Below are 184,847 nucleotides of genomic sequence, written 5' to 3'. Positions count from 1 at the left end.
GGACGTGGGGGTATGTGCGCACGGAGCACCGAGGAAACATTGGCGTCTTTGGACTTGAGGCGTGACGCAGGGATAGCGAGTACGTACATACCCCCACGGCCCCGCCCCACAGACGAACAGAAGGCGCAGACCCGCCCAAGGCGCCCCGCGGCCCGTCAGCCCCCCAACCGCCGACCACAGTGCGGCCAAGGACTCGCCCCCCGCTGCACGTACAGCTTCTTCGCGCGGAACGTCTGTTCCGCCGCCGACGCGTCCTGCGGCCGCCCCGCCCCGCCCAGCCCCTGCCAGGTCCGCGTATCGAACTGGTAGAGCCCTCCGTACGTACCGGAGGGATCCACCGCCCCGGGCCGCCCACCCGACTCACAGCGCGCGAGCGACCCCCAGTCCAGCCCGTCCGCCCCGTCCACCGACATCGGCATCCGCTTCGTACCGACCTTCACGATCCGCTTCTGCGGCTCCCGCACCACCTCGGACTCCACCCGCCGCGGCTTCTGCCGCACGCCGTTGACGGTCCGCACCGCGTACGTGACCCGCCTGACTCCCTGCCGCCCGGCCTGCGCCACGACCTCCGTCCCGCGGAACAGCGACGCGTCCTCCGTCCTCTCCACGCCGAACGGGATCGGCTCCTCGCGCACCTCCTTCTTCCCGGTGATCCGCATGACGGTCACCGTCTGCCCGTCGCGCGGAAAGCTGTCGGGCGGGACCGACGTCGTGTCCTGCCCCCGCAGCGTCACCCCGGACTCGGCGACGGCCTCCCGCACGGTCGCCGCGTTCGTGCGGATCGTCCGTTCCCGCCCGTCCGCCATGATCGTGACGGTGCGTTCCGTGCGGACGTCGAGCGCGAGCCCGTCCCGCCCGATGCGGCTGCTGCGCGAGGCCGAGAGGTGCGCCCCTTCCGCCCGCACTCCGAGCTGCCGCAGCGCCCCGTCCACGGTCCGCGCCGTGGTCCACACCCGGCGGCGCTGCCCGTCGAGGGTGAGGTGGACGGGTCGGCCGTAGCGGACGGCGACCTCGTCGCCGCTGGCGAGGGCGGTCGTGGACGCGGGCGCGACGATGTCGTGGGCGCCGACGTCCACGCCTTCGTCGGCGAGGAGTTCACCGACGTCGTCCGCGAAGGTGTGCAGCGTGCGCGGCTTGCCGTCGACGATGAGCTGGACGGCCTTGTCGTTGGCGACGAACGCGGACGTGCCGCCCGCGAGGAAGGCGACGACGAGCGCCTGCGGCAGCAGCTTCCGGATCGCCTCGGGCCGCTCCACCGCCGCGGACTCGCCCCCGACCCCGGCCCCGGCTCCGACCCCGGCCCCGCCCCCGGAAGCCCGAGCCCCCTTGTTCCCGCTCTTCCCGCCCTTCCCGCTCTTCCCGCGCGCGGCCCGCCGCGCCACCGCCCGCCCCCCGCCGGGTGCGGACTCGGGGGAGGACGCGGACACCTGCCGCGGCAGAGTCGCGGCTTCCCAGAGCGGCAGGTCCTGGTGGTCCTGACCATGCCACTCTTCACGCTGCGCCCCACCAGACGCCACATACGGGCCGTACGAGTCATACGTCTCATACAGCTCGTACGGCTCGTATGGCGCATGCGGCTCGTACATCTCGTACGTCTCGTACTGCGAGTTGCTCACGACGACGCTCCAGGGGTCCGTACCGGGCGGACAGAACCTAGCGGAGCTCTCGTCACTCTCCAAAGCAGCACGACTACGCTGTGTCGCGACGTTGACCCGGGCCGGCCTCAGTAGGCGAACGCGCGCGCAGTGTTCGCGGCGATCGCCGTGGCCATGGCGTCCTCGTCGATGCCGCGCACCTCGGCCATGGCCCGCAGCGTGACCGGAACGAGATACGGCGCGTTGGGCCGTCCGCGGTACGGCGCGGGCGTCAGGAACGGCGCGTCGGTCTCCACGAGGACCAGTTCGAGGGGAGCGACGGCCAGCGCGTCCCGCAGGCCCTGCGCGTTCTTGAAGGTGACGTTGCCCGCGAAGGACATGAAGTAGCCGCGTTCCGCGCAGATCCGGGCCATCTCGGCGTCGCCGGAGTAGCAGTGGAAGACGGTGCGCTCGGGCGCGCCCTCTTCCTTCAGGACGCGCAGCACATCGTCGTGGGCCTCGCGATCGTGGATGACGAGCGCCTTGCCGTGCCGCTTGGCCATCTCGATGTGGGCGCGGAACGACCGTTCCTGGGCGGCCATGCCCTCGGGCCCGGTGCGGAAGTGGTCGAGGCCGGTCTCACCGACGCCGAGCACGTGGGGCAGCGCGGCGAGCCGGTCGATCTCGGCGAGCGCCTCGTCGAGGGCCGCGTCGCCGCCGGGCTCGCGGGCGCCCTGGCGGGACCAGCCGTCGGGGTCGCCGAGGACGATGCGGGGCGCTTCGTTGGGGTGGAGGGCGACGGCCGCGTGGACGCTGTCGTGCGCGGCGGCGGTGTCGGCCGCCCACCGGGACCCTCGTACGTCGCATCCCACCTGCACGACCGTCGTGACGCCGACGGCGGCGGCCTTGGCGAGGCCTTCCTCGACCGTGCCCGACTGCATGTCGAGGTGGGTGTGGGAGTCGGCGACCGCCACCCGGAGCGGTTCGGGCAGGGGCGGCGGCGCGTCGGCGTTCTTCGAAGGCATACCTCGATCCTACGAAGGACTCACCGAGCCCTTCCGGCCCGCCTACTGCCCCTTGCGGTGCTGGAAGGGATGCAGCAGATCGGCGAGGTGCCAGTGATGCCGCGCGTGCCCGCCGCCGTCACCGCCTTCACCGGCACCGCCTCCACCGTCACCGCCTCCACCGGCACCCCCGCCGGCTCCGGGTGCGACCGGGTCGACGGGCCCGGCCGGCTTCCCCACGCGGCTGCCCGCGTCCTCCCGCTGCCGCCGCATCATGTCGAGCACGGAGGACACCTGCCCGGCCCGCATGATCCGCACGACGTGGCCACCGCAGTTGAGGCACGTGGGCCGGCTCAGGGGCGACGGCACGCGGGCGCCGTCCGCCACGTACATCACGAATTCCTGGCCGTTGGCGTCCACGTGGTGCTCGATCTCGTAGGACTGTTCCCAGCCGTGGCCGCACCGCATGCAGGCGAAGGCGTACGACTCGTGCACGACGTTCAGCGCTGCGGGTGCGACATTCATCGCCGTGGTGGGGTGGCCGGTGTCTGCGATCTCACTCATGCCAGCTGCTCCTCTTGCCCGGGGGACAAGCACTGCCGGTGCGTCCCTTCAACCAGTGGACGCCTTTGTCGGAGCGAGCGCATCAGACCTGTCGAGCATTGGAGCCGATTTGGCCTTTCCTTAGGAAAGAGGCCCTGAATCAGCCTGGTGCGCGGCCCGCGCTTTGCCTTTCACGATAGTCCTTTGCCTGCCGATGGGCTCCCCCGATCCGCATTCTTTGCCGCGACGACGGCATCGAAGACCTCGCGTTTGGGAAGGCCCGCGTCGGCGGCCACCGCGGCGATCGCCTCCTTGCGCCGCTCCCCCGCCTCCTCGCGCACCCGCACCCTGCGCACCAGCTCATCAGGGGTGAGTTCGGCGGCGCTTTTCTCGGGGGCGCCCTCGACGACGACGGTGATCTCGCCGCGCACGCCGTCGGCGGCCCACTCGGCGAGTTCCTTGAGCGAACCGCGCTTGACCTCTTCGTACGTCTTGGTCAGCTCGCGGCAGACCGCGGCTCTGCGCTCCTCGCCGAACGCCTCGGCCATCGCGGCCAGCGTGTCGTCGATGCGGTGCGGGGCCTCGAAGTAGACGAGCGTCCTACGGTCCTCCGCGACCTCCTTCAGGCGCGAGAGGCGCTCGCCCGCCTTGCGCGGCAGGAACCCCTCGAAGCAGAAGCGGTCCACGGGCAGCCCGGACAGGGCGAGGGCGGTCAGCACTGCGGAGGGTCCCGGCACGGCCGTCACCCGCACGTCCCGCTCCACGGCGGCGGCCACGAGGCGGTATCCGGGGTCGGAGACGGACGGCATGCCCGCGTCCGTCACGAGCAGCACGCGCGCGCCGCCCACCAGCGCCTCGACCAGCTCGGGGGTGCGCGCCGACTCGTTGCCCTCGAAGTACGAGACGACCCGGCCGCCGACCTGCACCCCGAGCGCCTGGGTGAGCCTGCGGAGGCGCCGGGTGTCCTCGGCGGCGACGACGTCGGCCGCCTCCAGTTCGGCGGCGAGCCGCGGCGGGGCGTCGGCGACGTCGCCGATGGGGGTGCCCGCGAGGACGAGGGTTCCGGGGGAATCTGCGCTTCCTGTCACGGATCCATCCTCGCAGGGCCCACGGACGGGACTCGCACAGTCTGGTTCCCTACGATGGCGCGGTGACCAGTACCGCGTCTTCCCCGGACACCCGCGAGGGCCAGACAGCCGAGGAGCAGCAGCCCTCGTGGCAGCGGCGGCTGCGCCGATTCGGCCATGCGGCGCGGCCCAGAGAGGACGTCAGGGCGCGTCTCGTGCCTCCGTACACGGAGCCGAGCCCCCGCCTGTGGATGACGCTCGGCCTGTCGAAGCCGGCCGCCGGCCAGGTGACGCGCTGGTCCGGCTGGGTCGGTCCGCTGCTGATCACGCTCGTCGCCGGGGTGACGCGGTTCTGGAACCTCGGCAATCCGAAGGCCGTGATATTCGACGAGACGTATTACGCGAAGGACGCCTGGGCGCTCATCCACCGCGGCTTCGAGGTCAACTGGCCGGAGAAGGTCAACGACGACGTCCTGCGGCAGGGCGGCGACATCGCGATCCCGCACGACGCGGCGTACGTGGTGCATCCGCCGGTCGGCAAGTACGTGATCGGTGCCGGCGAGTGGCTGTTCGGCTTCGACCCGTTCGGCTGGCGGTTCATGACGGCGGTGCTCGGCACGCTGTCGGTGCTGATGCTCTGCCGGATCGGGCGGCGGCTGTTCCGCTCGACGTTCCTGGGGTGCCTGGCGGGCGCGCTGCTCACGGTGGACGGCCTGCACTTCGTGATGAGCCGGACCGCGCTGCTCGACCAGGTCCTGATGTTCTTCGTGCTCGCCGCGTTCGGGTGCTTCCTGATCGACCGGGACAAGGCGCGGGCGAGACTGGCCGCGGCGCTGCCGGCGGACCCCGACAGCGCGGACGGGATCGTACGGCCGGACGCGTACGTCGCGGAGACGACCCGCCTGGGGTGGCGGCCGTGGCGGTGGGCGGCCGGGCTCTGTCTGGGGCTCGCCTTCGGCACGAAGTGGAACGGCCTGTACGTCATGGTCTTCCTCTGCCTGCTGACCGTGTTCTGGGACGTGGGCGCGCGCCGGGTGGCCGGCGCCGCGCGGCCCTACCGCGCGGTCCTGCGGCGGGACGTGTTCCCCGCGTTCGTGTCGACGGTGCCGGTGGCCCTCGCCGTGTACGTCCTGTCCTGGCTCGGCTGGATCCTGTCGCCGACGAACGGCAAGGGCGGCTACTACCGCAATTGGGCGGCGACGGACGGGAAGGGCGGCGACTGGACGTGGCTGCCCGACTGGGTGCGCAGCCTGTGGCACTACGAGCACGCGGTGTACGAGTTCCATGTGGGCCTGTCGTCGCCGCACACCTATCAGTCCAACCCGTGGAGCTGGATCGTCGACGGCCGGCCCGTCTCGTACTTCTACGAGTCGCCGCTGCCCGGCAAGGACGGCTGCCCGCCCGGCACCACGGAGAAGTGCGCCCGCGAGGTCCTCGCGCTCGGCACGCCGATGCTGTGGTGGGTGGGGGCCTTCGCGCTGCTGTACGTCCTGTGGCGGTGGGTGTTCCGCCGCGACTGGCGGGCGGGCGCGATCCTGTGCGGCGTCCTCGCGGGTTATCTGCCCTGGTTCTTCTACCAGGAGCGGACGATCTTCTACTTCTACGCGGTCGTCTTCGTGCCGTTCCTGTGTCTCGCGGTGGCGATGATGATCGGCGCGATTCTGGGGCCGCCGGGGTCGAGCGAGCGGCGCCGGATGGCGGGTGCGGCCGCTTCGGGTGTTCTCGTACTGCTCATCATCTGGAATTTCATCTACTTCTGGCCGATCTACACCGGCACCGCGATCCCCATCGATTCATGGCGTTCTCGAATGTGGCTGGATACGTGGGTGTGACGCACGGGTGCAACGCATCGGTGTAACGCATCGGTGTAACGCACACCATGGACACCTTCGGATAACAGCAGTGCCGTAATCCACTCCCTCCCCTTAAGGTTCATGGCGAACCTGGGGAGGGGAGCGCATCGTGCGCAAAGGGGTAAAAGTCGCGCTGGTCGGCGGGGTGTTCACCGTGATGGTGGGGGGCGCAGGGTACGGCGCGTACAACTTGGTGAACGGGGTCACCGGGGGCGGCGGTTCGCCGGATTCAGGGCCTGCCGCCGTGCAGACCGGGCCGCCCACGAGCGGCGAGGTCCGCGAGACCGCGCGGAAGTTCCTGGCGGCGTGGGCCGAGGGTGATGCCGCGCAGGCCTCCGGCTACACGAACAACGCCAGGGCGGCGGCCGAGGCCCTGACCGGCTACCGCGAGGACGCGCACCTGACGAAGGTGAAGCTGACGCCCAAGCAGGCGTCGGGCGCCCGCGTGCCGTTCTCCGTGTCGGCGACGGTGTCGTACAAGGGGAAGAGCAAGCCCTTCACGTACGACTCGCAGCTCACCGTCGTACGCGGTGAGACCACGGGGCGCCCGCTCGTCGACTGGTCCGTGTCCGTCGTCCACCCCTCTCTGGAGAAGGGCGACACCCTCGTGACGGGCGAGGCCACCGCCCCGCCCATCCAGGCCGTGGACCGCGCGGGCACCGTCCTGCGCCGGAAGGACTACCCCTCGCTCGGGCCGGTCCTGGACACCCTGCGCACGAAGTACGGCGAGAGGGCGGGCGGCAAGCCGGGCGTGGAGCTGTACATCCAGCCCGAGAACGCCGGGAGTACGGACGCGGCGGCCCGGACGCTGCTCACTCTCTCCAAGGGCAGGCCGGGCAAGCTGCCCACGACGCTGAGCGCGGGCATGCAGAAGGCGGCCGAGCAGGCGGTGCTGCGGAGCGACGAGTCGTCCGTGGTGGCGGTGAAGCCGAGCACCGGCGAGATACTCGCGGTCGCCAACAACCGCAAGGACGCGTTCAACGCGGCGTTCGAGGGCCAGGTGGCGCCCGGCTCCACGATGAAGATCCTCACGGCGGCGATGTTCCTCGACAAGGGTGTCACCAAGGCGGACGGCCCCGCGCCGTGCCCGGCCACCGCGACCTGGCAGAGCCAGACCATCAGCAACCTGAAGGGCATGGTCCCGAACGAGTCCGCGACGTTCTCGGAGAGCTTCGCGCGCTCCTGCAACACGGCGTTCGTGAAGCTCATCGACGAGGAGGGCATCACGGACGCGTCCCTCACCGAGGAGGCGCGGGACAACTTCGGCCTGGGCAGGGACGACTGGCAGGTCGGCGTCAGGACCTTCGACGGTTCCGTCCCCGAGTCCGCGGGACCCGACCGTGCGACGAACGCCATCGGCCAGGGTGAGGTCCAGATGAACCCCCTGAACATGGCGTCGGTCACGGCGACGGCGATGACGGGCGCCTTCCGGCAGCCGGTGATCGTGCCGAAGTCCCTCGACGACCGCGAACTGGCCACCGCCCGTGGCCTGCGCGCCTCCACCGTCCAGCAGCTGCGCCAGATGATGCACCGCACGGCGGTCAGCGGCACCGGCGCGCGCGCCATGGCAGGCCTCGGCAGCGATGTCGGCGCGAAGACCGGGTCGGCCGAGGTCGACGGCCAGAAGAAGTCGGACAGCTGGTTCACCGGCTACCGGGGCGACGTCGCGGTGGCCGCGATGGCGCAGCGCGGCGGGCACGGCGGTGACTCGGCGGGGCCGATCGTGGCGGCGGTGCTGGGCGCAGGGTAATCGGTCCGGCGGTGCGTCGCCCGGCCGGGCGAGGAAGTGGTCGAGGGCTTCTCCGTACGCCTCTAAGGTGGCCTTCCGGTGAGGAGCCGGGGGTTCTGGTGAAGAGCCGGGGGTTCTGGGGAACTGCGGAGGGTTTGTGGGCAATCGAAGGCGCGCCGCCGAGCGCAAGAGCGTCGGTGTCAGGAACGTGAAGGTGCACCCGGGTGTGCTCGGCGGGGCTGCGGTCGTGGTCGTGTGCGGTGTGGGGGCCACCGCGTTCGCGCTGTCCGGCGGTGCCGGTTCCGGCGGGGACGGTTCCGTCGACGGGAAGCCGGTGGCTTCCGGGCCGCCGACGGCCGCCGAAGTCCGCACCACGGCGCGGGCGTTCCTCGCCGCGTGGGCCGAGGGCGACGTGGCCCGTGCGGCCGCGCTCACGGACGACCGCGCGGCGGCGAAGAAGGCCCTGACGTCCTACCGCGAGGACGGCCGCTTCACGAAGACCGGCCTGACGCCCGGCAAGCGGTCGGGCGCCGAGGTGCCGTTCAAGGCGGCCACCACCGTCTCGTACAAGGGAAAGAGCAAACCCTTCTCGTACGAGTCCGAACTCACCGTCGTCCGCAGGAAGAGCGACGGCAGGCCGCTGGTCGGCTGGCGTCCTTCGGTGCTGCACCCCGAGCTGAAGAAGGGTGACCGGCTGGTCACCGGCGAGGCGGGCGACCCGCCGATCAAGGCGGTGGACCGGGACGGCGCCGAGCTGACGGCGGCGAAGTACCCGTCGCTGGGCACGGTGCTGGACGGGCTGCGCGAGAAGTACGGCAAGAAGGCGGGCGGCACGGCGGGCGTCGAGCTGCGGGTGGTGCGGGCGGAGCAGGCGGAGGGGGCGGAGCGGGCGGAGCGGGCGGGCAAGCCCGGGGCGAAGAAGGGCGACGACGCGAAGTCGACGCCGGACAAGACGCTGCTGACCCTCTCCCCCGGCACTCCGGGCACGCTGAAGACGACGTTCAGCGGCTCGCTCCAGTCGGCGGCCGAACGGGAGACGGCCAAGCGGAAACGGGCGTCCGTCGTCGTGCTGAAGCCGAGCACCGGCGAGATCCTGGCCGCCGCGAACTCCACGCCCGCCGGCTTCAACACGGCGTTCCAGGGGTCCATCGCGCCCGGCTCGACGATGAAGGTCGTCAGCGCGTCGATGCTCCTGGAGAAGAAGCTCGCCGGGGTCGACAAGAAGCACCCGTGCCCCAAGTACGAGACGTACGGCGGCTGGAAGTTCCAGAACGACGACAAGTTCCAGATCAAGAACGGCACGTTCAGGGCGAGCTTCGCGCGGTCCTGCAACACGGCTTTCATCAGCCAGGCCAAGAAGCTGGATGACGACTCCCTGACCAAGCAGGCCCAGGAGGTCTTCGGACTCGGCCGCGACGACTGGTCGATCGGCGTGCCGTCCTTCGACGGGGCGGTGCCGGTGCAGAGCGACGCCCAGATGGCGGCCTCGCTCATCGGCCAGGGCGGCGTGCGCATGAACCCCCTCAACATGGCGTCGGTCGCGGCGACGGTGAAGTCGGGCACGTTCAAGCAGCCCTACCTGGTCTCGCCCGACGTCGACGACCGCACCCTGGCGACGGCGCCGCGCAAGATGTCGGGCGCGACGGCGGCGGCCCTGCGGGAGCTGATGCACTACACGGCGGTCGCGGGCACGGCGGTCGAGCCGATGTCGGGCCTCGGCTCCGACATGGGCGCGAAGACGGGTTCGGCGGAGGTCGACGGCCAGAAGAAGCCCAACGGCTGGTTCACCGCGTACCGCGGCGACCTCGCGTCGGCGGCGGTCGTCCAGGAGGGCGGGCACGGCGGGGACTCGGCGGGGCCGGTGGTGCGGGCGATGCTGCGGGCCGGGGGCTGAGGGGGGGCCGAGGCGCGGCAGGACGGGGCTGAGGCACCCCGCACCGGAGGACGCTGTCCGCTATACGGATACGTGGTCGCGTGCCCCATGCACGGACCGCTAGCGTGCCGGGCATGAGCGCAACAGCACCCGAGTCATCCGGCGCGCCCGAGTCGTCCGGCCCCTCCGGCGCGCCCGGCGCGTCCGGCGCGTCCGACGCCCATCCCCGGTTCGCCGAGGCCCTGCGGGAACTGGGCCTCGGCGAACTGCTTCCGCAGGTCCGCCGCTTCCCGGACCAGACCCGTACGGCGGCCGAGGCGGCCGCGGCCATCGGCTGCGAGCTGAGCCAGATCTGCAAGTCCCTGATCTTCGCGGCGGACGGCGTCCCCGTCCTCGTCCTGATGGACGGCGCGTCCCGTGTCGACCTGGACCTCGTGCGCCGGGAGCTCGGCGCCGGGAAGGTCACCCGCGCCAAGGCGGACGTCGTCCGCGAGACCACCGGCTACGCGATCGGCGGCGTACCGCCCTTCGGCCACGCGACGCGGACCCGCGTCCTCGCCGACCGCTCCCTCCTCGGCCACGACGTGGTGTGGGCGGCGGCCGGCACGCCCTACGCGGTCTTCCCGCTGCCGCCCGAGACGCTGATCGCCCACGCGGGCGGCACGCTGGTGGACGTGCGAGAGATCGCGGAGTGACCGCGCGAGTCCGCGGAGTGACCGCGCGAGCCTGCGAGGCGGCCGCGCGAGCCCGCGAGGTGGCTGTACGAGCCCGCGAGGCGGCTTCACGAGACCGCGACGTGGCCGCACGAGACCGCGAGGTGGCTTCACAAGTCCGCGGGGTGGCCGCACGAGACCGCGAGGTGGCCGCACGAGACCGCGAGGTGGCCGCACGAGCCCAAAAGGTGGCTTCACGAGACCGCGAGGTGGCCGCACGAGACCGCGAAGCGGCTTCACAAGTCCGCGAGGTGGCCGCACGAGACCGCGAGGTGGCCGCACGAGACCGCGAGGTGGCCGCACGGGTCCGCGAAGCGGCTTCACAAGTCCGCGAGGTGGTCGTGTGACCCCGCTGGTCGCGACGGCCGTCCTGCTCGCCGCCGTCACACACGCGAGCTGGAACGCGATCGCCCACCACATCACGGACAAGCTGGTCGGCTTCACCCTCATATCCGGCGGCGGCACGCTGATCGGCCTGCTCCTGGCCCCCTTCGTGGCGATCCCGGACGCCGGGGCGTGGCCCTACCTGCTCCTCTCCGCCGCCATCCACGTCGGCTACTACGCCCTGCTCATGAAGTCCTTCAAGCTCGGCGACTTCGGCCAGGCGTACCCGATCGCGCGCGGCACGGCGCCGCTGGTCGTCACCGTCCTCGCGGCGCTCTTCGCGGGCGAGGTCCCCGACGGCTGGCAGGCGGCGGGCGTCGCGGTCTCGTGCGCGGGCCTGACGGGGCTCGCCCTGTGGGGCATACGGGGTACGGGGCGCCGCCCGGACTGGACGGCGATCGGCGCGGCGCTCGCGACGGGCGTCTCCATCGCGGCGTACACGGTGGTGGACGGCCTGGGCGTCCGCGCGTCCGGCTCCTCCATGGGCTACATCGCGTGGCTGATGATCCTGGAGGGCATCGCGGTCCCGCTGTACGCGGCGTACCGCTGGCGCGGCGAACTGGTCACTCGCCTCCGCCCGTTCGCCCCGGTCGGCCTCCTCGGCGCGGCCCTCTCGGTCTCTGCGTACGGCCTGGTCCTCTGGGCCCAGACGAAGGCGGACCTGGCCCCGATCTCCGCGCTCCGCGAATCCTCGATCATCGTCGGCGCGGCAATCGGCGCGATCTTCTTCAAGGAACGGTTCGGGGCGCCGCGGCTGGTGGCGGCGGGGTTGATGGTGGCGGGGATCGGGTTGATGCTGCACGCGGGGTAGTTCCGTCGGCGGTCCGCGGTTCGGTGACTCGCCGCCCGCCACCCGGCGGGGGTGGCGACGCGGGGCGAGCCATCGCCCGCGCCGCACCACCACCCCTTCCCCTATATCTCTATGTCCCGTTCACGGGCACAGGTGCCGAGACCTCCGCCCACACCGCCTTCCCGGGCCCGTCCCGCTCGGCGACATCCCACCGGTCGGCGAAGGCCGCGACGAGGAACAGCCCGCGCCCCGAGCACGTGTCGTCACTCGGCAACGGCATCGGCGGCGGCAGCTCACAGCCGGCATCGTGCACCTCGATCCGCACGCCACCGGACATCCGCAGATAGCGGGTCTCGATCTCCCGCCCGTCGGGCACGTTTCCGTGCAGGACGGCATTGCCGAACAACTCCGACAGGACGAGCAGCGCGGCATCCTCGGCACCGCTCAACTCCCAGTCGGCAAGGGTCTTCCGCAGCCCTTCTCGAGCCCGTCCTACGGATCGGGGGTGGCAGGGCCACCGGACTACGACCGTCTCGCCCGCTCCTCCATCCATCAGGCCAACTCCATGCCGTGGATGAACTTCGGTCCGACATCGACGCCGTGCACGGCCAGCCACAACGCCCGTCTCCGCCGCCGCTGCAACCGCAGCTCGTCGGCTACGAGGTAGGGCCGGACGATCGCGTTGTCCTCTCCGTTGAGCAGGTCCACCTCGACGTGCAGCGAGGGCTGCCCGAACCCGTTGTCCGGACAGGTCAGTCCACCTCTATGACGCCCTGTCGCAGGAAACAGGAACCGCAACAGCGGTTCGAGGAGACGGGCGATATGGTCTGTCATGTCAGCGCTCCTCCAAGCGTTGGCCATGCCCCCGGACGCCGCGTCGCGTCGCGGGGGTCTTGTCGATCAGTGCGGCACGCAGCCACATAGACACCTCACGGTGACGACTGCATCACAGTGAGCGACACCTACCAGCCTGCACCCGAAGCGATTCGAACTGCAACCGAACCGCTTGGAAACATTTCCAAGTTGCCAGTCGGCTCTAGTCTTGACCCGCAACGCACCGTGCAAGGGGGCTCACATGTCGCAGCCACGACCCACCGTCCGCCGTCGCCGCCTGGCGTCCCTCCTCGTCGAACTGCGCGAAACAGCAGGGAAGTCGATGGAGGAGGCCGCAGATCGCATCGGTTGCCACAAGACGAAGATCAGCCGCATCGAGAACGCTCGGCTCGGCATCTCGCTGGGCGAGTTGCGGGACCTGCTCACGTTCTATGGCGTCGAAGACGACTCGTACGTTGAGGAATTGGTGAAACTGGCCCGCCGAGGCGGAGAGCCCGGCTGGTCCCGGCATCTGGGAGCGACACTTCCGTCGTACGCGGACCACATCGACTACGAGCAGACATCTGACTACATCCGCTCGTATCAGCCCCTCCTGATCGCCGGCCTGGCACAGACGCCTGACTACGCGCGGGAGTTGTATCGCAGCAACCCCGAAATGCTGAGCAACTCCCGGGTGAACGACCTGGTCGACACCCGCATGCAGCGCCAGGAGATCCTGGACAAGGACGATGCGCCCAGGCTCACCGTCATCGAAGGGGAGGCAGCGCTACGGAGCCGGGTCGGCGGCCCGAACGTCATGAAGCAACAACTCGACCGGCTGGCCGAACTCGCAGACCGACCGAACATCGAGGTCCAGGTACTCCCCCTCGATTCCGGGGCCCATGTGGGCTTGTTGGGCGCGTTCGTGGTTTTCGGATTCCCCACCCCGGCCTTCTCCGATGTGGTCTGTGTCGAGCACGTAACCGGGAGCCTGCACATGGAGACCAAGGCGGAGACTGAGCGATATACGCTCGCCTTCGACTCGTTGAGATCGGCGGCGTTGAGCCCTGCAGCCAGCCTCGGCCTCCTCCGGCAAATCCAAGACGAGCTGTAACTATCGGGAATACGAGGTGCCTGACATGTTTGCCTCCGAACTCAGCGGCGCCATATGGCAGAAGAGCAGCTACAGCGGTGGCGGGTCCTCCGGCGGTGACTGCGTGGAGATCGCCGCCCTCCCCCGCCGCACCGCCGTCCGCGACAGCAAGACTCCAAGCGGCCCTGCGCTCGCCTTCACGCCCACCGCGTGGAGCGGCTTCATCACGGGAATCAAGTCGGCGCCACCCCGGTAGCCGGGGGTGAGCCACGCACCTGTGTGGCGCCGGCCGCCATGTCCCCCGAGGAGAGCTCTGCTCGAATTCAGCGCCTCCTCAACACCACATCGCATGAGACGGATGACAGCCCGTGAACCCCGAGATCGTCACCGAGTTCCGTAAGTCGTCCTACTCGGATCAGCAGGGCGACTGCCTGGAGATCGCGCACACCAGTACCGGCGGACGTGCCATACGCGACAGCAAGAACCCGGGGGGACCGATCCTCACCTTCCCCGGAGAAGCCTGGGGCGAGTTCGTCATGGGGCTCGGGTCAGCCCTCCCCAGGTAACCGAAGGCGACCACGCACGGGGGTCGCCGTCCCCCTGAGGAGCTTCATGCCCGACGAGCCGACGACAGCGGCTGAGTACTGGGACAAGTACAAGCCTCACAAGGGAGCCGGGCCGCAACCCGTGCCACGGGCGGACCGCTTCGAGTGGACCCAGTACCCCGGTCACGGGCCCGGCGCGGAAGTCCTCGGCGGTCCCCGCCGTGCCCTCGAACTGGGGCCCGCCGAAGGCAAGGAAGCCGCCCACCTGGCGCGCCGGGGCGTGGACGTGACGGCGGTCGACTTCTCCTCGGTCCAGGTCGAACGGGCCCGGTCGCTGTGGCAGAGCACTCCCGGGCTGTCCTTCGTCCATGGGGAAGCGTGCGCGTTTCTCGCCGCCGACGTCACGGCGTACGACGCCATCTACTCGGTGTGGGGCGCCGTGTGGTTCACAGAGCCGGAACAACTGTTGCCGGCCGTCGCCGAGCGTCTTGCCCCTGGTGGTGTTTTCGCGTTCTCCCACGCCGAACCCGTCACCGATTCCTACGGCCCCCAGCGGATGGGCGGCAAGTGGCTCGAAGGCCGCGAGCACCAGCTCACCGTGCTGCGCTGGCAGTTCAGCCCCGAGATGTGGGCGGGCATCCTCAAGCGGCACGGCTTCACCGGCATCGACGCCCACATCCTCGAGGCTCCCGAACCGGGAGGTCCGGGCACCCTCATGGTGCGTGCGCAGAGGCCCCGACAAGACCCGCGGCGCCCCTCTCGGAGCAGCTCAGTCCAGTGCGAGTCGCGCGACCGGCAGGACCGCGCAGCGGCGGCAGGCGCGGGCCGAGGTCGCCACGACGGCGTGGGAGGCGGCGGCCAGGGTTCCGGCGGCGGCGAGCAGAGGCCAGTTCGTCGTCAAGGCGGCTGCCGTGGCGAGGGCCAGGGTCGCGACGGCCATCGCGGCGCTCGCGGTGGTGCCGGCCCAGGCGACCACGAGGGGCAGCCGGTGCGGGGCCCGGTCCGGAGTGGGCAGTCGGCGCGCGAGGGGACCGGTCGCGGCCAGCGTCGCCGCGGCGAGCAGGGCGGCGAGGGTCGCGACGAAGGCGAGGTGGACGGCCAGGAGTTGTGCCGCGTGCGGCAGTTGCCAGGACCAGGCCGGTGCACCGCCCGCCGTACGCGCCAGGTGCCAGCAGGCGACCAGGAACGGTGCGGTGAGCGCGACCGTACGGGCGGTGTGCCGGGCCTGTGCGACGGTCAGCTCGCGCTGGCAGGCGGGGACGAGTTCGTCGACGGTACCGAACTCCCGTACCGCCAGGCGGGCCGCCTCCTCCTCGTCCGCTCCCGCCTCGGCGTGGACGGCCGCCGTGTCCACGAGGCCGTCGCGCATCTCCTCGACCAGCCGGGACTTGGCCTTGGCCGGACCGTGCAGGGCGGCGGTCAGCGCGGCGACGTGTTCGTCGATGGGGCTCACGTGGCGAGTCCAGGTCGCGTGCCCGGCTGCGCGCCGGGGTTCAGGACCGAGCCGATCGCTGCCGTGAACTCGCTCCACGCCGCCCGTTCACCGGCGAGCGTGGCGCGTCCCGCGTCGGTGAGTTCGTAGGCCCTGCGGCGTCGTTCGCCCGCCGCCGACTCCCAGCTGCTGCTGAGCAGGCCGAGGCGCTCCAGGCGGTTCAGCGCCGGGTAGATCGTTCCCGTACGCAGCTCTAGCGCGCCCCCGCTGCGGCGCTGCACCGCCGCGATGATCGCGTACCCGTGCAGCGGGCCCGGTTCCAGCACGGCCAGCAGCAGTCCGTCGAGGTGCCCTCGCACCGCATCCGCCTTCATGAGTAGGCAGCCTACACAAAGGTGGTGTTGGCAGTGTATGTATTGGCAGCCAACATATTTGGGCGCCGTGCGCCGCCCCTGGAGGTTCCGCCATGACCAAGTTCCTGTTGTCCGTGCACGTCCTCGCGGCGATCCTCGCCGTCGGGTCGATCACCGTCGCCGCGTCGATGTTCCCGCGCTACGCGCTGCGGGCCCTGGGCGGCGACGGGGAGCCGGTCGACGATCGCGCCCCCGGAATCGCCGCGCTCCTACACCGCGTCTGCCGCGCCTACGCCGTCGCCGGCCTCGCCGTCCCCGTGTTCGGCATCGCCACGGCCGCGCAGCTCGGCGTCCTCGCCGACGCCTGGCTGATCGCCTCACTGCTCCTGACGACGATCGCCGCGGCGCTGCTCGCGCTGGTGATCCTGCCGGGTCAGCGGGGCCTGCTGGACAGGGCGGACCCGTCGGCCCCGGCCGACGGCGCGCGGCGCGCGGCGGCCCGCCTCGCCATGCTCACCGGCATCTTCAACGTCCTCTGGGCGACGGTCACCGTCCTGATGATCGTCCGCCCCGGCTCCACGACGGGAGCGTGATCGCCTTGCGTACGCTCCGTATCGCGGCGGTCGTCGAGGCGGCGTCCCTGGCCCTCCTCCTCGCCAACCTGCTCACCGTCCACGCCCGCCCGCTCTCGGGACTGCTCGGCCCGCTGCACGGCACGGCGTATCTCGTCGTGATCGCAGCCACGTGGATGCTTCCGTCGGGGTCGCCTCCGGGTACCCGGTGGCGCGCGCTGATCCCGGGCATCGGGGGCCTGCTCGCCCTACGTCGGGTCGAGAACCGGCCCCCAGGAGGGCCCTCCACGGCAGCGTGACCGTCTCAACGCGCACGCGCCGGGGCGAAGGGAATCCCCGAATTCATGCCACGGCGGCCGACTATGAGGGACTCACCGAGGAAGCTCAGGCCGATGGAGAGCTGGAGGGGGCGCGCCTCCTCATGCATGCCCATCTTCACGGCCAGGACGCTGAAGCCGGCCGCGACCGCCAGGGTGCCGATCACGGCGAGGAAGGTGCGGCCGGTGTACCGCTGCCACAGGACACCCCCCTTGTCGACGAGCTGAACGGTGGCGCCGCGGAGTGCGCCGAGTGCGGCGCCCAGGACGGCGCCCGCGATGATCCAGGTGAGATCGGTGCCGGTCAGATCCGTCTTCTTGATGAGGGCCATGACGCCTATCCCGGTCAGGATCACCGGGGCCGCGAAGAGGTCTCTCGCGTTGACCGGTTCACCGATCATCCGTTTGATCACGACCGCGATCACGACCACCGCGATGATCGCGGCGAGCAGCCAGGGGTTCACGCAGATACCATCCATCTTCACTTCGTAGCACGGCTGAGCTAAAAAAGGATGTTAGCTCGGGCGTGCTATAACGGCAACGTGCCAAAGATCGTGGATCCCATGGCCCGCCGCAGAGCGGTGGCGCAGGCCGTCCTGTCCGTCGCCGCCCGCCAGGGGCTGGAGCACGCGTCGCTGCGCAACGTCGCCGACGAAGCCGGGCTCGCCGTCGGCTCGGTCCGCCACTACTTCGCCGACCACGACGAGCTGATGGTCTTCACGATGCGGGAGCTGAGCCGGCGCATCGGCGAGCGTGTCCGCGCCCACGCCGAGCGGCTCCTGACTCCGGACGACCGCACTGACTGCACTGACCGCACCGACCGCACTGACCGCACTGACCGCCGGGTCGGAACGGAAGATCTCCTGGCCGAGTTCCTCCCCTTGGACGAGGCCCGCCGCCAGGAATCCGCGCTCTGGCTCGCCTTCACCGCCGCGGCGCTCACCCGTCCTGAACTGCGGCCCTGCGCCGACGAAATGCAGGCGAACCTGCACGCCCTGCTGTCCCGCGTACTGCATGAAGCCCGGTCCACCGGTGGGCTGCCGGGCGGCCTGGACGTCGAACTGGAGAGCACGCGACTGGCCGCCCTCCTCGACGGACTCAACCTCCAGGCAACGCTGCTGCCGGACCGCTTTCCGGCGGAGCTCCTCCGACAGGTACTGCGACGGCACCTGGACGCACTGGGGGTTGGTGGCTGAGGGTCGGTGGCTGAGGGTCGGGGGCTGAGGGTCGGGGGGCTGTCCTCCGGCCGACGCGTTCAGCCCGCGCGCTTCGCGGGCGTCAAGGTTCACCGATGACCCGGCCGCACGGGCTGCGGCTGCGGCTGCGGCTGCGGCTGCGGCTGCGGCTGCGGCTGCGGCTGCGGCTGCGGGATCACAGCATGCTCGGAGCCTGCGTGCGACCACGTCGGCCCGGAGCCGGGGCCTTCGCAGGTGGAAGGGGGTGGGGAGTTGGCCTCGCCGGGTGGTGGTCGTGGTGGTGCGGTGGGCCGGGCGTCACGTGACGTGTGGTGCCGTGCCGCGCCGCGCCGTCGCCTTGGCAAGGGGCCTGACCGAAGACACGGCGGGTGGGCGGGGTGCTGGAACTGTCGGGACGGGGGAGGCGCGTTGGGAGGTGGACGGCGCGGGCCGGGGGTGTGGTGGGAACTGGCGGTGCCGGGTGGGGGGCGGTGCCGGGACGGGGGCGGCGCGATGGGAAGTGACGGTGCGGGACGGGGGCGTGGTGGGAACTGGCGGTGCCGGGTGGGTGGTGGCTCGGTCGGCCAGAGCGCCGGGTGGATGGTGGCGCGATGAGTCAGGGCACCGCTTGGGCCACGCCGCCGTCTGGTGCGGGGCTTGGTCCAAGGCGGGGCGGCGCCGGGTGGGCAGTGCGACGGAGGCCCGGGCGCCGAGTGGGCCACGCCGCCGTCCTGGCGCGGGGCTTGGCCCAAAGCGCGGCGGCACCGGGTGGGCAGCGCGACGGAGGCCCGGACGCCGAGTGAGCCACGCCGCCGTCCTGGCGCGGGGCTTGGCCCAAGACGCGGCGGGGGCGAGTGGGTGGGGAGCGCTACGGAGGACAGGACGCCGAGTGGGCCACGCCGCCGTCCTGGCGCGGGGCTTGGTCCAAGGCGCGGCGGGGGCGAGTGGTTGGGGAGCTGGCGGTGCCAGGACGGGGGCGGCGCGATGGGAAGTGACGGTGCGGGGCAGGGGTGCGGTGGGAACTGGCGGTGCCGGGTGGGTGGTGGCGCGGTGAGTCAGGGCGCCGAGTGAGCCACGTCGCCGTCTGGCGCGAAGTTGGCCCAAGACGCGGCGGCGCCGGGTGGGCGGTGCGACGGTGGCCAGGGCGCCGAGTGGGCCACGTCGTCGTCCTGGCGCGGGCTTGGTCCAAGGCGCGGCGGGGGCGAGTGGGTGGGGGGCTGGCGGTGCCGGGACGGGGGCGGCGTGATGGGAAGTGACGGTGCGGGGCAGGGGCGTGGTGGGAACTGACGGTGCCGGGTGGGTGGTGGCGCGGTCGGCCAAAGCACCGGGTGGATGGTGGCGCGATGAGCCAGGGCGCCGCTTGGGCCACGCCGCCGTCTGGCGCGAGGTTGCTCCAAAGCCCGGCGGCGCCGGGTGGGCAGTGCGACGGAGGCCAGGGCGCCAAGTGGGCCACGCCGTCGCCCTGGCGCGGGGCTTGCTCCAAGGCGCGGCGGCGCCGGGTGGGCGGCGCGACGGCGGCCCGGGCGCCGAGTGGGCCACGCCGCCGTCCTGGCGCGGGGCTTGGCCCAAAGCGCGGCGGCGCCGGGTGGGCGGCGCGACGGCGGCCCGGGCACCGAGTGAGCCACGCCGCCTTCCTGGCACGAGGCTTGCTCCAAGACTCGGCGGGGGCGAGTGGGTGGGGAGCTGGCGGTGCCAGGACGGGGGCAGCGCGATGGGAAGTGACGGTGCGGAGCAGGGGTGCGGTGGGAACTGGCGGTGCCGGGTGGGTGGCGGCGCGGTGAGTCAAGGCACCAGGTGTCGGTGGTGGCGCGGTGGGCCACGGCGCAGCCCTGGCTCGGAGCCTGACCAAAGACTCGGCGGGGGCGGGCGGGTGGGGAGCTGGCGGTGCCAGGACGGAGGCAGCGCATGAGGAACTGGCCGGGCCAGGACGGAGGCAGCCCGTGGGGAGGTGGCCGGGTCAGGACGGGGGCGGCGCGCGAGGAGCTGGCCGGGTCAGGACGGAGGCAGTGCGCGAGGAACTGGCCGGGTCAGGACGGGGGCAGTGCGTGGGGAGGTGGGGCGGCGCCCAGCCGGGGGGCGGCGGGTAAGGAGTTGGGCGCCCCGCCAAGGTCCCGGCCCCGCCCCACCCCACCCCACCCCCCGCGCTACGTCGCGTCCCGCAGCGCCCCGACCAGCGCCTGCGCCCGCGGGTCCGCCGTAACCCCCTTGTTCATGCCGTTGGTGACATAGCCGAAGGCGAGGCCCGATTCCGGGTCGGCGAAGCCGAGGGCGCCGCCCCGGCCCGGGTGGCCGAAGGAGCCGGGACCGAGGAGCGGGGACGCGGCGCCGTGGAGCATGTAGCCGAGGCCGAAGCGGGTGCTGACGACCAGGACGCGGTCGGGTCCCGCGGACGCCTCGCCCCGCGCCAGCTCGACCGTGGCGGGAGTGAACAGGCGCTGCCCGCCCGGCACTTCGCCGATCAGCGCGGCGTAGAAGCGGGCCAGCGCGTCCGCCGTCGCGACACCGTTCGACGCGGGCAGCGCCGCCGCCCGGTAGGCGGAGTCGTTCTCGTCCGGCGAGGGATCGATCGCCCCGAACGCCCGACGGGTCAGCGACGCCGCGTCCTCGTACGCCTCCGCCACGTTCCGCTTGGGCCGCATCCGGAGCCCGCCCGGCCCCGCCGGAGCCTCGATGCGGCCGAGGCGACCGGCCCGGCCCGCCTCCGCGTCAGGAAGTCCGACCCACAGGTCGAGCCCGAGCGGCCGCGCGATCTCGTCCGCGATCCACTCCCCGACGGGCCGGCCCGTCACGCGCCGCACCAGTTCGCCGGTGAGCCAGCTGTACGTGTGCGCGTGGTAGCCGTGGTCCTCGCCGGGCTCCCAGAAGGGGGCCTGCGCCGCGACCACCGCGGCGGCGAGGTCCGGGTCGAGCGCCTCGGCGGGCGTCAGCGGCCGGTCCAGGGCGGGCACCCCCGCGCGGTGCGCGAGCACGTGCCGGACCAGGACGCGCTCCTTGCCGCGCGCCTTGAACTCCGGCCAGTAGGAGCCGACCGGAGCGTCCAGGTCGAGCTCCCCGCGCTGGTGCAGGAGGAGCAGCGCGGCGGCCGCCACGCCCTTCGTCGCCGAGCGGACGATCTGCGCGGTGCCGCGCCCCCAGGGGGCGTCCCCCGAATCGAGGTCGCCATCGAGGTCACCGTCGACGTCGCCGTCGAGATCACCGTCGACGTCGCCGTCGAGATCACCGTCGACGTCCTTCGTGCCGCCCCACAGGTCCACGACCCGGCGCCCGTCCCGGTACACGGCCACCGCCGCGCCCCGCTCCCCGCGCTCGGCGAAGTTGCGTACGAAAGCGTCCCGTACCGGCTCGAAACCGGCCGCCACCGTGCCCTGCACCCGAGCGGCCCCACCTATGACGTCGTCCATGACAAGGCCAACAGCGACCCTACGGCAACGATTCCCTAGCCCTTTGCCCGTACAGTCTTCGGATCGAAGCCAAAGGGCAGTTCCAGGCGGTGTGCGCCCATCAGGTCCTCGTCGCCGAGCAGCTCGCCCGTCGGCCCGTCCGCCGCGATGACGCCCTCGCTGAGGATCAGGGCGCGCGGGCACAGCTCCAGGGCGTACGGCAGGTCGTGCGTGACCATCAGGACCGTCACGTCCAACGACCGCAGGATGTCGGCGAGTTCGCGGCGCGACGCGGGATCGAGGTTCGACGACGGCTCGTCCAGGACCAGGATCTCCGGCTCCATCGCGAGGACCGTGGCCACCGCGACCCTCCTGCGCTGCCCGAAGGAGAGATGGTGCGGCGGGCGGTCCGCGAACTCCGCCATGCCCACCTGCCCCAGCGCCTTGCGCACGCACGCCTCCAGCTCCGGCCCCCGCAGCCCCGCCGCCGCGGGCCCGAAGGCCACGTCCTCCCGCACCGTCGGCATGAACAGCTGGTCGTCAGGGTCCTGGAAGACGATGCCGACCCGGCGCCTGATCTCCGCCATGTGCTCCTTGCCGACGGGCAGCCCGGCCACGGTGACCGTGCCCGCGCCGCCGGTCAGGATGCCGTTCAGGTGCAGGACGAGGGTCGTCTTGCCGGCGCCGTTCGGCCCGAGCAGGGCGACGCGCTCGCCGCGCGCGACGGTGAGGTCGACGCCGAAGAGGGCCTGGTGCCCGTCGGGGTAGGCGTAGGCGAGGCCGGAAACCTCCAGAGAGGCGGCAGCAGTCACAGGGTCCATCCCAACAGGCATACGACGAGTGCGGTCAACGGCAAGGTCAGCGCGTACGTCCACTGCGCCCGTGAGGCGGTCACGTCGTCGATGACCGGCATCGACCCGGCGTAGCCACGGCTGACCATCGCCAGGTGCACCCGCTCCCCCCTCTCGTACGAGCGGATGAAGAGCGCGCCCGCGGACTTGGCGAGGACGCCCCACTGCCGCACACCCCGCGCCGTGAAGCCGCGCGACTCCCGGGCGATCTTCATGCGGCGCATCTCGTCCGTGATGACGTCGCCGTACCGGATCATGAAGGAGGCGATCTGGACGAGCAGCGGAGGCAGCTTCAGTCGCTGGAGGCCGAGGAGCAGGGAGCGCAGCTCGGTCGTGGCGGCGAGGAGTACGGAAGCGGCGACGCCCAGCGTTCCCTTCGCGAGGACGTTCCAGGCGCCCCAGAGCCCGTTGACGCTGAGGGACAGGCCGAGGACGTCGACGCGCTCGCCCTGCGCGACGAACGGCAGCAGCACGGCGAACGCCACGAACGGGACCTCGATCAGCAGCCGCTTCAGCAGGAACCCGGCCGGGACGCGGGCGGCGTACGCGACCACGCCGAGCAGCACCGCGTACAGCCCGAAGGCCCACATCGCCTCGCGCGGCGTGGAGACGACGACGATCACGAAGCAGAGGACCGCCGCGAGTTTGGTGTGCGGGGGCAGCGCGTGCACCGGCGAGTGACCGTGCCGGTAGAGCCGGTGGGCGTGGCCCGCACCCACGTCAGGCCTTCTCGGAAGCGGGAGCCTCGGGTACGGCGGCCGGAGACGTGTCGTCCGTACCTGGCGACGTGTCGTCCGTACCCGGAGACGTGCGAGACGTGTCGTCCGTACCCGGAGACGTGTCCTCCGTACCCGGAGACGTGTCGTTCGTACGACGCCTCCGCAGCGTCCAGAACACCGCCGTCCCCGCGACCACCGTGACGCCGACGCCGATCACGCCCGCGAGGCCGCCGGAGAGGCGCGTGTCGGTGATGTCCTCGACGCCGTAGTCGGCGAGGGGCGAGTCCGCGGTCGCGTGCTCCTCGGCCTTCTTGTCGATGCCCTTGTCGTGGGCGACCTTCTCCAGGCCGTCGGGGTCCGCCGAGGCGTAGAAGCTGACGAAGCCCGCGAGGACGAGGGAGGCGATGATGCCCGCGATCCAGACCGGGCGGGTGGAACGGGAGGCGGCGCGGGAGGCGGCGACCGGCGCTGGGGCCGGCGCGGAAGCCGGGGCGGACGCCGGGGCGGGCGCGTCCACCAGTTCACCGCCGACCCGCAGCTTCAGCCGCTGGGTCAGGCCCCGCGCCCCGTACACGAGGTCCGGTCGTACGGCGATGACGGCGCCGACCGTGAGCGCGGTGATCGCGGCCTCGCCGATGCCGATGAGGACGTGGACGCCGACCATCGCGGTGGCGACCTTGCCGATGGAGACGTCGGTCGTGCCCCCGATAGCGTAGATGAGGGTGAACGCGATCGCGGCGGCCGGCACGGACAGCAGCGCGGCGACGAAGGAGGCCACGGTGACGGAGCGGCGCCCGCGGGGCAGCACCTTCACCAGGCCGCGGAAGACGAGGTAGGCGACGACGGTCGTGACGATCGCCATGTCGGAGATGTTCACGCCGAGCGCGGTCAGGCCGCCGTCCGCGAAGAGCACGCCCTGCATGAGCAGGACGACGGAGACGCAGAGGACCCCGGTGAAGGGCCCGACGAGGATCGCGGCGAGCGCGCCGCCGAGGAGATGTCCGCTGGTCCCGGCCGCGACGGGGAAGTTCAGCATCTGCACGGCGAAGATGAAGGCCGCGACCAGACCGGCGAGCGGGGCGGTCCGCTCGTCCAGTTCGCGCCGGGCGCCCTTGAGGCTGACGGCGACGGCGCCCGCCGCGACGACCCCTGCGGCCGCGGAGACCGGGACATTGATGAACCCGTCGGGGACATGCATGCGCGCACTCCTGGGCAGGCGCCCTGAGAGGGCGGAAGGCTCGTGAACCGTTCAATGCTCGTGAACCGTTCAATGATAGGGCCTTCTTGCAAACGGTTTGCAAGAGCGCGGCTGTCCCGATTCGCCTACGCCGACCGCCAGGTCCACCAGGTCCACCCAAGGCCAAATTCCGCATATATGGGACATTGGTGAGGAAGTACCCGTAAGGATGAGGAGTTCAGCGATGTCCGCAGTCGAGCAGTACGCACGCGCCCACCTCGTCACGGACTCCTCCGAGGGCCACCGCGCCGTCCCCGTCGTCCTCCACTACGACGCGGAGGCCGACCCGCACGCGGTGCGGATCGGCCTCCCCGGCTCCCCTCATCGGGTCTTCTCCCGGCAGCTCCTGGAGCGAGGGCTCCGGGCGCCCGTGACCTCCGGCGACGTCCACGTATGGCCGTGCGGGCGGGTCCAGACGGTCGTGGAGTTCCACGAGGCGGACGGGGTGACGGTCGTGCAGTTCGACGCGTCGGCGCTGATCCGCTTCCTGCGCCGCACCCACGCGGCCGCCACCCCGGTCGCCCCTTGAGGTGTACGTGCATCTGACGCACGTCGTACGTACGTCAGATGCACGCCGTACGCACGTCAGACGCGGGCCGGGCCGTACGCACGTCAGATGCGCGCCGTACGCACGTCAGACGCGGGCCGGCTCCCGGTCCGGGGTCGCGTTCTTCTCCGCCGCCGTACGCAGCCCCTCGCCCTCGACGTCGACGTTCGGCAGCGCGCGGTCCAGCCACCTGGGCAGCCACCACGCCTTCTTGCCGAGCAGCGCGAGCACCGCGGGCACGAGCGCCATGCGGACGACGAACGCGTCGAAGAAGACCGCGATCGCGAGGCCGAAGCCGATCATCTTCACCATCTGCTCGCTGGAGCCGATGAAGCCCGCGAACACCGCGATCATGATGACGGCCGCGGCCGAGACCACCCGTGCCCCGTGCCGGAAGCCGGTCACGACCGCCTGGGCGGGGCGCTCCCCGTGGACGTACGCCTCCCGCATCCGCGTCACGAGGAACACCTCGTAGTCCATCGCGAGGCCGAAGACGACGCCCACCATGAAGATCGGCATCATCGACATGATCGGGCCGGTCTGCTCGACGCCGAAGAGCGAGCCGAGCCAGCCCCACTGGAAGACCGCGACGACCGCACCGAGTGCCGCGAGGACCGAGAGCAGGAAGCCGAGGGCCGCCTTGAGCGGGACGAGGATCGAGCGGAAGACGACGATCAGGAGCAGGAAGGCGAGCCCGACGACCAGGGCCAGATAGGGCAGCAGGGCGTCGTTGAGCTTCTGCGAGACGTCGATGTTCATGGCCGTGGTGCCGGTGACCATGATGTCGGCGCCGGAGTCGGACTTGATCTGCGCGCCGGTGTCGCGGATCGAGTGGACCAGGTCCTCGGTCTCGATGCCGCTGGGCTTGGAGGACGGGACGACGCTGATGATCGCGGTGTCTCCGGCCTTGTTGAGCATCGGCTGGGCGACGTTCTGGACGTCGTCGAGCTTGGAGATCGTCTTGGTGATCTCACCGGCCGCGGCCTTGGGGTTCTCGGCGCCCTTGAGGTCGCCGACGACCATCAGCGGACCGTTGAACCCGGGCCCGAAGCCGTCCGAGACCAGGTCGTACGCCTTGCGCTGGGTCGTGGACGTCGGCTGCGCGCCGTCGTCCGGCAGGCCGAGCTCCAGCTGCGAGACCGGGATGGCGGCGGCGCCGAGGCCGACGATGCCGACGAGCAGCACGGCGACCGGGCGGCGGACCACGAACCGGGCCCAGCGGGTGCCCATGTTCTCCTTCGCCTCGCCGGATGCTCCCGCGGCCTTCTTCTTGCCGCCGCCGAACAGCCTGCTCTTCTCCCCCATGGGGAGGACCCGCTTGCCCGCGTAACCGAGCAGCGCAGGGATGAGTGTGAGCGCGATGAGGACGGCGATGACGACCGTACCGGCCGCGGCGAAGCCCATCTTGGTGAGCATCGGGATGTTGACCACGGCGAGGCCGACGAGCGCGATGACCACGGTGAGTCCGGCGAAGACGACCGCGGAGCCCGCGGTGCCGACGGCCCTTCCCGCCGCCTCCTCGCGGTCGCGGCCGTCGGCGAGTTCGCCGCGGAAGCGCGAGACGATGAAGAGCGCGTAGTCGATGCCGACCGCGAGGCCGATCATCATGGCGAGCGTCGACGTGGTGGTGCCGAGGTCGAGGGCGTTGGCGAGCGCGGTGATGGACGAGACGCCGATGCCGACGCCGATCAGCGCGGTGATCAGGGGCAGTCCGGCCGCGATCAGCGAGCCGAAGGTGATGACGAGGACGACCGCCGCGATCGCGATGCCGATGATCTCGGTGGAGCCGGTCTCGGGCATGGCCTGCAGCGCGTCGCCGCCCACCTCCACCGTGAGCCCGGACTCGCGCGCGTCGTCGGTGGTCTTCTCCAGCGCGTCGCGGTCCTCGTCGGACAGCTCCATCGAGGAGACCTTGTACGAGACGGCGGAGTACGCCGTCGAGCCGTCCTTGCTGACCGTCCTGGTCGCGAAGGGGCTGTCCGCGCGGGCCACCTGGTCCGAGCCCGACTTGATGGCCTTGATGGTCTTCTCGATCTCGGCCTTGTTGGCCTTGTCGGTGACCTTCTCGCCGTCCGGCGCCTTGAAGACGACGCGGGCGCTCGCCCCGTCCGCGCTGGCCTCGGGGGCCCGCTTCTCCAGCAGGTCGAAGGCCTTCTGGGCCTCCGTGCCGGGTATGGAGAAGCTGCTGGAGGCGGCGGTGGGCGCCGACGCCGCGCCGACTCCGGCGAGCGTCAGGAGCGCCACCCATATGAGGGCGACGAAGTGGCGTCGCCTGAAGGCGAGTTTGCCGAGTTTGTAGAGGAAAGTGGCCACGAGGGCGTACTCCCGGTCAGGTCGTGGTGTCCGGATTGGGCAGGGGGAATCAGCCCGACGACTTGAGCGGTGGCGTCAGGTGCGGGGGTGGGGAGAGGGGCGGGGAGAGGGGTGGGTCAGATGCCGAGAGCGGGGAGGATCACGGCATCGATGTAGGAGGCGAGGAAGTCGCGGTCGACCGGGCGGTCCTCGATGAGGTCCCGGGCCACGAAGGCGCCGACCATCATGTGGACGGCGAACTTCAGCGCCGGATTGTCCGCGGCGATCTCGCCGCGGTCCACCGCTCTGCGCAACAGGTCGTTGAGGCCGGTGAGCTCCGGCTCGATGAGCAGGTTCCGCAGTGCCTGGTGGAGTTCGGGGTTGTCGTGGACGGCATGGAACAGGCCCCGCATCAGCGCGGCGTCCTTCTCCATCTGGCAGTCGTCCGAGCGGGCCACCATCTCGTACAGGTCGCCGCGCAGCGAGCCGGTGTCGATGTCCGCGAGGGACACCGGCTTGTCGTGCCGCAGCGCCTTGGCGATCAGCTCCGGCTTGCTCCCCCACTGGCGGTAGAGGGTGGCCTTGCTGGAGCGGGTGCGGGCGGCGACGGCGTCCATGGTGAGGGCGTCGTAGCCGACCTCGCGGAGCAGGTCGAGCACGGCCTCGTACAGCTCGGCCTCGCGCTCCGGTGTGATCCGGCTGCGTCGTGTCGGTGCCGCTTCCGTCATGATCTCCACCTCCTCCGGGTGCCCCGGTCGCCGCGTACGAAACGGTTTCGTACGCCATGACTGTACGCCGCCCGCCTAACGAAACGAAACCGTTTCGTACGTGTGCTGCATCACGTGCCCGCCCGCGTCACGTGCCCGCCCGCGTCACGTGCCCGGCCCGCGTCACGTGCCCGGCCCGCGCTGCATCACGTGCCCGGCCCGCGCTGCATCACGTGCCCGGCAGAAGTTGCCGCAGCCCCCGGAGCGGAAAAGCATGGACAGGTGACCGACGCGCGCGACGATGCCCAGGACGACCACGCCGACCACGCCTACCTGCGTTTCCCGCACCTCAGCGGCGACCGCCTCTGTTTCGCGGCCGAGGACGATCTGTGGGTGGCGCCCCTCACCCCGGAAGGCACCCCCGCCGGCCGGGCCTGGCGGCTCACCGTCGACCGGACGAAGGTGAGCCATCCCCGCTTCTCACCGGACGGCCGCCACATCGCGTACACGACCTGGCGCAGCCTCGACCCGGAGATCCATCTGGCGCCGGTGGGCGGCGGGCCCTCGCGCCGCCTTACCTACTGGGGCAGCACCGACACCCGGGTCTGCGGCTGGTCCCCCGACGGCGACATCCTCGCCGTCTCCTCGCACGGCGAGCCCTTCTCGCACCTCTGCTGGGCCTACAGCGTGCCCCTCGACGGCTCCCCCGGCGGCAAACTGCCCTGGGGTCCGGTCTGGGACATCGCCGTCACCGACTCGCTCGCCGACAGCGACTGCGATCGCAAGACGCTGCTTCTCACCGGCAAGCCTCCGCACGAACCCGCCGCCTGGAAGCGGTACCGGGGCGGCGCGACGGGCCGCCTGTGGGTGCACGGCGAGCAGATCCTCGCCGACCTCGACGGACACCTGGACTCCCCCATGTTCGTGTCCGGGCGCATCGCCTTCCTCTCCGACCACGAAGGCGTCGGCAACCTCTACTCCTGCCTGCCCGACGGCTCCGACCTGCGCCGCCACACCGACCACGACACCTTCTACGCCCGGCACGCGGCCGCCGACGGCACCCGCGTCGTCTACCAGTGCGCGGGCGACATCTGGCTCGTCGACGACCTCGCGGCGGACTCCGTGCCGCGCCGGCTCGACGTGCGGCTCGGCGGGCCGCGCGCCGGACGGCGGGTCTACCAGGTGCCGGCCGCACAGCACCTCGACGCGCTCTCCGTGGACGCGACGGGCCGGGCCAGCGCCGTCGTCGTACGCGGCTCCCTCTACTGGCTCACCCACCGGGACGGCCCGGCCCGCACCATCACCGACACCCCGGGCGTGCGGGTCCGCCTCCCCGAGATGCTCGGCACCGGCGGGCAGGTCGCCTATGTCACCGACGCCGAGGGCGAGGACGCCGTCGAGATCGCCTATCTGCCGCGGGCCAGCGGCGCCCGCGAACCCCGCAGGCTGGCGAGCGGGCGGCTCGGCCGCGTCCAGGAGCTGGTGGCCGACCGCGACGGCGAACGCCTCGCCATCGCCTCGAACGACGGCCGGCTGCTCCTCGTCGACACCGCGGAGGACTCCGACGGCGAGGTCACCGAGCTGATCCGGTCCGTCAACGGACCCGTCCGCGACCTCGCCTTCTCCCCCGACGGCTGCTGGCTGACCTGGTCGCACCCCGGCATCGGCCGCTCCCTGCGCCAGATCAAGCTGGCGCGCATCGCGGGCCCCGGCATGCGCGCGATCGTCGACGTCACCAACGGGCGCTTCGAGGACGAGAACCCCGTCTTCACCCGCGACGGCCGCTATCTCGCCTTCCTCTCCTGGCGCGGCTTCGACCCCGTCTACGACGTGCACACCGGTGACCTGTCCTTCCCGCTCGGCTGCCGCCCCTACCTCGTACCGCTGTCCTCGGCGACGCCGTCCCCCTTCGCGCTGCTGCCCGACGGGCGCCCGGTGGCGGGCGGCCTCGACCCCGCCGACGGCGCCGGGGGCGACGGCACCACGACGGTGGAGGTCGAGGGGCTCGCGTCCCGGGTCACGCCGTTCCCGGTCGCCGCGTCGAAGTACTCGGCGCTGCAGCCCGTCAGCGGCGGCGGCCTGGTCTGGCTGCGCTGGCCGATCTCGGGCGCGCTCGGCGAGACCTTCGTCAACCCCGCCGACACCTCGGGCCGCCCCACCCTCGAATACTTCAACATCGCCAAGGCCAAGAAGTCCCAGCTCGTCGACCACCTCGACTGGTTCGCGCTCAGCGGCGACGGCTCGCGGCTCGTGGTCGTCGACGAGGGCGACCTGAGCGCCGTGCCCTCCACCGAGCAGGGCGACCTCGACACGACGGTCTGGATCGACCTGCGCCGCATCCTCCACGAGGCCGACCCGGCCGCCGAGTGGCGCCAGGCGTACGAGGAGGCGGGCCGCGTCATCCGCGCCTACTTCTGGGACCCCGGGATGTCCGGCATCGACTGGGACGGGGTGCTCGCGCAGTACCGGCCGCTGGTCGAACGCGTCGCCTCCCCCGACGAGTTCGCGGACCTGCTCCGCGAGGTACTCGGCGAACTGGGCACCTCGCACGCGTACGTCTCCGCCGCCCGCCGCAACGAGGGCCCACCGCACTACCAGCGCGCCATGGGCCTGCTCGGCGCCAACCTCGTGCACCGGGACGGCGGCTGGATGATCAAGCGCATCCTGCCCGGCGAGTCCTCCGACTCCAAGGCTCGCTCACCGCTGGCGGGCGCGGGCATCAGGGAAGGCGCGATCCTCACGCACATCGACGGCCGGCCGGTCGACCCGGTCACCGGCCCCTTCCCCCTGCTCGCGGCGGCGGGCGGCACGACCGTCGAGCTCACCTTCGAGCCCGCGGAGGGTGCCGGGGTCGGCGCCACGGAGGGCACCAAGGAGGGCGAGGGCAGGCCCCGCCGGGTCGCGATCGTCCCCCTCGTCAACGAACGCCCCCTGCGCTACCAGGACTGGGTGGCCAAACGCCGGGAAGTGGTCCGGGAGTTGAGCGGCGGCAAGTGCGGCTACCTGCACATCCCCGACATGGGCGGCTCGGGCTGGGCCCAGTTCAACCGGGACCTGCGCCTGGAGGTGGACCGGCCCGCCCTGATCGTGGACGTGCGCGGCAACGCGGGCGGCCACATCAGCGAACTGGTCATCGAGAAGCTGACGCGCAAGATCCTCGGCTGGGACCTGACGCGGAACGCCCAGCCGGTGTCGTACACCTCGAACGCGCCCCGCGGCCCGGTGGTGGCCCTCGCCGACGAGGCGACGTCCTCCGACGGCGACATGATCACAGCGGCGTTCAAGCTGCTCGGGCTCGGTCCCGTCGTGGGGCAGCGCACCTGGGGCGGTGTGGTCGGCATGACCGGGCGGCACGCGCTCGGTGACGGCACGGTGATCACGGTGCCGATGAACGCGGGCTGGTTCGACGCGTACGGCTGGGGCGTGGAGAACCACGGCGTCAGCCCCGACCTCGACGTCCTGCGGACACCGCTGGACTGGGCGGAGGGGCGGCACGCCCAACTCGACGACGCGGTACGGCTCGCGCTGGACCTCCTGGAGCAGAACCCGGCGGTCCCGCCGCCCGACTACTCGGACGCCCCGGACCGCAGCAGGCCCCCTCTGCCGCCCCGGCCGTGACCACACCCCTGACCTGGCCGCATGATCGAAATGCGAAGAACGCCCGCCCGTGTAAATCTGATCGAGGCCCCATCCCCCACCCAACAACGGGAGTGAACCGCATGGGCATCAAGGACCAGTTCCAGGACAAGGCTCAGGACCTCGCCAACAAGGCCAAGGACGGCATGGGCGACAAGAGCGACGAGGCGCGCGACCGCGCCTCGCAGGCCCAGGACGAGGCGAGTGAGCGGTCCTCGCAGGCCCAGGAGCAGCGGGACAAGTTCGACCGGGACTACGACGCCTGACATCGAGCTCGCACGCATGAGGCCCCCGGGACGCCGGGGGCCTCATGCGGTGGCAGGGACGTCAACTCCCCGCGCGGGCCGCCTCGTCCGCCGAGCCGCCCGCCCCGACCAGCCCGGTCGACACGGTGCCGAGCCGCGGCTCGAAGCGCTTCATCTCCCGCTGGCCGACCGCCCCGATGACCGAGGGCAGATAGCCGCGAATGCCCTGCATGCCGCGCAGCCACCACTGCGCGTACACATGGCTTGAGCGCCGCTCGATGCCCGCCACGATCCGGTCCACGGCGGGACCCAGCGGGTACGTCTTGTTGGACGGCCACGGCAGCCGCTGCCGCAACTCCCGCATCACGTCGTCCTGGTCGGCGCCCCGCACCATGTCCGTGTCGGTCCATGACAGATAGCCGACACCGACCTTGACGCCCTTGTAGCCGACCTCGGCCCGCAGCGCGTGCGCGTACGCCTCGACGCCCGACTTCGACGCGCAGTACGCCGTCATCATCGGCGCCGGGGTGATCGCGGCGAGCGAGGCGATCTGCAGCAGATAGCCGCGGCTCTCCATGAGGACGGGCAGGAAGGCCCGGCCCGTCACCGCGCTGCCTATGAGGTTGACCTCGATGACGCGGCGCCACGCGTCCGGGTCGGACTCCAGGAAGGGCCCGCCGCTCGCCACGCCCGCGTTGGCGACGACGATGTCGACCTTGCCGAAGTGCTCCTTCACCTCCTGGGCGACGCGCGCCATCGCCTCGTGGTCGGTGACGTCCGCGTGCCAGTGCGCGGACTCGGTGTGCAGCCGCGCCGACACCTGCTTCAGCTCGTCCGGCTCCAGGCCGACGAGCGCGACCTTCGCGCCGCGCGCCGAGAGCTTTCGCGCGAGCAGCTCACCGACTCCGCGCGCCGCACCCGTGACGACCGCGACCTGACCCTCCAGGCTGACCCTGCTCATGCGCTCTCCTCGACCTGTACGTACGTTCCGACGAGTTGCCTGATCCGTCCTGTGACGGCCTCCGGCGCCTCGATGGGTGTCATGTGTCCGACGCCGGTCAGCTCGGTGAGCCCCAGGCACTCCGGCAGCGCGGCCGCGATCCGGCGGGCGTGCACGACGGGCGTGAGCCGGTCGGCCGTTCCGGCGATGACGGCGGTGGGAACCTTCAACTCGCTCACTTCTACGTCGAGTTGCAGGGCGTCCAGCACGTGCGACCAGCCGTGCCGCACGACTCGCGGGCACGCGTGCACGATCCGCGCGCAGGCGTCGACCTTGTCCGGCGACGCGCCGGGGCCCATCGTCGCGTACTTGAGGACGCGCTTGGCCAGCGGCGTGACGGGGCCGAGCGGCGCGCGCGAGCCGAGCACCGACCGCGTGACGCGGGTGCGTGCGCGCCCGGCCCGCAGCAGCGGCACCACCATCGCCTCGGCGACGAGGGACGAACTCCCCGTGCTGCACAGCAGGACGGCGGCCGCGTGCTCCCTGACCTTGTCCCGGCCGCCCGCCGCCATGAGCGTCATGCCGCCCATGGAGTGCCCGACGAGCACGGCCTTCTCGCCCGGCGCGAGCGTCGCGGCGAGGACCGCTTCGAGGTCGTCGGCGAGCGCCCGCGTGCTGTACCCGTCGGCGGCCGCGGGCGCGCCGCTTCGCCCGTGGCCCCGCTGGTCGTAGGCGATGACGCGGTGGTCGGCGGCGAGGTCGCGTATCTGCGCGGCCCAGAACGCCGTCGAGCAGGTCCAGCCGTGCGCGAGCACGACGGCGGGCGCCCCTTCGGGGCCGTGCACCTCGACGTGGACGAGGGCGCCGTCGGCGGAGACCGCGGTCAGTTCCCGCGTGGCGGGGCTCATGCGCCCGCCTCGACCTTCTCCGTACGGGAGTCCGGCGCGGCCTCCGGCGGCTTCGGGGCGCGCAGCACCTCGTACTCGGAGAGGTCGACCCGGCGCGTCGCCGCCCGGAACTCGGTGGTCGTGCCGGGCCAGACCGTCGTGTTGACGCCGTTCTCGTCGAGGTACCAGCTGTTGCAGCCGCCGGTGTTCCACACCGTGCGCTTCATCCGCTCCTGCACCCGGTGGTTCCAGGCGCTCACGGCGTCGGGCCGGGCGGCGAGGGCGGCGCGGCCTCCCCCAGTGCCTCGAGGGCCCGGGGGGAGCCTCAGGACGTCCAGCTGCCGCAGGTAGTCGGCCATGTAGTTCAGCTGCGACTCGATCATCAGGATCATGGAGGAATTCCCGAGCCCGGTGTTCGGGCCGATGATCGTCATCCAGTTGGGGAAGCCGGCCGCGGTCGCGCCGCGCAGCGCGTTCATGCCGCCCTTCCAGCTCTCCATGAGCGTCTGGCCCTCGTCGCCCACCACGCGCTCGGCGATCGGCATGTCCGTGACGTGGAAGCCGGTGCCGAAGATGATCGCGTCGACCTCGGTCTCCGTGCCGTCGGCGGCGACCACGGTGTTGCCGCGCACCTCGGTCAGACCGCTGGCGACGACGTCCACATTGGGCTTGGCGAGCGCCGGATAGTAGGTGTTGGAGAGCAGGATGCGCTTGCAGCCGATGCGGTACGTGGGCGTCAGCTTGGCCCGCAGCGCCGGATCCTTGATGGCCCGGTACATGTTGCGCTTGGCGATCTGCTCGACCATGCCGAGCTCGTTGGGCCGCTTGGTGAACGCCTGGACCTGGAGCTCCCGGATGCCCCACAGGATGCCGCGCCGGGCCTGGGTGGTGAACGGCAGCTGCTTGTGGAGCCAGCGCTCGGCGCCGGTGATGGCGCGGTCGGCGCGCGGCATCACCCAGGGGGGCGTGCGCTGGAAGAGCGTGAGCTTGCCGACCCGCTTCTGGATCTCGGGCACGATCTGGATGGCGGAGGCGCCGGTGCCGATCATCGCGACGCGCTTGCCGCGCAGGTCGTAGTCGTGGTCCCAGCGGGCCGAGTGGAAGACCTTGCCGGGGAAGGTGTCGATGCCCGGGATGTCGGGGGTCTTGGGGTCGGAGAGCGGCCCGGTGGCGGAGACGACGACGTCGGCGCTGTAGCTGCCGTTGCTGGTCTCGATCTCCCAGCGCAGCTGGTCGGCGTCCCAGCTCATCAGCTTGACCTCGGTGTTGAGGCGCAGATGCGAGCGCAGCCGGAACGTGTCGGCGACGTGCTCCAGGTACTCCTGGATGTGCTCCTGACCGGAGAAGGTGCGCGGCCAGTCGGGGTTGGGCGCGAAGGAGAACGAGTACAGGTGCGAGGGCACGTCGCAGGCGCAGCCCGGGTAGCTGTTGTCCCGCCAGGTGCCGCCCACCGCGCCCGCGCGCTCCAGGACGACGAAGTCGGTGATGCCCTCGCGGCGCAGCCGCACGGCGGCACCGAGGCCGCCGAAGCCGGATCCGATCACCGCCACCCGAACGTGCTCGTGCTCTGTCATTCCGCCGCCTCCCGGAAGTACCTGAACCCTGCCAGTGTCTACTGGCGCAATTGGGAGCGTAAGGCAGTCGCGTACTCATGGGTAGGGGTCCGGCGGGGGAAAGTTACCGGCGGTACCACCAGCTGCCGTCCGGGCGACCACCGACCACCGCCCGGATAGGCTTCCCCACGTGGCAGACGAACGAGAAGGCGGCGGACACGGGAGCACACCGGACGGCGGCGTACGCGAGTTCCGCATGGACGCGCTGGCCAGGGAGGCCGGCATCACCGTGCGCACCGTCCGCTTCTACCGCGAGCGCGGCCTCATCCCGCCACCGCGCCGCGAGGGCCGCATCGCCTGGTACGACGAACACCACCTGGCCAGACTGCGCACCATCGCCGCCCTCCTGGAGCGCGGCCACACCCTCAACGGCATCGCCGAACTCGCCGACGCCTTCGAGAAGGGCCGCGACGTCGGCGAGCTCCTCGGCTTCGGCGAGCCGACCGAGGAACAGCCGGTCCGCCTCACCCCCGAGGAGCTCGCCGACCACTTCGCGGGCGAGGTCACCCCGGAGAACCTGGTCGCCGCACTGGACCTCGGCTACCTCGGCACCGACGGCGACGAACTCGTCCACATCAGCCGCCGCCTGCTCGACGCGTCATCCACCCTCGTGCGCAAGGGAGTTCCGCTCGCCGCGGTCCTGGAGGCGGGACAGCTCGTACGCGAACACGCGGACGCCCTCGCGGAGTTGTTCATCACGGTCATGCGCACCCACACGCCCGACACCGCGGAAGTGGACATCGAGCAGCTGCGCCCGCTCGCCAAGAGCGTGGTCGAGGCCGAGCTCTCCATGGCCCTGGACCGACGCCTCAAGAAGCCCTGAGCGAGACTTCAGCGCGGCAGCCACCAACGCGCCTTGTAGATCCCGCCGTTCACCAGCTTGTAGTCGCTCTCGGGCCGGTGCACGCTCACCGTCGTGGTCCACCACGTCTCTTCGAGCCCGCTCTCCGGCACGGTGGTCAGGACCTGCCCGGTGCGCGGGTCGTCGCCGACGGCCTTCACCGACTTCCGCGAGATCGCCTCGTGCCCGGCGAAGTCCCGCACGAACACCCCGCTCCGCGTCTCGTACTGGAAGACCGCGGCGCTGGTCGTCACCCACAGCCGCCCGCGCCGCCCGGCGACCGGGAACAGATCGTGCCCGCCCGGCGCCTTGCCCGGCGTGCCCACCGGCAGCCCGACCGCGGACCGCCGCGCCAGCGTGGGCCGCGCGGCCGTACCGCCCACCGTGTACGACACCAACTCGTCGTCACCGACGGCCCACAGCGCCCTGGCCTCGTCGTCCCAGTGCAGCCCGTGCGCGCCCTTGAGCTCCGCCTCCGCGTACCGCGTGGCCCGCGGCCCCCGCGACGCCGCGTACAGCCGCACCCGCGCACCGGTGCTGCACGCGACGGCCACGTTGCCGTCGGGCAGGATCTCGGCGCTGTGCGGATTGAACAGGTCGTCACCGGGACCTATCGCCGTGCCCCAGTACCGCCTGCCCGACGGATGCTCGACGACGGCCACGAAGCCGAACGACGCCGTCGTCAGGACGTACGTGCGCCGCCGGTGCACCCGCACCTTCGCCTCGCACGGATACAGCCAGCTCTCCTCGGGCCGCAGATCCGCGTACCGCTTGTCGCCGAGCGGCGAGAACTGCCAGCGCACCACGGACGGCTCGGCGGCCGGGTCCCAGACGCGGCGCCGCGGGTCCAGCACGAGGAGACGCCTGCTCGCCTGCTCGGTCAGCAGAACGGGCGGCGTCCCGACGGGAACCCCGCCGGCGCCACCCGTCCCGTACGCCTTGTGCGCTCCGTACGTCCGCTGCGCTCCGTACGCCTGAGCGGTGGGCAGTGCCGCCGTGATCCCGGCACCCGCCGCACCCAGCACGACAGCACGTCTTGAAGGCCTGGCCGACACGGAGTACCCCCGAATCCACGGCGGATGGTCATGTACGCGACCGCAATCTGCCATGGCCCGCGGGCCCGGGACAGTCTTCTACCGGACTTTGTGCCGTGTCCCGCCGTCGACCACCCGCCTGGAGGAGGACCCTTCAGCCGGAGGAGGTCCTGGAGCCGGAGGAGGCCTACAGGTCGTAGACCACCGTCACGGGCGCGTGGTCGCTCCACCGCTCGCCGTGGCTCGCGGCCCGCTCCACGTACGCCTTCACCGCGCGCTCGGCGAGGCCCGCCGTCGCGACGTGGTAGTCGATGCGCCACCCCGTGTCGTTGTCGAAGGCGCGCCCGCGGTAGGACCACCACGAGTAGGGGCCCTCGACGCCCGGGTGCTGCGCCCGCACGACGTCCTCGTACTCCGCGAAGACCTCGTCCATCCAGGCGCGCTCCTCGGGCAGGAACCCGGAGTTCTTCTTGTTGCCCTTCCAGTTCTTGAGGTCGGCCTCGCGGTGGGCGATGTTCCAGTCGCCGCAGACGACGACGTGCCGCCCCTCGGCGGCGGCCCGCACCTTGAGCTCCTTCAGGTACGCGAGGAACTCCCCCATGAACCGCACCTTCTCGTCCTGCCGCTCGGTGCCGACCTCACCGGAGGGCAGATACAGGCTGGCCACCGTGACGCCCGGCAGATCGGCCTCCACATAGCGGCCGCTGCCGTCGAACTCCGCCGACCCGAAGCCGACCCGCACCCGGTCCGGCTCACGGCGCGTGTACAGCGAGACGCCGGCGCGCCCCTTGGCGGCGGCGGGCGCGTGCACGACGTGCCAGCCCTCGGGCGCCCGCACCTCCTCGGGCAACTGGTGCTCCTCGGCACGCACCTCCTGGAGGCACACCACGTCGGCCGTGGTCTCGCCGAGCCACTCCACGAAGCCCTTCTTGGCGGCGGCCCGCAGGCCGTTCACATTCACGCTGGTCACAGTGAGCATCCCGGCACGATACCGGCACACTGGACGATGCCACCCCACCCGTTACGCATAGAAGTACGATGGAGCGCATGGATATCCAGTCTCGGGACGCCGCCACCGACGCCGCCACCCAGGCCGCCACCGCCCCCGCCCAGGGCAGCGCCCCCGCCCAGGGCACCATCCCCGCCCAGACCCGTCGGGCCCCCATCCCCGTCCACGTGCGGACCGTCACCTTCGCGCACCCCGACGCGGTCCGCCTCAACGACCGCGTCCAGCTCGAATACGCGGAGCGCTACGGCGACGAGGGCGACGTCACCCCTCTCGACCCCACGATGTTCGAGCCACCGCGCGGCCTCTACCTCATCGCGTACGACGAACACGGCACCCCGCTCGCGACGGGCGGCTGGCGCAGCATGGACGAGAACGGGGAGGGCTACGAGAACGGCGACGCCGAGCTGAAGCGCATGTACGTCACTCCGGAGGCCCGCGGCCTGGGCCTCGCCCGCCGCATACTCGCGGCCCTGGAGGACGACGCGAAGGCGGCGAACCGTACCCGCATGGTCCTGGAGACGGGCACGAAGCAGCCGGAGGCGATAGCCCTCTACCTCTCCAGCGGCTACACCCCCGCCCCAGCGAAGTTCGGCCACTACCGCTTCGACGACCTGAGCCTCTGCTACGCGAAGCCCCTGTAGCCCTGGCCGCGCGCCCCTACCCCCGTACGGCCGACCGCAGATCGAACTCGGCCAGCGCGCCGCCCCCGGCCGGATTGCTGAACCGCAGCCCGGCGTGCAGCACCTGCGCCTGCCCCTGCGCGATCGTCAGACCGAGGCCGAGCCCCACGCCCTTCTCCCCGCACCCGCTCCGGAACCGCTGCGGCCCTCCGGACAGCAGGGACTCCGGAAATCCGCTCCCGGAGTCCCGCACCCGCACCACCCCGCCGTCGACCTCCACCACCACCGGCGCCGCCCCGTGCCGCAGCGCGTTGCTGACGAGGTTGGCGACCACCCGCTCCACCCGCCGTGGGTCCGTCACCACTTCCGCGTCCCGCACGACGTCCACCGTCACGCCCGCCGCCCCCGCGGCCCCGGTCGCCGCCGACCTGCGCACCAGCGCCCCCAGATCGCACGCCTCGGCCGCGACCTGCTCCCCCGCCCCGTCGAGCCGCGCCACCTCGATGACGTCGTCGACGAGCTCGCGCAGCCGCCCGGCGGACTCCCGCACCAGCTCGGAGGGGCGCCCCGGCGGCAGCAGTCCGGCCGCCGTCACCATGCCTGCGACCGGCGTGCGCAGTTCGTGCGCGATGTTCGCCGTCACCTCACGCTCCGCCTGCAACCGCGCGGCGAGCGCGTCGGCCATGGTGTTCACGGCGGCCGCGAGCTGGGTGATCTCGTCCTTCCCGTGCAGCGGGAGCCGCGCCGTCAGATCTCCCTCCGCGATGCGCTGCGCCGCCCGCGCCTTCGCCGTGAGGCGCCGCCCGAGCCGCGTGGCGACGAGCAGCCCCGCCAGACAGGCGAGCGCCGTCCCGAAGCCCCCGGAGATCCACAGCACCCGGTCCAGATCCCGTACGGTCTCCGCCTCCCTGTCGTAGGGGCGCTTCAGCGCGACGACCTCCTTGCCGTACTTGCTCGCGGCCCACATCTGCGGCACCCGCCCGCTGCGGTCCAGGTAGACACCCCACCGTCCGTTGGCCACGGCCCCCGCGAGCGGGCCCGGCAGGTCGACGGGGTCGATGAGGGTGCGGTCCCCGTCGATCCCGGCGGCGTGGTCCTGCACGGCGGTCTGCAGCCGGTCCCCGATCTGGCTGCGCGCGGCCGCGTACTGCGCCTCGACGGTGCGATGGTGCACGAGGAGGCCCATCACGACGGACACCACGGCCGCGGTGCCCGCGATGGCGATACCGATCTTCGTGCGCAGTCCCATGCCGCTCCCGCTCCCCGCGCCCTCAGAGATCCGGGACCGAAAGCCGGATTCCCTGGAACTGCACGTTCACCGCCGCCGCGGGCAGCTCCTCCGGCTTTTCCGGCTCGACGGTGGCCCGCCGGTAGTACGCCCCGCGCTCCTGCCGCTCCAGACCGCTGAGCTTCAGCGTCGCGTCGTACGGCCGCTCGCCGCACCCTGGCCGGCACCACGGGCCGCTGAGCTTCCCGCCGGCCCGCGCGGTCGGGCCGCCCCAGTCCCGCCAGCTCAGCTCCGCGAGCACGACGTACTCGGTGAGTTCCACCGACGTCGGCTGCTGCAGCGGCCGACCGGTCACGTCGGCGAGATAGACGGGCCCGGCCACCCGCGAGGGCCGCAGCGCGGGTCCCTCGACCCGCAGCCCGCGCGGCTCGGCGGAGCACCCGCTCACCAGTACGGCGGTCAGCGCGGCGCCGCAGAGAACGGCGCCCCTCAGAGGGGACGACATGGATCAAATGTATCCAGAGAGACCTGAAACACACGCCCCTGCACACGCCCGCGTCGTACGGCGAGGGCAACGCAAAGATCCCGCCCAGTTCGATGAACTGGACGGGATCTCATGTGCAGTGGACCTGAGGGGATTCGAACCCCTGGCCCCCTCGATGCGAACGAGGTGCGCTACCGGACTGCGCCACAGGCCCTTGCAACGAGTGAAACTCTAGCATCCCCATCCGGGTGCTCGGAAATCCGATCCCGGCCCACTCCTGGCTGGTCAGCCGGGGGGGACCTCACGGTGTGTCACTCGTTGGCCGCGCGCGGCCGGTCGCCGTCCTCGTACTGGTCGAAGAGCGGCGTGCGGCCGCGCTCGCGAGCACGCCGCGCGGACGCCGCCCGGCGCTTGTCGCTGCGCCCGCCGCCCGCGTCGGCGCCCTCGGCACCGTCTATGTCGCCGGGACCCGCGGCCTGCTGCTCGTGCTCGGCGGCCGGTTCCGCCGTGCTCGACCGCACGGAGCTCCAGACGTCGGGCGCGCCCAGGTCGACGCTGCCGGTGGCGCGCGGGGCGACCGGCGCGGTCACGTACGTCGGCAGCGGGACCGGGACCGGGTCCCAGCTGTCGCCGCGGCCAGGTCCGTGCTGCCGCTCGCGCTGCTGGTCGACCCACTCGGCGTGGTCGGTCTGCTCGACGAGGGCGCGGCGGTCCGCGGCGAGTGCGGAGAGCCCGGTCTCCGTCCCGGGGGCGGCTCCCTCCTCCGCCGTCCCGTCGGCGACGTGCTCCGCGCCCGCGGGCCTGCGCCGCGGCTGGCGTTCGCGCAGCCGCTGCGCGGCGGCCTCGGCGCGGCGCCGGTCCATCGTGTAGGTGTACCGGCGCCGCTCCTGGCCGCGCAGATAGACGATGTAGGCGCTGAGGAGCACGGCGGGCCCGGCGGGCGCCCACAGGAAGGCGAGCCCGCCGACCGCGGCGACGACCGTGCCGGCCGTGAAGGCGAGGAAGAGGAGCACCGTCGTACGGCGGCGCCGGGCGAGCACCTTGACGCGCCGGGCGCGCGCGGCGGCCTCCGCCGACGCGGCGCGCTGTGCGGGCGTCGCCCTGGCCGGGTCCTTGGCGGGGGGCTGGGCGCGGGGGGCCGGTGCGGGTTCGCGGGCGGGTTCCCGCTGGGGCTCGCGGGCGGGTTCTCGCTCGGGCTCGCGCTCCCGCTCGCGTTCGGGTTCGCGCTCCGCCCGGGGGATCGCCGGGTCGGTCAGGGGCGCGACGAAGGACCGGACGTCCACCGAGCCGGTGATGCCGTCCGGGTCGTCGAGCGACTCCCCTTCCTCGGGCGAGCGCGCTTGCAGGTCCTTGGCGTATCGGCGCTCCATCCCCGCCCGTCCGGACAGCAGCCGGATGGCGGTGCTGAAGCGTTCCGTCGGACGGGCTTCGTTCAGCTCGTCCTGCCTACGGAGCCACATCGGCACCAAGTAGGCGGCCCAGGCCCCGACGATGACTGCGTAGATGAGGCCGCTGCTGCTCACGCTCACACGGTAGAGGGGTTTGCATGAGGCCATCTGCCAATTGCGCCGGTGTGTCGCACGATCTGGCTGATATCTCGAACTTTTTTTGTGACTGGTGCGATCAACGGGGCGCCGACAGCGTGAAATTAATGCCTGAGACAAGTCTCATACTCGCCGAGGACGGTCTTTCAGCGATCAATTCGAACATTTATTTCATTAACGCGCGGTGGGTACGGCCTAAGCCGTGTGCCGAGGTCGTGCCTGGTGCCAGCGGCGCAACAACCCTTCCGGCACCTCCTCGGCGGTGAGCGCGAAGACGAGATGATCGCGCCACGCACCGTCGATGTGCAGATACCGCGGCCGGAGACCCTCCTCGCGGAATCCGAGTTTCTCCACGACCCGTCGACTCGGCGTGTTCTCGGGGCGAATACAGACCTCGATACGGTGCAGCCCGACCGAGCGGAAGCAGTGGTCGACGGCGAGCGCCACGGCGGTCGGCATGACCCCGCGGCCCGCGACGGACTCGTCGACCCAGTACCCGACGTGCCCCGAACACATCGATCCCCAGGTGATCCCGGCGACCGTCAACTGCCCCACGAGACGGCCCTGGTACTCGATGACGAACGGCAGCATCCGGCCCGCGCCCGCCTCCGCCCGCAGATGCCGGACCATCTGGCGGTACGTGGGGCGGTGCACGACCGGGCCGCTGGGGGTGGGCGGCGGGATCGTCGCCTCCCAGGGGCGCAGCCAGTCGCGGTTGCGCCGGTTGACCTCGCGCCAGGCCCGTTGGTCACGCATCTTTATGGGACGGAGGGCGACATCGCCGTCCGTCAGCTCGACGGGCCAGGAGGAGCCGTTCAGCTCACACCCCCTGCGGGCTGGGATGGTCGCCGCCCCGCAGCTGGTCGACGGCGTGCCTCAGCAGCGGCTCCAGGACGGCGAGTCCGTCGCGTACGCCTCCGGTGGAGCCGGGCAGGTTCACGATGAGCGTCCGGCCCACGACACCGGCGAGGCCACGCGAGAGCACGGCGGTGGGGACCTTGTCCCTGCCGTACGCGCGAATCGCCTCCGCGATGCCCGGCACCTCGTGGTCGATGACGCGGCGGGTGGCCTCGGGGGTGCGGTCGGTGGGCGAGATGCCGGTGCCGCCGGTGGTGAGGATGACGTCGTAGCCGGCCTCGGCGCCCGCGCGCAGGGCCTGTTCGACAGGGTCGCCGTCGGGGACGACCTGGGGGCCTTCGACGGCGAAGCCGAGCGCGGTCAGGCCCTCGGCGAGGATCGGGCCGCCCTTGTCGGCGTAGACGCCCGCGGCGGCGCGGTTCGAGGCGGTGACGACGAGCGCGCGGTACCCCTCGCTCATGCCCGCGCTCCTTCCCGGCTCCACGTCCCCGACTTGCCGCCGGTCTTCTCCTCGACGCGTACGTCCGTGATGACGGCGCCCTTGTCGACGGCCTTGACCATGTCGACCACCGTGAGGGCGGCGACGCTCACCGCGGTGAGGGCCTCCATCTCGACGCCCGTACGGTCCGTCGTCTTCACCGTGGCGAGGATCTCGACGGCGTCGTCCGCCACGGAGAGGTCGAGCTTCACTCCGGAGACGGCCAGCGGGTGGCAGAGGGGGATGAGGTCCGGGGTGCGTTTCGCGCCCATGATCCCCGCGATCCGCGCGGTGGCCAGCGCGTCCCCCTTGGGCACGCCCTCGCCCCGCAGCAGTTCGATCACGCGCGGCGAGACCAGGACGCGGCCGCTGGCGCGGGCCGTGCGCGCGGTCACGTCCTTGGCGGACACATCGACCATGCGGGCCGCGCCCGCCTCATCGATGTGGGTCAGTCGCTGCTGGTCAGGGGCTCCGGGGGTGTCCCCCCGGGAATTCGCGGTCATGTGCTTGGCGCTCCCGGTCCGGGCCCCGCGCGGTGCGGCGCGCGGGCCTGTTGTGCGCGACACGGTACCGCGCGGGCGGCCTTCTCAGCCGAGCAGGACCACCTCGACGTCCGCGCCCGGCTCCACCGACGTGGTGTCCTCGGGGACGACGATCAGCGCGTCGGCGTGTGCCAGCGCGGCGATCAGATGCGAGCCGGACCCGCCGACGGGCGTGACCTCGTCCGCCGCCGCGTCGTACCGCCCCCGCAGGAACTGGCGGCGTCCCTCGGGCGACTTCAGCGCCTCGTCCGACGCCAGCTTCGCGCGCGTGGCGGGCCGGTGGACCTCGGGGAGACCCATGAGCGTGCGGATCGCGGGGCGCACGAACAGCTCGAAGGAGACGTACGAGGAGACCGGGTTGCCCGGCAGCGCGAGGAGCGGGGTGTGGTCGGGGCCGATGGAGCCGAAGCCCTGCGGCTTGCCGGGCTGCATGGCGACCTTGCGGAACTCGACGCCGCTGCCCGCCCCGATGCCGTCCTCGGCGTCCGGGTCGCCGACGGAGGTCAGGGCCTCCTTCACGACGTCGTACGCGCCCACGCTCACGCCGCCGGTGGTGACGATGAGGTCGGCGCGGATCAGCTGGTCCTCGATGGTGGAGCGCAGCGTCTCGGCGTCGTCGCCGACCGCGCCGACGCGGTAGGCGATGGCTCCGGCGTCCCGGGCTGCGGCGGTGAGGGCGAAGCTGTTGGAGTCGTAGATCTGACCGCTCGCCAATTCCTCGCCGGGCTGGATCAGTTCGCTGCCGGTCGACATGACGACCACGCGCGGGCGGGGGCGCACCTTCACCGTGCCGCGGCCGATCGCGGCGAGCAGGGCGATCTGCGGGGGGCCGAGGACGGCACCGGCGGTCAGGGCCCGGTCGCCCGCCCGGACGTCGCTGCCCCGGGCGCGCACATGCGCGCGTGCCTCGGCGGGGCGGTGCACGCTCACTTCTCCGGAGGCGCCCTCGGGGGCGGCGCTGTGGGCGCGCATCCCGGAGACGGGGCCTTCGCCCAAGCCACCGTCGGTCCACTCCACGGGGACGACGGCCTCGGCGCCGGGCGGCAGCGGGGCGCCGGTCATGATGCGGGCGGCCTGGCCCGCGCCGACGGTGGGCTGCTCGCCCGCGCCCGCGGCCACGTCGCCGATGACGGTCAGGACGGCGGGGAACTCCTCGCTCGCGCCCGCGACATCGGCGACGCGCACCGCGTAACCGTCCATGGAGCTGTTGTCGAAGGGCGGCAGCGAGACGGGCACCGTGACGTCCTCGACCAGGACACAGCCCTGGGCGTCGAGGAGCTGGAGCTCGATCGGTTCGAGCGGGCGGACGGTCGCGAGGATGTCGTCCAGATGCTCTTCCACCGACCAGAACTGGGTCCGGCCGGTGGTCGGTGTCGTCGTGCTGCTGCTCAAAGTGCTACATCTCCTCGGTGACGTAACTGCGAAGCCAGGTCTGGAAGTCCGGGCCCAGATCTTCACGTTCGCACGCGAGTCTGACAATGGCACGCAGATAGTCGCCTCGGTCACCGGTGTCATAGCGGCGGCCCTTGAAGACCACGCCGTGCACCGGGCCGCCGATCTTCTCATCGGCCGCGAGCTGCTGGAGGGCGTCGGTGAGCTGGATCTCGCCGCCGCGGCCGGGCTCGGTCTTGCGCAGTATGTCGAAGACGTGGGGGTCGAGGACATAGCGGCCGATGATCGCGTAGTTCGACGGGGCGTCCGCGACGTCGGGCTTCTCGACCAGGTCGGTGACCTTGACGACGTCGCCGTCCTCGGTGGCGTCGACGGCCGCGCAGCCGTAGAGGTGGATCTGCTCGGGGGCCACCTCCATGAGGGCGATGACGCTGCCGCCGTGCTGCTCCTGGACCTCGACCATGCGGGCGAGGAGCGGGTCGCGCGGGTCGATGAGGTCGTCGCCGAGGAGCACGGCGAACGGCTCGCGGCCGACGTGCGGAGCGGCGCACAGGACGGCGTGACCGAGTCCCTTGGGGTCGCCCTGGCGGACGTAGTGCATCGTCGCGAGGTCGCTGGACTCCTGGACCTTGGCGAGGCGGGCCTCATCGCCCTTCTTCAGGAGGGCGGACTCCAGTTCGTAGTTGCGGTCGAAGTGGTCCTCCAGGGGGCGCTTGTTGCGGCCCGTGATCATGAGGACGTCGTCGAGACCCGCGGACACGGCCTCCTCGACCACGTACTGGATCGCCGGCTTGTCGACGACCGGCAGCATCTCCTTGGGAGTCGCCTTGGTGGCCGGCAGGAAGCGCGTGCCGAGGCCCGCGGCGGGGATGACCGCCTTGGTGATCCTCGCGTGTGGGGGGTGAGACTCTGTCATGCCGCCACCATATCCGGTGCGTATGTGCGGAATCTGTGGGTCCAGATAATTCAGAGGCATATGCGCCCACCAGGAAGGATTTGTGAATTCCCTATGAGCACAGCCAGCGGAACCGGCACGGGTGGCAACCCAACCAAGCGCATGTTGCGGCGGGACTTCCTCACGGTGAGAAGCGGGTTGCCTGAGGATGACGCGCAGAAGGCGGCCACGGTTCTCGCCGACCGCGCCCTGGAGCTGCCGGAGCTCGCCGACGCGCGGACCGTGGCGGCGTACGTCTCCGTGGGGAGCGAGCCCGGCACACGCGCACTGCTCGACGCCCTCCACGCGCGCGGGACCCGCGTCCTGCTGCCGGTGCTGCTCGCGGACAACGACCTGGACTGGGGCGCGTACGACGGGCGGGGCTCCCTCGTCCGCGTGCAACACCGGGGGAAGATCGAGCTGTTGGAGCCTTCGGGGCCGCGGCTCGGGGCCGACGCCGTCCTGGAGGCGGACGCCGTGCTGCTGCCCGGGCTCGCCGTGGACACGCGCGGGATGCGGCTCGGGCGTGGCGGCGGATCGTACGACCGGGTCCTCACCCGCCTGGAGCGCTCGGCCGCCGACCCCGCTCTCGTGGTGCTCCTGTACGACTCCGAAGTGGTCGCGCACCTCCCCGAAGAGGCGCACGACAGGCCGGTGCATGCCGTGGTGACGCCGTCGGGGGCACGCCGCTTCCGCTGATTCCGTCGAAGAGCCCGTCACGGCCGGAAGGGCCCTCCACGCGCGCGTGGAGGGCCCTTCCGGTGGTGCTTGTTTCAGCTTGTGCCGTGCGCGGCCGTCAGGGGCGCAGCACCAGCTTGTCGCTCGTGCTCTTCTCGACCGCCTTGTCCGAGAAGGACCACGGCAGGAGTTCGCCCTTGGTCCACTTCTCCGTCTGGTCGGTGTAGTGGTCGTTGTACGCGTGCCCCGACGCGCCGGTGAGGTTGATCCACTTGGACTTGTCGAGGTCCTTGAGGTTCACCACCATCCGCATCGAAGGCACCCAGAGCACGCCGTAGCCGCCCGCCGCGTTCCAGCCGGTCGCGTTGACCGCGGCCTCGCCGCCGCCGAGGTTCCACGGGCCGCGGTTGAGCACGAACTGCAGCCAGCCGGGGCCGTCGGTGCCGAGCGTCTGGTTCTTCAGCGTGAGGCGGTGCAGGCGGCCCCAGCTCCAGGTGTCGATGTCCTTGCCCAGCTTGGCCGTCAGGTCCCAGCGCGCGTCCTCCATGGCCCGCTCGAAGAGCTGGTCGCGGGTCTTGGTCTCCTCGTCGGTGCGGGTCGCCGGCGCCTTCCACCAGTCGTTGGACTCGTCGTCGATGATCCGGCGGATCACTTCGTAGTAGCGGTCGCCGCCGTCCGGCTGGGCCGTGTCGGCATCGCGCTCGCCGCACTCGCGCACCTTCTTGCCCTCGTCGGCGGGGCCGGTGTTGCCGGCCGGCTCGACGCTCAGGCACTGCCCCTTGACGCGCAGCTCCTTGGGGAGCTTGTTCCCGAAGGCCAGCTTGAGGATGTTGCGCCAGACCGAGTTGAAGTACGCGGCGGCCGCCGAGTCGGCGTCCTGGGTGTAGTCCCAGCCCTCGAGGAGCTTCTGTGCCTCACGGACGTACTTGTCCTTGATGTCGATCTTCAGCAGCTTGGGCACGAGCAGCTTGGCGATCTCGCTGCTGTTGTCCATCTGCATGAGGCGCATGTCCTCGGTGGAGATCTTGCCGCCGTTCTTGATCTTCGACTGGATGAGGTCGTCGATCCGCTGGCTGCGCGCTCCGTAGCCCCAGTCCGAGGTGAGCTTGTACGGGTACTTGTCCGAGACCACGGCCTGGTTGGCGGTCACGATGTAGCCGCGCTTGGGGTTGTACTCGTAGGGCAGCGCGTCCTGCGGGATGTAGCCGTTCCAGCGGTAGTCGCGGTCCCAGCCGGGCGCCGGGAGCGAGCCGTCGCCCTTGCCGCGCGTGGGGATCTTGCCGGGCGCCTGGTAGCCGATGTTGCCCTCGGTGTCGGCGTAGATCAGGTTCTGGGACGGCACTTCAAAAGAAGCGGCCGCCTTGCGGAACTCCGTGAAGTTCTTCGCCTTGTTGAGCTCGAAGACGGCGTCCATGGACTTGCCGGGGGCCAGCGCGGTCCAGCGCAGCGCCACTCCGTAGCCGTCGCCCCGGTCGGGGGCCGCGGTGTCGACGTGGGCCTTCTTGCCGACCTTGACCAGCTCGTCGTCGCGGTCGGAGATCAGCGGGCCGTTGTTGGTCTCGCGGACCGTGATCTTCTTCGGCTTGCCGCCCGCGACCCTGATGGTCTCCTCGCGCGAGGTGAACGGGAGCACCTTGCCGTCGAACTGGTAACCGTCCCCGGTGAACTTCTCCAGGTACAGGTCCGTGACGTCGGCGCCGAGGTTCGTCATGCCCCAGGCGATGTCCTTGTTGTGGCCGATGACCACGCCCGGCATGCCGGAGAACGTGTAGCCCGAGACGTCGTACCGGCACTTCTCGGAGACCGACCGGCAGTGCAGGCCCATCTGGTACCAGACGGAGGGCAGCTGCGGCGCCAGGTGCGGGTCGTTCGCGAGGAGCGGCTTGCCGGTGATGGTGTGCTTGCCGGAGACGACCCAGGAGTTCGAGCCGATGCCGTTGCCGTTCGGGCCGAGGATGGCCGGGACCTCGTCCAGGGCGCCGGAGAGGCCGTTGAGCTGCGACTGCAGCCCGTCGGGCGCCTCCGCGCCGCCCGCGAGGCCCGTACCGGCCGCGCCACCGGTCCCGGCGGTCCCGCCGGTGCCCGAGGCGCCTCCGGTGCCTGCCGTGCCGTTGGTGCCACCCGTACCGGCCGTACCGCCCGTGCCGACGGTTCCGCCTGTGCCGGTCCCGGTCTGGGTGTCGGTGGGCGTGGCGTCGGGGTCGTACTCCTCGGTGACGCCGTTGTAGGCGCCCTCGCGGACGATGGGCTTGTTCCGCTTGTACGGGTACTTCGGGTACAGGTCCTTGATCTGCGACGGGCCGAGGCGGCTCGTCATCAGGGAACGGTCGATCTCTTCCTGCATGTTGCCGCGCAGGTCCCAGGCCATGGCCTTCAGCCACGCCACGGAGTCGACGGGGGTCCACTCCTGCGGCTTGTAGTCGTTCTTGAAGCCGAGTGCCGCGTACTCGACGGAGATGTCCTTGCCGTCCTTGCCCGCGAGGTAGGCGTTGACTCCCTTGGCGTACGCCTGGAGGTACTTCTTCGTCTCCGGCGAGAGCTTGGAGTCGTACTCCTTCTTCGCCACCCGGTGCCAGCCGAGCGTGCGCAGGAACTCATCGGTCTTGACCTGGCTCTTCCCGAACATCTCGGAGAGCCGCCCGGAGGTCATATGACGACGGACGTCCATCTCGTAGAAGCGGTCCTGGGCCTGGACGAAGCCCTGGGCCATGAAGAGGTCGGCGTCGGAATCGGCGTAGATCTGCGGGATTCCGTTCCCGTCACGCTTCACCTCGACGTTGCCCGAGAGGCCGTCGAGCTTGATCGTTCCCTTGGTCTGCGGGAAGGAGGCGCGCACGGTGCTGATGCTCCAGTACGCGCCGAAGCCGATGCCTCCGACAATGGCCAGGACCAGGACGATCACGACGAGTCGGGCTCGGCGCCCCTTCTTCTTGCCGGACTTATGACCGGAAGAGGCGTTGGTGTTGGAGGGCATCGCTGTCCTTGCTGTCCTTACGCGAGCGGCAGGGCGGGCTGTGCTGTCGACTTGGGCGGCTCTGGGAGCGCAGGAGCAACCATAGGCGCAGGGCGTTGCGGGTCCGGACGCGGAGTCAGGAACCGGCCCTCCCTGAGATCGAATAGTCATTCGAAGGCGTCAAGGAAGCGTTAACAATTAGGTAAGGTAACGAAGTACTCCTACGTAGTACTCGACTTCTCGGCGGTGCACCCGGCTTCTCGACGGTGTACTCGGCTTCGCGGCGGAAGGAACGGCCCCTGACTGTCCACCACCTCAACCAGCTCCTGCTCGTCTGCTCGCTCGTTCTGCTCGTCGCCGTGGCGGCGGTCCGCATCTCGTCGCGCAGCGGGCTCCCCAGCCTGCTGCTGTACCTGGGCATCGGCGTCGCCATGGGCCAGGACGGCGTCGGCGACGTCCACTTCAACAATGCCGAACTGACGCAGGTCATCGGCTATGCCGCCCTGGTCGTGATCCTCGCCGAGGGCGGCCTCGGCACGAAGTGGAAAGAGGTCAAACCGGCCCTGCCCACGGCCGCCGTGCTCTCGACCGTCGGCGTCGCGGTGAGCGTCGGCGTCACGGCCGCGGGAGCCCACTACCTCGTCGGGCTCGAATGGCGACAGGCGCTGATCATCGGCGCGGTGGTCTCGTCCACGGACGCGGCCGCGGTCTTCTCGGTGCTGCGGAAGGTGCCGCTCCCCTCCCGGCTGACCGGCATCCTGGAAGCGGAGTCGGGGTTCAACGACGCCCCTGTGGTGATCCTCGTCGTGGCGTTCTCCACGGCCGGTCCGGTGGACGACTGGTACGTGCTGATCGGCAAGATCGCCCTGGAGCTGGTCATCGGCGCCGCGATCGGTATCGCGGTCGGCTGGCTCGGCGCCTACGGCCTGCGGCACGTGGCCCTGCCCGCCTCCGGCCTCTACCCCATCGCCGTCATGGCCATCGCCGTCACCGCGTACGCCGCGGGCGCCATGGCCCACGGCAGCGGCTTCCTCGCCGTCTACCTCGCCTCGATGGTCCTCGGCAACGCCAGGCTGCCGCACTGGCCCGCCACCCGCGGCTTCGCCGAAGGGCTCGGCTGGCTCGCGCAGATCGGCATGTTCGTCCTGCTCGGACTGCTTGTCACACCGCACGACCTGCTCGACGACACCTGGCACGCGATCCTCATCGGCCTGGTCCTGACCGTGGTGGCACGCCCCCTGGAGGTCGTGCTCAGCCTGCTGCCGTTCCGCATGTCCTGGCAGGAGAAGGCACTGCTGTCCTGGGCCGGCCTCCGCGGCGCCGTGCCCATCATCCTGGCCACCATCCCCATGGTGAGCGGCGTCAAGGACAGCCAGCGGATCTTCAACATCGTCTTCGTCCTCGTCGTGGTCTACACCCTGATCCAGGGCCCCACGCTGCCCTGGCTGGCCAGGAAACTGCGGCTCGGCGACTCCTCGGAGGCCGCCGACCTCGGCATCGAGTCCGCGCCCCTGGAGCGGCTCCAGGGGCACCTGCTGTCGGTGGACATCCCCAAGGGCTCGCGCATGCACGGCGTCGAGGTGGGCGAGCTGCGGCTGCCCCCTGGCTCCGCGGTCACGCTGGTCGTCCGCGACGGCGAATCGTTCGTGCCGCTGCCGACGACGGTGCTGCGGCGCGGCGACGAGCTCCTGGTGGTGGCGACGGATCCGGTGCGGGACGCGGCCGAGCGGCGGCTGCGCGCGGTCGGGCACGGCGGAAAGCTGGCCGGCTGGCTGGGAACCGACGGAGAAAAGCACCAATCGTAGGTGGCGGAGGTCTCATCGGCTGCAATCACAGGGGCTGATGGGACCTTCCCCTGTACGATAAAGGCACCAGATCGAACCAACTCTGCCTGAAGCAGAGCTGGCGCGACCGTATGGCGGCCGTGGCGCCCTCGCAGTGGAGCCCGGCATCTACCGCAGTTCCGCGCAAGAGGACAGCTCTCGGCGTCGTCGCCCCACCAGGGCGACCGCTACCAGGCGGCAGAAAGGCACGGGCCGTGGCATCCACGGTCACCGAATCCCGCCCGGGCTACGGACAGCTCCTGCGCACCCCTCGCGCATGGACGTTCCTGCTCCCCGGCTTCGCGGCGCGACAGCCGTTCGCGATGCTGACCATCTCCATCGTCCTGCTGGTACAGCACACCACCGGCTCGTACGGTGCCGCGGGCGCCGTCTCGGCCGTCACCGGCGTCTCCATGGCGCTGTTCGCCCCCTTCAGCGGCAAGCTCGCCGACCGGTTCGGGCAGCGCGCCGTCCTGGTGCCCGGCGTCCTCGTCCACACCGCGTCCGTCATCACGCTGACGGTGCTCGCGCTCTCCGACGCCCCCCTGTGGGCGCTCTTCGTGGCCGCCGTGCCCGCGGGCGCCTCGACGCCGCAGATCGGCCCCATGGTGCGGGCCCGCTGGGGCGTCAAACTGCAGGACTCCCCTCTCGCCACCACCGCGGCCGCCTTCGAGTCGGTCACCGACGAGCTGACCTTCGTCCTCGGCCCGCTCGTCGCCACCGCGCTGTGCACCGGTATCTCCCCCTCCGCGGGACTCCTCACGGAGGCCGGGCTCACCCTGGTGGGCGGTCTGCTGTTCGCCGCGCAGAAGAGCACCCAGCCGAAGCCGTCCGCGCACGACGACGCCCACGCGCGCGTGGAGCACGTCTCGGCGCTGCGCATCCCCGGAGTGCGGGTCCTGATCGTCACGTTCCTCGGGATCGGCGCCGTCTTCGGCGGCATGCAGGTCTCGCTGGCCGCCTTCACCGAGTCCATCGGCGAGCCCGGCCTGAACGGCGTCCTGTACGGCACGTTCGCGGCGGGCAACATGCTCTCCGGAGTCGCCTGCGGCGCCATCGCCTGGAAGATCTCGCCGCAGCGCCGGCTCCTCGTCGGGTACGCGGCGCTGACCCTGATGGCCTCCGGACTGTGGGCCGCCCACTCGGTGCTGCTGCTCGCCGGTCTCGGCCTGCTGGTCGGCGTCTGCATCGCGCCCGCGCTGATCACCGGCTACACGCTGGTCGACAAGCTGGTCGCGCCGAGCGGCCGCACGGAGGCCTTCACCTGGCTGACCGGGGCGGTCGCGCTCGGGCAGGCGGCGGCCGTCACGGTCGCCGGACAGCTGGAGGACCGCTTCTGGGACGGGGCCGGATTCCTGGTCCCGCTGGGCGGCACGGCACTGGCCCTGGTGGTCCTCGTGACGCTGCGTTCGCGGCTCGTCCCCAAGCCCTCCGGCCGCACCGTGGCACGTGGCGTCGGTCACCGCGTGCCGGTGACGGTGGACTGATCTCGCGGAATACGTCACTATGGACCGTCGTTAGCACTCATCGAGTGAGAGTGCCAGGAGGAAGCAAGTGCCGACGTACCAGTACCAGTGCACCGAATGCGGCGAGGGCCTCGAGGCGGTGCAGAAGTTCACCGATGACGCCCTGACCGTTTGCCCGAACTGCGACGGACGCCTCAAGAAGGTGTTCTCGGCGGTCGGCATCGTCTTCAAGGGCTCCGGTTTCTACCGCAACGACAGCCGCGGCTCGTCGTCGAGCAGCACTCCGGCGAACGCGTCGTCGAAGTCGTCCTCCGGGTCCACCTCGGACTCGAAGGCTCCGTCTTCTTCGTCTTCTTCGTCGTCCTCCTCCTCGGACTCCAAGTCGTCCGGCTCCTCCTCGACGTCCACGTCGTCGAGCTCCGCCGCGTAGGACTTCCGCACGCTCTTCCGGGTGACCCCGCCGTCCTGCGACGGCGGGGTCGTCGGCGTGTTCCGCCCCCGCTACTGTGCGGGCCATGGTGAACACGGCGAAGGCGAGCGTCGCGCGGGCCGAGATCGGTGTGATCGGCGGCTCCGGTTTCTACTCCTTCCTCGACAACGTGACCGAGACACAGGTCGACACCCCCTACGGAGCCCCGAGCGACTCCCTCTTCCTCGGCGAGGTCGCCGGGCGGAGGGTCGCCTTCCTGCCCCGGCACGGCCGCGGCCACCACCTGCCGCCGCACCGCATCAACTACCGCGCGAACCTGTGGGCGCTGCGCTCCGTCGGCGTACAGCAGGTGCTCGGGCCGTGCGCGGTCGGCGGCCTGCGGCCCGAGTACGGACCGGGCACGCTGCTGGTGCCCGACCAGCTCGTCGACCGCACCCGGACGCGTGCGCAGACGTACTTCGACGGGGCCCCGCTGCCCGACGGGAGCGTGCCGAACGTCGTGCACGTCTCGCTCGCCGACCCCTACTGCCCCGTGGGCCGCGGCGCGGCGCTGAAGGCGGCCCGCGGCCGCGGCTGGGAGCCGGTGGACGGCGGGACGCTCGTCGTGGTCGAGGGGCCGCGCTTCTCGACCCGGGCGGAGTCGCGCTGGTACGCGGAGCAGGGCTGGTCGGTGGTGGGCATGACCGGGCATCCCGAGGCGGCGCTCGCCCGCGAAATGGAGCTCTGCTACACGTCGTTGACGCTGGTCACTGACCTGGACGCGGGCGCGGAGACCGGCGAGGGAGTCTCGCACGACGAGGTCCTGCGGGTGTTCGCCGCCAACGTGGACCGGTTGCGGGGCGTGCTGTTCGACGCGGTGGCGGGGCTGCCGCGGGGGGATGGGGCGCGGGAGTGCCGGTGCGCGGGGGCGCTGGGCGGAATGGACCCCGGAATCCGACTGCCGTGAGGGGGCAATGGGGTTTGTGAGCGGCTGGAAGCTCCCCTTCGGGTGAGGGAGTTGTCCACAACCGGTGAGTAGTCCACCGGGCTCAGCGGGAATCGGCGCGAGCCTGCATCGTGAGAGCGGAAGCCCAGCTCCTCGCACCGCAGGCGGTGGTTGTCGTGACGCACGTACCCCCTCAGACCCAACGGGCAGACGGCTGCCCGGTCCCCCACTTCCCGCCCGTGCAAGTGCGCGGCGGCCATCCGCGGCTGCGCCGGCTGCTGCGGCACAGACGCCGGGCGATGGCCGTGGGGCTCGCGATGACCGCCGCCGCCCTCGCGGCCACGGCACCGGGCGACGCGGGCCGACCGCAGGAGATCGCGTCCGCGGCGGAGCCGGTAGAAGCGGCGGGCGGGGTGGAAGCGGCAGGGACAACCGTGGCGGCGCCCGTGCGGATCGCGGACGCGGACGCGGTGCGGCTGTTGCGTCCCGGCGACCGGGTGGATGTGATCGCCGCCGAGGGGTCGCCCGGTGGCGGCGGGAATCCGCGTGTGGTGGCCGCGGGAGCGCGGGTGACCGAGGTGCCGGGTCCGCGGGATCAGGTGGAAGGGGCCGCCGAAAGCGGTGCGTTGGTGGTGTTCTCCGTCCCGAGGGGGACGGCGGCACGGCTGGCCGGGGCCGGGGCGAGTGCGCGTCTTGCGGTGACCCTGCGATGAAGCGGAACGTTCACGATCGCACTGACAGCCTGTCAAGTAGCTCGTTCGTGCGGGACGATTGGACAGGTCCGCCATGGCCTCACGTAGGTTGCGAAGTTGTTTGTCCAGCAACCCGCACATGCAACGAAAGGCCTCGTGGTGAGCGAGAAGAAGGAACCGGGCGTCTGGGAGGGCTTCAAGGCCTTCCTGATGCGCGGCAATGTCGTCGACCTGGCGGTCGCGGTGGTCATCGGCGCCGCGTTCACGAACATCGTGAACTCGGTGGTCAAGGGTGTCATCAACCCGCTCGTCGGCGCCTTCGGGACGAAGGACCTCGATCACTACAGCTCGTGTCTGAAGGCTCCCTGCAAGGTGAATGCCACGGGCGAGGTCTCCTCGGGCATCCCGATCATGTGGGGCACCGTGCTCAGCGCGGTCCTCAGCTTCGTGATCACCGCGGCCGTCGTGTACTTCCTGATGGTGCTGCCGATGGCCAAGTACCTCGCGAGGGTCGCGGCCAGGCGGGCCGAGAAGGAGGGCACGAAGGAGGTCATGGAGCTCACCGAGCTGGAGGTGCTCAAGGAGATCCGCGACGCCCTGGTGGCGCAGCGTGGCTCCGGGCCCGGCGAGGAGCAGCGCGGGCAGTCGCGCGAGGGTTAGCGCGGGCAGTCGCGCGAGGGTTGGCGCAGGCAGTCGCGGGAGGGTTGGCGCGGGCTCAGAGGTGGTGGGGCGGCTTCTCGTCGAGGAAGCGCGCCAGGTCGGCGGCGCTGTCGCCGCCGGTCTCGGCCCGCTCGCCCCACCCTCGGTCCGTGTCGTCCGAAGACTGCTGCGACAGCGGGTCGTCGAAGACCAGCTTGTTCTTCGCCTTGGGCTTCGGCTCGTCCGGATCGCGCGGTCCGGGGGCGGGGGCGGTGCTCATGCCTCCAGGGTACGTCGGCCGGGGCAGGCCGCTTGGTTCAGACAGCCTTGAGCCCCTGAGCTGCGAAGATCTCCTTGGCGACGGCCACCTGTCCGGGGCTCGGGGAGGGGGTGTCGCGGAGTGTGAAGTCCTTGCCGAGCGCGTCCCACTTCGCCTCGCCCAGCTTGTGGAAGGGCAGCACGTCGACGCGCGAGACGTTGCCGAGCGAGGCGGCGAAGCGGGCGACGCCCTCGATGTTCGCCGGGTCGTCGGTCAGTCCGGGGACGAGCACGAAACGCACCCAGGTCTCCTGGTCGCGGGCGGCCAGGCGCCGGGCGAAGTCGAGGGTGGGCCGCAGGGGGCGCCCTGTGACCTTCCGGTAGGTCTCGGCGTCCCAGGACTTGATGTCGAGCAGGACCAGGTCGACGTCGCGGAGCAGGGCGTCGGTGGCCCGGGTGCCGAGGAAGCCGGACGTGTCGAGGGCGGTGTGCAGGCCCAGCTCGTGCTTGAGGCGGTGCAGGAGTTCACCGGTGAAGACGGGCTGCAGGAGGGGTTCGCCGCCACTGACGGTGGCCCCTCCCCCGGCGGCGGAGATGAACCGCGTGTACTTGGCGGCTTCCGCGATCACGTCGTCGGCCGTGGTCCGCTTGCCGTCGCGCATCCGCCAGGTGTCGGGGTTGTGGCAGTACAGGCAGGTCAGCGGGCACCCGGCGAGGAACGTGACGAAGCGCGACCCGGGCCCGTCGACGCCGGTGGACAGGTCCCAGGAGTGGACCGAGCCGGTGACGGGGCGGTGGGTGGCGGCCGCCGCGGGGGTGAGGACAGTCATGGCAGGATTCCCGGACTTCTCGCGGTGGGCTCAGAGGGAGCCGTGGAAGGTGCGGTTGATCACGTCGAGCTGCTGGTCGCGGGTGAGGCGGATGAAGTTGACCGCGTATCCGGAGACCCGGATGGTCAGCTGCGGGTAGTTCTCCGGGTGCGCCATGGCGTCCTCCAGGGTCGCCTTGGCGAGCACGTTGACGTTCATGTGGAAGCCGCCGCTCGCCATGAAGCCGTCCAGGACTCCGGCGAGGTTCGCGACCTGCTCCTCAGGGGTGCGGCCGAGCGCGTCCGGCGTGATGGTGTTGGTCAGCGAGATGCCGTCCTCGGCGTCGTCGTAGGGCAGCTTGGCGACCGACATGGCCGAGGCGATGTAGCCGTGTTCGTCACGGCCGTTCATCGGGTTGGCGCCGGGGGCGAACGGTGTGCCGGCGCGGCGGCCGTCGGGGGTGTTGCCGGTCTTCTTGCCGTAGACGACGTTCGAGGTGATGGTCAGCACCGACTGGGTGTGCACGGCGTCGCGGTAGGTGGGGTGCTTGCGGACCTTCGCCATGAAGTCGTGCACGATGCGCCGGGCGATGTCGTCGGCCCGGTCGTCGTTGTTGCCGTAGGCGGGGTAGTGGCCCTCGATCTCGTAGTCGACGGCGAGACCCGTCTCGTCACGGATGACCTTGACCCTGGCGTGCTTGATCGCCGAGAGCGAGTCGGCGGCGACCGAGAGGCCCGCGATGCCGCACGCCATGGTGCGCAGGATCTCCTGGTCGTGGAGCGCCATCTCGATGCGCTCGTAGGCGTACTTGTCGTGCATGTAGTGGATGACGTTGAGCGCGTGGACGTACGTCTTGGCGAGCCAGTCGAGCATCGCGTCGTACTGCCGCACGACGGTCGTGTAGTCCAGGTAGTCGCCCTCGATGGGGGCGAAGCCCTGGACGACGGTCTTGCCGGACTTCTCGTCGCGGCCGCCGTTGATCGCGTAGAGGAGTGCCTTGGCGACGTTCACGCGGGCGCCGAAGAACTGCATCTGCTTGCCGACGGCCATCGCGGAGACGCAGCAGGCGATCGCGGTGTCGTCGCCGTACTTGGGGCGCATCAGCTCGTCGGACTCGAACTGGATGGCGGAGGTGTCGATGGCGACCCTGGCGGCGAACTCCTTGAAGCCCTGGGGCAGTCGCTGCGACCAGAAGACCGTGAGGTTCGGCTCGGGGGCCGGGCCGAGGTTGTAGAGGGTCTGCAGGGCGCGGAAGGTGGTGCGCGAGACGAGCGGGCGGCCGTCCTCGCCGATGCCGGCCATCGACCAGGTGACCCAGGTCGGGTCACCGGAGTAGAGCTCGTTGTACTCGGGGGTGCGCAGGAAGCGGACGATGCGGAGCTTGATGACGAAGTCGTCGATGAACTCCTGGGCCTCGGTCTCGGTGATGCGGCCGGCCTCGATGTCGCGCTGCAGGTAGATGTCGAGGAAGTTGTCGATGCGGCCGATCGACATGGCCGCGCCGTTCTGCTCCTTCACGGCGGCGAGGTAGGCGAAGTACAGCCACTGGACGGCCTCGCGCCCGGTGGTGGCGGGCTGCGAGATGTCGTAGCCGTACGACATCGCCATGGCCTTCAGTTCCTTGAGGGCCTTGATCTGCTCGGAGATCTCCTCGCGGCCGCGGATGACGTCCTCGGTGGCCCACTGTTCGCCGAGGGCGGCCTTGTCGTCCTCCTTCGCGGCGATGAGGCGGTCGACGCCGTAGAGGGCGACGCGGCGGTAGTCGCCGATGATGCGGCCGCGGCCGTAGGCGTCGGGCAGGCCGGTGATGATGCCGGAGGAGCGGCAGGCGCGGATCTCGGGGGTGTAGGCGTCGAAGACGGCTTCGTTGTGGGTCTTGCGCAGGTGCGTGTAGATGTCCCGGACCTCGGGGTCGGCCCCGTGGCCGTAGGCGTTGAGTGCGCCCTCGACCATGCGCCAGCCCCCGTTGGGCATGATGGCGCGCTTGAGCGGGGCGTCGGTCTGCAGGCCGACGATGAGGTCCTTGTGGTCGGCGGCGGTGCCGTCGATGTAGCCGGGCCTGAAGGCGTCGATGCGGCTGGGGGTCTTCACGTCCACGTCGTAAATGCCGCGTTCGATCTCGGTAGGGAACATCGAGAGGAGCTTCTGCCAGACCTGGGTGGTGCGTTCGGTCGGGCCGCTCAGGAAGGAGCAGTCCCCTTCGTAAGGCGTGTAGTTCTGCTGCACGAAGTCGCGGACGTCGACGGCGTCCCGCCACAGGCCGCCCTTGAAGCCGTCCCAGGCCTCGCCGTTCACTGTCGTCTCCGCAGGAGTGGCAGTCATGACCCGCACCTTCCGTCTCGCTTCTTCGCTACGACTCCATTCCACTCCTGTTGCATGGCTCAGGGACTCAGCAATGGTCCTCGCTCGCGGACCGATGGTCCCCTTTTGCGGCGACCGGCAGCCCACAAATCCCCTCTGACCTGGTGTTTCAGGTGGGACTTTGGACCCAAGTTCGCTTGTGAACGCATTCACAAGAAATTCCCGCCCGTCCCGTGGTACGGGTCGACCGGGAAATGCGGACGGGCGTCCTGGGCGTGGGCGTCAGCTCGGCGACTCCGCGCCCTTGCGGGCGTAGAACCACCAGGCGACCGCGATACAGCTGACGTAGAAGGCCACGAAGCCCCACATCGCGCCGGTGACCGAGAAGTTGGCGAACATCGCGGGGATGAAGAAGAAGCCGTATGCCGCGATGGCGGAGGTGAACCCGGTGACGGCTCCCGCTTCCATCTCCGACTGCTTCAGAGCCTTCGCGTACTCGGGCGTGCCTTCGGTCAGGCCCTTCAGGTGCTGGTTGCGGAAGATCACCGGGATCTGGCGGAACGTGGAGCCGTTGCCGATGCCCGAGAAGAAGAACGCGAGCAGGAAGCAGCCGAAGAAGCCCCAGAAGTTGCCGTTGTCGCCGCCGGAGGGAAGGAAGTTGATGACCCCGATGATCGAGAGCGCCATGCCGACGAACGAGATGATGGTGACCCTCGCGCCACCGATCTTGTCGGCGATCCAGCCGCCGGCCCAGCGGGCGAGCGCGCCCACGGCCGGTCCCATCCAGGCGTACGTGGCCGCGGAGTAGGCCGCGTCGATCGGGGTGAACGTGGTCTTGATGAGCATCGGCAGGGCTGCGGCGAAGCCGATGAAGGAGCCGAACGTGCCGACGTAGAGCCAGGTCATCAGCCAGGTGTGCTTCCGCCTGAAGATGATCTTCTGCTGGCTGAAGGGGGTGGAGGCGACCTTGAGGTCGTTCTGGCCGAACCACGCGACGGCGGCCAGGATCACCAGGACCGGCACCCACAGGAACGCGGCGTTCTGCAACCAGACCGCTGTGCCGTCGGCCTTGTGCTGGGCGGAGCCGACCGCGACGACCGAGCTGGTGATGACGATGGGGGTGAGCAGCTGGACGACGGAGACGCCGAGGTTGCCGAGGCCGCCGTTGATGCCGGTCGCGTTGCCCTTGTCCTTCTTGGGGAAGAAGAAGCCGATGTTGGCGAGCGACGAGGCGAAGTTGGCGCCGCCGACGCCGCAGAGGGCCGCGATGGCGATCATCACGCCGTACGACGTGTCGGGGTTCTGGACCGCGATGCCGAGCCAGATCAGCGGGATGACCAGGACGACGGTGGAGAGGGCGGTGAAGCGGCGCTGGCCGGTCATCGGGCCGAGGAAGGTGTAGAAGATCCGGGCCGTGCCGCCCGTCAGGCCGGGGACCGCCGTCAGCCAGAACAGCTGGGAGGTGGAGAAGCCGAAGCCGACGTCCTCGAGGTTGGTGGCGGTGACCGACCACACCTGCCAGACGACGAAGGCGACCAGAAGGGCGGGGACCGCGATCCACAGGTTGCGGACGGCGACCTTCTTGCCCGTGGACTGCCAGAAGAGTTCGTTCTCCGGCTCCCAGTCGGTGATGGTCTTGCCGGGTCGGTACTGCGCGGGGTCGTACGACGTGCCCGTGGGCGCGGTCTGCGCTGCTTGGGCGGTGGTCGATGCTGCTCGGGCGGCAGGCGATCTCATGTTGGTTCCCAGTTCCCTCAGGGTCCCGGCTTTGCTACGGGGCCTGACGTCTCCACGATCCGCCGCGCGGGCCGACGTCGGCAGAGGCGTAGGGCACCTGCCGACCAGGCCAAAGAGCGGGGAGGTGCCAGGACTTCGGGCCTCGTGCGCTGCGGCGCCCGGGTGGCCCCGCCGCGCCGCTCGGGTGGCCCCGCCGTGGCGCTCGGCGCCGGAACCGGGTTGGGCGTACCCGTTCTGCTGTTGTGGAAGCATGACGTCCACTTCTGCCTCTCCCCCGCCCCGCCCCGGGCCCTCCGGACCTGCCGGACCCACCGGACCTGCCGGACCCACCGCCCATCCGAAGCCGCTGCGTCCGCTCCTCGCCCGCGGGCGGGACGAGGAGCACCGCGCCGCGACACCGCTCGAGCTCTTCTTCGACCTGTGCTTCGTCGTGGCGGTCGCGCAGGCCGGTGCCGAGCTGGTGCACGCGGTGGCCGAGGGGCACACGGGCGAGGGTGTCCTCAACTACGCGATGGTCTTCTTCGCGATGTTCTGGGCGTGGGTCAACTTCTCGTGGTTCGCGTCGGCGTACGACAACGACGACGTGCTGTACCGCGTGGTCACGCTGGTCCAGATCGCGGGTGTGCTCGTCTTCGCCGCCGGGGTCTCCAAGGCCTTCGAGGAGCACGACTTCCTCCTGGTCTGGCTCGGCTACCTGATCATGCGGATCGCGCTCGCCTCACAGTGGCTGCGCGTCGCCAGGGCGGCGACGGGCGCCGAGCGCGGAACGGCCCTGCGGTACGCGATCGGTGTGCTGCTGTGCCAGGTCGGCTGGTCGGGGCTGCTGTTCCTGCCGAAGGACGCCCGGCCCTGGCTGTTCCTCGCCATGGCGGTCGCGGAGATGTGCGTACCGGTGATCGCGGAGCGCGCGTACACGACGGCCTGGCACCCGCACCACATCTCCGAGCGGTACGGCCTGTTCACCATCATCGTGCTCGGCGAGACCATCGCGGCGGCGACCGTGGCCGTGAAGTCGGGCATCGAGGAGAACGACGCGCTCGACGAGCTGCTGCCCATCGCCGCGGGCGGTCTCCTCATCGTCTTCGCCGCGTGGTGGATCTACTTCGTGGTGCCCATCCACGGGCGCCTGGCCGGCAACCGGCAGGCGTTCCTGTGGGGTTACGGCCACTACGTCATCCTCGGCTCGGCCGCGGCGATCGGCGCCGGGATCGAGGTGGCGGTCGAACAGGCCGTCGGCAAGGCACACATCTCGACGTGGGCGGCGTCCGCGGCGGTGACCGTGCCGACGGCGCTCTACCTGTTCACCGTATGGGCGCTGCACTCCCGTTACTACAAGGTGGGGGCGGCGCAGCAACTGGTGCTTCCGGTAAGCGCGTTGGCGGTCCTCGCGAGTACGTTCGCGGGGCGCTGGGCGGTTCTCGTGGCGGGGATCGTGACGGCGGTGACGGTCGCGACGGGAGTGACGCTCACGGCCCGTACGGCGCGGCGGGGGTGACGCTCACCACGCGGATGGGGCGGTGCTCATGGGAGGTGGGGCGTGGTACGCATCGGGCATGACTACTGACTCCCTGACGGATGTCGCGGGCCTCCGCGTCGGCCATGCCACACGGGCCGGCGACGGGTGGCTCACCGGGACCACCGTGGTTCTCGCACCGGAGGGCGGGGCCGTCGCCGCCGTGGACGTGCGCGGCGGCGGGCCCGGCACCCGGGAGACGGACGCCCTCGACCCGCGCAACCTGGTGCAGCGCGTCGAGGCCGTCGTCCTCACCGGCGGCAGTGCGTACGGGCTGGACGCCGCGTCCGGGGTGATGGCCTGGCTGGAGGAGCAGGGCAGGGGCGTGCGGGTCGGGCCGGACCCCTCCCACGTCGTCCCCGTCGTGCCCGCCGCCTGCGTCTTCGACCTGGGCCGGGGCGGCGACTTCACGGCCCGGCCCGACGCGGCGACCGGCCGGGCCGCCGTCGAGGACGCCGCGCGCGCCGAGCCGTTCGCCCCGGTCGCGCAGGGCAACGTCGGCGCGGGCACCGGCGCGGTGGTCGGCAGGTTCAAGGGCGGTGTCGGGAGCGCGAGCGTGCGTCTGGAGTCGGGGGTCACGGTCGCCGCGCTGGTCGTCGCGAACGCCGCGGGGTCGGGGGTCGATCCGGCGACGGGGGCGCTGTACGGGCGGTACTTCGAGGGGCAGCAGGTGCGTTACCCGGCGCCAGAGGTCCACGAGGAGGCGAAGCGTCGCCTTGCCGACGCCGCCGCCGAGAACGGCCCGCCGCCGCTGAACACCACTCTCGCCGTGGTCGCGACCGACGCCGAACTCACCAAGGCGCAGGCGCAGAAGCTGGCCGGTACGTCGCACGACGGCATGGCGCGTGCGGTGCGGCCCGTCCACCTCCTCAACGACGGCGACACGGTCTTCGCCCTGGCCACCGGGGAACACGCCCTCGCCGCGGAGAACCCCCTCGCCCTCAACGAGATCCTCGCCGCGGGCGCCGACCTGGTGACCGAGGCGATCACGCGGGCGATGCTGGCGGCCGACTCGGTCCGGACGCCGGGCGGCACCTTCCCCGCCTACCTCGACCTCTACAACAAATAGTCCATACAGCTCAGAAGAGGCCAAAACGCCTGCGGCGCACGGCCGTTGGGCTCACCGAGTGTGCCCACACTCACACTGTCCGGACGGAACCTCTCCGCGCACAGGTCGCTCTTAACTCGTACTGGATCAGAACACGTAACTGGATCAGAACACGTACTTGGAGCAGCCCGTGACAAGGTCGGTCATAGTCAACCCCCGGCGCCGTGCCCTGCTGGCCGCCACCGCGCTCGCCGCCGTGGGCGCGCTGACCCTCACTGCCTGCGGCGGGGACGCCGACGCCAAGGACGACAAGAAGGGCGGCACCTCGGCGGCCAAGGGCGCCGACATCACCATCTCGTCCAAGGACGGCGCAACCGACGCCTCGATCAACGCCACCGGCGTCAAGGTCAAGGGCGGCAAGCTGACCAGCGTGAAGATGACGTCGGTGACGTCCGGCGCCGCGGTCGAGGGCACCATCAGCGGCGACGGTTCCAGCTGGAAGCCCAAGGCACAGCTGGAGCGCGGCACGAAGTACAAGGTGACCGCCAACGCCAAGGACGCCAAGGGCAACGCGGCGACGGAGAACGCGACGTTCACCACCGTCTCCACGGCCAACAGCTTCATCGGCAGCTACACGCCCGACGGCGGCAGCACGGTCGGCGTCGGCATGCCGGTCTCCTTCAACTTCGACAAGGCGATCACGGAGAAGAAGGACGTCCAGTCCAACATCACGGTCACGTCGAGCAGCGGCCAGAAGGTCGTCGGCCACTGGTTCGGCAACCAGCGCCTGGACTTCCGGCCCGAGGAGTACTGGAAGGCCGGCTCCAAGGTCACCATGAAGATCAACCTGGACGGCGTGAAGGGCGGGAACGGCATCACCGGCGTGCAGCACAAGACGGTCACCTTCACCGTCGGCCGCGCGCAGGTCTCCACCGTCGACGTGCAGGCCAAGAAGATGACGGTCGAGCGGGACGGCAAGGTCATCAAGACCGTCCCGATCTCCGCGGGCAGCCCGTCGAACCCGACGTACAACGGCAAGATGGTGATCTCGGAGAAGTTCACCCAGACCCGGATGAACGGTGACACGGTCGGCTTCGGCGGCGAGTACGACATCAAGGACGTACCGCACGCCATGCGGCTGTCCACGTCGGGCACCTTCATCCACGGCAACTACTGGGGCTCGCCGTCGATCTTCGGCAGCGCCAACACCAGCCACGGCTGTGTCGGCCTCCAGGACGCGCGCGGCGCGGGCGACCCGAACACCCAGGGCGCCTGGTTCTACAACAACTCCCTGATCGGCGACGTCGTGTCGGTCACCGGTTCTCCCGACAAGACCATCTCCCCGGACAACGGCCTCAACGGCTGGAACATGTCGTGGAGCGAGTGGACGGCGGGCAGCGCGACCTGACACGCGCCCAGGCGCCCACGCACCCGGACGCCCTCACCCCCTCAACTGAGCGAGCCACGTGGGAACTTCCCGCGTGGCTCGCGCGTTTTCCTGTTCCCGGGCATGATGTCGGACCCAGGGGCTACGGTATGCACTCACCAGGTGACATGTAGCAACGCCGGGAGTAAGCCTTGAGCGTTCCGTACGACACTGCGTACGAGCCACCCGAGTCGCCCGAGCCACACTCTCCGGAGGAGCACCTCGAGCGACTCCTCGGCCGCGCCCTGAACTCCTTCGACCTGCCGGACGAGGTGCTGGCCCGTCTCGGCTCGGCGCTGGCCCACGACAGTTCCCTGCACTCCGCGCACCACAGTTCGGGGCTGCACCGCGAGACGTACAGACATACCTGGCTGCTCGCCGACGCGTCTGTGCTCACCCTCTGGGAGCTCGTCCACAACACCGCACCGGGCAGCGCCCCGACCCATGAGGTCTACGCAGACGAGGAGGAGGCGGGCGTCGCCACCTCACGTCTGCCGCTGCCGCCCGACCCGCCCGCGTGCGGTCGGCCCGTGGTGCTCCAGCTCCCGGCCGACTCCGAGCCCCGGCACGCGTACGTTCCCGACGACTCCGCGGACCACGCGCGCCGGCTCCTGCGCCGCGCGGAGAACCCCGACGGCGACCGGCCGGACAAGAGCGTCGAGCGGCTGCTGCGCGCGGCGTTCGCGCACCAGATCACCCAGGCCTTCGGCCGCCCCTGCCTGTCCGGGGAGATACGCATGTGCTTCGCGCTCTACGAGCACGCGTTCCTGCTCTTCGACGGCGGCGAGGTCAGCCTGTGGGAGGTCGAGCACACGCTCACGCCCGACGGACGGCACATGTGCGAGGTGTACGACACGGAGGAGGCGGCCCGCGCCGCGATGGAGCGCAGGGCCCGTGACTGGACGGCACGCGGCCACGACAGCCGGACCAACCGGACCAACCGGGCGAGTGGAACCAACCGAACCAACCGCAACAGCCCGACGCAGGGCTGAAGGAGCCGGAGCCGGGACGCCGCGTGGCTCAGGAGCGGCCCTCGCCGAACTGTCGTACGAGACCGGCGAAGGCGGCCCGCTCGTCCGCCGTGAGTTCCACGGTCTCCGCACGCGGCGGGCCCGGCTGGGCCGAGATGACGCCTCCCCCGCTCGCCCGAAGCCGAGAGCCGGGGGAAGCACCGAGCGGCCGGCTCTGCCGCCACGCCTCCGCGTCGAAGCGGTCCTTGCGCATCACCCGCACCAGGCCGACGGCCCAGACGACGGTCGCCACGGCGAGCACGGACACGCCTATCTGCTGAACGATCGAGACATCCCGGAGCATGCGGCCCAGTAGACAACAGGGCCGGGCTCTTCCGACAGGGGGTAATGGGACTTAGGTCCCGAAGTGACGCAAGTCGCACACTCCGCCTCAGACCGCCGTTGCGGACTCCTTGATGTCAGCCGCCGCACCCGCCCCGGCCTTCTCCTCCGCCCCGGCCTTTTCCTCCGCCGCTGCCTTCTCCTCCGCCGCCCGCGCCTCGCCGGGTGGCGCCTTCCTGGCCCCCTTGAGCAGGACGACCACGACCGTCGTCACGCAGACGCCGGCGGCGATCGCGACCAGGTACAGCAGCGGCTGGCCGATCAGCGGGACCACGAACACACCGCCGTGCGGCGCGCGCAGGGTGCAGTCGAAGGCCATCGAGAGGGCGCCGGTGACCGCGCCGCCCGCCATGGAGGCGGGGATGACGCGCAGCGGGTCGGCCGCCGCGAACGGGATCGCACCCTCGGTGATGAAGGAGGCGCCGAGGAACCAGGCCGCCTTGCCGTTCTCCCGCTCGGTCTTGGTGAAGAGGCGTCCGCGGACCGTCGTGGCGAGCGCCATGGCGAGCGGCGGGACCATGCCCGCGGCCATCACGGCGGCCATGACCTTGAGGCTTCCGTCGGTCGGGTGGGCGAGGCCGCCGACCGCGAAGGCGTAGGCCACCTTGTTCAGCGGGCCGCCGAGGTCGAAGCACATCATCAGGCCGAGGATGACGCCGAGGATGATCGCGTTGGCCCCGGAGAGGCCCTCCAGCCAGTCGGTCAGCGCGCTCTGCAGCGAGGCGATGGGCTTGCCGACGACGAGGAACATCAGGAAGCCGACCACCGCCGAGGAGATCAGCGGGATCACCACGACCGGCATGATGCCGCGCAGCACGGCCGGGATGCGCACCCGCTGGATGCCCATGACGACGGCGCCCGCGAGCAGGCCGGCGGCCAGGCCGCCGAGGAAGCCCGCGTTGATGGTGACGGCGACCGAGCCGCCGACGAAGCCGGGGACGAGACCGGGGCGGTCGGCCATTCCGTAGGCGATGTAGCCCGCGAGGACCGGGACCAGGAAGGCGAAGGCCAGCCCGCCGATCTGGAAGAGCAGCGCGGCCCAGCTGGTGTGGTCCGTCCAGACGAAGTGCTCGGCGACGGACGGGGCCTTGTCGATCTTCCAGCCGCCGATGGCGAACCCGAGGGCGATCAGGAGGCCGCCCGCGGCGACGAAGGGGACCATGTAACTGACGCCGGACATCAGCCACTTGCGGAGCTTGGTGGCGTAGCCGTCGCCGCTGTCGCCCGTGGTGTCGACGGGGCTGGTTCCGGAGGTGGGGCCGCCGGTGGGGGCGGACGTCTCGCCGCGTGCGGCCTTCTCCCGTACTTCCGCGATGAGTTCGGCGGGGCGGTTGATGCCCGCCTTCACTCCCACGTCGACGGTGGGCTTCCCGGCGAAGCGGTCCTTGTCCCGCACGGGGACGTCGTGCGCGAAGACGACGCCGTCCGCGGCGGCGACCACCGCGGGGTCGAGGCGGGCGAAACCGGCCGACCCCTGCGTCTCGACCGTGATCTCCACACCGGCGTCGCGGGCCGCGTTCTCCAGGGACTCCGCGGCCATGTACGTGTGGGCGATACCGGTGGGGCAGGAGGTGACGGCGACGATGCGGAAGGGTTCCTCGGCGCCGGTATCGGCGCCGGAGCCATCGCCGGTCTCGGGGGCGGTCTCGGGGGCGGTCCCGGTGCCGGTCCCGGTGCCGGTGCTGGTGCCGATGCCGGTCCCGATGCCGGTCCCGATGCCGGTGCCGGTCCCGATGCCGGTGCCGGTCTCGGGGGCGGCCGCCGGGCCGGTCTCCTCGGCGGCGGCAGCGTCACCGCTGATCAGTGCCGCCGCCTCCGCGGCCGAACGCGCCGACCGCAGCGCGGTCGTGAACTCCGCGTCCATCAGCTGCCGTGCCAGCGACGACAGGATCGTCAGATGGGCGTCGTCCGCGCCCGCCGGGGCCGCGATCAGGAAGATCAGGTCGGCGGGGCCGTCCGGCGCGCCGAAGTCGATGCCGCGTGCCGAGCGGCCGAAGGCGAGGGTCGGCTCGGTGACGTGCGCGCTGCGGCAGTGCGGGATGCCGATGCCGCCGTCCAGGCCGGTCGGCATCTGCGCCTCGCGGGCCGCGACATCGGCCAGGAACCCGTCCAGGTCGCTCACGCGCCCGAGCGCCACCATGCGTTCGGCGAGGGAGCGGGCCGCGGCTTCCTTGGTTTCGGCGGACTGGTCGAGTTCGAGGTCGACCAGGTCCGCGGTGATCATCTCGGTCATCGCGGGCTCCTTCGCACGCGTATCGCCCGTACCGCTCGGTGGGCGGGAGCTGCTGGGGGGACGGGGGCAGCTGATGGGGTGGGGACAGCCAGGGGGGCGGGGGAAGCTGGGGGGACGGGGGCAGCTGATGGGGTGGGGACAGCCGGGGGGACGGGGGCTGTTGAGAGGGGTGTGGCAGGGGGGAACGTGGGGCTCATGCGGCGGGCTCCGTCAGTACGCGGTCCATCGGGACGTCGCCCGTCACGGTGACCGCGTCAGGTACGAGGTCGGACGGGCTCGGCATCGCGCTGCCCGGCAGCTGAACCGCGGCCGCGCCGTGCGCCACGGCGGACGCGAGAGCGGCGGGACCCGTGCCGCCGGCGATCAGGAAGCCGGCGAGGGAGGAGTCACCGGCGCCGACGTTGCTGCGGACGGTGTCGACGGGGGCGCTCGCGAAGTACGCGCCCGTCGCGTCGACCAGAAGCTGGCCGTCGGCGCCGAGGCTGGCGAGGACGGCGCGGGCGCCCGACTCCCGCAGTTCCTCCGCCGCCTTGACCGCGTCGCCGACCGTGGTGAGGGGGCGGCCCACGGCCTCGGCGAGCTCCTCGACGTTGGGCTTGACGACATCGGGGCGCTCGGCGAGCGCGGCGAGCAGGGCGGGCCCTGAGGTGTCCAGGGCGATCCGGGCACCGGCCGCGTGGGCGCGGGCCACCAGCTCCGCGTACCAGGAGGGCTTCAGCCCGCGCGGCAGGCTGCCGCAGCAGGCGATCCAGTCGGCACCCTCCGACCGCTCGCCGACGGTGGCGAGCAGCGACTCCCGCTCCCGCTCGGACAGTTCGGGGCCGGGCGCGTTGATCTTCGTGAGCGTGCCGTCCGGTTCCGCGACCGCGATGTTGGAACGGGTCTGTCCGGCCACCGGCACCGGGGCGGCCTCGATGCCCTGCTCGTCGAGGAGCTGGGCGACCAGCGCGCCGGGCGCCCCGCCGAGCGGCAGCACGGCGACCGTCCGCACGCCCGCGGCCGCGACGGCCCGCGAGACGTTGACGCCCTTGCCGCCCGGGTCCATGCGCTCGCCGGTGGCGCGGACGACCTCGCCGCGGTCGAGCGACGGCACCTCGTAGGTGCGGTCGAGGGAGGGATTGGGGGTGACGGTGAGGATCATGCGCGTACTACTTCCGTGCCGCCGCGTTCGATGGCGGCCGTGTCGTCGTCGGTGAGGCCGGTGTCGGTGATCAGCAGGTCCACGTCGGCGAGGTCGCCGAAGCGGGCGAAGTGCTCCTGGCCGTGCTTGGCGGAGTCGGCGAGCAGCACGACGCGGCGGGCCGCTGCGACGGCCGCACGCTTCACGGCCGCCTCGGCGAGATCGGGGGTGGTGAGGCCGCCCTCGGCGGAGAAGCCGTTCGCGGCGAGGAAGAGGACGTCGGCGCGGATCTCGCCGTACGCCCGCAGCGCCCAGGCGTCGACGGCCGCGCGCGTCCGCTGCCTGACTCTGCCGCCGATGAGGTGGAGCTGGATGCCGGGGTGGTCGGCGAGGCGGGCGGCGGTGGGCAGCCCGTGCGTGACGACGGTGAGCGTCGACTCCAGCGGGAGCCCCGCCGCGAGCCGCGCGACGGTCGAACCGGCGTCGAGGATGACGCTGCCCTCCGCGGGCAGCTCGGCGAGGGCGGCGCGGGCGATGCGGTCCTTCTCGTCGGCGGCGGTGCCCTCGCGCTCGGTGAGGTCCGGCTCGAAGTCGAGCCGCCCGGCCGGTATGGCGCCGCCGTGCACGCGGCGGACGAGACCGGCGCGGTCGAGCGCCTTCAGGTCGCGCCGGATGGTCTCGGCGGTGACCTGGAACTCCTCGGCCAGCGACAGTACGTCGACCCGCCCGCCGTCCCGCGCGAGCCGCAGGATCTCCTGCTGCCGCTCCGGTGCGTACATGTCCGTTCGCCTCCGCCGAATGCCCGAGCTTGTGGTTTCACTGGGAGAGTACGGCCGGGTTTCGGGAAAGTAAACAGTTCCGGGCGCGACTCGGACACAAACGGACTTCGGTCCTGCCGACAGCACGGCGCCTCGGCCCTGAGCCGTAGGCAGCTTCGGCCGTAGGCATTCGGTCGTAGGCGCTTCCGGCCCTACGGCCAGGGAAAGGCGTCCAGCGCCGCGAGGCACCGCGCCGCGAGGGCGGCCGGGCCTGCGGAGCCGGAGGCGTCCGCGGGGTCGTCGCCCGCGGACCAGGTCTCGACGGCCACCCGCACCGCCGCGCTCGCGACGGCCGCCGCGAGACGCAGGTCCAGGTCCCGGGCCGGGCCGTCGGGCTCAGGCTCACCCGCGCGCCCCGCGCGCTCCCCGAGCATCGCGCGCTCCCCGAGCCCCGCACGCTCCCCGAGCACCGCCAGCAGCGTCTGCTCCGACGCGTGGCACGCGTCCGCCCACACCGCGCGCAGCGCCGGGCTCTCCGCCGACATGCGGAGCAGCGAGCGCACCCAGTCCAGGGACTCCACCGCCGCGGCGTCGTCGGCGGCGAGCGCGTCCGTGACCGCGTACCGCAGCGCGTCAGGGACCGACAGCTCCGCCGGCGCGCGGCGCACCGCCTCCGCCCACTGCTGGGCGCCCGCGGCGAAGAGCGGCGCCACCGACTCCTCCTTGGTCGCGAAGTAGCGGTAGAAGGTGCGCGGGGCGACTCCGGCTGTCCGGGCGATGTCCTCGGCGCGGGTGGCCCGCAGACCATCCGCGACGAAGAGCGTCGCGGCGGTGCGCGCGATGTCGAGACGGGTCTCGGTCTTACGACGCTCCGTCAGCGACGGCGGCGACGACGTGAACGGCGGCGACGGCTGCGACGACTGCGAACCACTGGGCATGACAGGCAGGTTATGCCAGCCCACGCCACGGCACCCCGAGACTCAGACTGCCTATATGGCAGAATCTGCCACCGTCAGAAGCGCGGGGGCGAGCAAAAGGTGGGCAATCAGCGGTGCGTCGTCGGAAGTTCCTTCTCCACACGGCCGGTCTCACCGGCGCCACCGCGCTCGGCACCGCCGGCCTCAGCGCCTGTTCCGCGGAGACCGACACCCCGCTCAAGCTCCTCGTGGCCAGCTACGACAAGAGCGTGGGTTCCTCGATCGGCGACCAGTGGGGCAGCCTCATCGGCGCCTTCAGGAAGGCCCACCCGGACATCCGGGTCGACCTCGAACGCGTCCCCTTCGCCAAGCTCGACCAGACCCTGGCCCGGCGCGTGAAGGATGGCGACGCCCCCGACATCGCGCAGTCCAACTTCTTCGCGCCCTACGCCGAGGACGACAAGCTGTACGGGGCGTCCGACCTGTTCGACGTCCGTACCGAGGGCGACTTCATCCGCTCCTACGCGGAGGCGGGCATGGTCGACCGCGTCCAGTACGGCCTGCCCTTCCTGGCCAGCACCCCGCGGCTCTTCTACAACAAGGCCCTCTTCAAGCAGGCCCGCGTCCGAGCGCCCCGCTCCTGGGCCGAACTGCGGGACGCGGCCGAGGCGTTGAAGGCGATCGGCGTACCCACCCCCTACGGCTTGCAGCTCGGCCCCGAGGCCGCCGAGGACGAGGCGCTCGCCTGGCTCCTCGCGGACGGCGGCGGCTACGCGGGCCTCACCGGGTACGACTTCGCCACCCCCAGCAACATCGACACCCTCACCTGGCTGCGCGACAACCTCGTGACGCGCGGCCTCGCGGGCGCCGACCCCAAGTCGCTGACGAGGACGGACGCGTACGCCCAGTTCCTGCGCGGCAAGATCGGCATGATGATCGCCCATCCGGTCCTGATGGGCGCCGCCGACCAGGCCAAGTTCCCTTACGGGCACGCCCCGTTCCCCAAGAAGCACGGCGGTGCGGCACCGCCCGTGGGTCTCAACGACTGGCTGATGGCGTTCAAGCAGAACGGGCGGCGCGAGCAGTGCGGGACGTTCCTGAGCTACTTGTACGGCCGTAAGTCCGCGTTGGCGTACGGCGGCAGCCAGTCCGCGCTGCCGGTGACGAGCTCCGCGTCGGACGCCCTGCGCAAGGACCCGAAACAGCGGCCGCTCTGGGACTTCATCGACCAGATGCCGCAGGCGCAGTTCCAGCCGACGAATCTCGGCTCGTGGCCGGAGGTCCGAAGCGCGGTGCGCCGCCGTGTCGGCGAGGCGGTGGCCAAGGGCGGCAGCCCGAAGAAGGTTCTGGAGGCCCTGGACACGGCGGCGACCCAGGCGGAGCTCTAGCGCTCCGCCTGGCAGGCGGTTCGTTCGTCAGGCGGTTCGTTCGGCAGGCGGTTCGTTCAGCAGGCGGTTCGTTGCCTGCGGGCCCGTTGTGGCTGGTCACGCAGTTCCCCGCGCCCTGAAGGGGCGCGGCAAACCCCGTACCGCCGTCCGTCCGGCCGTCCGGCCATCCGGTCACGGCACCAACGAAGGCTCCCTCTCCGGGCTTTCGGCGTCGGCCACGGTCTCGCTCGCACCCTCCACATGCACCCGCGGCTTCGCCGGCAGGGCGAACATCACCAGGAAGATGACGGCGAGCACACCCGTCACCCACCACAGCGCGTTCTGGAACCCGTCCACGAACTCCGCGGGGACGCGGTCCGGCGTGACCCGCTCGTCGATCACTCCGAAGAAGACCACCGACACCAGGCCGAGGCCGAGCGCGGTGCCCATCTGCTGCACGGTGTTGATGAGCCCGGAGGCCGAACCCGCGTGCTCCTTCGGGACGTCCGAGAGGACCGCGTCCGTGAGCGGGGCGACGATCAGGCCCATGCCGATGCCCATGACGACCAGCGGGAGCGCCATCTGCCAGGGCGCGATGTCCGCGCCGTACCGCCCGGCCTCCCAGATGTAGATGAGCACGCCCGCCGCCATCGCCAGCGCGCCGGCCTGCAGCACCTTGCGGCCGAAGCGGGGCACGAGCTTCTGCACGGAGATGCCGGCCGCCACCGAGACGGCGATCGAGAACGGCACCCCGGTCAGTCCGGCGCGCAGTGCGGTCCAGCCGAGGCCGACCTGCATGTAGAGCGTCCAGACCAGGAAGAAGATGCCCAGCGTGACGCCGAAGACGGTCTGCACCGCGATGCCCGCGGCGAAGCTCTTCACCTTGAACAGCGACAGCTCGACGAGCGGCGAACCGTCCTTCGCGGCCTTCCTCTTCTCGTACGCGATGAGGGCGCCGAAGACGACGAGGGAGCCCGCCATCATGACGTGGCCCCACACCGGCCAGCCCAGCTCGCGCCCGCGGGTGAGCGGGTAGAGCAGCATCAGCAGGCCGACGGTGACCAGGACGACGCCGACGAGGTCCAGCTTGAGGGCCCGCGGCGCCTTGGACTCGGTGATGAACTTCCGTCCGAGGACGAGCGCCGCGATGCCGACCGGCAGGTTGATGAGAAAGATCGGGCGCCATTGGAGGCCGAGGATGTTCCACTCGGTGAGCAGCGCGCCGAGCAGCGGACCGGAGACCGCGCCGAGGCCGACGATCATGCCGAAGAGCCCGAAGACCTTGCCGCGCTCGTGGGCCGGGAAGGTGGCGTGCACGATCGACAGCACCTGCGGCACCATCAGCGCGGCCATGCCGCCCTGGAGGATGCGCGACGCGACCAGCATCTCCGGGTTCACCGCGAAGCCGCAGAGCGCGGAGGCGACGGTGAATCCGGCGACGCCTATCAGGAAGAGCCGCTTGCGGCCGTGGATGTCGCCGAGCCGGCCGCCGGTGACGAGACCGGCGGCGAACGCGAGGGCGTAGCCCGCGGTGATCCACTGGATCTGGCTGAACGTGGCGCCCTCGTCCCGCTCGATGGCCGGGATGGCGATGTTGACGATGGTGACGTCGACGAGGTCCATGAACGCGGCGGTCATCACGATGGCCAGGGCGAACCAGCGCCGACGGTCACCGGCGGGCGCCGGAGTCCCGGGGGCGGAGGTAGTGCTGGGTGAAGTCATGCGGCAAGGCTAGGGGCCATATAGGCCAGGACATGACCTAGTTGTCCGGCATGCTGTTCGGCATGACGACGGACGACATGACAACGGACGGCACGACGTCAGGCCCCACACCGACGAGCACCACGACACCAGGGCGGGCGGCATGACGGCGGACGGTACGGTCGCCGGCACCGACACCCCTGCCCGCCTCTTCCAGCTCCTCTCCCTCCTCCAGACGCCCCGCGAGTGGCCCGGCGCCGAGCTCTCCGAGCGGCTCGGGGTCAGCAGGCGGACGGTGCGGCGCGACATCGACCGGCTGCGGGACCTCGGCTATCCCGTGCGGGCCAGCCAGGGCGCGGCCGGCGGCTACCGGCTGGTCGCGGGCAAGGCCATGCCACCGCTCGTCCTGGACGACGAGGAGGCCGTGGCCATCGCGGTCGGGCTGCGGGCCGGGGCAGGGCACGCGGTGGAGGGCGTGGAGGAGGCGTCGGTGCGGGCGCTCGCGAAACTGGAGCAGGTGCTGCCGGGGCGGCTGCGCCACCGGGTCTCCGCGTTGCAGATCGCGACGACGGCGCTGACCAGCGGGGACGGGGCGAGTATCGCGCCGGAGACGCTGACGGTGATGGCGTCGGCGGCGGCAGGCCATGAGCGGCTGCGGTTCGCCTACCGCGCGGGCGACGGCACGCAGTCGCGTCGCCTCACCGAGCCGTACCGGCTGGTGTCGACGGGGCGGCGCTGGTACCTCGTGGCGTTCGACATCGACCGCGAGGACTGGCGGACCTTCCGGGTGGACCGGGTGGCCGAGCCGTTCGCGACGGGTGCGCGGTTCGTGCCGCGGGAGCTGCCGGAGGGGGACGCCGCGGAGTACATCCGGCAGTCGATGTGGCGCGGCAGCCGGACATACGACCTGGACGTGACGTTCGCCGCGCCCGCGGAGTTCATCGCCGCGCGGCTGCCCGCGCACATGGGGCCGGTGGAGCCCCTGGACGACCACAACTGCCGCCTGCGCTGCGCGGCCTCGGACTCCGTCGAGTGGGTGGCGGTCCGTCTGGCGCTCCTGGGCCGCGACTTCAAGGTCCACGGCCCCCAGGAGCTGGTGGACTGCGTCAGGGACATGAGCGCACGCCTGACCCGCTCGCTCGCGACAGAAGGGCGGGCGGGTGGGGAAAACGCGCGGAGCGCGACGCCCCGGCAAGGCGGCGCAGGACCAGAAGGCAACCGCCCAGGCCCGGCCGCCTAGGCCGCCGCGTCGAAGCCCGTGTCCCGGGCCAGCTTCTTCAGTTCCAGCAGCGCGTGCTTCTCGATCTGGCGGATCCGCTCACGGGTCAGCCCGTGCTCCTTGCCGACCTCCGTCAGCGTCCGCTCGCGGCCGTCGTCTATGCCGTACCGCATCTTGATGATGGACGCCGTGCGCTGGTCGAGGCGGCCGAGGAGGCCGTCGAGCTCCTCGCTGCGGAGCAGCGAGAGGACGGACTGCTCGGGCGAGACCGCCGACGTGTCCTCCAGGAGGTCGCCGAACTGGGTGTCGCCCGTGTCGTCCACGCCCATGTTCAGCGAGACGGGGTCGCGCGCCCAGTCCAGGACGTCGATGACGCGCTCGGGCGTCGAGGACAGCTCCGCGGCGATCTCCGCGGGCTCCGGATCGCGGCCGTTCTCACGGTTGAACTCGCGCTGCACGCGGCGGATGCGGCCCAGCTCCTCCACCAGGTGGACGGGGAGGCGGATGGTGCGGGACTGGTCGGCTATGGAGCGGGTGATGGCCTGGCGAATCCACCACGTGGCGTACGTGGAGAACTTGAAGCCCTTGGCATAGTCGAACTTCTCGACGGCGCGGACCAGGCCCGCGTTCCCCTCCTGGATCAGGTCGAGGAGCGGGAGGCCGCTGCGCGGATAGCGGCGGGCGACCGCGACGACCAGGCGGAGGTTCGAGCGGATGAAGACGTCCTTGGCGCGCTCGCCGTCGGCGACGAGGGCTTCGAGCTCCTCGCGGTCGGCGGTGACCTTGCTGTCCCCGACCTCGCCGTCGAGGATCTTCTGTGCGTACACCCCCGCTTCGATGATCTGGGAGAGCTCCACTTCCTTGGCGGCGTCGAGCAGCGGCGTACGCGCGATCTCGTCGAGGTACATGCCGACCAGGTCGCGGTCGGCGATCTCCCCGCCTACGGCGCGAACACTGCGTGCCGCGTCGCTGTCGCCGGAGGCGGACTTACGACGGGCGACGGCACGGGTTGCCATGCGTGCTCCCTTGCGATGGTGGTCCTGGTCGGCCCTTTCTGGGGCCTCTGTGGTGGATGGCACACCCTCGGGTGCCCTGCATCCGATGGAAACAACGACTGGAATCCGGACAGAATTCCCAAGCCGCGCATCTTTTTTCCAAGCGGTGCAGTACCCTGTGGCGCCACACAGGGAGGCCGGATGCCGACGCAACGTAATGAGGTGCAGGTCAGGCCCGGCGTCGAGGCTGATCTCGAAGCCCTGACGGACCTCTACAACCACTACGTACGTGAGACGGCCGTCACCTTCGACACCGTCGCCTTCCTGCCGGAAGAGCGCCGCCCTTGGCTGCTCTCCCACCCTGAAGACGGCCCCTACCGCCTCTTGGTTGCCCAGGAACGCGATTCCGACACCCCCAGAGGCCCCGGCATCCACACCGGTCGGGTGCTCGGATATGTGACGAGTAGTCCTTTCCGCCCGAAGCCCGCCTACTCCACCTCCGTGGAAGTCAGCGTGTACTGCGCTCCGGACGCCGCGGGCCGCGGCATCGGCACGCTCCTCTACAAGGCGCTCCTGGAGGCCCTGGAGGGCGAGGACCTGCACCGCGCCTACGCCGGGATCGCCCTGCCGAACGAGGCGTCGATCCGCCTGCACGAGCGCTTCGGGTTCCGGCACGTGGGGACGTACGCGGAAGTGGGCAGGAAGTTCGGGCGGTACTGGGACGTCGCCTGGTACGAGCTGCCTCTCGGCCCCCGGACCTAGGCCCAGAGCCCGTTACGCACCGGCAGGTCGGCGGCCTACCGTCCCACCCCATGGATGACACCACAGCCGACGCCACAGCCGACACAACAGGCATCCTCGACGAAGCCCTGCAGCGGTTGCACACCTCCGGCCCCGAGCGCCTCGGGCGGCTCACCAACCACGCCCCGATGGCCGTCGAGGCGCTCGCCGCACACGGACAGGCCGGCGCCGTACACCGGTGGCTGGATCTCTACGCCCCCAGGCTCGAGGAGTTTCCCGCCCCTGTCGAGCGGGTCACCGACGCGAACTGGCACGTCGCGCTGGGTGATCCGCGCCGCGCCGCGGACTGGATCGCGTACTTCCGCCGCGAGATCGCGGACCGCCCCTGGCGCGATGTGCTCGCCCTGTGGTGGCCGCGGCTGCTGCCCGGTCTGTACGGGGGTGCGGCGCACCCGGTGATCCGGGTGGGCCACGCCGTGCGCACGCTGGAGGAGGGCGGCACGACCGGGCCCCGCCTCGACGAGCTCGCCCACGGCCTCGGCTACTGGGCCGCCCGCCACCACCCCGTCACCGGTCTCGCCGTCCTGCCGGGCGCCCGCAGCGCGGCCGGGGCGCTGGACGCGGTGCCGCCCATCGCGAACCGGAAGGACGGCGGCTTCCCCACCCGGCTCGCCCGGGTCGAGGGGCTGCCCGTGTGGGCCGACTCGGTGGACGAGCCGGAGGAGGCGCGGCGCAGGCTGGCCGAGCTGGTGCGGGCGGCCACCCACCGGTACGCCACGCACGGCCACGGCGACGAGACAATGTTGGTGCACGCGGCGACCGCGCCCAACGCCGTGCTGCGCGCCCTGCCCGCGCTCCCCCGCGCCCTGTGGGTGCCGAGCCTGCGCGCCGCGTGGACCGCGTCGGCGGCGATCACGGCGATGTACGCGCCGGACGAGCCCGTGGCGTACACCCCGCCGGGCACGTTCACCGCCGAGGAAGTCTTCGAGCGGGCCCTTGCGCACGGCGACGAGCACGTCATCAAGCTGACGGACACGGCGCTCGACGTCGGTGACGAGCGGGCCCTGGCGGCGGCCCTGCGCGCGGTCGAGCTCAGCGAGCCGCTCGGCTAGGGCCGACCCGCGCCGGTCACCCGAACTGCACCGACCTCTTCGCGAGCCCCATCCAGAACCCGTCGATCACGCTGCGCTGCCCGCCGAGGTCCCCCGCCGCCTCGGCCGCGCCGAGCGTCACGAAGAGCGGTGCGAAGTGCTCGGTGCGGGGGTGGGCGAGCTGCCCGGCGGGGGACTTGTGCCCGAAGTCGAGCAGCGCGTCCACGTCACCCGCCTCCAGGGCCTCGTGTCCCCAGGTGTCGAACTCCGCCGACCAGGCGGGCACTCCGCTCTGGCGCAGCGCCGCCAGGTTGTGCGTGAAGAAGCCGCTGCCGACGATGAGTACGCCCTCGTCGCGCAGCGGCGCCAGCTTGCGGCCGATGTCCATGAGGCGGCGCGGGTCGAGGGTCGGCAGGGAGATCTGGAGGACGGGGATGTCCGCGTCCGGGTACATCTCGACGAGCGGGACGTACGCGCCGTGGTCGAGGCCGCGGTCGGGTACGTCCTGCACGGGCGTGCCGGGTGCGCGCAGCAACGCGCGTACGGAAGCGGCGAGTTCGGGCGCGCCGGGCGCGGCGTACGTCACCTGGTAGTAGTGCTTGGGGAAGCCCCAGAAGTCGTACACGAGGGGCAGGGTCTCGGTGGCGGACAGCGCCAGCGGGGCCTCCTCCCAGTGGGCGGAGACCATCAGGATCGCCCTGGGGCGCGGCAGCTCCGCGGACCAGGCGGCCAGCTCGCCGGGCCAGACGGGGTCGTCGGCGAGCGGCGGGGCGCCGTGGCTGAGGTACAGGGCGGGCATGCGGGTCATCGCGCACCTCCGGGCGGGCGGACATCTGGGCGGCGGGACGGCGGGACGGCGGGACGTACCGAAAGTACTTGAAAGCTCAAGCTCTACGCCCGACGGTACGCCCGGTTTGTTCAAACTTCAAGAAAGGGCCTCGTACAGTGGGGTACATGGATACGGCAGCGACCCCTCCCCCGGCCGGTGAGCCGAACTGGCTGGACGGCGACGAGCAGCGCGTCTGGCGCGTCTACCTCCAGGCGACGACTCTCCTCGACGACTTCCTCGACCGTCAGTTGCAGCGCGATGCGGGCATGCCGCACATGTACTACGGCATCCTGGTCCAGCTGTCCGACGCCCCGCGGCGACGACTGCGGATGACCGAGCTGGCCAAGACCATGAAGATCACCCGCTCCCGCCTCTCCCACGCGGTCGCCCGCCTGGAGAAGAGCGGCTGGGTGCGCCGCGAGGACTGCCCGTCCGACAAGCGCGGCCAGCTGGCGATCCTCACCGACGAGGGCTTCGAGGTGCTGCGCAGGACCGCCCCCGGCCATGTCGCCGCCGTCCGCCAAGCCCTCTTCGACCGGCTCACCCCGGAACAGCAGAAGTCCCTCGGCGAGATCATGACGATCGTCGCCGAGGGACTTCAGCCGAAGGAGGCCGGGGCGGACCTCCCCTGGCTCCGCTAGGTCCTCACAGAGACCCTCACCGAGGTCCTCACCGAGGTCCTCCCCAAGGGGGTGGGGTCAGTGGGCCATCACCGGGATCTTCACCTCGTCCTCGGCGCCGTCCGCCGAGTCGCCCGAGGCCGGAGCGCCGCCCTGGTGGCCGGTGTTGATGAACGTCGACGCGATCAGCGCGGAGACGACCAGGATGCCGACCGCCCACCAGATGGCGCTGGTGTAGCCCTCGACCATGGCCTGCGCCTGGACGAGCTTCGGGTTGGCGGCGCCGGCCGCGTGGTCCGCGATGTACGCGGAGGTCGCGGAGGCGGCGATGGTGTTCAGGAGGGCCGTGCCGATGGCGCCGCCGACCTGCTGCGAGGTGTTGACCATCGCGGAGGCGACACCGGCGTCACGCGGCTCGACGCCGTGCGTGGCGAGCGACATGGCGGGCATGAACGCCGTACCCATGCCGAGGCCGAGCATCAGCTGCGCCGGCATGATCAGCCCGGTGTACGAGGTGCCGACCTCCAGCTGCGTCAGGAGCAGCATGCCGACGGCGGCGAGCAGGAAGCCCGGACCCATCAGCAGCCGCGGCGGGACGCGCGTCATCAGGCGGGCGCCGATCTGCGTGGAGCCCACGATCATGCCCACGATCATCGGCAGGAAGGCGAAGCCGGTCTTGACCGGCGAGTAGCCCTCGACGATCTGCAGGTAGTACGTGAGGAACAGGAACAGGCCGAACATCGCGATGATGGCGAGGCCGAGCGAGAGGTAGACGCCACCGCGGTTGCGCTCGGTCAGGACGCGCAGCGGGAGCAGCGGCGACTTGACCTTGGCCTCGGTGAGGACGAACGCGGCGAGCAGCACGACCGACGCCACGAACATGGCGATCGTCACCGAGTCCGACCAGCCGTCGGACTCGGCACGCGTGAAGCCGTAGACCAGCGCGACCAGACCCAGGGTGGACAGGACCACGCCGGGGATGTCGAGCGGCGAGCGGTTGCGGCCGCCGGCCGGCTCACGGATGACGAAGTACGCGCCCAGGGCCGCGACGACCGCGAACGGAATGTTGACGAAGAAGGTCCAGCGCCAGTTCAGGTACTCGGTGAGGAAACCGCCGAGGATCAGACCGACGGCGCCGCCGCCACCGGCGATCGCGCCGTAGATGCCGAAGGCCTTGGCGCGCTCCTTGGCGTCGGTGAACATCACCGCGAGCAGCGAGAGGGCGGCGGGCGCGAGCAGCGCGCCGAACACACCCTGGAGGGCGCGGGCGCCCAGCATCATGGCCTCACCGTTCGCGGCACCGCCGAGCGCGGAGGCCGCGGCGAAGCCGACCAGGCCGGTCACGAAGGTGCGCTTGCGGCCCCACAGGTCGGAGATGCGGCCGCCGAAGAGCAGCAGGCCGCCGAAGGCGAGTGCGTAGGCCGTGATGACCCACTGGCGATTGCCGTCGGATATGCCCAGGTCCTCCTGGGCGGAGGGCAGCGCGATGTTCACGATCGTCGCGTCGAGAACGACCATCAGCTGCGCGAGAGCGATGAAGACCAGCGCTTTCCAGCGGTTGGCGTCGGGCCCGGAATCGGGCTTGAGAGCTGTTTCGGACATAGGGAGCCACCTAGCGGTACGAAGTCGTGAAAGAGGTCGTGAGTGACGTCGTGAAAGAAGTCGTGAGTGACGTCGTGAAAGAAGTCGACAGAGAAACGGCCTGAAGGGTGAAGCGGGAAAGCGGGGTACGGCGGGGATCAGTTCTGACGGAGGTCCTCCAAAGTCGCCGCCGCGCCCGGGAGTTCGGATCGGGCGGGCGTCATCAGGCCGTCCAGGAACAGCTGAAGATGACGGTGGATGAAACTGTCCATGCCCATGCAGGCGGTGCCCGGCAGCGGCCGGGTGAGCTGGGAGAGGGCGACCATCAGGTCTCCGACGGCGATGTCGGTGCGCAGCTGCCCGGCCGCGCGGGCCCGCTCCATGAGCCCCTCGATGGACTGTTCCAGCCGCTCGCGGGCATCGAGCAGGTCGGGGTGGTAGAGGTCGAAGTCCGGCGCGAGTATCGGACACATGGCGCCGATCCGCTCGTCGGCCGCGGCGTGCACGAAGGTGCGCAGCGCCCCGAAGGCGGCGCCCTCGTCGGCGTCCGCCGTGGTGATGCCCTGCTCGGCGAGGTCCGCGACGCGGCCCGTCACCGTGAGGACGACCTGGCGCACCAGCTCCGCGCGGTCGGCGAAGTGGCGGTAGACCGTGGCGTTGCCGACGCCCGCCCGGCGCGCGACCTCGTCGAAGGGCACGTCCGCCCCGTGCTCGACGAACATCTCGCGTGCGGCGTCGACGATCCGCTCCCGGTTGCGCAGGGCGTCGGCCCGCGGGCGGGCGACTCGGCGCTGCGGTGCGGGGGCGGTGTCCACGGCTGCTCCTCGTGTGTCGGGTTCTGTGGTCCATCGGGTTCTGTGGTCCATGGGGTCCCGCGATGCGGGGAGTAAGTCCCCGCTTCGTACGGACACACGGTTAAACGGGGAGGGAGTCCCCGGATATTTCCCGTTCGCCGACCGATCTCCTGTGAGCCGGGTCACACCCCATTTCCCGGAAAGCCCTCGATCGGTCGCACCCAGCGAGCGCCCGCGCAGCCCTCGGCAGAGGGTGAGCGGACAGGGTGCAGTCAGGACGGGCGGCTGCCGCGGAGTGGAGGGCGCACGTATGCAGCAGCCGACCTGGCGCCGGATATGCCCCGTCCGCCGCGGTGTCGCCCTCGTCTCCGTCGCCGCGCTGGCCCTCGCGGTCACCACGTCGGCGAGCACCGGGCGCCTGATGGCGGACGCGCCGAGCGCGGCGGGCCCGGTGTCCGTCGCCCGCGGCACCGCCCTCGGCCCGTGCATGATCAGCGGCGCGATGGGCGTGCAGATGTCGGAGGGCGTGCCCACCCCGCCCGGCTATTCGCGCTCCACCGGCACCGTCCGGGCCCTGAACCTCATGGTCGACTTCTCCGACGCGCCCGGTCAGGGCAGCGCGATGGACCGCCTCGCGGAGTTCTTCCCGCAGACCTCGCAGTGGTTCCGCACGAGTTCGTACGGGCGCCTCGACTACCGCCCCGAGTCGCCCGTACCGGACTGGCTGCGGATGCCGAAGACGTTCAAGGAGTACGGGATAGAGCGCGGCGCCCCCTTCGACCCCGGCTACCGGCGGCTCGTCGAGGACATCGTGGCGGCCGCCGACCCGGACGTGGACTTCCGGACGTACGACCTCGTGAACATCCTGATCACCCCGAACGCGGGCCCTTCCGCGCTCGACACCGTCCTGTCGGTGACGTTCGCCGGCAACCACGAGGCGCCGGTCGCGGACGGCGTCCCGGTCTCCAACGCGTCGTTCGTCTACAGCCGCCAGGACGACGGCTCGGGCAGCTACGGGGAGACGGGCTACCGCGTCCTGCCGCACGAGAACGGCCACGTCTTCGGTCTGCCCGACCTGTACACGCAGGAGGGCGGCGGCGCGGTCGGCCACTGGGACATCATGAGTGAGGACTGGGGCGCCAACAACGACCTGCTGGCCTGGCACAAGTGGAAGCTGGGGTGGCTCGACGACGACCAGATCGGCTGCGCCGCGGACCCGGGCGCCTCCGAGCACGTACTCTCGCCGCTGTCCCGCTCCGGCGGCACGAAGCTGGCCTTCGCCCCGGTGAACGAGAAGACGGGGTACGCGATCGAGGCCCGCGCCCCCGGCGGCAACGACGAGGCGGTGTGCAAGCCGGGCGTCCTCGTCTACCGCGTGGACGCGGAGGTCGACACCGGCAACGGCCCGGTCACGGTCTCCGACGCGGCGCCCGACAGCGGCGGCTGCACCCGCCGTCCCAACGTCCACGCGGAGCTCTCCGACGCGACCTACGCCGTCGGCGAGACGTTCACCGACCGCGATTCGGGGGTGCGGGTGAAGGTGGCGGGAGTGACCGACGACGGCGACTACCGCGTCCACGTCACACGCCCCTGACCCCGGCTACGCCCCACCTACGCCCCGCCTACGCCCCGGGCACGGTCTGCCGCACCTGACGCAGGAACGCGGCGTTGTTCGGAGTCTTCCTGATCCGGTCGAGCAGCACTTCCAGAGCCCCCTGCTGATCCTGCCCGTGCAGGGCACGCCGCATCCCCCGCAGGGCGCTCAACTCCCCTTCCCCCACCAGCAGTTCCTCACGCCGGGTGCCGGACGGGATGACGTCGACGGCCGGGAAGACGCGGCGGCCGGCGATACCCCGGTCGAGCCACAGCTCCATGTTGCCGGTGCCCTTCAACTCTTCGAAGTAGTAGTCGTCGGCGCGTGATCCGGTCTCCACGAGCGCGGTCGCGAGCATGGTCAGGGACCCGCCCTCCTCGGCGAGGCGCGCGGCCCCGAAGAGCCGCTTCGGCCCCTGCACGGCGGCGGCGTCGACACCACCGCTGAGGGTGCGTCCACCACTGGCGGCCGCGTTGTTGTACGCCCGGCACAGCCGCGTCAGCGAGTCGAAGAGCATGACGACGTCACGCCCCTCCTCGACCATGCGCTTGGCACGCTCGACGGCGAGTTCGGCGAGTGCGATGTGCTCCTTGGCGGGCCGGTCGAAGGTCGAGGAGAGCACCTCGCCCCGGACGGACCGCTGCATGTCGGTGACCTCTTCGGGCCGTTCGTCGAGGAGTACGACCATGAGGTGGCACTCGGGATGGTTCCGGGCGACGGCGGCGGCGATCTGCTGGAGCAGCACGGTCTTGCCGGTCCTCGGCGGCGCGACGATCAGCCCGCGCTGCCCCTTGCCGACGGGCGCGACGAGATCGACGAGCCGCCCGGCGACGGACCCGCCGTCGGTCTCCATGCGGAGCTGCTCCCGAGGATGCAGCGGGGTGAGATCCCCGAACCGGGGCCGCCCCCGCAGAGCCGAGACAGCGAACCCGTTGACCCGCTCGACCCCGGCGAGCACACCGGGCCGCCCACACACCCCTTCGACGAAATCCCCGGCACGAAGCCCGAGTTGACGAACAACAGAGGCAGGCACCTGCACATCCCCACGCTCTAAAAGATAGGAGACCCCGCGCAGAAACCCTTTCCCGTCACGCCCCACATCAAGAACGCCCATACAGGCGCCATCAGTTGATGTATCAGGCGGAACGGCACAGACATCGGCCGACGATCCAACAGCAGTAACAGTCACGGTGAGTTTCCTTTCGCGGACACGCGAGGAGAGAGAGCCCGACGAGGCGGCATGACCACACCTTGTACAGCGGGCGACAAAGAGGACCTGCGGCAGAAGCCGACAGCGCAAAGAAGACGACGGGAAGAAGACCCCGAAGGAGCCCCTGAGATTCAGAGGGGACGGTGCAGCACGGGCGCCCGAGCCAGAGGGCGGGGCGCACACACGTACCACTCGCAAGGTAACACAGAAGAACACCCCACGAGGCCAGACGTCGACACCATCCCGCCCCACCCCACCTCACCCCATACGTTAGGTTAGGCTTACCTAACGAGTTGGGGGAGGTCACTCACCATGCCTGAGCACATACCGAACGAGTCGTACGCAGAGGGCGAGTTCGCCGGGCGTACGGCTCTGGTGACCGGCGCGGGCCAGGGCATCGGCGCCGCGGTGGCCACCACGCTCGCCGCCCGGGGCGCCCACGTCATCGCCACGGACCGCGACGCGCACGGCATCGACGAACTGGCCGCCGCTTCAAGAGGCGCGGCCGGCACCATCAAGCCCCGCGTCATGGACGTCACCGACGTCACAGCGGTCACAGCCATCACCGCCTCCATCATCCGGGACCACGGCGCCCTCGACCTCCTCGTGAACGTCGCGGGCATCCTCCGCAGCTCCGCCGTCGCCGAACTGACCGACGCCGACTGGGCCGAGACCTTCGCCGTGAACACGACCGGCGTCTTCCACACGTCCCGCGCGGCCGCCGCCCACATGACGGCACGCGGCTCCGGCTGCATCGTCACCGTCGGCTCCAACGCCGCGGGCATCCCCCGGACCGGCATGGCCGCGTACGCCGCGTCCAAGGCGGCCGCCGCGATGTTCACCAAGTGCCTCGGCCTGGAGATCGCCCGCAGCGGCGTGCGCTGCAACGTCGTGGCACCCGGCACCACGGACACAGCGATGCAGCGCTCCCTCTGGCCCGACGGCACGGCGACACAGGCCCCGGCGGGCGTACTAGACGGCAACCTCGAGACGTACCGCACGGGCATCCCCCTCGGCCGCATCGCCACGCCCCAGGACATCGCCGACGCGGTGCTGTTCCTCGCCTCGGACCGCGCCCGCCACATCACACTCCAGGAGCTCTACGTCGACGGCGGCGCAACGCTCCGCTGACACACACGCCCCCACCGGCGGCCGGCCGCGAACCCGCCCCAAGGGCCGCGGAGACCGGGCGCAGAAGCGCCCACCGGGCCGCAGCCGCAAGCGCTCCCGAGGGGACGCGAGGGCCCGGGCGCGGGCAACCCCCACCGGGCCGCAGTCGCGCAACCGGCCGGAGGGGACGTGGGGGTATGTGCGCACGGAGCACCGAGCACACTCTGGCGCCTTTGGACTTGAGGCGCGACGCAGGGATAGCGAGTACGTACATACCCCCACGGCCCCGCCCCACAGAACAGCAGGCGCCCCCGGCCACCACACCGCCCGCACGGCCCCACACCCCACAACACACCCCGAACCGCCCCCCGCCCCCCGCCCCCCGCCCCCCGCCCCCCGAGAATTGGAGCCACTGTGTCGACGGCACCCGAGGTCGCCACGCAAGCCACACCCGCCACGACCACAGCCACCACAACCACAACCACAGCCACAGCCACAGCCACAGCCACAGCCACAGCCACCACGACCGCCGAACGGTCCAACCCCACCGTAGGAGCGGCCACTTCACTACTCGCCGCCTACACCCCCGGCACCCACTTCCTGGCCACCCCGACCCGCACCCTCCTCACCACCGGCACCCACGCGGAAGTCCCGCACGACGACAGACCGCTCCCGCAACGCGTCACCGCCACCCTGGCCGCCGCCCGCCGCGCCGGCATAGCGGACCCGTACGTCGTGGGCGCGGTCCCGTTCGACCACACCGCGCCCGCCGCACTGGCGGTCCCCGAGTCCCTCCGTACGGCGCCACCGCTCGCCGCGGACCCCCTGATCGCCCTGCCCACCGAGACCGCGGACGCCACCGGCTGGCAGATCCGCCCGGTGCCCTCCCCCGAGGAGTACGGCGCGGGCGTGTCCGCGGCCGTGGACCGCATGTGGCGCGGTGACTTCAGCAAGGTCGTCCTGGCCCGCACTCTCGAACTGACCTCGCCCGCCCCCCTCGACCTCCCCGCGATGCTCCAGCGCCTGGCCCGCCGCGACCCCACCGGCTACACGTTCGCGCTGCCGACGGCCCCCGGCCGCACCCTCATCGGCGCGAGCCCCGAGCTGCTCGTGTCGCGGCACGGCAACCAGGTCGTCGCGAACCCTCTCGCCGGTTCGACGCCGCGCAGCGACGACCTCGCGGAGGACGTGCGGCGCGCGGCGGCGCTCCTGGAGTCGGCGAAGGATCTGCACGAGCACGCGGTCGTGGTGGACGGCGTGCACCAGGCGCTCGCGGCCTTCTGCACGGATCTGACGGTCCCGGCCCGCCCGACGCTCGTCCGCACGGCGACCATGTGGCACCTGTCCACGACGGTGACAGGCACGCTCGCCACCCGGTACGAGAACACTGACGCGAGCGCGAACGTATCCGCGCTGGAACTGGCCTGCGCCCTGCACCCCACCCCCGCGGTGTGCGGCACGCCGACGGCGACCGCCCGGGAGGTGATCCGCGAGACGGAGCCGTTCGACCGCGGCTTCTTCACCGGCGTGGTCGGCTGGGGCGACGCGAACGGCGACGGCGAGTGGGTCGTGACCATCCGCTGCGCGGAGGCCGAGGAGCGCAGTCTGCGGCTGTACGCGGGCGCGGGCGTGGTCGCCGCGTCGGACCCCGCGGCGGAGACCGCGGAGACGGGCGCGAAGTTCCGTACGTTCCTCAACGCGGTGGGAGCAGAACTGTGACCGACACCCCGACCGCAGCGCCGCACACAGCACCGCATACAACACCGCACACAACACCGCACACAACACCGAACCCACCACTGAGCACGCCGAACGCTCCCGACGCCCCCACCTGGCCGGAGGAGTTCGCGTCCCGCTACCGCGAGGGGGGCTACTGGCGGGGCGAGACCTTCGGTCAGATGCTGCGCGACCGCGCCACCGCGCACCCGGACCGCGTGGCGATCGTGGACCCCGGCCCGGGCCGGCAGCCGGCACGCCGCTGGACGTACGGCGAACTGGACCGCCGCGCCGACCGCCTGGCCGCGGGCCTGCTCGCCCGGGGCATCGCCAAGGGCGACAAGGTGGTCGTCCAGCTCCCCAACATCGCCGAGTTCTTCGAGACGGTCTTCGCGCTGTTCCGCATCGGCGCGCTCCCGGTCTTCGCGCTGCCCGCGCACCGGGAGACGGAGATCCGCTACTTCTGCGAGTTCACCGAGGCGGCCGCGTACGTCATCCCGCAGGAGCTCGGCGGCTTCGACTACCGCGGCCTGGCGGCGAAGCTCGTCGACGAAGTACCCACGCTGCGCCACGTGTTCGTGGCGGACGGCGACCCGGGCCCCTTCGAGGCGCTGTCGGACGTGCCCGCCGACCCGACCGGCCCGCCTCCCTCCCCACCCGCCCCGTCCGACCTGGCGTTCCTCCAACTCTCGGGCGGCAGTACGGGCGTCCCGAAGCTGATCCCGCGCACGCACGACGACTACATCTACTCGCTGCGCGGCTCGAACGAGATCTGCGCGGTCGACGAGGACAGCGTCTACCTGGTCGCCCTCCCCGCGGCCCACAACTTCCCGCTCTCCTCCCCGGGTTCGCTCGGCGCGCTGTACGCGGGTGCCCGCGTCGTGCTCAGCCCGCAGCCCGGCCCGGAGGCGGCCTTCCCTCTCATCGAGTCCGAGGGGGTCACCATCACGGGCCTGGTCCCGCCGCTCGCCCTGCTCTGGACGGAGGCGGTGCCGGTCACCGCGTACGACCTGAGCAGCCTGGACGTACTCCTGGTGGGCGGCGCGAAGTTCAGCGAGGAGGTGGCGCGCCGGGTGAAGCCGGCCCTGAACTGCACGCTGCAGCAGGTCTTCGGCATGGCGGAGGGCCTGGTCAACTACACGCGCCTGGACGACGATCCGGAGACGATCGTCACCACGCAGGGCCGGCCGATCTCGCCGGACGACGAGATCCGTGTGGTCGACGACGAGGACAACGACCTGCCGCAGGGCGAGACGGGCCATCTCCTCACCCGCGGCCCGTACACGATCCGCGGCTACTGGAAGGCCCCCGAGCACAACGCCCGCTCCTTCACGGCGGACGGCTTCTATCGCACGGGCGACGTCGTACGCCTCACCGAGACCGGCCACATCGTCGTCGAGGGCCGGGCGAAGGATCAGATCAACCGGGGCGGCGAGAAGATCGCGGCCGAGGAGGTCGAGAACCACATCCTGGCCCACCCGTCCGTGCACGACGCGAACGTGGTCGCGGAGCCGGACGCGTATCTGGGCGAGCGGACGTGCGCGTACGTCATCCTGCGCGCGGGCGCCGAGCCCGTGAAGCCGGCGGCCATCAGGAAGTTCGTACGCGGGAGGGGCCTGGCGGCGTACAAGGTGCCGGACCGCGTGGAGTTCGTGGAGGTCTTCCCGCAGACGGGCGTAGGCAAGATCTCCAAGAAGGCCCTACGAGCATCCTCGTCGGCCTAACCCCCCCTCCACTCCCCAGCCCTGACCTGACCTGCCCCTGAGCGACCGGCCCCACCCTGACCAGCCGCACCCCACCCCACCCCGCCCTGACCCGAACGGACAACCGCCCACCATGGCCCTCCCTGCCATCACTCCCTATCCGATGCCGTCGGCCGACGAGCTGCCGGCGAACCGCGTCGACTGGAAGGTCGACCCGTCCCGCGCCGTGCTCCTCGTGCACGACCTGCAGAACTACTTCCTCTCGGCATACGACCGCACGGCCTCCCCCGTGCCGGAACTCCTGGCCAACGTGGCCGAGTTGAAGAAGGCAGCGGACCGCCTCGGCGTCCCGGTCGTGCACACCGCGCAGCCCGGCGGCCAGTCCCCCGCCGAACGCGGCCTCCAGCAGGACTTCTGGGGCCCGGGCCTGCCCGACGACGCCCACGCGGCGGCGATCGCCCCCGAGATCGGCCCGGCCCCCGCCGACACGGTCCTCACCAAGTGGAAGTACAGCGGTTTCGTCCGCACGGACCTCCTGGAACGCCTCCGCGAACAGGGCCGTGACCAGCTGGTCATCACGGGCGTCTACGCCCACATCGGCGTCCTGATGACGGCGTGCGACGCGTGGATGCAGGACATCCAGGCGTTCGTGGTGGCCGACGCGGTGGCGGACTTCTCGGCGGACGACCACGCGATGGCGCTGCGCTGGGCGGCGGGAAAGTGCGCGATGGTGACCACGACGAAGGCAACGCTCGACACACGTACACCGCCCCCCACACCCACACCCACACCCACACCTACGGCGGCGGCGCCACGCCAGATCTGACGCGCCCGACGAACCGGCGGCGGGCAGCGACGGGCACCGTCAGGCGGCGTCAGGCGACGGGGGCGGCGAAGGGCACGTCCCCGTCGAGGGCGGCGGTGAGCCGATTGAGCCGGTTCCGGAGGTCCCGTACCTCGTCCAGCGACAGCCCGGTGGACTCGGCGATGGCGCGGGGCACGGCGAGGGCCCGCTCCCGCAGAGCCCGCCCTTCCCCGGTGAGCCGCACGGCGACGGACCGCTCGTCCTCGACGCTGCGCCGCCGCTCCACGTGCCCGGCGGCTTCCAGCCGCTTGAGCAGCGGCGAAAGGGTGCCGGAGTCGAGCCGCAGCCGCTCGCCGATCTTCTTGACGGGAAGCTCGTCGTGCTCCCAGAGAACGAGCATCACGAGGTACTGCGGGTAGGTCAGCCCCAGATCCTTCAGGGCGTTCCGGTAGACGCTGTTGAAGGCGCGTGCGGCGGCGTGCAGCGAGAAACAGATCTGGTTGTCGAGCCGAAGAAAATCCTCGTCCCGCATGTGATCCATACCGGTGTCCGTGCCGATCGCAGCTGCGCGTTCCATAAGACCCAAGCCTACAGCAGACACAATTAAGTTGTGCACAACTAAATGACGTGCAATGCTGACCTCGGTACTTACCCGGCCGACGACAAGGACGAGACACTCATGGACGCGCTCTACACAGCAGTAGCCACCGCGAACGGCCGCGAGGGCCGCGCCGTCAGCTCCGACGGCCAGATCGACCTGCCGCTCGGCTTCCCCAAGGCCCTGGGCGGCAACGACAAGGGCACGAACCCCGAGCAGCTCTTCGCCGCCGGCTACGCGGCCTGCTTCGCGAGCGCGATGGGCAGCATCGCGCGCCAGGAGAAGATCGACGTCTCGGACGTCTCGGTGACCGCCGAGGTCAGCATCGGCAAGGACACGGACGGCGGCTTCGGCCTCGCCGTGGTCATGCGCGCCGAACTCCCCGACCACCTCCAGGGCCCCGCGGGCGAGGACCTCCTGAAGAAGACCCACGCGTACTGCCCCTACTCCAAGGCGACCCGCGGCAACATCCCGGTGGAACTCGTCATCGAGTAACCCGCACGCGGACGGCCCTGCCCAACCCTCCACCCCCTAAATGACCACCCGCTACACTGGCGGCGGTGACGCAGTACACGTGACTGCCACCACCCCGCCTTCGTAGCTCAGGGGATAGAGCACCGCTCTCCTAAAGCGGGTGTCGCAGGTTCGAATCCTGCCGGGGGCACGCTTGAGCATCAGGTCAGAGGCCCTGTCGCCATTGAGGCGGCAGGGCCTCCGGCGTAGGGCCCGGGGGACGTGTACGCCGCGTACGAATGCCTCGTCCGCGGCGGCTTCACCAGTCGCCTCATCGACTCGTGACCGGTCGGAGCCGTGCGGCGCCCCCTCACCACTGGCGGCGCGTCGTCGCCTTCTCTCCCGTCACCAGCGTCGCCGGGGGCACGTCCTCCGTCACGATCGCGCCCGCCGCGACCACCGCGTCGCGGCCGATGGTGACGCCGGGGAGGATCGTCGCGCCGGCGCCGATCCATACGTTCTCCGCCACGTCGATGGGGCCGCCAGTCAGTCGGCTGCGGCGGTCCTCGGGGTCGACCGGGTGGCCGACGGTGATGAAGGTGGCCTTGGGGCCGATCATCACGCGTTCGGCGAGGCGGATGCCGGCGTAGTCCAGGAACGTGCAGTTCTGGTTGATGAACACGCGTTCCGCCAGGTGCAGGTTGAGACCGTGATCCGTGTAGAAGGGCGGGTAGATCGTGGTTCTCGGCGGCAGTGGTCTGCCGAGGATCTGTGCGAAGAGTTCCGCCTTGCCCGCCTCGTCCTCGAAGGGCAGGACGTTCAGGCGGGAGGTGAGCTCCGTGGCCCGCAGGACCCTCTCCGCCATGGCCTGGAACTCGGGGCCGTGGATGCGCATGAGGTGGTCACCGGGCATGCCGCGATCGTTCCTTCCGGTGGGGTGGCGCCCAGGACGGGCGCCAGGTCGGCTCGGGGAGCCCGGGCAGGGATGCCAGGTGCGTGAGGATTCCGCGGAGTCCCGGATGGGGGTTCGTCGCGGGGAGGATGAGGGAGAGCGGGTACGCGAGGGTCGGGTTCGTGACCGGGATGCGGCGCAGGTCGTGGCTGGGCGGCCACGTGTAGCGGTCGCGTGCGCCGATCAGAGTGGCCACGTCCGTGGAGTCCGCGAGGGTGTCCAGGAGTACGTCGTCCCCGAAGTGCGGGCCCACCGCGTCGACGCGCAGGTCGAAATCGGTGGCGAGCTGGTCGTAGAAGTCCGCCCATTCGCTTCGGGGCGCGATGCCCGGCACCCATATCCGGTGCTTGCGCAGCTGCGACGGCGTCAGGCCGCGCACGGCGGCGAGCGGGTGCCGGGGGCCGACGAGTAGTTCCAGCGGCGAGTCGAAGGCGTGCGTCATCCGCACGTCGGGCGGCAGCGTGTCCGGGTCGGTGACGGAACGGAACGAGGCGTCGACATCGCCTGCCGCGACGGCGGCGGCCGCCACGCGCGGGTCGTCGACGCGGAGAGTCACCACGTCGAGATCGGTCTCGGGGTGCGAACGCCAGTAGTCGTGCAGTACGACGGCCTGCGCGCTTCGCAGGCCGAGCACGTCGATCCGTAGGGCCCGGGAGCCCGGTCCGACCGCGGCGACGGCGCGCTCCACGCCCGCGGTGATGCTCCGCGCGTGCGGGAGGAACGCCTGGCCGTCGAGCGTCAGCTCGACCCCCCGGGCCGTACGCGTGAACAGCCGGACGTCCAGCTCGCGCTCCAGCGCGGCGATCCGTTTGGAGACGGCCTGCTGCGTCACGCCCAGCTCGGCGGCCGCGTGCTGCAACCGCCCGAGCTCGGCCGCCCGGACGAAGGATCGCAATGCCTCGGTGTCCACGTGCTGCACCCTAAGCGGGCACAACCGATCGTTGTGGCTCACCCGGTGCCGGTTGTGTCTGTTGTGTCGGGTGCGGCGGTTGTGTCGCGCGCGTCGGGTTCGTCGGGTGCGTCGTCTCACGCGGCTGGGGCAGCCGCCGGTGGAGCCGGGTCATGGCCGTCGCGGGCGTTCCGAGTGGCTGTCCGTCGAGGGTTTGGGGGGCGTGCCGGACTTCAGTTGAGCGCGGAGTTCGTCTATCTCGCGTTGCATCGACTTCAGTTGCCCGTAGGTCTCGAAGAGGTAGCGGGCCTTGGTGCGCAGGGTCAGGGGGTCGATCGGTTTGAGGGCGACGTCGGCCACGCCGAGGCGGAACGCCTCCACGGCTATCTCCCTGCTGACGTCGAAGCCGGTCAGCAGGACGATGGGGATGGCGCGGGTCTGCTCCAGGCGGCGTACGTAGCGCACCACGTCGAGGCCGCTCACGCCCGGCATGCGGACGTCCAGGAGGATGAGCCCGACGTTCCCCCGCAGGATGACCCGGAGCGCGTCGTCGCCGTTGGAGGCGCTCACCAGCGGGTGGCCGAGCGGGGCCAACGCACTCTCCAACGCGAACAGGGTGTCCTTGTGGTCGTCGACGACGAGGATCACGGAGTTGGTCAGCATGGGCTGAGGCCCTCTCTGTCAGTAACCACGCTATGCCGACGCCGAGTTGTGTAACCCGTGGGTCTCCACACGGGCAATACCTAAGTTCATAGCGGCAGTATCAGCAGCGGCGGAGGAAAATGCGCGCCCCTTCCGTAGTCCGGTGGCGGCCGTGGTGGACGTGGCGACCGTGGCCGCCGTTCGGATGATTTAAGGCTCGGAGCGATTGCCTCCCTTGAGGGCGCGGGAAAGCCCGTAATGTTCCCCTTCGTACCTCTCAGAGAGGCCACACATGCGTATCCGCACTGCTGTCGCTGCCACCGCTCTCGCCGCCCTCACCGTCCTGGGCGGTGCCGGAGCCGCTGCCGCCGACGACGACAACGGCCACTACGGCATCGGCAACGGCGAGGACGTCGTCACCAGCGTCGTCGAGAACTCCGAGGTCGAGTTCGGCGACCTGGTGATGGACTAGGGTCTGCCCCTCGTCCACGTCGGTTCCGTTCAGCGCAATGGCTGAGGTGAACTGAGCCGAGGCCCCCTCCGGCGCGAAGGCCGGAGGGGGCCTCGGCGTGTCAGGGGCGGATGCGCGGGATTTCGTGTGCGGGATGTCAGGGGCGGGATGTCATGTGCGGACGCGGACCCCGTGGCGCGTGCGCATGCGGTGCAGTTCCCACAGGGCCACCGCCGTCACGGAGACCGGGCCACCGAGGATCGCGCCCCACTGGGCGGCCAGCAGACCGTTCAGGAGCGTGCCGTGGTTCTGCTGCAGCAACAGGGTGCCGCCCGCCAGGACGAGGCCGACGCCGGCCAGGATTCCGACCTACCAGGCCACCGCGCCCTGCGGGTGCCCGTTCGTCAGGCTCCAGCCCTGGTGTCCCCCGTGTGTCACCGTTCTCCCTCGTCCGCCTGTGTCTTCCCGTGGCTCCGTGCGGCTCCGTGCGGCTTCGTCGCTGCTTCGTCGCGGCTTCATGTGGCCGTCCACGGCGTCTCTGAGCGCGCGCAGTTTACTGGCCGAAAACGTGCGGGCGTCGTGCGTGGCCCGTTCGTTGGCCTGAGGACATCAGCGTTGAGGAGGTACTGCCATGCGCATTCCTGGGCCTGAATTGTGTGACGACGGTGGGGCCGGAGCGATCGCGGCGGCGGGCGGGCTGCATCTCTACCAGCTGTGGCTGCACGACACGTATGGGCCCGTGGTCCGGTTCCAGCTGCCGGGGGTCGGGGTCGCCGTGTCCGTCTCCGATCCGGAGCTGCTGGAGGCCACCGCCCGGATCGACGAGCGGCCCGCGCCGTTGTTCGAGTTCCTGGCGCCCCTCTGCGAGGCCGGGAACCTACAGGTCATCGGGGCCGAGGAGCACGGGCCCTGGCGGCGCGTGCTCCTGGAGGTGTTCGCGGGGCGGCCGTCCCACGAGCGGCACTTCGGGGAGTTCGTCTCGCTGGTGGAGCGCCTCGCGGACCGTTGGGAGGAGGCGGAGATCCCTGGCGCCGGGGCTCCGGACGGCGGGGCTCAGGGCGATGGGGCTCCGGACGGCGGTGCCTCGGGAAGTGGCGCGCTCGTCGCGTTGCAGAAGGATCTGACCGCGCTGTCGCTGCGGATGATCTGCGCGTACGCCCTCGGCGGCGCCGGCGAAGGGCTCGTCGACCCGGAGAAGGTCGTGGGCGCGTTCGAGGACGTCCTCACCGAGCACCTGGAGCGGATCTACCGGGTCGCCGGGGACGGCGCCGAGCGGGAGGAGAGCGCCCGGCGGGCCGACCGCGCGCTGGGCTGTCTGCGGGACACCGTCGACCGCGTCGTCGCCTCCCACCAGGACGGCGGGCACCAGAACGCGAGTTACCGCGGCGACCCCCGTGACCCGTGCCACCCCGCCCACGCCGCCCACCCCGATCGCCCCGGCCACCCCGACCGCAGCGACCTCATCCGCGCCCTCCTCGCCGCCGGCACATCCCCCGCCCGCATCCGCGACACCGTCATGGTGACCATGCTCGCCGCCCACCACACCACCGGCGTCGCCGTCTCCTGGACGCTGTACCTGCTGGGGCGTCACCCGGATGTCGCCGAGCGCGTCGCCGAGGAGCTGGACCGTGTCCTCGGTGACCGGACGGCGCCCGGCTACGCCGATCTGCGGCGGCTCACGTATCTGGACATGGTTCTGAAGGAGTCGATGCGGCTCTATCCGCCCGGGCCGTACGGGGCCCGGGAGACGACCGAGGCCCTGCGTCTCGGGGCGTACGACATACCGGCGGGGACCACCGTCTTCTACCCCTTCTGGGCCGTGCACATGAACCCCGGCCACTGGCCCGAGCCCGAGAGGTTCGTGCCCGAGCGGTTCACCCCGGAGGCGGTGGCGAAGCGGGCGCGGCTCGCGTACATCCCGTTCGGGATCGGGCCCCGGAGCTGTGAAGGCGCCGGGCTCGCCATGGTCGAGGCCGAGCTGATCCTCGCCGTTCTGCTCAAGCGGTTCCGGTTCCGGCTCGCGCCGGGGCACGAGGTGACGCCCGTCGAACGGTTCGTGCTGTGGGCCGCCGACGACATCCACATGGCCGTGACCCCGCGCGCGGGCGGGCGCCGCACGCGCGAAGGCCACTGAGGCCCGAAGACCGCTGAGGGCCGAAGACCGCTGAGGACCGAAGGTCACTGAGGACCGAAAACCCCTGACGCTTCTGAGCCGAGCCCTCAGCCGAGCCGCTCGCCGTACACATGGTCGACCGTCATCGTCATCAGCACCCGGCGGTCGGCCACCATCACCGCGCGGTACTCGTCCCAGTCCGGGTGCTCGCCGGCCGCCACCCGGTAGTAGCGCACCAGCGCCTCCACTTCGGGGCCCTCGGGGTCGGTGCCCGGGCCCGTGAGGGTCGCCGTGCCCTCGGCGGTGGCCCACGAGCGGCCGTCGGGGCCGGTGACCTCCAGGGTGGCCCGCGGGTCCCGGCGCAGGTTCGCCGTCTTCGCGCGGCCCTCGGTCATCGATACGTGGAGGACCCCGGCCTCCCTGTCGTAGAAGGGCATGACGGGTGAGAGCTGCGGGCGGCCGTCCGCCTTGATCGTGGCGAGTACGCCGAGCCGGGCCTCGGCGAGCAGGGCGCGCGGGTCGAAGGCGGGAGCGGGGGCGGGGGTCTCGGACATGGTGGGCCTCTCCAGGGAGCGCGGTGACGTGACAGGGCGCACGCACGGCACCGGAGTGCCGCATCATCAGCAATTCATCCCCGCCGCGGGTAATTCCCGTACGTCCGCAGCGCGCTGATCAATCGTCACCGGCTCCCACCGGAACCCGGTGACGTCGGTGACTCCCCCGCCACCTATGCTGCCCGCCGAGCCGACCGCCTCACCCATCACCGCCGCACCGCCGCACCCATCACCGCCGCACCGCCGCACCGCCTCACCGCCTCACCGCCTCACCGATCACCGCCTCACCACGCCGGGGGAACCATGACCACCACCGGGGAGACACCCCAGGCCCCGGCCACCCCCACCCGCACCCCCACCCCCGCCCCTCCCCCTTCCCCCCTCCGCCTCCCCGCCTTCCGCCGCTTCGTGCTCGCGCAGCTCGTCTCCGCGGCCGGTTCCGCGATGGCCCCGCTCGCCCTCGCGTACGCGGTGATCGGAGCGGGCGGCGGGGCCGGGGCGCTCGGGCTCGTCCTGGCGACCAACACCGTGCCGACGGTCGTCTTCCTGCTGGTCGGCGGCGTCCTCGCCGACCGGCTCTCCCGCAGCCGGCTGCTCTTCCTCGGCAATCTCCTCGCCGCGGCCGCGCAAGGCGTCCTCGCCCTCGTGGTGGCCACCGGGCACGCGGGCACCGGGGCGATCGCCGCCTGCGGCTTCGTCTCGGGGGTCGCGGTGGCGTTCACGACGCCCGCCGCGCAGGGCGTGGTCACCCAGCTCGTCGCGCCGGGGCAGTTGCAGCAGGCGAACGCCCTGCTCCGGCTGCCGACGAACGCCGTCAAGGTGGTCGGGCCCGTGACCGGCGGTCTGGTCGTGGCGGTGGGCGGGCCGGCCTGGGCGCTCGGTTTCGACGCGTGCACGTTCGCGGTGGCGGCGCTGCTGCTGCTCGGGCTGCGGCTCGGCGCCCCGGCCACGAGGACGAGCGCGCTCGCCGATCTGCGGGAGGGCTGGTCGGGCTTCTGGTCGCGGACCTGGCTGTGGACGTACACGGCGGCGGGGACGGTGCTCGTCGCCGCCTGGCTCGCGGGTTACCAGCTCCTCGGCCCCGTCGTCACCGAGCAGGAGTACGAGGGCGCCCGCACCTGGGGGTTCATCCAGGGCGCGTTCTCGCTGGGACTCCTCGCGGGCGCCGTGGTGTGTCTGCGGTGGAAGCCGGAGCGGCTGCTCACCGTGGCCGTCGCCGCCAGTTCGGGTCTCGCGCTGCCGCTGGCGGGTCTCGCGTTCGGCCTGCCACTGCCCTGGCTGCTGCTCTCCGCCGTACTGGCGGGCATCACCCTGGACGTGGCGGGTGTCGCATGGGTGACCGCGTTCCAACAACACGTGCCGGATGGTGAGTTGGGGCGTATGAGTTCCTTCAACCAGGTCGGTGAGCGGCTGGCGATTCCGCTCGGCTATCTCGTCGTCGCGCTCGTCTCGTCCGCGTTCGCCGACCGTTCCGTACTCCTCGTCTGTACGGGGATCATCGTCGCCGCCACGCTCCTCAACCTGTGCGTGCGCGACATCCACCGCATCAGGCGCGTGGAGTAGACAAGAACCGGTCGGAGTCGGCCAGTTGATGCCTTGGCGTTATCACCGAATGGCATCGGTCCGAACAGGCCCCGCGCTCCCGATACTCGTCCCGACCGGAGGCCGCACCCCGAGGCCTCCATCCCGGAAGGGACACACCCCCATGAACAGATCCAGAACCGGTCTCCTCGCCACCCTGGGCGCGGCCGCCCTCGTGGCCTCGCTGGCCGCCGCCCCGTCCGCCCTCGCGGCCCCGGCGCCCGACACGGTGAAGCCGGCCTCCACGTACGCCACCGCCACGTACACGGGCTCGTCCTACGCGGGCTCCGCCGAGGAGCAGGCCGCCAACCGCCAGTTCTTCGAGGCCGTCATGAAGTCGGCGCTGAAGAAGCAGGCGGCGGAGCCCGGCATCCAGGCCGTCACCGTCCGGTACAGCACGAGCCGGGCGCCGAGCTTCCGCAGCCAGATAGCGCAGAGCACCCGCATCTGGAACTCCTCGGTCAGCAACGTGCAGCTGGCGGAGACCAGTTCGGGCGCCGACTTCGAGTACCGCGAGGGCAATGACTCGCGCGGCTCGTACGCCTACACCGACGGGCGCGGGCACGGCTACATCTTCCTGGACTACCGGCAGAACCAGCAGTACAACTCCACGCGTGTCACGTCTCACGAGACGGGCCACGTGCTCGGCCTGCCCGACAACTACCGTGGACCGTGCAGCGAGCTGATGTCCGGCGGCGGACCCGGCCCGTCCTGCACCAACGCGACCCCGAACGCCACGGAGCGCCAGCGGGTCAACAGCCTGTGGGCCCGCGGGATCGCCGCCCTCCAGGACAAGGGCAGCCTGACCAAGGTCCGCTGACCCGGTCCCACCCGGCCCGCCGGCCCGGTCCGCTGACCCGAACCTCCTCCCCCAGCGGACTGTTACGTACCGCAAACAGGCTCCGGGCCAACCCGGCCGCGTGCGGCGCACTCTCCCCCGGCATGGGGACACATGCTCAGGGGAAGAAGTCGCGCCGCCGCGGCCGGCGCCGCCTCGTGGACTACCCGCGCGCCGGCCGGAGCGGCCCTCGGCGCTGGCTGCCCTCGTGGCGCCAGCTCCTCGGCTCGGCGGCGCTGTTCGTCACCGCGGTCGCCGTGCTCTTCATCTGCGTGTACGTCAGCGTGGACATTCCCGACGAGAACGCGGCGGCCCGCCGCGAGGCCAACGTCTACTACTGGTCCGACGGTACGCAGATGGTGAGCACGGGCGAGGTCAACCGGCAGAACGTGGAGCTGGACCAGATCGCCCCGTCCGCCGTCGACGCGGTCATCGCCGCCGAGAACGAGACCTTCTACGAGGACTCGGGCGTCTCCCCCAAGGGCCTGGCCCGCGCCATGGTCAACATGGTGCGGGGCAAGGAGACGCAGGGCGGTTCCACCATCACCCAGCAGTACGTGAAGAACACCTACCTCTCGCAGGACCAGACGGTCACACGGAAGGTCAAGGAGTTCGTGATCGCGCTGAAGGTGGACCGCGTGAAGAGCAAGGAGGAGATCCTCAAGGGGTATCTCAACACCAGCTGGTTCGGGCGTGGCGCCAACGGGATCGAGGCCGCGGCCCACGCCTACTACGGCATCCCCGCGAAGAAGCTGTCGCCGAGCCAGGGAGCGATGCTCGCCGCCATGCTGAAGGGCGCCGAGCTGTACGACCCGGCGGTCAGCGCCGCCAACCATGAGCGGGCGCGGCAGCGCTGGGCGTGGATCCTCGACCGGCAGGTCGACGTCGGTCTGATGTCCGCGAAGGAACGGGCGAAGTACCGCACCTTCCCCGAGCCACGCCGGCAGTCGCGCTCCACCAGCCTCGGCGGCCAGACCGGCTACCTCGTGGACATCGCGAACCGGTACGCCAAGCAGCACACCGGCCTCACCGACGAGGAGCTGGCCCGCGGCGGCTACGAGATCCACACCACCTTCGACAAGGACAAGGTGCGCCGCCTGGAGCGTGCCGTGCGGCGCGTCCTCGACCGCGACCTCGACCCGAAGGGGCGCGCGGCCGACCGGCACGTGCAGGTCGGCGCCGCGTCCGTGCGGCCCTCCGACGGGGCGCTCGTCGCGCTGTACGGCGGGACCGACGCGACCGAGCACTTCACCAACAACGCCGACACGTCCGGTGTGCCGGTGGGCTCGGCGTTCAAGCCGTTCGTGCTGGCGGCGGCGTTGCAGCACGGGGTGTCGGGGCACGATGCGCCCGTCGCCGAGGCCCGCTTCGACGGCCGGGTGCCCGACGTGCGGCAGAGCGTCCTCGCCGACAGCCACTACGCGGCCGACGGCACACTGCGTCCGGCCGACGGCCTGTCCGACCCCGACCGTCCGACGCTCCGCGAGGCGCTGGTGTCGGGCGGCAACGCCACGTACGTACGCCTCGGCAAGGACGTCGGCCGGGACACGGTCCGGCGGACGGCGGTCGCCGCCGGGTTGCTGCGGCAGAGCATGGCCCGCCTGGAGCCGACGTTCTCCATCGGCACGTCGACGCCGAGCGCGATCCGCATGGCCACCGCGTACGGGACGTTCGCGAACGACGGGGTGCAGCGCGACCCCTACTCGGTGACGAAGGTCGTGAAGGACGGCGAGGCCCTGCCCGGCCTGACCCGGCCGTCGTCGCGGCGCGCGCTGGACCCGCAGGTCGCGCAGGAGGTCACCGACGCGCTGCGGGCGGGCGGCAAGAAGCTGGGAGTGGACGCCGCGGTGGGCCGGACCGGCGACCAGGACCGCCTCAGGTCGGCCTGGTTCACCGGCTTCACGAAGGACCTGTCGACGGCGGTGACGATGTTCCGGGTGCGTCCCGGCCAGCCGCAGCTGATGCCGATGTCGGGCGTCGGCGGGAAGACGTCGCAGCGCGGCAACGTCCTGCCGCCACGGATCTGGCAGGAGTACCAGGGGTAGAGGGGTAGAGGGGTAGGCGGCCAGGTACCAGGGACAGGTGGCGGCCGGGTCCGCCCCGTGCGCGTTCCGTTCGCGCTCCGTGTGCGCCCCTTCCGTGCGCGGTTCCCCCACTGCCTCCCCATGCAGCCCAGGAGTCATCGGCCTGTCCCGCGCCTATTCTGAGGAAGCATGGAGGGGGATGCGGTATCCGCGGAAGGTGGCGGCAACTCTTCGCCGGCCCATTCGAGTTGGCGGGTCCGGCTGCGCCGGTGGGCCGCCTCGGGGAGCGGTGACGTCCTGGGCGCGGGCGTACTGTTCGGCACCGACCGGGTCCTCACCTGCGCGCACGTGATCCGCGACCCGGCGACGGGGCTGCGGCCCGACCGTGTGCAGGTCGAGTTCCCGCTGCTCCAGGGCCTGCCCCGCACCCCGCACCGGACGGCGACCGTGGAGGCCGGGCACTGGGTGCCCTCCTTCGGCAAGGCGCAGGGCGACCTCGCGGTGCTCGTCCTGGACGGGCCGGCGCCCGTGCCCTCGCCGGTCACGCTGCACCGCACGCTGGACTACCGGGGCGCCACGGTCCTCATCGACGGGTTCCCCGAGTACCAGTCGGGCGGGCAGTGGCTCACCGGGGCGTGCAGGGGGCCCGGCGGGGAGGGCGACGAGCGGGTGCAGATCGATCTCACAGGGGCCGGGGCGGGGGGCGAGTCCGGGCGTCGGCTGCGGGGCGGGTTCAGCGGGGCGGGCGTCCGGGAGGAGGGCACCGACCGGCTGCTCGGCATCCTGGCGCAGGCCGACGAGCGGGGCGAGCACGGGTACATGATCCCGGCGGCCACCGTCGCCAAGTACTTCCGTCGGTTCGCCGAGCGGTACGTGACCGGGCCGCACGCCATCCCCGGCCACCGCGTCGTCTCGGCGGACGCCGCCCGCACGGCCCGCCCGCACGGCCTCCAGCGCACCGTCACCCGCTGGCTGAACGGCGACACGGACGCCTGGGACACCGAGGTCCTCTTCATAGCCGAGGACGACGACCGGGCCCGCCAAGCGCTCTACGTCGTCCTCAACATGGCCGACCGCGAGCAGTCGCCCCAGCTGGCGGTGCGTCCCGTGGAGGCCGGCGCGGGCGGTGACTCGCTCCTGTCGCGCGCCGGTATCGCGCCCCGGGTCGGCAGCATCGGGCTCGTCCTCGACCTGGAGGGCGCCACCCTGGAGGACCCCGGCCAGCCGGAGCTGCGTGAGGCGCTCGCCGTCCTGCGGCACGAACTGCGGCACGCGGCCGGACGTCACAGCGCGCCGCGCCGCCCCGCCGTCGCCGTGCTCTACGCCGACCGGTCCGCCACCGAACCGGCCGTCGCGGTCCGCACCCTCGGCGAACTGGCCGACGCGGGAGCCCGGTTGCTGCTCGTGGTGCGCTCCAGCACGCACGGCTTCACCTACGCCCTGGCGGAGAAGCTGCTGCCCGCCGAGCGGGCCGCGCAGTGGCTGCAGCGCATCGGCACCCGCGTCGACGCCCTGGCCGACACCGAACGCAACGCCCGCCGCCTCTTCCACCGCGTCGAACCGCACGTCGTCGACCCGCCGGTCGCCACCGGGTACGCGGCGCGGGCCGCACTGTGGACGGTGCAGCTCAGCAACGAACTGCGGCCGCTGACCTGCCGGGGCGGCCCGCACCTCCTGGAGAAGCTCTCGTACGCCGAACAGGCCGTGGACACCTACCTGTTGCGGGCCGAGCGGGCCGAGAGCGCGCTGCGCGAGGTGTTCGACGAGCATCTGCGGCTGCGCGGTCTGCTCCGGGACCATCTGGCGCGCCTGGCCCGGCGCGGCCTCGCCGAGCACCCCGACGCCGTGGGTCCCTACCGTGCGGCGCAGCAGCTCCTGATGGCGGGCCCCTGTCCGCTGGCCGACGCCGAGCGGGCGGTGACGGCGTTCGCACGGGTGGTCCGGCGTCTGGCCGATGCGGGCGGTGACGCGTGACGCCGGTCAGGGCCTGCCCGCACCCCGGCTGTTCGGGCACCGTCACGCCGACCGGCTACTGCCTGGCCAGCGGCGAACGCGTCGACCCGGACACCGGCCTTCACTCGGCCGCGGAACGGGAGTGGCCGGGCAGCCGCACGCCCCGCCCGCCGTCCGGCACCGCCACCAGCACTGGCACTGGCACAGGCACAGGCACAGGCGCCCCGGTCCGCTCCGGGCCACCGCCCCGCTCCGTAGCCCAGGAGTCCTCCCAGCAGTGGATCGTCGGCCCGGGGGTCGCCGCTCCCCCGCCGCGCCCCGCCCGCGTCGCCCTCCCGGGGGAGAACCCCGACCCCACGGTCCTGCCCGAGATCACCCTCCTGGACCGCGCGGACAGCAAGGACACGGATGCCACCGACAGCTCCGGCCCCGCCGCCCTCAGCGGGCTGCCGCTGCCGCCCGGCACCCTCCTCGCCGGGCAGTACCGCCTCGTGCGGCCGCTCGGGTACGGCGGGATGGGCGAGGTCTGCCTCGCCCACGACACGAAGGTCGACGACCGTGCCGTCGCCGTGAAGATGCTGCACGCCGAGCTCGCCACGGACTCGTACAGCCTCCTGCGGGGCGAGCGGAAGGAGCTGGTGGAGCTCAACCACGACGGTTTCATCCGGGTGTTCAACTACGGGCACCACGCCGGGGTCGGGGACTTCCTCGTCCTCCAGTACGTCGACGGGCTCAACCTCGAAGAGGTGCGGGCCCGCGCGCACGAACACCCCGAGGAGTTCGGCCGCGAACGCTTCCTGGAGTTCGTGCTCGCGTACGGCGTGCGCATCCTGGCCGCGCTCGCCCATCTGCACGCCCCCGAACGCGGCAAGGTGTACGGCGACCTGAAGCCGCCGAACGTCATGCACGACGGCTCCACCACCAAGCTCGTCGACGTCGGCAGCGTGCGCCGCGCGGGCGCGCCCGGCCTCACCACCGCCCTCTACCGCGCCCCCAGCGTCGGCCCGCACGGCGAGTCGCAGCCGCAGGACGACCTGTTCAGCCTCGGCGAGACGCTGCGCACCCTGTGCGGCATCGGCGCGACCCGCCACGACCTGGCGGACCTTGCGGCGCTCGACCCGCTGAACGACGCCCCCGCCGGCGGCGCCACCGGCGGCCACCGCGGCCTCGGCCTGGTCTCCCTCGCCCGTGCCCTGCGCCGCGCCACCCGCACCGGACGCGCGGGACGCTTCGCGACGGCCAGAGAGATGGACGAACAACTGCGGGGTGTCTTCCGGGAGTTGAGGTCCCTGCGGACGGGCGCCGAGACCTTCGAGCCGTCACCGCTCTTCCTCCAGTCCGCGCACGCCCTCGACGGCGGGCTCGGCGCCGCCCCCGACGTATCGCGCTGGGCCGACCCGCCGCCCGCACCCAGGCACCCCGCACCCGCCCCGCCCGAGGTGGCCCGGGGGCTGCCCGTGCCGCGCCCCGATCCGGACGACGACCACCACGGCGAGCTCAGCAGGCTCGGCGACGACGACCCCGAGGCGCTGCTCCAGCACACCGGCGACTGGCGGGACTCCCCCGAGGTGCACCTGCTGCGGTGCAGGCTGCGGCTTCGGGTGGCGCTGCGTACGGACGGCGGGTCCCTCACCGGCGCCGAGAGCGCCCTCGCCCTGGCCGAGGACGCCATAGGGCCCGCGTACGGACCGCACGACTGGCGGCTCGACTGGCACCGGGGGCTGCTCGCGCTCGCCCGATCCCAAGTGCCCGAGGCGCGCGGCCACTTCGACCGCGTCTACGGCGCGATCCCCGGCGAGTACGCGCCGAAGCTGGCCCTCGGCTACTGCGCGGAACGCCTCGGGCGCCTGCACGAGGCCCTGACGTTCTACGAGGCCGTGCGGCTGCGCAACCCCTCACTGGGCAGCGCGGCGTTCGGCGCGGTCCGGGCGCGGCTCGCCCTCGGCGGACCCGACGCCCTCATGGACGCCATCGCCGCGCTGGACGCGGTGCCCCAGCACTCACGGCACCGCACCGCCGCCCGCACGGCCGCCGTCCGCATCCGCGTCGACCACGCGCGGGACGCCGACGGCCTGGCCTCGGCGGTGCGCGCGCTGGCCCAGCTCTTCTCCGCGCACGGCCTGACCGACGAACAGTCCCGTCTGCGGATGAAGGCGGAGGTGTGGGGCGCGGCGCGCCGCATGACCGCAGCCGAGCTGCGTGCCGTCGCCGCGCAGGCCGACCCCTTGCTGGAGTTCCCCGCGGACGAACACGGCCTGCGCACGGACCTGTCCCGCTTCTACCGGGGCCTCGCCCACCAGGCGGCCCGCGACGCCCCGGCCACGGAGGACGGCACCGGCATACCGCTCGCCGAGATCCTCCTGGACCGCGCCTACGCGGTACGCCCCTACGGCTTCCTGCACTCCCGATTCGGCAAGGACTTCCCATGGCTGGGCAAGAAGATCAGGAACCGGCCGTCCCGGTCGGCCTGGAAGTGAGCCAGGTCGTCGAGCTGCCCCGGCCCCGCACACCGGGCGGGGAGGAGGCGGCCCGGATGTACGCCGTCCTCACGGTGACGGTCCGCAGACCGGGCGCCGCGCACCCGCGGGCCGCCGCCACCGTCCGGGACCCGGCGGCCGGGCCCCGGCTCGCGGAGGTCCTGCTCATCGACCACTCCTCCTCGATGGTGATGCCGCCGAGCCGCCTCGCCGCCGCCCGCGCCGCCGCCGTCAGCGCCCTGGCCCGCCTCCCCGACGGCTCCCTGTTCGCCCTGGTCGCGGGCGGCGACAGGGCCGCCATGATCTACCCGAGACGGCCCGGCCTCGCCGTCGCGCACGCCGAGTCGCGGGCCGCCGCGGAGGCCGCCCTGTACGACTGCACGCCGGGCGGCGGCACCGCGATGGGCACCTGGCTGGAGCGGGCCCGCCAGCTCTTCCGTGAGCTGCCCGCCCCGGACGCCGGCGGCTGCGTACGCCACGCGCTGCTGCTCACCGACGGCAAGAACGAGCCCGGCTACGAGACCCGCGCGGAGCTGCACGAGCGCGTCGAGCGGTGTGCGAGGGTCTTCGCGTGCGACGTGGTGGGCATCGGGGACGCCTGGGAGACCGACGAACTCCTGCTGATCGCGCGGACGCTGGGCGGCCGCACCCGTGCCGTGGCGGATCTGACGCGGCTGCCGGACGAGCTGGCCTCGCTCACCGGACGGGCCGCCGACCGCGACGTCACCGGCCTGCGGCTGCGCCTCTACCACCGTGCCGGTGTGCGCCCGCACTCCTTCGAGCAGGTCCATCCGACGCGGGTCGCGCTCGTCCCCGACCACGTCGACCTGTCCGGTGTCGGGACGGGCGCGGGCGGGCCCGTACACGAGTACGACCTCGGTCCGTGCGGCGAGGAGACCCGCGCCTATCTGCTCTGCGTCGGCGTGCCCTACGACCCCGCGCAGCTCGGCAAGGAACTCCTGCTCACCGAGGTCGAACTCGACACGGACAGCGCGGCCGGCGGGCCCCGGCCACCGCAGCCGCAGCCCGTGCTGATGCGCTGGACCGACGACGCCGACCTCTACAGCAGGCTGGACCCCCAGGTCGCCCACTACCGGCACGAGGAGGAACTCCACCGCACCTTCGAGGAGGCCTGCGCCGAGCTGAAGCACGGCAGGCGCGCGGCGGCCGAGACGCTGCTCGGCACGGCCTGGCGGCTCGCCGTCGAGACGGGCGACACGGCCATGCAGGAGCATCTCCGCCGCCTTGTCCACGTCCGGGACAGCGCCCGGGGCGCTGTCGAACTCCGCGACCGGATCACGAAGTTCGACGTGGAGGCGGCCCGCATCCAGTCGAGCACGACCGTCCTGCCCGGCACCGCCCGGTGAGGGCCCTCTGGCGCTCCCTGCGCCGCCACGCGTGGCCGGAGCCCCTCGGCGGACGCCCGCGCAACCGCGTCTACCTGCGGGAGCGGCTGATCGCCCTGCCGCTGCTCACCGTCGTCGTGGCCGCCACGTTCGGGTGGGCGTACGCGGACGTCCGCGCGGACTCGGCGGCCCTGCGCGACAGTTTCGCGCCCGCGCTCGTCGGCCTGGCCGAGGCCGAGACGTCCCTGCGCATCGCCGACCGCGAGGCCGGGGAGAGCCTGCGCGCCGGGGCGGCTGTACAGCTCAGCGGACTGAGCAAGCGGTACAGCCTGCGCACCACACGCGCCGTGCAGCGCCTCAACCTGGTGGCCCGCAGCGGCGCCCTGACCACCGCCGAACGCCAGGAGCTCGACGTCGTCTCCGGGCTCGTCGTCGACTACGGCAACTGGATCGCCTTCGCGCAGTACAACGTCGGCGTCCCCGCGCTCCGCGACGCCGGACTCTCGTACGCCCGCAGCATGCTCTGCTCGACCCCGGCCCCCGCCGAGAAGACCGGCAAGGACGGCTACCCGCCCTGCCGTCCCGACAGCGGCTCGGACTCGGACGCGACCGCCGTCGTGGACCGCATCTCCACCCTGGAGGACCGGCTGCGCGGCAGGCTCGCGGACCGGGCGGCGCTCGGCGGCGGCGTCATCACCGCGGGCGTCGTCGCGGGGTTCGCCCTCGTGCTCCTCACTCTCGGCCTGTGGCGCACCCAGCTGTTCCTGCGCCACCGACTGCACCTGCACGTCAGCGTCCCGCTGCTGGCCGCGGCCCTGCCGCTGCTCGCGCTGCCGTTCCTGACCGCCGACGCCGTGCTCGCCCACCGGGCGCAGCAGCGGGTGGTGTCCACGGCGGACGAGCTGTCCGCCCGTACGTCACCCGCGATCGAGTCGACCATCGACGAGAACCCCTTCGGCGACCACCACCCCCTGCTGATCGGAACTCTCAAGGAGCGCGTCCGCCACGACCTGTCCGAGGGCCGCCTCTCCTCGCTGGACGGGGTCGCCCCGTGGGTGACGCCCACCGGTCTGCTCTGCGCGTCCCTCATGGGCGTCACGCTGCACGCCTACCGCCGCGAGTACGTCCTCATCTCCCGGTCAGGAGCCACCGTATGAGCCGGCCGCACACCGTCTTCCGTGCCTTCCTCGCGGCCTGCCTGCTGGCCGTCACCGCCGGGGCCTGCGGCGGCGGGCGGCCCGAGACGCTCGTCGTCCTCGGCCCCTGGACGGGCCCCGAGGGCGACGCGTTCGAGGCGATGCTGCACCGGCTCGACGACGGCACGGGCCAGTCGTACACGTATCAGGGGACCCGCTCCCTGCGGGAGACGCTCGTCGCGCAGCTGGAGGCGGGCGACCCTCCTGACGTCGCGATCCTCAACAGCATCGGCGAACTCACCGAGTACGCCCGCGGCAACCTCCTCACCCCCCTCGACCGGGCCGCCACCGCCCGCGCCTACCCGCCCTGGGCGCCCCGCCTCGACGTGAACGGCATGCGCCGCACCTACTGGGTGCCGCTGAAGGTCGACCTCAAGAGTCTGGTGTGGAGCAAGGAGGGCCGGCCGGCCACGGACCCCGAATGGTGCGTGGGGCTGGCCTCGCAGGCCACCTCCGGCTGGCCGGGCACCGACTGGATCGAGGACATCCTGCTCCACCAGGCGGGCCCGGACGTCTACACGGAATGGGCCGTCGGCAAGCTGAAGTGGCGCGACCCTCGGGTCCGCAGAGCGTGGAAGACGTGGGCCCAGCTCCTCGGCGACCGCGACGAGAAGTCGGTCGACCAGTCACTCACCACGTCGTACATGGGGACGGCCGGCCCGGCGAAGGACGACGGCGGCCCCCGCGGCCTCCTCGACTCCTCCCTCACACCCCGCTGCACCCACGAGCACCAGAGCGCCTTCATCCGCTACGTGTACGCGGACGAACGGGTCCGCGTCGACCCGGCGGCGGGCTTCCTGGGCGGCCGGTCCGCGTACGACGGGGCCTATGAGGTGGCGGGCGACATGGCCGCCGTGTTCTCCGAGGACCCGGCGGCCCGCGCCCTGGTCGACCGCCTGTCGAGCAAGCGGGCCCGCACGCTCTGGCGGGCCGGGGCCGCGGACGGACTGCGGCCGTTCTTCCCCGACCCGACCGACCCCCAGCCGACCGACCCGACCGGGCGGCGCATCGCGGAGATCCTCACCGGAAAGGCGCGGACACTCTGCTTCGACGCCTCGGACGTGATGCCGCCGGGCGTGCGCGACGCGTTCCACCGGGCCGTCCTGCAGTACTTCAGACAACCGTCCGGCGACCGGCTCGACGAGCTCCTCGGCCACCTGGACACCGTGCGCACGGAGGCCGCGGCGGACGCGGGCCCGGGACGGCTGCCCGAATCCGGGATCTGCGCGCCGCCGGGCGGCTGAGTACCGGTGTCCGACGCGTCAGCGGGCCAGCTCCTCCGGGCAGGGCGTGCCGCGGGGCAGCTGGTAGGGCGAGCCGAGGCGGTAGGTGCCGGCCTTCGGGGCGAGCAGCTCGACCCACTTGTCGCCGGCCTGGTCCTCCTTGGCCTCCATCAGACAGCCGTTGACGTTGTCGTACTTCTTCGGCCGCTTCTCGTTCAGCGCCCGCTGCCGCTTCGACGCCTCGGTCTCCTGGGGCCGCTGCACGCCCTTGCCCTTGGCGTCGACGACGCTCAGCCACGGCGAGTACGGGATGCGGATCAGGACGCGGCCCGGCTTGTCGACGCGGAGCGTCATCTCGCCCTGCTCGGCGCGCTCGACGACGGCGTTCGGCTCGGCGAGCGGCGTCGGGTCGGTGACCTCGTACAGCTGCCAGTTCGAGTCGACCCACACCTTCTTCAGATACGGCAGTCCGTCCGTGATGAGCTGCGCCTCGCGCTTGCCGCCGTCGCCGTCGGGCTCGCCCTTGGGGAGCGCCACGTAATGCACGGACCAGCGCTGCAGCCACTCGTGGTAGTTCGCCGAGTTGAGGGTGTCGTCGTAGAAGAGCGGGTTGCGCTCCATGTCGGCCTGCCGGTTCCAGCCCCGCGCGAGCTGTACGTACGCGGGGAGCGCGGACGCCTCGCGGTGGCTGCGGGCCGGCACCACCTCGACGCGGCCCTTCGCGGCACCCCGCTCCTTCAGCTCGTTCACCAGGGGCGAGACCTCACGCGTCCAGGAGGCGTCGGACCGCGTGTGCACGATGTCGTCGACGGCCTTGAACCCGATCCAGCCGGTGAAGCCGACGAACGCCAGGATGATCACGTACCACTTGCGGGACTTCGGCACGGTGTACGGCAGCGCGGCGAGCAGCGCGACGCCCGTGAAGCACATCGCGAGGCGCGAGATGTTGGAGCCGATCTGCGAGCTGATCAGCCAGACGCCGAGCACGAACGCCGCGTACACGGCGGTGGTGATCCGCACGGTCTTCCACTGCTTCGGCACGGCGAAGTAGACGAGGGCGGCGCTGATCAGCGGCAGCGACGCCGAGCCGAACGACATCGGCTGCGTGCCGGAGAACGGGAAGAGCCACGCGGAGAGACCCACCACGATGGACGGCGCGATGCCCAGCGCGTACGCGCCCGGGTAGCGCTTGCTGAGGAACAGCGCGACGGCGACCATCCCGACGAAGAGCCCCGCCACCGGGCTGCCCATCGTGGCGAGCGCCGCGAACGGGGCGGCGACCAGCGCCTTCGCCCACCGCTTGTACCGCCAGCGGTGCGGCCAGCAGAAGACGGCGGCGACCGCCATCAGCGCGAACATCTGGCCGAGGCCGTAGGTCACCCGGCCCGACACGGCGTTGCACAGCAGCGCGAAGAGGCCCGCGACGACGGGCCACCACAGCTGTTTCACCGCGCGGCTGCGCATCAGGATCATCGTGAGCAGCGCCGCGGAGGCGGTGCCGGCGATCATCATCGTCGTCCGCACACCGAGCACCGACATCAGGTACGGCGATACGACGCTGTACGACACCGGGTGCATGCCGCCGTACCAGGCGAGGTTGTACGCCGAGTCGGGGTGCCGGCCGACGAACTCGGCCCAGGCGTCCTGCGCCGCGAGGTCGCCGCCGCTGTTGGCGAAGGCGAAGAACCAGACGACGTGCAGCACGGCGGCGACCGCCGTCGTGATCGTCACCGGGTGGCGCAGGAAGCGCTTCTGCCAGGAAGCGGGGGGCCCGCTCTCGGTCGTGCGGCGCTGGGCCGGCAGCTTTATTCGCGCACCGGTGCGGCGAGCGCCGCCCTGCTCAGGCGCGGCGGCGGCGTCGTCGGCGCGCGTCGGCTCCGCTGTGGCCACTGGAGGCTCTCCCCGTGTCGTCCCTGTATCCGGAGTACCCGGGGTGTCGTGCCGACGAGAGTTCGTCCCGGAACTCTCGTCCTCCGCCCCGGCGTACTGCCCCCGAGATTGTGACGCTAGCACGCACGCGCGAGGGGAGGCCCGGGGGCGGGCCTCCCCTCCTGGTGCTCGGCCCCGGCCTCAGCCGACGCGGGTCAGCTTGGCGCCGAAGCCCGGTTCGCTGAGGTCCTTCTGCAGTGCCACCGGCACCTCGACGGCCTCACCCTTCCCGTCGCCGACGCTCAGCACACCGACCTCGGTGCCCGCCTTCGCCGTGTGCGGGAGGCTCTTGCCCTTCTTCTCGTCGAGCCGCAGCTTCACGGTCAGCCCGGACCAGCCCACCGCGGACACGTCCTTGGCCGCGACGAGAGGCGTCGTACCGCCCAGACCGTCGTCCAACTGCCCGACGACGTCGCCCTTCTTCACGATGGTCTTGGCGGTCAGGGCGTCCTGACCGGCCTCGATGAGCTTCTTCGTGACGTCGGTGACCTGGTCGATGTTGGCGACGCCGTTGCTGCCGTACTGGCCGAGGGCGGCACCGATGATCGTCTGCGTCTCCCCGCCGACCTTCTTCTCCGCGGCGAAGAGGATGTTGCCGCCGGCCGCGGTGGTGGTGCCCGTCTTGATGCCGATGGCGACGGTCGGGACGAGGCCGAAGAAGTTCTTCTGCTTGTCGCCGTTGAGGTCCGTGTAGGCGGGCTGGCGGGAGATCTCGTTGAAGACGGGGTTCTCCATGGCCGCCCGGCCCAGCTTCACCAGGTCCTCGGCGGTCGAGACGGTCGTCTTGTCGAGGCCGCTGGGGTCCGTGTAGTGGGTGTTCTTCATCCCCAGCTCCTTGGCGGTTTTGTTCATCTTGGCGACGAACGCGTCCTCGGAGCCGCTCTTGGTGTCCCAGCGGGCGAGCAGCTTGGCGATGTTGTTCGCGGACGGCAGCATGACCGCCTGCAACGCCTCGTACTCGGTGATCTTCTGGCCCTCGGTGACCTTGACGACGGACTCGTTGGCCGGCTTGCCCGTCTCGTAGTGCTTCTGCGCGGCGGCGTCGACCGGGATCTTCGGGCCGTCATCGCCCTTCTTCAGCGGGTGGTCGCGCAGGACGAGGTAGACCGTCATGACCTTGGCGATGCTCGCGATCGGCACGGGCTTCTGGTCGCCCGAGGTGCCGAACGTGCCGATGCCGTTGACGTCCATCGCGGCCTGCCCGTCGGCCGGCCACGGCAGGCTCGGCTTGCCGCCCTCGAAGGACACGGACTCCTGCGCGGTGAGCTGCAGGGTGGGCGTCGGCAGCGGACGTACGGCCTGTACAACTGCAAAGACGACCACCAGGAGCAGCACCAGCGGCGTCCAGATCTTGACCCGGCGCACCGCGGTGCGGACCGGAGTCTCGGGCGGCGGCGGGGTGTTGGTCAGCTCCGCGAGCAGGTCGATCGGGGGCTTGGGCGGCAGCGGCTGCTGAGTGGTGCGCTCCACCGGCGGGGGCGACGCGGGGCCGGCCGGGGCGGACGCGGAAGCGGCGGCCCACTTGGGGGCGTCCTTCGCTCCACCCTTGGGCTCGGCCTTGGGGGCCGCCTTGGGGTCGGCCTTGCCCTCTGCCTTGGGGGCCGCCTTGGGGTCAGCCTGGGGGTCGGCCTTCGCGGCGGGCTCGGGCTTGGTCCCCGACTTGGGGGCCGTCTTGGGTGACTTGGGGGCCGTCTTGGGCGCGGTGCGGGAGGACGGCTCGTCGAGCGGCTTCAGCGCGACGAACTTGCTGGTCCGCTCGGCGTCACCCTCAGGCTTTGCAGTGCCCTTTGCGCCCTTTGCGTCCTTGGCGTCCTTGCTCTCGGGTTCCTTGCTCTCGGGGTCCTTGCGGTCCCCCAGCTTGAGCATGGTGGTGGGCTGGTCGACGGGCTTGCCGGGGGCCTTGGCGGCAGGCTTGTCGTCTGCCTTGTCCCGTGCTGCCTTGTCGGCTGCCTCGGCCGCGGCTTGCGCGGGCAGGGCCTTGAAGACGGCTGTCGCCTGGTCTATACCGGTGGTCTTGGGAGCGTCGCTCTCCGGCTCGGGGGTTTCGCCCTCGGCCTCGGCGTCACCCTCGGCGTCGTCGGCGCTGGTCTCGGCGTCCGCACCCGCATCCGCGTCGGCGTCCGTGGCGTCACCCGAGGCTTCGGCCTCGTCGGAACCTTCCGCTTCCGGCTCCGGCCCCGTCTCGTCCGAGGTCGCGACCCACGCCGCCACCGCGTCCCGCAGCCGCGCGTCGCCGTTCCCCTTGCCCTCGCTCTTGCCTTCGCTCTTGCCGTCGTCCTTGCCCTTGCCTTCGCCCTCGGGTGCCTCCGCGGGCTCGTCAGAGCTGTCGGAAGTGTCAGAGCTGTCAGAGCCGTCGGAACCGGCCGCCGCCTTCGCGACGTCCTTCGTCGAGAAGACGGCGGTCGCCTGGTCCTCCCGTACCTGCGGCGTCTCGCGGGTCATCGCGAGACGCGGGTCGCGTTCCTCCGGCACCGGCTCGGAAGACTCCGCCCCGGTCGGGTTCCCCGACGACTTCCGCTGCTTCGATCTGTCGGGGGTCTCGCCCGCCACCGATGCCTCCTCGTACGCCATGCCGTTTGCCGATGCTGATGCTTGCCGTGTGCTGGCCGTGCGCCAAATCCGGCCGGACCCCACTGTCCGAACCGTGTACCAGTGTCCTGTGTGAGGGCTTAACCCCCGTGGTAGACGAGAACGACATACCTACTGGTTCCCGTACATCCCGCCCACGCGCTCTCGACAGACCAATGTGAGAGGGGTCACCCTGTCATTCATCCACGCGGGGAGGCATGGATGGGCAGGAGCCGCAGAACAATTCCGGAGGAGCTTCTGCTGCTCGCTTTGGACCCGGCCACGGGCACCACAGCGCAGCCGCAGTCGCTCGACCTCGGTCTGGCCGGAGCACAGCTAGTGGAGCTGGCGCTGGCCGGACGGATAGCCCCAGACGGGGATCGTATCGCCGTGGTGATGCCACGGCCGACCGGAGATCCGACTCTGGACTCCGCACTGGAACTGCTGCGCAGGCGCGGCAGCCCGGTTCGGGCGGTCCACTGGATCGGCGGGCCCCGACTGGGGCTCCGCCAGACGTACCTCTCGCACCTGGAACGGTGCGGCATGGTTCATGCCGTGGCGGGACAGATGTGCGGGGTACTGCCGACGACTCGCTACCAAGCGACGGAGACGGCCATCAGCCGGGAAATCAGGTCCCGGCTCGATTCGGCGATCCGCACCGGTGTACCGCCGGACCCGCGGACCGCAGCGCTCGCCGCCCTGGCCCACGCGGTCGGTCTCGGCAAGCATCTGTACCCCGGGAACGAGGGGCGTTCATCGCGCTCCCGGCTCCGGGACCTGATCAGGCACGACCCCATGGGCGGCCTCGTGGCACACGCCGTGATGGACGTCCAGAACGGCGTGGCGGCTCAGCCGCGCCGCAGCGCCGCACCGGCGGGTCCCGCGGGACCGGGCGGTGTCCGGCAACCGGCCAGGGCGACAGCGGACCCCGGAGGGGTGCCACTGCAGCCGCGCCGCGGATCCATGGCACGCGCCGTCGCTCACTGAGCACGGCTCACGGCACCGACGCGTGACCACGCACCACCATCGCGTCGGCACGCATCACGCATCACGCATCACGCACCACCCTCGCGCAACCGCTCAGCACCACCCGCATCAGCGCCGCACCGCAGTCCCCAGACCCGGTTCGGGAGCCGCTGGGCCGCGCGGGGAGTGGCACCGGACCGTCCGGACGACGACATCCCGGTGCCACCACCCCGCGCGGCCGCACGTCTTACGGCACCACAGGGCCGCACCCCTCGCACATCCGCCCGCACGTTCGCATCATCCGCTGTTTCCCAGCGGTGCCGGCCTGGTTGGTGGCACTCTGCTGAGCAGTAGATACGCAAAGTAGAGGCATGCAAGCCGGAGGTGCACGTCCCGTGGCGTCCAGTGTCAATCCCACCGTCAGGCGACGCCGTCTTGGCCAGGAGCTCCGTCGGCTCCGCGAGCTCAAGGGCATGACAGCCGAGGAGGTCGCCGAGCGCCTGCTCGTCTCGCAGTCGAAGATCAGCCGTCTGGAGAACGGCCGCCGCTCGATCAGCCAGCGCGACGTCCGTGATCTGTGCGGTGTCTACGAGGTCGAGGACCACCGGGTCGTCGACTCCCTCATGCAGATGGCCAAGGACTCGCGCCAGCAGGGCTGGTGGCACTCCTTCGGCGACATCCCCTACAGCGTGTACATCGGCCTGGAAACGGACGCCGCGTCCCTGCGCGTGTACGACCCGCAGGTCGTCCCCGGCCTGCTGCAGACCCGGGCGTACGCGGAGGCGCTGATCACCGGCGCGCTCCCGGAGACCACGCCGACCGACATCGAGAAGCGCGTCCAGGTGCGCATGCGCCGTCAGGAGCGCATCGCGGCGCCGGACAATCCGCTGCGCCTGTGGACCGTCCTCGACGAGTCGGCGCTGCGCCGCGTCGTCGGCTCCCGCCATCTGATGCGCGACCAGCTGGAGCATCTCGTCGAGCAGTCCCAGCTGCCGCACGTGACGGTCCAGGTGATCCCCTTCGAGATGGGCGCGCACCCGGGGCTCAACGGTCAGTACGCGATCCTCGAATTCCCCGACGCGGCCGACTCCAGCGTCGTCTACATCGAGGGCGTCACCAGCGACCTGTATCTGGAGAAGGCGAACGACGTCCAGCAGTACAGCGTCATGTACGAGCACCTGCGCGCCCAGGCGCTCAACGTCGAGCAGTCCAGACAGCTCATCGCGGACATCTCGAAGGACTACGCCCGCTGATCACGGCCCTTTCGAGCGAAAGCGCCGCACAGTACACCCTTGTCACGCCGGCGCGGAAGTCCCCCCTGGTATATGCCATCCGGTTGAGTGAACGATCCCTTCACGCCACGATGTTGGCGAGTAGCGTCATTCTCGCCATCGAGCAGGAACGTTGGCGCCACCGCAGGAATGCGGCGACAGCAACTCATCAACTGGAAGAACCGGAGCGGACATGGCAATTCAGCAGGGTACTTCGCACACGTGGGTCAAGTCCTCCTATTCCACCGGAAACGGCGCGTGCGTCGAGGTGAAGTCTCCGGTGCGACACGGGATTTCCGTCCGCGACTCCAAGGTCGCCGAGGGCCCGGTCCTGGCCTTCCCCGCCGAGTCGTGGAACGCGTTCGTCACCGACGTGAGCCGGGGGGCTGCCGACCTCGCGTGAGACGACAGCGCGCAGCAGCGAAGAACTCGATGACAGAACCACACAGGCACCACCGTTTTGAGCCCTCTCGACTGGCCCGCCGTCCCGGCCGAGGGGGCTCGGCCCTGCCCGGACGAGACCTCGGACGAGACCCCTGACGCGGCCCCGGACGCGGCCCCGGACGCGGCCCCGGACGCGGCCCCGGACCGCTTCAGCGCAGCGCGTCGACGTAGGCATCCGTCCCCGGCACCGTGGGAATGAACGGGGCCACCAGCTCCACGCGCCCGAGCCCCGACTCCGCCACGGCCTCGTCCCGCCCGGTGAAGTGCGCCTCCCAGCACTCCCGCGGGTCCTCCTGGAGGAACCACAGCAGCGTCAGCCGGGTGTCGACGCCCTCGACCTGTTTCACGTACGTCATCCGGTCCCCCGGCAGCGGCGTCGGCCGGAAGAGCGTGACCATCGCGGCCGGTGAGCCGGCGAGCACGCGCGGCAGGTGCCGGGCCCTCAGCCACTCCAGCAACTCGTCGCGTGCCCCCGGCCCTTCGGCGTCGACGACCTCCAGGACGAGCCCTTCGTAGGGATGGTCGAGCGCGTGGAAGTCGCGCGGGCCTGCCGCGCCGTCGCGGTAGACGGTCGCCTCGTGGTCCTGGAAGGCGGTGAAGACGTGCGTGCGGTCCCGGTAGACCCGGCCGTCTCGGTTGAGGCGCTTGTTGATGCCGACGGTCCACTTCATGTGGTCGTCGTAGCGGCCGTCCGTCACCCAGTACGTGGAGAGGTAGCACCCCGAGGTGACCGGCTCCGCCACGGCGGACTTGGCGGGGTAGCGCAGGAGCTGGAGCTCGCGCGTGGCCACCCAGCGGCGCCCCGCGTACATCCAGGGCATGGCCATCGCGCCCGCGTAGTAGTGGTCGTCCTCGTACCAGCGGTTGTACGCGTACTCGTGCCCCGGATGCGGTTCGACCATGGTGATCAGGGCGTGCCCCGGGTGCACGCCGTAGGGTCCGGCGGCGGCCAGCTCGGCGTAGACGTCGCTCCGGGTGTCCGCGCGACCGCCCGCACTGGGTTCAGCACTCACGTCTCTCCCCTGCCTCTCTCTTCCTTCCTCCGGTGGTCGCCCATACTCTGACGCCCCGTCAGTAAAACTGCCAGAGCCGGGAGGCGCCCCATGCCGTCGTCGCTCCTCGAGGGAAAGACCGTCGTCGTCTCGGGCGTCGGCGCCGGGCTCGGCCATCAGGTCGCGGCGGCCGTCGTGCGCGACGGCGGAAACGCCGTGCTCGGGGCGCGCACGGCGGCGAACCTCGCCAAGTCGGCCGCGGAGATCGACCCCGGCGGGACCCGCACCGCCCACCTGCCCACCGACATCACGGACGAGGAGCAGTGCCGTGCGCTGGCCGGGCTCGCCCGCGACCGCTTCGGCGGGATCGACGCGGTCGTCCACGTCGCCGCGTGGGACAGCTGCTTCGGCGGCCTGGAGGACGCGGACTTCGCCACGTGGCAGCAGGTCCTCGACGTCAATCTGCTCGGCACCCTGCGCATGACGCGCGCGTGCCTGCCCGCGCTCAGGGAGCGGCACGGCGGCTCGGTGGTCATCATCGGCACGCAGTCGGCGATCGCGGCGCCCTCACAGGTGCGGCAGGCCGCGTACGCGGCGTCGAAGGGGGCGCTGACGTCGGCGATGTACTCCCTCGCCCACGAGGTGGGGCCGGACCGCATCCGGGTCAACACCGTGCTGCCGGGGTGGATGTGGGGGCCGCCCGTCGAGGCGTACGTGCGGTTCACCTCGCAGAGCGAGGGGGTCTCCGAGGCGGAGGTCCGGGGGCGGCTCGCCTCCCGGATGGCTCTGCCCGAGCTGGCCACGGACGGCGACGTCGCGGACGCCGTGGTCTTTCTCGCATCCGATCGGGCGCGCGCCATCACGGGGCAGTCCCTCCTGGTCAACGCGGGGGAGTTGATGCGGTAGCCGTCTGCCCGGCGGATCGGTCACGCCTGAAGGCGCCCCTGGAAAGGGGCGCCTTTTCCATGCCCTTACCCTACCGCTCTGATCAGATACATGAACACAGATCAGCAAACAGAACGATTTTACTTGCTTTTGACCATACCCCCAGTTGTCGCCGCCCGGCGCCCGAACCCACGATGAGCGGGCACTTCCGTGGCACTGGCGAAGTGCGAGCCAGTTATGCGCAGTTCACCAGGCGGACCCCTGGAGGGCCATATGAACAGTCTCGACTGGGCCGTGCTCATCGGCTACTTCGGCGTGATGGTCGCGATCGGCGTGTGGTCCCACAAGCGGGTCGACAACGTCAGCGACTTCTTCACGGCCGGCGGGAAGATGCCCTGGTGGCTGTCGGGCATCTCCCACCACATGTCCGGCTACAGCGCGGTGATGTTCACCGGGTACGCGGGCATCGCGTACACCTACGGCGTGACGTCCTTCGTCACCTGGTCCTTCCCCATCGCGCTCGGCATCGCCATCGGCGCGCGGCTCTTCGCCCCCCGCATCAACCGGCTGCGCTCACGGCTGCACGTCGCCTCCCCGCTGGAGTACCTGAAGAACCGCTACGACCTCAAGACCCAGCAGGCGCTGGCCTGGTCCGGCATGCTCCTGAAGATCGTGGACGTGGGCGCCAAGTGGGCCGCGATCGCGACGCTGCTCTCCGTCTTCACCGGCGTCTCCCTCAACCAGGGCATCCTCATCACCGGTGTCATCACCGCGATCTACTGCACCATCGGCGGGCTGTGGGCCGACGCGCTCACCGAGCTGGGACAGTTCGTGATCCAGCTCCTGGCCGGTGTCGCGATGTTCGTCGCCGTGGTGATGGAGCTCAACGACATGGGCATCGGCTTCTTCGGCGCCTGGGACGAGCCGGCCCTGCAAGGTCACGAGAAGCCGCTCGTCGGCCCGTACGGCACGGTGTTCCTGCTCGCGTTCCTCTTCATCAAGCTCTTCGAGTACAACGGCGGCATGCTCAACCAGGCGCAGCGCTACATGGCGACCGCCAACGCCAAGGAGGCCGCGCGCTCCGCCAAGCTCTCCGCGATCCTGTGGCTGGTCTGGCCCGTGGTGCTGTTCTTCCCCATGTGGATGTCGCCGCTCCTGGTGGACTCGAAGAAGCCGGACGGCTCGGACTCGTACGGCCTGATGACCGAACAGCTTCTGCCGCACGGTCTGTTGGGCCTCGTCATCGTCGGCTTCTTCTCGCACACCATGGCCATGTGCTCCTCCGACGCCAACGCCATCGCGGCCGTCTTCACGCGGGACTGCGCGCCGGTCCTGTCGGCCAAGGCGCGCGCCTGGAACGAGCGTTCGGGTCTGATCGCGGCACGCGTCACGACGGTCGTCTTCCTCGGCCTGTCCATGGCGGCGGCCACGCAGGTCAATTCACCCGCGTTCGGGGACATCATCACCGTCGTGATCAAGTGGGTGGCCGGGCTGATGGGCCCGATGGCCATCCCGATGATGCTGGGCCTGCTGCGGCCGTTCCGCCGCTCCGGGCCGACGGCCGCGCTCACCAGTTGGGCCATGGGGCTGCTCGCCTTCTGGCTGGTCAACTACCCGATCAGCTGGAACGTCGAGGGCGGCGTCCCGCTCCAGTACCAGGTGTCCATCCCGCTGGCGGTGTCGCTGGTCCTGTACATCCTCATCGGCTACCTCAAGCCGGAGGACACCCCCGAGCGGGACGCGCTCATCGAGCGCATCAACACGGACGACGACGGCTCCGCGGGAGCGGCTGCTGTGCCCGCTCCTGCGGAGCCGCGGGACGGCGCGGTGGCGGCGCCGTCCAAGGACTGACGTACGCCCCGTCAGGGGCGCGGGGAACTGCGCGGCCAGCCACACGAAAAGCCGCAGCCGCCACTGCGGGAGATCCCGGCAGACGCGACTGCGGCTCTTCTGTGGTTGCTCGCGCAGTTCCCCGCGCCCCTGAGGAGACTCCGGCGCGGCCCGCGCAGAGGGCGACCCCTAGGGGCGCGGGGAACTGCGCGGCCAGCCACACGAAAAGCCGCAGCCGCCGCTGCGGGAGAACCCGGCAGACGCGACTGCGGCTCTTCTGTGGTTGCTCGCGCCGTTCTCCGCGCCCCTTAAGGGGCGCTCAGACCCCGGCGCGTTCCGGTGCCGCCGCCGGGGCCGTCGGAGGGGTGGACTCTGCGAGCTTTCGCAGCGGCGGCGTACGCGGGGCGTGCTGGGCGGTGAGGCCGGCCAGGGACACCGCCACGACCAGGACGAAAGCCGCACCCGCGATGGCGAAGCTCAGCGTGAACTGGCTCTCCTGCGGCAGGGCGGGCATCCCCTCCGGCAGCGCGATGGTCTTCGAGGCGAGCAGCGAGGTGATCATCGCGCTCGCGACGGCGCTGCCGACCGAGCGGGAGATCGAGTTGATGCCGTTGGCGATGCCCGTCTGGTGGGCCGGGACGCTGGCCACGATGAGCGCGGGCATCGAGGCGTAGCCGAAGCTGATGGCCAGGCCGATGACCATGCCCGCGCCGATGACGGAGGCGCTGGTGCCGTGCGCCAGGGTCAGCCAGGCGAAGCCGATCACGCCGAAGGCGGCGCCGGTGGCGAGGGTGAGGCGGGCGCCGATCCGGCGGACCAGGATGCCGCCGAACTGGGCGCCGAGGAGCGAGACGATCGTGGTCGGCAGGAGGTAGACGACGGAGGCGCCGAGCACCGAGGCGCCGAAGCCGTACCCGGCCACGTCCTCGGGCATCTGCACGAGGTACGAGACGCCGATGAACTGGGCGAACATCGCGAAGCCGAGCAGCAGTCCGGCCAGGTTGGTGAAGAGGACCGGCCGGTGGGCGAACATCTTCATGTCGACCATCGGCTCCTTCACCTTCAGCTCGGTCAGGACCCACACGGCCGCCATGACGACCGCGCCCGCGAAGGCGCCGAGGGTGCGGCCGGAGGTCCAGCCCCACTCGTGGCCCTGCGAGATCGGCAGGAGCAGCAGGACGAGGAGCAGCGCCAGCGTGCCCGCGCCCAGCCAGTCGGTCCGGCCACCGGTCTTCGAGCGCGAGGCGGGGACGGCGAACACGACGCCGACGAGCGCCACCACGGCGAGGACGACCGCGAGCCAGAAGACCCGGTGGTAGTCGGGGTCGGCGCCCTGGGTCAGCAGGCCCGCGCCGACCAGGGCGAGGCCGCTGCCGAACGCCAGGGTGCCGCTGACCAGCGCCATCGCTCCGGGCAGCTTGGCCGGCCTGATCTCCTCGCGGAGCACGGAGAGGGCCAGCGGGAAGATCGCGGTGGCGGCGCCCTGCATGATCCGGCCGACGATGAGCCAGGTCAGGGAGGACGTGGTGGCGGCGAGCACGGAGCCCGCGATCATCACGAGCAGCACCCCGATGAGGGTGGGCTTCTTGCCGTGCATGTCGCCGAAGCGGCCGAGCAGCGGTGTGAAGACGGCGGCCGAGAGGAGGGTGGCGGTGGTCACCCAGCTGACGCCGGCGGTGGTGGCGTTGAGGTCGTTCTGGATGATCGACAGGATCGGGACGACCAGGGTCTGCATCATCGAGACGACCATGGCGGCGAGCCCGAGCACCAGGACGACGGCGGTCTGTCCGGTGGGTCTCGGCGGGGCCGCGTGCTGTGCGTGGAACACGGTGACTTCTTCTTCCGACTGCTCGAACCGGCTGCCCGACGGGCCGCCCGACTACTTAAGAATCTCGATACTTGAGTACGTCAAGTAACGTACAAGAAGGTAAGCCTCAATATTTGAGATCGTCAAGTTTCATGGCGTAAGGTGGCTCACATGTCTGGAACTCCCCGCGTCGACACGGCTCAGCTCATGGAGCTGCTGGCGGTCTCCCTCGGTGCCTATTACGGAGACTTCACGGAGGCCGCGGCGCGTGAGAACCTCACCGCGAGCCAGGGCAAGACGCTGAGCGTGCTGCGCCGGCGGCCCGCCGCGATGCGGGAGCTCGCCCGGACGCTGTCGTGCGACGCCTCGAACGTGACGGGCATCATCGACCGTCTGGAGAAGCGCGGCCTCGTGCACCGGGAGCCGAGCCCCACGGACCGCCGGGTGAAGAACGTGGTCCTGACCCCCGAGGGCGAGCGGGCCGTCGACGCGATCCGCGCCAACATGCACACCACGCAGGCCGGCCTCGCCGCGCTGGACGAAACCGAGCGCGCCACCCTGCACGACCTGCTGAGCCGCACCTTCGAGCCCGGCCGGTAGGGCTGGTCAGGCGCGCGGGTAGCGGGCCAGCCAGCCGGGCGACGAGAGCGCGGGACCGTGCAGCGCCGGCCCCTGCGTCATCTCCATCGCGAAGTCGTCCGCCAGCTCCAGAACGGTGGGCCTGCCCTCCAGCTCCGTGAGCCACCCCGGCGGCAGCGCGGTCTCCCCGTGCAGCGCGCCGAGCAGCGCCCCGCAGAGCGCGCCGCAGTCCGCCGAAGGGCCGCCGTGGTTGACGGCGAGCCGCAGCCCGTGCCGGATGTCCTCGCCGACCAGGGCGCAGTACACGGCGGCGGCCAGCGCGCCCTCGGCCGTCCCTTCCGTGAGGAGTTCCTCCACGCGCGCGGGCGTCGGCATGCCCTGCCGTACGGCGCCCAGCGCGTGCCGGAGCGCGTCCGTCACGGGCGGATGTCCGGGCCGGGTGGCGAGGAGGGCCAGGCACCGCTGGATCGCGCCGTCGAGGGACTCCCCGCGGGCGAGACCGTGCACGATGACGGCGTGGGCGCCCGCCGTGAGGTGGGCGGTGGGGTGGCCGTGCGTCTGGACGGCGGACTCGACGGCGAGCTGCAGGACGAGTTGCGGCTCCCAGCCGACGAGGAGGCCGATGGGCGCGGCCCTGACGGCGGCCTCGGGGCCGCGGTCGTCGGGGTTCTTCGGGGCGTCGAGGGTGCCCATCGTCTGGTCGCCGAGTCCGACGAGGCAGGCGCGGGACGGGTCGCGCCGCGTGTACAGCCACTCCTCGCGGGCCAGCCAGCCGTCCTCCTTGCGCCGCTCGTCCGGGCCCCAGTCGCTCTGGGTGGCGGCCCAGCGGCGGTAGGCGCGGTGCAGGTCGGTCGGCGGGTGCCAGGCGCCGGTGTCGCGCCGCACCTGGGCGCGTATGAGCCCGTCGACGGTGAAGAGGGTGAGCTGGGTGGCGGCGGTCACGGCACCCCGGCGGCCGTACGCCGGGGCCGGCTCGGTGAGCCCGTCGGCGCCGTGCGCCTCGCGGATCGCGTCGAGGGACAGACGGGCCACGGGCGCGCCCAGGGCGTCGCCGACGGCGGCGCCGAGAAGAGTGCCGCGCACCCGGCTGCGGAAGTCCTGCTGCTCGGCGCGGCCCCAGACACCGGTGGCCGCTGCGGTACCCACGCGGGCCTCCCTCCGTGCAGTGACTGATGTGCGGTGACGTACGACAACGTGCCTTGACGTACGACGAGGTGCCTTGACGTACGACAACGTGCCTTGACGTGCGACGACGTGCCTCGTCGCACCTCGGCGGTCGTGCCTCGACCGATTGCGACTGCGCAGCACTGTAATCGAACGGGAACGATCGCTTCAGGCGCCAAGTGGTATGCGAAGAGTTGCCCCTGAGGTCGCTTTTGGACGACGTTCACGGGAGCTTCGCAGTCGCTACGAAACCCCGATGTCCCTGCCGTTCCCGCTTCCTAGAATCCCTCCGATGGACACCTTCCGCGCCGCGCGCGCCCGAGACCGCCGCTCCACCGCCCTGCGCATACTCGACGCCTTGCGGCTCACCGAACGCTGGCAGCCGTTCGGCGACCCCGTCCTGGTCGGCTCCGTCGCCCTGGACCTGGTCGTCGAGCCCGACATCGACCTGGAGATCTACTGCGACGCGCCGTCCGTGGCGCAGGGCTTCGCCGCGCTCGCGCCGTGCGCGGAGCTGCCCGGCGTACGCGGGATGCGGTTCGCCAACGCCCTCGACCTGGACGACCAGGGCCTGTACTGGCGGCTCGACTACGAGGCGCCGTCCGGCGGGACCTGGCAGATCGACATGTGGCTGCTCGCCCACGACCACCCGGGCCCCCGCGCCGCCGACCTGGTCGCCCCGGTGCGCGCGGCACTCACCGACGGGACCCGCGACGCCGTCCTCGCCGTCAAGGAGGGCGCGGCCGAACGGGGCGAGCCGCTGCCCGGGGTGTGGGTGTACCAGGCGGTCATGGACCACGGAGTGCGTACGTACGAGGAGTTCGTCAAGTGGCGCGCGGGGACGCCGACGGACGGTCTGACGTTCTGGCGCCCGGGGCGGTGAGGCGCTCCTTCTGCTCCCGCGCCCACGCGTAGTCCGGATCGGCCCGCAGCGCCTCGTCGAGGGAGGCCAGTGCCTCCTGTACGAGGTTCAGGGCCTCCAGGGACAGGGCTCTGCTGCCCCATGCCCACGCGTAGCCGGGGTCGAGGGCGAGTGCCGTGTCGTATGCGGCGACGGCTTCCTCGTGGCGGTCCGCGAAGCGCAGGATGTCGCCCCGGTCGCCGTGGGCACCCGGCGCGTCCGGGGCGAGTTCGTGGACGCGGTCGAGGTCGGCGAGGGCGCCGGGCAGGTCGCCGAGGGCCTGTCGGACGCGGGCTCTGCGGGCCAGCGCCCAGGCGTATTCGGGCCACAGGTCGATCGCGCGGTCCAGGTCGTCCAGGGCTTCGCGGGGGCGGCCGAGGACGAACTTGGCCTGGCCGCGGCTGCCCAGGGTCAGCGGCTCCCGCGGGTCGATGGCGTGCGCCCGGTCCAGCCAGGGCAGGGCCTCGTCCGGGCGGCCCATGCGGCGGTACGTCTCCCCGCGGTCCCGTGCCACCCACTCCGCGCCCGGCACCACCTCGTCGGCCGCGGCCAGGTGCCGGAGCGCCGTCTCGTGTTCGCCCAGGGCCCGGCAGGTGATGGCCAGGCCGTGGTGGCCCCACGGGTCGCCGGGGTCGAGGGCGACGGCACGCTCGTGGTCGGCGATGGCCTCGCGCAGCCTGCCGAGGTGGAAGAGGCGCAGGCCGTGCGCGTTGTACGCGGCGACGCGGCCCGCGTCGTCGAGCCCCGCACGGGAGAGGAACAGCTCCAATACCTGGAGTGCGCCCAGGCGTTCGTCGGTGAAGGCGGCCCGGCAGTCGTCGGACCAGGACCGCAGGTGGTCCGCGCCCGTGTCCTCGGCGGCGTCGGTCACCGCCCGCGCCCACTCGCGGGCCACCGCCGTGCCCCCGCGGCAGGCGTCGATGCCCTCGCGCAGCGCGCCGGGCAGTGCGGCGCGCGGCCCCGCGCACAGCGAGTGGTACAGCTCCTCGACGCGCAGCGCACGCCACTCCGGCCGCGTCCAGGGGCGGCCCGGCGTGCCACGGAACTCATCCTCCAGCGCGCCGCGCCGTCGCCCGTACAGCTCTGCGAGCCGCGTGTGGCCCGAACTCCACAGCTGTGGCGCGGTGTTGCGGCGCAGGCGCAGCATCGGGGCGCGTACGACGTCGTGGTAGCGGGCGGCGCCCCTGCGGTCGGCCCGCACGAACGGCATGGTGCGCAGCCACGCGTACAGCTCCGCCGGTCCGTCGCCGCCCCCGCCGGCGGCGGCCCGCACGATCTCCTCGTCGAGGCGCCTCGGCAGCGCGCAGTCCAGGGCGGCCGTGCGCCGCACCGGGTCCGGTTCCCACTTCAGGAAGCGCTCCACGGCCGTGGCGCTGGGGTCGCCGACGTCGTCGGGCGCCGCGGGGCCCGTCTCGGCGAGGGTGGAGACGAGGACGGGCAGCCGCCCCGAAAGACGGAGGACCTCGGCGACGACGGGTTCCTCGGTGACACCCTTCGCGGCGAGGAGGCCGCGCGCCTCGCTCTCCGTGAAGGGCCGCAGCGGCAGTTCGGCGGCGAAGTCCGCGGCGCCGTCCCAGCGGTCCGGGTCGAGGGGCCGCTGCCCCGCGGTCACCACGACGACGCAGGCGGGGAGTTCGCCGTACCGGTCCGTCGTCATCACGTCGTACAGCCAGCGGTCGAGGAACGGCGCCGTCCGCTCGTACGTGTCGAAGAGCAGCACGAGCCACGGCACGGTGTCCGCCGCGCCGGCCAGCTCGTCGAGGAGCACGGGCGTCAGCACGCGCTCCGGTTCCAGGACGAGGCGGGCGTCCTCCTGGCTGCGGAAGCGGGCCCGCAGCCGGTCCGCGCCGAGCGCGAGCCGGTCCGCGTCGACGGCGCCCGCGAGGGCACCGACGACCGGCACCATGCCGAGCCCGACGACGCCCGCCCGCGCCATGGCCGCGCTGCCCGTCGAGGGCATGTCGGGCTCGGCGGGTTCGCGGGCGGCGGCCACGACGGCCTCGTGGGCGCGCTGCCGGTGCTGGGCGAGGGCGCGCTCCAGGGACTTCAAGGTCCGCCCCTGCTGGGCGCATTGCGCGGCGATCTCGGCGAGGGCGGAAGGAATGTCCTGCGCCCCGTCGTCCACGTAGGCGGTCAGGGCACCGAGATCCGTGGCGAGTTGGGCCATCTCGCGCACGAGCGAGGTCTTGCCGACGCCCGCCGGGCCGTGCACGTGGAAGAGGAAGCGGTGCCGTTCGTCCTCGGGCGGCACCTCGAAGTTCTCCCTGAAGAGCCGGAGCTCCTCGCGCCGCCCCACGAAGCCTGCCCGCCGCCTGCGCCGGATGAGCTCCTGCATCGACACCCTCGTCCGCGCCATCCCGCCCCTCCCGTACTCCACGGCCCGCCCCTCCCGTGCTCCACGGCCCGCCCTCAGTCTCACGTATCCGCGCGTGGCGGGAGGTGAACAGTGGCGGTCATCCGCCGAACGTCCGGATCACGTAACGGAGTTCATGCGGTGTACAACCTTCGCTCTCGAGATGTCGTCTCCCGTTACGTCACAGCAGTTCCCGACAGGAGGACCCGTGCCCCGCCGCACACTCATCAGTGCCATCGCCGTGGCCGCGCTGGCAGCCCCGCTCGCGGTCTCCGCCACCTCCGGTACGGCGGTGGCCGCCCCGCAGCCGCCCCGCACCCCGGTGACCGACTTCAACCACGACGGGTACGCCGATCTCGCGGTCGCCGCGCCGGACGGCACCGTCGACGGCGTGGAGAAGGCGGGCTACGTCTCCGTCGTGTACGGCACCGCCTCCGGGCCCGGCACCAAGGGCCACCAGCTCATCAGCCGGGCCACGCCGGGTGTCCCGGGCGAGCTCGCCGGCACGTACGCCTTCGGCTACCAGACGCTCCCCGCCGACCTGGACGGCGACACGTACACCGACCTGCTCGTGACCGGCGGCGACGACAGCGGCAACAAGGCGACCGTCCTGTGGGGTTCCAAGGACGGCCTGACCGGCAAGAACACCCTCCTGCCTTACCGCAACTCCGAGTTCGCCACGGGTGACTTCAACGGCGACGGCAAGCGCGACCTGGTCGTCAACGACGACCCGAGCGACGACCCCGACGTCTCCGGGATGACCATCCAGTACGGCCCGTTCACCCGCGACGGCAAGCCCGCGTCCAAGGACAGCATCACCACGGACGACGGCCCCTCCGGTCTGGCCTCCTTCATCACCGGCGACATGACGGGCGACGGCGTCGACGACATCGTCACCACGCACGGCTTCGAGGAGATGACGCACGACGCCCGCTTCTGGAAGGGCGGCAGGAGCGGTGTCGGCCACACCGCCAAGACGCTTGGCACGGCGTACAGCGGCACGGTCGGCGACGTCGACGGCGACGGGTACGGCGACCTGATCACCCGCGACATCGGCTCCGTCACCGAGGTCATCGACTCCGTCCCGGGCAGCATCACGATCCAGTACGGCAGCTCGAACGGGCCGACCGACGCCCGCAAGAAGGTCATCACCCAGGCCACGGCGGGCGTCCCGGGGGCCAGTGAGGAGAACGACGCGTTCGGCGCCTCCCTCAGCGCGGGCGACGTGAACGGCGACGGCAGGGCCGAGGTCGCCGTCGGCGTCCCCGGCGAGAGCCTCGACGCGAGCACCGGCACCGGCGCGGTCGTCCTCCTCAAGGGCGCCTCCAAGGCCGAAGGCGGCATGACCGGCAAGGGCGCGGTCGCCTACAACCAGTCCACCGCCGGAGTGCCCGGCGTCTCCGAGACCGGCGACGACTTCGGCCGCAAGGTGGCGCTCACCGACCTGAACAAGGACGGCAGGGCCGACCTGACCGCCACGGCTCCCGGCGAGGACGGCACCCACACGGACTCGGGCGCCCTGTGGAACCTCTACGGCTCCACGGGCGGCCTGACCACCACCGGCGCGAGCACGCTCAGCCCGGTGAAGCTCGGCGCCCCCGAGAAGGACGCCAAGTTCGGTCTGCTGCTCGGCAGCTGACCACCACCGCACCACCCGACCACCGACATTCGGTCACCGGACCGACAGACCAAACAGACCGAACAGACCAAGCAGACCGAACAGACCGAACAGACCACTTGAACACGATCTCTCTGGAGTTATCAGTGCGCCGCTCTCTCATAGCCGCCGTGGCCGTCGCCTCGCTCGCGGCCCCGATCGCCCTCGCCACCGCCGGTGCCGCCGCGGCGGCACCCCTGCCGCCGAAGGCCCCCGTCACCGACTTCAACCACGACGGTTACGCCGACCTCGCCATCTCCGCTGCGGGCGGGCCCGACGCCACCGCGCCCGGCCAGGTCTCGATCGTCTACGGCACGCCGTCGGGCCCCGACACCGCGCACGCGAAGACCATCACCCGCGCCACTCCCGGCGTCCCCGGCACCCCGGAGAACGGCGACCGGTTCGGCAACCAGACGGCCGCCGCCGACCTCGACGGCGACGGCTACACCGACCTCGTCGTCAACGGCGGCGGCAAGTCCGTCGTCCTGTGGGGCTCCGCCCAGGGCCTCACCGGCGAGGGCACCGCCGAACTGGCCTCGAACGGCGCGGGCGTCACCGCCGGTGACTTCAACGGCGACGGCAAGCGGGACCTGGTCACGGCCGAGTACCCGGAGCCCGAGGACCCGATGGACAACGACGACCAGGGCATGACCATCGCGTACGGCCCGTTCAAGCGGGACGGCAAGGCCGCGAGCACCCAGCAGATCGTCACGAGCCAGACGTTCGGCCCCGGCGACTTCGTCACGGGCGACGTGACCGGCGACGGCGCCGACGACATCGTCACCAGCCACGGCTTCGAGGAGATGGCGCACAAGAGCCAGCTCTGGAAGGGCGGCAAGGACGGGGTGGCCACCACCTCGCAGAAGCTCGCGCCCTCCGTCGGCGGCGCGGTCGCGGACGTCGACGGTGACGGCTACGGCGACTTCGTCACCCGTGACATCGGCGACAGCTTCGAGGACATGCCGTACCAGAAGGGCACGGTCCTCGTCCGCTACGGCTCGGCGTCCGGCCTCTCGGACCGCAGCACGAAGATCACCCAGGACACCGCGGGCGTCCCCGGCGTCGGTGAGGACGGCGACGAGTTCGGCTCCTCCATCAGCGCGGGCGACGTGAACGGCGACGGCTACGCGGACGTCGCCGTCGGCGTCCCCGGCGAGGACATCGAGTCGGTCGCGGACGCCGGCAGCGTCGTCCTCCTCAAGGGCTCCCGCACCGGCCTGACCGGCACTGGCTCGCAGGCCTTCGACCAGTCCAAGGCCGGTGTCCCGGGCGCCTCCGAGAAGAACGACAAGTTCGGCGGCCAGGTCCTGCTCTCCGACACCAACAAGGACGGCAAGGCCGACCTGACCGTGACCGCTCCCCTGGAGGACGGCGCGTACGCGGACTCGGGCGCCGCCTGGCACCTGCGCGGCTCCGCGAGCGGCCTGACCGTCACGGGCATCACGTCCTTCGGCCCGGCCGCGCTCGGCGCCGTCGACAAGGGCGTCCGCTTCGGGGACTTCCTGGCTCGCTGAGGAACTCGGTGACGATGCGTGGCCCGCGCCGCCACCGGTGGACCGGGTGGCCCAGGTGGCCCTCGTGGCCCTGGTGGGCAGCCGTCGCGTTCGTGGCGCTGATCGCGGCCGGCGTCGTGTTCGGCCGGGACACCGGGGTCGACGAGGGCCACGCCCCGGCGCGCGGCAAGCGGATCGTCACCGACTTCGACGGGGACGGCCACGCGGACCTGGCCGTCCCCGCTCCGCTCAGCACCGTCGGCGGTGTGCGGCGGGCGGGCTCCGTGTCGGTCGTGTACGGCGGGCGGGCGGGGCCCGACATCCGGCGCGCGCAGGTCGTCGACCGTACGGCGAAGGGCCGGCTCGGCGAACTCGCCGCGCGAGAAGAACAGTTCGGCGCCGACGCCGTCGCCCGCGACCTCGACGGCGACGGCTTCACCGACCTCGCGACGGGCCGCACCGTCCTGTGGGGCTCGGCCGACGGCCTCACCACCGGGAGCCGGCTGCCCGCGGGCGGGGTGCGGGGCGGTGACTTCGACGGGGACGGCCACGCGGACCTGCTGGCGGCGGATCTGACCGTGCGGTACGGCCCGTTCGGCCGGGACGGCAAGCCGGACAGGACGGTCCCCAAGCCGCGGTCGTCCTTCGGCGACCAGCAGGTGCCCCGCACCGTCACCGTCGGCGACCTCACCGGCGACGGCCGCGACGACGTGGTCACCGGCCAGGGCTTCGAGGAGATGCAGAACCGCGGTTACTTCTTCCAGGGCCGTTCGAAGGGGCTCGCCCGCGAACCGGTGGAACTGCGCACCTACAACGGCGACGGCGTCGTGGGCGACGTCGACGGCGACGGGTACGGCGATCTCGTCGTGCGCGAGATCGGCCGGGTCGCGGAGGGCCTGGACCAGTTCAAGGGCGAGATCCGCGTGCTGCGCGGCTCACCGGCGGGTCCGAAGGGCGAAGGGACCCTCGTCGACCTGGACACCGCGGGCGTCCCCGGTGTCGCCGCCCCCGGCGACGAATTCGGTGCCGCGCTCGCCGCGGGCGACGTCGACGGCGACCGGCGGGCGGACCTCGCGGTCGGTGTCCCCGGCAGGGGTGGCGGCAAGGGGGGCGTGGTGCTCCTGCGCGGCTCGCGCTCCGGCCTCACGGGCACGGGCGCGGGCTTCTTCGGCCAGGAGACGCCCGGCGTCCCGGGCACGGGCGAGCACGGTGACCGCTTCGGCGGGGCGCTGCGGCTCGCCGACCTGACGGGTGACGGGCGGCCCGAGCTGGTGGTGGGCGCGGCCGGGGAGGACGGCGCGCACCGGGACTCGGGGGCGGTGTGGGTGCTGCGGGGTGCGCCGTCGGGGCCCGTCGCGCGGGGTGCGGCCTCCTTCGGGCCGGCGACGCTCGGTGCGCCCGAGCGGGGCACGGACGGCAGGCTGAGCGAGTGGCCCGGGACGTACTTCGGTGGGGGCTTTCCCGGCTGAGACTTCGGCTGGGGGTTCGTTGAGAGTTCGGCTGTGGGTTCGCTGAGACTTCGAGACTGCGGGTTCCGCTGAGAGTCCGACTGCGGGTTCCGCCGGGAGCTCGACTGCGGGTTCGCTCGGGCTGATCGTGCAGTTCCCCGCGCCCCTCAGGGAGCCCCGGGCCCAGGCCGGCCCCCGGGGCTCCCGTCTCGGCTCTCAGCTCTCGACCACCGGCAGCAGCTCCGGCAGATGCCCGTCCGAAGCCAGTGCCGCCCGTTGCCGCTCCTCCGGCACCTCCCCGTACAGGGTCGTGCGCGGTTTCGCGGGGCGGCCCGCCGCGTCCGCGATGGCGACGAGGTCCTCGACGGACCGGTACGACCCGTAACTGGAGCCCGCCATACGGGAGATGGTCTCTTCCATCAGTGTGCCGCCGAGGTCGTTCGCGCCGGAGCGGAGCATCTCGGCGGCGCCCTCCTGGCCGAGCTTCACCCAGCTGGTCTGGATGTTGGGGATGTGAGGGTGGAGAAGCACGCGCGCCATCGCCGTCACCGCGCGGTTGTCGCGGGTGGTCGGGCCGGGACGGGCGATGCCCGCCAGGTAGACGGGCGCGTTCGTGTGGATGAAGGGCAGCGTCACGAACTCCGTGAAGCCACCGGTCTCCTGCTGGATGCCCGCCAGCGTACGGAAGTGGCCGAGCCAGTGCCGGGGCTGGTCCACGTGGCCGTACATCATCGTGGAGGAGGAGCGGATGCCGAGCTCGTGCGCGGTCTTGACGACCTCGATCCACGTGGCGGTCGGCAGCTTGCCCTTGGTGAGGACCCACCGCACCTCGTCGTCGAGGATCTCGGCGGCCGTCCCCGGGATGGAGTCGAGCCCGGCCTCCTTGGCGGCGGTGAGCCACTCGCGGATCGAGAGGCCGGTGCGGGTCGCACCGTTGACGGCCTCCATGGGCGAGAAGGCGTGCACGTGCATGCCCGGCACGCGCTCCTTCACGGCCCGCGCGATGTCGAAGTAGGCGGTGCCCGGCAGGTCGGGGTGGATGCCGCCCTGCATGCACACCTCGACGGCGCCGACGTCCCAGGCCTGCGCGGCCCGGTCGGCGACCTGGTCGAGGGAGAGCGTGTACGCGTCGGCGTCCGTCCTGCGCTGCGCGAAGGCGCAGAAGCGGCAGCCGGTGTAGCAGACGTTGGTGAAGTTGATGTTGCGCGTGACGATGTACGTGACGTCGTCGCCGTTGACCGTTTTACGGATGTCGTCCGCGATGCCGCACAGCGCGTCGAGCGCGGGCCCGTCGGCGTGCAGCAGCGCGAGCGCCTCGTCGTCGGTGAGCTTCGTCGGATCGTCGGCGGCCTGCTTCAGGGCCGCGCGTACGTCTCCGTCGATGCGGGACGGCACCATGCCGGGCGCGGCCTGCTCGCGCAGGGCCTCCCAGTCGCCGTACACCTCGTCGAAGTCGTCGCGCCGGTCGGAGGTGCGGCCGTCCGTGTCGATGGTGCGGTGCAGGTCGGTGCGGCCGGAGGAGGCGACGTACCCCTCGTCGGGCTCCTGCCAGGGGTGGCCCTCGACCACCGCGTCGGGCCGTGCGAGGCCGGTCTCGGGGTCGGCGAGGGCCCGCAGGTGCGGCAGGAGGCGCGGGTCGAGCCAGGGCTCGCCGCGCTGGACGAACTCCGGGTAGACGCAGAGCCGTTCGGCGAGGCGGAAGCCCGCGGCCGCCGACCGCTCGGCGAGCTCCTCCACCTGGGGCCACGGCTTCTCGGGGTTGACGTGGTCGATCGTGACCGGCGAGACGCCGCCCCAGTCGTCGATGCCGGCGCCGATCAGCCGCTCGTACTCACCGGCGATGAGGTTCGGCGGCGCCTGCAGATTCCCCGCCGGGCCCATGATGTGGCGGGCGACGGCGATCGTGGCGACCAGGTCGTCGATCTCCGCGTCGGGCATGCCGCGCATCGCCGTGTCCGGCTTGGCGCGGAAGTTCTGGATGATCAGTTCCTGGACGCCGTGGTACGAGCGCGCCACGCGGCGCAGCGCGAACAGCGAGTCGGCCCGCTCCTCGTACGTCTCGCCGATCCCGATGAGCAGCCCGCTGGTGAAGGGGACGGACGAACGCCCCGCGTCCTCCAGGACCCGCAGCCGCACAGCGGGTTCCTTGTCCGGGGAGCCGTGGTGCGGCTGCCCCGGCTCGCTCCACAGCCGCTCCGACGTCGTCTCCAGCATCATGCCCATGCTGGGCGCGACGGGCTTCAGCCGCTGGAAGTCCGTCCAGGTCATGACGCCCGGGTTGAGGTGCGGGAGCAGGCCCGTCTCCTCCAGGATGCGGATCGAGATGGCACGGACGTACGCGATGGTGTCGTCGTACCCCTCGGCCTCCAGCCACTCGCGGGCCTCGGGCCAGCGGTCCTCCGGCTTGTCGCCGAGGGTGATGAGGGCTTCCTTGCAGCCGAGTTCGGCGCCGCGCCGCGCGATGTCCAGAACCTCATCCGGGGACATGAACATGCCGTGGCCGTCCCGGCGCAGCTTGCCCGGGACGGTCGCGAAGGTGCAGTAGTGGCACTTGTCGCGGCAGAGCCGGGTGAGCGGGATGAACACGCTCTTCGAGTACGTGATGACGCCCGGCCGGCCCGCCGCGTCGAGCCCCGCGTCCCGCACCCGGGCCGCCGACGCGGTGAGGTCGTCGAGGTCCGCGCCGCGCGCCTGCAGCAGGACCGCGGCTTCCGTCACGTCGAGCGCGACGCCGTCCCTGGCCCTCCTGAGCGCGCGCCGCATGGCGTTCGCGGTGGGTCGTCCGGCCTCCGTGGGCTGCGCGCTGTTGGTCATGTCTCCGAGCATACGAGCGAAAACACCTGCCTCTTCCAGATACTTCCGCTGCTTCCGGTACTTCCGCTGCTTTCGCTGGTTCCGGTACTTCCGCTGCTTCCGCTGCTTCCGCTGCTTCCGGTACTTCCGCTGCTTCCGCTGCTTCCGTCCGCATGGCAGACAGCTGTCACGGGGCCACGTACCGTCCGAGCCCGTCGAGCGCCGCGCACACCTCCGCCTCCCCGCCCGGTGGCAGCTGCACGATCACCTCGTCCACGCCCAGCTCTTCGTAGTACGCGAGCTTGCCCGGGTCCGGTTCGACCGCCGTCACCGCCACATACAAGTCGTCGGCGCCGCGCCCCGCGTCCGTCCACGCGGACCTGAGCGCGGGCAGCGCCTCGCGCAGGCCGCTGCCGCCGATGGGCATCCAGCCGTCCGCGTACTCCGTGATGTGCGCGAACAGGCCAGGACCCGCGGCGCCGCCGATGAGCGTGCGCGGCCCGAACAGCGGGCCCTTCGCGGGCCGTTTCCTCGGCACCCGCCGCGGCTTCGGATGGACCTCGCTGGCCCGTACGGCGCCGAACTCGCTCTCGTACGCCTTCGGGCGGTCCGCCCACAGCGCCCGCATGACCGCCATCCGGTCCCGCACGACCTCCCGGCGCCGCGGCCACGGAACGCCGTGGTCCTCGGCCTCCTCACGGTTCCAGCCGTAGCCGATGCCGAGGGTGACGCGGCCGCCGGAGAGGTGGTCGAGGGTCGCGATCTGCTTCGCGAGGTCGATGGGGTCGTGCTGGGCGACGAGGGCGATGTTCGTGCCGAGGGCGATGCGTCCGGTGACGGCGGCGGCCTGCGCGAGGGCGACGAAGGGGCTGAGCATGCGGGCGCATTCGGGCGGCAGCTCACCGCCCGGGTAGGGCGTCTCGCGCGGGACCGGGATGTGGGTGTGCTCGGGCAGATAGAGCCCGGCGAAGCCGCGCCGCTCCAGTTCCTGGGCCAGGCGTATCGGGGTGATCGTCCTGTCGGTCATGTGGAGCGTCGCGGAGATGCGCACGGAGCCCTCCGGGAGGGTCGGGTCGGCGGACTGTCGGGGCGGCGAACTGTCGAGGTGGCGGACTGTCGGGTCGGCGGACTGTCGGGCCGGGCCCTCTTCCTACCCCCGGAAAGTCGGTTGGTCCATGCCCGTGCGCTCATTAACCTGACGCGCGTGAAGAGACGACGGCAGAAGAAGCTGACCAGGGAGCTCGTGTACGCCGCGTCGCTCGGCGTCACGGGCACGGTCCGCTCCCTGCTGCGCGCCGGAGCCGACCCCGAACTCCCCGACGGCGACGGCACGACGCCCCTGTACGCCGCGTCGGTGCACGGCGCCGCCGACACCGTGGCGGTCCTGCTGCGGGCGGGCGCCCGGCCCGACACCGAGAGCTGCGGGCCCACCGACGGCACGCCGCTGTGCGGGGCCGCCGCCTGGGGCCACGTCGACACGGTCCGCGAACTCCTCGCCCACGGCGCCGACCCGAACCTCCGCGAGGACCACGGCACGGGCGGCACGCCGCTGCGCTGGGCCCGCCAGGGCGCCTCGGGCCCGCACCCGGAGACGGAGGCGGCGCTGCTGGCGGCGGGCGCGACGGAGACGACAGAGACGGCGGAGACGGCGGAGACGGCGGAGACGGCGGAGGCCACTGGTTAGGCTGCCCGCATGGTCACCGAGGAGAGCACAGGTACACCCGACTCGCCCGTCACATTCATCAACGTCTTCGAGATCGAGGCCGACGACGTCGACGCGTTCGTGGCGAAGTGGGAGGAGCGGGCCCGCCTCATGCGGGACAAGCCCGGCTTCATCGACTCCCGCATGCACCGCGCCCGCTCCACGGACTCCCGCTTCCAGCTCGTCAACGTCTCCCACTGGGAGACCCGCGAGGCATGGGAAGCGGCCACGGCCGACCCGGCTTTCACCTCCCGCACGCAGGCGGCCCGCGAGCAGACCGCCCACCCGGTCACGCCGAACGCGGCGGTGTACGACGTGGTGGTGGAGCTGACGGCGCCTTAGGCCGTCAGCCCGACGTGGTGCGGGAGGCGGACACGGTGGTGTACGCGGCTTCGGCCCGGCGTCCCTCGGGGACCTCTGCCGGGGCTCGGCCCAGGAAGTCCCCGGTGGCGCCGGAGAAGTTGACGCGCCCGTCGGTGAGCACGGTGACGTAGTGGGCTTCCTCCGCCAGGTCCCCGACGTCGTGCGTGGACATCAGCACCCGTACTTCCGCGGTGGCGAGGGTCAGGATCAGGTCGCGGAAGACGCGACGCTGCGTGGGGTCCATTCCGGCGGTCGGCTCGTCCAGGAGGAGCACGGTGGCGTCGTGGACGAGTGCGGAGGCGACACCGACACGGCGGAGCTGGCCGCCGGAGAGGTGTCTGGCCTTCAGGTCGGCCCGGTCCGCCAGTTCGACCCGGGCGAGGGCCTTGTGCGCGGCGGTCCAGGCGTCGGAGCGGTTCATGCCCTTGAGCCAGCCGGTGTAGGCGACCTGTTCGCGTGCGGTGAGGCCGGTCATGGCCGTGATGGACTGCGGCATCCACGCCACGCGCTTCCTGTACTCCCGGCGGTGTGAGCCGAGGCCGTCCAGGCGCACGCGTCCTTTCGCGGGCAGGGTGACTCCGGCGGCGAGCTTGAGCAGGGTCGACTTCCCTGCGCCGTTGGGGCCGAGCAGGACGGTAAAGCCGTCGGGGACGGTGTAGGACAGCCGGTCGAGGACCGGGGGCTTTCTGCGCCCGTAGGCGAAGGTGCACTCTTCGAGCTGGATCGGCATGACAGAGGGACTTCCTTACGAGCGGACTAGGGGCGAGGCCGGTGGCGGGCGTGTACGGCCAGCCCCGCGGCGAAGGTGATCAGTGCGGCGGTCAGGGCCGGAAGGTCCGCGGGAGGCCGGGGCAGTACCGTCCACACGTAGGGACGGTGGAACTGGTCGAAGCCGACGAGAACGACCGTGAAGATCCACCCGACGGGGACGGCCACCGCTCCCTGGGGCACGACGGTGTGGGCCAGGAGCATCAAGCCGGTCAGGAAGAGCGTGTTGCGGCCCGTCGACCAGGCGTCGTCACTGCCGGACAGCTGCCCGATCAGGGCGCCCAGCATGACGGCGAAGGTGCCCGTCGCGAGGATCAGGGCGGTGTCGTAGCGGGAGACCGGCCGCCACGCGGCGGCTTCGCCTTCCACCAAGCGGGCGGTGAGGCTCAACAGCAGCCCCGACGTGACCGGTACAGGGGCGAGGAGCATGACCAGGAAGTCGTTGGAGCCGCCGACCAGCAGTGACGGGAACTCCACCGCGACGCCGTGGAACCCGGCGACGAGTACGGCGAAGACAGCCAGGCACGGCACCAGCACGACCGCGACGCGTCGGGCTTTGAACCACCAGATCACGGCTGTACGTCCTTGCCCGCGTTGTCGCACGCCTTGCGCAGTTCCCGCTGGTACCAGACGGTCTGCTCGGCCGGGGTCAGAGCGCGTGCTCTGGAGACCCGGCGCTTCATGACGGCCAGCACGTCACCCGGGTTCTGGAACTGCTGCAACTCCTGCTGCTGCCAGGCCAGATAGCGCCGGCCGGCACCTGCCACCGTGGCGGCCCAAAGGACTGCCGACCGGGAATTGACCTCATCAGTACGCGCACAGGGAAAGCGGACCGACTTGAGCACGACGCTCAAGCGGACCGTCTCCGGGTGGGCCGCCTCGGACAGCGGCAGCCACCACTCCTGGCGGCTGGAGCGCGTGCTGGCCCGCCCAGCGGCGAGGGTGTCGTGGACCGCATCCGGCATGCGCGCTCCGACCCCGGCCTCTCGCAGCGCGAAGACCGTGCTCGTGACGTCCTGCCGCAGCCCCTTCAAGTCGGCGTCGGCGGCCTCGGGCACGCACACTCTTGGCCGGCTGCCCGTGCAGTCCAGCGGCGCGTTGTTCGCCGACAGAGGGCCGACAGCTCCCCAGGAGTGCACATGGGCCACGCAACCGGCCATCACCGCGAGGGCCATGCCGCACGCCGTGCCCCGCAAGGCGATACGGGTCGTCCGGCTGGTTGCCGCCGCGGCCCATGAAAGGACGCAGAAGCCGGCGAGGGACCCGGCGAACAACAGGTGCGGCCACAAGCTGGTGAAAGGGACGAGCTCCCCGAACAGGAGCCCCTCGGTGTACTGACCGGAGAGGTGTCGTGGCCACATCCGCCGGCCGTCGGACGCCGACCAGCCGACGAGGTAGAGCACCGCGGCGGCGAGCAGTGGCGCCGAGACCGCCCGGTGCACCCGCAGGCCCACGGCGAAGCCGATCACCGTGTGCGCACAGACGAGGAACAGGCCCATGCCCAGCAAGGGCAACGCGCCGAGTGTGGGCCACACCCCCGCCTCCACCAGCGCCATGGCCACGGGCAGCAACAGCACCGTCCAGCCGACCAGGACGCCGGGCCACAATGCCTCAGCGGCGACGCGGTACCGGGACCGGGCCGGGGCCAGCGACCACACCTGGTCCTTCTTCAGCCGCCCCGCCTCCCAGGCCCCCAGAGCGGCAGCCACGGCATAGGCGAACCAGTAGTAGGCATCCAGCGCCTGGGCCACCAGCGAGGGCGCCCACGTGGGACCGTCCAGCAGGTCCGTATAGCCGGGGTCCTCATGCATGTTCTTGAAGTACAGCAGGACCAGGGCCAGGCACACGGGCGCAAGCCACAGGGCGCCGCTGGTGCGCCATCGAGCAAGAGGTCTCACGAAACCGGCTCCGATCTCTTCGACCTGGGAGAAGCGATTTCCGCTGGCCGGGTTGTGCCACCGGCCGTTGCTCGTCTTGTTCTCGTCCGCGTGGCCGGGAGAGGTGTCGTCGCTCGGTTCCCTCACGCACAAGGATTGACACTGCGGCGTGCCCGTCCCCGTAACCCGCTTCACTGGGCGGAGCGCCAAAGTCCGGACCGTTGCTCTCAGGTGAGACCCTCGGCCACCGGGTGGAAATCCGTCACTCGTCTTCCCTTGCCGCACAGTTCACGGCTCAATACCAGGGTTGCACGCACCACCCACGTCACCACCGACACCCTGGGGAGCCGCAGCATGTGCGAGGACGTACACCAGCCGGAGACACGCGGGCCGAACCGGCGCGGACTGTTCGTGACGGGGGCCGCCGCCGCGCTTACGTTGGGCAGCGTGAGCTTCGCCAGCGGCGCCGAGGGGCGCGCTCCCGCGCGGGACAGGGCGCCGGGGAGCAAGGAGACGAGAACGGTGCGCGGCACGCTGCCCACCGGCTCGCCCGACTTCGTGTACCTGCCGGTCGAAGTGCCGGACGGGGTACGCGAGTTCCGCGCCTCGTACACCTACCAGAAGCCGACCGTGCCGCCCGGCACCCAGGGCAACGCCCTCGACATCGGCGTCTTCGACGAGCGCGGCACGGAGCTCGGCGGCAAGGGCTTCCGCGGCTGGTCCGGCGGCGCCCGCACCGAGTTCTTCATCCGCGCCGACGACGCGACGCCCGGCTACATCCCGGGCCGGGTCCGCGCGGGCACCTGGCACATCGCACTCGGCCCGTACACGGTCGCCCCCGACGGCCTCCCCTACGAGGTGACGATCACCCTCACCTACGGGGCACCTGGCCGCACCCCCAAGCCCGTCTACCCGCCGGAGCGCGCCAAGGGCCGCGGGCGCGCCTGGTACCGCGGCGACTGCCACCTCCACTCCGTGCACTCCGACGGCAGGCGCACCCTCGCCGAGATCGCCGCCCTGGCCCGTGCGGCGGGCCTCGACTTCATCAACAGCTCCGAGCACAACACGCACTCCGCGCACGCCCACTGGGCGGCGGAGGCGGGCGACGACCTGCTGATCCTCCTCGGCGAGGAGGTGACGACGCGCAACGGCCACCTGGTCGCCCTCGGCACGGACCCCGGCACGTTCGTCGACTGGCGCTACCGCGCCCGCGACAACCGCTTCGGCAAGTACGCCCGCAGGATCCGCGACGCGGGCGGCCTCGTCGTCCCCGCCCACCCGCACGCCACCTGCGTAGGCTGCAACTGGAAGTTCGGCTTCGGCGAGGCGGACGCGGTCGAGGTGTGGAACGGCGCGTACACGCCCGACGACGAGGTCTCCCTCGCCGACTGGGACAGCATGCTCGTCGCGTCCGTACGCGGCGGGGGCAGACCATGGATTCCCGCCATGGGCAACAGCGACGCGCACCGCGACCCCGACCGCATCGGCGGCCCGCAGACCGTCGTCCTCGCCGACGACCTGACCCGCGAGGCCATCCAGGACGGCATCCGGCGCGGCCGTTCCTACGTCGCCGAGTCGAAGTCCGTCGAGCTCGCGTTCTCGGCGGCGGGCGGCAGGGGCAGGCACGCGGGCATCGGCGGCCGCCTGGACGTCGACCGCGACGCCCCGGTCACGGTCCGCCTGGAGGTGAAGGGCGCCCCCGGCTGCACGCCCCGCTTCGTCACCGACCAGGGAGTCCTGCACACGGGCCCCGCCCTCCCCGCCTCCGGCACAGGCACCCTGGAGTGGCGCACGACGGCGTCGTACGCGGCGTACGTACGGGCGGAGGTCCGCCACGCCCCGACGACACCGGGCCTCCCGGGCCCCCTGTGCGCGTTCACGAACCCGATCTTCTTGGGCGACTGACACGCGGGCCCCGCGGGCCCCCTACCCGGGAAGCCTGAGCGTCCGCGCGAAGTCGTCCAGTGGCTCCATCGCCGCGGCGATCAACTCCGGATCGTCGTGGTGCCCACGGAGCAGGACATCGGGGAGACCGGCCGGAGTGTGCCAGTGGTACGACACCGAGGTCATCATGACGGAACTGTCGGCAGGGTAGGAGCGGACGACCCGGACCCCGTCCGCACCGAGGTACGGAGAGGCGAACGGAACGCTGCCGCTCCGCTGCTGCCACTCGGGGATCTCCGCATGCGGCACCGTGAGCGCGGCGGCTCCCTCACAGGAGGCCGCGTCACGGGCGTCGCAGTGAATACGGGTGGCGTGCACCACCAGCGGCATATAGGTCAGCGGGACGGGGTGATAGACGAACGCCTCGTCGGCCTGGAGCTTGTCCCTGAGGGTGACGATCGTCTGCTCGTAGAAGCTTCTGTGGAAACGGCGGAGTTTGCGGGTGAGTTCGACGCCTTGGATGGTGGCCAGGCCGGTCAAGTGCAGGTCGAGCCATTCCTTGAAGGTCTTCTTGCCGATCTGGAGGTGGAGGTAGCCCCAGAGGTCGGGGTTGGCATCCGTGTCGATGTGGAGCGGGGCACCGAGGTCGGCGCTCCACAGGGTGCCGTCGGACATGAGCGGTCTCTTTCGTCAGGGCATGGACAGGCGGAGGGAGGCGCTCAGGTGTAACTCCAGCGGAAAGTGCTCATGACGGCGTCGAACAGCTCCACGAGGGTGTCGTAGAAGGCGGGATCCGAGCCGGGCGCGATCAGCGCGCTGAAGGAGAAAGTGAGGTACTGGTCAGGAGTGCTGTCCGGGACCGGCACAAAGTACTCGACCCGACGGTGAGCGACGTCGACGCCCTGGGCCGCGTCGGCGGGTACATCTCGCTCCGAGCGCAGGGCCGCGGTGTCGTCAAGCTCTCGCATCTCGGCACCGGGGGTCTCTGAGGCGAGCGCCGCCAGGACCGCTTCAGGGCCGCTCCCGGGCCTGACCCTCGGAATCTCGATCGGTTCGGAGGCCACGATCGAGACGGGCAGCGCGACGCCGTGGAGGCGCTCGGTGGGGAGGTAGAGGGTCATGCCACCCTTGGCGCCGGCTCGCCGTACGACCTTCTTCATCTCCTGAAGGAGCTTCAGCCGGGCTTTCGGGATGTCGTCCTTGGGAAACCCGGCGGGAAGTTGCCTGACCGCCTTGCGGACGATGCGGTCCATCGCCTCCTGGGTACCCGTGCGCAGCGGAATCACGTCCCAGCCGGGCGGCGGCACCAGGTTGAAGCCGTTCGGGGTCCGGCGTTGCTCAGCGGTGGTCATTGCGCCCCCGCGTCACTTCCACGGCATAGGCAACGCCTACGAAGAGCGCCCACGCCGGGGCGGCGATCATGCCCGGCCAGAAGCCGAAGAACAGCGAGGGCAGGAAGAATCCGCCGCCCATGGCCAGATCCCGGGTGAGGTAGGGCGGGCGGCCCGCATGGCGGGGGTACTTCGCGAACACCCAGACGTAGTGCAGGAGGCAGCCGACGATCCCGGCCTCATAGACGTGGAGCACATCGTTCATCAGGGACTTCGGCACCAGGATCATGATCCCCAGGACCGGCAGGAACAGCGGCATGCCGATGATCAGCGTCAGCCGGAGCCGCCGGTTGGGGCCGGTGCCGATTCCGGTGCGGCCGGCTTCGGCCTCGGCAATGCGTTGCGCCGAGTACAGGTCCATGGTCGTCCTCACCAGTGGGTGTCGGGGGCGGGCTTCAGGGTGTTGTCCTTCCAGTCGGAATACCCCTGGTTGTACGGCTTCTCGCCGCTTCCGAACTTCTCCTCGGTCAAGCTTGTCAGGTCGCTCTTCCCCAGCGCCTTGTCCGTGATGTCCATCCCCATGCCGGCCCACGCGACGCCGAGGCCCGCCTGGTAGGACTTGTACGCCTTGTCCGCGGCGGCCCCGGCGGCCTCCGGGAAGGTGGCCTTGTTCGCCTTCAGCATCTTCGCCATGCCGGCCATCTCCTTGTCGCCGAGGTGCGCCAGCGTCGACAACGGGCTGACTCTCAGCGGGCCCTTGGCCACCAGGCCGACATTCTGGGAGATGGACTTGCGCATCGCGTTGCGGGCCGCTCCCAGGGCCTGCCGCCCCGGTCCTTGCGGCATTTTGGTCATCATCCGCCCCGTGTCGTCCAGGACACTCTTGACGCCGCTGAGCCCTCGGCTCAGGCCGGCGGTCCGGGCGCCCTGAGCGGCACCCACGGTGGCCTTGGCGCCGCGTGCGAGCTTCGCGGCGGCCCCGAGGCCACCCACCACCAGCAGCCCGCCCACGACGTCGAAGGCGACATCCGTCCAACTGGCATCACCGGATGCCACCAGCAGGAGTCTCAGTACGATCGTGAGCCCTGCGATACCGAGGACGACCATGTTCAAGCCGAGAGCGTCCATGAAGGCCTTGATCAGGTCCGCATTCCTGCGCGAGGAGTCCTCGACGCTGGAGAAGCACATGCGGGAGGTGGCCGGGCGGTATGAGCGTGTGCACGGCCACCTGACCAAGTGGTCGAACGAGCTGGAGGACTTCCAGAGCAACGCCGACAAGATCCTGCACCAGACCAAGGAGTCCGGCTCGGAGGGCAAGGACGACCCGGATGCGTCTCCCAGTGGCACCGGTCCCGCCGACGATCGCCTTCAGTCGTACCGGACCCGTCTGCACATCGTCACCGGTGACCGGGACAACTTCACGTACTTGCCCTTGAGCGTTTCGTCGTCGCCGATCGCCTTGAGGTTCTTCGCCTGGTCCCGGAGCTTCTCGCACAGCGGCTGCCAGTCCACCGGCCGGCGCTTGGATGTCGGTGTCATGGCGTCACTTCTTCTGCTGCTTCTTGCCCGTCTTGGCCAGCTTCTCGTCGAGGTCCTCGAATGCCTTCTTGCTGCCGGTCACGAGCTTGCCGACCGATTCGATGGACTCGATGAGCTTGGTGCGGTAGTCGTCCCAGTTGTCGACGAAGTCCTCCATGGCCCCGGCGACGGCACCGGAGCCCCAGTGCTCTTTCATGTCGTCCCGGCGGTTCTCGATGTCCTCGAAGGTCTTCTTGAGCCCCCTGTGCGATAAAGTGGGGCATAGTGCGCGGCTACCACTGCCGCGCCCTTCACCCCGGCCAGACGAGCGACTGCAGTTCGCTGTACGCGTGCAGGGCGTACGAACCCACGTCCCGGCCCACCCCGCTCTTCTTGAAGCCGCCGAACGGGGCCTCCATGTTGCGGCCGATCGTGTTGACGCCGACGCCGCCCGCGCGCAGGCGGCGGGCCACGCGGAAGGCGCGGGCGACGTCGCCGGACCAGACGTAGTCGATGAGGCCGTAGTCGCTGTCGTCGGCGAGGGTGATCGCTGTCTCCTCCGCCTCCTCGGGGCTGTCGGCGTCGAAGGGGACGACGACCACGACCGGGCCGAAGATCTCCTCGCGGACCACCCGCATGCCGGGCGTGCAGTCGGCCAGGAGGGTCGGTGCGACGTAGAAGCCCTTCGAGAAGGCCGGTCGCTCGCCGCCCACGACGACCCGCGCGCCCTCCTTGCGGCCGTCCTCGACGTACGCCTCGATGCGGTCGCGGTGCGCGGCGGAGATGACCGGGCCGACGACGGTGCCCTGTTCGGCCGGATCACCGACCTTCAGGTAGCCGGCGTAGACGGCCAGTTTCTCCAACAGCCGTTCGTACACGCCCCGTTGGGCGATGACGCGGGTCGGTGCCGTACAGATCTGCCCGCTGTAGAAGGAGAACGTCGTGCCGATGCCCGCCACCGCCGCGTCCAGGTCCGCGTCGTCGAGGACGATCGCCGCGCCCTTGCCGCCCAGCTCCATCAGCTGCCGCTTCATGTGGCGGCCGCACACCTCGCCGATGCGTTCGCCGACGGCCGTCGATCCTGTGAAGCTCACCATGTCGACGTCCGGGGATGCGACGGCCGCCTCGCCGACGGACACGTCGGTGCCGGAGACCACGTTGACGACGCCCGGCGGGACGCCCGCCTCCTCCAGTGCCGCCGCCATCGCGTACACCGACAGCGGGTCCTGCGGCGCGGGCTTCACGACGACGGTGTTGCCCATCGCGAGGGCGGGCGCCACCTTGCCCGCGGGGTTGGCCCACGGGTTGTTGTAGGAGGTGATGCAGGTGACGACGCCGACCGGCCTGCGGACCGCAAGGGCCCCCATGACACCCGCCCGCCCCATGGGCCCCGCCTCGTTGATCTGCGGCGGGAGCCCCGACTCGACCGGCTCCAGGGCCCCCTTCGCGTACCGCTCGAATCGCGCGACGGCCACCGCCACCTGCATGCCGCGTGCCGTCGCGGTCGTGGCGCCGGTCTCGGCCCGTGCCAGTTCCGTGTGCTCGGCGGCGTCGCGCCGCATGATCGAGGCGGCACGTGAGAGCACCCGCGCGCGCTCCTCGGGCGCCGTGCGCGACCAGGTCGCGAAGGCGTCGCGGGCCGCCGACGCCGCAGCGCGGACCTGCTCGGCGCTCGCTTCGGGTGCGAGCCCGACGACCTGCTCGGTGGCCGGGTTCACGACCTCGTGGTGACCGCGGTCGGGCTCGGTCCACTCGCCGCCGATGAACAGCCGCCGGGCCCGCCGGGGCTGCCGGGCCTGCTGGGGCTGTCGGGGCTGCTGGGCCTGCCGGGGCTGCCGGGGACCGCTCACTTCGTGCTCACCGTCCTGGTGTCGCGCCCGGAGCGCAGCACCTTGCCCGGCACGGCGCCGGTCACCACGTCGTCGCGGATCGCCTCGACGCCGTTGACCCACACCGCGTTGACGCCGATCGCCTTGGAGTCCAGGCGCGGGCTGTCGCCGGGCAGGTCGTGGACGAGGGTGGCCTTGCCCGCGTCGATGCGTTCGGGGTCGAAGAGGACGAGGTCCGCGTGGTAGCCCTCGACGATGCGGCCGCGCTCGCGGAGTCCGAAGAGCCGCGCCGGGTCGTCGGTGAGCATCTTCACGGCCTCTTCCAGGCTCGCCAGCCCGCGTCCGCGCAGGCAGTCGCCGATGAAGCGCGTCGTGTACGGGGCTCCGCACATGCGGTCCAGATGCGCGCCCGCGTCCGAGCCGCCCAGCATGACGTCCTCGTGCTGCCAGGCCTCGGCGCGCAGGGCCCACGAGTCGGGGTCGTTGTCGGTGGGCATCGGCCACAGGACGGTGCGCAGGTCGTCGGCCGCGCAGATCCCGACCAGGCACTCGAACGGTTCCTGGCCGCGCTCGGCCGCGATGTCGCCCACCACGCGCCCGGTGAGGCCCTGGTTCGCCTCGGAGTACGTGTCTCCGATGACGTACCGGTCGAAGCGGGCGAGCCGCCGGAAGACGCCCGCCTCCTTGCTGCCCGCGTGCCGCAGCATCTCCGCCCGCACCTCGGGGTCGCGCAGCTTCGCGATCCGCTCGGGCACGGGGAGGCCGAGGATGTCGCCCCAGCCCGGGATGAGGTTGAGGGCGCAGAACGTGCCGAGCGACATGTTCATGGGCGTGAGGATCGGCATGGTGAGCGCGACGATGCGGCCGCCGGCCTTGCGGGCGCGCTCGCTCGGCACGAGCTGGCGCGGCACGCGCTCGGGGACGGCGGCGTCGATGGTGAGCACGTTCCAGTTGAGCGGCCTGCCCGCCGCCGCGCTCATCTCCACGAGCAGGTCGATCTCGTCGTCGCTGAACTGATCGAGGCAGCCCGCGACGATCGCCTCCAGCTGCGTCCCCTCGTGCTCGCCGACGGCACGGGAGAGCGCGAGGAGCTCCGCGGGCTTCGCGTGCCGCGAGGCGACCGGCTGCCCGTCGCCGTCCGAGTGGGTGGACGACTGGGTGGTGGACAGTCCCCAGGCGCCGGCGTCCATCGCCTCGTGGAAGAGGCGCAGCATCTCCTCCATCTGGCCGGGCGTGGGCTGCCCGCCGACTGCGTCCGCGCCCATGACGTACCGGCGCAGCGCGCAATGCCCCACCATGAACCCTGCGTTGACGGCGATGCGCCCTTCGAGAGCGTCGAGATACTCCCCGAACGAACTCCACGTCCAGGGCGCGCCCTCCTCGAGGGCCACCAGCGACATGCCCTCGACCTTCGACATCATCCGCCGCGTGTAGTCGGCGTCGCCGGGCCGCGCCGGGTGCAACGGGGCGAGCGTGAACCCGCAGTTGCCGCCCGCGACGGTCGTCACACCGTGGTTGAGCGACGGCGTCGCGTACGGGTCCCAGAACAGCTGCGCGTCGTAATGCGTATGCGGATCGACGAACCCCGGCGCGAGCACGCGCCCCCCGGCATCCTCACTGGTCCGCGCCTCCTCGGCGACGCTCCCCGGCTCGGCGACGACGGCGATGCGCCCGTCCCGTATCCCGACATCGGCGACAAAGGCGGGGCCACCGGTACCGTCGACGACGGTCGCGCCCCTGATGAGGTGGTCGAGCATGTCGTGGGTTCCCCTTTCGAAGGACGGACGGGTATTCAGCCCGGCGGGGCGGCGCACCTCCAACCCGGCGGGGCGGGATTTTCAGCCCGTCCGGCGTTTGAGGACGAGCCCGGAGGGCGACAGGCGGGGTCCGGGGCGCAGCCCCGTGTCGGCGCCCACCCCCCGCCCCCCGCCCGGCAAGGGCCCCGGCCTCCGTCCGGGAGGGGAAGCCGGGGCGGTCACAGCTACGCCCCGGCCCCCTGCCGGAATCGCGTAGTGCGGTGGACGGGATCCGTGTCGATCTTCGGAATCACGTGCTCACCGATCAGCTTGATCGTGTTCTTCGTGTCCTCGGGCGAGATCCCGATCGGCAGCCCGAAGCTGAGCTGGTCCGCCCCGGCCTGCTCCCACCGTTTGCACTGCGTGAGCACCTCGTCCGGGTCGCCGCAGATCATCAGTTCCTCGGCGATGAGGAGTTCGATGAGCTCCTCGGTGTAGTCGGGGAGCAGTTCGGGCCACTCGGGGATGCCCTCGGGCCGGGGGAAGGTGTCGTGGTAGCGGAACAGCAGCGACTGCAGGTAGTTGAGGCCGCCGCCGACGGCGATCTCGACGGCCTTGGCGTGCGTCTCCGCGCAGATCGCCGTGGACGTCACCATGACGTTGTCGTTGACGAAGCCACCGATGGCCTCGGCCTCCTCGACGGCCGTCTTGTACGACTCGACGACCCACTCCATGTCGGAGACCTTCTGCACGCTGAAGCCGAGGACCCCGAGCCCCTTCTTGGCCGCCATCGCGTACGAGGAGGGGGACCCGGCGGCGTACCACATGGCCGGGTGCGACTTCCCGTACGGCTTCGGCAGGATCTTGCGGGGCGGCAGCGACCAGTGCTTGCCCTGGAATCCTACGTACTCGTCCTGGAGCCACATCTTGGGGAATTCGACGATGGTCTCTTCCCAGATCTCCTTGGTGTGGTTCATGTCCGTGATGCCCGGCATGAAGCCGAGGATCTCGTGCGAACCGGCACCGCGCCCCGTGCCGAACTCGAAGCGCCCTTCGGAGAGATGGTCGAGCATGGCGACCTTCTCCGCGACCTTCACCGGGTGGTTGACGGGCGCGAGCGGGTTGAAGATGCCGGAGCCCAGGTGGATGCGGTCGGTGGCGTGCGCGAGGTATCCGAGGAAGACGTCGTTGGCGGAGAGGTGCGAGTACTCCTCCAGGAAGTGGTGTTCGGACGCCCAGGCGTATTTGAAGCCGGACTTGTCCGCCTGGATGACGTACTCGGTCTCCTCGATGAGCGCCTTGTGCTCCGCTTCGGGGTCGACCTTGGCCCGCTGGGCGGGCACGTATCCCTGTACAAAGAGACCGAATTCCAAGGAGGTTCACCGTCCTCGTGAGGTCTGACGGTTTCTGACGCCCCGTCAGATTGCGATGCGTCGACTGTTCCACCGGCGGGGTGGAGCGTCAAGGGCTGTACGCCGCTTACTGACTGGCCGTCAGCTCTCCGTCGACCTTCCGCCAGCTCTTCGTCGGCCTTCCGTCAGAGAACACTGACGCCGGCCAGCCACCCCCCGTCGATGACGAACGGCTGCCCGGTGATGTACGCCGAGTCGCCCCCGGTCAGGAAGAGCGCGAGGGCGGCCACCTCCTGCGGCTGCCCGACCCGGCCGAGCGGCACGAGCTTCTTGTAGAGCCCGGCGACGGCCTCCCCCGCCTCGGCGGCGTCGACGGTCGGGTCCAGTTGCGCGGGGTTGGTCATGGGGGTGTCGACGGCCCCCGGGCAGACGGCGTTGACGCGGATGTTCTTGGCGGCCAGCTCCAGGGCCGCGACCCGGGTGAGCCCGAGGACGGCGTGCTTGGTCGCGGCGTACGCGCCCACGTACGCCATGCCCGTGAGGGCCGTGTAGGAGGCGGTGTTCACGATCGTGCCGCCGCCCGCGGCCGTGATCTCGGGGGCGACCGTGCGGATGCCCAGGAAGCAGCCGATCTGGTTGACCTGGATGATCTGCTGGAACTCTTCGAGGGGGGTGCTGACGAGCTCGTTGAACCGCAGGATGCCGGCGTTGTTCACGAGCCCGTCGATCTTCCCGAAGGTGTCCTTCGCGGTGGTCACGGCGGCCTGCCAGTCGGCCTCCACGCCCACGTCCAGGTGGACGTACTTCGCGGCCTTCGCGCCCAGCTCCCCGGCGAGCGCCTCGCCCTGCTCGTCGAGCACGTCGGCGATGAGTACGCGGGCTCCCTCCTCCACGAAGAGGCGCGCCTCCTGTTCGCCCTGTCCGCGCGCGGCGCCGGTCACGATGACGACGCGGCCGTCCAGCTTCCCCATGTCCTGCTCCCTGCTGTCGTCGTCACTGTCGTCATCGCTGTCGTCGTCGCTGTCGTCGTCACTGTCGTCATCGCTGTCGTCATCGCTGTCGTCATCGCTGTCGTCGTCGCTGTCGTCGTCGCTGTCGTCGTCAGTCGTCGAGGTGCGGGGCCACGTCGGTGGCGAACGCCGCCATCTGGTCGGTGAGTTCGGTACGGCTCCGGCTGCGGAACCGGACCTGGATCTGGTCGACCCCCATCGCGGCGTACTCACGCAGGGACTCGGCGAGGGCCTCGGGCTTCCCGGAGAGCGTGCGGCGGCCCACGGGACGGTCCGGCTCACCCACGTACAGGGCCTCGGTGATGGCCCCCACGGTGACCGGCTCCGCGACCCCCGCCTCCTCCCGCAGCCGCCGCAGCCGCGCGATCTGCGCGGGCAGCTTGTCGCGCGGGTCACCCTGCGGCAGCCAGCCGTCGCCGCGGGTCGCGGCCCTGCGCACGGCGGCGGGCGAGGACCCGCCCACCCAGAGGGGGATGCGGGCCTGGGCGGGCCGGGGCTGCTGCCCCAGACCGCCGAAGTCGAAGAAGTCACCGTGGTGTTCGGGATACTCGTCCGGCCCGAGGGCCGCCCTCAGCGCGTCCACGGTCTCGTCGAGGATCGGCCCGCGCCGCGCGAAGTCGACGCCGAGGGCCTCGAACTCCTCCTGTACGTGCCCGGCGCCGACCCCGAGGATCAGGCGGCCGCCGCTGAGCCGGTCGAGGGTCGCGTACTGCTTGGCGGAGAGGAGCGGGTGGCGCAGGCCGACGACGGCGACGTGACTCATGAGGCGGACGTTCTCGGTCACGGCGGCGAGGTGGGCGAGGGTCGCGACGGGGTCGTACCAGATGGTGCCCATCGCGTCGGCGAGGCGGCGCGGGATGGCGACGTGGTCGCAGGTGGCGATGTAGTCGAAGCCGGCGCGGTCGGCGGTGCGGGCGATCTCGACGAGGTCGTCGGGCCCCGCCGCCGCCTCCCAGGGCTCCGCGTAGAGGGAACTCTGCGACTGAACGGGCAACTGCATTCCGTAGACGAGCCGCCCGGAAGAACGCGTCCGCGCCTCGTTCCCGATGCCCATGACTGCGCACCCACCTCTCCGCGGCTCCTGACGGAGCGTCACACGTGCCGCCGCGAGCCATCGTGGTATCTGACGGCGCGTCAGGCAAGGGGTGCGGACCGATGAACGGGCCGGCTCCATTTCGGAGTCCAGATGCCCTCGCCGGGCCGGCCGGGATACGCGGCGACGAGGTGGCGGCGCAGCGCGGCCAGCGAGGGGTGCGGGTTGTCGGTGCGCCGGATCAGCGAGTGGGGGTAGACCGGGGTGGGGTCCTTGACGGGGATGCGGCGCAGGTCGTGGCCGACGGGCCAGACGAGCGGCGTCTGCTCGCTGACGAAGGTGGCGAGCGTCGTGGAGCCGGCGATGGTGTCGAGCAGCGGCTCGATCCCGAAGTCCGGGCCGACCGAGTCGATGACGATCCCGAAGGCTGCCGCGAGCTCGTCGTAGTAGGCGGCCCACTCGGTCCCGGGCAGGTTGCCGGGCATCCAGATCCGGCGGCCCGCGAGCTGGGCGGGGGTGATCGCGGGGGCGTTCGCGAACTCGTGTCCAGGGCCGGTGAACAGGTGCAGCGGTTCGTCGAGAACGGCGGTGGCCGCCACGCCCCGGGGCAGCTGCCGCCCCGGCATGGTCACGGCACGGAACGTCGCGTCGATGGTCCCGTCCCTGACGGCGGCGACGGCGGTGTCGGAGTCGAACAGCGTCACGACGTCCAGCTCGGTCCCGGGGTGGGCCAGGTGGAAGCCGCGCAGCAGCCCCGCCAGGGAGAGCTGCCGGCCGATCACGTCGACGCGCAGGGCCCGGCTGCCCGGCCGCACCGAGGCGACGGCCCGCTCGGCGGCCCGGAGCAGTGCGCGGGCGTGCGGCAGGAACGCCTGCCCGTCGATGGTGGGCCGCGCCCCGCGCGCGTCCCGGGTGAAGAGCCGGACGCCGAGCTCCTTCTCCAGCACGGCGATGCGCTTGGACACCGCCTGCGGAGTGATGGAGAGGTCGATGGCGGCGTCCTGGAACTGCCCCGCGTCGACGACGGCGACGAAGGTGCGTACGGCGGTGACGTCCATGCGGCTCACCTTAGGAGGACAACTGTTGGTTGCCCTTTGCGGCCGTGTCCGTTGTTTGATCCCGCCCCGGCCTGCGGGATTCCATGTGGCCGCACGCAGCCGGCCAACGGCTGGTTTCCCGACATCAGCGCACCCATGACGCCGCCCGAGGAGCCCCATGCCCGACCTGAACCGCCTCTACGTCCGCACTCCCGAGTTCGCCGAGGTGGCCGAGCGCATCGAGTACGTGACCACGCTGACGTCACGGCTCAACGTCCTGCCCTTCGACGACAAGGCCGGGCGCAAGGCCCTGCTGTCCGAGATCCTCGGCAGGCCGGTCCCCGACTCCGTCACCGTCTATCCGCCCTTCTACTCCGACCACGGCCTCGGCATCGAATTCGGTGAGCACGTCTTCGTCAACCAGGGCTGCACCTTCCTGGACCAGGGCGGCATCCACATCGGTGACGGCGTCCTGATCGGCCCGAAGACCAGCCTCATCTCCTCGGACCACCCGCTCCCGCTCACCGACCGGCAGGATTTCTACACGCGGGCGCCCATCACGATCGGCGCCGGCGCGTGGCTCGGTTCGACGGTCACGGTTCTCCCCGGCGTCACGATCGGGCCCGGCGCGGTGGTCGGCGCGGGATGCGTCGTCACGAAGGACGTACCGCCCAACACCCTGGTGACCGGCCCGGCCGCGTTCGAGCGCAAACGCTGGACCGACTGACCGAAGGGGACGCTCGGGACGCTCCTCGTGGCCGGAGCCGCGGGCCAGGGCGGTGCTCGGCAGGTTGTGTGACGACCTGAAGTCTCACTCGTTTAGCCTCATCGCCGGGCAGTCTTCCCTCGGGCCTCGGCTTCGCGCACGAAGCGGAGTTGTCCATCATTCGCGCACACAAGCTGGTTCTGCTGGTGATCGTCTGCGTCGCCGCCCTGGCGTTCACCGTGCCCGCCCCGCCCCAGCGGCCCGGTGGTACGAAGTGCCGTGACACGACGCTGGTCGGGGTGGCGCATCAGGACGACGACCTGCTGTTCATCAATCCGGCGATCGCCGAGGACTTCGACAGGGGGAACTGTCTCCGCGTCGTGTACGTGACCGCGGGAGACGCCCACCTGGAATGGGCGGGAGGGTATGTCCACCGCCGCGAAATGGGCGTACAGCAGGCGTACAGCGCTCTCGCCGGCCGACCGATGCGTCCGGGCGAGCCCAGCCCCTGGAGAGCCGCGCCCGTGCGGGCCGGCGGGCGGACCCTGCACAGTGTCCACCTGGACAACGGGCCGCTGCGGCCGGACATCCAACTGGTCTTTCTGCGGCTGCCCGACGGCGGCTGGAGCAGAGAGGCGTCCCGGCGCCGGAGCCTGCTCGCTCTCTTCCAGTCGAGAATCCGCTCGCTCGGTGCCGCTGACGGGTCCGCCCGCTACACGGAAGCGGCGCTGATCAACACCTTGGCCGCCCTCATCGAGGGTTTCCGGCCCCGCGTCGTACGCACGCTGGACTTCGCCAACACGGCGCTGAAGTCGTCCGGCGAGAAGTGGGCCGACCACAGCGATCACGCGGTGACCGGCCGGTATCTCCGGCTGGCGGCGCTCCGGGCGCGCCCGGAAGGGAGACCCCGTCGCCTGGTGGCATACGAGGGTTACGGGAGCGCGGTGCGCCCGCCCAACCTCGGCGCGGTCCCGACCGCCCGGAAGACCGACGTCTTCGAGCACTACTACGTACACGACGAGAGGCGGGTGAGCAGCTGCCCCGGGCATTACTGCACCCCCACGAGAAGGGCGGCGGGGCAGTACGCGCGATGGCTCGAGCGGCGTTACGCGCGCCGGGTGCCCGAGCCGCGGCCCGGCACCGTCGTCTCCTGGATCGGCTCCACGGCCGCCGGCTTCACCACGTCCGGTCTCTGTCTGACCGCGGACCGCGGCGAAGTCCGCACCGCCCCTTGCGCCGGCACGGTCGCCGGCACGGTCACGGTCCGCCAGTCCTGGCGTCTCGCGGACGGCCACCTGTCGGCCGGGGCGGGGGCCGGGGGCGGGTCCGGGAGTGGGGCCGGGGCCGGCCGTCGCTGCGTCCGCGCAAGGGGCGGGGCGGCCGCACTCGCCCCTTGCAGCAGCGGACCGGCCCGGTGGGCGCTCACACGGCGGGGACAGCTGCGCACCGGCGGGCGTTGCCTGACGCAGGACGACCTGCTGCGGCCGCACCCCGCACTGCGCCTTGCCGCCTGCACCGCGGAAGACCCCGGGCAACGCTGGTTCACCGACCTCCTCTGACCGGTCACCGGCCGGGCCAGAGCCCCGCTTCCGTGAGCCCGAGAAGGCCGATCGCGTTGCGGCGGACGATGCGGTCGACGACGTCGGGGGCGAGGTGCCCCATCTGGGCCTCTCCGACCTCCCGCGACTTGGGCCAGGTCGAGTCGGAGTGGGGGTAGTCCGTCTCGTAGAGGACGTTCCCGACCCCGATGGAGTCGAGGTTGCGCAGCCCGAACGCGTCGTCGAAGAAGCACCCGTACACGTGCTCGGCGAAGAGTTCGGACGGTGGCCGCGTGACCTTGTCGGCGACGCCGCCCCAGCCGCGGTTCTCCTCCCAGACGACGTCCGCGCGTTCGAGGATGTAGGGAATCCAGCCGATCTGGCCCTCCGCGTACATGACCTTCAGGTTCGGGAAGCGCTCGAACTTGCCGCTCATCAGCCAGTCGACCATCGAGAAGCAGCAGTTGGCGAAGGTGATCGTGGAGCCGACGGCGGGCGGCGCGTCCGCCGACGTGGACGGCATCCTGCTGGACGAGCCGATGTGCATGGCGATGACCGTGCCGGTCTCGTCGCAGGCGCGGAGGAAGGGGTCCCAGTCGTCGGTGTGGATGGACGGGAGCCCGAGGTGGGGCGGAATCTCGGAGAAGGCGACCGCCCGTACCCCGCGGGCGGCGTTGCGCCGCACCTCCGCGGCGGCGAGCCCGGCGTCCCAGAGCGGGATGAGGGTGAGGGGTATGAGCCGGCCGTGGGCCTCGGGCCCGCACCACTCCTCCACCATCCAGTCGTTGTACGCCCGGACGCAGAGGAGCCCGAGCTCCCGGTCCTTGGCCTCGGTGAACGTCTGGCCGCAGAAGCGGGGGAAGGTGGGGAAGCAGAGGGCGGACTGGACGTGGTTGACGTCCATGTCGGCGAGCCGGTCCGGCACGCTGTGGGAGCCGGACCGCATCTGCTCGTACGTGATGACCTCCAGTTTGATCTCGTCCCTGTCGTAGCCGACGGCGGTGTCGAGGCGGGTGAGGGGGCGGTTCAGGTCCTCGTAGATCCACCAGTCCCCGATGGGGCCTTCCTCCCCCTTCTCCCCCATGACGGGTGCGAACTTCCCGCCCAGGAAGGACATTTCCCTCAGGGGGGCGCGGACGATCCGGGGGCCGCGGTCCTGGTACTTCGACGGGAGCCGGTCCCGCCAGACGTCGGGGGGTTCGACCGTGTGGTCGTCCACCGAGATGATCTTCGGGAAGGTCTCCGGACTTTCCATGGTCTCCATGGTCTCCATGGACCCCACGGTAGCGTCGATCTGACGACCCGTCAGCTAGTCGTACGCGGACGGCCGGACCGGCGGGCCCACCACCCGTGGCGGGAAAGCGATACGGAATGTCGTGCGAGGACCCTGTGAGAGCCGTCTCCCACGGCTGACGCATCCGCCATGAACAAGGCAAACTGGCGGGGAGCAGGAACCGGGCAGCACCGGGCGGCACCGGCCGGGCAGGACCGAGGGCTGCAGGCTTACGCACCACCGCGGGCGGGCAGACCCGCGACCGGCAGGATTGGGAACGGCAGGGCGGCAGGGGGAGCGATGGTCGATGTACCGCGAGTACCGGAGCAGCGGCGTCCGGCCTCGGGGAACACCCCCGAGGAGCGGACCGAGGGGCACCCCCCCGAGGTCCGGACGTCGCGCTTCAGCGTGCTCGGACCGGTGCGCGCGTGGCACGGCTCGGAACAGCTCAACACCGGATCCCCCCAGCAGAGGGCGCTGCTCGCGGCCCTCCTGCTGAGGGACGGCCGCACGGCCACGGCGTCGGAACTGATCGACGCGCTCTGGGGCGAGGAGCCGCCGTCGCAGGCACTGGCAGCGGTACGTACGTACGCGTCCCGGCTCCGCAAGGTGCTGCCTCCCGGCGTCCTCGTCAGCGAGGCCGGAGGCTATGCCGTCCAGGTCGCGGACGGCGCCCTGGACCTGGCCATGGCGGAGGACCTCTGGGCGGCGGCCGAGAAGTCCCGCAGCGTCGGCGACCTCTGCCAGGCGCGCACACTGGTGAACAAGGCGCTCGGCCTCTGGGACGGCGAGCCCCTGGCCAACGTCCCCGGCCCCTACGCCGACACCCAGCGCACCCGCCTCGACGAGTGGCGCCTGCAGCTCGTCGAGACCCGCCTGGACATGGATCTGGAACAGGGCTGCCACGCGGAGGCGGTGTCGGAGCTGACGGCCCTGACGGCGGCGCACCCGCTCCGGGAGCGGCTGCGCGAACTGCTGATGCTGGCGCTCTACCGCAGCGGACGCCAGGCGGAGGCCCTCGCGGTCTACGCGGACACGCGCCGCCTGCTCGCCGACGAACTCGGCGTGGACCCGAGGCCCGGCCTCAAGGAACTCCAGCAGCGCATCCTCCAGGCCGACCCCGGCCTCGCGGAGCCCGCCGCCCCCGACCAGGAACCCACGACGACGGCGGTACGCCCGGCCCAGCTCCCGGCGACGGTCCCCGACTTCACGGGCCGCGCGTCCTTCGTGGACGAGCTGAGCGACATCCTCTCCACCGCCGAGGGCCGCGTGATGGCGGTCTCGGCGCTCGCGGGCATCGGCGGCGTGGGCAAGACGACGCTGGCCGTCCACGTCGCGCACGTCGCGCGCACCCACTTCCCCGACGGCCAGCTGTACGTGGACCTCCAGGGGGCGGGCGCGCGGGCGGCCGAACCGGAGACGGTCCTCGGCGCCTTCCTGCGCGCCCTCGGCACGGCCGACTCGGCGATCCCGGACTCCCTGGAGGAGCGCGCCGCCCTCTACCGCTCGGTCCTGGACGGCCGCCGGGTCCTCGTCCTCCTCGACAACGCGCGCGACGCGGCGCAGGTCCGCCCGCTGCTCCCCGGCATGGAGGGCTGCGCGGCCCTGGTCACGAGCCGTGTCCGCATGGTCGACCTGGCGGGCGCGCACCTGATCGACCTGGACGTGATGTCCCCCGAGGAGGCGCTCCTCCTCTTCACCCGCATCGTCGGCGAGGAGCGGGTGACGTCGGAGCGCGAGGCGGCTCTGGACGTGGTGGCGGCGTGCGGTTTCCTGCCGCTCGCCATCCGGATCGCGGCGTCCCGTCTGGCGGCCCGCCGCACCTGGACGGTCTCCACGCTCGCGGCGAAGCTCGCGGACGAGCGGCGCCGCCTCGACGAGCTCCAGGCGGGCGACCTCGCGGTCAAGGCGACGTTCGAACTGGGCTACGGCCAGCTGGAGCCGGCCCAGGCCCGCGCCTTCCGCCTCCTCGGCCTCGCGGACGGCCCCGACCTGTCCCTCGCGGCGGCCGCGGCGGTCCTCGACCTCCCCCTGGAGGAAACGGAAGACCTCCTGGAGTCCCTGGTCGACACCTCCCTGGTGGAGTCCGCGGCCCCCGGCCGCTACCGCTATCACGACCTCGTACGCCTCTACGCGCGTTCATGCGCCGAACGCGACGAACAGCCCCCCAGCGAACGGGACGCGTCGATGTCCCGCCTCCTGGACTTCTACCTGGCCTCGGCGGCCCGCGTGTACGCGATCGAACGCCCCGGCGACCGCACGGTGGACCACCTGGAACCCACGGAACACGCGGGCCAGGACTTCACGGACGACACGAAGGCCCTGGACTGGCTCCACTCGGAGGCGGCCTGCATCCTGGCGTGCGTACAGCAGTCGCTGGGAGCGGGGACGCTGCGGCGCGCGGTGGACCTGCTGCTGGCGTCCAAGGACTTGGCGGAGTCGGGGGCGAGTTCGTTGCGGTATGAGTCGGCTACGTGTGCGGCTCGGGATGCGGCGGCGGCACTCGGTGACGCCCACGCGGAGGGACGCGCGCGGGTCACCCTCAGCCAAGTCCGGGGGAACACCGGCCGGTTCGACGAGGCCGCGCCCGAGGCCGACCGCGCGGCCGAGCTGGGCCGCAAGTCGAACGACCCCTGGACCAGGAGCAATGCCCCTAATGAGCAGGGCATCGTGACCTACTGCAGGAGTCATCACGCGGCGAGCGAGGTGTACTTTCGCGAGGCCGTCGAGGCCTTCCGCGCGGATGGAAACCGAGCGGGGGAAGCCAGCGCCCTCTGCAATCTGTCCCGCGTCCTGGTTTTCACGGGACGCACCACTGCCGCCATCGAAATGGCGCAGCAAGGCATGGCGATCTACGACGAGTTGGGGCTCACCTTCCGCCTCGCCAACGCGCGGTATGCGCTCGGGATCGCCTTCAGCCACGCCGGCCGCCAGTCGGATGCTCTTGAGCAGTTCACCGAGGCTCTGCACGTGTTCGGGGAGAGTCGCCAGCGCCTGTGGGAGGGCACTACCCACTTCCGCATGGCGGAGGCTCTGCTGTCCGCCCATCGAGCGGCACAAGCCGCCCAGCACGCGGAACAAGCACTCGCCACGGGCTGCATCGGAGGCGATTGGATGCGTGCCAACGTCCTGACCATTCTCGGCAGGTCCCTCCAGAGCCTCGGGCAGATCGATCGGGCAAGGGCCTGCTGGAGAGAGGCACTCACCATTCACGAGCGGACAGCAGCACCCGAGGTCGACGAACTACGCAACCTCCTGTCCCCCGTCACAGCGGCCTGACCTGAGCATCTGCGACGTTCATCGAACGTTTATGGGCGGCTGCCACTCTCTACCTCAACGATCCGTCGCGTCGGGGGGCAGACGGGTCGCCTTGGGCCCCACAGATAGGGTGAGCGGCCCTGGAACGCCCGCTCGGCGACCCTCGGGGGAGTTGCCGAGCGGGCGTTCTGCCCCAGCGACCGTCACTTCAGGGAGTTGTCAGTCATGAGCGACGACAAGAAGAAGAACCAGGACCTCACCACGCAGGGCGACAGCCACCTGCCCGCCCCGCCCAAGGACGGCATCACCACGATGGGCGACAGCCACCTGCCCGCCCCGCCCAAGGACGGCATCACCACGCAGGGTGACAGCCACCTGCCCACCCCGCCCAAGGACGCCTAAAGCTGCATTCCTGACGGGGGAACGATCGGCCGCGACGGCGCGGAGGGGAAGCCGTCGCGGCCGACGCATGTTCGGTGCCTGGTTCAGGCCTATTGGCGGCGGGAACCGATCAGACAAGGCGAACAGCTGTGCCATACGCCGATAGCGTTTCTTCAAGCTGGAAGTTGAACTGCTCAAGGGAGTTGGAATGATCCGCGCCAAGAAGGTCCTCGTCACCCTGGCCATCGCGGCCGCTGCCGCAGGCGGTGCCGCGAGCCCCGCGCTGGCCGACAGCCACACACCGGTCGCCCCGCTCGGCGACAGCCACACTCCGATCACCCCCCAGGGTGACAGCCACACACCGGTCGCGCCCCAGGACTAGGCCGCCCTCATCGCGGGGGCCACCGTCGCGGCACCGTACGCCGGACCGGCGGTGGCCGCCTGCGTGCGCCAACGCCGTGGCTCCCCTCCGATGTCGGCGCGCGCCTGCCCTCGTGGCGTCGGGGCGTGCGGGAGAACGACCCGGTCGGTACAGCCGGCAGGGCAGCAGACCGGAGTCGTTCAAGTCGGTGGCACGGCTCCGGGGGCCGGGGTCCGGGGACTGGGGACTGGGAAGAGTGGCGACTGCGGACGGAGTCGGGACGCGGCACCGGGCGGGCTGCGTCAATCGGCCAACTCTGCGTCAATCGGTCTGCTGTGCGGCGATCGACCCCTCCGCCAAGGACCTCTTCAATGCCGACACGAACCCGTCCCGCGTCTCCTCGTCCAGGAGGTCCAGGGAGAGGTAGGGGTTGAGGTCCTCCAGTTCGACCAGCAGGAGCTCCCCGGTACGGGTCCTGCACGCGTCGACCCGCTGGATGCCGCGGTCGATGGCGTTCCACTCGACGAAGCCGCGGGCGAAGGCCAGGTCGGACTCGGTCGGGACGTAACGCTCCAGGTGCCAGCGCTTGGCGGGGTCGGGTGCGTGCAGTGCGTACTGGAAGGTGTGGTCCACGAAGTAGAACGAGACCTCGTACGTGAAGTCGACGCACGGCTGGATCAGGATGCCGGACCCGGGCCGCAGCTCCGCGAGGCCCTCGCGGCTCACGAATTCCAGGCCTATGGAGTCGGCGCCCGCCTTCGGCTTGACCACGTACGTGTCCGTCTCCGGGAGGCGGCCGACGTCCCGCGGGTCGTCGATCGTGGGGATCACGGGGTGGCCGGCCGCCGTCAGGTCGAGCAGGTACTGCTTGCCGACCATGTCGGCCTTGCCGGTCAGCTGGTTGTAGACGCGCGCACCGCGACGCTCCGCGCGTTCCTTGAAGTCTTCCCACTGCGCCTCGTAGTGGAGAACGGGGCCGCTGTTGCGGACCACGACGGTGTCGAAGGCGCCCGCCTCCATCAGGGACGCCGCGTCCAGCGGGTGGCACAGGGCCACGTCGAAGTCCTCGCGGAGGCGGGAGGTGAGGTAGATGTCCTCGTCGCAGTAGCGGCGGCCGTTCGCCTGGTAGGCGAGGTCCGTGACGAAGAGGATGCGGGGCTGTCGTGCGGTGTGCATCGAACAATCCTGGCAGAGCCGCCCGCACGGTCGCGGCCGAGTCGCCCCCAGCCAGGTCACGGCAGAGCCGCCCGCACGGTCGCGGCAGAGTCCGCTCGCCCTGTCGCGGCAGAGTCCGCTCACCCTGCCGTCGTCGCAGGGTCGTTCACCCTGTCGTGGCACAGTCATGAGCATGGTCACCTCGACGTATCGAACCCACCGAAGACGCCTCGGCGCCTGTGCGCTCCTCCTCGGCGCCGCCCTCGCCCTCACCGCCTGCGGCGACGAGCGGCCCGGCACCACGGACGCCGCCGCCCCCAAGTCGTCGGAGCCCCACGCCCCGAAGCCGTCGGAGTCCCCCGGCGCCTCTCCTTACGTAGAGCCCGGAGTCGTCGACGGCGCTCCGCACAACAGGGAGAACAACGCCTACCGTCGCCCTGGCGAGGTGTCCGTGGCGGGGCGGATGGACGCGCAGGTCGAGGCCGACCGCATGAAGCCCGTCCTGGAACGGCTCCGGCAGCAGAAGAAGTGGGACCCGGAGAGCGTGCGCGCCGCCCTGACCGACAAGCTCGGGTACGCGTCTCTGGAGACGGGGGGCGACGAGCAGTCGCTCGCGGGCAAGGTGGACGTGCGGGAGATGTACCCGGAGTTCGACGGTGAGCAGGAGGTCACTCCCGAGGGGGCGATGATCGGGCTCTACGTAGGGGACGACGCGTGCGTCACCGCGTACGTAGGGAAGTCGGGCCACGGTGCCACGGCCACCGGGCGCTTCATGGAGACCGGGTGCATCGTGCCGCCGACCGGACACTGAGCTTCCGCCCCCGCACGCACCCGGCGCCACGAAACCCCGTGGACAGCGACGCCCCGCGGAGCCGATAGTGCAGCCCATGACTTCCCGCGTGCGCCACCTCACGTTCGACTCCCACGACGCCTACCGCCAGGGCACGTTCTGGGCCGAGGTCCTCGGTGGCAAGCTTTCCGACGAGGACTCCCCCGGAGACCCGGAAGCCCTGGTCGAGGCGGGCGGCATCACGCTGCTGTTCGTGACCGTCCCGGAGACCAAGACCCTCAAGAACCGGCTGCACGTCGACCTGGAGCCGCAGGACCGCACCCGCGACGAGGAGGTCGAGCGGCTGCTCGCGCTCGGCGCCAAGCTGTACGAGGATCACCGGAAGCCCAACGGCCGCGGCTTCGTCGCCCTCACCGACCTGGAGGGCAACGAGTTCTGCGTGGAGTGCGGCGCGGCCGAGCGTGCCGCACTGATCGCCGCTAACGCGTAGCCCGGCCCCGCAGCTCCCCCGCCCGGCCCCGCAACTCCCCCGTGCGCCCCCGCAGCTCCCCCTTGACCACCTTCCCGCTCGCGTTCCGCGGCAGTTCCGCCACGAACTCGACGGCCCTCGGCACCTTGTAGTTCGCCATCTCCCGCCGCGCCCACGCGATCAGGTCGTCCGCCGTCACGACGGCCCCCGGGCGCCGCACCACGTACGCCTTGCCGACCTCGCCGAGTCTCGCGTCCGGCACCCCGATCACCGCCACGTCCGCCACATCGGGGTGCACGCCGAGGAGCTGCTCTATCTCGGCGGGGTAGGCGTTGAAGCCGCCGACGATGAACATGTCCTTGATGCGGTCGGTGATGCGGAGGTTGCCCTCCTTGTCGAGGACGCCCACGTCACCGGTCCGCAGCCAGCCGTCGGGCGTCAGGCACTGCCGCGTGCCGGCCGGGTCCTCGAAGTAGCCCTGCATGACGTGGTGGCCGCGGACGAGGACCTCACCCGGGCGGCCGGGGCCCTGCGGCTCCCCGGAGGGGGTCACCACCCGCACCTCCGTGTCGGGGATGGCCCGGCCCGACGTCGCCGCGATGACGTCGGCCGGATCGCCGCGGCGGCACATCGTGACGATGCCGCTCGCCTCCGAAAGCCCGTACGCCGTAAGGACGGTGGCGATGTGGAGCTCCGCCCGCAGCCTCTCCACCAGCCGCAGCGGCACCACCGCGGCGCCGGTCACCACGAGCCGCAGCGCGGACAGGTCGTGCTGGTCGCGGGCGGGGTGGTCGAGGATGGCCTGGTGCAGGGTGGGCGGGCCCGGCAGGACGGAGATGCGTTCGGCGGCGACGTTGGCGAGGACCGTGTCCACGTTGAAGACCGGCTGCGGGATCATCGTCGCGCCCCGCATGAGGCAAGCGATGATCCCGGCCTTGTAGCCGAAGGTGTGGAAGAACGGATTCACGATCAGGTAGCGGTCGCCCTCGCGCAGCCCCGCCAGGTCGCTCCACACGTCGTAGCAGCGCAGGGTCTGGGCGTGGGTGATGACGGCGCCCTTGGGTCGGCCCGTCGTGCCCGAGGTGAAGACGATGTCCGAGGGCACGGAGCCCTCGACGGACGCCGCCCGGGTGCGGACCGCCTCGGCGGGCACCCGGTCGCCGCCCGCCAGGAACTCCTTCCAGGTGCGGAAGTTCTCCGGGGCGTCGTCCGCGAGCACGACCACCTCGTCGAGGTGCGGCAGGCCGGGCAGTGGGCCGTTCCCGGGGCCCTCGGCCGCCGCCCGGCGCAGCGAGGCGACGTACGACGTGCCGAGGAACGTGCCCGTGACGAAGAGGAGTTTCGCGCGGCTGCGTGCCAGGACGTGCGCCGCCTCGGCGCCCTTGAAGCGGGTGTTGAGGGGGACGAGGACCGCGCCTGCCGATACGGCGCCGAGCGCGGAGACGATCCAGTCGAGGGTGTTGGGCGCCCAGACGGCGACGCGGTCGCCGGGCTCGACGCCGGTGGCCATGCAGGCGGCCGCGGCGTGCTCGACCCGCGCGCCCAGTTCCGCGTACGAGACGCGGGTGCGGCCCTCGACGACCGCCTCCCGCGAGCCGTACCGCTCGGCGGCCGCCCCGACCAGCCCCGGGATGCTGCCCCACTCCAGGTCGCCGCGCATCACAAGCCCCTCCCGCAGAGAACCCAGTAGCTGACTAACCGTCAGATTAGCTGTAGCCTGACGCGCTGTCAGCAGCCGTGACACGCTCGCGACAGGCGGAGGTGCCGTTGCCCATGGCTTCACTCAAGGACGCTACTGCGATAGTCGGGATCGGCCAGACCCCCTTCGCCAGACAACTTCCGGAAAGTGAGAAGGAGTTGGCGTGCCGGGCGATCGTCGCCGCGCTCGACGACGCCGGCATCGACCCGTCCGAGGTCGACGCCTTCGCCTCGTACACGATGGAGGAGACCGACGAGGTCGAGGTCGCCAAGGCCATCGGCGCCGGTGACGTGACCTTCTTCAGCAAGGTCGGCTACGGCGGGGGCGGTTCCTGCGCCACGGTCGCCCACCTCGCCTCCGCGATCGCCACCGGACAGGCGGGTGTCGGCATCGCCTGGCGCTCCCGCAAGCGCGGCAGCGGCCCGCGCCCCTGGAAGAACACCTTCGTCCAACTCCCCACCCCCGCCCAGTGGACGCGCCCCTTCGGCCTCCTCCGTCCCGCCGACGAGATCGCGATGCTCGCGCGCCGCTACATGCACGAGTACGGCGCGACCCGCGACCACCTCTTCAACGTCGCCCTCGCCTGCCGCAACCGCGCCAACCAGAACCCGGCCGCGATGATGTACGAACGCCCGCTGACCCGCGACATGTATATGACCTCGCGCTGGATCAGCGAGCCCCTCTGCCTCTTCGACAACTGCCTGGAGACGGACGGCGCGCTGGCGTGCGTGGTCGTGTCCGCGGAGCGGGCACGCGACTGCCGGCAGCGGCCCGTGTACGTCCACTCCGTCGCCCAGGGCCTGCCGTCCCAGCACCACGGCATGGTCAACTACTGGAACGACGACCCGCTCTCCGGACCCGCCTGGACGGCGGCCCGACACCTCTGGAAACAGGCGGACTTCGGCCCGCAGGACGTGGACGTGGCACAGATCTACGACGCGTTCACGCCGCTCATCCCACTCTCCCTGGAGGGCTACGGATTCTGCGACCGCGGCGAGGGCGGCGCGTTCACGGAGGGCGGCGCCCTGGAGAGCGGCGGCCGCCTCCCCATCAACACGGGCGGCGGCGGCCTCAGCGAGGCGTACGTCCACGGCTTCAACCTCATCAACGAGGGCGTGAAGCAGCTCCGCGGCACGAGCACGGCCCAGGTCCCGGACGCGTCGACGTGCCTGGTGACGGCGGGCGAAGGAGTCCCGACATCGGCGCTGCTCCTGAGGGCCCCGTAGGCGCCTTCCGCCCCTGGGGCCCCGCCAGGGGCCTTCCAGGGGCGCGGGGAACTGCGCGACCAGCCACGACGAACCCGCACCCGGCAAAGGACACCGACATGGCAGACGCGACGACGAAACCCACCCCCCTCCTGACGCCCACGCAGGACGACGACGGCGCCCCCTTCTGGACCTACGCCGCCCGAGGCGAACTCCGCATACAGGCCTGCGCCGCCTGCGACGAGCTGAGGTTCCCGCCCAGACCCTGCTGCCCCCACTGCCGGTCCTTCGACAGCACCTGGCGGAAGATGAGCGGAAGGGGCCGCATCTGGTCGTACGTCTTCCCGCACCCGCCCCTCCTGCCCGCCTACGCCGAACAGGCCCCGTACAACGCGGTCATCGTCGAACTCGCCGACGCCCCGCGGATCCGCCTCGTCGGCAACCTCGTCGCGGCGCCCGACGCCGACCTGAACTCCGTCGCCCCGGAGCGGCTGCGCATCGGCGCGAAGGTGCAGGTCGTCTTCGCGGACGTCGGCGGGACCGTGGTCCCGCGCTGGCTCCTGGAGCGCCCGTGACCCCGCCGGCCCCGGCCGCGCTGCGCACGACGGTCGACAAGGACACGGGCGTGGCGGTCCTGACCCTGGACCGCCCCGAGCGGCACAACGCGATCGACGTGGCGACCGCCGCCGAACTGGGCGCGACCTGGCGGCGGTTCAGGTTCGACGACTCGGTGCGGGCGGTCGTGGTGACCGGCTCGGGCGAGAAGGCGTTCTGCACCGGCATCGACCGGACCGCGGACGTGCCCCAGCCGAACTCCCCGTACACGATCGACGATCCGCTCGTCGCGATCGGCCCGAAGGCGAACGACCTCTGGAAACCGGTGATCGCCGCGGTCAACGGCATGGCCTGCGGCGGCGCCTTCTACCTCATCGGCGAGGCCGAGTTCGTCGTCGCGGACGAGCACGCCACGTTCTTCGACCCGCACACCACGTACGGCATGGTCAGCGCGTACGAGTCGATCCACATGGCGCAGCGCATGCCGTTCGGCGAGGTCGCGCGGATGGCGCTGATGGGCACGGCCGAACGGGTCTCCGCGCGGCGGGCTTACGAGACGGGCCTGGTCTCCGAACTGACGCCTCCGGGCGGCGCCACGGCGGCGGCCGTCCGGGCCGCGGAGATCATCGCCTCGTACCCCACCGAGGCGGTGCAGGGCACGGTACGGGCGGTCTGGTCGGCGAAGGAGGCGGCCCGCACCCAGGCCCTGGCCCACGCGCCGCACCTGATCGCCCTGGGCAACCTGCCGCCGGACCGCCAGGCGAAGCTGTTCGCGGAGCGGCCACGGCGGGGCGGCGACTTCCGTACGAGGTAGCGGGGCACGCATGACGCGACGTACGCGCCGATCCGGTCATATGGCGAGAGGCCCGCGCCCGGCGTAGCGTCGATCTTGAGAGACGCGTACGGATGCGCACAGCGAGTCGCACGCCTACGAGGAGGCCCCCGCATGGTCCGCAACGTCCTCGGGTCGATCCTCGCTCTCGCCGGAGCGACGGCCGCCGTATGGAGCCCCTTCCGAGCCTGGTACGACGGCCGTCACGGCCGGGACTTCCGCATCGACGAACTGTTCTCCGGTTCCGGGGTCACCGACGCGAAGGCGGAGCTCTTCGGCTCCCTCTTCCTGCCGTTCGCCTTCGCGGCACTGCTGACGCTGATCGGTCTGGTGCTGAGGTCACGGCTCCTCGTGGGGCTCGCGGGTGTGCTCGTGCTGGGCTTCACGGTGCTGTGGATGGTCCGGCAGGGGCAGGCGGAGGGCAGCCTGGCCGTCGCCGGTGACGGTTCCGGCCTGGGTCAGGGCGTGCTGGGCGGCTTCGTGGGCGGCGTGGCTCTGCTGCTCGGCGCGGTGCTCATGGCGGGGCGGCGCCGTGGGCGGGTGCGGGCGCGCGGACGCCGCGCGGCGGCACCGGAAGCGGACACGACTCCCCCTCCGGACGTGGCTCCCCATCCGGACACGGCTCCCCATCCGGAAACGGCTCCCCCTCCGGGCATGGCTCCCCCTCCGGACACGGCTCCCGCGCCCGCCCCTGCTCCCGCGCCTGCCCCGCCTCCGACGGAGCCCGCCCCCTACGGCGACCCATACGCCGACCCGCACAACGACCCGTACGCCGACCCCCGCTACCCGGCGGAGCCCCCGCCCCCGCCCTCGTCCTGGCAGGACCCGCCGAACAGGCCCTACTAGGGCCTCGGTGACGTGCCCGTGCCCCGTTCCGCGTCCAGCGCGTACACGCAGCGGTCCTTGCTGCAGGCGTAGACCACGCCGTCCCTGACCACGGGCGCACCCGTGATCTCGCCGCCCGTGGCCAGCTTCCAGCGGAGGCGGCCGTCGTCCGCCTTCAGTGTGTAGAGGAGGTGGTCCGTGGAGCCGAAGTGGATGCGGCGGTCGGCGACGACGGGTGCGCCGACGACCTCGCCGCCCGCCTGGAAGCGCCACTTGGGCGTGCCCGTGACGGCGTCCAGTGTGTAGAGGCCCTTGCCGCTGCCCACGTGAACGTGGCCGTCCGCGACGAGGACCGGTTCGATCGAGGAGCGGGACTCCGTGGCGATGCGCCAGCGGTCGCGGCCGTCGGTCGCGTCGAGGGCGTACACCGTGCCGAGGTAGTCGGCGAGGTACACGCCGCCGCCCGCGACGGCGGGTCCCGGCGCGAAGGCGGGCGGGCAGAGGAAGGCGGCGGGCGCCTCGAAGTGCCAGCGGACGTGGCCGCCCGCCACGTCGATCGCGATGACGCGGGTGCCCGCGGCGACGTACACGTATCCGTCCTGCGCCTGGGCGAGCCGCACCGGCACGCCGCCGCAGGAGGCCGCGTCGCCAATGGGGTACGACCAGCGTTCCTCGCCTGTGCGTGCCTCCAGGGCCCGCAGCCGGGCGTCCTTCCAGACGTACACCGTGCCGTCGACGACGAGGGGCCCGGCCTCGGGCGTCTCGAAGTCGGTCTGCGCCCCGGTGATCTCCCAGAGCTTCTCTCCGTTGGCGGCTTCCCACGCCTGGACGCCGCCGCCGCGCGTGCCGGTGACGACGGTGCCCCGGTCGGCCTGGAGGGAGTACACCCAGGCGTCGGTCGGCAGCCGCCACAGGTCGGAGCCGTCGGAGCCGTCGAGGGCGTAGAGCGTCGGCCCGTCGGAGGCGTGGATGCGGCCGTCGGCGACCGCCATGGACCAGGCGACGTCGCGCGTCTTGAAGCTGCGGCGGCCCGTGCCGACGTCCAGTGCGTGGACCTCGAAGGACGTCACGTAGACGAGCTTCCCGGCGACGGCGGGGGTGCCCCACACGTCGTTCGACATGCGGAAACGCCACGGCCGCCAGGTCGAGGCCGCATCCGGTGCGGGGGCTGGGGCCGGGACGCCGGCGGGCGCCGGGTCGGCTCCGTTGCCCGCGGCCCGGTGGGCCGAGGACCGTGACCAGGAGGCGGCGAGCCCTGAGTCGCCGGGCACGACGGCCGAGCGGCCGCCGCCCACCCGCGGGCCCGGACCGATCGGCACCTTCGCCCCGGCGAGCCGCACGGGCCCTCCGTCGGGCATGCCCGCGAAGGGCGGCCGGGACGGCGCGGGCGGCGGCTGCTGCGGGGGCGGCGGCGCGGTGACGGGCGCGGCGGAGACGGCCGCGGCGGCGCCCCGGCCACCGCTGCGGCCGGCGGACGCGGGGACCCGGGCGGGCGGGCGGCCGCCGCGGCGGGCCTCGATGAGGGCGACGGCGCGCTCGGGCAGCCACGCGGACGCCGTGCCGCTGTCGTCGTTGTCGGCGCTCTCGGAGGCGAAGAGGTGGGGGGCCAGCTGGGCCTGGAGGTCGGCGGGACTGGGCCGGAGCGCGGCCTCCATCTTCATGCAGGACTCGATGAGGGGGCGCAGTTCGGCCGGCAGCCCTTCGAGGTCGGGGCCCTCCCTGAGCAGCATGAAGACGGTCTCGACGGGGTTGGCGCCGTGGAACGGGGCGTGGCCGGTGGCGGCGAAGACGAGGGTCGAGCCGAGGGAGAAGACATCGCTCGCGCCGGTCACGCTGCGCGAGTCCTTGGCCTGCTCGGGTGACATGTACGCGGGTGTGCCCACGGCGACGTTCGTCATGGTGAGCCGCGTGTTGGAGACGCCGGACGCGATGCCGAAGTCGATGACGCGCGGTCCGTCCTCGACGACGAGGACGTTGGACGGCTTCAGGTCGCGGTGGACGAGGCCCGCGCCGTGGATGGACTCCAGGGCCTCGGCGACGCCCGCCGCCAGCCAGCGCACCGCCTGGGTGGGCAGCGGCCCGTGTTCATTCACTATTTCTTCGAGGGAGGGCGCCGGTACGTAGGCGGTGGCGAGCCAGGGCACGGCGGCCCGCGGATCGGCGTCCACCACGGCCGCCGTATAGAAACCGGACACGGCGCGGGCCGCCTCGACCTCGCGCGTGAAGCGCACACGGAACAGCTGGTCCTCGGCGAGCTCGGTCCGCACCGTCTTGATCGCCACGCGCCGTCCCGACGCGGAGCGCGCGAGATACACCAGACCCATGCCACCGGCGCCCAGCCTGCCGAGGACCTCGAACGGGCCGATCCGCCTCGGATCGTGCTGCGTCAGCTGATCCACCACTTGCCCTGCCACCTCCCCGTACGCGGCCGCCGAAGAAGACAGCCCCGTGCAGCGTCTCACCACCGAGCCGCTACGGCGGCACGCACCCTGATTCTTCCTGTCCGAGGCGGTGCTGGCGAACCCGGGGCGGGATCGGGGTGTCTAGGGACAAATCTCCTGGAGGACCGCGAAGGCAGCCCCTTGGTTGTCCGTGAACACGGCGATCCGCCCGTACGGAGTGTCGTGGGGCGGCTCCTGTACGCGTCCGCCCAGCCGGATCACCGCGGCGGCCGCCGCGTCGGCGTCCACGACGGTGAAGTACACGAGGAAGTGCGCGGGCATCTCCGCGGGCATGCGCGTGCGGGCGGCCGGCCCGGTGGCGCCCTGGACGAGGCTGCGGCCGCCGATCGCCGTGTCGGGGCCCGGCTCGGCGCCCACGGGCGACCAGGCGCGGAAGTCCTCGCCGTCGAGGTGGAGGTCGAAGCCGCCGTATCCGAAGACGCGCTCGTAGAACGGGTCGACCAGGTCCTTGTCGCGCGAGTACACCTCGGTCCAGCAGTACGAGCCGGGCCGCTGCTGCCTGCCGAAGCCCTGGTGCGTGCCGGCCTGCCAGAGCCCGAAGACGGCGCCCTCGGGGTCGGCGGCGAGCCCCATCGTCCCGAAGGGCCCGACCGGCCTCGGCTCGGTGATCATCGAGCCGCCCGCGCCCCTGACGCGCGCGGCCAGGGCGGTCGCGTCGGGTGTGGCGAGGTACACCGTCCATACGGTCGGCATGCGGCCGTCGGCCTTGGGGGCGAGCGCGGCGACGGGCAGGCCGTCGCTGTACGCCTGGGCGTGCTGCCCGTACCCCGGCCCGGCGTCCTGGCCGAAAGTCCACCCGAAGAGCTCACCGTAGAACCGCTTGCCGCCCTCGACGTCGGGAAGCATCGCGTCGACCCAGCAGGGCACGCCCTCCGCGTATCCGCCCTGTCCGGCCCGGTGGCTGCCCCCTGTGTCCCGGTCCGCGTAGTCCATGCCTGTCAAGCTAACCGCAGGACCGGCCCCCCGCACCGCCAGGATTCGAACACTTGGCCAATTCCTGCGGGATGCGCCCTTCGCCGCTCTCACGCGCCCCAACCCCATTTGCACTCGGCCGAATCGCGCTCCGATCACCCCTCGGTAAGCTGACGGCATGACAGGACAGGTACGTACCGTCGACGGCCGCGTGGCCGGTCGGCGCGGTCAGGCGACGCGTCAGAAGCTGCTCGACTGCCTCAGCGAGATGCTCAGCTCCTCGCCCTACCGGGACGTCAAAGTCATCGACGTCGCCCGGAAGGCGGGGACTTCACCAGCGACCTTCTACCAGTACTTCCCGGACGTCGAGGGCGCCGTCCTGGAGATCGCGGAGCAAATGGCGGCGGAGGGCGCCGAGTTGACCCAGGTGCTCGACGGGCGCTCCTGGGTCGGCAAGGCCGGCTGGCAGACCTCCCAGGATCTGGTCGACGGCTTCCTCGACTTCTGGCGCAAGAACGACGCGATCCTCCGGGTCGTCGATCTGGGCGCCGCCGAGGGCGACAAGCGCTTCTACAAGATCCGGATGAAGATCCTCAATTCGGTCAACAACTCCCTTACGGAGACCGTCAAGGAGCTCCAGTCCAAGGGCAAGGTCGACAAGGACGTCAGCCCGGCGGCCATGGCGGGCTCCCTGGTCGCGATGCTCGCGGCGGTCGCCTCCCACCAGCGGGGCTTCCAGACGTGGGGCGTGAAGCAGGCCGAACTGAAGCCGAATCTGGCGATGTTGGTGCATTTGGGCGTAACCGGAAAGAAGCCGACGAAGTAGCCCCGGCGGGCACGCTTCCTCACCTCACGCCCCCTCCCGAGTCCTGTCAGCCCGACGGCGGATCACTGCGGTGATCCGCCGTCGTGGTCCGGGCACACGCTCAGCGCCCTCAGCGCCCTTGCCCCTCCCTGCGCTCCAGACGGAACAGTCTGATCTCCCGGTCCACACGGGCCTGGTACGCGGCGTACGGCGGCCAGAACTCCAGCGCCGCCTCCCACACCGCCGCCCGCTCCTCCCCCACCAGCAGCCGCGCCCGCACGGGAATGTCAGCGCCCCGCCAGTTCACCTCGGCCTCGGGGTGGGCCAGCAGATTGGCGGTCCACGCGGGATGCCCCGGGCGCCCGAAGTTGGACCCGACCAGCACCCAGCTCTCCCCACCCTTCGACCCGCCCTCCGCCCCGCCCCCCTCCGGCATGCAGGCCAGCGGCGTACGCCTCGGCAGCCCGCTCTTCGCGCCGCGCGCGGTCAGGATGACGCCGGGCAGCATCCGCGCGCTGAGCAGCACCCTGCCCCGGGTCAGGCGGTGCACGGCCCGGTCCATGGCGGGTATGAAGTGCGGCGCGACCTTCGCGAAGGCGCGGGTGGACGACACCTTCTGCACCAGCCGCAGCCCGGCCGGCATCAGACGGCCTCCCCGAGTCCGTCGGCCTCCCCGAGCCCTTCGGGCTCGACGATCCGCGGCTCGGCGACGGCCCCCTCGAACAGTCCGGCCCGTTCCGCCGCCCGCGCCCGCAGCCTGTGGACCGGCCCGAAGAGCAGTTCGTCGCCGGCCGCCCGCTTGAAGTACAGGTGCGCCTCGTGCTCCCAGGTGAACCCGATGCCGCCGTGCAGCTGCACCGCTTCGGACGCGGCGGTCCGCAGCGCGTCGAGCGCCTGCGCGAGCGCGAGCCCGCCGGCCCGCTCGGCGCCCTGCCCGCCGAACCCGGCGGCCTCCGCACCCGCCGCCCACGCCGCGTAGTAGGCGGCGGACCGGGCCGCCTGCACCTGTACGTACACGTCGGCGAGGCGGTGCTTGACCGCCTGGAAGGACCCGATCGCGCGCCCGAACTGCTCGCGCTGCTGTACGTATTCGACGGTACGTTCCATGACGCGGTCCGCGGCGCCGACGGCCTCGGCGGCGACGACGGTGGCCGCGACGTCCCCGACGGCGCCGAGCGCGCCCGGCACATCGGCCTCGTCGGCGCCCAGCAACTCGCCCTCCGCATCACGCAGTTCGATGCGGGCCTGGGTACGGGTCTCGTCCATCGCGGTCTGCCGCGTCCGGGCCAGGCCGGGCGCCCCTTCGCGCACCAGGAAGAGGAGCGTACGGGACCGGGCGAAGCCTCCCGCGTGCGCGGCCACCACGAGCAGGCCGGCGCTGTGCCCGTCGATGACCTGCTCGGCCTGTCCGTACAGCCGCCACGTCCCATCGACAAGCCTGGCCTGCACGCCGCCCGCGCGGCCGCCGCCGGCCCAGTCACCGTGATTGTCTCCGATGAGGCCGAGCGCCGTGGCGAGCCCGGTGCCGGGCACGGCGAGGGCGGCGGTCAGCTCACCGGCGGCGATGCGGGGCAGGAGCGCGGTGCGCTGCTCCTCGGTGCCGAGCGCGAGGATCAGCGGGGCGGCGAGGACGGCGGTGGCGAAGAGTGGCGTGGGTGCGAGGGCGCGGCCCAGCTCCTCGCTGCCGAGGGCGAGTTCGGCGGACGTGCAGCCGACTCCGCCGTACACCTCGGGGAGTGCGAGGCCGGGCAGCCCGAGCTGTTCGGCGAGGGCGGCCCACAGGCCGGCGTCGTGGCCGGCCGGTGTCCGCACCGCCGCTTTCACCTCGTCGGGACCGCACCGCTTGGTGATCAGTTCGCGAAGGGTGCGGCGGATCTCGCCCTGTTCCGCGCTGAAGGCGGCGTCCATCGGCAGGCTCCTCCCCCGGGCACGGCGATCCGGACCCGAATCTGACGGGCCGTCATGCTAGGGCGGAGACAGCGATATGCACAGAGCGACGACACTCAACGGGGCGCCGGGAGCTGATGTACCGTCAGATTCATGGCTACCGCTACCCGTTCCACCACTCCCCGCAAGGTCGCCGTCGTCGGCGTGGCCCTCTCGGACTGCGGCCGGGTCGACGAGGCCACGCCCTACGCCCTGCACGCCCAGGCGGCCCGCCGCGCACTCGCCGACTCGGGACTCGGCCGCGACGTCATCGACGGCATCGCGTCGGCGGGCCTCGGCACGCTGGCGCCGGTGGAGGTCGCCGAGTATCTCGGCCTCACACCCCGCTGGGTGGACTCGACGTCGGTCGGCGGCGCCACCTGGGAGGTCATGGCGGCGCACGCGGCGGAGGCGATAGCGGCAGGGCACGCGAACGCCGTGCTCCTCGTCTACGGCTCCACGGCCCGCGCCGACATCAAGGCGGGGCGCCGCACGTCGAACCTCTCCTTCGGCGCACGGGGGCCGTTGCAGTTCGAGGTTCCGTACGGACATTCCCTGGTCGCCAAGTACGCGATGGCCGCCCGCCGCCACATGCACGAGTACGGCACGACGCTGGAGCAGCTCGCCTCGGTCGCCGTCCAGGCACGGGCCAACGCGGCGACCAACCCGGATGCGATGTTCCGCGACCCGATCACGGTCGACGAGGTCCTGGCCGGCCCCATGATCGCGGACCCGTTCACCAAGCTGCACTGCTGCATACGTTCCGACGGCGGCTGCGCGGTCCTGCTCGCCGCGGAGGAGTACGTACGGGACTGCGCGGCCGCGCCGGTGTGGGTGCTCGGCGCGGGCGAGCACGTCTCGCACACGACGATGTCGGAGTGGGAGGACTTCACGGTCTCCCCGGCGGCGGTCAGCGGCCGCCTCGCGTTCGAGCGGGCGGGCGTGCGCCCCTCGGACATCGACATCGCGGAGATCTACGACGCCTTCACGTACATGACGCTGGTGACCCTGGAGGACCTCGGCTTCTGCGGCAAGGGCGAGGGCGGCGCGTTCGTGGAGAAGGGCCGCCTGCTGCGGGACGGCGAGCTGCCGACCAACACGGACGGCGGCGGCCTCTCCGCCCAACATCCCGGCATGCGTGGCCTGTTTCTCCTGGTGGAGGCGGTACGCCAGCTACGCGGCGAGGCGGGTGAGGGGCGGCAGGTGTTCCGGGCGGACGGCAGCGTGCCCGAGCTGGCGGTGGCGTCCGGGACGGGCGGCTGGTTCTGCTCGTCCGGGACGGTGATCCTCGGCCGGTAGGCGGTCAGCCGAGGTTCTGCTCGTCCGGGACGGTGATCCTCGGCCGGTAGACGGTCAGCCGAGGTCCTGCTCGTCCGGGACGGTGATCCTCGGCCGGTAGGCGGTCAGCCGGCCGCCGTCACCAGCTGATCGGTCAGGCCGCGCAGAGCTTTCTGGGACGCCGTTCCCGGCTCGGCCGCGAAGGTGACCAGAGCCTGGTCGGGCTCGCCGGGCAGGCGCAGCGTCTCACGGTTCAGGTTCAGCTCGCCCGCCACGGGGTGGCGCACCCGCCACACGCCATGGGCGTGCGCGCCCACATGATGCTCGGCCCACAGCCGACGGAAGTCGTCGCTGCGGACGGAGAGTTCGGCGAGCAGCGTGCACAACCGGTCGTCGCACGGGAAACGCCCCAGATCCATGCGCAGTGCCGCGACCGTGTCCCGGGCGGCCTGCTCCCAGTCGGGGTACAGGTCCCGCGAACCGGGGTGGAGGAAGTGGAGCCAGGCCGCGTTGCGCTGCGCGGCGGGCAGGGCGTCGAAGTCGACGAACAGGGCACGGGCCGCACGGTTGGAGGCCAGGACGTCGAGCCTGCGGCCCAGCACCAGGGCGGGCACGTCACCGACGGCGTCCAGGAGGATGCGTACGCCGATGCGCACCGGTTGTGGTGCGGGCGCGCTTTGGGCTGAGCTTTGGTCGCCGTCGCGCAGCGCCCGCGTCAGGTGCCCCAGGTGCGCGCGCTCGGCGGCATCGAGCCGTAGCGCACGGGCGACGGCGTCCAGGACCTGGTCGGAGACGTTGAGGGAGCGGCCCTGTTCTAGCCGTACGTAGTAGTCGACGCTGACCCCGGCGAGTTCGGCCAGCTCCTCCCTGCGCAGCCCCGGAACGCGGCGCCGCCCGCCGAGCGGACGTACGCCGAGGTCCTCCGGTCGCACGCGGGCACGCCGGGACTTCAGGAACGAGGCCAGTTCGGTGCGGAAATCCATCCCACAAGTGTCGGTCAAGCCTGGTACTGCCAGACCCAGGGTCGAGCAGAGCCCTGGGTGGGGGCGGATTCCTCCGCCAGAGTCGACACCACGTAGGACACCGCACGGCATCGCACTCTCTCGGAGATCACAGTGACCACGACAGCAACACAGCCCCGCTCCTCCGCCCACCCCCTCGCCGGCCGGGTGGCTGTGGTGACGGGCGCCTCCAGCGGAATCGGCGAGGCCACCGCACGCCTGCTCGCCGCGCAGGGCGCCCACGTCGCGCTCCTCGCGCGGCGGGCCGAGCGCCTGACCGACCACGTGGCGCAGATCGAAGCCGCGGGCGGCCGCGCCCTGGCCGTACCGGCCGACGTCGCCGACCCCGCCTCGCTCACGGCTGCCGCCGACCGGGTACGGGAGCGTCTCGGCCGCGTCGACCTCGTGGTCAACAACGCGGGCCTCGCCCTTCCCGACCTGCTCGGCCGGGGCGCCGAAAGCAACTGGCAGCGCATGATCGAGGTGAACGTCACCGGCGCCCTCGCCGTCGTGACGGCCTTCACGCCGGACCTGATCGCGGCCGCCGCCGACCGTGGCCACGCGGACCTGATCACCATCTCGTCAGCGGCCGCACAGACGGTCCTGCCCGGCTTCGCCGGATACGCCGCGACGAAGGCTGCCGTCAGCCACTTCTCCCGCAACCTGCGCGCCGAGCTCAGCCCGCACCACGTCCGGGTCACCACGATCGAACCGGGAACCATCGACACCGAGCTGCGCGACCACCTCGGCGACCCGGCGACCAGCGCCGCCGTCCAGGAGGCGGTGGCCTCCCTAGGGGAACTCCCCAGCGGAACCGACGTCGCCGAGATCATCGCCTTCGCGGCGAGCCGCCCCCGCCACGTCAACCTGTCCCAGCTCTCGGTACTGCCTACGCGGGAGGCGTGAGCCGGGCCAGGAACTCGGTCCACACGGAGGGGGCGACGGTGAAGGTGGGGGCGGACTCGGGGAGCTTGGAGTCGCGGATGTGGATGGCGTGGGGGCAGGTGGCTACCTCTACGCAGTCACCGCCCTCGTTACCGCTGTAGCTCGACTTGCGCCAGGTGTAGGCGACTTCGACGCACGTGCCGCCTTCATTACTGCTGTAGCTGCTCTTGAACCACGCCAGCTCGGCGTTCATAGCTGCCCCGCCATCCTCTCGATCAGTTCCGCGGACTCCCGGGGCGTGAGCGCCTGGGCCCGCAGTGCGCCGAAGCGGTCGATGAGCTGGTTGACCTCCTGCGGCCTTGAGATCAACCTACCGCTGATCTGCCCGTCGTCGTAGGCGAAGTTGCGGCCTTCGGCAGTGCTCAGCAGGTTGGTTGTTCCGTGCAGCCCGGCGTGCTCGCGAGTCTCCGTCGGCATTACCTGCACCCTCAGATGGTGCATTGTGCGCACACACTCCAGCACATGCAGCAGCTGCATCCGAAGCACCTCTCGGCCGCCGATAGGACGCTTGAGCACCGACTCCTCGATGACATACCCGATCATCGGCGGCGGGGTCCGGGTCAGCAGCATCTGCCTCTCCAGACGCCCCACCACGTCCTTCTCGATCCGGTCCTCGGTCAGCTGCGGCACCCGCTCCTCGTACAGCGCGCGGATGTAGTCCTCGGTCTGCAACAGGCCCGGGAAGACCATGGTCTCGTACGCGCTGATGCTCGCCGCCGTCTTCTCCTGCCGCACCCAACCCACAAACGTCGGCGGGTACTTCTCCTCCTCCATCAGCGGAATGCAGGACTTCAGCGCGCCCCGCGCGTCAAGCACCGTGTCCGCGTCGGCGAGGTAGGTCGACGTAGGGATGCGTTCCGCACGCTCGTACGCGCCCGCGAGGGACTCCGAGACGAGGAGCCGCCCGGCCACGTCCTTGCGTGACATCCCCGACCGCTCACGGAAGTTTTTCAGCAGGCCCCCCACCAGCCGCCGTGCCGGGGACGGGACGACCGTGTCCGGCCTCTCGCTCACCGTCTTCTCACCCATCACCACAACGGCCACCACCCTCTCCACGCCTTGCCGATGTGTTTCCTGCGCCTCTGGTAACGCTACGCAGTCACCCCGACTCTCGTAGGCATGACGAACGAACTCACCCCGGACTGGGTACCCGCGTCCGGCCTTCAGCTCCGGCTCACTGGCGTGCACTTCGATGCCATCCGTGTGAGGGGCGTACGCGGCGAGGCGGTTCTGCACCACCTCGCCACGCTCACGGAGGGCGACCCCGGGCCCGTGATCCGCGAGGTGTCCGGGGGCCGCTGGACGTACTTCCTGCTCGCACCGGGGACGAGCAAGGAGTTCGCCTGGCCGCCGGGGGCCACGTGCCTGGGGCCCGCCGCGCGGGACCAGTACGTCGGCGTCCCGGCGGCACAGGGCAACACCTATCCGCTGAGCTGGCGGTGCGGGGCGCCGCAGGAGGGGGTGTTCGTGGACGGGGAGCTGCTGCACGGCGTACTGATGGCGCAGCTCGTCGTGGACACCGGCGCGGGGGCGGGCCTGGAGTGACGCGGGGCGGCCCGGAGTGACGCGGGGCGGCCCAGAGTGGCGGGGGTGGCCCGGAGTGACGCGGGGAGGGCGGGAAGGAGCGGGGCGGCGGCGCGCCACAATCGACTCATGACAGCACCGGCAGAACCCGCTCCCCAGGAGACCTTCCGCGCCCTGCTCCGCTCCCAGAAGGTCTGGGACACCGACCTCCCGGCCTTCGACCCGGCACACGCCCCACCCACCCCTCTGCCCCTCTTCCACACGTGGTTCGCGGAGGCGGTGGCCGCCGGGCAGCCAGAGCCGCACACGATGGGCCTGGCGACGGTGGACGAGGAGGGGCTGCCCGACGTACGCACGGTGATGCTGCACGACGCGGATGCCCGGGGCTGGCACTTCGCCACGCACGCGAGCAGCGCGAAGGGCCGCCAGCTCGCGGCCCGCCCGGACGCCGCCCTGCACTTCTACTGGGCGGCGCAGGGCCGCCAGATCCGGGTCAGAGGCCGGGTCACGACGGCACCGCACGCCGAGAGCCTCGCCGACCTGCACGCCCGGTCGACCGGGGCACTGGCCGCGGCGTTGGTGGGCAGGCAGAGCGAAGTCCTCGGTACGTACGAGGAGTTGGAGCGGTCGTCCGTGGCCGCGTGGGAGCGCGCGCGGGCGGAGCCGGACGCGGACTCCCCGACGTGGACGCTGTACGTACTGGAGCCGGTGGAGGCGGAGTTCTTCCAGGGCGACGCGCGCCGCCGTCACGTGCGGCTGCGGTACCGGAGGGCGGGCGGCAGCGGGTGGGGCAGGGAGCTGCTCTGGCCGTAGCTGTGCTCGTGGCTGGGGCCGTAGCTGTGGTCGTGACCGCGGTCGCGGCCGCAGCCTCAGCCGCAGCAGTGACCGCAGCAGTGACCGTAACTGCGGCTGTAACTGCGGCTGTAACTGCGGCTGTAACTGCGGCTGCAGCAGGGTCCATGGCGATGACCGTGGCAATGGCGTGGCAATGGTCGCGTCTCAGCCGAACCGCAGGATGCGCGGCGCGAAGGTGTTCTCGGGGCCGTCGGCGCGGCCGACCGACCACACCGTCTCCGTGCCCGGTACCGGTGCCAGATGCAGCCGCGAGGATTCTCCCTCTCCGGCCACCGCCGGTTCGCTGTGCCCGGTGAACGACTGCCCGTTCCAGGCGAGGAAGTCCGGCCCGGGGACGAGCGGCGGCCAGCTGCCAGGCGGACCGTACTTCTGCGAGCGTGACACCGCGACCCAGCCCAGTTCGCCGGACGGGCCGGGCGCCAGCGAGCTGACCGCGCCGAAGTCGGTGGGGACGGTCACCCGGTTCCACGCCTGCCCGTCGAAGCGGACCAGGAGCGGCGGGATCGGCTTGCCGACCGGGCCGCCGACGAACCCGGCCGTGCCGCCCGCCCACACCTCCGTGTCGGAGACCGCGTACACGCTGCCGACGGCCGACCGCGGGAACCCGGACACGGTCGTCTGCTCCCACGCCTGCCCGTCCCAGTGCGACACGGCCGCACCCGCGTGGGTGTCGCCCGCGGCCCAGACGTCGTCGGCCGCCTTGACGTGCAGGCCGTACACGGCTCCCGGCGGCACCGGCATGTCCTGCCAGGTGCGCCCGTCCCTGCGCAGCAGCACCTGCGCGCCGTCGCGCGAGCCGATCAGCCAGGTCTCACCGCCGCCGGCGACGACCTTGGTCAGCGCGACACCGGACGGCGGACGGCTCTCGGTCCAGACCTTGCCGTTGAAGCGGAGCAGACGGGCGCCGCCCGCCGAGTCGCGGCCGACCGCCCAGGCCGAGGCAGGTGAGGGCGCGGCGACGGACAGCAGCTCTCCCTGCCAGTCGCCACCGGGCAGCTTCTGGCGCTGCCACGCGGTTCCGTCCCAGCGCATCATTAGCGGGAAGCCCGGCGCATCGCGGCCGACGGCGTCGGAGCCCACCGCCCACGCCCGGCCGGGACCGAACGCCACGGCCTCGTTCAGCCCGGCCTGCGGGCGCACCTGTGCCGGGACCGGAACGTGCTGCCAGGATCGGGGTTCCGCCGCGGCCGAGACCATGACGGTCACGAGGGTCATGGCGACGGCGAGGGCCGCGACGAGAAGTCTGCGTGCCATGGTCAGCCTCCCAGCCGCTCGCTCATCAGATTCGGTTTCGAGCCGTAGATCTCGACCGTCCCGAAGGACAGCAGCGCGGACCCGGCCCTCGCCAGCACACGCGGTTTGACGTCGATCGCGTTCGCGCGCTCCGGGCCGTACGAGAAGGTGGTGCGGGAGCCGTCCACCCGCGCGTACTTCGACTGGAACGCGCGGTCGCTGCGCACCGGCAGCCACAGCGCGCCGTCCGGGCCGCGCGCCAGGGTTTCGGCGTAGGTGGCGCCCAGCGGCGGGTGGCTGGTGCGCCAGGTGCGCCCGTTCCAGGACATCAGGTAGGCGCGGGAGCCGCCGTCGGTGTACTGGGTGCCGCTGATCGTGGCCCGGCCGGAGGGTTCGAGCAGGATCGTGTGCACGTTGCTGTTCGACGGGAGCGGCACGTTCGCGTCCCGCCACGCGGTGCCGTCCCAGCGCAGGACGGCGGTCCCGGTGCTGGTGCTCGCCCACGCCCAGGCGTCGGTGGCGGTCCGCGCGACGACCCCCATCACGAAGTGCACGTCGTCCGGGGTGGACTGGGTGGTCCAGCGGGACCCGTCGTAGTGCAGCACCTTCAGCCCGGTGTCGTCCTCACCGACCACCCAGGCGGCGCCCGGTACCGCGGCGAAGTCCTGGTAGTTCCACATGGTCTGCGGCAGCGGGACGACGCTCCACCTGCCCGCCGACCGGCGCAGGATCTCGCCCGCTCCCTCCCGGTTGCTGCGGAAGATCCACACCTCGTCGCCGACGAACTGCACCTCGCCGAGCCAGCCCGGCTCACCGGCCCCGGGGAAGGTCGTGTCCCGGCTCCACGCCGTGCCGTCCCACCGGTACAGCATCGGCCGCATCCCGTCGGCGGCGTGCTCGTACCCGGTCGCCCACGCCTCGCCCGGCCCACGGGCACCGAGATCGGCCACGTTCATCGGCGAGGCCGCCGCCGGCGGCACGGGCAGCGCGTCCCACTTCGGCGCCGGGGAGGGGGGTGGGGCTGGGGCTGGGGGCGGGGCTGGGGTCGGGGCTGGGGCCGGGGTCGGGGCCGGAGCTGGGGCCGGGGCCGGAGCCGGTGACGCGGCGCCGGGCGGCGATACGGCTCCGGGCGAGGTGACGGCTCCGGGCGGTGACGAGGCACCGGCTGCCGACACGGCACCGGGCGGCGACACGGCACCGGCCGAAGTCACGGCACCGGGCGGCGACACGGCACCGGCCGAGGTGACGGCTCCGGGCGGTGACGCGGCTCCGGGCGACGTCACGGCACCGGCCGAGGACACGGCACCGGGCGGTGACACGGCACCGGGCGGCGATACGGCTCCGGCCGAGGTGACGGCTCCGGGCGGTGACGCGGCTCCGGGCGACGTCACGGCACCGGCCGAGGACACGGCACCGGGTGGCGACACGGCACCGGCCGAGGTCACGGCTCCGGGCGGTGACGCGGCACCGGCTGCCGACACGGCACCGGGCGGCGACACGGCACCGGCTGCCGACACGGCTCCGGGCGGCGACACCAACGTGGCACACGCGATCACAAGGCAGACCACAACAGCACGGAGACCGTTCACGAGACCCCCAGAGCGCGAAGGTCGCACACGCTATTGGCTTCACCCACCCGTGAACAGGCGGCATCCAGCCGATCCCGACCGACGTCCTCAGCGCGTGAAGTCCCACTGCGCGAAGTCCCCGACGGGCCGGTATCCGATGCGCTGGTAGAGGCCGTTGCTGGTCGGGTTGGCGAGGTCCGTGAAGAGCAGGACCTCCGCCGCGCCCGCGTCGAGGGCGGCACGGGTGACCGCGACGGTGACGGCACCTCCGTAGCCGCGGCCCCGGAGCCCGGCCGGGGTGTAGACGGGGGCGACGCGGACCTGCCCCGCGACACGGCGGGTGACGCCGGCCATCGCGGCGGGGGTGCCGTCGGGGGTCTCCCAGAGGGTGACGCCTCCGTAGGCGATACGGGAGTCCGCCCAGTCGCCGGCATCCATCGCGGAGCGCTCGCCGACGGCCTCGCCGAACTCCTCGTGCCAGCGCACGAGGAGAGCACGGTCCGCCCCGGTGGCGACGCGGGCGCGGCCCGCCGGTACGGGCTCGGGCGGGGTGAGGGTGCCGAGCCGGTACAGACGCTGCCGTATACCGGGGGCGACGCCGGCTCCGGTGTGCTCCTCCCAGGCCCGCGCGAACGCCTCCGCGGTGGCGCGGTCGGCGGCGACTCCGGGCAGGTCGGGGCTGACGTCGGCGAGCTGCCGGGCGAGGGAACCGGCGGCCTCGGGCACGACGGGGCTGACGGCCACGCGGTGCGGAGGGGTCCGCAGGAAGGCCCCCCGGACGGCGCCGCCGCCATCGGCGTACGTACCGAAGAGGGGCGCCCCCTCCCCGTACGCCCTGAGTCCTCGCACGCGAAGGGTCTCGGTGACGCTGAGCAGGACGGTGTGCAGGGCGGGTGCGGAGTGCAGGAACTCCTCGGCGCGGCCGAGGAATCCTTCGAGGTTGTCGGTCAACTCCCAGGCGGAGACGGGCCCTTCGGGAGGCGCCGCGGGCACGGAGGACACCGCGGAATCTGTCGGAACTGACGCTTCTGAAGACATGGAACATGCTCTCGCGCCCCCTGGGGGGACCGCCTCCGAATTAAACCCGGCACGCCCCTCCTCCCCACTCAAGCCCGGCACGCTCCTCCCCACTCAAGCCCGGCGCGCTCAGCCCCGATCAACCCCGGCACGCCCAGCCCCGATCAAACCCGGCACGCTCCTCCCCGCTCAAGCCCGGCACGCCCCCCCGATAAGCCCGGCACTCACTCCCGCTCCCCCGTCACGCCCCGCCCACCGGCCGAAACACCGCGACCGCCGCCCCCACCGCACCCTTGGCACCCATCGCATCCCTCGCACCCATGGTGCCCACCGCATCCATGCCTCCCGCCGCCGCCCGGAAGGTCACCTCCACCGGCATCCCGATCCGTAGCACGCCCTCCCCGCCCTCGCAGTCGACGATCTCCGTCATCATGCGCGGGCCTTCGGCGAGGTCGACGACGGCGGCGATGTAGGGGACGCGGCTGCCGAACGGCGGCAGGTCGTTGCGGTGCACGACCGACCACGTATAGAGCGTGGCCCGGCCGCTCGCCCGCTCCCAGGAGACGTCCTCGCTCCAGCAGCGCGGACAGAACTCGCGCGGATAGTGGTGCGCCGCGCCGCACGCCCCGCAACGCCGGATCAGCAGCCGGCCCTCGGCCGCGGCGTCCCAGTAGGGCCGGGTGAAGGCATCGGTCTCGGGAAGGTCGAAGCGCGGCTCGGTGCGCGGTTCCGTGCTCATCAAGGAGTCCGATCACGTCGTAGGGTCAAGTCCGCTGGTTTTGGGGCAACTTCGACGTCCTGGCGCGAGCCCGGCGGCCGCAGGGGCAAGCCCGGTGTGAGTCCAGGGCAGGTGCCGCCGAGAAACGCACGCACCCACCCGACCACCCACCCCGAACGCCCACTCACTCACCCCCCACTCACCCACTCACCCCACCCGAACCAGCCTTTCCGGCCTTCCACGACCCCGACGGTCAGGCGCACCTGACGCTACGTCAGTTCATCGCACGACCCACAGAACACGCAAGAGCCATACACGGCACGCCCCTCACCACCCCCCACCCCCCCGTGATCGATTCGCAATCGGTTTCGGACTTGACCGTCCCCCATCAAGTAATCGCGCGGTTACTCTCCAGTCATGGCCGACTCGACCCCTCCGCTTACGCTCACACAGGACCGCCCCGTGTACGTCATCGGCGCCGGACCGGGCGGGCTCGCCGCCGCGGCGGCCCTGCGCGCACGCGGCGTCCGCGCGGTCGTCCTGGAGAAGTCCGACCACGTCGGCGCCTCCTGGCGCGGCCACTACGACCGCCTGCACCTGCACACGACCCGCCGCCTCTCCACCCTGCCGGGACTCACCATCCCCCGGTCCTTCGGCCGCTGGGTGTCACGCGACAACGTCATCCGCTACCTGGAGAAGTACGCCGAGCACCACCAGCTCGACGTCGTCACCGGCGTCGAGGTGACCGGCCTGGAGCGCACCGACGACGGCACCGGGTGGCTGCTGCACGCGACCGGCGGGCGCGAGCTCACGGGCAGCGCGGTGGTGGTCGCCACCGGCTACAACCACACGCCCCACCTCCCGGACTGGCCCGGCCGCGACACCTACACCGGCGAACTCCTGCACGCCGCCGACTACCGCAACGCCCGCCCCTACGCGGGCCAGGACGTCCTGGTCGTCGGCGTCGGCAACACGGGCGCCGAGATAGCCGTCGACCTCGTGGAGGGCGGCGCCGCCCGGGTCCGCCTCGCGGTACGCACCGCCCCGCACATCGTGCGCCGCTCCACCGCGGGGTGGCCCGCCCAGCTCTCCGGCATCCTGTGCCGCAGGCTCCCGGTCGCGCTGGTCGACCGGCTCGCGGGCCTGATCGCGAGGCTCAGCGTCCCCGACCTCACCGCGCGTGGGCTGCCGCGCCCCGACACGGGCCTGTACTCGCGGGTGAAGCAGGGTGCGATTCCGGTGCAGGACGTCGGCCTGATCGACGCCGTACGCAAGGGGCGGGTCGAACCGGTCGCCGCGCTGGAGTCCTTCGAGGACGGCAAGGTCATCCTCACCGACGGCACCAGGATCGGCCCGGACACCGTCATCGCGGCAACGGGCTACCGTCGCGCCCTCGAAGGGCTGGTAGCCGACCTCGACGTCCTCGACCCCCGCGGTCTCCCCACGGCCCACGGCCGCCGCCCCCCGAACCACGCCCCGGGCCTCTACTTCACGGGCTTCACGAACCCCATAAGCGGCACCCTCCGCGAACTCTCCCGCGACGCGGAAAAAATCGCCAAGGCGATATCCCCCTGACCCACACCCCACGCCCCCCCCGCACGCGGCCCCACCGCCCCCCCCTGCGGCAACACCCACTCCCGCCGCTCCGCGGCGGACCCCTACCCCCCCCCCCCCCCGTGGACACGCGAAGCCCCGGGGGGGGTTGGGGGGCCCGGATGGGGGGGCCCCCCAAAGCCAAGCGGGT

General features: G+C 71.6%; 164 protein-coding genes, 2 tRNA genes and 2 pseudogenes. 80 read left to right on the top strand and 88 right to left on the bottom strand.

Annotation, left to right across the window (positions count from 1 at the left end; translation table 11 throughout):
- Positions 1 to 155: 155 nt before the first annotated feature.
- The 4 genes from AB0N81_RS04800 to rsmI form a co-directional block, all read right to left on the bottom strand.
- The gene (locus tag AB0N81_RS04800) at positions 156 to 1,616 is read right to left on the bottom strand and encodes a ubiquitin-like domain-containing protein (protein ID WP_365355639.1); all 1,461 of its coding nucleotides are present in this window, start codon (positions 1,614 to 1,616) and stop codon (positions 156 to 158) included.
- Between the two features lie 107 nt (positions 1,617 to 1,723).
- Positions 1,724 to 2,599 (bottom strand): TatD family hydrolase, encoded by an 876-nt coding sequence (locus tag AB0N81_RS04795; protein WP_365355638.1) that lies wholly within the window; start codon positions 2,597 to 2,599, stop codon positions 1,724 to 1,726.
- A 42-nt stretch (positions 2,600 to 2,641) separates the two neighbouring features.
- On the bottom strand, positions 2,642 to 3,142 hold the full coding sequence (locus tag AB0N81_RS04790; protein ID WP_365355636.1) for a hypothetical protein: 501 nt from the start codon (positions 3,140 to 3,142) through the stop codon (positions 2,642 to 2,644).
- A 170-nt stretch (positions 3,143 to 3,312) separates the two neighbouring features.
- Positions 3,313 to 4,209 carry a 16S rRNA (cytidine(1402)-2'-O)-methyltransferase gene (rsmI, locus tag AB0N81_RS04785; RefSeq protein WP_365355635.1) on the bottom strand — a complete coding sequence of 299 codons (897 nt, stop codon included), beginning with the start codon at positions 4,207 to 4,209 and terminating at the stop codon, positions 3,313 to 3,315.
- A gap of 62 nt (positions 4,210 to 4,271) precedes the next feature.
- Between rsmI and AB0N81_RS04780 the strand changes: the two genes are divergently transcribed.
- The 5 genes from AB0N81_RS04780 to AB0N81_RS04760 all read left to right on the top strand — a co-directional run bounded on the left by AB0N81_RS04780 (position 4,272) and on the right by AB0N81_RS04760 (position 11,551).
- Positions 4,272 to 6,020 carry a phospholipid carrier-dependent glycosyltransferase gene (locus tag AB0N81_RS04780; protein ID WP_365355633.1) on the top strand — a complete coding sequence of 583 codons (1,749 nt, stop codon included), beginning with the start codon at positions 4,272 to 4,274 and terminating at the stop codon, positions 6,018 to 6,020.
- A 130-nt stretch (positions 6,021 to 6,150) separates the two neighbouring features.
- Positions 6,151 to 7,791, top strand: coding sequence for a penicillin-binding transpeptidase domain-containing protein (locus tag AB0N81_RS04775; RefSeq protein ID WP_365355632.1), 1,641 nt, complete (start codon positions 6,151 to 6,153; stop codon positions 7,789 to 7,791).
- Between the two features lie 187 nt (positions 7,792 to 7,978).
- Positions 7,979 to 9,664, top strand: a complete 1,686-nt coding sequence (locus tag AB0N81_RS04770) for a penicillin-binding transpeptidase domain-containing protein (RefSeq protein WP_365355686.1) — start codon at positions 7,979 to 7,981, stop codon at positions 9,662 to 9,664.
- Positions 9,665 to 9,777: 113 nt separating this feature from the next.
- The gene (locus AB0N81_RS04765) at positions 9,778 to 10,338 is read left to right on the top strand and encodes a YbaK/EbsC family protein (RefSeq protein WP_365355631.1); all 561 of its coding nucleotides are present in this window, start codon (positions 9,778 to 9,780) and stop codon (positions 10,336 to 10,338) included.
- A 31-nt stretch (positions 10,339 to 10,369) separates the two neighbouring features.
- A complete protein-coding gene (locus AB0N81_RS04760) occupies positions 10,370 to 11,551 on the top strand; it encodes a DMT family transporter (RefSeq protein WP_365355684.1) in 1,182 nt (393 codons plus the stop codon).
- Positions 11,552 to 11,660: 109 nt separating this feature from the next.
- On the opposite strand, the gene AB0N81_RS04755 is transcribed toward AB0N81_RS04760, so the two are convergent.
- Together AB0N81_RS04755 and AB0N81_RS04750 are read right to left on the bottom strand one after the other, a co-directional pair.
- On the bottom strand, positions 11,661 to 12,083 hold the full coding sequence (locus AB0N81_RS04755; protein ID WP_365355630.1) for an ATP-binding protein: 423 nt from the start codon (positions 12,081 to 12,083) through the stop codon (positions 11,661 to 11,663).
- Positions 12,083 to 12,364, bottom strand: coding sequence for a hypothetical protein (locus AB0N81_RS04750; RefSeq protein WP_365355628.1), 282 nt, complete (start codon positions 12,362 to 12,364; stop codon positions 12,083 to 12,085). The genes AB0N81_RS04755 and AB0N81_RS04750 overlap by 1 nt, the downstream gene beginning before the upstream one ends.
- Before the next feature lie 241 nt (positions 12,365 to 12,605).
- Here AB0N81_RS04750 and AB0N81_RS04745 point away from each other — a divergent pair, with 241 nt between their 5' ends.
- The 4 genes and pseudogenes from AB0N81_RS04745 to AB0N81_RS04730 all read left to right on the top strand — a co-directional run.
- Positions 12,606 to 13,457 (top strand): helix-turn-helix transcriptional regulator, encoded by an 852-nt coding sequence (locus AB0N81_RS04745; RefSeq protein WP_365355627.1) that lies wholly within the window; start codon positions 12,606 to 12,608, stop codon positions 13,455 to 13,457.
- A gap of 25 nt (positions 13,458 to 13,482) precedes the next feature.
- On the top strand, positions 13,483 to 13,692 hold the full coding sequence (locus AB0N81_RS04740) for a DUF397 domain-containing protein (RefSeq protein ID WP_365355626.1): 210 nt from the start codon (positions 13,483 to 13,485) through the stop codon (positions 13,690 to 13,692).
- A gap of 112 nt (positions 13,693 to 13,804) precedes the next feature.
- Positions 13,805 to 14,002, top strand: a complete 198-nt coding sequence (locus AB0N81_RS04735) for a DUF397 domain-containing protein (protein ID WP_365355625.1) — start codon at positions 13,805 to 13,807, stop codon at positions 14,000 to 14,002.
- A 46-nt stretch (positions 14,003 to 14,048) separates the two neighbouring features.
- A pseudogene (locus AB0N81_RS04730) lies at positions 14,049 to 14,633 on the top strand (class I SAM-dependent methyltransferase); the annotation flags it as partial.
- A gap of 117 nt (positions 14,634 to 14,750) precedes the next feature.
- Here the strand turns inward: AB0N81_RS04730 and AB0N81_RS04725 are convergent.
- Both AB0N81_RS04725 and AB0N81_RS04720 read right to left on the bottom strand, forming a co-directional pair.
- A complete protein-coding gene (locus AB0N81_RS04725) occupies positions 14,751 to 15,434 on the bottom strand; it encodes a permease prefix domain 1-containing protein (RefSeq protein WP_365355623.1) in 684 nt (227 codons plus the stop codon).
- Complete coding sequence (locus AB0N81_RS04720) at positions 15,431 to 15,787, bottom strand: helix-turn-helix transcriptional regulator (protein WP_365355622.1); 357 nt, start codon at positions 15,785 to 15,787, stop codon at positions 15,431 to 15,433. The genes AB0N81_RS04725 and AB0N81_RS04720 overlap by 4 nt, the downstream gene beginning before the upstream one ends.
- Before the next feature lie 92 nt (positions 15,788 to 15,879).
- Between AB0N81_RS04720 and AB0N81_RS04715 the strand changes: the two genes are divergently transcribed.
- Together AB0N81_RS04715 and AB0N81_RS04710 are read left to right on the top strand one after the other, a co-directional pair.
- Entirely contained in the window at positions 15,880 to 16,359 is a 480-nt protein-coding gene (locus AB0N81_RS04715; protein WP_365355621.1) for a hypothetical protein, read from the top strand.
- The gene (locus AB0N81_RS04710; RefSeq protein ID WP_365355619.1) at positions 16,356 to 16,637 is read left to right on the top strand and encodes a hypothetical protein; all 282 of its coding nucleotides are present in this window, start codon (positions 16,356 to 16,358) and stop codon (positions 16,635 to 16,637) included. The genes AB0N81_RS04715 and AB0N81_RS04710 overlap by 4 nt, the downstream gene beginning before the upstream one ends.
- A 5-nt stretch (positions 16,638 to 16,642) precedes the next feature.
- Here AB0N81_RS04710 and AB0N81_RS04705 read toward each other — a convergent pair whose 3' ends face one another.
- Positions 16,643 to 17,134 carry a DUF1453 domain-containing protein gene (locus tag AB0N81_RS04705; protein WP_365355618.1) on the bottom strand — a complete coding sequence of 164 codons (492 nt, stop codon included), beginning with the start codon at positions 17,132 to 17,134 and terminating at the stop codon, positions 16,643 to 16,645.
- 63 nt (positions 17,135 to 17,197) lie between these two features.
- On the opposite strand from AB0N81_RS04705, the gene AB0N81_RS04700 reads away from it, so the two are divergent.
- The gene (locus tag AB0N81_RS04700) at positions 17,198 to 17,851 is read left to right on the top strand and encodes a TetR family transcriptional regulator C-terminal domain-containing protein (protein WP_365355616.1); all 654 of its coding nucleotides are present in this window, start codon (positions 17,198 to 17,200) and stop codon (positions 17,849 to 17,851) included.
- A gap of 2,123 nt (positions 17,852 to 19,974) precedes the next feature.
- On the opposite strand, the gene AB0N81_RS04695 is transcribed toward AB0N81_RS04700, so the two are convergent.
- The 4 genes from AB0N81_RS04695 to AB0N81_RS04680 are packed head-to-tail and all read right to left on the bottom strand — an operon-like array spanning position 19,975 to position 23,978.
- Positions 19,975 to 21,231, bottom strand: a complete 1,257-nt coding sequence (locus AB0N81_RS04695) for a serine hydrolase domain-containing protein (protein WP_365355615.1) — start codon at positions 21,229 to 21,231, stop codon at positions 19,975 to 19,977.
- Positions 21,232 to 21,266: 35 nt separating this feature from the next.
- Complete coding sequence (locus AB0N81_RS04690) at positions 21,267 to 22,031, bottom strand: ABC transporter ATP-binding protein (RefSeq protein ID WP_365355613.1); 765 nt, start codon at positions 22,029 to 22,031, stop codon at positions 21,267 to 21,269.
- Complete coding sequence (gene cbiQ, locus AB0N81_RS04685) at positions 22,019 to 22,780, bottom strand: cobalt ECF transporter T component CbiQ (RefSeq protein WP_365355611.1); 762 nt, start codon at positions 22,778 to 22,780, stop codon at positions 22,019 to 22,021. The genes AB0N81_RS04690 and cbiQ overlap by 13 nt, the downstream gene beginning before the upstream one ends.
- Before the next feature lies 1 nt (position 22,781).
- Positions 22,782 to 23,978: an energy-coupling factor ABC transporter permease gene (locus tag AB0N81_RS04680; protein WP_365355610.1), complete on the bottom strand. Its 1,197-nt coding sequence runs from the start codon at positions 23,976 to 23,978 to the stop codon at positions 22,782 to 22,784.
- 223 nt (positions 23,979 to 24,201) lie between these two features.
- On the opposite strand from AB0N81_RS04680, the gene AB0N81_RS04675 reads away from it, so the two are divergent.
- Positions 24,202 to 24,546 carry an SsgA family sporulation/cell division regulator gene (locus AB0N81_RS04675; protein WP_365355609.1) on the top strand — a complete coding sequence of 115 codons (345 nt, stop codon included), beginning with the start codon at positions 24,202 to 24,204 and terminating at the stop codon, positions 24,544 to 24,546.
- Positions 24,547 to 24,651: 105 nt separating this feature from the next.
- Here the strand turns inward: AB0N81_RS04675 and AB0N81_RS04670 are convergent, their stop codons facing one another.
- Together AB0N81_RS04670 and AB0N81_RS04665 are read right to left on the bottom strand one after the other, a co-directional pair.
- The gene (locus AB0N81_RS04670) at positions 24,652 to 26,877 is read right to left on the bottom strand and encodes an MMPL family transporter (protein WP_365355608.1); all 2,226 of its coding nucleotides are present in this window, start codon (positions 26,875 to 26,877) and stop codon (positions 24,652 to 24,654) included.
- Between the two features lie 116 nt (positions 26,878 to 26,993).
- Positions 26,994 to 27,584: a TetR/AcrR family transcriptional regulator gene (locus AB0N81_RS04665; RefSeq protein WP_365355607.1), complete on the bottom strand. Its 591-nt coding sequence runs from the start codon at positions 27,582 to 27,584 to the stop codon at positions 26,994 to 26,996.
- 261 nt (positions 27,585 to 27,845) lie between these two features.
- Here AB0N81_RS04665 and AB0N81_RS04660 point away from each other — a divergent pair, with 261 nt between their 5' ends.
- On the top strand, positions 27,846 to 31,181 hold the full coding sequence (locus tag AB0N81_RS04660; RefSeq protein ID WP_365355606.1) for a S41 family peptidase: 3,336 nt from the start codon (positions 27,846 to 27,848) through the stop codon (positions 31,179 to 31,181).
- 101 nt (positions 31,182 to 31,282) lie between these two features.
- A complete protein-coding gene (locus AB0N81_RS04655; protein ID WP_365355605.1) occupies positions 31,283 to 31,465 on the top strand; it encodes an alanine-zipper protein in 183 nt (60 codons plus the stop codon).
- A gap of 61 nt (positions 31,466 to 31,526) precedes the next feature.
- On the opposite strand, the gene AB0N81_RS04650 is transcribed toward AB0N81_RS04655, so the two are convergent.
- The 3 genes from AB0N81_RS04650 to AB0N81_RS04640 are packed head-to-tail and all read right to left on the bottom strand — an operon-like array spanning position 31,527 to position 34,845.
- Positions 31,527 to 32,405, bottom strand: a complete 879-nt coding sequence (locus tag AB0N81_RS04650; RefSeq protein ID WP_365355603.1) for an SDR family oxidoreductase — start codon at positions 32,403 to 32,405, stop codon at positions 31,527 to 31,529.
- Positions 32,402 to 33,292 (bottom strand): alpha/beta hydrolase, encoded by an 891-nt coding sequence (locus tag AB0N81_RS04645; RefSeq protein WP_365355601.1) that lies wholly within the window; start codon positions 33,290 to 33,292, stop codon positions 32,402 to 32,404. Before AB0N81_RS04645 ends, AB0N81_RS04650 begins: the two co-directional genes overlap by 4 nt.
- Entirely contained in the window at positions 33,289 to 34,845 is a 1,557-nt protein-coding gene (locus AB0N81_RS04640) for an NAD(P)/FAD-dependent oxidoreductase (RefSeq protein WP_365355599.1), read from the bottom strand. The genes AB0N81_RS04645 and AB0N81_RS04640 overlap by 4 nt, the downstream gene beginning before the upstream one ends.
- 235 nt (positions 34,846 to 35,080) lie before the next feature.
- Between AB0N81_RS04640 and AB0N81_RS04635 the strand changes: the two genes are divergently transcribed.
- On the top strand, positions 35,081 to 35,707 hold the full coding sequence (locus tag AB0N81_RS04635; protein WP_365355682.1) for a MerR family transcriptional regulator: 627 nt from the start codon (positions 35,081 to 35,083) through the stop codon (positions 35,705 to 35,707).
- 8 nt (positions 35,708 to 35,715) lie between these two features.
- Here AB0N81_RS04635 and AB0N81_RS04630 read toward each other — a convergent pair whose 3' ends face one another.
- Entirely contained in the window at positions 35,716 to 36,750 is a 1,035-nt protein-coding gene (locus AB0N81_RS04630) for a DUF6528 family protein (protein ID WP_365355597.1), read from the bottom strand.
- A 196-nt stretch (positions 36,751 to 36,946) separates the two neighbouring features.
- Entirely contained in the window at positions 36,947 to 37,738 is a 792-nt protein-coding gene (locus AB0N81_RS04625) for an exodeoxyribonuclease III (RefSeq protein ID WP_365355595.1), read from the bottom strand.
- 185 nt (positions 37,739 to 37,923) lie between these two features.
- Between AB0N81_RS04625 and AB0N81_RS04620 the strand changes: the two genes are divergently transcribed.
- Positions 37,924 to 38,409, top strand: coding sequence for a GNAT family N-acetyltransferase (locus AB0N81_RS04620; RefSeq protein ID WP_365355681.1), 486 nt, complete (start codon positions 37,924 to 37,926; stop codon positions 38,407 to 38,409).
- 16 nt (positions 38,410 to 38,425) lie between these two features.
- Here AB0N81_RS04620 and AB0N81_RS04615 read toward each other — a convergent pair whose 3' ends face one another.
- The 9 genes from AB0N81_RS04615 to galU all read right to left on the bottom strand — a co-directional run bounded on the left by AB0N81_RS04615 (position 38,426) and on the right by galU (position 45,830).
- Entirely contained in the window at positions 38,426 to 39,637 is a 1,212-nt protein-coding gene (locus AB0N81_RS04615; RefSeq protein ID WP_365355593.1) for a HAMP domain-containing sensor histidine kinase, read from the bottom strand.
- A gap of 22 nt (positions 39,638 to 39,659) precedes the next feature.
- Positions 39,660 to 40,121 carry a hypothetical protein gene (locus AB0N81_RS04610; protein ID WP_365355592.1) on the bottom strand — a complete coding sequence of 154 codons (462 nt, stop codon included), beginning with the start codon at positions 40,119 to 40,121 and terminating at the stop codon, positions 39,660 to 39,662.
- A 119-nt stretch (positions 40,122 to 40,240) separates the two neighbouring features.
- Positions 40,241 to 40,314, bottom strand: a tRNA-Ala gene (locus AB0N81_RS04605).
- A gap of 97 nt (positions 40,315 to 40,411) precedes the next feature.
- Positions 40,412 to 41,623, bottom strand: a complete 1,212-nt coding sequence (gene glpR / locus AB0N81_RS04600; RefSeq protein WP_365355591.1) for a gephyrin-like molybdotransferase receptor GlpR — start codon at positions 41,621 to 41,623, stop codon at positions 40,412 to 40,414.
- Positions 41,624 to 41,839: 216 nt separating this feature from the next.
- Positions 41,840 to 42,463 (bottom strand): GNAT family protein, encoded by a 624-nt coding sequence (locus AB0N81_RS04595; protein WP_365355680.1) that lies wholly within the window; start codon positions 42,461 to 42,463, stop codon positions 41,840 to 41,842.
- 1 nt (position 42,464) lies between these two features.
- Positions 42,465 to 42,962, bottom strand: coding sequence for a MogA/MoaB family molybdenum cofactor biosynthesis protein (locus AB0N81_RS04590; protein WP_365355589.1), 498 nt, complete (start codon positions 42,960 to 42,962; stop codon positions 42,465 to 42,467).
- Positions 42,959 to 43,483, bottom strand: a complete 525-nt coding sequence (gene moaC, locus AB0N81_RS04585) for a cyclic pyranopterin monophosphate synthase MoaC (RefSeq protein WP_365355588.1) — start codon at positions 43,481 to 43,483, stop codon at positions 42,959 to 42,961. The genes AB0N81_RS04590 and moaC overlap by 4 nt, the downstream gene beginning before the upstream one ends.
- Before the next feature lie 84 nt (positions 43,484 to 43,567).
- The gene (gene glp, locus AB0N81_RS04580) at positions 43,568 to 44,914 is read right to left on the bottom strand and encodes a gephyrin-like molybdotransferase Glp (RefSeq protein WP_365355587.1); all 1,347 of its coding nucleotides are present in this window, start codon (positions 44,912 to 44,914) and stop codon (positions 43,568 to 43,570) included.
- Positions 44,915 to 44,918: 4 nt separating this feature from the next.
- Positions 44,919 to 45,830 (bottom strand): UTP--glucose-1-phosphate uridylyltransferase GalU, encoded by a 912-nt coding sequence (galU, locus tag AB0N81_RS04575; protein WP_365355586.1) that lies wholly within the window; start codon positions 45,828 to 45,830, stop codon positions 44,919 to 44,921.
- A 141-nt stretch (positions 45,831 to 45,971) separates the two neighbouring features.
- On the opposite strand from galU, the gene AB0N81_RS04570 reads away from it, so the two are divergent.
- Positions 45,972 to 46,547 carry a 5-formyltetrahydrofolate cyclo-ligase gene (locus AB0N81_RS04570; RefSeq protein ID WP_365355678.1) on the top strand — a complete coding sequence of 192 codons (576 nt, stop codon included), beginning with the start codon at positions 45,972 to 45,974 and terminating at the stop codon, positions 46,545 to 46,547.
- Positions 46,548 to 46,644: 97 nt separating this feature from the next.
- On the opposite strand, the gene AB0N81_RS04565 is transcribed toward AB0N81_RS04570, so the two are convergent.
- On the bottom strand, positions 46,645 to 49,500 hold the full coding sequence (locus AB0N81_RS04565; protein WP_365355585.1) for a penicillin acylase family protein: 2,856 nt from the start codon (positions 49,498 to 49,500) through the stop codon (positions 46,645 to 46,647).
- Between the two features lie 245 nt (positions 49,501 to 49,745).
- Here AB0N81_RS04565 and AB0N81_RS04560 point away from each other — a divergent pair, with 245 nt between their 5' ends.
- The 6 genes from AB0N81_RS04560 (at position 49,746) to mscL (ending at position 55,475) form a co-directional block, all read left to right on the top strand.
- Complete coding sequence (locus AB0N81_RS04560; protein ID WP_365355583.1) at positions 49,746 to 51,284, top strand: potassium/proton antiporter; 1,539 nt, start codon at positions 49,746 to 49,748, stop codon at positions 51,282 to 51,284.
- A gap of 233 nt (positions 51,285 to 51,517) precedes the next feature.
- Positions 51,518 to 52,789: an MFS transporter gene (locus AB0N81_RS04555; RefSeq protein WP_365355582.1), complete on the top strand. Its 1,272-nt coding sequence runs from the start codon at positions 51,518 to 51,520 to the stop codon at positions 52,787 to 52,789.
- Positions 52,790 to 52,856: 67 nt separating this feature from the next.
- On the top strand, positions 52,857 to 53,198 hold the full coding sequence (locus AB0N81_RS04550) for an FmdB family zinc ribbon protein (protein ID WP_365355581.1): 342 nt from the start codon (positions 52,857 to 52,859) through the stop codon (positions 53,196 to 53,198).
- An 85-nt stretch (positions 53,199 to 53,283) separates the two neighbouring features.
- Positions 53,284 to 54,144 carry an S-methyl-5'-thioadenosine phosphorylase gene (locus AB0N81_RS04545; RefSeq protein WP_365355580.1) on the top strand — a complete coding sequence of 287 codons (861 nt, stop codon included), beginning with the start codon at positions 53,284 to 53,286 and terminating at the stop codon, positions 54,142 to 54,144.
- Positions 54,145 to 54,362: 218 nt separating this feature from the next.
- Complete coding sequence (locus AB0N81_RS04540; RefSeq protein WP_365355578.1) at positions 54,363 to 54,836, top strand: RcpC/CpaB family pilus assembly protein; 474 nt, start codon at positions 54,363 to 54,365, stop codon at positions 54,834 to 54,836.
- Between the two features lie 135 nt (positions 54,837 to 54,971).
- On the top strand, positions 54,972 to 55,475 hold the full coding sequence (mscL, locus tag AB0N81_RS04535) for a large conductance mechanosensitive channel protein MscL (RefSeq protein ID WP_365355576.1): 504 nt from the start codon (positions 54,972 to 54,974) through the stop codon (positions 55,473 to 55,475).
- Between the two features lie 55 nt (positions 55,476 to 55,530).
- On the opposite strand, the gene AB0N81_RS04530 is transcribed toward mscL, so the two are convergent.
- From AB0N81_RS04530 to AB0N81_RS04515, 4 genes are all read right to left on the bottom strand, one after another.
- Positions 55,531 to 55,734 (bottom strand): hypothetical protein, encoded by a 204-nt coding sequence (locus AB0N81_RS04530; protein WP_365355574.1) that lies wholly within the window; start codon positions 55,732 to 55,734, stop codon positions 55,531 to 55,533.
- A 37-nt stretch (positions 55,735 to 55,771) separates the two neighbouring features.
- Positions 55,772 to 56,542: a pyruvate formate-lyase-activating protein gene (pflA, locus tag AB0N81_RS04525; protein WP_365355573.1), complete on the bottom strand. Its 771-nt coding sequence runs from the start codon at positions 56,540 to 56,542 to the stop codon at positions 55,772 to 55,774.
- A 30-nt stretch (positions 56,543 to 56,572) separates the two neighbouring features.
- Positions 56,573 to 58,843 (bottom strand): formate C-acetyltransferase, encoded by a 2,271-nt coding sequence (gene pflB, locus AB0N81_RS04520; protein ID WP_365355571.1) that lies wholly within the window; start codon positions 58,841 to 58,843, stop codon positions 56,573 to 56,575.
- Positions 58,844 to 59,104: 261 nt separating this feature from the next.
- On the bottom strand, positions 59,105 to 60,559 hold the full coding sequence (locus AB0N81_RS04515) for a NarK family nitrate/nitrite MFS transporter (protein ID WP_365355570.1): 1,455 nt from the start codon (positions 60,557 to 60,559) through the stop codon (positions 59,105 to 59,107).
- A gap of 250 nt (positions 60,560 to 60,809) precedes the next feature.
- On the opposite strand from AB0N81_RS04515, the gene AB0N81_RS04510 reads away from it, so the two are divergent.
- From AB0N81_RS04510 to AB0N81_RS04495, 4 genes are all read left to right on the top strand, one after another.
- The gene (locus AB0N81_RS04510) at positions 60,810 to 62,054 is read left to right on the top strand and encodes a low temperature requirement protein A (protein WP_365355568.1); all 1,245 of its coding nucleotides are present in this window, start codon (positions 60,810 to 60,812) and stop codon (positions 62,052 to 62,054) included.
- 58 nt (positions 62,055 to 62,112) lie between these two features.
- Positions 62,113 to 63,141, top strand: a complete 1,029-nt coding sequence (locus tag AB0N81_RS04505; protein WP_365355566.1) for a P1 family peptidase — start codon at positions 62,113 to 62,115, stop codon at positions 63,139 to 63,141.
- 169 nt (positions 63,142 to 63,310) lie between these two features.
- A complete protein-coding gene (locus AB0N81_RS04500; RefSeq protein ID WP_365355564.1) occupies positions 63,311 to 64,528 on the top strand; it encodes an Ig-like domain-containing protein in 1,218 nt (405 codons plus the stop codon).
- Positions 64,529 to 64,698: 170 nt separating this feature from the next.
- Entirely contained in the window at positions 64,699 to 65,538 is an 840-nt protein-coding gene (locus AB0N81_RS04495; protein WP_365355563.1) for a DUF6227 family protein, read from the top strand.
- A 28-nt stretch (positions 65,539 to 65,566) separates the two neighbouring features.
- Here the strand turns inward: AB0N81_RS04495 and AB0N81_RS04490 are convergent, their stop codons facing one another.
- From AB0N81_RS04490 to AB0N81_RS04470, 5 genes are all read right to left on the bottom strand, one after another.
- Positions 65,567 to 65,860 carry a hypothetical protein gene (locus AB0N81_RS04490; RefSeq protein WP_365355562.1) on the bottom strand — a complete coding sequence of 98 codons (294 nt, stop codon included), beginning with the start codon at positions 65,858 to 65,860 and terminating at the stop codon, positions 65,567 to 65,569.
- Positions 65,861 to 65,947: 87 nt separating this feature from the next.
- Positions 65,948 to 68,131, bottom strand: a complete 2,184-nt coding sequence (locus AB0N81_RS04485) for a fructose-specific PTS transporter subunit EIIC (RefSeq protein WP_365355560.1) — start codon at positions 68,129 to 68,131, stop codon at positions 65,948 to 65,950.
- 193 nt (positions 68,132 to 68,324) lie between these two features.
- Positions 68,325 to 69,272 carry a 1-phosphofructokinase gene (pfkB, locus tag AB0N81_RS04480; RefSeq protein WP_365355558.1) on the bottom strand — a complete coding sequence of 316 codons (948 nt, stop codon included), beginning with the start codon at positions 69,270 to 69,272 and terminating at the stop codon, positions 68,325 to 68,327.
- Positions 69,269 to 70,030: a DeoR/GlpR family DNA-binding transcription regulator gene (locus AB0N81_RS04475; RefSeq protein WP_365355557.1), complete on the bottom strand. Its 762-nt coding sequence runs from the start codon at positions 70,028 to 70,030 to the stop codon at positions 69,269 to 69,271. The genes pfkB and AB0N81_RS04475 overlap by 4 nt, the downstream gene beginning before the upstream one ends.
- Before the next feature lie 191 nt (positions 70,031 to 70,221).
- Positions 70,222 to 70,947: a TetR family transcriptional regulator gene (locus tag AB0N81_RS04470; protein WP_365355555.1), complete on the bottom strand. Its 726-nt coding sequence runs from the start codon at positions 70,945 to 70,947 to the stop codon at positions 70,222 to 70,224.
- A 113-nt stretch (positions 70,948 to 71,060) separates the two neighbouring features.
- Here AB0N81_RS04470 and AB0N81_RS04465 point away from each other — a divergent pair, with 113 nt between their 5' ends.
- Positions 71,061 to 72,314, top strand: a complete 1,254-nt coding sequence (locus AB0N81_RS04465) for an extracellular solute-binding protein (protein ID WP_365355553.1) — start codon at positions 71,061 to 71,063, stop codon at positions 72,312 to 72,314.
- Positions 72,315 to 72,485: 171 nt separating this feature from the next.
- On the opposite strand, the gene AB0N81_RS04460 is transcribed toward AB0N81_RS04465, so the two are convergent.
- A complete protein-coding gene (locus AB0N81_RS04460) occupies positions 72,486 to 74,015 on the bottom strand; it encodes an MFS transporter (RefSeq protein ID WP_365355552.1) in 1,530 nt (509 codons plus the stop codon).
- Between the two features lie 142 nt (positions 74,016 to 74,157).
- On the opposite strand from AB0N81_RS04460, the gene AB0N81_RS04455 reads away from it, so the two are divergent.
- The gene (locus tag AB0N81_RS04455; protein WP_365355550.1) at positions 74,158 to 75,234 is read left to right on the top strand and encodes a YafY family protein; all 1,077 of its coding nucleotides are present in this window, start codon (positions 74,158 to 74,160) and stop codon (positions 75,232 to 75,234) included.
- Here the strand turns inward: AB0N81_RS04455 and AB0N81_RS04450 are convergent.
- Positions 75,231 to 76,229: a sigma-70 family RNA polymerase sigma factor gene (locus AB0N81_RS04450; RefSeq protein ID WP_365355549.1), complete on the bottom strand. Its 999-nt coding sequence runs from the start codon at positions 76,227 to 76,229 to the stop codon at positions 75,231 to 75,233. The genes AB0N81_RS04455 and AB0N81_RS04450 overlap by 4 nt on opposite strands.
- Positions 76,230 to 76,409: 180 nt before the next feature.
- Here AB0N81_RS04450 and AB0N81_RS04445 point away from each other — a divergent pair, with 180 nt between their 5' ends.
- Positions 76,410 to 76,970 carry an N-acetyltransferase family protein gene (locus tag AB0N81_RS04445; protein WP_365355547.1) on the top strand — a complete coding sequence of 187 codons (561 nt, stop codon included), beginning with the start codon at positions 76,410 to 76,412 and terminating at the stop codon, positions 76,968 to 76,970.
- Between the two features lie 50 nt (positions 76,971 to 77,020).
- On the top strand, positions 77,021 to 78,061 hold the full coding sequence (locus AB0N81_RS04440) for a questin oxidase family protein (RefSeq protein ID WP_365355546.1): 1,041 nt from the start codon (positions 77,021 to 77,023) through the stop codon (positions 78,059 to 78,061).
- Between the two features lie 16 nt (positions 78,062 to 78,077).
- Here the strand turns inward: AB0N81_RS04440 and AB0N81_RS04435 are convergent, their stop codons facing one another.
- Positions 78,078 to 78,848, bottom strand: a complete 771-nt coding sequence (locus AB0N81_RS04435; RefSeq protein ID WP_365355544.1) for a class III extradiol ring-cleavage dioxygenase — start codon at positions 78,846 to 78,848, stop codon at positions 78,078 to 78,080.
- A gap of 146 nt (positions 78,849 to 78,994) precedes the next feature.
- Between AB0N81_RS04435 and AB0N81_RS04430 the strand changes: the two genes are divergently transcribed.
- Positions 78,995 to 79,510, top strand: a complete 516-nt coding sequence (locus tag AB0N81_RS04430) for a MarR family transcriptional regulator (RefSeq protein ID WP_365355542.1) — start codon at positions 78,995 to 78,997, stop codon at positions 79,508 to 79,510.
- A gap of 57 nt (positions 79,511 to 79,567) precedes the next feature.
- Here AB0N81_RS04430 and AB0N81_RS04425 read toward each other — a convergent pair whose 3' ends face one another.
- Both AB0N81_RS04425 and AB0N81_RS04420 read right to left on the bottom strand, forming a co-directional pair.
- Positions 79,568 to 81,091 carry an MFS transporter gene (locus AB0N81_RS04425; RefSeq protein WP_365355541.1) on the bottom strand — a complete coding sequence of 508 codons (1,524 nt, stop codon included), beginning with the start codon at positions 81,089 to 81,091 and terminating at the stop codon, positions 79,568 to 79,570.
- Positions 81,092 to 81,228: 137 nt separating this feature from the next.
- A complete protein-coding gene (locus tag AB0N81_RS04420; protein ID WP_365355539.1) occupies positions 81,229 to 81,936 on the bottom strand; it encodes a helix-turn-helix domain-containing protein in 708 nt (235 codons plus the stop codon).
- A gap of 238 nt (positions 81,937 to 82,174) precedes the next feature.
- On the opposite strand from AB0N81_RS04420, the gene AB0N81_RS04415 reads away from it, so the two are divergent.
- Entirely contained in the window at positions 82,175 to 83,458 is a 1,284-nt protein-coding gene (locus AB0N81_RS04415) for a M6 family metalloprotease domain-containing protein (RefSeq protein WP_365355537.1), read from the top strand.
- Between the two features lie 28 nt (positions 83,459 to 83,486).
- Here the strand turns inward: AB0N81_RS04415 and rho are convergent, their stop codons facing one another.
- The gene (rho, locus tag AB0N81_RS04410; protein ID WP_365355535.1) at positions 83,487 to 84,572 is read right to left on the bottom strand and encodes a transcription termination factor Rho; all 1,086 of its coding nucleotides are present in this window, start codon (positions 84,570 to 84,572) and stop codon (positions 83,487 to 83,489) included.
- Between the two features lie 408 nt (positions 84,573 to 84,980).
- Here rho and AB0N81_RS04405 point away from each other — a divergent pair, with 408 nt between their 5' ends.
- The 4 genes from AB0N81_RS04405 (at position 84,981) to AB0N81_RS04390 (ending at position 90,023) form a co-directional block, all read left to right on the top strand.
- The gene (locus AB0N81_RS04405; RefSeq protein ID WP_365355534.1) at positions 84,981 to 85,799 is read left to right on the top strand and encodes a 2,3-dihydro-2,3-dihydroxybenzoate dehydrogenase; all 819 of its coding nucleotides are present in this window, start codon (positions 84,981 to 84,983) and stop codon (positions 85,797 to 85,799) included.
- Between the two features lie 393 nt (positions 85,800 to 86,192).
- Positions 86,193 to 87,497: an isochorismate synthase DhbC gene (gene dhbC / locus AB0N81_RS04400; protein WP_365355532.1), complete on the top strand. Its 1,305-nt coding sequence runs from the start codon at positions 86,193 to 86,195 to the stop codon at positions 87,495 to 87,497.
- Between the two features lie 80 nt (positions 87,498 to 87,577).
- Entirely contained in the window at positions 87,578 to 89,218 is a 1,641-nt protein-coding gene (locus AB0N81_RS04395; RefSeq protein WP_365355676.1) for a (2,3-dihydroxybenzoyl)adenylate synthase, read from the top strand.
- 112 nt (positions 89,219 to 89,330) lie between these two features.
- Positions 89,331 to 90,023, top strand: coding sequence for an isochorismatase family protein (locus AB0N81_RS04390; RefSeq protein WP_365355530.1), 693 nt, complete (start codon positions 89,331 to 89,333; stop codon positions 90,021 to 90,023).
- 49 nt (positions 90,024 to 90,072) lie between these two features.
- On the opposite strand, the gene AB0N81_RS04385 is transcribed toward AB0N81_RS04390, so the two are convergent.
- The gene (locus AB0N81_RS04385; protein ID WP_365355528.1) at positions 90,073 to 90,579 is read right to left on the bottom strand and encodes a MarR family transcriptional regulator; all 507 of its coding nucleotides are present in this window, start codon (positions 90,577 to 90,579) and stop codon (positions 90,073 to 90,075) included.
- 102 nt (positions 90,580 to 90,681) lie between these two features.
- Here AB0N81_RS04385 and AB0N81_RS04380 point away from each other — a divergent pair, with 102 nt between their 5' ends.
- Both AB0N81_RS04380 and AB0N81_RS04375 read left to right on the top strand, forming a co-directional pair.
- On the top strand, positions 90,682 to 91,095 hold the full coding sequence (locus tag AB0N81_RS04380; protein ID WP_362999190.1) for an organic hydroperoxide resistance protein: 414 nt from the start codon (positions 90,682 to 90,684) through the stop codon (positions 91,093 to 91,095).
- A gap of 96 nt (positions 91,096 to 91,191) precedes the next feature.
- Positions 91,192 to 91,264 (top strand) — tRNA-Arg (locus AB0N81_RS04375).
- A gap of 159 nt (positions 91,265 to 91,423) precedes the next feature.
- Here AB0N81_RS04375 and AB0N81_RS04370 read toward each other — a convergent pair.
- The 3 genes from AB0N81_RS04370 to AB0N81_RS04360 all read right to left on the bottom strand — a co-directional run bounded on the left by AB0N81_RS04370 (position 91,424) and on the right by AB0N81_RS04360 (position 93,557).
- Complete coding sequence (locus AB0N81_RS04370; RefSeq protein WP_365355526.1) at positions 91,424 to 91,966, bottom strand: sugar O-acetyltransferase; 543 nt, start codon at positions 91,964 to 91,966, stop codon at positions 91,424 to 91,426.
- On the bottom strand, positions 91,956 to 92,915 hold the full coding sequence (locus tag AB0N81_RS04365; RefSeq protein ID WP_365355524.1) for a LysR family transcriptional regulator: 960 nt from the start codon (positions 92,913 to 92,915) through the stop codon (positions 91,956 to 91,958). The genes AB0N81_RS04370 and AB0N81_RS04365 overlap by 11 nt, the downstream gene beginning before the upstream one ends.
- 150 nt (positions 92,916 to 93,065) lie before the next feature.
- A complete protein-coding gene (locus AB0N81_RS04360; RefSeq protein WP_365355523.1) occupies positions 93,066 to 93,557 on the bottom strand; it encodes a response regulator in 492 nt (163 codons plus the stop codon).
- A 271-nt stretch (positions 93,558 to 93,828) separates the two neighbouring features.
- Between AB0N81_RS04360 and AB0N81_RS04355 the strand changes: the two genes are divergently transcribed.
- Positions 93,829 to 94,008 carry a hypothetical protein gene (locus AB0N81_RS04355; RefSeq protein ID WP_365355522.1) on the top strand — a complete coding sequence of 60 codons (180 nt, stop codon included), beginning with the start codon at positions 93,829 to 93,831 and terminating at the stop codon, positions 94,006 to 94,008.
- Between the two features lie 150 nt (positions 94,009 to 94,158).
- Here the strand turns inward: AB0N81_RS04355 and AB0N81_RS04350 are convergent, their stop codons facing one another.
- Positions 94,159 to 94,308 (bottom strand): hypothetical protein, encoded by a 150-nt coding sequence (locus tag AB0N81_RS04350; RefSeq protein ID WP_365355688.1) that lies wholly within the window; start codon positions 94,306 to 94,308, stop codon positions 94,159 to 94,161.
- A 310-nt stretch (positions 94,309 to 94,618) separates the two neighbouring features.
- Between AB0N81_RS04350 and AB0N81_RS04345 the strand changes: the two genes are divergently transcribed.
- Positions 94,619 to 96,121, top strand: coding sequence for a cytochrome P450 (locus AB0N81_RS04345; protein WP_365355520.1), 1,503 nt, complete (start codon positions 94,619 to 94,621; stop codon positions 96,119 to 96,121).
- 86 nt (positions 96,122 to 96,207) lie between these two features.
- On the opposite strand, the gene AB0N81_RS04340 is transcribed toward AB0N81_RS04345, so the two are convergent.
- Positions 96,208 to 96,654 (bottom strand): PPOX class F420-dependent oxidoreductase, encoded by a 447-nt coding sequence (locus AB0N81_RS04340; protein WP_365355518.1) that lies wholly within the window; start codon positions 96,652 to 96,654, stop codon positions 96,208 to 96,210.
- A gap of 303 nt (positions 96,655 to 96,957) precedes the next feature.
- Between AB0N81_RS04340 and AB0N81_RS04335 the strand changes: the two genes are divergently transcribed.
- From AB0N81_RS04335 to AB0N81_RS04300, 8 genes are all read left to right on the top strand, one after another.
- A complete protein-coding gene (locus AB0N81_RS04335) occupies positions 96,958 to 98,217 on the top strand; it encodes an MFS transporter (RefSeq protein ID WP_365355516.1) in 1,260 nt (419 codons plus the stop codon).
- Positions 98,218 to 98,359: 142 nt separating this feature from the next.
- The gene (gene snpA / locus AB0N81_RS04330) at positions 98,360 to 99,055 is read left to right on the top strand and encodes a snapalysin (RefSeq protein WP_365355515.1); all 696 of its coding nucleotides are present in this window, start codon (positions 98,360 to 98,362) and stop codon (positions 99,053 to 99,055) included.
- Between the two features lie 122 nt (positions 99,056 to 99,177).
- Positions 99,178 to 101,118, top strand: coding sequence for a transglycosylase domain-containing protein (locus tag AB0N81_RS04325; RefSeq protein ID WP_365355513.1), 1,941 nt, complete (start codon positions 99,178 to 99,180; stop codon positions 101,116 to 101,118).
- Positions 101,119 to 101,286: 168 nt separating this feature from the next.
- Positions 101,287 to 103,071 (top strand): serine protease, encoded by a 1,785-nt coding sequence (locus AB0N81_RS04320; RefSeq protein ID WP_365355511.1) that lies wholly within the window; start codon positions 101,287 to 101,289, stop codon positions 103,069 to 103,071.
- The gene (locus AB0N81_RS04315; RefSeq protein ID WP_365355509.1) at positions 103,068 to 105,527 is read left to right on the top strand and encodes a tetratricopeptide repeat protein; all 2,460 of its coding nucleotides are present in this window, start codon (positions 103,068 to 103,070) and stop codon (positions 105,525 to 105,527) included. The genes AB0N81_RS04320 and AB0N81_RS04315 overlap by 4 nt, the downstream gene beginning before the upstream one ends.
- Entirely contained in the window at positions 105,476 to 106,894 is a 1,419-nt protein-coding gene (locus AB0N81_RS04310) for a vWA domain-containing protein (protein ID WP_365355507.1), read from the top strand. Before AB0N81_RS04315 ends, AB0N81_RS04310 begins: the two co-directional genes overlap by 52 nt.
- Entirely contained in the window at positions 106,891 to 108,030 is a 1,140-nt protein-coding gene (locus tag AB0N81_RS04305; RefSeq protein WP_365355505.1) for a hypothetical protein, read from the top strand. Before AB0N81_RS04310 ends, AB0N81_RS04305 begins: the two co-directional genes overlap by 4 nt.
- Positions 108,027 to 109,313, top strand: a complete 1,287-nt coding sequence (locus AB0N81_RS04300) for an extracellular solute-binding protein (RefSeq protein ID WP_365355503.1) — start codon at positions 108,027 to 108,029, stop codon at positions 109,311 to 109,313. The genes AB0N81_RS04305 and AB0N81_RS04300 overlap by 4 nt, the downstream gene beginning before the upstream one ends.
- Before the next feature lie 18 nt (positions 109,314 to 109,331).
- Here the strand turns inward: AB0N81_RS04300 and AB0N81_RS04295 are convergent, their stop codons facing one another.
- Both AB0N81_RS04295 and AB0N81_RS04290 read right to left on the bottom strand, forming a co-directional pair.
- Entirely contained in the window at positions 109,332 to 111,182 is a 1,851-nt protein-coding gene (locus AB0N81_RS04295) for an MFS transporter (RefSeq protein WP_365355501.1), read from the bottom strand.
- A 180-nt stretch (positions 111,183 to 111,362) separates the two neighbouring features.
- Positions 111,363 to 113,792: a D-alanyl-D-alanine carboxypeptidase gene (locus AB0N81_RS04290; protein ID WP_365355499.1), complete on the bottom strand. Its 2,430-nt coding sequence runs from the start codon at positions 113,790 to 113,792 to the stop codon at positions 111,363 to 111,365.
- A gap of 219 nt (positions 113,793 to 114,011) precedes the next feature.
- Between AB0N81_RS04290 and AB0N81_RS04285 the strand changes: the two genes are divergently transcribed.
- The 3 genes from AB0N81_RS04285 to AB0N81_RS04275 all read left to right on the top strand — a co-directional run bounded on the left by AB0N81_RS04285 (position 114,012) and on the right by AB0N81_RS04275 (position 116,429).
- Positions 114,012 to 114,776, top strand: coding sequence for a GPP34 family phosphoprotein (locus AB0N81_RS04285; protein WP_365355497.1), 765 nt, complete (start codon positions 114,012 to 114,014; stop codon positions 114,774 to 114,776).
- A gap of 374 nt (positions 114,777 to 115,150) precedes the next feature.
- Complete coding sequence (locus AB0N81_RS04280; RefSeq protein WP_365355495.1) at positions 115,151 to 116,008, top strand: helix-turn-helix transcriptional regulator; 858 nt, start codon at positions 115,151 to 115,153, stop codon at positions 116,006 to 116,008.
- A gap of 211 nt (positions 116,009 to 116,219) precedes the next feature.
- Positions 116,220 to 116,429 (top strand): DUF397 domain-containing protein, encoded by a 210-nt coding sequence (locus tag AB0N81_RS04275; protein WP_365355494.1) that lies wholly within the window; start codon positions 116,220 to 116,222, stop codon positions 116,427 to 116,429.
- A 190-nt stretch (positions 116,430 to 116,619) separates the two neighbouring features.
- Here the strand turns inward: AB0N81_RS04275 and AB0N81_RS04270 are convergent, their stop codons facing one another.
- Positions 116,620 to 117,483: a hypothetical protein gene (locus AB0N81_RS04270; protein WP_365355493.1), complete on the bottom strand. Its 864-nt coding sequence runs from the start codon at positions 117,481 to 117,483 to the stop codon at positions 116,620 to 116,622.
- Between the two features lie 90 nt (positions 117,484 to 117,573).
- Here AB0N81_RS04270 and AB0N81_RS04265 point away from each other — a divergent pair, with 90 nt between their 5' ends.
- Positions 117,574 to 118,368: an SDR family oxidoreductase gene (locus tag AB0N81_RS04265; RefSeq protein ID WP_365355492.1), complete on the top strand. Its 795-nt coding sequence runs from the start codon at positions 117,574 to 117,576 to the stop codon at positions 118,366 to 118,368.
- Between the two features lie 252 nt (positions 118,369 to 118,620).
- Complete coding sequence (locus AB0N81_RS04260) at positions 118,621 to 120,198, top strand: sodium:solute symporter family protein (protein ID WP_365355490.1); 1,578 nt, start codon at positions 118,621 to 118,623, stop codon at positions 120,196 to 120,198.
- Between the two features lie 298 nt (positions 120,199 to 120,496).
- On the opposite strand, the gene AB0N81_RS04255 is transcribed toward AB0N81_RS04260, so the two are convergent.
- Positions 120,497 to 122,005 (bottom strand): MFS transporter, encoded by a 1,509-nt coding sequence (locus AB0N81_RS04255; RefSeq protein WP_365355489.1) that lies wholly within the window; start codon positions 122,003 to 122,005, stop codon positions 120,497 to 120,499.
- Positions 122,006 to 122,155: 150 nt separating this feature from the next.
- Here AB0N81_RS04255 and AB0N81_RS04250 point away from each other — a divergent pair, with 150 nt between their 5' ends.
- Complete coding sequence (locus AB0N81_RS04250) at positions 122,156 to 122,584, top strand: MarR family transcriptional regulator (protein WP_365355487.1); 429 nt, start codon at positions 122,156 to 122,158, stop codon at positions 122,582 to 122,584.
- A gap of 6 nt (positions 122,585 to 122,590) precedes the next feature.
- On the opposite strand, the gene AB0N81_RS04245 is transcribed toward AB0N81_RS04250, so the two are convergent.
- A complete protein-coding gene (locus tag AB0N81_RS04245; RefSeq protein ID WP_365355485.1) occupies positions 122,591 to 123,709 on the bottom strand; it encodes an ADP-ribosylglycohydrolase family protein in 1,119 nt (372 codons plus the stop codon).
- A 310-nt stretch (positions 123,710 to 124,019) separates the two neighbouring features.
- On the opposite strand from AB0N81_RS04245, the gene AB0N81_RS04240 reads away from it, so the two are divergent.
- The gene (locus AB0N81_RS04240) at positions 124,020 to 124,610 is read left to right on the top strand and encodes a hypothetical protein (RefSeq protein ID WP_365355483.1); all 591 of its coding nucleotides are present in this window, start codon (positions 124,020 to 124,022) and stop codon (positions 124,608 to 124,610) included.
- Here the strand turns inward: AB0N81_RS04240 and AB0N81_RS04235 are convergent.
- Positions 124,552 to 126,963: a tetratricopeptide repeat protein gene (locus tag AB0N81_RS04235; protein WP_365355481.1), complete on the bottom strand. Its 2,412-nt coding sequence runs from the start codon at positions 126,961 to 126,963 to the stop codon at positions 124,552 to 124,554. The two genes, AB0N81_RS04240 and AB0N81_RS04235, sit on opposite strands and share 59 nt — an antisense overlap.
- 226 nt (positions 126,964 to 127,189) lie before the next feature.
- Between AB0N81_RS04235 and AB0N81_RS04230 the strand changes: the two genes are divergently transcribed.
- From AB0N81_RS04230 to AB0N81_RS04220, 3 genes are all read left to right on the top strand, one after another.
- On the top strand, positions 127,190 to 128,620 hold the full coding sequence (locus tag AB0N81_RS04230) for an FG-GAP-like repeat-containing protein (RefSeq protein WP_365355479.1): 1,431 nt from the start codon (positions 127,190 to 127,192) through the stop codon (positions 128,618 to 128,620).
- A gap of 125 nt (positions 128,621 to 128,745) precedes the next feature.
- A complete protein-coding gene (locus AB0N81_RS04225) occupies positions 128,746 to 130,152 on the top strand; it encodes an FG-GAP-like repeat-containing protein (protein WP_365355477.1) in 1,407 nt (468 codons plus the stop codon).
- 14 nt (positions 130,153 to 130,166) lie between these two features.
- Positions 130,167 to 131,600 (top strand): esterase, encoded by a 1,434-nt coding sequence (locus AB0N81_RS04220; RefSeq protein ID WP_365355675.1) that lies wholly within the window; start codon positions 130,167 to 130,169, stop codon positions 131,598 to 131,600.
- Positions 131,601 to 131,795: 195 nt separating this feature from the next.
- Here AB0N81_RS04220 and AB0N81_RS04215 read toward each other — a convergent pair whose 3' ends face one another.
- Both AB0N81_RS04215 and AB0N81_RS04210 read right to left on the bottom strand, forming a co-directional pair.
- Positions 131,796 to 134,393, bottom strand: a complete 2,598-nt coding sequence (locus tag AB0N81_RS04215; RefSeq protein WP_365355475.1) for a bifunctional FO biosynthesis protein CofGH — start codon at positions 134,391 to 134,393, stop codon at positions 131,796 to 131,798.
- Positions 134,394 to 134,559: 166 nt separating this feature from the next.
- On the bottom strand, positions 134,560 to 135,423 hold the full coding sequence (locus AB0N81_RS04210) for a TIGR03619 family F420-dependent LLM class oxidoreductase (RefSeq protein WP_365355474.1): 864 nt from the start codon (positions 135,421 to 135,423) through the stop codon (positions 134,560 to 134,562).
- 153 nt (positions 135,424 to 135,576) lie between these two features.
- Here AB0N81_RS04210 and AB0N81_RS04205 point away from each other — a divergent pair, with 153 nt between their 5' ends.
- Together AB0N81_RS04205 and AB0N81_RS04200 are read left to right on the top strand one after the other, a co-directional pair.
- Positions 135,577 to 136,056 (top strand): ankyrin repeat domain-containing protein, encoded by a 480-nt coding sequence (locus AB0N81_RS04205; protein WP_365355472.1) that lies wholly within the window; start codon positions 135,577 to 135,579, stop codon positions 136,054 to 136,056.
- Between the two features lie 9 nt (positions 136,057 to 136,065).
- A complete protein-coding gene (locus AB0N81_RS04200; RefSeq protein ID WP_365355470.1) occupies positions 136,066 to 136,416 on the top strand; it encodes an antibiotic biosynthesis monooxygenase family protein in 351 nt (116 codons plus the stop codon).
- 4 nt (positions 136,417 to 136,420) lie between these two features.
- Here the strand turns inward: AB0N81_RS04200 and AB0N81_RS04195 are convergent, their stop codons facing one another.
- From AB0N81_RS04195 to AB0N81_RS04185, 3 genes are read right to left on the bottom strand one after another with little or no spacing between them, the layout of a single operon-like run.
- Positions 136,421 to 137,167: an ATP-binding cassette domain-containing protein gene (locus tag AB0N81_RS04195; RefSeq protein WP_365355468.1), complete on the bottom strand. Its 747-nt coding sequence runs from the start codon at positions 137,165 to 137,167 to the stop codon at positions 136,421 to 136,423.
- 26 nt (positions 137,168 to 137,193) lie between these two features.
- Entirely contained in the window at positions 137,194 to 137,778 is a 585-nt protein-coding gene (locus tag AB0N81_RS04190) for a hypothetical protein (protein ID WP_365355467.1), read from the bottom strand.
- Positions 137,775 to 139,229 (bottom strand): hypothetical protein, encoded by a 1,455-nt coding sequence (locus AB0N81_RS04185; RefSeq protein WP_365355466.1) that lies wholly within the window; start codon positions 139,227 to 139,229, stop codon positions 137,775 to 137,777. Before AB0N81_RS04185 ends, AB0N81_RS04190 begins: the two co-directional genes overlap by 4 nt.
- A 207-nt stretch (positions 139,230 to 139,436) precedes the next feature.
- Here AB0N81_RS04185 and AB0N81_RS04180 point away from each other — a divergent pair, with 207 nt between their 5' ends.
- On the top strand, positions 139,437 to 140,987 hold the full coding sequence (locus tag AB0N81_RS04180; RefSeq protein ID WP_365355464.1) for a CehA/McbA family metallohydrolase: 1,551 nt from the start codon (positions 139,437 to 139,439) through the stop codon (positions 140,985 to 140,987).
- A 21-nt stretch (positions 140,988 to 141,008) separates the two neighbouring features.
- Here the strand turns inward: AB0N81_RS04180 and AB0N81_RS04175 are convergent, their stop codons facing one another.
- The 12 genes from AB0N81_RS04175 to AB0N81_RS04120 form a co-directional block, all read right to left on the bottom strand.
- Entirely contained in the window at positions 141,009 to 141,641 is a 633-nt protein-coding gene (locus tag AB0N81_RS04175; protein ID WP_365355463.1) for a hypothetical protein, read from the bottom strand.
- Positions 141,642 to 141,685: 44 nt separating this feature from the next.
- Complete coding sequence (locus tag AB0N81_RS04170; protein WP_365355462.1) at positions 141,686 to 142,318, bottom strand: hypothetical protein; 633 nt, start codon at positions 142,316 to 142,318, stop codon at positions 141,686 to 141,688.
- Positions 142,305 to 142,718: a hypothetical protein gene (locus tag AB0N81_RS04165; RefSeq protein ID WP_365355460.1), complete on the bottom strand. Its 414-nt coding sequence runs from the start codon at positions 142,716 to 142,718 to the stop codon at positions 142,305 to 142,307. The genes AB0N81_RS04170 and AB0N81_RS04165 overlap by 14 nt, the downstream gene beginning before the upstream one ends.
- Positions 142,719 to 142,726: 8 nt before the next feature.
- Complete coding sequence (locus AB0N81_RS04160; protein WP_365355458.1) at positions 142,727 to 143,485, bottom strand: hypothetical protein; 759 nt, start codon at positions 143,483 to 143,485, stop codon at positions 142,727 to 142,729.
- A gap of 180 nt (positions 143,486 to 143,665) precedes the next feature.
- Positions 143,666 to 143,836 (bottom strand): hypothetical protein, encoded by a 171-nt coding sequence (locus tag AB0N81_RS04155; protein ID WP_365355457.1) that lies wholly within the window; start codon positions 143,834 to 143,836, stop codon positions 143,666 to 143,668.
- A gap of 4 nt (positions 143,837 to 143,840) precedes the next feature.
- Positions 143,841 to 144,032 carry a hypothetical protein gene (locus AB0N81_RS04150; RefSeq protein ID WP_365355455.1) on the bottom strand — a complete coding sequence of 64 codons (192 nt, stop codon included), beginning with the start codon at positions 144,030 to 144,032 and terminating at the stop codon, positions 143,841 to 143,843.
- A gap of 94 nt (positions 144,033 to 144,126) precedes the next feature.
- Complete coding sequence (locus tag AB0N81_RS04145) at positions 144,127 to 145,584, bottom strand: aldehyde dehydrogenase family protein (protein WP_365355673.1); 1,458 nt, start codon at positions 145,582 to 145,584, stop codon at positions 144,127 to 144,129.
- A 77-nt stretch (positions 145,585 to 145,661) separates the two neighbouring features.
- Positions 145,662 to 147,401 carry a D-aminoacylase gene (locus tag AB0N81_RS04140; RefSeq protein WP_365355453.1) on the bottom strand — a complete coding sequence of 580 codons (1,740 nt, stop codon included), beginning with the start codon at positions 147,399 to 147,401 and terminating at the stop codon, positions 145,662 to 145,664.
- 224 nt (positions 147,402 to 147,625) lie between these two features.
- Complete coding sequence (locus AB0N81_RS04135) at positions 147,626 to 148,753, bottom strand: LLM class flavin-dependent oxidoreductase (RefSeq protein WP_365355452.1); 1,128 nt, start codon at positions 148,751 to 148,753, stop codon at positions 147,626 to 147,628.
- Between the two features lie 164 nt (positions 148,754 to 148,917).
- Positions 148,918 to 149,703, bottom strand: coding sequence for a glucose 1-dehydrogenase (locus tag AB0N81_RS04130; protein WP_365355451.1), 786 nt, complete (start codon positions 149,701 to 149,703; stop codon positions 148,918 to 148,920).
- A gap of 130 nt (positions 149,704 to 149,833) precedes the next feature.
- On the bottom strand, positions 149,834 to 150,796 hold the full coding sequence (locus tag AB0N81_RS04125; protein ID WP_365355449.1) for an LLM class F420-dependent oxidoreductase: 963 nt from the start codon (positions 150,794 to 150,796) through the stop codon (positions 149,834 to 149,836).
- A gap of 80 nt (positions 150,797 to 150,876) precedes the next feature.
- Positions 150,877 to 151,833, bottom strand: a complete 957-nt coding sequence (locus tag AB0N81_RS04120) for a LysR family transcriptional regulator (RefSeq protein ID WP_365355447.1) — start codon at positions 151,831 to 151,833, stop codon at positions 150,877 to 150,879.
- Positions 151,834 to 151,990: 157 nt separating this feature from the next.
- On the opposite strand from AB0N81_RS04120, the gene AB0N81_RS04115 reads away from it, so the two are divergent.
- Both AB0N81_RS04115 and AB0N81_RS04110 read left to right on the top strand, forming a co-directional pair.
- Complete coding sequence (locus AB0N81_RS04115; protein WP_365355445.1) at positions 151,991 to 152,539, top strand: sugar O-acetyltransferase; 549 nt, start codon at positions 151,991 to 151,993, stop codon at positions 152,537 to 152,539.
- Positions 152,540 to 152,688: 149 nt separating this feature from the next.
- Entirely contained in the window at positions 152,689 to 154,077 is a 1,389-nt protein-coding gene (locus AB0N81_RS04110; protein ID WP_365355443.1) for a hypothetical protein, read from the top strand.
- A 4-nt stretch (positions 154,078 to 154,081) separates the two neighbouring features.
- Here the strand turns inward: AB0N81_RS04110 and AB0N81_RS04105 are convergent, their stop codons facing one another.
- Entirely contained in the window at positions 154,082 to 155,311 is a 1,230-nt protein-coding gene (locus AB0N81_RS04105; RefSeq protein ID WP_365355672.1) for an amidohydrolase family protein, read from the bottom strand.
- Between the two features lie 318 nt (positions 155,312 to 155,629).
- Here AB0N81_RS04105 and AB0N81_RS04100 point away from each other — a divergent pair, with 318 nt between their 5' ends.
- From AB0N81_RS04100 to AB0N81_RS04090, 3 genes are all read left to right on the top strand, one after another.
- Positions 155,630 to 158,608 carry a BTAD domain-containing putative transcriptional regulator gene (locus AB0N81_RS04100; protein ID WP_365355442.1) on the top strand — a complete coding sequence of 993 codons (2,979 nt, stop codon included), beginning with the start codon at positions 155,630 to 155,632 and terminating at the stop codon, positions 158,606 to 158,608.
- Between the two features lie 204 nt (positions 158,609 to 158,812).
- A complete protein-coding gene (locus AB0N81_RS04095) occupies positions 158,813 to 158,989 on the top strand; it encodes a sigma-like protein (RefSeq protein WP_365355440.1) in 177 nt (58 codons plus the stop codon).
- Positions 158,990 to 159,176: 187 nt separating this feature from the next.
- Positions 159,177 to 159,350, top strand: coding sequence for a hypothetical protein (locus tag AB0N81_RS04090; protein ID WP_365355439.1), 174 nt, complete (start codon positions 159,177 to 159,179; stop codon positions 159,348 to 159,350).
- A 300-nt stretch (positions 159,351 to 159,650) separates the two neighbouring features.
- Here the strand turns inward: AB0N81_RS04090 and AB0N81_RS04085 are convergent, their stop codons facing one another.
- A complete protein-coding gene (locus AB0N81_RS04085; RefSeq protein WP_365355438.1) occupies positions 159,651 to 160,505 on the bottom strand; it encodes a hypothetical protein in 855 nt (284 codons plus the stop codon).
- 172 nt (positions 160,506 to 160,677) lie between these two features.
- Here AB0N81_RS04085 and AB0N81_RS04080 point away from each other — a divergent pair, with 172 nt between their 5' ends.
- Together AB0N81_RS04080 and AB0N81_RS04075 are read left to right on the top strand one after the other, a co-directional pair.
- Complete coding sequence (locus tag AB0N81_RS04080) at positions 160,678 to 161,295, top strand: hypothetical protein (RefSeq protein ID WP_365355436.1); 618 nt, start codon at positions 160,678 to 160,680, stop codon at positions 161,293 to 161,295.
- A gap of 76 nt (positions 161,296 to 161,371) precedes the next feature.
- Positions 161,372 to 161,746 (top strand): annotated as a pseudogene (locus AB0N81_RS04075) (VOC family protein); the annotation flags it as partial.
- 7 nt (positions 161,747 to 161,753) lie between these two features.
- On the opposite strand, the gene AB0N81_RS04070 reads toward AB0N81_RS04075, so the two are convergent.
- Complete coding sequence (locus AB0N81_RS04070) at positions 161,754 to 163,403, bottom strand: FadD3 family acyl-CoA ligase (RefSeq protein ID WP_365355434.1); 1,650 nt, start codon at positions 163,401 to 163,403, stop codon at positions 161,754 to 161,756.
- A 113-nt stretch (positions 163,404 to 163,516) separates the two neighbouring features.
- Here AB0N81_RS04070 and AB0N81_RS04065 point away from each other — a divergent pair, with 113 nt between their 5' ends.
- From AB0N81_RS04065 to AB0N81_RS04050, 4 genes are all read left to right on the top strand, one after another.
- Positions 163,517 to 164,668 (top strand): lipid-transfer protein, encoded by a 1,152-nt coding sequence (locus AB0N81_RS04065; RefSeq protein ID WP_365355432.1) that lies wholly within the window; start codon positions 163,517 to 163,519, stop codon positions 164,666 to 164,668.
- Between the two features lie 98 nt (positions 164,669 to 164,766).
- Positions 164,767 to 165,222, top strand: a complete 456-nt coding sequence (locus AB0N81_RS04060; protein ID WP_365355430.1) for an OB-fold domain-containing protein — start codon at positions 164,767 to 164,769, stop codon at positions 165,220 to 165,222.
- A complete protein-coding gene (locus tag AB0N81_RS04055) occupies positions 165,219 to 166,016 on the top strand; it encodes an enoyl-CoA hydratase/isomerase family protein (RefSeq protein WP_365355428.1) in 798 nt (265 codons plus the stop codon). The genes AB0N81_RS04060 and AB0N81_RS04055 overlap by 4 nt, the downstream gene beginning before the upstream one ends.
- 132 nt (positions 166,017 to 166,148) lie before the next feature.
- Positions 166,149 to 166,880 (top strand): hypothetical protein, encoded by a 732-nt coding sequence (locus AB0N81_RS04050; RefSeq protein ID WP_365355426.1) that lies wholly within the window; start codon positions 166,149 to 166,151, stop codon positions 166,878 to 166,880.
- Here the strand turns inward: AB0N81_RS04050 and AB0N81_RS04045 are convergent.
- Complete coding sequence (locus tag AB0N81_RS04045; protein ID WP_365355425.1) at positions 166,877 to 169,261, bottom strand: serine/threonine-protein kinase; 2,385 nt, start codon at positions 169,259 to 169,261, stop codon at positions 166,877 to 166,879. The genes AB0N81_RS04050 and AB0N81_RS04045 overlap by 4 nt on opposite strands.
- A 141-nt stretch (positions 169,262 to 169,402) precedes the next feature.
- Positions 169,403 to 170,254, bottom strand: a complete 852-nt coding sequence (locus tag AB0N81_RS04040) for a VOC family protein (protein WP_365355423.1) — start codon at positions 170,252 to 170,254, stop codon at positions 169,403 to 169,405.
- Between the two features lie 157 nt (positions 170,255 to 170,411).
- On the opposite strand from AB0N81_RS04040, the gene AB0N81_RS04035 reads away from it, so the two are divergent.
- Positions 170,412 to 171,059, top strand: a complete 648-nt coding sequence (locus tag AB0N81_RS04035; protein WP_365355421.1) for a TetR family transcriptional regulator — start codon at positions 170,412 to 170,414, stop codon at positions 171,057 to 171,059.
- Positions 171,060 to 171,168: 109 nt separating this feature from the next.
- Here AB0N81_RS04035 and AB0N81_RS04030 read toward each other — a convergent pair whose 3' ends face one another.
- Complete coding sequence (locus AB0N81_RS04030) at positions 171,169 to 171,681, bottom strand: nitroreductase family deazaflavin-dependent oxidoreductase (RefSeq protein ID WP_365355420.1); 513 nt, start codon at positions 171,679 to 171,681, stop codon at positions 171,169 to 171,171.
- Positions 171,681 to 172,946 carry an acyl-CoA dehydrogenase family protein gene (locus tag AB0N81_RS04025; protein WP_365355418.1) on the bottom strand — a complete coding sequence of 422 codons (1,266 nt, stop codon included), beginning with the start codon at positions 172,944 to 172,946 and terminating at the stop codon, positions 171,681 to 171,683. Before AB0N81_RS04025 ends, AB0N81_RS04030 begins: the two co-directional genes overlap by 1 nt.
- A gap of 132 nt (positions 172,947 to 173,078) precedes the next feature.
- Between AB0N81_RS04025 and AB0N81_RS04020 the strand changes: the two genes are divergently transcribed.
- On the top strand, positions 173,079 to 174,263 hold the full coding sequence (locus AB0N81_RS04020; RefSeq protein WP_365355416.1) for an acetyl-CoA acetyltransferase: 1,185 nt from the start codon (positions 173,079 to 173,081) through the stop codon (positions 174,261 to 174,263).
- Between the two features lie 104 nt (positions 174,264 to 174,367).
- Here AB0N81_RS04020 and AB0N81_RS04015 read toward each other — a convergent pair whose 3' ends face one another.
- Positions 174,368 to 175,225, bottom strand: a complete 858-nt coding sequence (locus AB0N81_RS04015) for a helix-turn-helix transcriptional regulator (RefSeq protein WP_365355414.1) — start codon at positions 175,223 to 175,225, stop codon at positions 174,368 to 174,370.
- Between the two features lie 132 nt (positions 175,226 to 175,357).
- On the opposite strand from AB0N81_RS04015, the gene AB0N81_RS04010 reads away from it, so the two are divergent.
- Positions 175,358 to 176,149 (top strand): SDR family oxidoreductase, encoded by a 792-nt coding sequence (locus AB0N81_RS04010; protein ID WP_365355412.1) that lies wholly within the window; start codon positions 175,358 to 175,360, stop codon positions 176,147 to 176,149.
- Here AB0N81_RS04010 and AB0N81_RS04005 read toward each other — a convergent pair.
- Both AB0N81_RS04005 and AB0N81_RS04000 read right to left on the bottom strand, forming a co-directional pair.
- Positions 176,133 to 176,381 carry a DUF397 domain-containing protein gene (locus AB0N81_RS04005; RefSeq protein ID WP_365355410.1) on the bottom strand — a complete coding sequence of 83 codons (249 nt, stop codon included), beginning with the start codon at positions 176,379 to 176,381 and terminating at the stop codon, positions 176,133 to 176,135. The genes AB0N81_RS04010 and AB0N81_RS04005 overlap by 17 nt on opposite strands.
- Positions 176,378 to 177,232, bottom strand: coding sequence for a helix-turn-helix transcriptional regulator (locus AB0N81_RS04000; protein ID WP_365355409.1), 855 nt, complete (start codon positions 177,230 to 177,232; stop codon positions 176,378 to 176,380). Before AB0N81_RS04000 ends, AB0N81_RS04005 begins: the two co-directional genes overlap by 4 nt.
- Before the next feature lie 75 nt (positions 177,233 to 177,307).
- Between AB0N81_RS04000 and AB0N81_RS03995 the strand changes: the two genes are divergently transcribed.
- Both AB0N81_RS03995 and AB0N81_RS03990 read left to right on the top strand, forming a co-directional pair.
- Positions 177,308 to 177,733 carry a hypothetical protein gene (locus AB0N81_RS03995; protein ID WP_365355408.1) on the top strand — a complete coding sequence of 142 codons (426 nt, stop codon included), beginning with the start codon at positions 177,308 to 177,310 and terminating at the stop codon, positions 177,731 to 177,733.
- Between the two features lie 108 nt (positions 177,734 to 177,841).
- On the top strand, positions 177,842 to 178,525 hold the full coding sequence (locus tag AB0N81_RS03990; protein ID WP_365355406.1) for a pyridoxal 5'-phosphate synthase: 684 nt from the start codon (positions 177,842 to 177,844) through the stop codon (positions 178,523 to 178,525).
- A 186-nt stretch (positions 178,526 to 178,711) separates the two neighbouring features.
- Here AB0N81_RS03990 and AB0N81_RS03985 read toward each other — a convergent pair whose 3' ends face one another.
- The 4 genes from AB0N81_RS03985 to AB0N81_RS03970 all read right to left on the bottom strand — a co-directional run bounded on the left by AB0N81_RS03985 (position 178,712) and on the right by AB0N81_RS03970 (position 183,124).
- Positions 178,712 to 179,821 carry a hypothetical protein gene (locus AB0N81_RS03985; protein WP_365355404.1) on the bottom strand — a complete coding sequence of 370 codons (1,110 nt, stop codon included), beginning with the start codon at positions 179,819 to 179,821 and terminating at the stop codon, positions 178,712 to 178,714.
- Between the two features lie 2 nt (positions 179,822 to 179,823).
- Positions 179,824 to 180,756 (bottom strand): hypothetical protein, encoded by a 933-nt coding sequence (locus AB0N81_RS03980; RefSeq protein ID WP_365355403.1) that lies wholly within the window; start codon positions 180,754 to 180,756, stop codon positions 179,824 to 179,826.
- A 720-nt stretch (positions 180,757 to 181,476) separates the two neighbouring features.
- The gene (locus AB0N81_RS03975; RefSeq protein WP_365355402.1) at positions 181,477 to 182,361 is read right to left on the bottom strand and encodes a GNAT family N-acetyltransferase; all 885 of its coding nucleotides are present in this window, start codon (positions 182,359 to 182,361) and stop codon (positions 181,477 to 181,479) included.
- 265 nt (positions 182,362 to 182,626) lie between these two features.
- Positions 182,627 to 183,124 carry a Zn-ribbon domain-containing OB-fold protein gene (locus tag AB0N81_RS03970; protein WP_365355400.1) on the bottom strand — a complete coding sequence of 166 codons (498 nt, stop codon included), beginning with the start codon at positions 183,122 to 183,124 and terminating at the stop codon, positions 182,627 to 182,629.
- A gap of 396 nt (positions 183,125 to 183,520) precedes the next feature.
- Here AB0N81_RS03970 and AB0N81_RS03965 point away from each other — a divergent pair, with 396 nt between their 5' ends.
- Positions 183,521 to 184,678 (top strand): NAD(P)/FAD-dependent oxidoreductase, encoded by a 1,158-nt coding sequence (locus tag AB0N81_RS03965; RefSeq protein WP_365355398.1) that lies wholly within the window; start codon positions 183,521 to 183,523, stop codon positions 184,676 to 184,678.
- Positions 184,679 to 184,847: the final 169 nt, after the last annotated feature.

This window comes from Streptomyces sp. NPDC093510 (assembly GCF_040683555.1).
Lineage (GTDB): Bacteria > Actinomycetota > Actinomycetes > Streptomycetales > Streptomycetaceae > Streptomyces.
Note: the sequence above shows the minus strand (reverse complement) of the source record. Positions and strands in the feature narration are given on the sequence as shown.

Excerpts from the sequence above, each read along its gene's own strand:
- AB0N81_RS04450 (WP_365355549.1), bottom strand. The coding sequence starts at position 76,229 with ATGGCAACCCGTGCCGTCGCCCGTCGTAAGTCCGCCTCCGGCGACAGC.
- AB0N81_RS04445 (WP_365355547.1), top strand. The coding sequence starts at position 76,410 with ATGCCGACGCAACGTAATGAGGTGCAGGTCAGGCCCGGCGTCGAGGCT.
- AB0N81_RS04635 (WP_365355682.1), top strand. The coding sequence starts at position 35,081 with ATGGACGCGCTGGCCAGGGAGGCCGGCATCACCGTGCGCACCGTCCGC.
- AB0N81_RS04325 (WP_365355513.1), top strand. The coding sequence starts at position 99,178 with ATGGGGACACATGCTCAGGGGAAGAAGTCGCGCCGCCGCGGCCGGCGC.
- AB0N81_RS04370 (WP_365355526.1), bottom strand. The coding sequence starts at position 91,966 with ATGCCCGGTGACCACCTCATGCGCATCCACGGCCCCGAGTTCCAGGCC.
- AB0N81_RS04405 (WP_365355534.1), top strand. The coding sequence starts at position 84,981 with ATGCCTGAGCACATACCGAACGAGTCGTACGCAGAGGGCGAGTTCGCC.
- AB0N81_RS04095 (WP_365355440.1), top strand. The coding sequence starts at position 158,813 with ATGAGCGACGACAAGAAGAAGAACCAGGACCTCACCACGCAGGGCGAC.
- AB0N81_RS04140 (WP_365355453.1), bottom strand. The coding sequence starts at position 147,401 with ATGCTCGACCACCTCATCAGGGGCGCGACCGTCGTCGACGGTACCGGT.
- AB0N81_RS04260 (WP_365355490.1), top strand. The coding sequence starts at position 118,621 with ATGAACAGTCTCGACTGGGCCGTGCTCATCGGCTACTTCGGCGTGATG.
- AB0N81_RS04610 (WP_365355592.1), bottom strand. The coding sequence starts at position 40,121 with ATGTCGTCCCCTCTGAGGGGCGCCGTTCTCTGCGGCGCCGCGCTGACC.
- AB0N81_RS04020 (WP_365355416.1), top strand. The coding sequence starts at position 173,079 with ATGGCTACCGCTACCCGTTCCACCACTCCCCGCAAGGTCGCCGTCGTC.
- AB0N81_RS04740 (WP_365355626.1), top strand. The coding sequence starts at position 13,483 with ATGTTTGCCTCCGAACTCAGCGGCGCCATATGGCAGAAGAGCAGCTAC.
- AB0N81_RS04085 (WP_365355438.1), bottom strand. The coding sequence starts at position 160,505 with ATGCACACCGCACGACAGCCCCGCATCCTCTTCGTCACGGACCTCGCC.
- AB0N81_RS04035 (WP_365355421.1), top strand. The coding sequence starts at position 170,412 with ATGACAGGACAGGTACGTACCGTCGACGGCCGCGTGGCCGGTCGGCGC.
- AB0N81_RS04390 (WP_365355530.1), top strand. The coding sequence starts at position 89,331 with ATGGCCCTCCCTGCCATCACTCCCTATCCGATGCCGTCGGCCGACGAG.
- AB0N81_RS04440 (WP_365355546.1), top strand. The coding sequence starts at position 77,021 with ATGGATGACACCACAGCCGACGCCACAGCCGACACAACAGGCATCCTC.
- AB0N81_RS04765 (WP_365355631.1), top strand. The coding sequence starts at position 9,778 with ATGAGCGCAACAGCACCCGAGTCATCCGGCGCGCCCGAGTCGTCCGGC.
- AB0N81_RS04290 (WP_365355499.1), bottom strand. The coding sequence starts at position 113,792 with ATGGCGTACGAGGAGGCATCGGTGGCGGGCGAGACCCCCGACAGATCG.
- rho (WP_365355535.1), bottom strand. The coding sequence starts at position 84,572 with ATGGGCGTTCTTGATGTGGGGCGTGACGGGAAAGGGTTTCTGCGCGGG.
- AB0N81_RS04175 (WP_365355463.1), bottom strand. The coding sequence starts at position 141,641 with ATGTCCGACGGCACCCTGTGGAGCGCCGACCTCGGTGCCCCGCTCCAC.
- AB0N81_RS04115 (WP_365355445.1), top strand. The coding sequence starts at position 151,991 with ATGCCCGACCTGAACCGCCTCTACGTCCGCACTCCCGAGTTCGCCGAG.
- AB0N81_RS04170 (WP_365355462.1), bottom strand. The coding sequence starts at position 142,318 with ATGACCACCGCTGAGCAACGCCGGACCCCGAACGGCTTCAACCTGGTG.
- AB0N81_RS04360 (WP_365355523.1), bottom strand. The coding sequence starts at position 93,557 with ATGCTGACCAACTCCGTGATCCTCGTCGTCGACGACCACAAGGACACC.
- AB0N81_RS04625 (WP_365355595.1), bottom strand. The coding sequence starts at position 37,738 with ATGCTCACTGTGACCAGCGTGAATGTGAACGGCCTGCGGGCCGCCGCC.
- AB0N81_RS04155 (WP_365355457.1), bottom strand. The coding sequence starts at position 143,836 with ATGACACCGACATCCAAGCGCCGGCCGGTGGACTGGCAGCCGCTGTGC.
- AB0N81_RS04665 (WP_365355607.1), bottom strand. The coding sequence starts at position 27,584 with ATGACGGAAGCGGCACCGACACGACGCAGCCGGATCACACCGGAGCGC.
- AB0N81_RS04490 (WP_365355562.1), bottom strand. The coding sequence starts at position 65,860 with ATGCTCCGGGATGTCTCGATCGTTCAGCAGATAGGCGTGTCCGTGCTC.
- AB0N81_RS04080 (WP_365355436.1), top strand. The coding sequence starts at position 160,678 with ATGGTCACCTCGACGTATCGAACCCACCGAAGACGCCTCGGCGCCTGT.
- AB0N81_RS04040 (WP_365355423.1), bottom strand. The coding sequence starts at position 170,254 with ATGGACTACGCGGACCGGGACACAGGGGGCAGCCACCGGGCCGGACAG.
- AB0N81_RS04385 (WP_365355528.1), bottom strand. The coding sequence starts at position 90,579 with ATGGAACGCGCAGCTGCGATCGGCACGGACACCGGTATGGATCACATG.
- AB0N81_RS04345 (WP_365355520.1), top strand. The coding sequence starts at position 94,619 with ATGCGCATTCCTGGGCCTGAATTGTGTGACGACGGTGGGGCCGGAGCG.
- snpA (WP_365355515.1), top strand. The coding sequence starts at position 98,360 with ATGAACAGATCCAGAACCGGTCTCCTCGCCACCCTGGGCGCGGCCGCC.
- galU (WP_365355586.1), bottom strand. The coding sequence starts at position 45,830 with ATGACAGAGTCTCACCCCCCACACGCGAGGATCACCAAGGCGGTCATC.
- AB0N81_RS04120 (WP_365355447.1), bottom strand. The coding sequence starts at position 151,833 with ATGGACGTCACCGCCGTACGCACCTTCGTCGCCGTCGTCGACGCGGGG.
- AB0N81_RS04090 (WP_365355439.1), top strand. The coding sequence starts at position 159,177 with ATGATCCGCGCCAAGAAGGTCCTCGTCACCCTGGCCATCGCGGCCGCT.
- AB0N81_RS04030 (WP_365355420.1), bottom strand. The coding sequence starts at position 171,681 with ATGCCGGCCGGGCTGCGGCTGGTGCAGAAGGTGTCGTCCACCCGCGCC.
- AB0N81_RS04645 (WP_365355601.1), bottom strand. The coding sequence starts at position 33,292 with ATGAGCCCCGCCACGCGGGAACTGACCGCGGTCTCCGCCGACGGCGCC.
- AB0N81_RS04565 (WP_365355585.1), bottom strand. The coding sequence starts at position 49,500 with ATGCCCTCCAACACCAACGCCTCTTCCGGTCATAAGTCCGGCAAGAAG.
- moaC (WP_365355588.1), bottom strand. The coding sequence starts at position 43,483 with ATGACCGCGAATTCCCGGGGGGACACCCCCGGAGCCCCTGACCAGCAG.
- AB0N81_RS04655 (WP_365355605.1), top strand. The coding sequence starts at position 31,283 with ATGGGCATCAAGGACCAGTTCCAGGACAAGGCTCAGGACCTCGCCAAC.
- AB0N81_RS04530 (WP_365355574.1), bottom strand. The coding sequence starts at position 55,734 with ATGAGCACCGCCCCCGCCCCCGGACCGCGCGATCCGGACGAGCCGAAG.
- AB0N81_RS04300 (WP_365355503.1), top strand. The coding sequence starts at position 108,027 with ATGAGCCGGCCGCACACCGTCTTCCGTGCCTTCCTCGCGGCCTGCCTG.
- AB0N81_RS03980 (WP_365355403.1), bottom strand. The coding sequence starts at position 180,756 with ATGAACGTGGCCGATCTCGGTGCCCGTGGGCCGGGCGAGGCGTGGGCG.
- AB0N81_RS04720 (WP_365355622.1), bottom strand. The coding sequence starts at position 15,787 with ATGAAGGCGGATGCGGTGCGAGGGCACCTCGACGGACTGCTGCTGGCC.
- AB0N81_RS04065 (WP_365355432.1), top strand. The coding sequence starts at position 163,517 with ATGGCTTCACTCAAGGACGCTACTGCGATAGTCGGGATCGGCCAGACC.
- AB0N81_RS04425 (WP_365355541.1), bottom strand. The coding sequence starts at position 81,091 with ATGTCCGAAACAGCTCTCAAGCCCGATTCCGGGCCCGACGCCAACCGC.
- AB0N81_RS04250 (WP_365355487.1), top strand. The coding sequence starts at position 122,156 with ATGTCTGGAACTCCCCGCGTCGACACGGCTCAGCTCATGGAGCTGCTG.
- AB0N81_RS04240 (WP_365355483.1), top strand. The coding sequence starts at position 124,020 with ATGGACACCTTCCGCGCCGCGCGCGCCCGAGACCGCCGCTCCACCGCC.
- AB0N81_RS04460 (WP_365355552.1), bottom strand. The coding sequence starts at position 74,015 with ATGACTTCACCCAGCACTACCTCCGCCCCCGGGACTCCGGCGCCCGCC.
- AB0N81_RS03995 (WP_365355408.1), top strand. The coding sequence starts at position 177,308 with ATGACGAACGAACTCACCCCGGACTGGGTACCCGCGTCCGGCCTTCAG.
- AB0N81_RS04285 (WP_365355497.1), top strand. The coding sequence starts at position 114,012 with ATGGGCAGGAGCCGCAGAACAATTCCGGAGGAGCTTCTGCTGCTCGCT.
- AB0N81_RS04265 (WP_365355492.1), top strand. The coding sequence starts at position 117,574 with ATGCCGTCGTCGCTCCTCGAGGGAAAGACCGTCGTCGTCTCGGGCGTC.
- AB0N81_RS04590 (WP_365355589.1), bottom strand. The coding sequence starts at position 42,962 with ATGAGCGAGGGGTACCGCGCGCTCGTCGTCACCGCCTCGAACCGCGCC.
- AB0N81_RS04165 (WP_365355460.1), bottom strand. The coding sequence starts at position 142,718 with ATGGACCTGTACTCGGCGCAACGCATTGCCGAGGCCGAAGCCGGCCGC.
- AB0N81_RS04745 (WP_365355627.1), top strand. The coding sequence starts at position 12,606 with ATGTCGCAGCCACGACCCACCGTCCGCCGTCGCCGCCTGGCGTCCCTC.
- AB0N81_RS04420 (WP_365355539.1), bottom strand. The coding sequence starts at position 81,936 with ATGGACCACAGAACCCGATGGACCACAGAACCCGACACACGAGGAGCA.
- AB0N81_RS04335 (WP_365355516.1), top strand. The coding sequence starts at position 96,958 with ATGACCACCACCGGGGAGACACCCCAGGCCCCGGCCACCCCCACCCGC.
- AB0N81_RS04180 (WP_365355464.1), top strand. The coding sequence starts at position 139,437 with ATGTGCGAGGACGTACACCAGCCGGAGACACGCGGGCCGAACCGGCGC.
- AB0N81_RS04320 (WP_365355511.1), top strand. The coding sequence starts at position 101,287 with ATGGAGGGGGATGCGGTATCCGCGGAAGGTGGCGGCAACTCTTCGCCG.
- AB0N81_RS04070 (WP_365355434.1), bottom strand. The coding sequence starts at position 163,403 with ATGCGCGGCGACCTGGAGTGGGGCAGCATCCCGGGGCTGGTCGGGGCG.
- AB0N81_RS04380 (WP_362999190.1), top strand. The coding sequence starts at position 90,682 with ATGGACGCGCTCTACACAGCAGTAGCCACCGCGAACGGCCGCGAGGGC.
- AB0N81_RS04680 (WP_365355610.1), bottom strand. The coding sequence starts at position 23,978 with ATGCATGTCCCCGACGGGTTCATCAATGTCCCGGTCTCCGCGGCCGCA.
- AB0N81_RS04545 (WP_365355580.1), top strand. The coding sequence starts at position 53,284 with ATGGTGAACACGGCGAAGGCGAGCGTCGCGCGGGCCGAGATCGGTGTG.
- AB0N81_RS04060 (WP_365355430.1), top strand. The coding sequence starts at position 164,767 with ATGGCAGACGCGACGACGAAACCCACCCCCCTCCTGACGCCCACGCAG.
- AB0N81_RS04455 (WP_365355550.1), top strand. The coding sequence starts at position 74,158 with ATGACGGCGGACGGTACGGTCGCCGGCACCGACACCCCTGCCCGCCTC.
- AB0N81_RS04675 (WP_365355609.1), top strand. The coding sequence starts at position 24,202 with ATGTCCGCAGTCGAGCAGTACGCACGCGCCCACCTCGTCACGGACTCC.
- pflA (WP_365355573.1), bottom strand. The coding sequence starts at position 56,542 with ATGACTGTCCTCACCCCCGCGGCGGCCGCCACCCACCGCCCCGTCACC.
- AB0N81_RS04750 (WP_365355628.1), bottom strand. The coding sequence starts at position 12,364 with ATGACAGACCATATCGCCCGTCTCCTCGAACCGCTGTTGCGGTTCCTG.
- pfkB (WP_365355558.1), bottom strand. The coding sequence starts at position 69,272 with ATGATCCTCACCGTCACCCCCAATCCCTCCCTCGACCGCACCTACGAG.
- AB0N81_RS04435 (WP_365355544.1), bottom strand. The coding sequence starts at position 78,848 with ATGACCCGCATGCCCGCCCTGTACCTCAGCCACGGCGCCCCGCCGCTC.
- AB0N81_RS04160 (WP_365355458.1), bottom strand. The coding sequence starts at position 143,485 with ATGTGCTTCTCCAGCGTCGAGGACTCCTCGCGCAGGAATGCGGACCTG.
- AB0N81_RS04150 (WP_365355455.1), bottom strand. The coding sequence starts at position 144,032 with ATGAAAGAGCACTGGGGCTCCGGTGCCGTCGCCGGGGCCATGGAGGAC.
- AB0N81_RS04695 (WP_365355615.1), bottom strand. The coding sequence starts at position 21,231 with ATGGACGACGTCATAGGTGGGGCCGCTCGGGTGCAGGGCACGGTGGCG.
- AB0N81_RS04310 (WP_365355507.1), top strand. The coding sequence starts at position 105,476 with ATGGCTGGGCAAGAAGATCAGGAACCGGCCGTCCCGGTCGGCCTGGAA.
- AB0N81_RS04690 (WP_365355613.1), bottom strand. The coding sequence starts at position 22,031 with ATGGACCCTGTGACTGCTGCCGCCTCTCTGGAGGTTTCCGGCCTCGCC.
- AB0N81_RS04790 (WP_365355636.1), bottom strand. The coding sequence starts at position 3,142 with ATGAGTGAGATCGCAGACACCGGCCACCCCACCACGGCGATGAATGTC.
- AB0N81_RS04485 (WP_365355560.1), bottom strand. The coding sequence starts at position 68,131 with ATGACCGAGATGATCACCGCGGACCTGGTCGACCTCGAACTCGACCAG.
- AB0N81_RS04275 (WP_365355494.1), top strand. The coding sequence starts at position 116,220 with ATGGCAATTCAGCAGGGTACTTCGCACACGTGGGTCAAGTCCTCCTAT.
- AB0N81_RS03985 (WP_365355404.1), bottom strand. The coding sequence starts at position 179,821 with ATGGCACGCAGACTTCTCGTCGCGGCCCTCGCCGTCGCCATGACCCTC.
- AB0N81_RS04200 (WP_365355470.1), top strand. The coding sequence starts at position 136,066 with ATGGTCACCGAGGAGAGCACAGGTACACCCGACTCGCCCGTCACATTC.
- AB0N81_RS04615 (WP_365355593.1), bottom strand. The coding sequence starts at position 39,637 with ATGGGACTGCGCACGAAGATCGGTATCGCCATCGCGGGCACCGCGGCC.
- AB0N81_RS04795 (WP_365355638.1), bottom strand. The coding sequence starts at position 2,599 with ATGCCTTCGAAGAACGCCGACGCGCCGCCGCCCCTGCCCGAACCGCTC.
- AB0N81_RS04755 (WP_365355630.1), bottom strand. The coding sequence starts at position 12,083 with ATGGATGGAGGAGCGGGCGAGACGGTCGTAGTCCGGTGGCCCTGCCAC.
- AB0N81_RS04430 (WP_365355542.1), top strand. The coding sequence starts at position 78,995 with ATGGATACGGCAGCGACCCCTCCCCCGGCCGGTGAGCCGAACTGGCTG.
- AB0N81_RS04510 (WP_365355568.1), top strand. The coding sequence starts at position 60,810 with ATGACGTCCACTTCTGCCTCTCCCCCGCCCCGCCCCGGGCCCTCCGGA.
- AB0N81_RS03965 (WP_365355398.1), top strand. The coding sequence starts at position 183,521 with ATGGCCGACTCGACCCCTCCGCTTACGCTCACACAGGACCGCCCCGTG.
- AB0N81_RS04025 (WP_365355418.1), bottom strand. The coding sequence starts at position 172,946 with ATGGACGCCGCCTTCAGCGCGGAACAGGGCGAGATCCGCCGCACCCTT.
- AB0N81_RS03970 (WP_365355400.1), bottom strand. The coding sequence starts at position 183,124 with ATGAGCACGGAACCGCGCACCGAGCCGCGCTTCGACCTTCCCGAGACC.
- AB0N81_RS04640 (WP_365355599.1), bottom strand. The coding sequence starts at position 34,845 with ATGACAGAGCACGAGCACGTTCGGGTGGCGGTGATCGGATCCGGCTTC.
- AB0N81_RS04570 (WP_365355678.1), top strand. The coding sequence starts at position 45,972 with ATGTTGCGGCGGGACTTCCTCACGGTGAGAAGCGGGTTGCCTGAGGAT.
- AB0N81_RS04215 (WP_365355475.1), bottom strand. The coding sequence starts at position 134,393 with ATGACCAACAGCGCGCAGCCCACGGAGGCCGGACGACCCACCGCGAAC.
- AB0N81_RS04100 (WP_365355442.1), top strand. The coding sequence starts at position 155,630 with ATGGTCGATGTACCGCGAGTACCGGAGCAGCGGCGTCCGGCCTCGGGG.
- AB0N81_RS04650 (WP_365355603.1), bottom strand. The coding sequence starts at position 32,405 with ATGAGCAGGGTCAGCCTGGAGGGTCAGGTCGCGGTCGTCACGGGTGCG.
- AB0N81_RS04235 (WP_365355481.1), bottom strand. The coding sequence starts at position 126,963 with ATGCAGGAGCTCATCCGGCGCAGGCGGCGGGCAGGCTTCGTGGGGCGG.
- AB0N81_RS04195 (WP_365355468.1), bottom strand. The coding sequence starts at position 137,167 with ATGCCGATCCAGCTCGAAGAGTGCACCTTCGCCTACGGGCGCAGAAAG.
- AB0N81_RS04125 (WP_365355449.1), bottom strand. The coding sequence starts at position 150,796 with ATGGGCATCGGGAACGAGGCGCGGACGCGTTCTTCCGGGCGGCTCGTC.
- AB0N81_RS04005 (WP_365355410.1), bottom strand. The coding sequence starts at position 176,381 with ATGAACGCCGAGCTGGCGTGGTTCAAGAGCAGCTACAGCAGTAATGAA.
- AB0N81_RS04715 (WP_365355621.1), top strand. The coding sequence starts at position 15,880 with ATGACCAAGTTCCTGTTGTCCGTGCACGTCCTCGCGGCGATCCTCGCC.
- AB0N81_RS04415 (WP_365355537.1), top strand. The coding sequence starts at position 82,175 with ATGCAGCAGCCGACCTGGCGCCGGATATGCCCCGTCCGCCGCGGTGTC.
- pflB (WP_365355571.1), bottom strand. The coding sequence starts at position 58,843 with ATGACTGCCACTCCTGCGGAGACGACAGTGAACGGCGAGGCCTGGGAC.
- AB0N81_RS04470 (WP_365355555.1), bottom strand. The coding sequence starts at position 70,947 with ATGCCCAGTGGTTCGCAGTCGTCGCAGCCGTCGCCGCCGTTCACGTCG.
- AB0N81_RS04355 (WP_365355522.1), top strand. The coding sequence starts at position 93,829 with ATGCGTATCCGCACTGCTGTCGCTGCCACCGCTCTCGCCGCCCTCACC.
- AB0N81_RS04130 (WP_365355451.1), bottom strand. The coding sequence starts at position 149,703 with ATGGGGAAGCTGGACGGCCGCGTCGTCATCGTGACCGGCGCCGCGCGC.
- AB0N81_RS04220 (WP_365355675.1), top strand. The coding sequence starts at position 130,167 with ATGCGTGGCCCGCGCCGCCACCGGTGGACCGGGTGGCCCAGGTGGCCC.
- AB0N81_RS04050 (WP_365355426.1), top strand. The coding sequence starts at position 166,149 with ATGGTCCGCAACGTCCTCGGGTCGATCCTCGCTCTCGCCGGAGCGACG.
- AB0N81_RS04705 (WP_365355618.1), bottom strand. The coding sequence starts at position 17,134 with ATGGATGGTATCTGCGTGAACCCCTGGCTGCTCGCCGCGATCATCGCG.
- AB0N81_RS04505 (WP_365355566.1), top strand. The coding sequence starts at position 62,113 with ATGACTACTGACTCCCTGACGGATGTCGCGGGCCTCCGCGTCGGCCAT.
- AB0N81_RS04475 (WP_365355557.1), bottom strand. The coding sequence starts at position 70,030 with ATGTACGCACCGGAGCGGCAGCAGGAGATCCTGCGGCTCGCGCGGGAC.
- AB0N81_RS04515 (WP_365355570.1), bottom strand. The coding sequence starts at position 60,559 with ATGAGATCGCCTGCCGCCCGAGCAGCATCGACCACCGCCCAAGCAGCG.
- AB0N81_RS04015 (WP_365355414.1), bottom strand. The coding sequence starts at position 175,225 with ATGGATTTCCGCACCGAACTGGCCTCGTTCCTGAAGTCCCGGCGTGCC.
- AB0N81_RS04105 (WP_365355672.1), bottom strand. The coding sequence starts at position 155,311 with ATGGAAAGTCCGGAGACCTTCCCGAAGATCATCTCGGTGGACGACCAC.
- AB0N81_RS03990 (WP_365355406.1), top strand. The coding sequence starts at position 177,842 with ATGACAGCACCGGCAGAACCCGCTCCCCAGGAGACCTTCCGCGCCCTG.
- AB0N81_RS04340 (WP_365355518.1), bottom strand. The coding sequence starts at position 96,654 with ATGTCCGAGACCCCCGCCCCCGCTCCCGCCTTCGACCCGCGCGCCCTG.